This is a genomic window from Mycobacterium sp. IDUB_24 (assembly GCF_055419385.1).
On record NZ_JBVAXO010000007.1, the window covers coordinates 1 to 222,270 of the forward strand.

The 222,270-nt window shown below is 66.1% G+C and carries 226 protein-coding genes, 5 tRNA genes, 2 pseudogenes and 1 riboswitch; of the genes and pseudogenes, 121 read left to right on the forward strand and 112 right to left on the reverse strand.

The features are described from left to right. The 3 genes and pseudogenes from ACZYZF_RS22625 to ACZYZF_RS22635 all read left to right on the forward strand — a co-directional run. Window positions 1–205 (forward strand): annotated as a pseudogene (locus ACZYZF_RS22625) (hypothetical protein); the annotation flags it as partial. Window positions 206–240: 35 nt separating this feature from the next. After that, complete coding sequence (locus ACZYZF_RS22630) at window positions 241–1,251, forward strand: ornithine cyclodeaminase family protein (protein ID WP_463837115.1); 1,011 nt, start codon at window positions 241–243, stop codon at window positions 1,249–1,251. A gap of 34 nt (window positions 1,252–1,285) precedes the next feature. Next, on the forward strand, window positions 1,286–2,632 hold the full coding sequence (locus ACZYZF_RS22635) for a hypothetical protein (RefSeq protein WP_463746932.1): 1,347 nt from the start codon (window positions 1,286–1,288) through the stop codon (window positions 2,630–2,632). Here ACZYZF_RS22635 and ACZYZF_RS22640 read toward each other — a convergent pair. The 4 genes from ACZYZF_RS22640 to pks2 form a co-directional block, all read right to left on the reverse strand. After that, complete coding sequence (locus ACZYZF_RS22640; RefSeq protein ID WP_463746933.1) at window positions 2,629–3,945, reverse strand: WS/DGAT/MGAT family O-acyltransferase; 1,317 nt, start codon at window positions 3,943–3,945, stop codon at window positions 2,629–2,631. The genes ACZYZF_RS22635 and ACZYZF_RS22640 overlap by 4 nt on opposite strands. Window positions 3,946–4,025: 80 nt before the next feature. After that, a complete protein-coding gene (gene htpG / locus ACZYZF_RS22645) occupies window positions 4,026–5,981 on the reverse strand; it encodes a molecular chaperone HtpG (RefSeq protein WP_463746934.1) in 1,956 nt (651 codons plus the stop codon). A gap of 59 nt (window positions 5,982–6,040) precedes the next feature. Next, window positions 6,041–6,853: a GAP family protein gene (locus tag ACZYZF_RS22650; RefSeq protein ID WP_463746935.1), complete on the reverse strand. Its 813-nt coding sequence runs from the start codon at window positions 6,851–6,853 to the stop codon at window positions 6,041–6,043. Between the two features lie 451 nt (window positions 6,854–7,304). Beyond that, entirely contained in the window at window positions 7,305–13,577 is a 6,273-nt protein-coding gene (gene pks2 / locus ACZYZF_RS22655) for a sulfolipid-1 biosynthesis phthioceranic/hydroxyphthioceranic acid synthase (protein ID WP_463746936.1), read from the reverse strand. Between the two features lie 409 nt (window positions 13,578–13,986). Between pks2 and ACZYZF_RS22660 the strand changes: the two genes are divergently transcribed. From ACZYZF_RS22660 to ACZYZF_RS22690, 7 genes are all read left to right on the forward strand, one after another. Then, window positions 13,987–15,726 carry an AMP-binding protein gene (locus tag ACZYZF_RS22660; RefSeq protein ID WP_463746937.1) on the forward strand — a complete coding sequence of 580 codons (1,740 nt, stop codon included), beginning with the start codon at window positions 13,987–13,989 and terminating at the stop codon, window positions 15,724–15,726. A gap of 23 nt (window positions 15,727–15,749) precedes the next feature. Beyond that, window positions 15,750–16,550, forward strand: coding sequence for an alpha/beta fold hydrolase (locus tag ACZYZF_RS22665; RefSeq protein WP_463746938.1), 801 nt, complete (start codon window positions 15,750–15,752; stop codon window positions 16,548–16,550). 312 nt (window positions 16,551–16,862) lie between these two features. After that, window positions 16,863–17,273 (forward strand): MmpS family transport accessory protein, encoded by a 411-nt coding sequence (locus ACZYZF_RS22670; protein WP_463747222.1) that lies wholly within the window; start codon window positions 16,863–16,865, stop codon window positions 17,271–17,273. Continuing rightward, a complete protein-coding gene (locus tag ACZYZF_RS22675) occupies window positions 17,270–20,152 on the forward strand; it encodes an MMPL/RND family transporter (protein WP_463746939.1) in 2,883 nt (960 codons plus the stop codon). Before ACZYZF_RS22670 ends, ACZYZF_RS22675 begins: the two co-directional genes overlap by 4 nt. Window positions 20,153–20,187: 35 nt before the next feature. Next, window positions 20,188–23,022 (forward strand): MMPL/RND family transporter, encoded by a 2,835-nt coding sequence (locus ACZYZF_RS22680; RefSeq protein WP_463747223.1) that lies wholly within the window; start codon window positions 20,188–20,190, stop codon window positions 23,020–23,022. A 116-nt stretch (window positions 23,023–23,138) separates the two neighbouring features. Continuing rightward, on the forward strand, window positions 23,139–23,465 hold the full coding sequence (locus ACZYZF_RS22685) for a hemophore-related protein (protein ID WP_463746940.1): 327 nt from the start codon (window positions 23,139–23,141) through the stop codon (window positions 23,463–23,465). A gap of 363 nt (window positions 23,466–23,828) precedes the next feature. Further along, window positions 23,829–24,590, forward strand: coding sequence for a phthiotriol/phenolphthiotriol dimycocerosates methyltransferase (locus tag ACZYZF_RS22690; protein ID WP_463747224.1), 762 nt, complete (start codon window positions 23,829–23,831; stop codon window positions 24,588–24,590). A gap of 29 nt (window positions 24,591–24,619) precedes the next feature. Here ACZYZF_RS22690 and ACZYZF_RS22695 read toward each other — a convergent pair whose 3' ends face one another. Further along, the gene (locus ACZYZF_RS22695) at window positions 24,620–25,525 is read right to left on the reverse strand and encodes an IclR family transcriptional regulator (RefSeq protein WP_463746941.1); all 906 of its coding nucleotides are present in this window, start codon (window positions 25,523–25,525) and stop codon (window positions 24,620–24,622) included. Window positions 25,526–25,626: 101 nt separating this feature from the next. On the opposite strand from ACZYZF_RS22695, the gene ACZYZF_RS22700 reads away from it, so the two are divergent. The 4 genes from ACZYZF_RS22700 to ACZYZF_RS22715 are packed head-to-tail and all read left to right on the forward strand — an operon-like array spanning window position 25,627 to window position 29,738. Continuing rightward, a complete protein-coding gene (locus tag ACZYZF_RS22700; protein ID WP_463746942.1) occupies window positions 25,627–26,754 on the forward strand; it encodes a hypothetical protein in 1,128 nt (375 codons plus the stop codon). Window positions 26,755–26,757: 3 nt separating this feature from the next. Next, window positions 26,758–27,540 carry an SDR family oxidoreductase gene (locus ACZYZF_RS22705; protein WP_463746943.1) on the forward strand — a complete coding sequence of 261 codons (783 nt, stop codon included), beginning with the start codon at window positions 26,758–26,760 and terminating at the stop codon, window positions 27,538–27,540. Beyond that, window positions 27,537–28,682 (forward strand): sulfotransferase family protein, encoded by a 1,146-nt coding sequence (locus ACZYZF_RS22710; protein WP_463746944.1) that lies wholly within the window; start codon window positions 27,537–27,539, stop codon window positions 28,680–28,682. The genes ACZYZF_RS22705 and ACZYZF_RS22710 overlap by 4 nt, the downstream gene beginning before the upstream one ends. 15 nt (window positions 28,683–28,697) lie before the next feature. Next, on the forward strand, window positions 28,698–29,738 hold the full coding sequence (locus ACZYZF_RS22715) for a TIGR03617 family F420-dependent LLM class oxidoreductase (protein WP_463746945.1): 1,041 nt from the start codon (window positions 28,698–28,700) through the stop codon (window positions 29,736–29,738). Window positions 29,739–29,787: 49 nt separating this feature from the next. On the opposite strand, the gene ACZYZF_RS22720 is transcribed toward ACZYZF_RS22715, so the two are convergent. The 3 genes from ACZYZF_RS22720 to ACZYZF_RS22730 all read right to left on the reverse strand — a co-directional run bounded on the left by ACZYZF_RS22720 (window position 29,788) and on the right by ACZYZF_RS22730 (window position 32,174). Next, window positions 29,788–30,267 carry a hypothetical protein gene (locus ACZYZF_RS22720; protein ID WP_463746946.1) on the reverse strand — a complete coding sequence of 160 codons (480 nt, stop codon included), beginning with the start codon at window positions 30,265–30,267 and terminating at the stop codon, window positions 29,788–29,790. Continuing rightward, on the reverse strand, window positions 30,267–31,430 hold the full coding sequence (locus ACZYZF_RS22725; protein WP_463836883.1) for a Rieske 2Fe-2S domain-containing protein: 1,164 nt from the start codon (window positions 31,428–31,430) through the stop codon (window positions 30,267–30,269). Before ACZYZF_RS22725 ends, ACZYZF_RS22720 begins: the two co-directional genes overlap by 1 nt. Before the next feature lie 108 nt (window positions 31,431–31,538). Beyond that, window positions 31,539–32,174, reverse strand: a complete 636-nt coding sequence (locus tag ACZYZF_RS22730; protein WP_463746948.1) for a hypothetical protein — start codon at window positions 32,172–32,174, stop codon at window positions 31,539–31,541. A gap of 61 nt (window positions 32,175–32,235) precedes the next feature. Here ACZYZF_RS22730 and ACZYZF_RS22735 point away from each other — a divergent pair, with 61 nt between their 5' ends. Further along, window positions 32,236–32,760 carry a gamma carbonic anhydrase family protein gene (locus ACZYZF_RS22735; RefSeq protein WP_463747225.1) on the forward strand — a complete coding sequence of 175 codons (525 nt, stop codon included), beginning with the start codon at window positions 32,236–32,238 and terminating at the stop codon, window positions 32,758–32,760. Between the two features lie 76 nt (window positions 32,761–32,836). Here ACZYZF_RS22735 and ACZYZF_RS22740 read toward each other — a convergent pair whose 3' ends face one another. Genes ACZYZF_RS22740 through ACZYZF_RS22760 form a run of 5 tightly spaced genes read right to left on the reverse strand, consistent with a single transcriptional unit; the run spans window position 32,837 to window position 37,390 of the window. Continuing rightward, complete coding sequence (locus ACZYZF_RS22740; RefSeq protein WP_463836884.1) at window positions 32,837–33,256, reverse strand: nuclear transport factor 2 family protein; 420 nt, start codon at window positions 33,254–33,256, stop codon at window positions 32,837–32,839. 1 nt (window position 33,257) lies between these two features. After that, window positions 33,258–34,136, reverse strand: coding sequence for a TIGR03619 family F420-dependent LLM class oxidoreductase (locus ACZYZF_RS22745; protein WP_463837117.1), 879 nt, complete (start codon window positions 34,134–34,136; stop codon window positions 33,258–33,260). 2 nt (window positions 34,137–34,138) lie between these two features. Further along, window positions 34,139–35,314: a thiolase domain-containing protein gene (locus ACZYZF_RS22750; RefSeq protein ID WP_463836885.1), complete on the reverse strand. Its 1,176-nt coding sequence runs from the start codon at window positions 35,312–35,314 to the stop codon at window positions 34,139–34,141. Further along, window positions 35,314–36,375 (reverse strand): thiolase domain-containing protein, encoded by a 1,062-nt coding sequence (locus ACZYZF_RS22755; protein WP_463836886.1) that lies wholly within the window; start codon window positions 36,373–36,375, stop codon window positions 35,314–35,316. Before ACZYZF_RS22755 ends, ACZYZF_RS22750 begins: the two co-directional genes overlap by 1 nt. A 13-nt stretch (window positions 36,376–36,388) precedes the next feature. Beyond that, complete coding sequence (locus ACZYZF_RS22760) at window positions 36,389–37,390, reverse strand: Zn-ribbon domain-containing OB-fold protein (RefSeq protein ID WP_463836887.1); 1,002 nt, start codon at window positions 37,388–37,390, stop codon at window positions 36,389–36,391. A gap of 58 nt (window positions 37,391–37,448) precedes the next feature. Here ACZYZF_RS22760 and ACZYZF_RS22765 point away from each other — a divergent pair, with 58 nt between their 5' ends. The 3 genes from ACZYZF_RS22765 (at window position 37,449) to ACZYZF_RS22775 (ending at window position 40,507) form a co-directional block, all read left to right on the forward strand. Further along, window positions 37,449–38,480, forward strand: coding sequence for an LLM class F420-dependent oxidoreductase (locus ACZYZF_RS22765; RefSeq protein ID WP_463836888.1), 1,032 nt, complete (start codon window positions 37,449–37,451; stop codon window positions 38,478–38,480). A 117-nt stretch (window positions 38,481–38,597) separates the two neighbouring features. Further along, window positions 38,598–39,305, forward strand: coding sequence for an acetoacetate decarboxylase family protein (locus tag ACZYZF_RS22770; protein WP_463747227.1), 708 nt, complete (start codon window positions 38,598–38,600; stop codon window positions 39,303–39,305). After that, window positions 39,302–40,507: a cytochrome P450 gene (locus tag ACZYZF_RS22775; protein WP_463836889.1), complete on the forward strand. Its 1,206-nt coding sequence runs from the start codon at window positions 39,302–39,304 to the stop codon at window positions 40,505–40,507. Before ACZYZF_RS22770 ends, ACZYZF_RS22775 begins: the two co-directional genes overlap by 4 nt. 678 nt (window positions 40,508–41,185) lie before the next feature. Here ACZYZF_RS22775 and ACZYZF_RS22780 read toward each other — a convergent pair. After that, window positions 41,186–42,466 carry a sensor histidine kinase gene (locus ACZYZF_RS22780; RefSeq protein ID WP_463746955.1) on the reverse strand — a complete coding sequence of 427 codons (1,281 nt, stop codon included), beginning with the start codon at window positions 42,464–42,466 and terminating at the stop codon, window positions 41,186–41,188. 113 nt (window positions 42,467–42,579) lie between these two features. Further along, on the reverse strand, window positions 42,580–43,380 hold the full coding sequence (locus ACZYZF_RS22785; protein WP_463746956.1) for a crotonase/enoyl-CoA hydratase family protein: 801 nt from the start codon (window positions 43,378–43,380) through the stop codon (window positions 42,580–42,582). Between the two features lie 33 nt (window positions 43,381–43,413). Here ACZYZF_RS22785 and ACZYZF_RS22790 point away from each other — a divergent pair, with 33 nt between their 5' ends. From ACZYZF_RS22790 to ACZYZF_RS22805, 4 genes are all read left to right on the forward strand, one after another. After that, on the forward strand, window positions 43,414–45,102 hold the full coding sequence (locus ACZYZF_RS22790) for an acyl-CoA synthetase (RefSeq protein WP_463746957.1): 1,689 nt from the start codon (window positions 43,414–43,416) through the stop codon (window positions 45,100–45,102). Further along, a complete protein-coding gene (locus tag ACZYZF_RS22795; RefSeq protein WP_463836890.1) occupies window positions 45,099–46,220 on the forward strand; it encodes an NAD(P)H-dependent flavin oxidoreductase in 1,122 nt (373 codons plus the stop codon). Before ACZYZF_RS22790 ends, ACZYZF_RS22795 begins: the two co-directional genes overlap by 4 nt. A 192-nt stretch (window positions 46,221–46,412) precedes the next feature. Further along, window positions 46,413–47,249 (forward strand): class I SAM-dependent methyltransferase, encoded by an 837-nt coding sequence (locus tag ACZYZF_RS22800; RefSeq protein ID WP_463836892.1) that lies wholly within the window; start codon window positions 46,413–46,415, stop codon window positions 47,247–47,249. A gap of 216 nt (window positions 47,250–47,465) precedes the next feature. Continuing rightward, the gene (locus tag ACZYZF_RS22805) at window positions 47,466–49,454 is read left to right on the forward strand and encodes an FAD-dependent oxidoreductase (RefSeq protein ID WP_463836894.1); all 1,989 of its coding nucleotides are present in this window, start codon (window positions 47,466–47,468) and stop codon (window positions 49,452–49,454) included. Here ACZYZF_RS22805 and ACZYZF_RS22810 read toward each other — a convergent pair. After that, complete coding sequence (locus ACZYZF_RS22810) at window positions 49,416–50,681, reverse strand: PucR family transcriptional regulator (RefSeq protein WP_463836895.1); 1,266 nt, start codon at window positions 50,679–50,681, stop codon at window positions 49,416–49,418. The genes ACZYZF_RS22805 and ACZYZF_RS22810 overlap by 39 nt on opposite strands. 149 nt (window positions 50,682–50,830) lie before the next feature. Then, window positions 50,831–52,384 (reverse strand): succinic semialdehyde dehydrogenase, encoded by a 1,554-nt coding sequence (locus tag ACZYZF_RS22815; RefSeq protein WP_463746962.1) that lies wholly within the window; start codon window positions 52,382–52,384, stop codon window positions 50,831–50,833. 127 nt (window positions 52,385–52,511) lie between these two features. Between ACZYZF_RS22815 and ACZYZF_RS22820 the strand changes: the two genes are divergently transcribed. Beyond that, window positions 52,512–52,907: a VOC family protein gene (locus ACZYZF_RS22820; RefSeq protein WP_463836896.1), complete on the forward strand. Its 396-nt coding sequence runs from the start codon at window positions 52,512–52,514 to the stop codon at window positions 52,905–52,907. On the opposite strand, the gene ACZYZF_RS22825 is transcribed toward ACZYZF_RS22820, so the two are convergent. Further along, window positions 52,844–53,578 (reverse strand): DUF6597 domain-containing transcriptional factor, encoded by a 735-nt coding sequence (locus ACZYZF_RS22825; RefSeq protein WP_463836898.1) that lies wholly within the window; start codon window positions 53,576–53,578, stop codon window positions 52,844–52,846. The two genes, ACZYZF_RS22820 and ACZYZF_RS22825, sit on opposite strands and share 64 nt — an antisense overlap. Before the next feature lie 43 nt (window positions 53,579–53,621). On the opposite strand from ACZYZF_RS22825, the gene ACZYZF_RS22830 reads away from it, so the two are divergent. Continuing rightward, window positions 53,622–54,176 (forward strand): TetR/AcrR family transcriptional regulator, encoded by a 555-nt coding sequence (locus ACZYZF_RS22830; protein ID WP_463836899.1) that lies wholly within the window; start codon window positions 53,622–53,624, stop codon window positions 54,174–54,176. Here ACZYZF_RS22830 and ACZYZF_RS22835 read toward each other — a convergent pair. From ACZYZF_RS22835 to ACZYZF_RS22850, 4 genes are all read right to left on the reverse strand, one after another. Next, window positions 54,162–55,136 (reverse strand): NAD-dependent epimerase/dehydratase family protein, encoded by a 975-nt coding sequence (locus tag ACZYZF_RS22835; RefSeq protein WP_463836900.1) that lies wholly within the window; start codon window positions 55,134–55,136, stop codon window positions 54,162–54,164. The genes ACZYZF_RS22830 and ACZYZF_RS22835 overlap by 15 nt on opposite strands. Window positions 55,137–55,436: 300 nt before the next feature. Next, window positions 55,437–56,948, reverse strand: a complete 1,512-nt coding sequence (fadD17, locus tag ACZYZF_RS22840; protein ID WP_463746967.1) for a long-chain-fatty-acid--CoA ligase FadD17 — start codon at window positions 56,946–56,948, stop codon at window positions 55,437–55,439. Between the two features lie 2 nt (window positions 56,949–56,950). After that, window positions 56,951–58,048: an acyl-CoA dehydrogenase family protein gene (locus tag ACZYZF_RS22845; protein ID WP_463836902.1), complete on the reverse strand. Its 1,098-nt coding sequence runs from the start codon at window positions 58,046–58,048 to the stop codon at window positions 56,951–56,953. 13 nt (window positions 58,049–58,061) lie between these two features. Continuing rightward, window positions 58,062–59,240, reverse strand: coding sequence for an acyl-CoA dehydrogenase family protein (locus ACZYZF_RS22850; RefSeq protein ID WP_463746969.1), 1,179 nt, complete (start codon window positions 59,238–59,240; stop codon window positions 58,062–58,064). A gap of 165 nt (window positions 59,241–59,405) precedes the next feature. Here ACZYZF_RS22850 and ACZYZF_RS22855 point away from each other — a divergent pair, with 165 nt between their 5' ends. The 12 genes from ACZYZF_RS22855 (at window position 59,406) to ACZYZF_RS22910 (ending at window position 71,219) form a co-directional block, all read left to right on the forward strand. Beyond that, window positions 59,406–59,597, forward strand: a complete 192-nt coding sequence (locus ACZYZF_RS22855) for a ferredoxin (RefSeq protein ID WP_036391771.1) — start codon at window positions 59,406–59,408, stop codon at window positions 59,595–59,597. A 12-nt stretch (window positions 59,598–59,609) separates the two neighbouring features. Next, window positions 59,610–60,527 carry a 3-oxoacyl-ACP reductase gene (locus tag ACZYZF_RS22860; RefSeq protein WP_463746970.1) on the forward strand — a complete coding sequence of 306 codons (918 nt, stop codon included), beginning with the start codon at window positions 59,610–59,612 and terminating at the stop codon, window positions 60,525–60,527. Window positions 60,528–60,797: 270 nt separating this feature from the next. Continuing rightward, entirely contained in the window at window positions 60,798–61,562 is a 765-nt protein-coding gene (locus tag ACZYZF_RS22865) for an MlaE family ABC transporter permease (protein ID WP_166906603.1), read from the forward strand. 28 nt (window positions 61,563–61,590) lie between these two features. Continuing rightward, window positions 61,591–62,433, forward strand: a complete 843-nt coding sequence (locus ACZYZF_RS22870) for an ABC transporter permease (RefSeq protein WP_135452328.1) — start codon at window positions 61,591–61,593, stop codon at window positions 62,431–62,433. A 6-nt stretch (window positions 62,434–62,439) separates the two neighbouring features. Next, a complete protein-coding gene (locus tag ACZYZF_RS22875; RefSeq protein WP_463746971.1) occupies window positions 62,440–63,642 on the forward strand; it encodes an MCE family protein in 1,203 nt (400 codons plus the stop codon). Next, window positions 63,642–64,691 carry an MCE family protein gene (locus ACZYZF_RS22880; RefSeq protein WP_463746972.1) on the forward strand — a complete coding sequence of 350 codons (1,050 nt, stop codon included), beginning with the start codon at window positions 63,642–63,644 and terminating at the stop codon, window positions 64,689–64,691. Before ACZYZF_RS22875 ends, ACZYZF_RS22880 begins: the two co-directional genes overlap by 1 nt. Beyond that, complete coding sequence (locus ACZYZF_RS22885) at window positions 64,684–65,742, forward strand: MCE family protein (protein WP_463746973.1); 1,059 nt, start codon at window positions 64,684–64,686, stop codon at window positions 65,740–65,742. Before ACZYZF_RS22880 ends, ACZYZF_RS22885 begins: the two co-directional genes overlap by 8 nt. Continuing rightward, entirely contained in the window at window positions 65,739–67,154 is a 1,416-nt protein-coding gene (locus ACZYZF_RS22890) for an MCE family protein (RefSeq protein ID WP_463746974.1), read from the forward strand. Before ACZYZF_RS22885 ends, ACZYZF_RS22890 begins: the two co-directional genes overlap by 4 nt. A 71-nt stretch (window positions 67,155–67,225) precedes the next feature. Further along, entirely contained in the window at window positions 67,226–68,347 is a 1,122-nt protein-coding gene (locus tag ACZYZF_RS22895) for an MCE family protein (RefSeq protein ID WP_463747228.1), read from the forward strand. Continuing rightward, entirely contained in the window at window positions 68,348–70,036 is a 1,689-nt protein-coding gene (locus tag ACZYZF_RS22900; RefSeq protein WP_463746975.1) for an MCE family protein, read from the forward strand. It abuts the gene before it with no gap. After that, window positions 70,036–70,734: a mammalian cell entry protein gene (locus ACZYZF_RS22905; RefSeq protein WP_463746976.1), complete on the forward strand. Its 699-nt coding sequence runs from the start codon at window positions 70,036–70,038 to the stop codon at window positions 70,732–70,734. Before ACZYZF_RS22900 ends, ACZYZF_RS22905 begins: the two co-directional genes overlap by 1 nt. Then, entirely contained in the window at window positions 70,734–71,219 is a 486-nt protein-coding gene (locus ACZYZF_RS22910) for a mammalian cell entry protein (protein ID WP_463746977.1), read from the forward strand. Before ACZYZF_RS22905 ends, ACZYZF_RS22910 begins: the two co-directional genes overlap by 1 nt. A gap of 54 nt (window positions 71,220–71,273) precedes the next feature. Here the strand turns inward: ACZYZF_RS22910 and ACZYZF_RS22915 are convergent, their stop codons facing one another. From ACZYZF_RS22915 to ACZYZF_RS22935, 5 genes are all read right to left on the reverse strand, one after another. Beyond that, entirely contained in the window at window positions 71,274–72,725 is a 1,452-nt protein-coding gene (locus ACZYZF_RS22915) for an alpha,alpha-trehalose-phosphate synthase (UDP-forming) (RefSeq protein WP_463746978.1), read from the reverse strand. Then, entirely contained in the window at window positions 72,726–72,890 is a 165-nt protein-coding gene (locus tag ACZYZF_RS22920) for a hypothetical protein (protein WP_454792276.1), read from the reverse strand. It abuts the gene before it with no gap. Window positions 72,891–72,935: 45 nt separating this feature from the next. Continuing rightward, window positions 72,936–73,325: an intersectin-EH binding protein Ibp1 gene (locus tag ACZYZF_RS22925; protein WP_463746979.1), complete on the reverse strand. Its 390-nt coding sequence runs from the start codon at window positions 73,323–73,325 to the stop codon at window positions 72,936–72,938. Window positions 73,326–73,433: 108 nt separating this feature from the next. Then, complete coding sequence (locus ACZYZF_RS22930) at window positions 73,434–73,766, reverse strand: hypothetical protein (RefSeq protein ID WP_463746980.1); 333 nt, start codon at window positions 73,764–73,766, stop codon at window positions 73,434–73,436. A 56-nt stretch (window positions 73,767–73,822) separates the two neighbouring features. Next, on the reverse strand, window positions 73,823–74,206 hold the full coding sequence (locus ACZYZF_RS22935; protein ID WP_463746981.1) for an intersectin-EH binding protein Ibp1: 384 nt from the start codon (window positions 74,204–74,206) through the stop codon (window positions 73,823–73,825). Between the two features lie 268 nt (window positions 74,207–74,474). Between ACZYZF_RS22935 and ACZYZF_RS22940 the strand changes: the two genes are divergently transcribed. Next, window positions 74,475–75,383 carry an enoyl-CoA hydratase gene (locus ACZYZF_RS22940; protein ID WP_463746982.1) on the forward strand — a complete coding sequence of 303 codons (909 nt, stop codon included), beginning with the start codon at window positions 74,475–74,477 and terminating at the stop codon, window positions 75,381–75,383. Window positions 75,384–75,394: 11 nt separating this feature from the next. Next, entirely contained in the window at window positions 75,395–76,228 is an 834-nt protein-coding gene (locus ACZYZF_RS22945) for an SDR family oxidoreductase (RefSeq protein ID WP_463836903.1), read from the forward strand. 69 nt (window positions 76,229–76,297) lie between these two features. Here the strand turns inward: ACZYZF_RS22945 and ACZYZF_RS22950 are convergent, their stop codons facing one another. Next, window positions 76,298–77,185, reverse strand: coding sequence for an NAD(P)-dependent oxidoreductase (locus ACZYZF_RS22950; protein ID WP_463746984.1), 888 nt, complete (start codon window positions 77,183–77,185; stop codon window positions 76,298–76,300). A 41-nt stretch (window positions 77,186–77,226) separates the two neighbouring features. Here ACZYZF_RS22950 and ACZYZF_RS22955 point away from each other — a divergent pair, with 41 nt between their 5' ends. After that, a complete protein-coding gene (locus ACZYZF_RS22955) occupies window positions 77,227–77,661 on the forward strand; it encodes a YdeI/OmpD-associated family protein (protein ID WP_463746985.1) in 435 nt (144 codons plus the stop codon). Here ACZYZF_RS22955 and ACZYZF_RS22960 read toward each other — a convergent pair. The 4 genes from ACZYZF_RS22960 to ACZYZF_RS22975 are packed head-to-tail and all read right to left on the reverse strand — an operon-like array spanning window position 77,639 to window position 82,143. Continuing rightward, window positions 77,639–78,145, reverse strand: coding sequence for a (2Fe-2S)-binding protein (locus ACZYZF_RS22960; protein WP_463746986.1), 507 nt, complete (start codon window positions 78,143–78,145; stop codon window positions 77,639–77,641). The two genes, ACZYZF_RS22955 and ACZYZF_RS22960, sit on opposite strands and share 23 nt — an antisense overlap. Next, window positions 78,138–79,025, reverse strand: coding sequence for an FAD binding domain-containing protein (locus ACZYZF_RS22965; protein WP_463746987.1), 888 nt, complete (start codon window positions 79,023–79,025; stop codon window positions 78,138–78,140). Before ACZYZF_RS22965 ends, ACZYZF_RS22960 begins: the two co-directional genes overlap by 8 nt. Next, entirely contained in the window at window positions 79,022–79,744 is a 723-nt protein-coding gene (locus ACZYZF_RS22970) for an SRPBCC family protein (protein ID WP_463746988.1), read from the reverse strand. Before ACZYZF_RS22970 ends, ACZYZF_RS22965 begins: the two co-directional genes overlap by 4 nt. Before the next feature lie 2 nt (window positions 79,745–79,746). Next, complete coding sequence (locus ACZYZF_RS22975) at window positions 79,747–82,143, reverse strand: xanthine dehydrogenase family protein molybdopterin-binding subunit (RefSeq protein ID WP_463746989.1); 2,397 nt, start codon at window positions 82,141–82,143, stop codon at window positions 79,747–79,749. Window positions 82,144–82,245: 102 nt separating this feature from the next. Between ACZYZF_RS22975 and ACZYZF_RS22980 the strand changes: the two genes are divergently transcribed. From ACZYZF_RS22980 to ACZYZF_RS22990, 3 genes are all read left to right on the forward strand, one after another. After that, complete coding sequence (locus tag ACZYZF_RS22980; protein ID WP_463746990.1) at window positions 82,246–82,899, forward strand: M15 family metallopeptidase; 654 nt, start codon at window positions 82,246–82,248, stop codon at window positions 82,897–82,899. A 100-nt stretch (window positions 82,900–82,999) separates the two neighbouring features. Then, window positions 83,000–83,710 carry a cutinase family protein gene (locus ACZYZF_RS22985; protein ID WP_463746991.1) on the forward strand — a complete coding sequence of 237 codons (711 nt, stop codon included), beginning with the start codon at window positions 83,000–83,002 and terminating at the stop codon, window positions 83,708–83,710. Window positions 83,711–83,787: 77 nt separating this feature from the next. Continuing rightward, window positions 83,788–84,933 (forward strand): glycoside hydrolase 5 family protein, encoded by a 1,146-nt coding sequence (locus ACZYZF_RS22990; RefSeq protein ID WP_463746992.1) that lies wholly within the window; start codon window positions 83,788–83,790, stop codon window positions 84,931–84,933. 230 nt (window positions 84,934–85,163) lie between these two features. On the opposite strand, the gene ACZYZF_RS22995 is transcribed toward ACZYZF_RS22990, so the two are convergent. The 3 genes from ACZYZF_RS22995 to ACZYZF_RS23005 form a co-directional block, all read right to left on the reverse strand. Further along, complete coding sequence (locus ACZYZF_RS22995; protein WP_463746993.1) at window positions 85,164–85,568, reverse strand: HNH endonuclease; 405 nt, start codon at window positions 85,566–85,568, stop codon at window positions 85,164–85,166. Between the two features lie 42 nt (window positions 85,569–85,610). Beyond that, window positions 85,611–85,685: transfer RNA gene (locus ACZYZF_RS23000), tRNA-Thr, on the reverse strand. A 27-nt stretch (window positions 85,686–85,712) separates the two neighbouring features. Next, window positions 85,713–86,528, reverse strand: coding sequence for a hypothetical protein (locus ACZYZF_RS23005; protein ID WP_463746994.1), 816 nt, complete (start codon window positions 86,526–86,528; stop codon window positions 85,713–85,715). A 96-nt stretch (window positions 86,529–86,624) separates the two neighbouring features. On the opposite strand from ACZYZF_RS23005, the gene ACZYZF_RS23010 reads away from it, so the two are divergent. Beyond that, window positions 86,625–87,344, forward strand: coding sequence for a response regulator transcription factor (locus tag ACZYZF_RS23010; RefSeq protein WP_064884923.1), 720 nt, complete (start codon window positions 86,625–86,627; stop codon window positions 87,342–87,344). A 30-nt stretch (window positions 87,345–87,374) separates the two neighbouring features. Next, window positions 87,375–88,808: a sensor histidine kinase gene (locus ACZYZF_RS23015; protein ID WP_463746995.1), complete on the forward strand. Its 1,434-nt coding sequence runs from the start codon at window positions 87,375–87,377 to the stop codon at window positions 88,806–88,808. Here ACZYZF_RS23015 and ACZYZF_RS23020 read toward each other — a convergent pair. Further along, window positions 88,768–89,184: an HIT family protein gene (locus ACZYZF_RS23020; protein ID WP_463746996.1), complete on the reverse strand. Its 417-nt coding sequence runs from the start codon at window positions 89,182–89,184 to the stop codon at window positions 88,768–88,770. The two genes, ACZYZF_RS23015 and ACZYZF_RS23020, sit on opposite strands and share 41 nt — an antisense overlap. Before the next feature lie 154 nt (window positions 89,185–89,338). Here ACZYZF_RS23020 and ACZYZF_RS23025 point away from each other — a divergent pair, with 154 nt between their 5' ends. Continuing rightward, complete coding sequence (locus tag ACZYZF_RS23025) at window positions 89,339–90,316, forward strand: acyl-ACP desaturase (protein ID WP_463746997.1); 978 nt, start codon at window positions 89,339–89,341, stop codon at window positions 90,314–90,316. A 21-nt stretch (window positions 90,317–90,337) separates the two neighbouring features. Here the strand turns inward: ACZYZF_RS23025 and ACZYZF_RS23030 are convergent, their stop codons facing one another. From ACZYZF_RS23030 to ACZYZF_RS23070, 9 genes are all read right to left on the reverse strand, one after another. After that, on the reverse strand, window positions 90,338–91,165 hold the full coding sequence (locus ACZYZF_RS23030; protein ID WP_463837119.1) for an SDR family NAD(P)-dependent oxidoreductase: 828 nt from the start codon (window positions 91,163–91,165) through the stop codon (window positions 90,338–90,340). 29 nt (window positions 91,166–91,194) lie between these two features. After that, window positions 91,195–91,653, reverse strand: coding sequence for a nuclear transport factor 2 family protein (locus ACZYZF_RS23035; RefSeq protein WP_463746998.1), 459 nt, complete (start codon window positions 91,651–91,653; stop codon window positions 91,195–91,197). Between the two features lie 59 nt (window positions 91,654–91,712). Next, window positions 91,713–92,846: an NDMA-dependent alcohol dehydrogenase gene (locus ACZYZF_RS23040; RefSeq protein ID WP_463746999.1), complete on the reverse strand. Its 1,134-nt coding sequence runs from the start codon at window positions 92,844–92,846 to the stop codon at window positions 91,713–91,715. A 92-nt stretch (window positions 92,847–92,938) separates the two neighbouring features. Continuing rightward, the gene (locus ACZYZF_RS23045) at window positions 92,939–93,487 is read right to left on the reverse strand and encodes a nuclear transport factor 2-like protein (protein ID WP_463747000.1); all 549 of its coding nucleotides are present in this window, start codon (window positions 93,485–93,487) and stop codon (window positions 92,939–92,941) included. Then, complete coding sequence (locus ACZYZF_RS23050; RefSeq protein ID WP_463747001.1) at window positions 93,484–93,696, reverse strand: ferredoxin; 213 nt, start codon at window positions 93,694–93,696, stop codon at window positions 93,484–93,486. The genes ACZYZF_RS23045 and ACZYZF_RS23050 overlap by 4 nt, the downstream gene beginning before the upstream one ends. 1 nt (window position 93,697) lies before the next feature. After that, window positions 93,698–95,065 (reverse strand): cytochrome P450, encoded by a 1,368-nt coding sequence (locus ACZYZF_RS23055; RefSeq protein ID WP_463836904.1) that lies wholly within the window; start codon window positions 95,063–95,065, stop codon window positions 93,698–93,700. An 8-nt stretch (window positions 95,066–95,073) separates the two neighbouring features. Beyond that, complete coding sequence (locus ACZYZF_RS23060; protein ID WP_463747003.1) at window positions 95,074–95,883, reverse strand: SDR family oxidoreductase; 810 nt, start codon at window positions 95,881–95,883, stop codon at window positions 95,074–95,076. Between the two features lie 80 nt (window positions 95,884–95,963). Next, window positions 95,964–97,166 (reverse strand): cytochrome P450, encoded by a 1,203-nt coding sequence (locus ACZYZF_RS23065; protein ID WP_463747004.1) that lies wholly within the window; start codon window positions 97,164–97,166, stop codon window positions 95,964–95,966. Continuing rightward, on the reverse strand, window positions 97,163–97,774 hold the full coding sequence (locus tag ACZYZF_RS23070; RefSeq protein WP_463747005.1) for a TetR family transcriptional regulator: 612 nt from the start codon (window positions 97,772–97,774) through the stop codon (window positions 97,163–97,165). Before ACZYZF_RS23070 ends, ACZYZF_RS23065 begins: the two co-directional genes overlap by 4 nt. A 188-nt stretch (window positions 97,775–97,962) precedes the next feature. Between ACZYZF_RS23070 and ACZYZF_RS23075 the strand changes: the two genes are divergently transcribed. From ACZYZF_RS23075 to ACZYZF_RS23095, 5 genes are read left to right on the forward strand one after another with little or no spacing between them, the layout of a single operon-like run. Beyond that, window positions 97,963–99,432, forward strand: coding sequence for an aldehyde dehydrogenase (locus ACZYZF_RS23075; protein WP_463747006.1), 1,470 nt, complete (start codon window positions 97,963–97,965; stop codon window positions 99,430–99,432). 11 nt (window positions 99,433–99,443) lie between these two features. After that, window positions 99,444–100,208 carry an SDR family oxidoreductase gene (locus ACZYZF_RS23080; RefSeq protein WP_463836906.1) on the forward strand — a complete coding sequence of 255 codons (765 nt, stop codon included), beginning with the start codon at window positions 99,444–99,446 and terminating at the stop codon, window positions 100,206–100,208. Beyond that, window positions 100,205–101,068, forward strand: coding sequence for an NAD(P)-dependent oxidoreductase (locus tag ACZYZF_RS23085; RefSeq protein WP_463836907.1), 864 nt, complete (start codon window positions 100,205–100,207; stop codon window positions 101,066–101,068). The genes ACZYZF_RS23080 and ACZYZF_RS23085 overlap by 4 nt, the downstream gene beginning before the upstream one ends. A gap of 13 nt (window positions 101,069–101,081) precedes the next feature. Next, window positions 101,082–101,525 carry a carboxymuconolactone decarboxylase family protein gene (locus ACZYZF_RS23090; protein ID WP_463747009.1) on the forward strand — a complete coding sequence of 148 codons (444 nt, stop codon included), beginning with the start codon at window positions 101,082–101,084 and terminating at the stop codon, window positions 101,523–101,525. Further along, window positions 101,515–102,741 carry a hypothetical protein gene (locus ACZYZF_RS23095; protein WP_463836908.1) on the forward strand — a complete coding sequence of 409 codons (1,227 nt, stop codon included), beginning with the start codon at window positions 101,515–101,517 and terminating at the stop codon, window positions 102,739–102,741. The genes ACZYZF_RS23090 and ACZYZF_RS23095 overlap by 11 nt, the downstream gene beginning before the upstream one ends. A gap of 165 nt (window positions 102,742–102,906) precedes the next feature. Here ACZYZF_RS23095 and ACZYZF_RS23100 read toward each other — a convergent pair whose 3' ends face one another. The 3 genes from ACZYZF_RS23100 to ACZYZF_RS23110 form a co-directional block, all read right to left on the reverse strand. Beyond that, the gene (locus ACZYZF_RS23100) at window positions 102,907–103,530 is read right to left on the reverse strand and encodes a sensor domain-containing protein (RefSeq protein ID WP_463836909.1); all 624 of its coding nucleotides are present in this window, start codon (window positions 103,528–103,530) and stop codon (window positions 102,907–102,909) included. A gap of 152 nt (window positions 103,531–103,682) precedes the next feature. Beyond that, window positions 103,683–104,141: a hypothetical protein gene (locus tag ACZYZF_RS23105; RefSeq protein ID WP_463836910.1), complete on the reverse strand. Its 459-nt coding sequence runs from the start codon at window positions 104,139–104,141 to the stop codon at window positions 103,683–103,685. 2 nt (window positions 104,142–104,143) lie between these two features. Then, the gene (locus tag ACZYZF_RS23110) at window positions 104,144–105,361 is read right to left on the reverse strand and encodes a DUF6973 domain-containing protein (RefSeq protein WP_463836911.1); all 1,218 of its coding nucleotides are present in this window, start codon (window positions 105,359–105,361) and stop codon (window positions 104,144–104,146) included. A gap of 118 nt (window positions 105,362–105,479) precedes the next feature. Here ACZYZF_RS23110 and ACZYZF_RS23115 point away from each other — a divergent pair, with 118 nt between their 5' ends. After that, on the forward strand, window positions 105,480–106,181 hold the full coding sequence (locus tag ACZYZF_RS23115; RefSeq protein ID WP_463747014.1) for a M15 family metallopeptidase: 702 nt from the start codon (window positions 105,480–105,482) through the stop codon (window positions 106,179–106,181). 14 nt (window positions 106,182–106,195) lie between these two features. On the opposite strand, the gene ACZYZF_RS23120 is transcribed toward ACZYZF_RS23115, so the two are convergent. Both ACZYZF_RS23120 and ACZYZF_RS23125 read right to left on the reverse strand, forming a co-directional pair. Further along, a complete protein-coding gene (locus tag ACZYZF_RS23120; protein WP_463747015.1) occupies window positions 106,196–106,825 on the reverse strand; it encodes a TetR/AcrR family transcriptional regulator in 630 nt (209 codons plus the stop codon). 38 nt (window positions 106,826–106,863) lie between these two features. Next, complete coding sequence (locus tag ACZYZF_RS23125; RefSeq protein ID WP_463747016.1) at window positions 106,864–108,099, reverse strand: cytochrome P450; 1,236 nt, start codon at window positions 108,097–108,099, stop codon at window positions 106,864–106,866. Window positions 108,100–108,201: 102 nt separating this feature from the next. On the opposite strand from ACZYZF_RS23125, the gene purD reads away from it, so the two are divergent. Beyond that, window positions 108,202–109,470, forward strand: coding sequence for a phosphoribosylamine--glycine ligase (gene purD, locus ACZYZF_RS23130; RefSeq protein ID WP_463747017.1), 1,269 nt, complete (start codon window positions 108,202–108,204; stop codon window positions 109,468–109,470). Between the two features lie 14 nt (window positions 109,471–109,484). On the opposite strand, the gene ACZYZF_RS23135 is transcribed toward purD, so the two are convergent. Then, window positions 109,485–110,318, reverse strand: coding sequence for an alpha/beta hydrolase (locus tag ACZYZF_RS23135; protein ID WP_463836912.1), 834 nt, complete (start codon window positions 110,316–110,318; stop codon window positions 109,485–109,487). Window positions 110,319–110,443: 125 nt separating this feature from the next. On the opposite strand from ACZYZF_RS23135, the gene ACZYZF_RS23140 reads away from it, so the two are divergent. Together ACZYZF_RS23140 and ACZYZF_RS23145 are read left to right on the forward strand one after the other, a co-directional pair. Further along, window positions 110,444–111,082: a TetR/AcrR family transcriptional regulator gene (locus ACZYZF_RS23140; protein ID WP_463747018.1), complete on the forward strand. Its 639-nt coding sequence runs from the start codon at window positions 110,444–110,446 to the stop codon at window positions 111,080–111,082. Window positions 111,083–111,092: 10 nt separating this feature from the next. Beyond that, window positions 111,093–112,532: an APC family permease gene (locus ACZYZF_RS23145; RefSeq protein WP_463747019.1), complete on the forward strand. Its 1,440-nt coding sequence runs from the start codon at window positions 111,093–111,095 to the stop codon at window positions 112,530–112,532. On the opposite strand, the gene relZ is transcribed toward ACZYZF_RS23145, so the two are convergent. Then, on the reverse strand, window positions 112,529–114,256 hold the full coding sequence (gene relZ, locus ACZYZF_RS23150; RefSeq protein ID WP_463747020.1) for a bifunctional ribonuclease/(p)ppGpp synthase: 1,728 nt from the start codon (window positions 114,254–114,256) through the stop codon (window positions 112,529–112,531). The two genes, ACZYZF_RS23145 and relZ, sit on opposite strands and share 4 nt — an antisense overlap. Before the next feature lie 50 nt (window positions 114,257–114,306). On the opposite strand from relZ, the gene purB reads away from it, so the two are divergent. Genes purB through ACZYZF_RS23165 form a run of 3 tightly spaced genes read left to right on the forward strand, consistent with a single transcriptional unit; the run spans window position 114,307 to window position 117,527 of the window. Further along, window positions 114,307–115,725 carry an adenylosuccinate lyase gene (purB, locus tag ACZYZF_RS23155; protein ID WP_463836913.1) on the forward strand — a complete coding sequence of 473 codons (1,419 nt, stop codon included), beginning with the start codon at window positions 114,307–114,309 and terminating at the stop codon, window positions 115,723–115,725. Further along, the gene (locus tag ACZYZF_RS23160) at window positions 115,722–116,930 is read left to right on the forward strand and encodes a cytochrome P450 (protein ID WP_463836914.1); all 1,209 of its coding nucleotides are present in this window, start codon (window positions 115,722–115,724) and stop codon (window positions 116,928–116,930) included. The genes purB and ACZYZF_RS23160 overlap by 4 nt, the downstream gene beginning before the upstream one ends. 9 nt (window positions 116,931–116,939) lie before the next feature. Then, a complete protein-coding gene (locus ACZYZF_RS23165) occupies window positions 116,940–117,527 on the forward strand; it encodes a DUF1707 SHOCT-like domain-containing protein (protein WP_463836916.1) in 588 nt (195 codons plus the stop codon). On the opposite strand, the gene ACZYZF_RS23170 is transcribed toward ACZYZF_RS23165, so the two are convergent. Both ACZYZF_RS23170 and ACZYZF_RS23175 read right to left on the reverse strand, forming a co-directional pair. Beyond that, window positions 117,511–118,371, reverse strand: a complete 861-nt coding sequence (locus ACZYZF_RS23170) for a DUF559 domain-containing protein (RefSeq protein ID WP_463837121.1) — start codon at window positions 118,369–118,371, stop codon at window positions 117,511–117,513. The two genes, ACZYZF_RS23165 and ACZYZF_RS23170, sit on opposite strands and share 17 nt — an antisense overlap. A gap of 90 nt (window positions 118,372–118,461) precedes the next feature. Then, entirely contained in the window at window positions 118,462–119,088 is a 627-nt protein-coding gene (locus tag ACZYZF_RS23175; protein ID WP_463747024.1) for a hypothetical protein, read from the reverse strand. Window positions 119,089–119,118: 30 nt separating this feature from the next. Between ACZYZF_RS23175 and ACZYZF_RS23180 the strand changes: the two genes are divergently transcribed. Together ACZYZF_RS23180 and ACZYZF_RS23185 are read left to right on the forward strand one after the other, a co-directional pair. Next, window positions 119,119–120,006 carry a phosphoribosylaminoimidazolesuccinocarboxamide synthase gene (locus ACZYZF_RS23180; RefSeq protein WP_463836917.1) on the forward strand — a complete coding sequence of 296 codons (888 nt, stop codon included), beginning with the start codon at window positions 119,119–119,121 and terminating at the stop codon, window positions 120,004–120,006. Next, window positions 120,003–122,150 (forward strand): S9 family peptidase, encoded by a 2,148-nt coding sequence (locus ACZYZF_RS23185; protein WP_463836918.1) that lies wholly within the window; start codon window positions 120,003–120,005, stop codon window positions 122,148–122,150. The genes ACZYZF_RS23180 and ACZYZF_RS23185 overlap by 4 nt, the downstream gene beginning before the upstream one ends. Here ACZYZF_RS23185 and ACZYZF_RS23190 read toward each other — a convergent pair. Beyond that, window positions 122,079–122,525, reverse strand: a complete 447-nt coding sequence (locus ACZYZF_RS23190) for a DoxX family protein (RefSeq protein ID WP_463836920.1) — start codon at window positions 122,523–122,525, stop codon at window positions 122,079–122,081. The genes ACZYZF_RS23185 and ACZYZF_RS23190 overlap by 72 nt on opposite strands. 86 nt (window positions 122,526–122,611) lie before the next feature. Between ACZYZF_RS23190 and ACZYZF_RS23195 the strand changes: the two genes are divergently transcribed. From ACZYZF_RS23195 to ACZYZF_RS23210, 4 genes are all read left to right on the forward strand, one after another. Then, window positions 122,612–123,157 carry a TetR/AcrR family transcriptional regulator gene (locus ACZYZF_RS23195; RefSeq protein WP_463747028.1) on the forward strand — a complete coding sequence of 182 codons (546 nt, stop codon included), beginning with the start codon at window positions 122,612–122,614 and terminating at the stop codon, window positions 123,155–123,157. A gap of 19 nt (window positions 123,158–123,176) precedes the next feature. Then, complete coding sequence (locus ACZYZF_RS23200; protein WP_463747029.1) at window positions 123,177–123,665, forward strand: glutathione peroxidase; 489 nt, start codon at window positions 123,177–123,179, stop codon at window positions 123,663–123,665. A gap of 80 nt (window positions 123,666–123,745) precedes the next feature. After that, window positions 123,746–124,450, forward strand: coding sequence for a DUF2334 domain-containing protein (locus tag ACZYZF_RS23205; protein WP_463747030.1), 705 nt, complete (start codon window positions 123,746–123,748; stop codon window positions 124,448–124,450). A 21-nt stretch (window positions 124,451–124,471) separates the two neighbouring features. Next, on the forward strand, window positions 124,472–126,142 hold the full coding sequence (locus ACZYZF_RS23210) for an FAD-binding dehydrogenase (protein WP_463836921.1): 1,671 nt from the start codon (window positions 124,472–124,474) through the stop codon (window positions 126,140–126,142). Between the two features lie 66 nt (window positions 126,143–126,208). Here the strand turns inward: ACZYZF_RS23210 and ACZYZF_RS23215 are convergent, their stop codons facing one another. Next, window positions 126,209–126,847 (reverse strand): MBL fold metallo-hydrolase, encoded by a 639-nt coding sequence (locus ACZYZF_RS23215; RefSeq protein ID WP_463747032.1) that lies wholly within the window; start codon window positions 126,845–126,847, stop codon window positions 126,209–126,211. A gap of 46 nt (window positions 126,848–126,893) precedes the next feature. Here ACZYZF_RS23215 and ACZYZF_RS23220 point away from each other — a divergent pair, with 46 nt between their 5' ends. The 3 genes from ACZYZF_RS23220 to purQ are packed head-to-tail and all read left to right on the forward strand — an operon-like array spanning window position 126,894 to window position 128,450. Continuing rightward, window positions 126,894–127,529, forward strand: a complete 636-nt coding sequence (locus ACZYZF_RS23220) for an ATPase (RefSeq protein WP_463747232.1) — start codon at window positions 126,894–126,896, stop codon at window positions 127,527–127,529. 10 nt (window positions 127,530–127,539) lie between these two features. Next, window positions 127,540–127,779, forward strand: a complete 240-nt coding sequence (gene purS, locus ACZYZF_RS23225; RefSeq protein ID WP_454792204.1) for a phosphoribosylformylglycinamidine synthase subunit PurS — start codon at window positions 127,540–127,542, stop codon at window positions 127,777–127,779. Further along, window positions 127,776–128,450 (forward strand): phosphoribosylformylglycinamidine synthase subunit PurQ, encoded by a 675-nt coding sequence (purQ, locus tag ACZYZF_RS23230; protein ID WP_463747033.1) that lies wholly within the window; start codon window positions 127,776–127,778, stop codon window positions 128,448–128,450. Before purS ends, purQ begins: the two co-directional genes overlap by 4 nt. Before the next feature lie 54 nt (window positions 128,451–128,504). Here the strand turns inward: purQ and ACZYZF_RS23235 are convergent, their stop codons facing one another. Both ACZYZF_RS23235 and ACZYZF_RS23240 read right to left on the reverse strand, forming a co-directional pair. Further along, window positions 128,505–129,302 (reverse strand): family 1 encapsulin nanocompartment shell protein, encoded by a 798-nt coding sequence (locus ACZYZF_RS23235; protein ID WP_463747034.1) that lies wholly within the window; start codon window positions 129,300–129,302, stop codon window positions 128,505–128,507. Continuing rightward, the gene (locus ACZYZF_RS23240) at window positions 129,299–130,330 is read right to left on the reverse strand and encodes a Dyp-type peroxidase (protein ID WP_463836923.1); all 1,032 of its coding nucleotides are present in this window, start codon (window positions 130,328–130,330) and stop codon (window positions 129,299–129,301) included. Before ACZYZF_RS23240 ends, ACZYZF_RS23235 begins: the two co-directional genes overlap by 4 nt. 50 nt (window positions 130,331–130,380) lie before the next feature. Between ACZYZF_RS23240 and ACZYZF_RS23245 the strand changes: the two genes are divergently transcribed. After that, entirely contained in the window at window positions 130,381–131,643 is a 1,263-nt protein-coding gene (locus ACZYZF_RS23245; RefSeq protein WP_463747036.1) for a M18 family aminopeptidase, read from the forward strand. A gap of 34 nt (window positions 131,644–131,677) precedes the next feature. Continuing rightward, window positions 131,678–132,025 (forward strand): VOC family protein, encoded by a 348-nt coding sequence (locus ACZYZF_RS23250; protein WP_463747037.1) that lies wholly within the window; start codon window positions 131,678–131,680, stop codon window positions 132,023–132,025. 25 nt (window positions 132,026–132,050) lie between these two features. Here the strand turns inward: ACZYZF_RS23250 and ACZYZF_RS23255 are convergent, their stop codons facing one another. Further along, window positions 132,051–133,031, reverse strand: coding sequence for a hypothetical protein (locus ACZYZF_RS23255; RefSeq protein ID WP_463747038.1), 981 nt, complete (start codon window positions 133,029–133,031; stop codon window positions 132,051–132,053). 103 nt (window positions 133,032–133,134) lie between these two features. On the opposite strand from ACZYZF_RS23255, the gene purL reads away from it, so the two are divergent. Genes purL through ACZYZF_RS23270 form a run of 3 tightly spaced genes read left to right on the forward strand, consistent with a single transcriptional unit; the run spans window position 133,135 to window position 137,803 of the window. Next, on the forward strand, window positions 133,135–135,429 hold the full coding sequence (gene purL / locus ACZYZF_RS23260; RefSeq protein ID WP_463747233.1) for a phosphoribosylformylglycinamidine synthase subunit PurL: 2,295 nt from the start codon (window positions 133,135–133,137) through the stop codon (window positions 135,427–135,429). Beyond that, window positions 135,426–137,153: an alpha/beta hydrolase gene (locus tag ACZYZF_RS23265; RefSeq protein ID WP_463747039.1), complete on the forward strand. Its 1,728-nt coding sequence runs from the start codon at window positions 135,426–135,428 to the stop codon at window positions 137,151–137,153. Before purL ends, ACZYZF_RS23265 begins: the two co-directional genes overlap by 4 nt. Next, window positions 137,153–137,803 (forward strand): Rv0804 family intramembrane glutamic endopeptidase, encoded by a 651-nt coding sequence (locus tag ACZYZF_RS23270; RefSeq protein WP_463747040.1) that lies wholly within the window; start codon window positions 137,153–137,155, stop codon window positions 137,801–137,803. Before ACZYZF_RS23265 ends, ACZYZF_RS23270 begins: the two co-directional genes overlap by 1 nt. Here the strand turns inward: ACZYZF_RS23270 and ACZYZF_RS23275 are convergent. Beyond that, entirely contained in the window at window positions 137,724–138,989 is a 1,266-nt protein-coding gene (locus ACZYZF_RS23275; protein WP_463747041.1) for a hypothetical protein, read from the reverse strand. The genes ACZYZF_RS23270 and ACZYZF_RS23275 overlap by 80 nt on opposite strands. Before the next feature lie 63 nt (window positions 138,990–139,052). After that, entirely contained in the window at window positions 139,053–140,225 is a 1,173-nt protein-coding gene (locus ACZYZF_RS23280; protein ID WP_463747234.1) for an MCE family protein, read from the reverse strand. Between the two features lie 51 nt (window positions 140,226–140,276). On the opposite strand from ACZYZF_RS23280, the gene ACZYZF_RS23285 reads away from it, so the two are divergent. Beyond that, window positions 140,277–140,672 (forward strand): sterol carrier family protein, encoded by a 396-nt coding sequence (locus tag ACZYZF_RS23285; protein ID WP_463747042.1) that lies wholly within the window; start codon window positions 140,277–140,279, stop codon window positions 140,670–140,672. Between the two features lies 1 nt (window position 140,673). On the opposite strand, the gene ACZYZF_RS23290 is transcribed toward ACZYZF_RS23285, so the two are convergent. After that, a complete protein-coding gene (locus tag ACZYZF_RS23290) occupies window positions 140,674–142,026 on the reverse strand; it encodes a DoxX family protein (RefSeq protein WP_463747235.1) in 1,353 nt (450 codons plus the stop codon). Window positions 142,027–142,237: 211 nt separating this feature from the next. On the opposite strand from ACZYZF_RS23290, the gene purF reads away from it, so the two are divergent. Both purF and purM read left to right on the forward strand, forming a co-directional pair. Further along, a complete protein-coding gene (gene purF / locus ACZYZF_RS23295) occupies window positions 142,238–143,779 on the forward strand; it encodes an amidophosphoribosyltransferase (RefSeq protein WP_463747043.1) in 1,542 nt (513 codons plus the stop codon). Between the two features lie 112 nt (window positions 143,780–143,891). Beyond that, window positions 143,892–144,983 (forward strand): phosphoribosylformylglycinamidine cyclo-ligase, encoded by a 1,092-nt coding sequence (gene purM / locus ACZYZF_RS23300; RefSeq protein ID WP_463747044.1) that lies wholly within the window; start codon window positions 143,892–143,894, stop codon window positions 144,981–144,983. A gap of 82 nt (window positions 144,984–145,065) precedes the next feature. On the opposite strand, the gene ACZYZF_RS23305 is transcribed toward purM, so the two are convergent. Further along, entirely contained in the window at window positions 145,066–145,239 is a 174-nt protein-coding gene (locus ACZYZF_RS23305; RefSeq protein ID WP_082449106.1) for a DUF3073 domain-containing protein, read from the reverse strand. Window positions 145,240–145,502: 263 nt separating this feature from the next. Then, window positions 145,503–146,597 carry a CAF17-like 4Fe-4S cluster assembly/insertion protein YgfZ gene (gene ygfZ, locus ACZYZF_RS23310; protein WP_463747045.1) on the reverse strand — a complete coding sequence of 365 codons (1,095 nt, stop codon included), beginning with the start codon at window positions 146,595–146,597 and terminating at the stop codon, window positions 145,503–145,505. Window positions 146,598–146,760: 163 nt separating this feature from the next. Between ygfZ and ACZYZF_RS23315 the strand changes: the two genes are divergently transcribed. Continuing rightward, a complete protein-coding gene (locus ACZYZF_RS23315) occupies window positions 146,761–147,639 on the forward strand; it encodes an aminodeoxychorismate lyase (protein ID WP_463747046.1) in 879 nt (292 codons plus the stop codon). Between the two features lie 267 nt (window positions 147,640–147,906). Here the strand turns inward: ACZYZF_RS23315 and ACZYZF_RS23320 are convergent, their stop codons facing one another. The 8 genes from ACZYZF_RS23320 to lmeA form a co-directional block, all read right to left on the reverse strand. Beyond that, entirely contained in the window at window positions 147,907–148,155 is a 249-nt protein-coding gene (locus ACZYZF_RS23320) for a hypothetical protein (protein ID WP_463747047.1), read from the reverse strand. Then, on the reverse strand, window positions 148,155–148,838 hold the full coding sequence (locus ACZYZF_RS23325) for a heme-binding beta-barrel domain-containing protein (protein ID WP_463747048.1): 684 nt from the start codon (window positions 148,836–148,838) through the stop codon (window positions 148,155–148,157). Before ACZYZF_RS23325 ends, ACZYZF_RS23320 begins: the two co-directional genes overlap by 1 nt. 259 nt (window positions 148,839–149,097) lie before the next feature. Then, window positions 149,098–149,400: a DUF1416 domain-containing protein gene (locus ACZYZF_RS23330; protein ID WP_463747049.1), complete on the reverse strand. Its 303-nt coding sequence runs from the start codon at window positions 149,398–149,400 to the stop codon at window positions 149,098–149,100. A gap of 1 nt (window position 149,401) precedes the next feature. Beyond that, entirely contained in the window at window positions 149,402–150,238 is an 837-nt protein-coding gene (locus ACZYZF_RS23335; RefSeq protein WP_463747050.1) for a sulfurtransferase, read from the reverse strand. 47 nt (window positions 150,239–150,285) lie between these two features. After that, a complete protein-coding gene (locus tag ACZYZF_RS23340) occupies window positions 150,286–150,768 on the reverse strand; it encodes a DUF4395 domain-containing protein (RefSeq protein WP_463836925.1) in 483 nt (160 codons plus the stop codon). Window positions 150,769–150,859: 91 nt separating this feature from the next. Then, a complete protein-coding gene (locus ACZYZF_RS23345) occupies window positions 150,860–150,952 on the reverse strand; it encodes an Ms5788A family Cys-rich leader peptide (protein ID WP_454792181.1) in 93 nt (30 codons plus the stop codon). A gap of 29 nt (window positions 150,953–150,981) precedes the next feature. Then, window positions 150,982–151,404, reverse strand: coding sequence for a thioredoxin family protein (locus ACZYZF_RS23350; protein WP_463747052.1), 423 nt, complete (start codon window positions 151,402–151,404; stop codon window positions 150,982–150,984). Further along, a complete protein-coding gene (gene lmeA / locus ACZYZF_RS23355; RefSeq protein WP_463836926.1) occupies window positions 151,401–152,216 on the reverse strand; it encodes a mannan chain length control protein LmeA in 816 nt (271 codons plus the stop codon). Before lmeA ends, ACZYZF_RS23350 begins: the two co-directional genes overlap by 4 nt. A 162-nt stretch (window positions 152,217–152,378) precedes the next feature. Between lmeA and ACZYZF_RS23360 the strand changes: the two genes are divergently transcribed. The 6 genes from ACZYZF_RS23360 (at window position 152,379) to pstB (ending at window position 158,148) form a co-directional block, all read left to right on the forward strand. Next, complete coding sequence (locus tag ACZYZF_RS23360; protein WP_463836928.1) at window positions 152,379–153,185, forward strand: winged helix-turn-helix transcriptional regulator; 807 nt, start codon at window positions 152,379–152,381, stop codon at window positions 153,183–153,185. Then, window positions 153,182–154,060 (forward strand): mycothiol synthase, encoded by an 879-nt coding sequence (gene mshD, locus ACZYZF_RS23365; protein WP_463836930.1) that lies wholly within the window; start codon window positions 153,182–153,184, stop codon window positions 154,058–154,060. The genes ACZYZF_RS23360 and mshD overlap by 4 nt, the downstream gene beginning before the upstream one ends. Before the next feature lie 121 nt (window positions 154,061–154,181). Continuing rightward, a complete protein-coding gene (gene pstS / locus ACZYZF_RS23370; RefSeq protein ID WP_463747056.1) occupies window positions 154,182–155,309 on the forward strand; it encodes a phosphate ABC transporter substrate-binding protein PstS in 1,128 nt (375 codons plus the stop codon). Between the two features lie 54 nt (window positions 155,310–155,363). Then, window positions 155,364–156,416 (forward strand): phosphate ABC transporter permease subunit PstC, encoded by a 1,053-nt coding sequence (gene pstC / locus ACZYZF_RS23375; RefSeq protein ID WP_463836931.1) that lies wholly within the window; start codon window positions 155,364–155,366, stop codon window positions 156,414–156,416. A 31-nt stretch (window positions 156,417–156,447) separates the two neighbouring features. After that, on the forward strand, window positions 156,448–157,362 hold the full coding sequence (pstA, locus tag ACZYZF_RS23380) for a phosphate ABC transporter permease PstA (RefSeq protein WP_463747058.1): 915 nt from the start codon (window positions 156,448–156,450) through the stop codon (window positions 157,360–157,362). Window positions 157,363–157,371: 9 nt separating this feature from the next. Then, on the forward strand, window positions 157,372–158,148 hold the full coding sequence (gene pstB / locus ACZYZF_RS23385; RefSeq protein ID WP_003884662.1) for a phosphate ABC transporter ATP-binding protein PstB: 777 nt from the start codon (window positions 157,372–157,374) through the stop codon (window positions 158,146–158,148). 78 nt (window positions 158,149–158,226) lie between these two features. Here the strand turns inward: pstB and ACZYZF_RS23390 are convergent, their stop codons facing one another. Then, window positions 158,227–159,201 carry a quinone oxidoreductase family protein gene (locus tag ACZYZF_RS23390; protein ID WP_463836933.1) on the reverse strand — a complete coding sequence of 325 codons (975 nt, stop codon included), beginning with the start codon at window positions 159,199–159,201 and terminating at the stop codon, window positions 158,227–158,229. An 81-nt stretch (window positions 159,202–159,282) separates the two neighbouring features. Between ACZYZF_RS23390 and ACZYZF_RS23395 the strand changes: the two genes are divergently transcribed. Further along, the gene (locus ACZYZF_RS23395) at window positions 159,283–159,801 is read left to right on the forward strand and encodes a MarR family winged helix-turn-helix transcriptional regulator (protein ID WP_463836934.1); all 519 of its coding nucleotides are present in this window, start codon (window positions 159,283–159,285) and stop codon (window positions 159,799–159,801) included. 3 nt (window positions 159,802–159,804) lie between these two features. Here the strand turns inward: ACZYZF_RS23395 and phoU are convergent, their stop codons facing one another. The 4 genes from phoU to ACZYZF_RS23415 all read right to left on the reverse strand — a co-directional run bounded on the left by phoU (window position 159,805) and on the right by ACZYZF_RS23415 (window position 165,276). Next, complete coding sequence (phoU, locus tag ACZYZF_RS23400) at window positions 159,805–160,470, reverse strand: phosphate signaling complex protein PhoU (protein ID WP_463747061.1); 666 nt, start codon at window positions 160,468–160,470, stop codon at window positions 159,805–159,807. Window positions 160,471–160,554: 84 nt separating this feature from the next. After that, the gene (locus tag ACZYZF_RS23405; RefSeq protein WP_463836935.1) at window positions 160,555–162,855 is read right to left on the reverse strand and encodes an LCP family protein; all 2,301 of its coding nucleotides are present in this window, start codon (window positions 162,853–162,855) and stop codon (window positions 160,555–160,557) included. A 235-nt stretch (window positions 162,856–163,090) separates the two neighbouring features. Further along, window positions 163,091–164,275, reverse strand: a complete 1,185-nt coding sequence (dusB, locus tag ACZYZF_RS23410) for a tRNA dihydrouridine synthase DusB (RefSeq protein ID WP_463836936.1) — start codon at window positions 164,273–164,275, stop codon at window positions 163,091–163,093. Next, window positions 164,272–165,276: an acyl-ACP desaturase gene (locus tag ACZYZF_RS23415; RefSeq protein WP_463747064.1), complete on the reverse strand. Its 1,005-nt coding sequence runs from the start codon at window positions 165,274–165,276 to the stop codon at window positions 164,272–164,274. Before ACZYZF_RS23415 ends, dusB begins: the two co-directional genes overlap by 4 nt. 191 nt (window positions 165,277–165,467) lie before the next feature. Here ACZYZF_RS23415 and ACZYZF_RS23420 point away from each other — a divergent pair, with 191 nt between their 5' ends. Continuing rightward, window positions 165,468–165,926 carry a hypothetical protein gene (locus tag ACZYZF_RS23420; RefSeq protein WP_463836937.1) on the forward strand — a complete coding sequence of 153 codons (459 nt, stop codon included), beginning with the start codon at window positions 165,468–165,470 and terminating at the stop codon, window positions 165,924–165,926. A gap of 209 nt (window positions 165,927–166,135) precedes the next feature. Next, complete coding sequence (locus tag ACZYZF_RS23425) at window positions 166,136–166,540, forward strand: hypothetical protein (RefSeq protein WP_463747066.1); 405 nt, start codon at window positions 166,136–166,138, stop codon at window positions 166,538–166,540. A 21-nt stretch (window positions 166,541–166,561) separates the two neighbouring features. Here the strand turns inward: ACZYZF_RS23425 and ACZYZF_RS23430 are convergent, their stop codons facing one another. Next, window positions 166,562–167,146: a TetR/AcrR family transcriptional regulator gene (locus ACZYZF_RS23430; protein WP_463747067.1), complete on the reverse strand. Its 585-nt coding sequence runs from the start codon at window positions 167,144–167,146 to the stop codon at window positions 166,562–166,564. A gap of 81 nt (window positions 167,147–167,227) precedes the next feature. On the opposite strand from ACZYZF_RS23430, the gene ACZYZF_RS23435 reads away from it, so the two are divergent. Beyond that, window positions 167,228–168,238: an oxygenase MpaB family protein gene (locus tag ACZYZF_RS23435; RefSeq protein ID WP_463747068.1), complete on the forward strand. Its 1,011-nt coding sequence runs from the start codon at window positions 167,228–167,230 to the stop codon at window positions 168,236–168,238. A gap of 10 nt (window positions 168,239–168,248) precedes the next feature. On the opposite strand, the gene ACZYZF_RS23440 is transcribed toward ACZYZF_RS23435, so the two are convergent. Next, window positions 168,249–168,605, reverse strand: coding sequence for a DUF732 domain-containing protein (locus ACZYZF_RS23440; protein ID WP_463747069.1), 357 nt, complete (start codon window positions 168,603–168,605; stop codon window positions 168,249–168,251). Between the two features lie 202 nt (window positions 168,606–168,807). Between ACZYZF_RS23440 and ACZYZF_RS23445 the strand changes: the two genes are divergently transcribed. Continuing rightward, complete coding sequence (locus tag ACZYZF_RS23445) at window positions 168,808–169,173, forward strand: group I truncated hemoglobin (protein WP_463836938.1); 366 nt, start codon at window positions 168,808–168,810, stop codon at window positions 169,171–169,173. Between the two features lie 56 nt (window positions 169,174–169,229). Here ACZYZF_RS23445 and ACZYZF_RS23450 read toward each other — a convergent pair. Further along, window positions 169,230–169,305, reverse strand: a tRNA-Lys gene (locus tag ACZYZF_RS23450). Window positions 169,306–169,440: 135 nt separating this feature from the next. On the opposite strand from ACZYZF_RS23450, the gene ACZYZF_RS23455 reads away from it, so the two are divergent. The 3 genes from ACZYZF_RS23455 (at window position 169,441) to ACZYZF_RS23465 (ending at window position 169,740) form a co-directional block, all read left to right on the forward strand. Continuing rightward, window positions 169,441–169,513, forward strand: a tRNA-Glu gene (locus ACZYZF_RS23455). A 35-nt stretch (window positions 169,514–169,548) separates the two neighbouring features. Further along, a tRNA-Asp gene (locus ACZYZF_RS23460) sits at window positions 169,549–169,625 on the forward strand. Between the two features lie 41 nt (window positions 169,626–169,666). Next, window positions 169,667–169,740 (forward strand) — tRNA-Phe (locus tag ACZYZF_RS23465). A gap of 86 nt (window positions 169,741–169,826) precedes the next feature. Here ACZYZF_RS23465 and ACZYZF_RS23470 read toward each other — a convergent pair. Both ACZYZF_RS23470 and ACZYZF_RS23475 read right to left on the reverse strand, forming a co-directional pair. Continuing rightward, window positions 169,827–170,339, reverse strand: a complete 513-nt coding sequence (locus ACZYZF_RS23470) for a glycine-rich domain-containing protein (protein WP_463836939.1) — start codon at window positions 170,337–170,339, stop codon at window positions 169,827–169,829. Continuing rightward, entirely contained in the window at window positions 170,339–170,626 is a 288-nt protein-coding gene (locus ACZYZF_RS23475) for a hypothetical protein (RefSeq protein ID WP_463836940.1), read from the reverse strand. Before ACZYZF_RS23475 ends, ACZYZF_RS23470 begins: the two co-directional genes overlap by 1 nt. Before the next feature lie 171 nt (window positions 170,627–170,797). On the opposite strand from ACZYZF_RS23475, the gene ACZYZF_RS23480 reads away from it, so the two are divergent. Together ACZYZF_RS23480 and ACZYZF_RS23485 are read left to right on the forward strand one after the other, a co-directional pair. Beyond that, complete coding sequence (locus tag ACZYZF_RS23480; protein ID WP_463836941.1) at window positions 170,798–171,355, forward strand: hypothetical protein; 558 nt, start codon at window positions 170,798–170,800, stop codon at window positions 171,353–171,355. Further along, complete coding sequence (locus ACZYZF_RS23485) at window positions 171,352–171,666, forward strand: hypothetical protein (protein ID WP_463836942.1); 315 nt, start codon at window positions 171,352–171,354, stop codon at window positions 171,664–171,666. Before ACZYZF_RS23480 ends, ACZYZF_RS23485 begins: the two co-directional genes overlap by 4 nt. A gap of 147 nt (window positions 171,667–171,813) precedes the next feature. Here the strand turns inward: ACZYZF_RS23485 and ACZYZF_RS23490 are convergent, their stop codons facing one another. From ACZYZF_RS23490 to ACZYZF_RS23505, 4 genes are all read right to left on the reverse strand, one after another. Next, complete coding sequence (locus tag ACZYZF_RS23490; protein WP_463747236.1) at window positions 171,814–172,572, reverse strand: L,D-transpeptidase; 759 nt, start codon at window positions 172,570–172,572, stop codon at window positions 171,814–171,816. Window positions 172,573–172,653: 81 nt separating this feature from the next. Then, the gene (locus tag ACZYZF_RS23495) at window positions 172,654–172,854 is read right to left on the reverse strand and encodes a hypothetical protein (protein ID WP_463836943.1); all 201 of its coding nucleotides are present in this window, start codon (window positions 172,852–172,854) and stop codon (window positions 172,654–172,656) included. Beyond that, window positions 172,851–173,717 (reverse strand): MbnB/TglH/ChrH family RiPP precursor modification enzyme, encoded by an 867-nt coding sequence (locus ACZYZF_RS23500; protein WP_463836944.1) that lies wholly within the window; start codon window positions 173,715–173,717, stop codon window positions 172,851–172,853. Before ACZYZF_RS23500 ends, ACZYZF_RS23495 begins: the two co-directional genes overlap by 4 nt. Next, window positions 173,714–174,631: a TIGR04222 domain-containing membrane protein gene (locus ACZYZF_RS23505; RefSeq protein WP_463836945.1), complete on the reverse strand. Its 918-nt coding sequence runs from the start codon at window positions 174,629–174,631 to the stop codon at window positions 173,714–173,716. Before ACZYZF_RS23505 ends, ACZYZF_RS23500 begins: the two co-directional genes overlap by 4 nt. 429 nt (window positions 174,632–175,060) lie before the next feature. Here ACZYZF_RS23505 and ACZYZF_RS23510 point away from each other — a divergent pair, with 429 nt between their 5' ends. From ACZYZF_RS23510 to ACZYZF_RS23520, 3 genes are read left to right on the forward strand one after another with little or no spacing between them, the layout of a single operon-like run. Continuing rightward, the gene (locus ACZYZF_RS23510; protein WP_463837122.1) at window positions 175,061–175,588 is read left to right on the forward strand and encodes a YdcF family protein; all 528 of its coding nucleotides are present in this window, start codon (window positions 175,061–175,063) and stop codon (window positions 175,586–175,588) included. A gap of 22 nt (window positions 175,589–175,610) precedes the next feature. After that, window positions 175,611–175,853 carry a hypothetical protein gene (locus ACZYZF_RS23515; RefSeq protein WP_463836946.1) on the forward strand — a complete coding sequence of 81 codons (243 nt, stop codon included), beginning with the start codon at window positions 175,611–175,613 and terminating at the stop codon, window positions 175,851–175,853. Between the two features lie 24 nt (window positions 175,854–175,877). Continuing rightward, on the forward strand, window positions 175,878–176,477 hold the full coding sequence (locus ACZYZF_RS23520; protein WP_463836947.1) for a TetR/AcrR family transcriptional regulator: 600 nt from the start codon (window positions 175,878–175,880) through the stop codon (window positions 176,475–176,477). On the opposite strand, the gene ACZYZF_RS23525 is transcribed toward ACZYZF_RS23520, so the two are convergent. Further along, a complete protein-coding gene (locus ACZYZF_RS23525) occupies window positions 176,470–176,946 on the reverse strand; it encodes a DUF2834 domain-containing protein (protein ID WP_463747079.1) in 477 nt (158 codons plus the stop codon). The two genes, ACZYZF_RS23520 and ACZYZF_RS23525, sit on opposite strands and share 8 nt — an antisense overlap. Before the next feature lie 90 nt (window positions 176,947–177,036). Here ACZYZF_RS23525 and ACZYZF_RS23530 point away from each other — a divergent pair, with 90 nt between their 5' ends. Together ACZYZF_RS23530 and ACZYZF_RS23535 are read left to right on the forward strand one after the other, a co-directional pair. Next, complete coding sequence (locus ACZYZF_RS23530) at window positions 177,037–177,642, forward strand: TetR/AcrR family transcriptional regulator (RefSeq protein ID WP_463747080.1); 606 nt, start codon at window positions 177,037–177,039, stop codon at window positions 177,640–177,642. A gap of 49 nt (window positions 177,643–177,691) precedes the next feature. Further along, window positions 177,692–179,248 carry a phytoene desaturase family protein gene (locus ACZYZF_RS23535; protein WP_463836948.1) on the forward strand — a complete coding sequence of 519 codons (1,557 nt, stop codon included), beginning with the start codon at window positions 177,692–177,694 and terminating at the stop codon, window positions 179,246–179,248. Here the strand turns inward: ACZYZF_RS23535 and ACZYZF_RS23540 are convergent. Next, window positions 179,245–179,592: a UBP-type zinc finger domain-containing protein gene (locus ACZYZF_RS23540; RefSeq protein ID WP_463836949.1), complete on the reverse strand. Its 348-nt coding sequence runs from the start codon at window positions 179,590–179,592 to the stop codon at window positions 179,245–179,247. The genes ACZYZF_RS23535 and ACZYZF_RS23540 overlap by 4 nt on opposite strands. 33 nt (window positions 179,593–179,625) lie before the next feature. Between ACZYZF_RS23540 and ACZYZF_RS23545 the strand changes: the two genes are divergently transcribed. Further along, window positions 179,626–180,066 carry an SRPBCC family protein gene (locus ACZYZF_RS23545; RefSeq protein WP_054601262.1) on the forward strand — a complete coding sequence of 147 codons (441 nt, stop codon included), beginning with the start codon at window positions 179,626–179,628 and terminating at the stop codon, window positions 180,064–180,066. Between the two features lie 5 nt (window positions 180,067–180,071). Here ACZYZF_RS23545 and ACZYZF_RS23550 read toward each other — a convergent pair whose 3' ends face one another. Next, window positions 180,072–181,739 carry an alpha-keto acid decarboxylase family protein gene (locus tag ACZYZF_RS23550; RefSeq protein WP_463836950.1) on the reverse strand — a complete coding sequence of 556 codons (1,668 nt, stop codon included), beginning with the start codon at window positions 181,737–181,739 and terminating at the stop codon, window positions 180,072–180,074. Window positions 181,740–181,756: 17 nt separating this feature from the next. On the opposite strand from ACZYZF_RS23550, the gene ACZYZF_RS23555 reads away from it, so the two are divergent. The 5 genes from ACZYZF_RS23555 to ACZYZF_RS23575 all read left to right on the forward strand — a co-directional run bounded on the left by ACZYZF_RS23555 (window position 181,757) and on the right by ACZYZF_RS23575 (window position 186,194). Further along, window positions 181,757–182,839, forward strand: coding sequence for a CaiB/BaiF CoA transferase family protein (locus ACZYZF_RS23555; RefSeq protein ID WP_463836951.1), 1,083 nt, complete (start codon window positions 181,757–181,759; stop codon window positions 182,837–182,839). Between the two features lie 59 nt (window positions 182,840–182,898). Next, entirely contained in the window at window positions 182,899–183,810 is a 912-nt protein-coding gene (locus tag ACZYZF_RS23560) for a universal stress protein (protein WP_463747085.1), read from the forward strand. After that, the gene (locus ACZYZF_RS23565) at window positions 183,803–184,678 is read left to right on the forward strand and encodes a universal stress protein (RefSeq protein WP_463836952.1); all 876 of its coding nucleotides are present in this window, start codon (window positions 183,803–183,805) and stop codon (window positions 184,676–184,678) included. The genes ACZYZF_RS23560 and ACZYZF_RS23565 overlap by 8 nt, the downstream gene beginning before the upstream one ends. Before the next feature lie 64 nt (window positions 184,679–184,742). After that, window positions 184,743–185,186, forward strand: coding sequence for an SRPBCC family protein (locus ACZYZF_RS23570; RefSeq protein WP_463747087.1), 444 nt, complete (start codon window positions 184,743–184,745; stop codon window positions 185,184–185,186). Between the two features lie 90 nt (window positions 185,187–185,276). Then, window positions 185,277–186,194 (forward strand): LLM class F420-dependent oxidoreductase, encoded by a 918-nt coding sequence (locus tag ACZYZF_RS23575; protein ID WP_463747088.1) that lies wholly within the window; start codon window positions 185,277–185,279, stop codon window positions 186,192–186,194. A 33-nt stretch (window positions 186,195–186,227) separates the two neighbouring features. Here the strand turns inward: ACZYZF_RS23575 and ACZYZF_RS23580 are convergent, their stop codons facing one another. After that, window positions 186,228–187,397 (reverse strand): pyridoxal phosphate-dependent aminotransferase, encoded by a 1,170-nt coding sequence (locus ACZYZF_RS23580; RefSeq protein WP_463837124.1) that lies wholly within the window; start codon window positions 187,395–187,397, stop codon window positions 186,228–186,230. 101 nt (window positions 187,398–187,498) lie between these two features. Here ACZYZF_RS23580 and ACZYZF_RS23585 point away from each other — a divergent pair, with 101 nt between their 5' ends. The 3 genes from ACZYZF_RS23585 (at window position 187,499) to ACZYZF_RS23595 (ending at window position 192,360) form a co-directional block, all read left to right on the forward strand. Further along, window positions 187,499–188,647: an alkene reductase gene (locus ACZYZF_RS23585; RefSeq protein ID WP_463836953.1), complete on the forward strand. Its 1,149-nt coding sequence runs from the start codon at window positions 187,499–187,501 to the stop codon at window positions 188,645–188,647. 341 nt (window positions 188,648–188,988) lie between these two features. Beyond that, window positions 188,989–190,200, forward strand: coding sequence for an acetyl-CoA C-acetyltransferase (locus tag ACZYZF_RS23590; protein ID WP_463836954.1), 1,212 nt, complete (start codon window positions 188,989–188,991; stop codon window positions 190,198–190,200). 12 nt (window positions 190,201–190,212) lie between these two features. After that, entirely contained in the window at window positions 190,213–192,360 is a 2,148-nt protein-coding gene (locus ACZYZF_RS23595; RefSeq protein WP_463836955.1) for a 3-hydroxyacyl-CoA dehydrogenase NAD-binding domain-containing protein, read from the forward strand. Between the two features lie 76 nt (window positions 192,361–192,436). Here ACZYZF_RS23595 and ACZYZF_RS23600 read toward each other — a convergent pair whose 3' ends face one another. From ACZYZF_RS23600 to ACZYZF_RS23610, 3 genes are read right to left on the reverse strand one after another with little or no spacing between them, the layout of a single operon-like run. Then, window positions 192,437–192,883, reverse strand: coding sequence for a TIGR03618 family F420-dependent PPOX class oxidoreductase (locus ACZYZF_RS23600; protein ID WP_463747093.1), 447 nt, complete (start codon window positions 192,881–192,883; stop codon window positions 192,437–192,439). Window positions 192,884–192,893: 10 nt separating this feature from the next. Next, window positions 192,894–193,316: a PPOX class F420-dependent oxidoreductase gene (locus ACZYZF_RS23605; protein WP_463836956.1), complete on the reverse strand. Its 423-nt coding sequence runs from the start codon at window positions 193,314–193,316 to the stop codon at window positions 192,894–192,896. A 23-nt stretch (window positions 193,317–193,339) separates the two neighbouring features. Next, complete coding sequence (locus ACZYZF_RS23610) at window positions 193,340–194,548, reverse strand: FAD-dependent monooxygenase (protein WP_463836957.1); 1,209 nt, start codon at window positions 194,546–194,548, stop codon at window positions 193,340–193,342. Window positions 194,549–194,624: 76 nt separating this feature from the next. Between ACZYZF_RS23610 and ACZYZF_RS23615 the strand changes: the two genes are divergently transcribed. Next, on the forward strand, window positions 194,625–195,170 hold the full coding sequence (locus ACZYZF_RS23615; protein WP_463747096.1) for a TetR/AcrR family transcriptional regulator: 546 nt from the start codon (window positions 194,625–194,627) through the stop codon (window positions 195,168–195,170). A 68-nt stretch (window positions 195,171–195,238) separates the two neighbouring features. Here the strand turns inward: ACZYZF_RS23615 and ACZYZF_RS23620 are convergent, their stop codons facing one another. Together ACZYZF_RS23620 and ACZYZF_RS23625 are read right to left on the reverse strand one after the other, a co-directional pair. Continuing rightward, a complete protein-coding gene (locus ACZYZF_RS23620; protein WP_463836958.1) occupies window positions 195,239–195,835 on the reverse strand; it encodes a class I SAM-dependent methyltransferase in 597 nt (198 codons plus the stop codon). A 4-nt stretch (window positions 195,836–195,839) separates the two neighbouring features. Next, entirely contained in the window at window positions 195,840–196,265 is a 426-nt protein-coding gene (locus tag ACZYZF_RS23625; RefSeq protein ID WP_463747098.1) for a pyridoxamine 5'-phosphate oxidase family protein, read from the reverse strand. 118 nt (window positions 196,266–196,383) lie between these two features. Between ACZYZF_RS23625 and ACZYZF_RS23630 the strand changes: the two genes are divergently transcribed. Further along, window positions 196,384–197,373: an LLM class F420-dependent oxidoreductase gene (locus ACZYZF_RS23630; RefSeq protein WP_463836959.1), complete on the forward strand. Its 990-nt coding sequence runs from the start codon at window positions 196,384–196,386 to the stop codon at window positions 197,371–197,373. A gap of 137 nt (window positions 197,374–197,510) precedes the next feature. Beyond that, on the forward strand, window positions 197,511–197,897 hold the full coding sequence (locus tag ACZYZF_RS23635) for a hypothetical protein (protein ID WP_463747100.1): 387 nt from the start codon (window positions 197,511–197,513) through the stop codon (window positions 197,895–197,897). 51 nt (window positions 197,898–197,948) lie between these two features. Here the strand turns inward: ACZYZF_RS23635 and ACZYZF_RS23640 are convergent, their stop codons facing one another. Further along, window positions 197,949–198,326, reverse strand: a complete 378-nt coding sequence (locus ACZYZF_RS23640) for a YybH family protein (RefSeq protein WP_463836960.1) — start codon at window positions 198,324–198,326, stop codon at window positions 197,949–197,951. Next, complete coding sequence (locus tag ACZYZF_RS23645) at window positions 198,313–199,026, reverse strand: SDR family NAD(P)-dependent oxidoreductase (protein ID WP_463836961.1); 714 nt, start codon at window positions 199,024–199,026, stop codon at window positions 198,313–198,315. The genes ACZYZF_RS23640 and ACZYZF_RS23645 overlap by 14 nt, the downstream gene beginning before the upstream one ends. A gap of 122 nt (window positions 199,027–199,148) precedes the next feature. Between ACZYZF_RS23645 and ACZYZF_RS23650 the strand changes: the two genes are divergently transcribed. Further along, complete coding sequence (locus tag ACZYZF_RS23650; protein WP_463747103.1) at window positions 199,149–200,081, forward strand: LysR family transcriptional regulator; 933 nt, start codon at window positions 199,149–199,151, stop codon at window positions 200,079–200,081. A gap of 42 nt (window positions 200,082–200,123) precedes the next feature. On the opposite strand, the pseudogene ACZYZF_RS23655 reads toward ACZYZF_RS23650, so the two are convergent. After that, window positions 200,124–201,143 (reverse strand): annotated as a pseudogene (locus ACZYZF_RS23655) (YbfB/YjiJ family MFS transporter); the annotation flags it as partial. A 152-nt stretch (window positions 201,144–201,295) separates the two neighbouring features. On the opposite strand from ACZYZF_RS23655, the gene ACZYZF_RS23660 reads away from it, so the two are divergent. Next, on the forward strand, window positions 201,296–201,976 hold the full coding sequence (locus ACZYZF_RS23660; protein WP_463836962.1) for an SDR family oxidoreductase: 681 nt from the start codon (window positions 201,296–201,298) through the stop codon (window positions 201,974–201,976). Between the two features lie 51 nt (window positions 201,977–202,027). After that, window positions 202,028–202,372, forward strand: coding sequence for a cupin domain-containing protein (locus ACZYZF_RS23665; RefSeq protein ID WP_463747105.1), 345 nt, complete (start codon window positions 202,028–202,030; stop codon window positions 202,370–202,372). Between the two features lie 72 nt (window positions 202,373–202,444). Here ACZYZF_RS23665 and ACZYZF_RS23670 read toward each other — a convergent pair whose 3' ends face one another. The 4 genes from ACZYZF_RS23670 to ACZYZF_RS23685 form a co-directional block, all read right to left on the reverse strand. Further along, window positions 202,445–203,380, reverse strand: a complete 936-nt coding sequence (locus tag ACZYZF_RS23670; RefSeq protein ID WP_463747238.1) for a type IV toxin-antitoxin system AbiEi family antitoxin domain-containing protein — start codon at window positions 203,378–203,380, stop codon at window positions 202,445–202,447. A gap of 122 nt (window positions 203,381–203,502) precedes the next feature. Beyond that, on the reverse strand, window positions 203,503–205,152 hold the full coding sequence (locus ACZYZF_RS23675; RefSeq protein WP_463836963.1) for a DNA repair helicase XPB: 1,650 nt from the start codon (window positions 205,150–205,152) through the stop codon (window positions 203,503–203,505). A 105-nt stretch (window positions 205,153–205,257) separates the two neighbouring features. After that, window positions 205,258–206,682, reverse strand: a complete 1,425-nt coding sequence (locus tag ACZYZF_RS23680; RefSeq protein WP_463837126.1) for an alpha/beta hydrolase — start codon at window positions 206,680–206,682, stop codon at window positions 205,258–205,260. A 70-nt stretch (window positions 206,683–206,752) separates the two neighbouring features. Continuing rightward, window positions 206,753–209,008, reverse strand: a complete 2,256-nt coding sequence (locus ACZYZF_RS23685) for a helicase-associated domain-containing protein (protein WP_463836965.1) — start codon at window positions 209,006–209,008, stop codon at window positions 206,753–206,755. A 92-nt stretch (window positions 209,009–209,100) separates the two neighbouring features. Here ACZYZF_RS23685 and ACZYZF_RS23690 point away from each other — a divergent pair, with 92 nt between their 5' ends. The 4 genes from ACZYZF_RS23690 (at window position 209,101) to ACZYZF_RS23705 (ending at window position 210,789) form a co-directional block, all read left to right on the forward strand. Further along, on the forward strand, window positions 209,101–209,298 hold the full coding sequence (locus ACZYZF_RS23690) for a hypothetical protein (RefSeq protein ID WP_055117555.1): 198 nt from the start codon (window positions 209,101–209,103) through the stop codon (window positions 209,296–209,298). Between the two features lie 2 nt (window positions 209,299–209,300). Then, a complete protein-coding gene (gene moaC / locus ACZYZF_RS23695; protein ID WP_463747108.1) occupies window positions 209,301–209,786 on the forward strand; it encodes a cyclic pyranopterin monophosphate synthase MoaC in 486 nt (161 codons plus the stop codon). After that, the gene (locus ACZYZF_RS23700) at window positions 209,783–210,259 is read left to right on the forward strand and encodes a MogA/MoaB family molybdenum cofactor biosynthesis protein (protein WP_463747109.1); all 477 of its coding nucleotides are present in this window, start codon (window positions 209,783–209,785) and stop codon (window positions 210,257–210,259) included. Before moaC ends, ACZYZF_RS23700 begins: the two co-directional genes overlap by 4 nt. Window positions 210,260–210,360: 101 nt before the next feature. Then, window positions 210,361–210,789: a molybdenum cofactor biosynthesis protein MoaE gene (locus tag ACZYZF_RS23705; protein WP_463747110.1), complete on the forward strand. Its 429-nt coding sequence runs from the start codon at window positions 210,361–210,363 to the stop codon at window positions 210,787–210,789. A 3-nt stretch (window positions 210,790–210,792) separates the two neighbouring features. Here the strand turns inward: ACZYZF_RS23705 and ACZYZF_RS23710 are convergent, their stop codons facing one another. From ACZYZF_RS23710 to ACZYZF_RS23725, 4 genes are all read right to left on the reverse strand, one after another. Further along, complete coding sequence (locus ACZYZF_RS23710) at window positions 210,793–211,593, reverse strand: transglycosylase family protein (protein WP_463747111.1); 801 nt, start codon at window positions 211,591–211,593, stop codon at window positions 210,793–210,795. Window positions 211,594–211,601: 8 nt separating this feature from the next. Further along, window positions 211,602–211,786: riboswitch (cyclic di-AMP (ydaO/yuaA leader) on the reverse strand. Window positions 211,787–212,034: 248 nt separating this feature from the next. Further along, complete coding sequence (locus ACZYZF_RS23715; RefSeq protein WP_463836967.1) at window positions 212,035–212,298, reverse strand: MoaD/ThiS family protein; 264 nt, start codon at window positions 212,296–212,298, stop codon at window positions 212,035–212,037. Then, window positions 212,299–213,375: a GTP 3',8-cyclase MoaA gene (gene moaA / locus ACZYZF_RS23720; protein WP_463836969.1), complete on the reverse strand. Its 1,077-nt coding sequence runs from the start codon at window positions 213,373–213,375 to the stop codon at window positions 212,299–212,301. It abuts the gene before it with no gap. Beyond that, entirely contained in the window at window positions 213,372–213,764 is a 393-nt protein-coding gene (locus ACZYZF_RS23725) for a YccF domain-containing protein (protein WP_463747114.1), read from the reverse strand. The genes moaA and ACZYZF_RS23725 overlap by 4 nt, the downstream gene beginning before the upstream one ends. A gap of 162 nt (window positions 213,765–213,926) precedes the next feature. On the opposite strand from ACZYZF_RS23725, the gene ACZYZF_RS23730 reads away from it, so the two are divergent. Beyond that, window positions 213,927–214,337 carry a cold-shock protein gene (locus ACZYZF_RS23730; protein ID WP_163670247.1) on the forward strand — a complete coding sequence of 137 codons (411 nt, stop codon included), beginning with the start codon at window positions 213,927–213,929 and terminating at the stop codon, window positions 214,335–214,337. Window positions 214,338–214,361: 24 nt separating this feature from the next. Continuing rightward, window positions 214,362–215,378 carry a glutathione S-transferase family protein gene (locus ACZYZF_RS23735; RefSeq protein WP_463836971.1) on the forward strand — a complete coding sequence of 339 codons (1,017 nt, stop codon included), beginning with the start codon at window positions 214,362–214,364 and terminating at the stop codon, window positions 215,376–215,378. Window positions 215,379–215,380: 2 nt separating this feature from the next. Here the strand turns inward: ACZYZF_RS23735 and ACZYZF_RS23740 are convergent, their stop codons facing one another. From ACZYZF_RS23740 to ACZYZF_RS23750, 3 genes are all read right to left on the reverse strand, one after another. After that, window positions 215,381–215,746, reverse strand: a complete 366-nt coding sequence (locus ACZYZF_RS23740; protein ID WP_463836972.1) for a hypothetical protein — start codon at window positions 215,744–215,746, stop codon at window positions 215,381–215,383. Window positions 215,747–215,842: 96 nt separating this feature from the next. After that, window positions 215,843–216,331, reverse strand: coding sequence for a DUF2771 domain-containing protein (locus ACZYZF_RS23745; protein ID WP_463747117.1), 489 nt, complete (start codon window positions 216,329–216,331; stop codon window positions 215,843–215,845). Continuing rightward, a complete protein-coding gene (locus tag ACZYZF_RS23750; RefSeq protein ID WP_463837127.1) occupies window positions 216,328–217,938 on the reverse strand; it encodes an MFS transporter in 1,611 nt (536 codons plus the stop codon). Before ACZYZF_RS23750 ends, ACZYZF_RS23745 begins: the two co-directional genes overlap by 4 nt. A 141-nt stretch (window positions 217,939–218,079) precedes the next feature. On the opposite strand from ACZYZF_RS23750, the gene ACZYZF_RS23755 reads away from it, so the two are divergent. After that, window positions 218,080–218,862, forward strand: coding sequence for a DUF3027 domain-containing protein (locus tag ACZYZF_RS23755; RefSeq protein ID WP_463747118.1), 783 nt, complete (start codon window positions 218,080–218,082; stop codon window positions 218,860–218,862). Window positions 218,863–218,917: 55 nt separating this feature from the next. On the opposite strand, the gene ACZYZF_RS23760 is transcribed toward ACZYZF_RS23755, so the two are convergent. Together ACZYZF_RS23760 and ACZYZF_RS23765 are read right to left on the reverse strand one after the other, a co-directional pair. Next, window positions 218,918–219,370: an SRPBCC family protein gene (locus tag ACZYZF_RS23760; protein WP_463747119.1), complete on the reverse strand. Its 453-nt coding sequence runs from the start codon at window positions 219,368–219,370 to the stop codon at window positions 218,918–218,920. Window positions 219,371–219,379: 9 nt separating this feature from the next. After that, complete coding sequence (locus ACZYZF_RS23765; protein ID WP_463747120.1) at window positions 219,380–219,643, reverse strand: DUF2530 domain-containing protein; 264 nt, start codon at window positions 219,641–219,643, stop codon at window positions 219,380–219,382. 85 nt (window positions 219,644–219,728) lie between these two features. Here ACZYZF_RS23765 and ACZYZF_RS23770 point away from each other — a divergent pair, with 85 nt between their 5' ends. Genes ACZYZF_RS23770 through ACZYZF_RS23780 form a run of 3 tightly spaced genes read left to right on the forward strand, consistent with a single transcriptional unit; the run spans window position 219,729 to window position 221,274 of the window. After that, window positions 219,729–220,160: an Rv0880 family HTH-type transcriptional regulator gene (locus ACZYZF_RS23770; protein WP_463747121.1), complete on the forward strand. Its 432-nt coding sequence runs from the start codon at window positions 219,729–219,731 to the stop codon at window positions 220,158–220,160. After that, entirely contained in the window at window positions 220,157–220,978 is an 822-nt protein-coding gene (locus ACZYZF_RS23775; protein ID WP_463836974.1) for a TrmH family RNA methyltransferase, read from the forward strand. The genes ACZYZF_RS23770 and ACZYZF_RS23775 overlap by 4 nt, the downstream gene beginning before the upstream one ends. Before the next feature lie 20 nt (window positions 220,979–220,998). Then, on the forward strand, window positions 220,999–221,274 hold the full coding sequence (locus ACZYZF_RS23780) for a DUF2537 domain-containing protein (RefSeq protein WP_463747123.1): 276 nt from the start codon (window positions 220,999–221,001) through the stop codon (window positions 221,272–221,274). 12 nt (window positions 221,275–221,286) lie between these two features. Here the strand turns inward: ACZYZF_RS23780 and ACZYZF_RS23785 are convergent, their stop codons facing one another. Then, on the reverse strand, window positions 221,287–222,198 hold the full coding sequence (locus ACZYZF_RS23785; protein WP_463836975.1) for an SAM-dependent methyltransferase: 912 nt from the start codon (window positions 222,196–222,198) through the stop codon (window positions 221,287–221,289). Window positions 222,199–222,270 lie beyond the last annotated feature (72 nt).

The following is a 222,270-nucleotide window of genomic DNA, read 5'->3' on the forward strand; positions in this document are numbered from 1 at the left end:
CGGAAAGGTCTTCATCTCGGCCCATTCCTATCTGCCGGGTCGAGTCAACACGAATGAGCGTTTGCAACAAGACCTTTTAAACGCTTTGAACGACTTATCGCTCACCGGAATGTATCTGTGGGAGGCCGACGCGGATGAAAGTTCAGATGGACAGTCAGGCGGAGGCATCAAACATGCAAGGGTGGAGGAACGGTGGACGCATTAATGCTCTCGTATAGCGATACGAGGCGCCTAGTGGACATGGTCGGAATGGACGTGATAATGCGGACATGTATCGACAGGTTGCGGAACGGGTTTTCGGAGGTTGCCCGCGAACGTTGGCGAGGCTGCCCACCTCGAAATGGGTTTGTGCACGACCAGTGTGTCGGCGGTGGGGTGATCGAGAACATGCCGTATCTCGAAGTCAACCGCGGAATGACATTGAAAACAATCAGCTATAAGCCGAACAACAATGCCGAACATCGGTTGCCGACTGTCGTAGGAGCAATATGTAGGTACAGTGATTCCAGCGGTGAATTGCTCGCGATCTGTGATGCCACTGTTCCCACTGCAATTCGTACCGGTGCCGCTACCGCTGTGGCCAGTTCGATGCTCGCTCGGCCTGGTTCGCGAACTGCGGCGATCGTGGGTGCTGGATTGCAGGCCGTTACGCAGATCCACGCGCTGTGTGTTTCGTTCCCCCTGGAGCGGATCCAAGTTTACGACATCGACAGAAAGTGCGCTGAATCCCTCAAGGATCGTTGCAACTTCACGTCCGCTCAGTTTGAGGTCTTTGATGATCCGCATGGGGTGGTCAAGGGTGCGGACATTCTGGTTACCGCAACATCGGTACGTCCGGGTGCCGGCCCGGTCGTGAGGGATGAGAGGCTGTCCTCCCACCTTCATATAAATTCCATTGGGTCGGATGAGCCCGGCAAGACCGAGTTGCCGTTGTCGGTGCTGAACAGGGCGTACATTTGTGTCGACCATATGGACCAAGCATTGAACGAAGGGGAATGCCAGGTTCTTGAACGGGATGCAATCGACGTCACCCTGCCGGACCTGGTCGGAATTGCAAGTTCGGCTGGCGAACCCCTGCCCCAAGTCCACGAGCTAACCCTGTTTGACAGCACCGGATTCGCATTTGAAGATCACGTGGCCTTGGACGTATTTCTAGATTTCGCAGCCGAGGCTGGTATCGGCGGTAAATTCTCCATCCTCGATGGGCCTGTGGGGTTGCATTCGCCTTACTCGACATCGGCAACCAACTAGAACTGCTCGGCTCTCTTGGAAAGTGCGGTTGAAAATGAGCAATGTACTCGATGTGCTCGACCAGACCATGTTTGACGTGGGGCAAGCTGTCGGAGGTGCCAGCCAACTGCAGTGCATCTGGGTGTACGACCGCCCGATCGACATCGATGGCCTGCGGCGCTTCCACGAACATCTTCAGCGGGGACGGTTATCCCGCTGCATCGAGCGGTCACCCTTGCCGTTCGGCCGCCACCGTTGGATAGCGCCCGACAGGTTGCCCGACCTCGAGATCGTGGAGACGGCCCGCCCGCGTGAAGAATTCGACGACTGGCTCGACGAACAGATCAACACCCCATTGGATTGCGAACGCGGTCCCGGATGGCGCCTCGCGGTGCTCCCGTTCACCGACGGCGGTACCGGGGTCAGTTTTGTCCTTTCCCGTTTCCTCACCGACGGCGTCGGTTTGAGCACCGCGCTGACGGATGCGTCGCTCGGCCGCGACGACCCGATGAGCTGGCCGGCCGCCGGATCCCGCGGGCGATGGCGCGCCCTCCGCGAGGACGCCGGCCAAACCCTGCGCGACATCCCTGCCATGGGCCGCGCCGTCGCCGCCGCCATCCGGTTGGTCCGACGCAGCCGCGGTGGTGCCGGCGGTACCGCCGCACCGGCCGTCACATCACCTGCGCCGCCCGCCGGTTCCGACAAATTGGTCATACACGCAATGGCAACGGTCGTGGTCGATGCGGACGAGTGGGACGCCCGCGCACGCGCACTCGGCGGAACCAGCAACTCGCTACTCGTGGGATTGGCAGCTCGGCTCGCCCAACGGGCAGGCCGGGTTGCTGCGGACGGTTCGGTCGAGGTGATCATGCCGGTCGATGAGCGCGCTGACGGCGACACTCGGGCCAACGCGATCGGCAATGCCACCGTCACCGTCGACCCTGAACTCGCCACGACGGACCTGCGGGAGATCCGGGCGGCGGTCAAACAAACGCTGATTCGCCACCGGGAGGGGGCCGAAAACGAGATGGCAGTGAACGCCATCGTCCCACTTCTACCTGCGGGGCTTCTCAAGGCTGCCCGCAGTGCGACCACTGTCGTCTCACCCAACCAAGTCGGCTCTTCCAACCTTCGTGTGGTCAACCCGGCCGTCGGTCGACCCGATGGCACGGACGCCGACTCCTTCGCCCTGAGGGTTCTTCACTTGGGCGTGACCGAGGCGAGAATGCGCCGGCTCGGCGGAATCCAGTCTGTGCTCTCCGGAACGGTGAACGGCAAGGTCTTCATCTCGGCTATCTCGTACCTGCCAGACTGCCTCAACTCCAATGACAGCTTGAAACAAGAACTTTCGAGTGCATTGAAGGACTTTTCGATCACTGACACCTATCGAGCGGTGAGCTAGAACTCATTCAACGCTGTCGAAAGCTGCATGCGTAGCTCATCATTCGAATTGGCATGGCCCGGCAGGTAGGAACTCAACGAGACGAATATCCGTCCGTCCATCGTTCCGGAAAGCATGGTTTGCACACCGCCGTACCGGTGCAGTGTCGCCGTGGACACACCGGTGTGGTGCAACCTCATGGCGAAGGAATCGGCATCCGTCCCATCTGGCCGGCCGGCGGCGGGATGGATCTCTCCGACGTTCGACGCGCCGACGAGATTGAATGGGTTGCCCCTGGTTGCACGACGGGCGGCGTTCAGGACCCGCTCAGACATGAGGGGCACCAGCGCATTCAGTACCTGCTGGGGGTCGGGTTCCTCCGAGAACCGAATCAGCGCTTGCTTGACCGCGGCCCGGATCTCAGTCAGATCCGTCGTTGCAGACGCCGGGTCGACTGTGGCGCGGACGCCTCCGATCGCGTTGGCGCGGGTGTCGTCCGTAGTGCGCTGGTTCACCGGTAGCGTCACGACCACAGAACCATCCGCCGCAACCCGTCCGGCTCGTTGGGCGAGGCGAGCGGCCAGGCTCACAAGCAGCGTGTTCCGAGTCCCGCCGAGTGCGTTCGCGCGGGCATCCCACTCTTCGGCGTCGACGAAAATCGTTGCCGTTGGGAGCAGGTGGGTTTCGTCGGCTTCAGGGGGCGGCGCAGGCGATGCAGTGGTGGGCCGTCTGACTGTTTCGGCACCGTTGCGCCCTTGTTGTCCAAAGCGTATTGCGGCGGCGACGGCACGGCCGATGGCCGGGAAATCGCGCACAGTCTGGCCGGTGTCTTCTCGCACGGCCCGTAATCGGCCGCGCGACGCGGTAGACGGCCAGCTGATCGGGTCGTCGCGGCCACACGCCGCATCGGCCAACGCCTGCCCCAGTCCGACGCCGTCTGTGAGGCAGTGTGAGACGACCAGGCTCACGCCTGTGCCGCCGTCGGTGAACGGGAGCACCGCAAGGTGCCAGCCGGGACCGTGCTCACAATCCAGTGGGGTGTTCACCTGTTCGTCGAGCCAGGCGTCGAATTCTTCACGCGGGCGGGCCGGCTCGACGATCTCGAGCTCAGGCAGCTTGTCGGGTGCCACCCAGCGGTGGCGGCCGAACGGCAAGGGCGACCGTGCGATACAGCGAGACAACCGACCACGTTCAAGGTGACGGTGGAACTGCCTTAGACCGTCGATGTCGATCGGGCGGTCATACACCCAGACACCCTGCAGCAGAGTTTTCGATCCCGTGGCCTGCTCCATGTCGTACATGGTCTGATCGAGCAGATCGAGTACGTTGCTCATTCTCGTACGGTACGAGCCCAAGCATCCCTTCACTCGGCGATTTTGATGAATCGATACGAAATCGGTTGCGATGAAGCGCCTTACAGGGTGCGGGCCAAGTGGTCGGCGAGTAGTCCGGCGAATTTGGCCGGGTCCTCGGGTATTTCACCTTCAGCTATAAGGGCGGTGCCGTACAGCAATTCGCTGGTTTCTCCCAACCGATGCAAGTAATCAGCGTCACCGCCCGTCTCGTACGCCCGTCGCAAGCCGGTGACCAGTGGATGCGTCGGATTGAGCTCGAGTGCGGGTTTCCCGGCGCTGATTGTTTGCCCGGAGGCGCGATACATGCGCGCCAGCGACGGTGTGATGCCGAACGTGGGGGTGACCAAGCAGGCCGGCGACTCGATCAATCGACCGGACAATCGCACATCCGAGACCTGTTCGCTCAGAGTCTCCTTCAACCAGGCCAGCAGGTCGGCGAACTCCTGCTTCTGGGCTTCTCGCTCAGCCTCGTGCGCGGTCTTGTCTTCCTCGGAGTCGAGATCGACCTCGCCTTTGGCGACCGACTGCAGCCGCTTGCCGTCGAACTCGGGTACCGAGCCCACCCAGATTTCGTCGACCGGGTCGGTGAGCAGCAGCACTTCGTAACCTCGGGCCTTGAACGCCTCCAGGTGCGGCGACTTCCGAAGCTGCTCCGCCGACGGTCCCGTGGCGTAGAAGATCTGTTCCTGACCTTCCTTCATGCGTTCGACGTACTCAGCCAGCGTGGTGGTGGGCCCCTCAGTGCCGTCGCTGCCGGAGAACGTGGAGTGAAACGATGAAATCCTCAGCAGCGTGCCCTGGTTGTCCGGGTCAGACATCAGGCCTTCTTTGAGGACAGCGCCGAACTGTGTCCAGAAGCTGCGGTAATCCTCGGGCTTGCCGGACTGCAGGTCCACGATGGTAGACAGGATCTTCTTCGTCAGCCGGCGACGGATCGCGGTAACCTGCCGATCCTGCTGCAGGATCTCACGAGAGACATTGAGTGACATGCCCTGTGCATCCACCACGCCCTTGACGAAGCGCAGGTACCTGGGCATGAGTTCTTCGCAATCACCCATGACGAAGACCCGCTTGATGTACAGCTGCACGCCCGTCTTGGCGTCCCTGGTGAACAGGTCGAACGGCGCGTGCGACGGGATGAACAACAACGCCTGGTACTCGAAGGTGCCCTCCCCCTTCATCGGGATGACGGCGAGCGGATCGTCCCAGGCGTGGGCGATGTGTTTGTAGAACTCGTGGTACTCCTCTTCGGAAACCTCATCTTTGGGCTTGGCCCACAACGCCTTCATCGAGTTCAGTGTCTGAGTTTCGACGGTGACGGTATCCGGCCCGCCCTCTTCGCCCGCCGGCGTGGATCGCTCGACCTCCATCCGGACCGGCCAGGCGATGAAGTCGGAGTACTTCTTGACGAGCTCTCTGATCTTCCACTCGGCGGTGTAGTCGTGAAGTTGATCCTCGACATCCTCGGGTTTCAGGTACAGAGTGACCGACGTGCCCTGCGGTGCGTCGTCGACGGATTCGATGGTGTAGGTACCGTCGCCGCTCGACACCCATCGGGTGGCTTCGCTCTCGCCGGCCTTACGGGTGAGCAGTTCGACCTTGTCCGCGACCATGAACGTGGAGTAGAAGCCGACGCCGAATTGTCCGATCAATTCCTCTGAGGCCGCCGCCTTCTTGGCCTCTTGCAATTGCTTACGAAGCTCTGCGGTTCCCGACTTCGCGAGGGTGCCGATCAGATCCACGACCTCGTCGTGTGTCATCCCGATGCCGTTGTCGCGGACTGTCAGTGTCCGCGGATCGTGCCCCACCTCGATGTCGATGTGAAGATCGGAGGTGTCGGCGGTCAGCTCCTTGTTCCGCTGCGTTTCGAGGCGCAGCTTGTCCAAGGCGTCCGAGGCATTTGAGATCAGCTCTCGGAGGAACGAGTCCTTGTTGGAGTACACCGAGTGAACCAGCAGGTCCAAGAGTTGGCGTGCCTCCGCCTGAAACTCCAACTGCTCGACGCGTGCAGACATGTGATCCCATCCCCACAGATCAACCTACGTTGGACAGCCGGATCATACCGACCCGCCGATCAGAGGCCGCCCACGCCCCGGAGCACCAAGGAGGCGCCGACAACCGCGCAGATGGCCGCCGCGAACGTCTGGCGATGCGCACTGGCCCATTCGTGCAACTTGCGCAGTGCCGCTTGGGTTTTCTCCGGCGCGACCACGTTGCTGACGAGAATGAACTCCTCCACGAGAAGTACGCCGAAGACGAAGGCGATCACTGCGACCAACTGGACTTCGAACGAGGCACCTGAGGCGACGACGATGGCCAGGGCGAACAGAAGTCCGTCGAGTGGCGGAATCACGATCACCCCGATGACGAAGGGAATCCACGGGGATCCGTTCTGCCAGGCTTCGCGTACGCGACCGAGCAATCCCCGAGATTTGGTATCGGCATCGTCATCGCCCGGGGTGGAGTACAGCAGTCTTGTGATCGCCGGTGGCGCACCGGAATCATCTACGAGCGTCGAGGTGGTGCCGGTGCCGTCGCCTGCCGACTTCCGATGACTACCTGCGGCGACAGGTTTCCGTAGCACGTTGCGGGCCACCATGATCGCGGCGATGGCCAGCAGAGCTATGCCGATGCCGATGGTGATGCGCTGCGTGAGCGGGTCTGCGGTGGGGTGCGCAAACTTCTGCGCGAAGGCGGACGAGGCCGGAGTGGAGTGGAGCACGAACAGTGGAATGACGAGGCTGGCCAGTCCTATCAGCACTGCGCCCGCCCAGTAGGCGAGCAGGTTTTGCACAGGCCGCGGCCGCGAGAGCACCAGAAGGATGATTCCGAGGCGCACAGGATTGATGGTCGTCAAAAGTGCCAGTACTACCAACGAGCCCCACATGACCGGAATCCTACCTCGTCTGTTATTTGCTGTATGCGTTCTTGCCGCCTGACCACGAGCAGTTTTGGGCTCGTCTGTCCGCGCGGATGCGCGGGGCTGTGTACGTCATGGTCGGCGAACCTGAACGGTTTGACCCTCATCGCGTATCGGTTCCGCGGATCTCGGTGCCACCCTGCCGATCCTCCCCGCCGTTTCGGTATTGATTTGTCCAAATGCACTGTCAATAAGCTAGTTTCGTGCACCCATGGTCGGTGGTCGCGGAAACGGGGTGAGAAACAGTCGATCGGCGCGGGTTCTGCCGGAAACCGAGGCCGGCGGCGCGCCGGAGGCGGCGGCCGACGCGGTGCAGGGGTCGGGTGCGGGCCGGATGAATCCGCGGGCACCTCGATACCGATGGCCGCTCACGTATTTGCTGGACGCGGCCGGATTCAGCTTCTTGCCGCCCCTCATCTCACGCAGCCCCCGCGGGCAGCAGCTTTTCGCACAGCAGGTCTGCCAGGCCACGCACGGTCGTGATTCCGGTCGCCGAGATCCGAATGCCGGTTTCGTTCTCGATGCGGGTACGCAGTTCGAGTGCTCCCAGTGAGTCCATGCCGTACTCGGAGAGCGGGCGGTCCGGGTCGACACTGCGGCGCAGGATGACGCCCACCTGATCGGAGATCACATGCCGCAACTTGCCGGGCCATTCTTCCGGGGGCAGCTCCTCGAGTTCGGCATGCAACTTGCCGGTGCCCGTGGCGGCCTGGCCGGTCGAGCGGAATGCTTCGGCGAACGGGCTGCGTTCGGCGAATACGCTCAACCACGGAGTTCCCGTGATCGGCGCATATCCGGTGTAGGCACGGTCATGACGTAGCAGGGCCTCGAACGCATACGCGCCCTCGTCAGGCGCTATGGCGATTCCGGCGCCCTCGGCCAGGTCGGTGCCACGCCCGATCTGGCCCCAGGCGCCCCATGCGATCGCGCTGCCCGGCAATCCCTGCGAACGGCGCCACAGGCTGAAGGCGTCCAGCCAGCTGTTGGCAGCCGCGTACGCACCCTGCCCGGGGGAACCGATCAGCGCTGCCGCCGACGAGAACGAACAGAACCAGTCCAGAGGCTGGCCCATGGTGGCCGTGTGGAGGTTCCACGCTCCATAAACCTTTGGTGCCCAGTCTCTCTCGATCAGCTCGTCGGTGATGTTGGTCAGCGCGGCGTCCTCGATCACGCCCGCCGCGTGCAAGACACCGCGCACCGGATGCCCGTCGGCGGTCGCCACGGCCACCAACCGCTCCGCGGTGGTGAACTCGGCGATGTCGCCGCACTCCACGAGTACGTCCACGCCCGTCGACCGGATGCGCTCGAGAATCTCCGAAGCCCGCTCGGTCGGCTGCGAGCGAGAGGACACCACGATGCGTCCACATCCGTTGGCCGCCATCTTCTCGGCCATGAACAATCCGAGGCCACCGAGTCCGCCGGTGATGATGTAGGCGCCATCGGGCCGGTACACCTGCACCTGTGACGGTGGGACCACCAGGCGGCTGGAGCCGGTGTGTGGAATGTCGAGGACCAACTTGCCGATATGTTGTGCGCCGCTCATCATGCGTATCGCGGTGGCGGCGTCGGCAAGTGGGTAGTGGGTGACCTCCGGTGCGGGCAGATCACTTTCCGCGGTCAGCAGATATACGGTTTCGAGCAATTCCCGGAGCCGGTCCGGATGGCTGACGGACATCAGCGCCAGGTCGACGGCATAGAACGAGAGGTTGCGCCGGAAGGGGAAGAGCCCCAACCGGGTGTCGCCGTAGATGTCCCGCTTGCCGATCTCCACGAATCGTCCGCCGAATGCCAGCAGTTCGAGGCCGGCCCGCTGGGCGGCACCGGTCACCGAATTCAGCACGATGTCCACGCCGTATCCCTGGGTGTCCTGGCGGATCTGCTCGGCGAACTCCACGGTCCGCGAGTCATATACATGCTCAACACCCATGTCGCGCAAGAGCTGTCGGCGCTGCTCGCTACCGGCGGTGGCGAAGATCTCCGCGCCCGCCGCGCGGGCGATGGCCATCGCGGCCTGCCCGACCCCGCCGGTCGCGGAGTGGATCAACACCTTGTCGCCCGATTTGACCCGGGCCATGTCGTTGAGCCCGTAATAAGCGGTGGCGGTCGCAATGGTCAATGCGGCCGCCTCGGCGTCGGTCAGTCCGGCGGGCACGGTGGCTGCCAGGCGGGCGTCGCAGGTGACGAACGTGCCCCAACAGCCGTCGGCGCACAGGCCACCGACCCGATCGCCGACCTTGTGGTCGGTCACGTCGGGTCCGACCGCGGTCACCACACCGGCGAAGTCGATGCCGAGTTGGGGCAGTACCCCATCGAAGGCGGGGTAGCGTCCGAACGCCACGAGCACGTCGGCGAAGTTGATGCTGGATGCACTGACCGCGACCTCTATCTGGCCCGGGCCAGGAGGAACATGCTCGCAGGCAACAAGTTCCAGCGACTCCAGGTCGCCCGGTGTACGGATCTGCAGCCGCATTCGGTCGCGTTCGAGATGGGCGATGGTGGTGCGGCGCTCATCGGGGCGTAGTGGGGCAAGGCACAGCCGTGCGGCGTACCACCGGCCGTTGCGCCACGCGGTTTCATCCTCCTCTGACCCGCTGAGCAGTTGGCGTGCCAGCTGCTCCACGTCGGTGGCCTCGTCGACGTCGATCTGAGTGGCGCTCAGGTGCGGATGTTCGGTGCCGATGACCCGGATCAGGCCACGGAGCTCAGCCTGGTCCAGATTGGCCACATCCCCGGCGATGACCGTTTGGGCGTTGCGGGTCACGACATAGAGGCGAGGTAGTTCGCCGCTCATCTCCGGTAGCTGTCGGGCGATGTGCACCAGATGGCACACATACTCCCGGCCCAACAGGGGTGACTGGTCGGCGTGGTCGCCATTGTTGGGCGAGGTCGTGACGACGACGGCGGTGAACCGGCCCTCCCGCAGATGATTGCCGAGTTGAGCGCAGGTCAGCGAGTCGTCTGGTTGATTGGGCCAGCTCATGGTGGTGCACTGGGCGCCACGCTCTTTCAGGATCCTGCTCAGTTCGTCGGCGACCGCATCGGGGCCGTCGGAGGCATTGATGAGCAGCCAGGATCCGGCTTCGGCGTATTCCACCTCCGGCAGGTCCCGTTGGCGCCATTCGACGGTCAGCAGTCTTTCGCTGAGAACCTGATCATCGTGTCCGCTTGAGGAGGCGCCGGTGCCCAGGCGAAGTCCCTGCACTGTCAGCAGGACGGCTCCGTCCTTGTCGAGTACATCGATGTCGGCCTCGATGCCGGTGGCGTCGGCCTTGACCAGCCGCGTGTAGCAGTAGTGTGCGCTGCGGGCCGAATCGTAGGTACGTAGCCGGCGCACACCCAACGGCAGTCCCAGAGCGTCGCCGCCGAGCGCCTGAACCTCCGGATGCGCCTCGACCGATTGGAAGCACGCATCGAGAAGTGCCGGGTGCACGCCGTACGCGTCCTGTTGTGAGCGGATCGAGCGAGGCAGGGCGACCTCGGCGAGCACCGTGCGGGCATGCGCCTCGCCGGTACGCACGGTGACCAGTCCGGTGAACGCGGGACCGTACTGAATACCATGCTGGCCCACGCGATTACGGACCTCGGCGCCTTCGTCCTCGCACGGGTGGGCGGTGAGGATCGCAGTGATGTCGTACGCGGGCGGTTGCTCATCCACGGCGGTATGCAGGGCCGCGATCGCGTGCCGCGTGTGCTGACCCTCCTCATCGGTCTCGACGATGAAGGTGGCCGCGCCGGGGGAGGACACCGAGGCGGACGCTCCGACCTCCGTCGATTCGTCCAGGAGCAGAGCCTGCTCGAACCGGATGTCACGGACTTCGGAACCCTCGCCCAGCACAGCCTTGGCGGCGGCCAGCGCCATCTCGCAGAAGGCGGCTCCCGGAAGTACCGCGACAGTACGGATTTGATGGTCGGCCAGCCACGGCTGCGCCGCGGTGCCGACATCGGCCTGCCAGACATGGCGTTCCGGTTCTTCGTGCAACCTGACGTTGGCGCCGAGCAGAGGGTGGACCGCGATGGTGCAACCACCGTGGGTCGGGGAGTCATGACCACCGCCGTCGAGCCACAGTCGGCGGTGCGTCCAGCTCGGCAACGGCGCATCCACGAGTTGACCGCTCGGGCAGAGCACCGAGAAGTCGACGGCGGCGCCCGCACTGTGGACGTCGATCAGAAGTCCGCGCAGACCATTCGGCATCGGCTGCTGTCTGCGCATCGCGGCCAGCGCGGCCATCGGAGTTTCCCGGCCTGCGGCGGTCTGCTCGAGGGCACGGGTGAGCAGCGGGTGTGGCGACAGTTCGGCGAAGACCCGATGCCCGTCCTCCAGCGCGGCTTGTACGGCGGTGGCGAAGCGCACCATCCGGCGCATGTTTGTCACCCAGTAGTCGGCATCGCACACCGGTTGTTCTCGGGGATCGAACAACGTCGCCGAGTAGAACGGGATCTCGGGTGTCATGGGTTTCAGATCGGCGAGAGCGGCCGCCAGATCGCCGACGATCGGCTCGACTTGTGGGGAGTGGAAGGCCACGTCGACGGGGACTTCGCGAGCCATCACCCCGCGCTTCTCCCAGTCGGCGACCAGATCCCGCACCGTCTGAGTGGTGCCGGCGATGACGGTCGACTGTGGTGAAGCCACCACTGCCACCACGACATCGTTGATGCCGCGGCCGGTCAACTCGGAAAGTACTTGTTTGGCAGGTAGTTCCACCGCGGCGGTGGCACCTTTCCCGGCAATGCGGGACATCAGGCGAGACCGGCGGCAGATGAGCCGCAGCCCGTCATCCAGAGACAGCGCGCCTGCGACGACAGCTGCTGCGCCCTCGCCCAGGGAGTGGCCGATGACCGCACCGGGGTGCACGCCGTGTGTCTTCATGGTGGCGGCCATGGCGACCTGCATGGTGAACAACGTCGGCTGCAGACGGTCCTGACCGGTGACGACGTCCGCCGACGACATCGCCTCGGTCACCGAGAATCCGGACTCGGCCAAGATGATCGGTTCGGCCTGCGCCACCGTGGCGGCGAACACCGGTTCGGTCGCCAAGAGCTCGGCTCCCATTCCCGCCCACTGCGAACCCTGACCCGAGAACACCCAGACGGGACCACGATCGTCGCGTCCGACCGCCGGCTGATACGGGGTATCGCTGTCGGCGACCTCGCGCAAGGCCGAGATGAGTTCCGGTCGGCCGCTCGCACTGACGGCGGTGCGTACCGGCCGGTGCCCCCGTCGGCGTGCCAGGGTGTAGGCCAGATCGGGTAGTGCGACATCATCATGTGCCTGCACCCAGTCCGCCAGCCGGCCGGCCGTGTTCCGCAGTTCGTCGGCCGAGGTCGACGACAACGGGAACAACATGGGTTCGGTCGCCGATCGGGGTTCCCGGCCTACTGCGGCGGGGTCTGCCGGCTGTTCCGGTGCTTGTTCCAGGATGGCGTGGACATTGGTCCCCGACAGCCCGTACGACGAGACTGCTGCCCTGCGGGGATGATGCCCGTCGGTGCACCACGGCGTGGTCTCCTGGGGCACAAAGAGATTGGTCTGGATCGCGGCGAGCTGCTCGGGCAGACGGGTGAAATGCAGGTTTTGCGGAACCTCGCCGTGCTGCACGGCGAGGACGGCCTTCATCAGGCCGATGGCTCCAGAAGCTGCCTGGGCGTGCCCCAAATTGGTCTTGACCGATGCCAGCGCACAGGGGCCGTCAGTGCCGTAGACCTTGGCCAGGCTCGAGTATTCGATAGGGTCGCCCACCGGTGTCCCGGTGCCGTGCGCCTCGACCATGCCGACTGTGACGGGATCGACGCCGGCGGCAGCCAATGCCGCTCGGTACACCGCGGTCTGTGCGGCATCCGATGGCGTCGCGATGTTCACGGTGTGACCGTCTTGGTTGGCGGCGGTGCCACGCACGACGGCCAGGATTCGATCGCCGTCACGCAGTGCGTCGGGCAGCCGCTTGAGCAGGATGACGACGCAGCCCTCTCCGGACACGAACCCGTCGGCCGCGGCATCGAAGGCGTGACAGCGCCCGGTCGCCGAGAGCATTCCCTCCGCCGAACCCGAAGCGAACTTGCGCGGGTCCAGAGCCAAGGTGGCGCCACCGGCCAGGGCGAGATCGCTCTCGCCCTCATGCAGGCTGCGGCACGCCAGATGTACGGCAGTCAAACCCGAGGAACATGCGGTGTCCACGGTGAGCGCGGGGCCGTGGAGCCCGAGCGCGTAAGCGATCCGCCCGGACGCCAGACTGAAGTTGTTGCCGCTGAAGCCATATGCGGCTTCGAGAGCTTGCGCGTCGGCAGCGAGCATCTGATAGTCGGCGTGCGTGAGGCCGACGAACACTCCGGTCGGTGAATCTGACAACGCCTCCCGGGTGAGGCCGGCATTCTCCATGGCCTCCCAGGCGGTCTCCAACAACAACCGGTGCTGTGGATCGAGTGCGGCGCTCTCTCGTTCGTTGATACCAAAGAACTCCGCATCGAATCCGGCGACGTCATCGAGGAACGCACCCCACTTCGACACCGACCGACCAGGCACCCCGGGTTCCGGATCGTAGTATTCGTCGGCGTCCCAACGGTCGGGCGGAACCTCGGTGACCAGGTCATCGCCTCGGATCAACGCCTCCCACAACCGCTCGGGCGAATCGATGCCCCCCGGGAGCCGGCAGGACATGCCGATGACCGCAACCGGAGTAACTGGTGTGACGCTCAAATTGCCCTCCTCCCGACAGGCCTTTCCGCGGTCCGGCCGCTGTCAGGCTCGATGCCCCCTATTCGTGCGTCGGGCCGCAGAATTAGACCGCTTATGTGGTGCGGCCATTAGGGGCTCAACGCCCGCCAAGGCGGTCGTAATCAATAACAGTATGGTTCGCTGCGGAATGTTGTCGCAGAATCCGTTCAATCGATCGCGAAGATGCCCCCGATTGCAAGCACTTCGCGCGCTTCACCAGGCAAATACCTTGATTGTCAAGATCAGAGGCCATCGTTGTGCGCGCGCCATGGCTTCGCTCGCAGCGATCGACGGCGGGGAATGACCTCGATGTGATTCATATGGTCATCGAAATATAGTTTGCTGATGGTTCCGGATATGTTGTTGCGATTAGCGCGATACTCTGACGTCCGTGGGCGAGGCATCCATTTTGACGCTGCTGCGGGATCGAGCTGGGCTGCAGGGCGACGACACGGCGATGACGTTTGTTGACTACGAAAATGATTGGGAAGGCTCAACCGAGAGCCTGACGTACGCGCAGCTGTATCGGCGTGCGGGTGGCGTTGCGCGGGAACTCGGGAGGTTCGGCGCGCCCGGCGACCGCGCACTCATCCTGGCGCCACAGGGCCTGGACTACATCGTCGCCTTCTTCGGTGCGCTGCAAGCGGGGCTGATCGCCGTCCCCTTGGCGGTTCCACTCGGTGGCGTCAGCGACGAGCGGGTCAGCTCGGTGCTCCAGGATGCGGCGCCCACGGTCATCCTCACCACTTCCGCGGTTTCCGGCGCAGTGAGCGATTTCGTCGGATCTGCGGCCGGCGGATCCGCTCCGGCGGTCGTCGAGGTCGACACGTTGGACTTCGATGCTCCGGCAGCGCATGGAGCCCCGAGTGAAAGCGTGACGGAGACAGCGTATTTGCAGTACACGTCGGGCTCGACGAGGAACCCGGCCGGAGTGATGATGTCGCACCGAAACCTGCTGGTGAATTTCGAGCAGCTGATGTCGGGCTACTTCGCGGAATTCGGAAACGTCGTCCCGGAGGGTTCGACCATCGTGTCGTGGCTGCCCTTCTATCACGACATGGGTCTGTACCTGGGGGTCTGTGGGCCGGTGCTGTCGGGCGTTCCCGCAGTACTCATGAGTCCGGTGGCCTTCCTGCAGCGCCCGGCCCGTTGGGTGCAGATGCTCGCGACCAACGGCCGTACCTACACGGCCGCACCGAACTTCGCATTCGAACTGGCGGTGCGCAAGGCTTCGGACGAGGACATGGCCGGTCTGGATCTGTCGGACGTTCTCGTCATCATCACCGGAAGTGAGCGTGTGCACCCGGCAACGCTCGAGCGCTTCACCCAGCGCTTCGCTCGGTTCAACCTGCCGGGGAAAGTGATACGCCCGTCTTACGGAATGGCCGAAGCCACGGTGTACATCGCCACTCGCGAATCGGGTGAGCCCCCTGCGATCGTGCGTTTCGAGTCCGAACCGCTGACCGCGGGCACTGCGCGGCGCTGCCAGAACGGAGCCGGCACGCCTCTGGTCAGCTACGGCGTCCCGGTATCGCCGCTGATCCGGATCGTAGATTCCGAGACGAGCTCCGAATGTCCGGCCGGAACCGTCGGAGAGATCTGGGTATACGGCGAGAATGTCGCGAGCGGATACTGGCGCAGACCGCAAGAGACGGAATCAACCTTCGGTGGGAAGCTTGTCGCTCCTTCGGACGGCACGCCCGAGGGGCCTTGGCTGCGCACCGGGGACTCGGGATTCATGTTCGACGACGAGCTGTTCATCATCGGTCGTATCAAGGATCTGCTGATCGTGTACGGGCGTAATCACTCTCCCGACGACATCGAGGCGACGATCCAGGAGATCAGCCGGAGCCGGTGTGCGGCCATAGCCGTCCCGGACGGCCATACCGAGAAGCTCGTGGTCATCGTCGAAGTCAGGACGCGGGCGCCGTCGCCCGAGGCGCCGGAGGATCCGCTTTCTGTCGTCAAGCGTGAAGTGACCTCGGCGATCTTCAACACGCACAGCCTGGGTGTCTCAGATCTGGTTCTGGTGCCGCCCGGTTCGATTCCGATCACCACAAGCGGAAAGGTCCGCCGTGCGGCGTGCGTCGATCAGTACCGGCAGGGCGAGTTCGCCCGCCTGGACGCATGAGCAGCCGTGTGGGCGGATGACGGGTGAACCTGGCCTACGAAGACCGCGGCGACGGTGAGCCTGTGCTGTTCATCGCCGGGCAGGGCGGTGTCGGACGTACCTGGGATCTTTATCAGGTGCCCGCATTCCGCGCCGCGGGCTATCGCGTCATCACCTTCGACAACAGGGGTGTGGGCGCGACGTCGGACGGCGACGGCTTCACCACGGCGACGATGGTGGCCGACACGGCGGAGTTGATCGAGCGACTCGACATCGCCCCCGTCCGGGTGGTGGCGGTGTCGATGGGCTCGTATATCGCGCAGGAGCTGATGCTGGCCAGGCCTGAACTGGTGAGCCGGTCGGCGTTGATGGCCACCCGTGGGCGCCATGACTGTACGCGCGAGTTCTTTCGTATCGCGGAGCGGGACCTTGCCGATGCCGGTGTGCGGTTGCCCGCCACATATGACGCGAAATTGCGCCTGCTGGAAAACTTTTCACCGAAGACCTTGAACAACGAAGGCTCTGCTCGGGACTGGATCGACACGTTCACCAGATGGCCGGCGAAGGTGACACCGGGAATTCGCGCTCAGTATGGCGTCGCTCCGCTGGAAGATCGAAGGCCGGCCTACCGGACGGTCAACACTCCGGTGCTCGTGATCGGATTCGCCGACGATCTGGTGATGCCCCCGCATCTCGGGGCCGAAGTCGCAGATGCCCTGCCCAACGGGCGCTATCTTGAGATTGCGGACGCGGGCCACCTTGGCTTCCTGGAACGGCCTCAAACGGTGAATTCGGCAATCTTGAATTTCTTTGCAGAGTCACACAACGGCCATTCAGTCACATGAAAATTGTTAGCCGCGTTAAATTGAGTTCCACGGCGGCGGCCCCGCCAAATGCATTACGATCCCGTATCACCTTGGGAATGGACAGATATGGAGGTTGCCTGAATGCTCTACTGGTCAGGCTCGGATCGTCCTGCCCGGGCTGTTGCATGCTTGCCGTGACACCCATTTGCGGCAGGCCCGAGAGCACTGCCGTAAATGAATCGCCGGCGTCTTTCGGGTATCGGTCGATGCATTTCGCCGGTACCTGCGGCGCGGATTGTCCGGATTGGGCCACGGATTCAGGGGGTTGGTGATTTGGGGGTTCTGAAGCGGATATGGATTCCGCTGTTGGTAGTGGTGGTCCTCGGTGCCGGAGGATTCACCGTTATGCGGCTGCATGGTGTCTTCGGCTCTCAGACTCGCCCCGCATATGCCGACACAGAGCTCGAGGAACGTAGGCCGTACGATCCGAAACAATTGGTATATGAGGTGTTCGGCCCGCCCGGGACGGTGGCGAACATCAGCTACTTCGACGTCGATGCCGAGCCGCGGTTCGTCGAAGGGGCAAGCCTGCCATGGTCGTTGAAGTTCCCGATGACCGAGGCCACCTCCATGGTCAACGTCATCGCGCAGGGAGACAGCGACAGGATCGGCTGCCGCATCATCGTCGATGACGAGGTCAAGGCGGAGAAGGTCGAGAACGGCGAGAGCGCCTTCACCTACTGCCTCCTGAAGGCCGCATGAGTAGCCAGAAGACCGGCGGCAAACCGCCATTCGTAGCAAGGATGATCCGCGTACTGGCGGTGCCGATCATCATCGGTTGGTTGGTGATCGCCTATGTCTTGAGTGCCGTCGTTCCCCCGCTCGAGCAGGTGGAGAAAGAGCACTCCGTATCCCTGATCCCCAATGATGCACCGTCGTTCGAGGCGGTCGAGCGCATGGGCAGGAACTTCGGCGAAGCCACCTCGAACAGCGCGGCGATCATCGTTCTGGAAAGTGAACAGCCCCTGGGCGACGATGCACACCTCTATTACGACGATCTGGTTCGTCAGCTGAAAGCCGACACAGCGCATGTACAGCACGTCCAGGATTTCTGGGGCGACCCACTCATGGCGGGCGCAGCGCAGAGTGCCGACAGCAAGGCCGTGTACGTCCAGATGGGTCTCGCGGGCGACCTCGGCCAAGCGCTTTCCAATGAATCGCTGGAAGCGGTCCGGGGCATCGTCGATCGGAGTTCACCACCGCCGGGCGTGAAAGCCTATGTCACCGGCCCGGCAGCGATGGTCGCCGATTTGAGTGCGAGCGGCAACAAGACGGTCCTGCTGGTCACCGGTCTGAGCCTCGCGGTGATCCTGGCGATGTTGCTCTTCTTCTTCCGTTCGATCTTCACGGCCGTGATCCTGTTGTTCCTGGTGGGCATTCAATTGCAGGTGGCCCGAGGAGTGGTCGCACTTCTCGCCGATCACGGTGCGATCGGGCTTTCCACCTATGCCGTCAACCTTCTGGTGACCCTCGGCATCGCGGCGGGAACGGACTACGGCATATTCTTCGTCGGGCGTTATCAGGAAGCACGTCAGGCCGACGAGGATCGCGAAACCGCCTTCTACACCACATATCTCAGTGTCGGCAAGGTGGTGCTGGCATCCGGCTTGACCATCGCCGGCGCTGTTTTCTGCCTCAGTTTCACCCGCTTGCCCTACTTCCGGACCCTCGGTATCCCATGCGCACTGGGCATGATGGTGGCAGTTGCGGTGGCACTCACGCTGATCCCGGCCGTTCTCGCACTGGGTAGTCGATTCAAGCTGTTCGAGCCCAAGCGCAAGATCATCGTTCGCCGTTGGCGCCGAATCGGCACGGCGATCGTTCGTTGGCCCGCACCCATCCTGGTTGCCACCTGCGCGGTGTCGTTGATCGGGCTGCTGGCGCTGCCTGCGTACCAGCCCGGGTACAACGATCAGCAATACCTGCCCAAGGACATTCCCGCCAACGCCGGATATGAAGCCGCAGCCCGCCATTTTCAGCAGTCACTGATGGCCTCGCCCGACATCCTGCTGGTCGAGGCCGACCGCGACATGCGTAACCCGGCCGACTTCCTGGTGCTCAACAAACTGGCCAAGGGCGTGCTGTCCGTCCCCGGAGTCGCCCGGGTGCAGTCGGCGACACGACCCGAGGGTATTCCCCTCAAGCACACGACGATTCCGTTCATCATCAGCTCCTCGAATGCCGGCCAGATGCAGCTGTTGCCCTTTCAGAAGGCCCGGATGAACGACCTGCTCGCTCAGGCCGACGAAATCACGAAAACCATCGCGGTGATGCAACGCATGTACGGGCTCATGCAACAGCTCGCGGTCGCGACCAACGATGTGGTCAGCAAGACTCACGACCTGGAAGACGTCACGCTCGAGCTGCGGGACCACATGGCGGATTTCGACGACTTCTGGCGCCCGATTCGCAACTATTTGTACTGGGAGCCCCACTGCTTCAACATCCCACTGTGCTGGTCGACGAAATCCCTGTTCGAGGCGCTTGACGGCGTCGACAAACTCACGGTGACGATGCACGATCTGATCGGCAACCTCGATCAACTCAATCTGCTTCTGCCGCAGATGATCGCGCAGTTCCCGGCCATGATCACCACCATGCAGAGCACGCGGTCCATGATGCTGTCGATGCGCAGCACCATGGGGGGAATCCTGGCGCAGATGGATGAGATGTCCGAGGGTGCCACCGCCATGGGCAGAGCCTTCGACAACGCACAGAATGACGATTCCTTCTATATCCCGCCCAACGTGTTCAAGAACAAGGACTTCCAGAGAGTGATGGACGTCTTCTTGTCGCCGGACGGGAAAACGGCGCGGCTGCTCATCACCCAGCGAGGCGATCCGGCGACACCTGAAGGTATTGCTCGCGTCAACCCGATCAGAACAGCTGCAGAGGAGGCGCTCAAGGGCACACCGCTGGAGAACGCCAAGATCCTCCTCACCGGGAGCTCGGCCATGGCCAAAGATCAGGTGGACGGGTCGACCTATGACTTGCTGATCGCCGGAATCGCGGCGCTGTGCCTGATTTTCATCATCATGCTCATCATGATCCGGAGCCTCGTCGCGGCCTTGGTCATCGTCGGGACGGTGGCGCTGTCACTCGGCGCGGCGTTCGGGCTCTCGGTGCTCATCTGGCAACACATTCTCGGGATCCAGTTGAACTGGATCGTGCTCGCGATCGCACTCATCATTCTTTTGGCTGTCGGCTCTGACTACAACCTGCTGCTGGTGTCCCGGATGAAAGAGGAGATCAAAGCCGGCATCAACACCGGCATCATCCGTGCCATGGCCGGCAGCGGAAAGGTCGTGACAGTCGCGGGTCTGGTGTTCGCCTCGACGATGTTCGCGTTGTTGGCCAGTGATGTGCGCACCATCGGCCAGGTTGGTTCGACGATCGGTATCGGTCTGCTCTTCGACACCTTGGTTGTGCGCGCGTTCATGACCCCGTCCATCGCCGCTCTGCTGGGCAGATGGTTCTGGTGGCCGCTGCATGTCCGTCAGCGGCCCGCCAGCGCGATGCTCCGGCCGACCGGCCCTCGCCCGCTGGTCCGTTCCCTGTTGCTCAAACCCGACGAACGTTGACGGCGGTGAGCAACAAGCCGCCGTTTACTGCCAGGATGATCCATCGGCTGGCGGTGCCGATCATCCTCGGATGGTTGGTGATCGTCGCGATTCTGACCTTTGCCGTTCCGTCCCTCGAACAGGTGGGGCGGCAGTATTCCGTCTCGCTGGTCCCCAAAGACGCCCCGTCATTCCAGGCGGCGCAGCGCATGGGCAAGAGCTTCGAGGAATCCGATTCGGACAGTGTGGCGATGGTCGTCCTCGAGGCAGACCAACCACTCGGCGATGAGGCGCACCGCTACTACAACGAGCTGGTTCGCCAGCTGAAAGCCGACACCCGGCATGTGCAGCACGTGCAGGACTATTGGGGCGACCCCCTCACGGCGACCGGTGTCCAGAGCGCTGATGACAAGGGCGTTTATGTCCAGTTGAACCTCGCCGGCAATCAAGGTGAATCACTGGCCAACGAATCCGTCGAGGCAGTCCGGGACCTCGTCGCGCGGACGCCGCCGCCCCCCGGCATCAAGGCCTACGTCACAGGGCCCGCGCCGTTGGTCTCGGATATGAACCACGCCGGCGACAAATCCATCATCAAGATCACCATCGTCACGCTCGTGGTGATCTTCACGATGTTGCTCCTCGTCTATCGCTCCGTCGTCACCGCGGTGCTTCTCCTGGTCATGGTCGGGGTACAGGTTCAGGCGGCGCGCGGAGTGGTCGCGCTCCTCGGTGAACACCAGGTGATCGGTCTGTCGACCTTCGCGGTCAATCTCCTGGTCTCCCTGGGGATCGCGGTGGGAACCGACTACGGCATATTCTTCCTCGGCCGCTATCAGGAGGCACGTCAGGCGGGCGAAGACCGCGAGGCCGCCTTCTATACGACGTATCGAAGCGTGGCCAAGGTGGTGCTGGGTTCCGGCCTGACCATCGCCGGAGCCATCTTCTGCCTCAGCTTCGCTCGGCTGCCCTATTTCCAGACCATGGGTGTCCCCACCGCCGCCGCGATGATCGTCGCGGTCGCGGTGGCGCTCACGCTGGTGCCGGCCGTTCTTGCGGTGGGCGGTCGCTTCGGGCTCTTCGAACCCAAGCGCAAGATCATCGTCCGGCGGTGGCGGCGGCTCGCGACGGCGATAGTCCGTTGGCCCGCACCGATTCTCATCACCGCCTGTGTGATCGCGCTCATCGGGTTGCTGGCGCTGCCGGCCTACCAGACCAGCTTCAACGACCGCCTCTACGTGCCTGCGGACATTCCGGCGAATATCGGATACGCAGCCGCCGAACGGCACTTTCCGCAGTCCCGGATGACGCCCGACGTCCTCATGCTCGAGGCCGATCACGACATGCGCAATCCGGCAGATCTGTTGATATTGAACAAGCTGGCGAAGGGTGTTTTCGCCGTACCGGGCATCTCCCGGGTGCAGGCGATCACCCGGCCTGAGGGCAACCCGATCGATCGGACCTCGATCCCGTTCTTGCTCAGTATGCAGAGCGCAAATCAGAAGCAGGTCTTGCCGTTCCAGCGGGACCGCATGAAGGACCTGTTGAAGCAGGCGAACGATCTGACCACGATGATCAACATCACGCAGCGTCTCTACGATGTGGGCCTGAAGATGGCCGACACCACCCATGCGATGACGCAGGACACACATGAGTTGGACGCCGTCACCGATGAATTGCGCGACCATATCGCTGATTTCGACGACTTCTGGCGGCCCATCCGTAACTACCTCTATTGGGAGCCGCACTGCTTCGACATTCCCATCTGCTGGTCGTTCCGATCCCTCTTCGACGCGCTCGACGGGGTCGACGCGGTTTCCGACGGAGTGCACGATCTCAGTCTGGGGACGGACCGGCTCGATACGCTCATGCCCCAGATGATCGGCCAGTTCCCGCTGATGATCGCCAGCATGAGGGCGATGAGGGCCGGCCTGATGACCATGCACAGCACCATGGCGGGCTCCCTGGCGATGATGGACGAGGTGGGCGAGGATGCCACCGCGATGGGCCAGGCATTCGACGCGGCCCGCAACGATGACTCCTTCTACCTTCCGCCCGAAGTCCTTGAGAACAAAGACTTCAAGCGCGCGATGAACCTGTTCTTCTCGCCGGACGGGAAGTCTGTTCGCTTCATCATTTCGCACCGGTCCGATCCGGCGACGCCCGAAGGCATCTCGAGGGTCGACGCGGTGAGCAAGGCGGCCGAAGAGGCGCTCAAGGTGACCCCACTGGAGAACGCCAAGATCTATTTGGCCGGTTCCGCGCCGACGTTCAAGGACATGCGTGACGGGGCGACATACGATCTGCTGATCGCCGGGGTGGCCGCACTCTGTCTGATCTTCGTGATCATGTTGCTGGTCACGCGAAGTCTCATCGCAGCCCTCGTCATCGTCGGCACGGTGGCACTGTCACTCGGCGCGGCGTTCGGCCTCTCAGTGCTCATCTGGCAGCACATCCTCGGCATAAACCTCCACTGGTTGGTGCTCGCGATGTCCGTGATCATTCTTTTGGCCGTCGGTTCTGACTACAACCTGCTGTTGGTCTCCCGGATGAAGGAAGAGATCGGCGCGGGTATCAACACGGGCATCATCCGGGCCATGGGCGGTAGTGGAAAGGTCGTGACGGCGGCCGGCCTCGTGTTCGCGTTCACCATGATGTCGATGGTGGCCAGTGATCTGCGAATCATCGGGCAGATCGGTTCCACCATCGGTATCGGTCTGCTGTTGGACACCCTGGTGGTTCGCGCGCTGATGACTCCGGCCATCGCGGCGTTGCTCGGCCGCTGGTTCTGGTGGCCGCAAATGGTTCGCCAGCGGCCCGCCAGTGCGTTGTTGCGGGATACGGCTTCGCGGCCCGTTGTCCGCTCCCTGTTGCTGCCGTCCGACGAGAGGTGACGTATGGCAACACTCTTGCGTACGCAATTACGTGTGCTTCCGCATAGCAAATCTCGAAAACCCGGGCCTGCTGACGTCGCGGGGGTAGAGTCCGGACAGGGGGAGGAGGTCCTCACATGACGAAGCGTTCGTCGATCAAATCGGTTGTCGCAGTCGGTGGTCTGGCATTCTCGATGATCGCCGGGGCCGGTGTCGCGTCGGCAGATCCCAGGTTGGATTCTGCCGTCAACAGCTCCTGTAGTTATCCGCAGGTGATGGGCGCTCTGAACGCGCAGAGTCCCATGGCAGGCGCATCGCCGGCAGTTCAGGATGTATTGCGTCAGTTTCTCGGCTCACCGCGGGATCAACGGCAGCGCATGGCTGAGGGCATAGCCGCCCAGCCGGCCAATCAGCCGTATCTGGGGTTGCTGCAGACAGTCTTCGACACCTGTAACAACTTCTGAACACGGCGCCGCAGCGCACCGGCCGTCGCCGCGAGCGCCCTGGACCGATCGTCGGTCGCCTTGTCGGTCAAGGCGCTTCCGATGTGCAGTGATGCCGCCAAGACCTGACGGTAGACGTGGCGGGCCCTATTGCAGGCGCACCGCGCCCGCGCACCGTGGTGTTCATCGAAATGGTGCCCTCGACGGCTGACGCGGCGACCACGAGCGACGAACGGTGGCGGCTGAAATCAATGTCGCGAAGACTTGTTTGCTCGTTTCGTATCCAGCAAACTGTCGTGTTTGGGAGAATCAGCTATGACGCTCAAAGACCGGCTCTACATCGGCCGGCTCTACAATCCCATCGGCTGGAAGCTTCTTCCCACGATGACCAGGTACAGCTATCCCTGGATGACCCGCCGACTCTCGGCCCACGACGTCGTGATGATGAACAACGGCTACGAAGAGGACCCTCCTATGGGGTTGAAGCTGGAAGAGTCCGACGAACCCAGCCGCTACCCCCTCCAGCTTTACCACGCCACTGCCACGCAAGCGGGCGACCTCACCGGTAAGCGAGTGCTGGAGGTCGGTTGCGGCCACGGCGGCGGCGCCTCCTACCTCACCCGCACGTATCGGCCCGCCTCCTATACAGGGTTGGACCTGAACTCTGCCGGCATCGAGTTCTGCCGCAAACGCCATCAGATACCCGACCTGGACTTCGTCAGCGGGAACGCTGAAGACCTGCCATTCCCCGATGAATCATTCGACGCTGTGATCAATGTCGAGTCTTCGCACTGCTACCCGCATCTCAACGTTTTCCTGGATGAGGTGGCGCGCGTGTTGACCCCGGGAGGGCATTTCCTCTACACGGATTCCCGACCGAAGGAACTGCTCGACGACTGGGACGCGGCGCTGGCCAAGACGCGCCTACAGATGATCTCGCAACGCGACATCAGACTCGAGGTGATGCGCGGGATGCAGACCCGATGGGAGCTGGCCGGTATGAGCAAGGGCGACCAGCTCGCACTGAAGCAGCTGTTCGGGCTACGCGACGACATGGACATGAAGAACGGGAAGGTCTACCACGAATTGGAAACGGAGGGCTTCGCGTACCGGATCTATCTCTTCATCAAACCTCCCGCGGACTGATACGCCTGGCCCCTGAGGCTGCAGTCAACTCAGTGCGTCGGCTTGGTCCCGCCGAGTTGGCTGGTCAATGCGTCGGCCGTCGCGACCAGTGCGCGGGCCCGATCGCTGATCCCCTTATCCGTCAATGCGGTTCCGATATGCAGTGACACCGCCATCACCTGGCGCTGATAGTGGTCGAACACCGGCGCGGAGATGACGCTGATGTCATGCGGCGTTCGGCCGTTCGGTCCCTCGTCACGCAGATACACCCGCTCACCGATATCGGACACCAACTCACTCAGCAACGCACGCAGTTCGTCGGGCAGGTTGGTCGACATCCCCGCCATCAGCGCATAGAGCCGGCGGCCCCCCGGTGTGAGGCGTTCCACCAGATATCCATCGGCGCGGCAGCTTTCGATCACCCGGTGCAGTCGGGCGGATTCGGTGCGCAGCGGAATGGTCGGCACCTTGGCCAGCCAGGCGCGCAGCGCGTCGTCGTCCCACAGCACGAACATCAGACCGACGGGCGGCGCGAACGGATAGCTCTGCCCCACCCGCACTCCGGGGTCCCGCCCCGGCGGGCCGACCAGCTCCAGCACGGTGATCCGGTCGTCGACGACGGCGGTGAGGCCCGCGGAGGTGTCGAAAGTGGCTGACAGCGCGAGCAGTTCGGCACGGGCCGCCGGGTTGACGCGCATCGACTCCTGCGCAGCGTGGCCGAGCGAGATCAGGCTCGGCCCAAGGCGGTACGTCTTGTCTTCGCCATCACGGATCAGGTAGCCCGATTCCGTGAGTGTGCTCAGGATGCCCAGGCAAGTCGGCTTGCTCAGCCCGACCTGACGGGTGAGCTCGGAGAGCCCGAACCGCTCCTGCGGATGGCGGGACAGAAAATCCAGGATGGCCACCACCCGGGCAGTGGGTGGTGAGGCACGGCCGGCGGGCTCGGCTTCGGGCATCTGACCTCCACGGGCGTTGACTCGAATTGGAACGCGTTCTAGTGTCAGGTAGGAAACTCTACCACTGCGGTCCAATATTGGACCGAGAGAGCGGGGGTCGCATGTACTCGCAACCATTGGCCGACGCCATCGCCGAGGCCGAAGCCCTGGTCACAGCAGCGCCGTTCATCGAATCCGAGGCGGATCTCACCGAGGGTCTGCAGTACCTGGCCGGCTGTATCGCGGCCTGCACTCACGTCGCGTTCGACTACGACCGCGACCACCCGTTCCTGCACAGCGGAACCGGGCCGTTCACCAAGATGGGCCTGGACAATCCCGACACCATGTACTTCGGCACCCGGGTTCAACCCGGCCACGAGTACGTCGTCACCGGAAAGCGGGGCACCACCACCGACGTCAGCTTCCAGCTGCTCGGCGGGGAGTACACCGACGAGAACGTGCCCGACAGCGAGACCGCATTCGATGATCGCAAGCTCGACATCGCCGCAGACGGCACCTTCGAATGGCGGTTCACCCCGGCTACGCCCTCGCAGCTGGTGATCCGCGAGGTCTACAACGACTGGTCGGCGCAGCGCGGCACCTTCGCGATCTCGCGTACCGACACCGCCGGCACCGCGCCGGCGCCACTGACCCCTGCACTCATCGAGAAGCGTTACGCCACTGCGGGTAAGCAACTTGTGCAGCGAGTCAAGACGTGGCTGCAGTTCCCGAAGTGGTTCTACGACAACCTGCCCGTCAACGCGCTGACCGCACCACGCCTCACCCCCGGCGGGCTTGCCACCCAGTACTCGTCGGTCGGGCACTACGACATGACGCCGGACCAGGCGATGATCATCACGCTGCCGGTCTCGGACGCGCCCTACCTGGGCTTCCAGCTGGGGAGCCTCTGGTACATCTCTCTGGACTACATCAACCACCAGACCTCACTGAACGGCACGCAGGCGCAAGCCGACCCGGATGGCAAGATCCGGATCGTGGTGTCCGAGAACAATCCCGGCGTTACCAACTGGTGTGAGACGCTGGGCCATACCAAGGGTTATCTGCAATTCCGCTGGCAGCGGGTCTCGCGCGAGTTGAGCGCCGCGGACGGCCCGACTGCGGAGCTGGTGGACATCGGTTCCGTGGCCGAGAAGCTGCCGTACTACGAGAGCAACAAGATTTCCGACGACGATTGGCGAGCGCGGATCGCGCTGCGTCAGAAGCTTATTGGCGAAAGGATGGTGGGCTGACCGATGGCCGGACTGCTGGATGGCAAGGTAGTGGTGATCAGTGGCGTCGGACCCGGGCTCGGGACGACTCTGGCCCGCCGATGTGCGGAGAACGGCGCCGACCTCGTGTTGGCCGCCCGCACGGTGGAGCGGCTCGAGGACGTCGCCAAAGAGGTGACGGCACTGGGCCGTCGCGCGCTCGCGGTGGGCACCGACATCACCGACGAGGAGCAGGTCGCCAACGTGGTGGCCCGCACGATGGAGGAGTACGGCAAGGCTGACGTGTTGATCAACAACGCGTTCCGGGTGCCGTCCATGAAGCCGTTCGCGAACACCACTTTCGAGCACATGCGGGATGCGATCGAGCTGACCGTGTTCGGCGCGCTGCGCATGACCCAAGGCTTCGCTCCGGCCCTGGAAACCGCCAACGGCTCGGTGGTGAACGTGAATTCGATGGTCGTGCGGCACTCGCAGGCCAAGTACGGCGCCTACAAGATGGCCAAGTCGGCCCTGCTGGCCATGTCGCAGACCCTGTCCACCGAGCTGGGGGAGAAGGGTATCCGGGTCAACTCGGTGCTGCCCGGCTACATCTGGGGTGAAACTCTGGAGGGCTACTTCAACCACCAGGCGCAGAAGTACGGCACCACCGTCGACGAGATCTACAAGGCGTCGGCGGCCGGGTCCGACCTCAAGCGGCTGCCGACCGAGGACGAAGTGGCCTCGGCCATCCTGTTCATGGCTAGCGATCTGTCCAGCGGTATCACTGGCCAGGCCCTCGATGTGAACTGCGGGGAGTACAAGGCATGACCCCACGCACAAATGTCGGCACCGTCGAGGATCTGCATGCCTCGGCGGTAAAGGCCTGCGGACTCGATGATTTCGGGGCCGACGACGACAACTATCGGGAAGCACTCGGGGTGCTGCTGGAGTCCTATCAGCGTGACGCCGATCTGACCGAGCTCGGCAGCAAGATGCAGCGCTTCTTCACCCGGAATGCGCTGGTGGCCCGTCTCGTCTCGGAGGCTGCGTTCAAGCAGTATCCGCAGCACGTCGATGTGCCCATCGAGCGGCCGATCTTCGTCACCGGCCTGCCGCGCACCGGGACCACGGTGATCCACCGGTTGCTGACCGCGGATCCCATGCATCAGGGTTTGGAGATGTGGCTGGCGGAGTTCCCGCAGCCGCGGCCGCCGCGCGAAACCTGGCCGGACAACCCGGTCTTCAGTGCGCTCGATGCCCGGTTCAAGCAGGCGCACGAGGAGAACCCGGACTACACCGGGCTGCATTTCATGACCGCAGACGAGGTCGAGGAATGCTGGCAGTTGTTGCGCCAGTCGTTGCACTCGGTGTCTTACGAAACGCTGGCCCACGTACCGACCTACTCCCAGTGGCTGGCCCGTCAGGACTGGTCCAAGCCGTATGCCCGGCACCGGAAGAATCTGCAGTTGATCGGCCTCAACGAGCCCGAGAAGCGTTGGGTACTAAAGAATCCCAGTCACCTGTTCGCCCTGGATGCGCTGTTCGCAACGTACCCGGACGCACTGGTGGTCCAGTGCCACCGCCCGGCAGAGACCATCATGGCCTCGATGTGCTCACTGGCCCAGCACACAACCGCCGGGTGGTCCAATACGTTCACCGGGAACGTCATCGGCGAAGACTCCATGGAAACCTGGTCGCGCGGACTGGAGTTGTTCAATGCCGAACGGGCCAAGCATGATCCGGCGCAGTTCTGCGATGTGGACTATTTCGAGTTCGTCGAGGACCCGATCGGTGCGGTCGAAGGCATCTACCGCACGTTCGGTCTGGACTTCACCGACGCCGCGCGGCAGGCCATGGTCGACAGTCACAACGCCAGCAAGCAAGGGCCGCGTGCACCGAAGCACACCTACTCACTGGCCGACTACGGGTTGACCGCTGAGACGGTCAAGGAGCGGTTCAAGGGGCTGTAGGGTCAAACCCCTGAGATGAAGGTCTATCTGGCGCTCGACCCGCGGATGCCGCTGACCGCCACCGCGGACTACGCGCGGCGGGCCGAGCGCCTGGGCTGTGACGGCCTGCACGTCGCTGAGACCGTGCACGACTCCCTGGTAGTCGCGCTGCTGGCGTTGGAGCACACCTCGCGCATCACCGTGCGTACCGCCGTGACACTGGCATTCGTGCGCAGCCCCACACTGACGGCGTACACGGCGTGGGATCTCTCGGTGCTGTCCGGCGGACGATTCGAGCTGGGCCTCGGCACGCAGATCAAGCAGAACATCGCCGACCGTTACGGCATGCCGTGGACCGATCCGATTACCCGGCTCCGGGATTATGTGGGTGCGCTGGACGCCCTGTTCGACGCGTTCCGCACCGGGGACACAGTGTGTTTCGAGAGTGAGAACTACCGGCTGACCCGGATGCAGCCCTACTTCAATCCCGGCCCGAGTGACGCGGTCCGCCCGCCGATCTGGCTGGGTGCGGTCAACGCCGGAATGTGCGAACTCGCCGGCGGCGTCGCGCGCGGGATCGTCACGCACTCGACCAACTCGGACCCCGGCTACCTGCGTGACGTGGTGCGCCCGGCATTGGCACGGGGCGCCGAGGCTTCCGGCAGGGCAGACACACCGCTCGTCATGGCCTCGACGGCCATCGCCACCGGCCGCACCGACGAGGCGGTGGCCACGGAACGGGAACGGCAGCGCCGGATGCTGGCATTCCTGTACTCGACGCCGGCCTATGCGACCGGTCTGGTCTGGCGCGGCCTGGCTGAACTGCCGGATCAGCTGCGGTCGTTGGTGCGTACCGAGCTGTGGGACGAATTGCCCTCGGTGCTGACCGATTCCATTCTCGACGAGCTGTTGGTGTGCGGGCGCCATGATGAATTGCCCGCGATGTTGAAGGTGAGATTCGGCGATGTCGCCGACGGCATCGTGCTGCCGCCGTTGGGCGATGGGGACGACGACGAGTCGCTGGGTGCCTGTGTGGAGGAGTTGCGGCGGGGGAGTGCCGCACCGAGATTGCACTGAGGGACAGAAATCACGCTTCTGCTGTCCCTGACTGCAGTTTGGATGTGAACTAGCCGTCGCCCGGGGACGGTGCCGAGGACACTTCCTCCAGGCACCCTTCGGCGACAGCGTGCTTGATGCTGTCGGTCAATCGCGGGCATGACCGGGCCCGGGCCGGATCTCCGCCGGCGGAGCGGATCTCCTCGAACGTCGCGCAGCGCCGGACCGCCTCCGAAGACCACTGCACGGAAGTGTGTTCCGCGCTGAGCTTTTTCACCTGAACCGCCACGTGGCAGAACCGGCAGTCCACCGAAACCAGGCCTGAGGTCAGGTAGCGCTCGCGGTCGCGTGCGCTGGACTCGCGGACCGCGGCGGCGCGTTGCGGATCGGACGCGAAATCCGGGGCCTTGGACCATGTTCCGGCGGGCGAACCGCCGGTGCCGCCGCCATGATGATGATCGTCATCGTCGTGCGCGCCGTGCAGAAGCAGCATCGAGCGGGCCAGGTCGTCAACATCTGGCGCCTGGCTCCGCTCGTTGCGTGGTGTCATCAGCTGGACTGCAGTGTTTCTGTCTCGGCCGACTTCTCTTCGGCTTTGAGCCTCAGGTTCTCTTGAACCTCGTCGGCCCACTTCTCGTTGGCCGCGGTGGTGTCGATCTCCATCTCGAAACGGTCGGTCATGTCCGGCGTCACATCGGCGACGTCGACGTAGAACTGCTGGTACCAACGACGCATCTGGTAGACAGCGCCGTCCTCCTCGACCAGCAGGGGGTTGTCGATGCGGGTCTTGTGCTTCCAGATCTCGACGTCCTGCATGAAGCCCTGGCTGACGCCTTCGGTCATCGCGTTGGCCAGCTTCTGGGTGGTCTTGTCGTCCATGCCCTTTGGCTTTTCGACGATGACACCCCACTGCAGCATGAATGCGTCCTGGCTGACCGGGTAGTGGCAGTTGATCAGGATCGACTCGGCCTTGTAGCCGCTGTAGTTGTTGTGCAGCCAGTTGATCATGAACGACGGCCCGAAGTAGGAGGCCTCGGAATCCAGGTGCGACTCACCGTATTGGGTGCCCATGCCGCCGATGTCCTGACGGCCCACGTTGTGCAGGTACTGCGACGCGATGTGTCCCTCGAAGACGTTCTTGAAGTACGTCGGCAGGCCGAAGTGGATGTAGAAGAAGTGCGCCATGTCGGTGACGTTGTCGATGATCTCGCGGCAGTTGCTGCCCTCGATCAGCATCGAGTTCCACTGCCACTCGGTCCACTCGTCGCTGTGGGCCTCGGGGATCTCGGGGACCCGGACCTCGGGCTGCGGGTCGTTGCCCTCATGGTCGTGCCAGACGAACAGCAGGCCACCACGCACGTCGGTGTGCCAGGCCCGGGTGCGGGCCAGGCGGGGGGTGCGCTTGGCGTAGGGAACGAGCTTGCACTTGCCGTCACCGCCCCAGCGCCAGTCGTGGAACGGGCAGGCCACGGTGTCGCCCTTGATGGTTCCTTGCGACAGATCGCCGCCCATGTGCCGGCAGTAGCCATCAAGAACTTTGAGGGACCCTTCCGAGTCCGCGAACACCACCAGCTTGGTGCCGAATATCTCGACAGAGTGCGGCTGACCGTCAAGGAAGTTCTTGACCGGTCCCAGGCAGTGCCAACCCCGCGCATAGCGGTCTGGCAGGGCGCCGGTGTCGATCTCTCTGATGCCGGCATGTTCGGTAGTCACGGTGGGCCTCCCGTATCGGTGCTCTCTAACTAGAACACGTTACAGTTTTTTCTGCCCTTCTGGCAATAATTGAGGCGTGACCTGGGGCATACCCGTCGTGAACGGGTGTTACTCACGCTCCGGAAGGCCGATTCGCAGAGCTATCTGTTGCATTCGTCCCACGCTTGCCACCGTCTGAGGCGGCACCGGGTCGTCCGGGTTGCTGTCGAACTCGAGGCGCACCACCGCACGGCCCTGGGTGTACATCAACAGCGTCACCGCCTTCGAGCCGTCGGGTGCGGTCCCCGAGATGACGGTGCCGTTCGAACCCACCGGCACCGGTTGCGGCTGCCCGCCGGTCACCATCGTGCTGACGGCCGCAGAGGCCTGCTTGAGCGTTGCCGAGGCGGTCGCGGCATCCGGGTAGATCAGGATCGTGTCGGCGATCGCCCTGGTGTCGTCGGCATTGACGAACAACGCGCTGGCTCCCGACTGACCATCGGGGTTGACGTTGCTCGACCGCGCGGTGAACGTGTCCGGCGGAATGCTGACATCCTCGGCCTGAAGCAGCAGGTGGCTGTAGTCGGATACCTCCGATTTCGACGACTTCGGCGTTGCCGACGAGGCCGAGGAGGACGGCGTGGCCACCCATGGCGTACTCGGTGAATCGGCGGCCGGCGAGCACGCTGCCGCCGTGCCGACGATGGCCGTGGCAAGGCCGAGGGTGAGCAGGAACTTGGGGCGGTTGGTTGTCGTGAGCGACATAGTTACTGTTCAGGCTACGCGTCGTCGCGCTGACGCCGGTTTCCTGCGGTATATGTGGACGATGCCGCTGTATTCGTTCGAGGGCCGTTCGCCCGTGGTCGACCCAAGCGCTTTCGTGGCCCCTACGGCGACTTTGATCGGCAACGTGACCGTCGAGGCGGGCGCCTCGGTGTGGTTCAACACCGTGCTGCGGGGCGACTTCGCGCCGATCGTCATCCGTGAGGGCGCCAACGTGCAGGACGGCTCGGTGCTGCACGCGCCACCGGGAATTCCCGTCGACATCGGGCCCGGCGCAACCGTCGCCCACATGTGCGTGGTGCACGGCGCACACGTGGGCGAGGAGGCACTGATCGCCAACCACTGCACGGTGCTCGACGGCGCGATCATCGGCCGACGAAGCCTGATCGCGGCGCATTCGCTGGTGGTGGGTGGCACGAAGATCCCCGACGAGGTGTTGGTCACCGGCGCGCCCGCGAAGATCCGTGGACCCATCGCGGGGACCGGCGCACAGACCTGGGTGCAGAGCAACCCGGCGGCGTACCGGGAACTGGCCCAGCGTTATCTCGCCGGCCTCGCCGAGCTCTGATATTCCGCCGAAACGGCATTCCGACAGGTCTCTACTCGCACTTCGTCTGCTGGAATGCCGTTTCGGCAGAAGTTGGTCAGCTTTCGATCTTCTCGGCGCTCGCGCGGTCCACTTCCCAGAAGGCCCGCAGCGCGACCATCTGGCCTTCGTCGTTCACACGGTAGGTGAACACACCCGGGGTGGTGATCCGGTGCCCGCCCATGGTGGTGACGATGCTGCCGACGTTGGCTTCTTCATTGCCGCACTGGAACGTGTCGACGAATTTGAACTCGAGGTTGTCGGTCGGGGCGATGGCCTTGTCCCAGAACGTCGCGATGGCTTCCTTGCCCTGATGGCCGTTGCCTTCGGGGTCGAAGAACGACGGCCCGATGGGGTCCTGGACGATCGCATCGTCGGCGAAATTGTCCAGCCAGGCCTGCTTGTCCCGAGCGGCGACCGCCTCCCGGGATCGTTTGCCTGCCAGGTGTGCCGGGTGCTGAGGATCGGTGACGGCCATCTCAGTCCTGCCAGCCGGAGTGGATGTAGGTATCGGCGAACCGCTTGAGTGAATCCTGCTTCTTGTTCAACGGCGCATCGAAGCCCAGACCTTCGAGCATCCACGGGATCACGATGTTGTCGGTGATGCCCGCTGCGGCAAGTTCCCGGTGTCCGGCGAGGTCGAACTTGTCGATGCACACCGCCTGGAACTCGAAAGGCTCATCGGCCCGGCCGTATTCGGCCCGCAGCTTGTTGATCGCCGTCACCGTCTCACCCAGCTGCGCACACGTCATCATCGCGCTGGTCCAGCCGTCACCCACGCGGGCGGCTCGCTTGAGCGCCACCGATGTGTGCCCGCCGACGTAGAACGGCACCGGCGCCGACGGGGCCGGGCTCATCTGCAGCCGTTCGAAATCGTAGAACTCACCGTGGAACTCGACCATGCCGCCGCCGAGCACGAGCTTGAGCACCTCGATCATCTCGTCGACGCGCGCCCCACGCTTGGCGAATGGAACCCCGCACCACTCGAATTCCTCTGGGGCCCAGCCGATACCGACGCCGAACCCGAACCGGTTATTGGTCAGGTTGGCCACCGAGCCGACCTGGCGGGCCAGCAGCAGCGGGTTTCGTGAGCCGAGCTTCATCACGTTGGTGTAGAACCGCAGCGTCGAGGTCGCCGCACCCATGGAGGCCGCGGCGATCAGCGGGTCCACCCACGGGGTCTCGGCATTCCACATCCGAGACCCGTCCGGGGTGTACGGATAGTCCGCAGCCTGCTTCTCCATGTAGAACAGCGAGTCGGGCAGCGCGATCGAATCGAACCCGACTTCCTCTGCGGTGCGGGCCAATCCGGTCAGGTGCTCGAGCGGGCCCATGGCCACGCTGAGCGTGTACTTCATGCTCATGACGCCGGTTTGTCTGCGGAGACGACCCACATGGAGTAGTACTGCGCGCCACCGCCATAGGCGTGGCCCAGTGCCTTGCTGGCGCCCTCGACCTGGTGGTCGCCGGCCTTGCCCATCACCTGGATTGCCGATTCGGCGAACCGGATCATGCCGGATGCGCCGATCGGGTTGCTGCTCAACACACCTCCGGATGCGTTGAACGGGATCTTCCCGCCGATCGCGGTCTCGCCGGCCTCGGTGAGCTTCCAGCCCTCACCCTCGGCGGCAAAACCGAGGTTCTCCAACCACATCGGCTCGAACCACGAGAACGGTACGTACACCTCGGCCACGTCGATCTCGTCGATCGGGCTGGTGATGCCGGCATCGCGCCACAACGCCGCGGCCGCATCGCGACCGGCCTGCGGGTTGACCTGGTCCCGGCCGGAGTAGGCCAGGGGCTCGGTGCGCAGTGCCGTGGCGTGGATCCAGGCGACCGGATGTCCCTCGGCCACCCGGGCGTCTGCGGAGGCTTCGTCACCGATCACCATGGCGGCGGCACCATCGGAGGAGGGGCAGGTCTCGTCGAAACGGATCGGATCCCACAGCATCTGCGAGGCCATCACCTTCTCCAAGGTGATGTCGGGCTGGTGCAGATGAGCCAACGGGTTCTTCGCACCGTTGAGGCGGTCCTTGACCGCCACCATCGCGCCGATGTGATCGGGCGCGCCGGAGCGGCGGATGTAGGCGCGCACGTGCGGTGCGAAGTATCCGCCCGCGCCGGCGCCGACGGGCTTGGTGAACGGCACCGGAATGCTCAACGCCCACATGGCATTCGATTCCGACTGCTTCTCCCAGGCCATGGTCAGCACCCGACGGTACTTGCCCGACTTCACCAGGCTGGCCGCCACGATCGAGGTGGACCCGCCCACCGAGCCGGCGGTGTGCACCCGGATCAGCGGCTTGTTGGTCGCGCCGGTGGCGTCGGCCATGAACAACTCGGGCATCATCACGCCCTCGAAGAAATCCGGCGCCTTACCGACCACGACGGCGTCGATGTCGGCCATCGTCGCGCCGGCATCTGCCAATGCTCTGTCGATGGCCTCGCGCACCAGGCCGTTCATCGACACGTCGTGACGCTTGGCCACGTACTTGGTCTGCCCGGTGCCCAGCACCGCAGCGAGATTCTTAGCCATTACTTGCCCTCCAAGACCGCGACCAGATTCTGTTGCAACGCAGCACCGCTCGTGGCGTGCGCCAGCACGCGGCCGGCCGAGCCGGAGAAGATGTGCTGCGCGGCGAAACCGATGCGCTCCAGGCCGGCCGAGAACATCGGGTTGGCCGCCAGGGCGCCGCCCGACGGATTGATCTTCGTCGACGAGCCCAGCCCGATGGCCTCGGTGAGGATCAACTGCTGGTGGGTGAACGGGGCGTAGAGCTCGGCCACCTCGATCGAGCCGGCGTCGCCGCCGGTCGCGGCCTGTGCCGATGCGCTGGTCGAGGTCGAGACGGTGAGATCGCGGGCGCCCAGCACCGGGGTCTCGATGCGGTGCTCGAAACCGGTGATCCAGGCCGGGTTCTCGCGCAGCTCGCGGGCCCGGTCGCCGGCGGCCAGCACAATGGCCGAGGCTCCGTCGGCGATCGGGGCGATGTCGTGGCGGCGCAGCGGTTCGGCAAAGTAGGGACGATCGAGCAGCTCGGCGATGGACGACGCGGGTTCCACCGAATCGGTGCGGCCGGCCGCGGCGAACGAGTCCAGGGCCACCTGGGCCATCTGCTCGGCAGTCCATTTACCGGAGTCCAGGCCGAACCGGGCCTGCAGTCCGGCCAGCGACACTGCATCCGGCCACAGCGGTGCGACGGTGTAGGGGTCGGTCTGCAGAGCCAGCACCCGGCGCAGCACACCCGCCGAAGACTTGCCGAAGCCGTAGACCAGCGCGGTGTCAACCTCGCCGGTGAGGATCTTGATGTAGGCCTCGTACAGCGCCCAAGCGGCGTCCATCTCGACGTGCGATTCGTTGATCGGCGGCACAGCGCCGATCGAGTCGATCGCCGAGATGAACGAGAATGCCCGGCCGGCAAGGTAATCGGAGGAGCCGGAGCACCAGAAACCGATATCGGTCTGCTGCAGGCCGAGCTCTGCGTAGAGGCTGGCAAAACACGGCATCAACATCTCGACGCCGTTGGTGGTGCCGTCAGTGCGGCGCACATGCGGGGCATGAGCGAAACCGACGACAGCGACATCACGAAGAGTCATATGGGGGTTCCCTTTACAGGTGGTGCTTGTAGCTGTCGTAGTCGGCGTCGGGCTCACCCGTCGGCCGGAAATGCGAGATGTTGTCGATACCGAGCCCCCATTCCTCCTGGGGCTTCCACACGGCTTCGACCCGCATGCCCATCCGCACTTCGGAAGCGTCGATGTCGGTCACCAGATGAAGGAACGGAATGTCGGCGCCGTCGAGCAGTACGTAGGCCGCGACGTAGGGCGGCTTGATGCGCTGGCCCGCGAACGGGATGTTGATGATCGCGAACGTGGTGACGGTGCCCTGGTCCGGCAGCTCGACGTACTCGGTGAGCTCCTTGCCGGTGGCCGGGTCCGCCTCCTTGGGCGGGAAGTACACCTTGCCCTTTTCACCGTTCACGCCGGAAGTGCGCGCGCCCAGCAGCTTGCCGTCTCGCAGGCCCCGCAGGTAGGCGCTCTCGGGTAGCGATGCGGTGTGTTGGATCTCGATGGCCGATGGGGTCACCAGCATGGTCACCGGATCACGATCGTCGGCGGCCGGCGGAACGTCTTCGGGAGTCTCGCCGGGCACGAAGTACGCGATGTCGGTGATGGCGCCTACCGGCTCGTCGACCCAGTGCACGTGCACCCGGGCGCCGGTGCTGAGGTCGCCTTCCTTGACGTCCACCGCATGCAGCAGCGGTGTGTCGGCACCGTCGAGCTTGATCAACGCCCAGGCGAATGCCCGGTCCAAGGGCTGGCCCTCGAGCGGCTCGGGCTGCCAGGTCCAGGACACCACGGTCCCGACACTGGACACCGGAACCACCTCGGTCAGGGCCTCGTAAGTGACCGGGTCATACTCAGCGGGTGGCACGTGCACGCGTCCGTCCGACCCGCGCACGCCGACGATCCGGCGCTCACGCAGGGCAGTGAAGAACTGGCTGAGCAGTGGGCCCACTGAACGGGTGTAGTCAAACGACAGTTTCAGTGGCGCGGAAAGTGGCGGCTCACGGTGATCTGTCGAGGCCGGGCGGCTTTGGCTGGCTGTCACACATCGAGTAGAACAGGTTCTAAGAATCGTCGCAAGGACGAGTGGGAAGGCAATCTAAATGAAGCTCGGTTTGCAACTCGGATACTGGGGCGCGCAGCCGCCGACCAACCACGCCGAACTTGTCGCCGCCGCCGAGGAAGCGGACTTCGACACTGTCTTCACCGCCGAAGCCTGGGGTTCGGACGCCTACACGCCCCTGGCCTGGTGGGGCCGGGAAACCACCCGCATGCGACTGGGGACCTCGGTCATCCAGATGTCGGCCCGCACACCGACCGCGTGCGCGATGGCCGCACTCACGCTGGATCACCTGTCCGGTGGCCGCCACATCCTCGGGCTGGGCGTATCCGGTCCGCAGGTGGTGGAGGGGTGGTATGGCGCGAAATTCCCGAAGCCGCTGGCCCGCACCCGCGAGTACATCGACATTCTGCGTCAGGTGTGGGCGCGCGAGGCCCCGGTGCGCAGCGACGGCCCGCACTACCCGCTGCCGCTGACCGGCGAGGGCACCACCGGCCTGGGCAAGAACCTCAAGCCGATCACCCATCCGCTGCGCGCCGACATCCCGGTGATGCTGGGCGCCGAGGGTCCCAAGAACGTCGCGATGGCCGCCGAGATCGCCGACGGCTGGCTGCCGATCTTCTACTCGCCGCGCATCGCCGGTATGTACAACGAGTGGCTCGATGAGGGCTTCGCCCGACCCGGCGCGCGGCGCACCCGGGAGACCTTCGAGATCTGTGCCACCGCTCAGGTCGTGGTCACCGACGACCGGCCGGCGATCATGGAGCTGATGAAGCCGCACCTCGCGCTGTACATGGGCGGGATGGGTTCTGAGGACACCAACTTCCACGCCGAGGTGTACCGCCGGATGGGATATGCGGAGGTCGTCGACGACGTCACCAAACTCTTCCGCAACGACCGCAAAGAGGAAGCCGCCAAGATCATCCCCGACGAGCTGGTCGATGACTCCGCGATCGTCGGAAACCTCGACTACGTCAAGGACCAGATCAAGGCCTGGGAGGCCTCCGGCGTCACGATGATGGTCGTCGGTGCCCGTTCCGTCGAGCAGATCAAAGATCTCGCCGCCTTGGTCTGAGTCTGAGTAGACACTTTGTTGCAACCTGTCTACTCGAGGTTCTAGATTTATGGCGTGAGTCACAGCGCGCCCTCTTCCGGGCCTTCGCAACACACCGTTGCCGGCACCGTACTGACCATGCCGGTGCAGATCCGCACGGCCGAACAGCACATGGCGATGTTCTCGGTGGACGCCGCTGCTGCGCAGCGGATGATCGACTACAGCGGTCTGCAGGTCTACCGGCACCGGCCGCACCGCGCGCTCGTCGTGCTGATGCTGATGCACTACATCGACGGTGATCTGGGCCCGTATCTGGAGTACGGCACCAACGTGATGGTGAACCGGCCCGGATCTCAGGACAGCGGTTTGCGCGGTCTGGGGTCGGCCGGCGCCTTGGTGCATCATCTTCCGGTCGACGGGGAGTTCACGTTGCAGGCCGGCCGACAGATTTGGGGCTATCCGAAGGTCTTGGCGGACTTCACCGTTCGCGGTGCGGACAATGGCGCCGGGGTTCGTGACGGTAGGCCGTTCAGCTTCGATGTCAGCATCGACGGCAAGCCGGCGGTGGGCATGGATTTCAAACCTGGGCTCCCGATTCCATCCCGGTTCACCGCCAAACCGCAGGTGCAGTCCACTTTCTCCCACCTCGACGGCGTCCTGCGCGAAACCGAAGGCCAGATGCGGCTTTCCGGTGTGCGGTACCGCCCGGGCGGGGTCACGGTGCGGCTGGGAGAGCACCCGTACGCCAAAGAGCTCGCGGCCCTGGGCCTGCCCAAACGGGCGATGTTGTCCAGTTCGGTCCGCAATGTGCAGATGACGTTTGCTGATGCCAAGGAGATTTCGTGACCCAAGTACTGCTCAAGCCTGATGTCGACCTCACCAACGGCAATTTTTATGCCGACGGTGGCGCGCGGGAGGCCTACCGATGGATGCGGGCCAACGAGCCGGTGTTCCGCGACCGCAACGGGTTGGCCGCGGCCGCCACGTATGCGGCGGTGATCGATGCCGAGCGTAATCCCGAGCTGTTCTCCAACGCCGGTGGAATCCGTCCCGATCAGCCCGGCATGCCCTACATGATCGACATGGACGATCCGGCACATGTGTTGCGCCGCAAGCTGGTCAACTCCGGCTTCACCCGCAAGCGCGTGACGGACAAGGTGCCGTCGATCGTGAACCTGTGCGACACCCTGATCGACGCGGTGTGTGAACGCGGGGAATGCGATTTCGTCCGCGACATTGCCGCACCTCTGCCGATGGCGGTGATCGGTGACATGCTCGGTGTGCTGCCCACTGAGCGCGAGATGCTGCTGAAGTGGTCGGATGACCTGGTCTGCGGGCTGAGTTCACATCTCGACGAGACGGCCGTCAACATGCTGATGGAGACGTTTGCCGCCTACACCGCGTTCACCATGGATGTGATCGCCAAGCGCCGCGCCGAGCCGACCGATGACCTGTTCTCGATCCTGGTGAATGCCGAGGTCGAGGGACAGAAGATGAGTGACGACGAGATCGTCATGGAGACGCTCCTGATCCTCATCGGCGGCGACGAGACCACGCGGCACACGCTCTCGGGCGGGGCCGATCAGCTACTGCGCCACCGTGATCAGTGGGATCGTCTGGTAGCTGATCAGTCCCTGCTGCCCGGCGCGATCGAGGAAACGCTGCGCTGGACCTCACCGGTCAAGAACATGTGCCGCACCCTGACCGCCGACACCACCTTCCACGGAACCGAGTTGAAGGCCGGCGAGAAGATCATGCTGATGTTCGAGTCGGCGAATTTCGACGAGGCGGTGTTCGGAGATCCGGACGATTTCCGGATCGATCGAAACCCCAACAGCCATCTGGCTTTCGGCTTCGGGACGCATTTCTGCCTGGGCAATCAGCTGGCTCGCCTGGAACTGCGCCTGATGCTCGAACGGCTGCTCGAACGACTGCCCGATCTGAGGTTGGCCGACGACAACCAGTTGCCGTTGCGTCCGGCCAACTTCGTCAGCGGTCCGGAATCGATGCCGGTCGTGTTCACCCCGAGCGCTCCGGTGGGGGCATAGCGGTCTGCGTCGGGGGCTTCAGCTTCAGGGCTGGTACCGAGGATTCCAGCCACTATTGAGCAGCAATCCTCGATTTAGAGCTCTGCGCAGACGCGGCACCGGCCCCTCGGGCATGTCAGCCGGCTGTGTACTCCTGTGCGTTGGTTAAGCATCCGCTGTGTAACGCCTTCACGGGTTTCGTATAGCTGGCCTAATTAGATAGGCTCGCGATATCGGGGGATGTGACGCGACGACTAGAGGAGTGCATGAGATGGCACGACATTTACCTGGGCGAAGTGTGTTGAGCGGAGTAGTGCTGGGTGGGGCGCTTTTGGCCGGCGCCATCGGAGTGGCCGGTCAGGCCAACGCGGCGCCGACACCGGGAATGACCCCGGCGCCGGCAAGCGTTCAGGTTGCGGGATCGGTCCCGCTGTCCTCGATGCCCGCTCCGCCGTTGCGGCCGTGGGGCCCGCCACCACCACCTCCGCCGCCATTCTGGGGACCGCCTCCGCCGCCACCGTTCTGGGGGCCGCCACCTCCACCGTTCTGGGGGCCGCCTCCGCCGCCACCCGGACATTGGGGGCCGCCGCCGGGACACTGGAGGCCACGGCCCGGGCACTGGCGCTAGCAGTGCGTCGACCGCCTGAAGCTGAGGCCCTGCTCGAAACATCGGGCAGGGCCTCAGTTTTGCGTACGGAACTACTTCAGCTGAAAGTTGGGCGGCCGCTTGACCGCCAATGCTCTGTTCGCATCGGAGGTGCACTTCGCGGGCACCGAAATCGACACGGTGGTTCCGGGTGGGCTCGCGACCACGAATGTGCCGCCCGCGGCCAGCACCTTGGCGCAGATCGAGGCGAACCCGATGTGGCCATCTTCGACGCTTTGGGCCAGACGCTCCGGCGGAATGCCGATGCCGTCGTCGGTGATGCCCAGTGCGGCCTGAATACCGTTGTACCCCAAGATGAACCGCAGATTATCGGCCTGTGCGTGCTTGATGGCATTCGTCGAGAATTCGCGGGCCGCACTGTAGATCAGGTGATCGGCGTCGGTGCGCAAGTCGTCGGGCCAGCTGCTGGCGTCCAACTGGACCGCGAGGCTGGTGCGCGTCGCGATTCCGTCGGCAAGTGAGGTCATTGCCGCTTTGAGGCCGGCCCGGGCCAACACCTCGGGGTGCAGTTCACGGACCACGTCACGCAGCAGCCGGGAGGACTCCGCCAACGCGAAGTCGACGCGGTCCATCCCGTCGACCGATCCGTCCCGGACCTCCTCCATATCGCGCCGCGCCACCAGCACGTACTGGAGCGCGCCATCGTGCAGGCGTTCGGAAAGCGATTGGCGTTCGCGCTTCTCCAGGCTGATCACTTCTTCGAGCAGGCGAGTCCGCTCCAGGGCGAGGCCGGCGATGGTCCTCGTTCTCGATTGCTGAATCCGCGACAACGCGACCGACCCGGCGGCCAAGCCGAACAGCACGGCGGTCCGTGCCAGGATCGACCCCCAGGGCTCATTGCCGTTGGCAGCCTTGTCGACCCAGCTCACTGCGAAGAAAGTGACCACCGTGGGGACCGCGATCGTGGCGCTGACGACCGGGTCGAGCTGTGCTGCCGCGATCAGTGGGATCAGGAACAGCCCGTGCTGTACCACGTCGGAGGTCCAGGTCTCTGCCGAACTGATCCCTGTCTCCGTTGAAATGATCGCTACCGCAAGGAGATCCACGCACAGCATGAGCAGCGCCACCGACCGCCGGGTTCCCCCGCCCAACCGATCGGCAGAGCGCAGCTCCCACCAGCTCCACGCCGCGACCGCCGCGACATATCCGGCGAAGATCGCCCGGTGCAGCCACAGGTTCGAGTGCGGAGGCTGCGACAGCAGGGCCGCACCGATGAACATCGCCATGAGTATTCGCAGGGCGAGTTGCAGTAACAGGCCATGGCGTACCGAGGTATCGGCGGTCGGCGCAGACGCCTCATCGCGTTCAGACATGCCCGGCTCCCGTCCCGGCAAGTTGGCACGAGTATAGGACTGCTCAGTGCCGCGACGAGGACAGTTGGCGACGAAACCACGACGGTGACGGTCTGTGCCGGCCGCCCCGCGAATCAGCGCATCTGGAACTTGGGCGCGCGCTTCTCCTTGAAAGCCAGCGGGCCTTCCTTGGCGTCCTGGGACAGGAACACCGGGATGCCGTTGGCGGTGTCGGGCTTGAACGCCTCGTTCTCGTGCATGCCCTCGGTCTCGCGGATGGTCTTGAGGATGGCCTGCACGGCCAGCGGGCCGTTGTTGTTGATCACCTCGGCGATCTCCAGGGCCTTGTCCAGCGCGGTGCCATCGGGAACGACGTGACCGATCAAGCCGTACTCCAGGGCCTGGGCGGCGGTGATGTGCCGCCCGGTCAGCAGCATGTCGCAGGCGATCGTGTACGGAATCTGGCGCACCAGGCGCACCGCCGAGCCACCCATGGGGTAGAGGCTCCACTTGGCCTCGGAAATGCCGAACTTGGCGCTCTCACCGGCCACGCGGATATCGGTGCCCTGCAGGATCTCGGTGCCGCCGGCGATGGCCGGACCCTCCACTGCGGCGATCAGCGGCTTGGTCAGCCGGCGACCCTTGAGCAGGCCGTCGATCCGTGACGGGTCGTAGCTGCCGTCCTTGAACGAATCGCCCGGCGGCTTCTTGGTCGCGCCCTTGAGGTCCATGCCGGCGCAGAAGTACCCGCCGGCGCCGGTGAGGATGCAGGTACGGATCTCCGGATCGCTGTCGACGCGGTCCCAGGCCTCGACCATGATCGAGAGCATCTCGGTGGAAAGCGCGTTGCGCGCCTCCGGCCGGTTCAGCGTCAGGATCAGGGTGTGTCCGCGCTGCTCAATGAGGGCGTCGGGCCCTTTTTCGGTCTCGCTCACGAGTGCCAGCCTCTCTGCAATTTCAACCCAGACTTGTCTCGAAATGTAACACGTTCTAGTTTAGGTTCTGTGGCTCTGAATATTGCGGATCTTGCCGAGCACGCCATCGATGCTGTGCCTGACCGTGTCGCCCTGATTTGTGGCGACGAACAGCTGACCTATGCGCAGTTGGAGGAGAAGGCCAACCGTCTGGCCCACTACCTGATCGCCCAAGGCGTCAAGAAGGACGACAAGGTCGGCCTCTACTGTCGCAATCGCATCGAGATCGTCATCGGGATGCTCGGCATCGTGAAGGCCGGCGCGATCCTGGTGAACGTCAACTTCCGCTATGTCGAGGGCGAGCTGAAGTACCTGTTCGACAACTCGGACATGGTCGCGCTGATCCATGAGCGGCGCTACGCCGACCGGGTGGCCAACGTGCTGCCGGAGACGCCGAATGTGAAGACCGTCCTGGTGGTCGAAGACGGGTCAGACGACGACTACCAGCGTTACGGCGGCGTCGAGTTCTACTCGGCCATCGCCGAGCACTCACCCGAGCGCGACTTCGGCCCGCGCAGCGAGGACGACATCTACCTGCTCTACACCGGCGGCACCACCGGCTTCCCCAAGGGCGTCATGTGGCGTCACGAGGACATCTACCGGGTGCTGTTCGGCGGCACCGACTTCGCCACCGGCGAGCCCGTTGCCGACGAATACGACCTGTCCAAGCAGGCCGTCGCCAACCCGCCGATGATCCGGCTGCCCATCCCGCCGATGATCCACGGCGCGACCCAGTCGGCCACCTGGATGGCGCTGTTCACCGGGCACACCGTGGTGCTGATGCCGGAGTTCGACGCCGACGCCGCGTGGCGGATGATCCACGAGCACAAGGTGAATCTCCTGTTCTTCACCGGTGACGCGATGGCCCGGCCGCTGCTCGATGCGCTGCTGGCCCATCAGGACGCAGGGAACGAATACGACCTGTCGTCGCTGTTCCTGCTCGCCAGCACCGCGGCCCTGTTCTCCACCAGTCTCAAGGAGAAGTTCCTGGAGCTGCTGCCCAACCGGATCATCACCGACTCGATCGGCTCGTCGGAGACCGGTTTCGGCGGTACCTCCGTGGTGGCCAAGGGACAGAGCCACACCGGCGGTCCGCGCGTGACGATCGACAAGAACACCAAGGTGCTCGACGAGGACGGCAACGAGGTGGTCCCGGGATCGGGCGTGCGCGGCATCATCGCCAAGTGCGGCCACATCCCGGTCGGTTACTTCAAGGACGAGAAGAAGACCGCTGAGACCTTCCGGACCTTCAACGGGGTCCGCTACGCCATCCCGGGCGACTACGCCGAGGTCGAGGCCGACGGCAGCGTGACCATGCTGGGCCGCGGCTCGGTGTCGATCAACTCCGGTGGCGAGAAGATCTACCCCGAAGAGGTCGAGGCCGCGCTGAAGGGGCACCCGGACGTGTTCGACGCCTTGGTGGTCGGCGTGCCCGACGAGCGTTTCGGTCAGCACGTCGCGGCCGTCGTACAGCCGCGCGAGGGTGCACGCCCGACCCTGGCCGACCTCGACACGTTCGTGCGCAGCGAGATCGCGGGCTACAAGGTGCCGCGCAGCCTGTGGCTGGTCGACGAGGTCAAGCGTTCGCCTGCGGGCAAGCCTGACTACCGGTGGGCCAAGGACACCACCGAGGAGCGGGCCGCCGACGAGGTGCACGCCAATCACGTGGGAGCCAAGTCGTGAAAACCGACCTCTGCGAACGGTTCGGGATCGAATACCCGATTTTCGTCTTCACCCCGTCGGAGAAGGTGGCGGCCGCGGTCACCCGGGCCGGCGGTCTGGGTGTGCTGGGCTGCGTGCGGTTCAACGATCCCGACGAGCTGGAAAACGTGCTGTCCTGGATGGACGCCAACACCGACGGCAAGCCGTACGGCGTCGACGTGGTGATGCCGAACAAGATCCCCACCGAGGGCAGCGCAGTCGACATCGACAAGCTGATTCCGCAGGCTCACCGGGACTTCGTCGCGAAAACCCTTGCCGATCTCGGCGTTCCGCCGCTCCCCGCGGAGGGCGAGCACAACACAGGTGTGCTGGGCTGGCTGCACTCGGTGGCGCGAAGCCATGTCGAGGTGGCGTTGCGCCATCCGATCAAGCTGATCGCCAACGCGCTGGGGTCCCCGCCCAATGACGTCATCGAGCAGGCTCACGAGGCAGGTGTGCCGGTGGCCGCGCTGGCCGGCAGCGCGAAGCATGCGCTCAGCCACGTGGCCAACGGGGTGGACATCGTGATCGCCCAGGGGCATGAGGCCGGCGGGCACACCGGTGAGATCGGCTCGGTGGTGTTGTGGCCGGAAATCGTCGACGCCGTCGACGGTAAGGCCGCGGTGCTTGCTGCCGGCGGTATCGGCAGCGGCCGACAGGTCGCGGCGGCCCTGGCACTCGGTGCTCAGGGTGTCTGGATGGGATCGGCATTCCTCACCGCGGCTGAGTACGACCTGGGCGTGCGTCGCGAGTCGGGTGCCTCGGTGATCCAGGAGGCATTGCTGAATGCCACCTCCGCCGACACCGTGCGCCGGAAGATCTACTCCGGCAAGCCCGCCCGGATCTTGAAGAGCCGTTGGACCGATGCCTGGGACGCACCGGACGCCCCCGAAGCGCTGCCGATGCCGTTGCAGAACATTCTGGTCGGCGAGGCGCATCAGCGGATGAGCCTTTCCGATGACCCGACCGCGGTCGCGATGCCGGTCGGTCAGATCGTGGGCCGGATGAACGAGATCCGGCCGGTCGCCGACATCATCGGTGAGCTGGTGAGCGGTTTCGAGGCGGCCACCAAGCGCCTGGACGGTATCGCCGGAAGCTGATTTTCTCCGGCGAACAGACATGAAACTGCCGCTTTTCACGTGAAAAGCGGCAGTTTCGCGTCTGTTCGTGAGGGAGGAATGGGTTCGCCTCGTTGCGGCGCCGGGTGTTCAAACTGAGCGGTCCCGAAAAAACCTAGCGAGACTTCCTCGTGCAGACCGGTATGGTCGCGGCGGCGAGGAAAGGATCAGCTGGTGAACGAAGCCGACGCTCTTGCGGCCAACCGTGCGAACTGGGACGAACGGGCCGATGTGCACGTCCGGTCCCAGATGTATGACGTACCAGGGTTTCTGGCCGATCCCACCGATATCTCATGGGTGGTGCGCAACGACCTCGAGGTGCTCGCGCCCCACCTGCCGGAAAGCGGTGTGAAAGACCGCTCGCTTCTGCACCTGCAATGCCACATCGGTACCGACACCGTGTCGTGGGCGAGGCTGGGAGCCCGCGACATGCACGGCGTGGATCTGTCGCCGAATTCGCTGCGGCACGCGGCCAGGATCGCCGAGGCCGACGGCCGCGAGATCACCTGGGTGGAGGGCGACGCGCGGTTCGCGTCGACGTTGATCCAGCGACGCTTCGAGACCATCGTGACCAGTACGGGAACCATCGTGTGGCTGCCCGAACTGGCCAGCTGGGCCCGATCGATCCACGACCTGCTTGAGCCGGGCGGAGTGTTCCTGATCCGCGACGACCATCCGATCCTGAGCGCGATGGACTACGAGCCGTGGAACATCACCGACGACTACCTCAGCGGCGGCGGAGTCCGAACCTACGACGACCCAGGAACATACACCGAGAACTCGGCCGATCAGATCACCCAAGTGCGCAACCACGAGTGGCGCCACGACCTGTCCGAAGTGATCACGTGCCTGCTGCAGGCCGGGCTCGTCATCGAGGCATTGGCCGAACTGCCCTACATGGACTGGCAGGCATTCCCGGCGCTGGTGCCCTGCCCTCAAGGCTGGGCCCTGCCGCCGGAGGCGCCCCGGATCCCGCTGAACTTCGCAGTCGTCGCGCGACGTCCCCGCTGACAGCGGCGTTGTAGTCCGGATACAACCGGCCCCGCAGAGTTGGTGGCGCCGGTACATCGGAATCCGCCCGCTCGCCGCGTAATTTTCGTCACGAACGCGACGCCGGATCACCAATGGGCGTGGGGATTGCCCCTCGCCCCAACATCCCCTGATCGATGTGTATCTGACCTACATCTGCGCCGCGAGAACCATCCGCGAGCGAGGAGTCACACAGACATGCCGATCACCGAGAACCACCGTGAGGTACTGCAGGCCCTGGCCGAGGCGGTTGTGCCGGCACTGGAACGCGCCGATGACCCCACGGGATTCTGGGCGCTGTCCGGTAGCGACCTGCACGCCGACGCCGGGGTTGCGATGGCCCTCGCCGCGATGCCCCAGGCCCAGCAGGCAGGCCTGCTCGGGCTGCTCGATGCGCTGCACGCGGCAGGTTTCGTCGGCGAGCCACCGTCGGCGCGGGAACAGATCCTGACCAATGTCGGGCTGCTGGGCCCGGAAGCCGCCGCAGGGGTGAACGCTCTGGCGTCGCTGACGCTGGCCTTCGCCTACGCGGGCCCCGATCCCCAGACCGGCAGCAACCCGATGTGGGCCGGTTTCGGCTTCCCGGGTGGCCCGGCCGTCGAACCCGGTGGCGACGGCGGATTCGAGCCTTTTCTGCCGGACGCCTCGGTGATCGAAGCCGACGTCTGTGTGGTGGGTTCGGGTGCCGGCGGTGGTCTGATCGCCGGCGTGCTCGCCGGCGCGGGTCTCGACGTCGTGGTGCTCGAGGCCGGCGGCAACCACAACGAATCCGACTTCAGCGGACTCGAACTGCCTGCCTTCCAGCAGTTGTTCTGGCACGGGGGCCCGACCCCGACCGCCGATTTCAACGTGTCGCTGCTGGCCGGCTCCACCCTGGGCGGCGGGCCGACCGTCAACTGGTCCAACTGCCTGCGCACGCCCGCGCATGTGCGCGAACAGTGGGCTCGCGAATTCGGCCTCGAGGGCGTCGACGGCCCCGACTTCGACCGGCACATGGATGCCGTGTGGGCCCGACTCGGTGTCAACGCGCACTGCTCGGACCTCAACGGCCCGCATGAGCGGATGCGCGCCGGCGCAGCCGAACTCGGCTGGTCGTTCACGGGTCTGACCCGAAATGCCGACCCCGCCGCCTACTCACCCGACACCGCGGGCTACATAGGTATGGGGGACCGGTCGGGCGCCAAACTCGATGTACGCCGCACCTATCTGACCGACGCGGTCGCCGCGGGCGCGCGAGTGATCGTGCGCTGCAACGCCGAACGGGTACTGACCGAGGACGGCCGCGCCGCCGGCGTGGCGGCAACGGTCGTCGACCCGCGAACCGGCGCAACCACTGATCTGCAGGTACGCGCCCCACGCGTCGTGGTGGCCTGCGGATCGCTGGAATCTCCTGCGCTGCTGCTTCGTTCGGGAATCGGCGGTCCCGCCGTCGGGAAGAACCTGCACCTGCACCCGGTGATCGCGACTCTCGCTCTGCACGACGAGCCGCAGCGGCCGTGGTGGGGCGCCCCGATGACGGCGATGGTCGACGAGTTCGCCGATGTCGAGGACGGGCACGGCTTTCTGATCCAAGGTGTGCAGTGGTCGAACTCGATCATCGCAGGCGGGATGGCGCGGTCCTCGGCGGCTGAACTCAAAGAGACGATGGCCCAGCTCGAGAACGCGGTGTGGTTTGTCGGTATCCCGCGCGACCGTGGGCACGGGAGCGTGACGATCGACGACGCCGGCAACTCGGTGATCCACTACGAGGTGACCGACGAGGTCGACGTGCGCAACGAGCAGCGCTCGCTGGAGGCCCAGATTCGCTTGCACGCCGCGAGCGGCGCCCGCGAGATCGTGCCGTTCACGGCCGGTTCGCTGCGCTGGCGCCGCGGCGAGGACCTCGAGCAGTTCATCGAGACGCTCCAGGGTGTTCCCTTCGGTGCCGGCGGGCACCGGCTGTTCTCCGCGCACCAGATGAGCAGCTGCCGCATGGGTTCGGACCCGGCGACCTCGGTGGCCGACCCGTGGGGCGAAGTCCACGACACCTCCGGTGTCTACATCGGCGATGCCAGCGCACTGCCGACCGCTACTGGGGTGAATCCGATGATCTCGACCATGGCAGTGGCGCACCGCACCGCCGAAGCCATCCTCCGCGCGGCCACGGAATCACTGCAGGACCGCAGCCTGGAACCAGTGGCACAGTAGGAGAGCGATCTCGACGTCGAGCCGGTCGGTGGTGGTTATCGGCCGGCCTCGTCGTTCCTCGGCCCGCTGGACGCGGTACCGCACGGTGTTGAAATGCATGTTCAGGTCCGTCGCGGCAGCCTTGTAGCTCGAGCCGGACTGCAGGAAGACCCACAGTGTCTCGCGGAGACGTTCATCGGCTTCGGTCGCGGAGGCCAGACCGCCGAGCACCTCACCCACCCAGGCACGTGCCGCGGGCAGATTGTCGACATGCAGTGCGGCAGCCGATACGCCCGGGTCGGTGTTGGCGATGAACCGGTCGGACTGTGCGCCCGACGTGAGGACCCTCAGTGCACCCAGCGCCTGGCGGTGTGACCGCCGGAAGCCTTCGACTCCCGGCAGCGGATCCCCGATTGCGACCAGCGGTGGGTGCCGCTGCTCGGCGGCGAACTGGCGCGTGCGCTCAACTGCCTCTGCCGCCGAGTCCGCCGTCAACGGAATCCAGCCCCACCCGGTCAGCCGGTCGGCGGCGACCAACAGTGGGGCACCTTGGCTGCCAAGGCATTCGGCGAGGGAACGGGCGAGGCGCCCCATGTGCACCAGCTCATCACCCTCGGGCGAATCGGTATAGGAGACAACCACCGCCAAGTGGATCCGTCGCAGCGGATAGCCGATCTGGACGCTCACCTCGTCGATGTCGACCGGGCCGGATTCGAGCAGTTCCCGGATCCGAATGGCCCGCGCGGTGTTCTGGGCTGCCAGGCAACGCTCCCGCTCGACCTGATACGCCGCGGTGACCCGCTGCGAGATCTGGTCGATGTAGGTGAACGTGGTGGCGGTGACGCTCTGAAACACGTCCAGGGCCTGCTGGGTATCCAGGTCGAGCAGCCGGACCTCGTCGAGCACGATGTCGAGCAGGGTCTGCTGGCCGAGCCGATACGCGCGCACCAGGGCGTTGGCCGGGGCGCCCCGGCGGGCCAGCTCCCTGGCGTGTGCCAACGCGGAGGGTGGCGGTTCGATGCGCTCGATCGCCGTGCCGTGCTGGATCGCCGAGAAGACGGTTTCGACGTTCTCGGCCACGCTGTCGCGCAGTAGATCGAGCAGTTGAGGTTGCCCGCGCATCTCGGCGATCTCGGATATCAGATGCTGCTGGATCATCTGGGTGACATCGTCGACCCGGTCAGCCAGCCGCGCGGCGATCACTGCGGCGGGATCGGTGTCGGCAGGTAGCGGCGTGCGCTGCTCCATGAGATGAAGCGTAGGCCCCGACCGCGAGACCGGGGCCTAGTCGGCGGCACTCTCCCCACCAGCGGGTTCGGTGCCCCCGCCGCCAGGGCCACACCGATCGTCACCGCACCTGACCGGAAGAATGTCGCCTCAACATTGCCGGCGTGGTTCTAGCGGCCGGGCAGCTTCTGCAGTGCGCGGATCATCGGGGTAAGTGCCTTCTGCCAGAACGTCTGTGAAATACCCAGCGGCGGATCGAGATTGATCACCCGCGCGGTGGAGACGGTCTGCGACTCGGTGTACTTGAGGATCCCGTCGGCACCGTGGCGGCGCCCGACGCCGGAGGCCTTCATGCCGCCCATCGGGGCCGCGGTACTACCGAATGCCAACGCGTAGCCCTCGTCGACGTTGACCGTGCCGGAATTCACCCGGGCCGCGATCGCCTCGCCCTCCGACTTCGATCCGGCCCACACACTCGCGTTGAGGCCGTACTCGGTGTCATTGGCCTTCTCGACGGCCTCGTCGACGGAATCGACCGGGTAGATCGACACCAGGGGGCCGAAGGTCTCGTTGCGCGCGCATTCCATCTCGTCGGTGACACCGGTCAGCACGGTCGGCTCGAAGAACAGCGGGCCGATGTCGGGGCGCGCATTGCCGCCGGCAACAACGTTGGCGCCCTTGGCCTTTGCATCATCGACATGGCCGGACACGGTCTTGATCTGATCTTCGGAGATCAGGCTGCCCATGTCGGCGGTGAAGTCGTAGGCCGCCGACAGGTTCATGTTGCGCACCTGCTCGGCAAACTTGGCGGTGAACTCGTCGGCGACCTCGCGCTCGACGTAGATCCGCTCGATCGAGATGCACAGCTGACCGGCATTGGAGAAGCAGGCGCGAGTCGCGGCCTTGGCAGCCACCTTCAGATTCGCGCCCTTGGTGACGATCATCGGGTTCTTGCCACCGAGCTCGGCGGAGAAACCGATCAGCCGGCGCCCGCACTGCTCGGCCAGTGTCCGCCCGGTGGCCGTCGAACCGGTGAACATCATGTAGTCGCAGTTCTCGACGATCGCGGTACCGACCACCGAGCCCGGACCGGGAACCACCGCGAACAGATCGCGCGGCAGACCGGCCTGATACAGCAGTTCGGCGTTGGCCAACGTGCAGTACGGCGTCTGGCTGTCCGGCTTGACCACCACGGCGTTGCCCGCCAGCAGGGCCGGGATCGAATCCGAGATCGACAGGGTCATGGGGTAATTCCACGGTGAGATGACGCCGATGACGCCCTTGGGGTGGTGGTTGACCACGGTCTTGACGAACCCCGGCAGCAGACCCTGCACGCGCTTCGTCGACAGCAGCCGGGCCGCCTCGCGCGCGTAGTAGCCCGCGTTCAGGATCATGTCGACGATCTCTTCCTGCGCGGCTGAGCGGGCCTTGCCGGTCTCGGCCTGGGCCACATCCATCAGAAAGTCGCGATTCTCGGCCAGCAGTGCGCCGAAGCGTTTGATGACGGCGGCGCGTTCCTTGACCGGACGCTTGGCCCACTGCGCCTGTGCGGCACGGGCTTTGGTGAAGGCGGCGGTCACGTCGTCGGCGGTGCCGACCGGGATGGTGGTCAGTTCCTTGCCGGTGAAGACCTCGTCGATCGGCTTGGACTGACGGGCTTCGACGTCTTCGATGGCGACGAGCGCACGTAGGCGGGCGAACTCGGCGGCGGACGGAGCGGGCATCGGGGACTCCCTACTGGCAAGTAACTAACAGTCCTGGCCAACCTACTCGGTACCCGCGGTCCGACAAAGGCGCAGCTTGTCCGATCTGTTCACGACTGAGGGTGGACCAACGCCCTAACCTGCGGGTATGTCCTTGAACCTGACCTCGGCGGTCATCGAGATCGTCAGCAAGAACCTGCGTAGCTCCCTGGATTTCTACCGGCTGCTCGGCCTGGCCGTTCCAGACCTGGACGGGCCACATGCCGAGGTGGCGCTGCCGGGCGGAAACCGGCTCGCGTTCGACACCGAGGAGGTGATCGCAGGCATGCATCCCGGGTGGACGCCTCCGGCCGGGCCCGGGCGGGTGGCCCTCGCATTCGGCGTCGATTCACCCGGTGACGTCGACGAACTCTATGAGCGGCTCACCGGCGCCGGGCACCCGGGAACGCTCAAGCCATTCGATGCGCCGTGGGGGCAGCGTTATGCGACCGTCGAAGATCCAGACGGTACGTCGGTGGACCTGTTCGCGGCACTGGAAAACTGACGGAGTTCACGCAGCTGCGGCATTCCCACCCCGGCCAGGGCACGGACCTCACGGTGCAGGTGCGGCTGATCGGCGTAACCGGCCTGCGCCGCCACCCCACTGGCGCTCACACCGGTGCCGATCAGTGCCACCGCGCGCCGGAACCGGAGGATGCGACGCAGTGTCGCCGGCCCGTAGCCGTAGACCGCCCCGCACTGCCGTTGCATCGTTCGGGTCGACCAGCCGACGTGGCGTGCCGTCGCACGGACCGACTCGCCGGCTGCCAACCGGCGCGTGATGTCGTGAAGTGCCGGCAGTGTCCAAGGCGCGGTCTCGGCACGAGGCGCCCGGGCTGCCAGTGTCACGGCGAGTTCATCGAGCGAACTGCCGTCGTCGATCGCGCACAACTCGCGAAGATCGACCCGGGTGTTGCGCAGTTCGGAGGCCGGAACACCGAGCAGGCGGGGTAGAACGCCGGGACGAAACCGTAAACCCTGCAGGGGATCCCGGCTTGCTGCGGCGACGAACGCCGTGGTGTCGGGGCCGGCGACGACGATCCTGCCGTCCAGCGAGATCAGATCCATGCAGCCGTCGGGCAGGATCCGGCCGGGTTCTGCCGTGCCGGTGCGGATCCACCGGCACTCCACGAGGTTGCGCAGCCGGGGCGGCGGACGGTGTTCGCGGTAGCCCACGTCACCGACGCTACCCGTGGCGCCATGCGGTTGAATCGGGGGAATGAGCGGGCGACCACGCGACACGTCGATCGACAAGCGCGTGCTTGCGGTCACCCGTGAGTTGCTGGTCGAGGTGGGCTGGGACGACCTGAGCGTTCGGTTGGTCGCGGTGCGGTCCGGGGTGGGCAGGTCCAGCCTGAACCGGCGTTGGGCGTCGAAGGCGGAACTGGTGCTGAACGCGATACTCGGCGAAGCGCCCGACATGTCGCCGTTCTCCGGCACCGACCTCGCTGGGTGGATCGATTGGGTGGTGCGTGGCAGCCACCAATTGTTCAGTCGCCCGGACGTCAGCGAAGCCGTGCCCGGGCTGCTGCTGGCCTTGCGTGAGAACGACGCGATGCGCAAGGCGCTGTGGGACGGGTTCAGCCGGCCCGCGATCGAGATGTTCGCGGACAGGGGTTACGGATCGGAATCCGACGCCCGGGCGGCGTTGTCCATGGCGGCGGGTGCGGCGTTGTTCACCACCACGGTGGCCACCGACGACGATTCACCCGAACTGCGGAAACGCCTGGTGTGGCTGCTCAGCCGCGCGCTGGGCGTGTCACCGGCCGAATGAGGTCAGCATCGCCGCCTGCGGCGAGCGCCAGGCGTCGATACCCAGATCGGTGAGCGTGCTCTTGTCGTCAGTCGGGGTGGCGGCGGTGAGCAGCATGGCCGCCTCGTAGCTGATCCCGTCACCGAGCGGCAGGATCCCGCCGAGAAGATCCGAGCACCAGCCGATACCGCGGAAAAGTCTCGCGGACACGGGGATTCGGCGGATCTTGCGGCCGGCGCCCTGTTCGAGGACATCGATCATCTCGTTGAACGACACCATCACGCCGCCGCAGACGTACCGCTTGGGGCCGCGCCCGGGTGCCATCAGCCGCTCGTGCACCAATGCGACGTCGCGCACATCGATCATCTGCATGCCGCCAGACATCCGAGGCGCCACACCGGCGTTGGCGATCGGCGCCCAACCGCGCTCGGTGACCCCGGCGGCGGTGAAGTAAGCCGGGCCCACCACGCTCGACGGGTAGGTGACCACCACGGGAGCTCCGGCGTCCTGCAACCGCCGGGCCACCCGGTCGGCATATGCCTTCGTCTGGGCGTACGGGCTGCGGCCCGGTGCAGGCGGGGTGTCGGCGGAGATCACCCCGTTCGGCGGCGGGAACAGTGAGCTGTAGCTGCTGACCGAGACGATGGGATCGAGCCCCGCCTCGACGGCGCGGTTCAGCACGGTCTCTCCTGCGTATGCGTTGATCTCCCACATCAACTTTTCACGGCGCTGGTCGGTGCCGACGATGCCTGCGGCATGGATCAGTGCGTCGCAGCCCGACAGCAGTTCCCCGACGGTGTCACCGTCGCGGATGTCGCCCGCGAGCACCGTCATCTCGCCGAGCGCGGCGAGATGACCGATCACCTCGTCGTCGCCGCATCCCGGTGCGACCAGCAGTCGGATGCGGTGTCCCGCGGCGAGCAGGCCACGAACGGTGTGGGCCCCGAGATAGCCGGTGCCGCCGGTTACTGCGATGTGCATGCTGTGTCTCCCATGTTTCGATGCCGATGGTATCGAAATAGCGCGCGTGGGTGCCCCTGGGGTATGTCGTCAGCACGACCGCGCCAGTAACGCCACGGCGGAAAAATGGGCTTCAGGCCGCCGCAGCGTTACTGGCGCGGTCGTGCATCCCAGATGAACGGCGTTGGCGGCCCAGCCGTATCAACTGTTCACGAACGTGAGCGACAACGCTGCCCCTGAGGCGATTTCACCGACACAGTTGTTATCAGGCGGGCGCGACGACACATCCCTACAGGGCGCGGCGTGCCACAGCGCGCAAAGTCAGCGCGGTACCGGCCAGACGGGATCGGCGCACTCGGTGGCCTCCGCGGAGAGTTGCCGCTTGATCACCTTGAAGGTCTCGGTGCGCGGCAACGCGGCTCCGACGCGCACATACGACGGCCACTGCTTGGGCCCCAGGTCGGATTGCTCATGAAGAAACTTGACGAAGCTGTCGATGTCGAACGCCGACCGCGCCCCCAGGACCAGTGCGGCCATCACCTGATCACCCACATCGTGATCGGGGATCGGGTACACCGCGACCTCGGCAACGTCGGGGTGACGCAACAGGATTCGCTCGATCGGTGCGGTGCCGAGGTTCTCGCCGTCCACCCGCATCCAGTCACCGAGCCGCCCGGCGAAGTGCGCGTAGCCGTCCTCGTCGAGGTAGGCCAGATCGCCGGTGTGGTAGATGCCGCCGGCCATCCGGGCCGCCTCGGCGTCGGGATCGTTGTAGTAGCCGCGGAACCAGCCGGGCCCCGTCGGGTTCACCAACTCGCCGACGACGCCGGGCGGGCACGGTTCACCGGTGTCCACATCGACGATCGCCACCTGATCGGTGAGTGGTCCCAGGGCGCCTTCGGGAGTGTCAGGGGTGCGGGCGATCGCCACACCGCCCTCGCTGGAACCGAATCCGTCGACCACGGTCACACCGAATCTCTCGGCGAACCGGCTCAGGTCACGCGACGCGCCCTCGTTGCCGTAGAGAATCTTCAACGGGTTGTCGGCATCGTCTGGCGCCGGCTCGGTCGCCAGGATGTAGGACAACGGCTTGCCGACGTAGTTCGCGTAGGTGGCGCCGAAGCGCCGGATGTCGGGGATGAAGCCGGATGCGGAGAACTTGCGCCGCAACGCAATCGACGCGCCGGCAGCGGTCGCTACGGCCCACCCGGCCATGATCGCATTGGAATGGAACAACGGCATCGACAGGTAAACGGTGTCGCTGGGCCCCAGTCCGAAGCGGTCGGCCAGCATCCGGCCCGGAAACGCCACCTTGTCGTGGGTGACCCGCACCGCCTTGGGATCGCCACTGGTTCCGGAGGTGAAGATGAGCATGAACAGGTCATCAGCCGACACGTCGGCGAACGTCACCGGGGTGTCCCGGTGCGACGCGAGTTCGGTTGCCCACCCGGCGGATTCGACATCGATGAATTCCACCCCGGGTGGGACGGCATCAGGGTTGTCGGTCAGCACCAGCTGGCAGTCGGCCTGTGCGATGTCGCGCGCCAGAGCCTCGCCGCGGCGGGTCTGGTTGAGCCCGACGGGGACCAGCCCGTTCAGCCCTGCGGCCACCAACAGACTGGAGAAGAAAGTGGTGTTGCCGAGTAGCGCCCCGACATGCGGGGGTTTGGAGGGGTCCAACCGTGCCCGCAGCGCCGCGGCCAGTTGCGCACCGGCGGCGATGTGGTCAGCCCAGCTGACGAACGAATCCTCTTGGTAAACACCACGGTCGGTGACGTCGGCCAGCGGGACCAGCAGCTCGGAGACCGTCGGACCGACGGTTGGACCCCCCATCCCTAAACCGGGGTATCGGCGAGTTCGCGGCCGATGCGCAGCAGCTGGCCGGTGGCCCCGCCGACCCCGAACTCGGTCTGCTTGGCGGCCAGGAAGTACCGGTGCACCGGGTGGTCCATGTCGATGCCGACACCGCCGTGCACGTGCACCGCGGTGTGTGCGACGCGATGGCCGGCCTCGGCAGCCCAGAACGCCGCGCTGGCGACATCAATGTCGGCAGGCAGGTTCTCGGACAACCGCCACGCCGCCTGGGTCAGCGTCAGACGCAGGCCCTTGACGTCGATGTAGCCGTCGGCCAGTCGCGACGAGACAGCCTGGAAGCTGCCGATCGGCCGGTCGAACTGCTCGCGCTCGCGGGCGTACTCGGATGTCAGCTCCAACGCCCGCTCCAACACACCGAGCTGGTAGGCGCTGTGGCCCAGATCCGCGTGTGTGGTCAGCCACTGGGCGACCTCTGCGCCACCGACGACGCGTGTGGCGTCCACCGCGGTGGCCTGCAGCTCCAGGTGGGCGACACTGCCCTTACCGGTGGTGCTCAGCACGCTGACCGTCACGCCGGGATCATCACCGGAAACCAGGAAAACACTGACCCCGGAATCGGTTTCGGCCGGAACCAGGAACGCGTCGGCGATCGGTCCGTAGTTGACCTGGGTGCGGGTGCCGGTGAGCTTGTACCCAGGACCATCCGCCTGAGCTTGCACCGGGCCCTGGCCCATCTCGCCGTCGAGGGCCACAGCGAGGATCTTGTCGCCGGACACCGCGGGCGCAGCCCACTGGGTGCGCAGTTCCTCGGACCCGAACGCGGCCAGCGCGCCGGCTCCCAGCACCACCGAATCCAGGTAGGGCACGGCCGCCAACTGGCGGCCCAGCGCGGTCAACACGGCGGCCTGCTCGAGCACGCCGAAACCACCGCCCCCCACCGACTCCGGCGCCGCCGCCGAGAGCACGTCGGCCTCGACCAGCTTGGCCCACAGTTCGGCGTCGAAACGCTGCTCCAGCCCGTCGAGCTCGCGCTGGCGTTCGGGTGTGCACACCGACTCGGTGATCGTGCGCACCAGGCCGCCGAGATCGTCGGCCTCTTCAGTCGTCTTGAAATCCATTGGTGTGCCGTCCTTACCGGTTGACCCTGGGCAGGCCCAAAGCGACCATGCCGATGATGTCACGCTGAATCTCGTTGGTGCCGCCGCCGAAGGTTAGGATCAGCGCCGACCGGTGGAACCGCTCGATGCGGCCGCGGAGCAGCGCACCGGCGCTGTCCGGACGCAAGGTCGCCGCGGTGCCCATGACCTCCATCAGGAGGCGGTAGGCCTCGGTGGCCAACTCGGTGCCGTACACCTTGGCCGCCGACGCGTCCGCGGGTGAAGGTGCGGAAGTGGACGAGGCCAGCTCCCAGTTGATCAGCTTGAGAACCTCTGCCTTGGCGTGCACCCTCGCCAGGTTGAGTTGTACCCACTCGGAGTCGATGACCCGCTTGCCGTGCACGTCCTTGGTGTTCTGGGCCCACTCGCGGACCCCGTCGAGCGCGACATAGATCGGCTGTGAGGACACCAGGGCGACGCGCTCGTGGTTCAGCTGGTTGGTCACGAGCTTCCAGCCGGCGTTCTCCTCGCCGACCAGGTTGGTGGCCGGGATCCGCACGTCCTGGTAGTAGGTGGCGCTGGTGTCGACGCCGGACATGGTGTGCACCGGAGTCCAGGAGAAGCCCTCGGCCGTGGTCGGCATGATCAGCATCGAGATGCCGCGGTGCTTCTTGGCCTCGGGGTTGGTGCGCACGGCAAGCCACACGTAGTCGGCGTAGGCGATCAGGCTCGTCCACATCTTCTGGCCGTTGACCACGTAGTCATCGCCGTCGCGGACCGCAGTGGTCCGCAGTGCAGCCAGGTCGGTGCCCGCGCCGGGTTCGGAGTAGCCGATCGCGAAGTGCAGCTCGCCCGCGGCGATCTTGGGCAGGAAGAACTTCTTCTGCTCCTCGGTGCCGAAGTGCATGATCGTCGGCGCCACGCTGTTGATCGTCAGGAACGGCACCGGGGCGCCGGCGATGGCGGCCTCGTCGGTGAAGATCAATCCGTCCATGGGTGGGCGGGCCTGTCCGCCGAATTCCTCGGGCCAGCTCAGCGTCAGCCAGCCGTCTTTGCCCATCTGTGCGACGGTCTCGCGATAGATGTTGCCGCGTCCCATCTCGCCCTCGGACGAGCTGAGGGCCTCGACCCGTTCGGGTGTCATCAGCTTGGAGAAGTACGCGCGCAACTCGCGGCGCAGCTCCTCCTGCTCGGGGGTGTAACCGATCCGCATTGCGCTGCATCCTTACTGCTTGATAGACCTGAGTTCTCACCTGGTTGTAACACGTTCTAGTCTTAGGATCCAGGCCGGTGTCTGACTGGTATCCGTCAGGTGTGGTCGTATTCTGTGGCTGCACGTACGCAGCCCCGTGCGTGCACACGTCGTGAGGAGGTCGCCATGCGAGTAGAAGTTGACCGTGATCGCTGCGAAGGCAATGCGGTCTGCGTGGGTATTGCCCCCGATTTGTTCGATCTTGACGACGACGACTATGCCGTGGTCAAGTCCGATCCGGTGCCTGCCGACCAGGAGGATCTGGCCGAGCAGTCCATCGCCGAATGCCCCCGCGCAGCCCTGATCCGAAAAGACTAGAGGTATTCATAAATGACCGACGATGCTCAGATCGATCTGTCCGGAAAAGTGGCCGTGGTCACCGGCGCGGCCGCAGGCTTGGGCCGTGCCGAAGCCATCGGCCTGGCCAAGGCCGGGGCGACCGTGGTGGTCAACGACATGGCCGGCGCGCTGGACGCCTCTGATGTCCTCGACGAGATCGCGGCCGCCGGCGCCAAGGGTGTCGCGGTTGCCGGAGACATCAGCGTGCGCTCGACCGCCGATGAGCTGGTCGCGACCGCCGACGGTCTGGGCGGCCTGGGCATCGTCGTCAACAACGCGGGTATCACTCGCGACCGGATCCTGTTCAACATGAGCGACGAGGAGTGGGACGCGGTCATCGCGGTGCATCTGCGCGGCCACTTCCTGCTGACCCGCAACGCCGCCGTCTACTGGCGCAACAAGGCCAAGGCCGGGGACGGGACGGTCTACGGCCGGATCATCAACACCTCGTCGGAAGCCGGGCTGTCGGGTCCCGTCGGCCAGCCCAACTACGGCGCCGCCAAGGCGGGAATCACTGCGTTGACGGTGTCGGCGGCCCGGGCTCTGGAGCGCTTCGGTGTACGGGCCAACGCGATCGCGCCGCGGGCCCGCACGGCCATGACCGCAGGCGTCTTCGGCGACGCGCCCGAGGTGGCCGACGGTCAGGTCGACCCACTGTCGACCGACCACGTCGTCACCCTCGTGCGATTCCTGGCTGCGCCGGCGTCCGAAGCCGTCAACGGTCAGCTGTTCATCGTCTATGGTCCAACTGTCACGTTGGTCGCGCCCCCGACAGCGGAGATGCATTTCACTGCGGACTCCGCCGCCTGGAACCCGGCAGACCTCAGCGGGGCACTGCACGAATACTTTGCTGATCGTGACCTGGAGCGTGGATTCTCGGCCACTGAACTGATGACTTCACGAGACTGACAGTCTCGTTTGGGGTCGCTCAATGGCACTGGAACGCGTTCTATTCAAGGGGTGACCGCACCTATCTTGAGCTGGGAAAACCGCTGTTTAAGCCGATAATTTGAATTCTTTGACAGTGCGAACATGTTCTAGTTAATATGATCCGGCTCACTAAGAGCGCAATAAGACCAAGGGGTGGGGGGACGGCCACGACATGTGGCAGTCAGTTTTTCGCTAACGCGAGTTTCCGCGAAATTTCCCCACCCGAGTACGCCGAGAACGGAGTCCAGGTTGATCGAACAGCTTGCGGTTCCCGCCCGGGCCGTTGGCGGTTTCGTCGAGATGTCCTTGGACACGTTCGCCAAGATCTTTCGTCGACCCTTCCAGCTCAAGGAATTCCTCGACCAGACCTGGATGATTGCCCGCGTCTCGCTGGTACCCACGCTGTTGGTGGCCATTCCGTTCACGGTCCTGGTGGCCTTTACTCTCAATATTCTTCTCCGTGAGATCGGCGCAGCCGATCTGTCGGGCGCAGGTACTGCATTCGGCACCATCACGCAGTTGGGCCCGGTGGTGACTGTGCTCGTGGTCGCCGGTGCCGGCGCCACAGCGATCTGTGCCGACCTCGGCGCCCGCACCATTCGCGAGGAGATCGACGCGATGCGGGTGCTGGGCATCGACCCGATCCAGCGCCTGGTGGTGCCGCGCGTGCTGGCGTCGATGTTCGTCGCGCTGCTGCTCAACGGTCTGGTGTGTGCGATCGGCATCGCCGGCGGCTACGCGTTCTCGGTATTTCTCCAGGGGGTGAACCCCGGCGCCTTCATCAACGGCCTGACCGTGCTGACCGGGCTCGGCGAGCTCGTGCTGGCCGAGATCAAGGCTCTGCTGTTCGGCGTGGTGGCCGGCCTGGTCGGCTGCTACCGCGGGTTGACCGTCAAAGGAGGCCCGAAGGGTGTCGGTAACGCAGTGAACGAAACGGTGGTCTACGCCTTCATCTGCCTGTTCGTCATCAACGTGATCATGACGGCTATCGGCGTGAGAGTGCTGGTCCGTTGATGAGCGCTTGCGCGAAGAAGAGACAACCATGAGTTATGACGCCACCCTCCGCTTCCGGCGGCTGTTCCGCAGTGTGCCCAAGACCGTCGACAACATCGGCGAACAGGCACTGTTCTACGGCGAGACGATGCGGTACCTGCCCAACGCGGTCAACCGCTACCGCAAGGAGACCATCCGCCTGGTAGCCGAGATGACCATGGGCGCAGGCGCCCTGGTGATGATCGGTGGCACCGTCGGTGTCGCGGCCTTCCTCACCCTGGCCTCGGGCGGCGTCATTGCGGTTCAGGGTTATTCGTCGCTGGGCAACATCGGTATCGAGGCCCTGACCGGCTTCCTCTCGGCATTCCTCAACGTGCGCATCGTGGCACCGGTGATCGCCGGTATTGCCCTGGCCGCCACGATCGGCGCGGGCGCCACCGCTCAGCTGGGCGCGATGCGGGTGGCCGAGGAGATCGACGCCGTCGAAGCGATGGCCGTCCACGCGGTGTCCTATCTGGTCTCCACCCGGCTGCTGGCCGGGCTGATCGCGATCGTTCCGCTGTACTCGCTGTCGGTGCTGGCCGCCTTCTTCGCCGCGCGGTTCACCACCGTGTTCATCAACGGGCAGTCGGCCGGCCTCTACGACCACTACTTCAACACCTTCCTGATACCAAGCGACCTGTTGTGGTCCTTCCTCCAGGCGATCGTGATGGCCATCGCGGTGATGCTGGTGCACACCTATTACGGCTACAACGCCTCCGGCGGCCCCGTCGGCGTCGGTATCGCGGTCGGCCAGGCCGTGCGCACCTCGCTGATCGTCGTCGTCACCATCACCCTGTTCATCTCCCTGGCCGTCTACGGCGCGTCCGGCAACTTCAACCTCTCCGGGTAGGCGGCGATGTCAGACGCAACCTCCAAGCACCGCAGGCATGTGAGGATCGCTGCGGCGATCCTGGCGACGATCGTGGCCGTCGCCGTGGTGTTCACCTATCTGTCGTACACAGCAGCGTTCACGCCGACCGACACCGTCAGCCTGACCGCACCGCGAGCCGGCCTGGTGATGGAGCGCGATGCCAAGGTGAAGTACCGCGGCATCCAGATCGGCAAGGTCGCCGACATCGAATACGCCGGTCACGAAGCGAAGCTGACGCTGTCCATCAAGCGCGGCGAGATGCGCTACATCCCGTCCAACGCCACCGTGCGGATCGCCGGCAACACGATCTTCGGCGCCAAGTCGGTGGAGTTCCTGGCACCGGAGCAGCCGCAGGGCTCGCTGCGGCCGGGCAGCACAGTGGCCGCCAAGGACGTGCAGCTGGAGGTCAACACCCTTTTCCAGACGCTGTCGGATGTGCTCAACAAGATCGACCCGGTCAGCCTGAACGCCACGCTGACGGCACTCGGCGAGGGTCTGCGCGGCCATGGCGACGATGCGGGCGCGGCCTTGTCGGGCCTGAATTCCTACCTGCAGCAACTGAACCCGAAGTTGCCGACCCTGCAGGAGGACTTCGCCAAGGCCGCGGTGGTGGCCAACATCTACGGCGACGCCGGTCCGGACCTGGCCCGGATCGTCGACAACGTTCCGGCGCTGAACAAGACGATCGTCGACGAGAAGACCAACCTCAATGCCACGCTGCTGGCGGCCACCGGGCTGGCCAACAACGGCACCGCCACCCTGGAGCCGGCGGCTGACGACTACATCGCGGCGATCCAGCGGTTGCGGGCACCGCTGAAGGTCGCCGGCGATTACTCGCCGGAAATCGGCTGTCTCCTGCGCGGTGTGTCCATCGGCGTCGACCGGTTCGCCCCGATCATCGGCGGTATCCGGCCCGGCCTGTACGTCAACTCCAACTTCCTTCCGGGATCCCCGGCGTACACCTATCCGGAGAGCCTGCCGATGGTGAACGCCTCCGGCGGGCCGAACTGCCGCGGCCTTCCCGACATACCCACCAAGCAATTCGGCGGCAGCTGGTACCACGCCCCGTTCGTGGTCACCGACAATGCGTACATCCCGTTCCAGCCGAACACCGAAGTGCAGTTCGACGCGCCCGCGACGCTGCAGTTCCTGTTCAACGGTGCGTTCGCAGAAAGGGACCGATTCTGATGACGTCCGGCGCAGGCACTGATCGGACCATGCTCAAGGTCGGCATCTTCACCGTTGCGATGCTGTTGGTGGCAGCCATGCTGGTGGTGGTCTTCGGCGAGTTCCGCTTTGCCTCGGCCCACAGCTACCACGCCACGTTCAGCGAGGCGTCGCGGCTGAAGGCCGGGCAGGACGTCCGCATCGCCGGGGTTCCGGTGGGCAAGGTCAACGACGTCAAGCTGAACCCCGACAACACTGTCGATGTCGCCTTCGACGTCAACAAGCGGTACCAGCTCTACACATCGAGCCAGGCCAAGGTCCGCTACCTGAACCTCGTCGGCGACCGTTTCCTGGAGATCACCTCGGGCCCGGGGGAACTGCGCAAGCTGGCGCCCGGCGCGACCATCCCGGCACTGAACACCCAGCCGGCCCTCGACCTCGATGCGCTGTTGGGCGGATTACGGCCGGTGCTCAAGGGCCTGGACGGCGCGAAGGTCAACGAGATCTCCAACGCGGTGATCGAGATGCTGCAGGGCCAGGGCGGCGCGTTGGCGAACATGTTGACCAGCACCAGCGCCTTCACCCAGAACCTGGCCGCCCGCGATCAACTCATCGGTGACGTGATCACCAACCTCAACACTGTGCTCAGCACGGTGGACGAGAAGGGCACTCAGTTCGATACCAGCGTCGACGAGCTGCAGAAGCTGATCACCGGCCTATCCGAGGGCCGTGATCCGATCGCCGGCGCGATCGAACCGCTGGCCTCGGCCGAGAACGACCTGACCGACATGCTGGAGAAGTCCCGCCGCCCGTTGCAGGGAGTCATCGAGAATGCCCGCCCGCTGGCGCAGCGCCTCGACGAACGCAAGGGCGATGTCAACAAGGTCATCGAGCCGTTGGCGGAGAACTACCTGCGGCTCAACGCACTCGGTGCCTACGGCTCGTTCTTCAACATCTTCTACTGCTCGGTCCGCTTGAAGGTCAATGGACCTGCGGGCAGCGACATCCTGATTCCGTTCGGCGGCCCGCCGGACCCGTCTAAGGGGAGGTGTGCGCCGAAGAATGACTAGTTCGCGTGAGTCGAATCCCGTGCGTACCGGGATCCTCGGCATCTTCGTGGTGGCGTGTCTGGTCCTGGTGTCGTTCGGCTATACCGGCCTGCCGTTCTTCCCGCAGGGCAAGCAGTTCGAGGCCTATTTCAGCGATGCCGGTGGGATCTCGCCGGGCAACGACGTCAACATCTCGGGCATAACGGTCGGCAAGGTCACCGGGATCTCCCTGGCCGGCGACGCCGCCAAGGTCAAGTTCACCGTGAACCGGAACATCAAGGTCGGCGACCAGTCGCTGGTGGCGATCAAGACGGATACGGTGCTCGGCCAGAAGTCGCTTTCGGTGACCCCGAAGGGCTTCGGTACGTCGACGGTTATCCCATTGGGACGCACCACGACTCCGTACACGCTGAACACTGCGCTGCAGGATCTCGGGCAGAACGTCAGCGAGTTGGACAAGCCGAAGTTCGAGCAGGCGCTGCAGACGCTCACCGACACGTTGCGCGACGCCACCCCACAGTTGCGCGGTGCCCTGGACGGCGTCACGAACCTGTCCCGCACCATCAACAAGCGGGATGAGGCCCTCGAGGGGTTGCTGGCCCACGCCAAGCGCGTGTCGGATCTCCTGGCCAAGCGGGCCGGGCAGGTCAACCAGCTGCTGAACGACGGCAATCAGCTGTTCGCCGCGCTCGATGAGCGCAGGCAGGCGCTGAGCAACCTGATCGCCGGTATCGATGATGTATCCAAACAGCTTTCGGGATTCGTCGCCGATAACCGCAAGGAGTTCAAGCCGGCGCTGGAGAAGCTCAATCTGGTGATGGACAACCTGCTGGAGCGGCGCGAGCACATCGGTGAGGCGCTCAAGCGGCTGCCGGGGTATGCCACCGCGCTCGGCGAGGTGGTGGGCTCGGGCCCCGGGTTCCAGATCAACCTGTACGGACTGCCGCCGGCGGCCATGTCCGAGGTACTTCTCGACACCTACTTCCAGCCGGGCAAACTGCCCGACAGCCTCGCCGACATGCTGCGTGGCTACATCTCCGAACGGGTAATCGTTAGGCCGAAATCGCCATGACAGTGCCAATTTCACGAGAAATTTCGGTCTCATCCGGCCGCAACCGGTGGTTGCGCATTGCGCTGGCCGCAGTACTGCTGGCGGTCCTCGCCGTCGGCGTGTACCAGGTGTGGCCTTCACGCACCGGCCCCAAGCTCACCGCGTACTTCACCAATGCCGTCGGGTTGTACCCCGGCGACGAGGTGCGGATCGTCGGCGTGCCGGTGGGCACGATCGACTCCATCGAACCGCGGCCGACGGATGTCAAGATCGAGATGACCCTGGATCGCGGCGTCAAGGTGCCCGCCGACGCCAAGGCGCTGATCCTGTCGCCGAACCTGGTGTCGGCCAGGTTCATTCAGCTGACCCCCGCCTACACAGAGGGCGACGTGATCGCCGACGGCGCGTCGATCGGACTCGACCGCACCGGAGTGCCCGTCGAATGGGACGAGGTCAAGGAGCAACTCACCCAGCTCAGTTCGCAACTCGGACCGCAGGCCAACTCGGTGCAGGGCCCGATCGCGGCGTTCGTCGACCAGGCCGCGACCACGTTCGACGGCAACGGCGACTCGTTCCGCAATGCGCTGCGTGAGTTGTCCCAGACCGCAGGCCGTCTGGGTGATTCGCGGACCGATCTGTTCGGCACGGTGAAGAACCTGCAGATCCTCGTCGACGCGCTGTCCAACAGCAACGAACAGATCGTGCAGTTCACCAATCATGTGGCGTCGGTGTCGCAGGTGCTGGCGGACAGCGCCAGTGGCCTCGACGAGACCCTGGGCACGCTGAATCAGGCACTCGGTGACGTTCGCGGTTTCCTGAACGAGAGCAATGATGCGCTGATCGCCCAGGTGGGCAAGCTGGCCGACTTCACCCAGATTCTCACCGACCACAGTGACGACATCGAACAGATCCTTCACGTCACGCCCAACGGTCTGGCGAACTTCTACAACATCTACAACCCGGCGCAGGGCACTGTCGGTGGTCTGCTGTCGCTGCCCAACTTCGCCAACCCGGTGCAGTTCCTGTGCGGTGGAAACTTCGACACCGGCGCGAACCCGGACAACTACAAGCGCGCCGAGATCTGCCGGCAACGGATGGCGCCGGTGCTGCGCCGCATCACGATGAACTACCCGCCGGTGCTGTTCCATCCGGTCAACACCATCACCGCCTACAAGGGTCAGATTCAATACGACACCCCGGCGACCGAGGCGAAGTCGGAGACCCCGGTGCCGTACCTGCAGTGGCAGAACGCGCCTGGCGTCACCCCGCCGCAGATCCCGTCGGACGCGACGCTGAGCTCGTTGATCCTGCCGCCGGATGCACCCGCGCCGGCAGCCGGAACCGGGGTAGGGCCCGCACCCGGACCCGCGCCGGCAGATGCGCCCGCGCCCGGACCTGTAGCCGCGCCCGCTGAAGCTGGGGCCGGCGGATGATGAGGGGTAAAGCATTGAGGGGTAAGGTATCCCGGATCGGCGGTCGCACACTGGCGATCGGCAGTGGCGCCATGCTGCTGGCCGGCTGCCAGTTCGGCGGACTCAACTCGCTGAACATGCCCGGTACCGAAGGGCACGGGTCCGGTTCCTACACCATCACCGTGCAGCTGCCCGATGTGGCGACCCTGCCGCAGAACTCACCGGTGATGGTCGACGACGTGACCGTCGGCAGCGTGTCGGGGGTGGATGCGGTCCAGCGCTCGGACGGCACCTTCTACGCGGCGGTGCAACTGTCGCTGAACGGTGACGTCAAGCTCCCGGCGAATGCCGTTGCGCGCGTTGCCCAGACCTCGTTGCTCGGCTCCCAGCACATCGAGTTGGCCGAACCTGTCGATCGACCGGCCGAAGGGCGCCTGGGTCAGGGTTCCAACATCTCGCTGTCCCAGAGCGATCGTTATCCGACCACCGAGGAAGTGCTCTCCTCGCTGGGCATGGTGGTCAACAAGGGCAATCTCGGTGCGCTGCAGGACATCACCGACGAGGCTTACGCGGCCGTCGCAGGGCGGGCCGGCACCTTCGCCGATCTGATCCCGCGATTGGCCGAGCTGACCGCGTCGCTGGACCAGCAGACCAACGACATCGTCGCGGCCGCCGACGGGCTGAACCGGTTCGCGTCGATCCTGGCCCGGAGCCAGGACAGCCTGGGCCGCACGCTCGACACGCTGCCCGGTGCGCTCAAGGTGCTCAACGACAACCGGTCCAACATCGTCGACGCGTTCACCGCGCTGCGCAGCTTCGCCCAGGTCGGCTCGCGGATCCTGTCGCAGACCAAGGACGATTTTGCGGCCGACCTCAAGGATCTCTATCCGGTCATCAAGGCGTTGAACGACAACGCCGACGACTTCATCAAGGACCTCGAGTTCCTGCCGACCTTCCCGTTCCACTACAAGTACCTGCGCCAGGCGGTGCGAGGCGACTACCTGAACGTGTACGTCACCTTCGACCTGACCCTGCGCCGGTTCGGGGAGTCGATCTTCACCACCGGGGGCTTCGACCCCAACATGAAGCACCTCAGTGAGGTGATCAATCCGCCGGACTTCCTGACCGGGGCGATGGCCAACCTGTCCGGTCAGGCTGCCGATCCGTTCAAGATCCCGGCCGGAACTGCCACCCAGCACGAGGAGAAGCCGTAGATGATCGACCGGCTCACCCGTATACAGCTGATGATCTTCGGGGTCGTCACGGTGCTCACTGTGGGTGCCATCTCGCTGTTCTATCTGCACCTGCCCGCTGCGGTCGGTATCGGCACCTATCACGTCAACGCCAACTTCCTGGCCGGTGGCGGGATCTACCAGAACGCCAACGTCACCTACCGTGGCGTCACGGTCGGGCGGGTGGATTCGGTGGGCTTGGCAACCGATGGCGTGGTCGCCAAGATGCAGCTCAACAGCAACACGGCGATTCCCGACAACGTCACCGCCACGGTCAAGAGTGTCTCGGCCGTCGGTGAGCAGTACATCGATCTGATCCCACCGGAGTCACCATCGACCGACAAACTCCGCAATGGCGCCACCATCAAGCAGGAGAACACCCGGGTCGGCCAGGACATCGCCGGGATGCTTCACGAAGCCGACACCCTGGTCAGCAGCATCGGCAACAGCCGGCTGCAGGATCTGCTGCGTGAGACTTTCAAGGCGTTCAACGGGTCGGGGCCGGAACTGGCCCGGCTGATCGAATCTTCACGACTGCTGATCGACGAGGCCAACGCCAACTACGGTGAGACCACTCAGCTGATCGACCAGGCCGGACCGTTCCTGGAAGCCCAGATGCGCAGTGGCGACAACATCCGCTCTCTGGCCGACGGACTGGCCCGGTTCACCGGTGAGGTGAACAAGGCTGATCCGCAGCTTCGCGCCACCCTCAAGACCGTTCCGGGCGCCACCGAGGCCGCCAACACAGCGTTCAGCGGCATCCGGCCCACGTTCCCGGTGCTGGCGGCCAACCTGGCGAACTTCGGCCGCATCGGGGTGATCTACAGCAAGTCGATCGAACAGGCGCTCGTGATCTTCCCGGCGCTGATGGCAGCGCTGAGCACCGTTGCCGGCGGGGCGCCCGCCGACGAGGGCGCCAAGCTGGACTTCAAGATCGACCTCGGTGATCCGCCGCCCTGCAACACGGGCTTCATCCCGGCGACCCAGATCCGCTCGCCGGCCGACGAGACCCTGCGGGAGCTCCCGCCCGATCTGTACTGCAAGACCGCGCAGAATGATCCGGCAGTGGTGCGCGGTGCACGCAACTACCCGTGCATGGAGTTCCCCGGAAAGCGGGCACCCACCATCCAGCTGTGCCGTGATCCCAAGGGCTTTGTGCCGATCGGCAGCAACCCGTGGCGCGGTCCGCCGGTTCCGTACGGCACGCCGATCGAAGACGGGCGTAACATCCTGCCGCCCAACAAGTTCCCGAACATCCCGCCGCAGGTGGATCCGGATCCGGGCCCGCCCGTGGTGCAGCTGCCACCCGGAGCCGAGCCCGGTCCCGGCCCCGCGCCGCACGCGCCGTTCCCGCTGCCGGTGCCGCCGAACAAGCCGGGAACGCCGCCGCCGCCGTGGCCGTACTTCGCGCCACCGGATCAGATCGTGCCGCCGTACGGCCGGACGCCTCCCGGGGCTCCGGAAGCTCCGGCTCCGGCGCCCGCTCCAGATGCGCCGTTGCCGGCCGAGGCACCACCTCTGGCCAGTGCACCCGCGTCGGCCACCTACGATCAGCACAGTGGGGTCTTCGCTGACGCCGAGGGAGGCACCGGCGTATACGCAGCCGGCGCCGACAAACTGGCACCAGCGGAGACCTGGGTAGACCTGATGTTGGATCCAAGGCAGGCTTGATGATCGAAGAAACCGCCTCGAACACGAGGCCGGTGCGTAGGCGCGCGTCCAGGGCGGCCGGCCCCACCCGGGCCGGGTCCGCCGGCGAGGTGACCGAGACCGCGGTGGTGGTGGAGCCCTCGGCCAAGACGGCGGCCAAGCCATCCCAGCCGGCACCGCTCAAAGCGCCGCCCCGGCGGCGCCCCCACCGCACCCTGGTGGCCCTGGTGGCGGCCCTCACGCTGGGCCTGGGGACCGTGGCGTTGGGAGCGCTGGCCTACGTGATGCGCGATCAGCAGCATGCGGTGGACGCCGTGCAGGCCCGCGACGAGAGCTTCGTCGATACCGGGAAGCAGACCGTGATCAACATGTTCAGCTACACCCAGGACACGATCGACGAGAGCGTCAACCGCTTCATCGACGGCACCAGCGGCCCGCTGCGCGACATGATGAGCCAGGGGAGCAACGCCGACAACCTCAAGGCATTGTTCCGCGACACCAAGGCCAGCTCGGAGGCTGTGATCAACGGCGCGGCGCTGGAGAAGGTCGACGAGATCGCCGGGAACGCCTCGGTGCTCGTGGCGGTGCGCGTCACGGTCACCGACGTGGACGGCGTCAATTCGCCGACCCGCCCCTACCGACTGCGGGTGATCGTGCACGAGGACGACAACGGGCACATGACCGGATACGACCTCAAGTACCCCGACGGTGGAAACTGATGCGCTCTAAACTCACTTCCCTGTTGATCGGTCTGCTGACGGTGGCGTTCGTCGGGTTGGCCGCGGTAGGTGGCTCGCTGTATTGGAACCGCGTGTCGCAGCGCGGCCAGGAGACCACCAGGGCTGAACTTCCGACGCTGGCGGCCGAGCAGATCCCGAAGGTGTTCGGTTACGACTATCAGACCGTCGAGCGCAGCCTGATGGAGACGTATCCGCTGCTCGCCCCCGACTTCCGGCAGCAGTTCGAACAGGATGCCACCGCCAAGGTGATCCCTGAGGCACGCAAGCGTCAGCTGGTGGTCCAGATCAGCGTCGTCGGCATCGGTGTGATGACCGCGCAGCGTGATTCCGGGTCCGTGCTGGTGTACATGAATCGCACCGTGACCGACCAGTCCCGCCAGCCGCTGTATGACGGCAGCCGACTGCGCGTCGACTACCGCAAGATCGGTGGGAACTGGTTGATCAACGCCATCAAGCCGATTTGAGCCGGCGCTCAGAAACGCGCGGACCCAGCGCTCAGAAACGCGCGGACCCAGCGCTCAGGCTGAATTCGCGCTTCCGAGCGCGGCCAGAAACGCGCGGGCCCACCGGTCCACATCATGGGCCAGCACTTGGCGACGCAATGCGCGCATCCGCCTCTTGCCTTCCTCGGGGCTCTGGCTCAGCGCCGCCTCGACCGCATCCTTGACGCCCTCGAGATCGTGCGGGTTGGTCAGATAGGCCTGTCGCAGCTCGGCGGCCGCGCCGGTGAACTCCGACAGCACCAGGGCTCCACCGAGGTCGCTGCGGCAGGCTACGTACTCCTTGGCGACCAGGTTCATCCCGTCGCGGAGCGGGGTGACCAGCATGACGTCGGCGGCGACGAAGAATGCGATGAGCTCGTCACGCGGCACCGGCCGGTGTAGGTAGTGCACCAATGGATGCCCGACCTCGCCGTACTCACCATTGATGTGACCGACCTGGCGCTCGATGTCCTCGCGCATCGCGATGTAACTCTCGACCCGTTCGCGGCTCGGTGTGGCCAGCTGGACCAGCACGGTGTCGTCGCGCTTGATCCGGTCCTCTTCGAGCAGTTCGGTGAAGGCACGCAGACGGACGTCGATGCCCTTGGTGTAGTCCAGGCGGTCGACGCCGAGCAGGATCTTTCGCGGATTCCCGAGTTCGGCGCGGATCTGTCGGGCCCGCTGCCGGATGCTGCGGTTACGCGCCTTGGCGTCCAGATCGGCCGAATCGATCGAGATGGGGAAGGCCCCGACCTTGACCGTGCGGAACCCGTAGGACACTTCGCCGAAGCGTGACCGCACGCCCACCGAGGCGCGGGTGGTGTTGGCCCCGACCAACCGCCGGGCCAGCACCAGGAAGTTTTGGGCGCCACCGGGAAGGTGGAACCCGACCAGGTCGGCGCCGAGCAGCCCCTCGATGATCTCGGTACGCCACGGCATCTGGATGAACAGTTCGACCGGCGGGAAGGGGATGTGCAGGAAGAAGCCGATGGTCACGTCGGGACGCAACATGCGCAGCATCTTGGGGACGAGCTGCAGTTGATAGTCCTGTATCCACACGGTGGCACCGGGTGCGGCGGCCCGGGCCGTGGCCTCGGCGAAACGCCGGTTCACCTCGACGTAGCTGTCCCACCATTTCCGGTGGTACACGGGCTTGACGATGAGGTCGTGGTACAGCGGCCAGAGTGTGGCGTTCGAGAAGCCCTCGTAATAGTTGGCCACGTCCTCTGCGGACAACCGGACCGGAAAAAGCTGCAGGTCGTCGTCGAGGATCGGCTCTTCGTCGCTGTCGGGAATGCCGGGCCAGCCGATCCAGGCGCCGCGCCGTTTGCGCAGCAGTGGCTCCAGCGCGGTGACCAGGCCGCCGGGGCTGCGCTTGAAGGTGGTGCTTCCGTCCGGTAGCCGCTCCATGTCGATGGGTAGGCGATTGGCCACCACGACGAAGTCAGAGTGCCCGGAGACGGCCTGCCGGCCGTCATCCGGACTCACTCAGGCCTCGGTTTTCGACGGTCCAATGCCGAGCATCGAGAGGAACATGCGGCACTCGTCGGCGTCGGTGGCATAGGTCGCCACGACACGGCGCGCCTGGCGGGCGGTGCTGTCGGCGAGCGGTTCGACGTCGTCGATGTCGGCGGTATCAGTTTTCGCAGGCATGACACAACTGTAGGCGACCGGGAGAGCCCCGGTCGCCGCACGCTGTCAGCCGATGGAACCGTGGACCGTCGGGCTGCTGCCGACGGTCGATTCGGGCACCGGTTGCGGCCCCTCGGACTGCTGTTCCTCGGCCAGGCCGATGCACTCGCCGGAGTTCGCGCCGGTGCAGGGGATGGAGCCGCCGCCACCGGGTGCGTTCACGGCGGGCAGGTTGGGGTTGCCTGGGATGCTGCTGAAATTGCCCGGCGAGTTCGGCACGGTGTGCGGGACACACATGTTCGTGTAGAGGTCTTCTTCTTCGCCCGTCGGGCAGGCGATCGCCGGGCCGGAAGACGCGGGTACGGAGAACGCGGCGATCGCCGGGGCGGCGGCCGCAGCGACTGCAAATCCGCCGGCAAAGATCAGTCGTTGCATCGAGATCGGGAAGGTCGCCATCGTCTCGTCACGCTTTCTCTAGTTATTCGATTGTTTCGTTGCAGGGATTCTAAGGAAGCTGAGAAGCTTCTGCATTGGTTCTATGAGGTGGCTGGGAACCGTCGGGGGCTAGGGGCTGGCGCTGATGGTGGACCGCGGAATGGGTCGCGGTCCTTCGGACTCGTCTTCCTCGGCCAGGCCGATGCACTCGCCGGCATTGTGGCCGGTGCACGGGATGGCGCCGCCTCCGCCGGGCAGATCTACCGCCGGCAGGTCTGGATTGCCGGGGATACCGCTGAACGGGGAGGGCGAATTCGGCACGAGGAACGGCGTGCAGGTGGTGGTGTAGACGTCCTCTTCCTCACCGGAGGTGCAGGTTGCCTGGGCGGCCGGCGCGCCGAGCAGGAGGAACAGCGCGCAGCCGACGCCGGAGAGTGCGGCGGGTACAACGACCGATTTCACCTCCGCAGTCTAGGACTGCTGAGGGTTTACTGTGCGGTGACTGCGGTCGCGCTGAGTCAGCCGATGGAACCGTGGACCGTCGGGCTGCTGCCGACGGTCGATTCGGGCACCGGTTGCGGCCCTTCGGACTGCTGTTCCTCGGCCAGGCCGATGCACTCGCCGGAGTTCGCGCCGGTGCAGGGGATGGAGCCGCCGCCACCGGGTGCGTTCACGGCGGGCAGGTTGGGGTTGCCTGCGACACTGCTGAAATTGCCCGGCGAGTTCGGCACGATGTCGGGGACGCACACGTTCGTGAAGGTGTCCTCTGTTTCCCCGTTGGGGCACGAGGCCAGTGACTGAGTGGGCGCCGACAGCACCGTGAGGGCCGGGGCCGCAGCGATGGCTGCGGCAATGCCGGCCGCGACGGCGAAGCGACGGATGCCGGACGGGTGGATAGCCATTGTCGTGCTTTCTCTTCAAGGCCTGAAAAGGTTTGCTGAATACCCGGCCGCGGTGGTCCGATCACGGTTGTCCGTGAAGTCTTGTTGCCTTTCGTATTTTACGCTCTACAAGGGTAAATCGCTGTGAAAAGGATTCCGGTGCGGCGGTGTCGAGCAGCGTGCTGTGAGGCTGCTGCGTGATAGCTGTGATCCCGGTGTGAGCCGGGTTACGTGATACACGTAATGTGCAGTCCGTAACTTACTTACCCTGACTAAGAGGTGGTCCGATATGGCCGGTCCCGATGACGCAGTACGTCAGGTCGAATACGAGACACTCGATGACGGCCGCATCGCCAGGATTTGGCTGAACCGTCCGGGTGCGCAGAACGCCCAGTCGCGGACCCTGTTGGTGCAACTCGACGAGGCGTTCGGCCGGGCCGAGGCCGATGATGCCGTCCGCGTGGTGATCCTGGCCGCGCGTGGCAAGAACTTCTCGGCCGGCCATGACCTCGGTTCCGAAGAGGCCCTGGCCGAACGTGCGCCGGGCCCGAGCCAGCACCCGACGTTCCGTTCCCACGGTGCCACCGCCGCCGGCGTCACCGAGCGGACCTACTTGCAGGAGTGGCACTTCTACTTCGAGAACACCCGGCGTTGGCGGGATCTGCGCAAGATCACCATCGCGCAGGTGCAGGGCAACGCGATCTCGGCGGCCCTGATGCTGATCTGGGCCTGCGACCTGATCGTGGCCGCCGATGACGCGAAGTTCAGCGATGTCGTCGGAGTGCGGATGGGGATGCCGGGAGTCGAGTACTACGCGCACCCGTGGGAGTTCGGCGCACGCAAGGCCAAAGAGCTGCTGCTGACCGGTGATTCGATCGACGCCGATGAGGCGTACCGGTTGGGCATGGTGTCCAAGGTGTTCGCGCGCGACGAACTCGAAGACAAGACACTGGAATTCGCAAGGCGCATCGCCGAGCGGCCGACGATGGCGGCCTTGTTGGTCAAGGATTCTGTCAACGCGGCCAGCGACGCCATGGGCTTCACCGAAGCGCTGCGCCATGCATTCCACATCCACGAACTCGGGCACGCGCATTGGGCGTCGGTCAATGAGAACCGTTGGCCGGTGGGTATGCCGCCCGATGTTCCCGACTGGCGGACGCTGGGTGCCCCGAAACCGGCCCGACGAGATACACCATAAGGATGACGCAAATGGAACTGTCGTTGAAGGATCGCACCTATTTGGTCACCGGTGGCGGTAGCGGCATCGGAAAGGGTGCCGCGGCTGCGATCGTCGCCGCCGGCGGTAACGCAATGTTGATGGGGCGCAATGCCGACAAGCTGAGCGCGGCTGCTGACGATCTCGGTGCGCAGGGACCCGGATCGGTGCGTTACGAGCCTGCCGACGTTACCAACGAGGACGAGGTCCGCCGAGCCGTCGACGCCGCCACTGCCTGGCATGGCCAGCTGCACGGTGTGGTGCACAGTGCCGGCGGATCGCTGACCATCGGTCCGATCACCCAGATCGACTCCGAACTGTGGCGCCAGACGGTCGATCTGAACGTCAACGGCACGATGTACCTGATCAAGCACGCGGGCCGGGAGATGGTCCGCGGTGGCGGCGGCTCGTTCGTCGGCATCTCCTCGATCGCGTCGAGCAACACCCACCGGTGGTTCGGTGCGTACGGCGTGAGCAAGGCGGCGTTCGACCATCTGCTCAAACTGGCCGCCGACGAGCTGGGGCCGTCCTCGGTGCGGTTCAACAGCATCCGGCCAGGCTTGACCCGCACCGAGATGGTCGGCCCGGTCTTCGAACTCCCCGCAGCTCGCGACGACTACGAGGCCTGCACACCGATGCCGCGGTTCGGTGAGGTCGAGGACATCGCCAACCTGGCGGTGTTCCTGCTCAGCGACGCCGCCGGGTGGATCACCGGCCAGGCCATCGGTGTCGACGGCGGTCACGCTCTGCGCCGCGGCCCCGACATCTCGGGAATGCTGGAACCGCTGTACGGCGCCGACGGTCTGCGCGGAGTCGTCGCCGAGTAGTTTCGCGTTTGACCTTGCGCTGAAGATTGCAGTCACCAGCTGACCGCAATCTTCAGCGTTGTCGCGTTTCTAGGCCGGTCCGGCGGCTCCGGCCTCCCAGGCGCTGAGCGCACCGACCGCCGACCAGTCGAGTTCGCCGCCGCCGGTGGCCAGCAGCGTGAGGAAACGGTCGCGCAGCAGGCTGGCGACGGGCAGTGGCACCTGCAGTTCCTCACCGGCACTGAGCGCCAGTTTGACGTCCTTGAGACCGAGTGGGGCGGCGAAACCCGCCGGCCTGAACTCCTCACGGGCCAGCAACCCGCCGTAGGTGTGGTACACCGGCGCGTCGAACAGCGTCGAGGTCAACAACTCCAGGTACTGCTGTTTGTCCACGCCGGCCTTGCCCACCAGAGCCATTGCCTCACCGAGGGATTCGATCACCGAGGCGATCAGGAAGTTGCCGCTGATCTTGACGAGGTTCGCGGCGTGTGGGTCTTGGCCGAGGACGAATGTGCGCTGCCCGATCGCATCAAAAATCGGCGACACCGTCTCGACAGTTGCCGGGGCGCCGGCCGCCACGACGAACAACTTGGCTGCCGCAGCGGCCTCGGGCCTGCCGAACACCGGGGCGGCGACGAAACCCTGGCCGGCTCCACCGTGTTCATCGGTGAGCCGCTGGGCGAGGGCGACGCTGATGGTCGATGACGATACGTGCACGGCGCCGGGGGCCAGCTCCGCAAGGATGCCGTTGTCCCCGAACGTCACTGCCTCCACCGCGGTGTCGTCGGCCAGCATCGTGACCACCGCGTCGCCACGGCACGCGTCGGCCACCTCGGTTGCCGGGTGCGCGCCCAGGGTGGTCAGCGCGGTCACCTTGCCGGGTGATCTGTTGTATGCCGTGACCTCGTGTCCGGCCTTGATCAGGTTGGCGGCCATGGCCGCGCCCATGTTGCCCAGTCCGATGAAACCGATCTTCATCCCTCCACTTGTACCGGCTACGTTGGGCAGCGGGAGGGATCATGAAGTTCTCGACGGAAATGCTCCAGATGGGTAACAACACCGGCATCGAGGTGCCTGTTCATGTGGTGGACGCCCTGGGGGCAGGAAAACGCCCAGCAGTCGTCGTCGACGTTAACGGCTACCGGTACCGCTCGACCATCGCGCCGATGGGCGGCAAGTTCCTGATTCCGTTCAGCGCCGAGCGGCGCAACGAGTCCGGTATCAGCGGTGGTGATGCCATCGACGTGGACCTGACGGTTGACGTCGAGCCGCGCACCGTGGAAGTGCCCGATGACCTGCGGGCCGCCCTGGCGGGATCAGCGGAGGCCGCCGCCAAGTGGGAGCGCCTGTCCTACAGCAAACAAAAAGCCCACGTCACGGCGGTTCAAGGAGCCAAAGCTGCTGATACCCGTTCCCGCCGCATCGCGAAAGTCATTGCTGAGCTAGAGGCTTGAGGTCGGCACTGTTCTCATCGTGGTCGCAGGCCCGGTGCACGGCGTTGACGATGCCCTGGTAGCCGGTGCACCTGCAGAAGTTCCCCGAGAGCCCCTCGCGGATCTCCCCGTCGGTGGGGTTCGGATTGTCGCGCAGCAACGCGGTGATCGAGGTGACGAATCCCGGCGTACAGAAGCCGCACTGCAGGCCGTGGCATTCCTTGAGGGCGGACTGTACCGGCGACAGCTCCCCGTCCGGGCCGGCGATGCCCTCGACCGTCGTCACCTCCTGGCCGTCCACCTGAACGGCGAACACCAGGCATGACCGGACTGCCTGGCCGTCCAACAGGACTGTGCAGGCACCGCACGCTCCGTGCTCGCAGCCGAGGTGGGTGCCGGTGAGGCCGCAGTTGTCCCGCAGGAAATCGGCCAGGGTCACGCGTGGCTCCACGACATCCTGGTAGTCACGCCCGTTGACCGAAACCGCAAGCGGCAGTTCATGCATTGAGAGCCTCCTCGGTGGCGTGCGTGATTGCCTGGGTCCAGGCTCTGGACACCATGGCGGCGCCGACCCGCGCCCGGTAGGACGCCGAGCCCTGCAGGTCGGAAGGGATGTCGGTGAGTTCGGACATTGCCAGGCGGCCGATCTCATCGGCGGTGACGCCGCCGATCGGGGTGCCGAGCACCGCAGACTCGGCTCCGGTGGCGCGCAGTGGCGTGGAGCCGAGCCCGAGCAGGCCGATGCCGCAGTGGGTGATCCGGTCGTCCTCGTCGAGCTCGAAACCGACCACGGCGCCGGCAATCGCGAAATCACCGTGGCGACGGGCAAATTCGGCAATCCCGAATCCGCTGCGTCCTGATGCCACCGGGAAGCGCACGGCGGTCAGGATCTCGTCGGCGGCCAGCGACGTTTCCCACAGGCCGGTGAAGAACTCCGTGGCGGGGATCTGGCGGGTGCCGCGTGACGAGGTGGCCTCGACGGTCGCGTCGAGCGCGAGGGCGACAGCCGCGTACTCGGCGGCCGGATCGGCATGTGCGATCGCACCTCCCAGGGTGCCGCGGCTGCGGATCTGGAAGTGGCCGATGTGCGGCGTGGCCATGGTCAGCAGCGGGACGGACTCGGCGATCTCGTCGTCCAGGCCCACCATCGCGTGCGGGGTCGCCGCACCGATCCGGATCTCGTTGCCCTGCAAGGCGATGTCGTTGAGTTCGGCCACTCGCGAGATGTCGATCAGGTTCTCGAAGTGCGTCAGGCGCATGGCCAGCATCGGTACCAGGCTCTGACCGCCGGCCAGAATCTTGGCGTCCTCGCCGAACTCACCGAGCATGGCGACCGCCTCGGTGACCGTAGCGGGCCGGTGATAGGCGAACGGGGCGGGCTTCATGCCACCAACCGGAGCAGTGCGGCGTGCAGATCCTCGGACGTCAGACCGGTGCTCTTACGCCTGTTGCGCCCGGCCCGGCCGGCCAGGAACCCGAGCAGGCCCGCGGCGGCGACGGCTCCGATGGCCGGCGCGAAGCGTTTGGCCATCGGCACCGCCATCACCTTGGCCAAGGCCAACGCGTTGATCGGGGCGGCTTCTTGGGCTGCCTGTTGCGCAGCGGCCGAGCCGCTTTGGGCTGCCTGAGCGGCCGAGCCGCTTTGACCGGCCGGTGATGCCGCGCCGAGCAACTCCGCCTCCAGGCTGCGGGCGAACTGGTCGATCAGGCTGCCGGACACGTCCGCCAGCACGCCGCGGCCGAACTGGGCGGCCTTGCCGGAGATGGCCAGATCTGTGGTGACGACGACCAACGTGGCATCGCCTTCGTCCTTCAGCTGGGCCGTCACGATGGCCGAGGCGGTGCCGTTGCCGCGGGTCTCCTTGCCGTTGGCCTTGAGAACAACGCGCTGCGCCGCGGCGTCCTTCTCCTGGAACGTCGCATTTCCTTGGTAGGACACCGTGATCGGGCCGACCTTGACCTTGACCGCACCGGTGAAGTCGTCGCCGTCCACACTCAGCAGGGTGGCCCCTGGCAGACACGGAGCGACGCGTTCGACGTCGGTGAGCACTTCCCAAGTTTTCGCCGCCGGTACCGCGACCCGGAATTCGTTGTTGAGCTCCACGATCAGTGATCCCTTCCTAATGGCTTCTGCAACGGGGGTTCCTGCGCCTGCTCGATGGCCTCGACGATGGCTGCCGGGGTGGCGGGCAGTGTGGTCAGGGTGACACCGAGTGGGGCCAGGGCGTCGTTGACGGCGTTGATCACCGCGGGTGTGGAACCGATGGCGCCGCCCTCGCCCGCACCCTTGTAGCCGCCGACGCCGGGACCGGGGATCTCGACGTGTCCGTATTCGATCACCGGAACCTCGGTGGCGGTGGGCAGCAGATAGTCGACAAACGTTGAGGACAGCGGGTTTCCGGCGTCGTCGTAAGACAGCTTCTCCAGCAGGGCCCCGCCGATACCTTGGACGGTGCCGCCGGCGATCTGGCCTTCGACCACGTTGGGGTTGATCATCGGACCGACGTCCTCGCTGACGATGTAGCGGGTGAGGGTCACGTGACCGGTCACCACGTCGACCTCGCAGGTGCAGGCGTGGGTCGCGTTGGCCCAGTGGATCGGGGCGGTCGGCGGCGCGGTGTAGCGCGCGGTGGCCTCCAGATTCGCCGACATACCCGGCGGCAGCATCTGCGGCTCGTAGTGCGCCCGGTAGGCCAGATCGGCGAAGCTCACACTCTTTTCGGGATCGTTGCGTGCAACCGCCTTCGACCCGCCGAGTTCGATCTCGGATTCCTCGACCTCCAGCCTGGCGGCGGCCATCGCGACCAGTTGGTTGCGCAGGATCGTGCCGGCCTCGTTGACCGCGCCGGCCGTCATCGGGGCGCTGCGGCTGCCCTGGGTTCCGGCGCCGTAGGGCGTCACCGCGGTATCACCCTGGATGGTGGCGACATCCTCGATATCGGCACCCAGCGCGTCGGCAGTGAGCTGGATGACGGTGGTTTCCAAGCTGTTTCCGGTGGATCCGCCATTCACGTAGACGTTGATCTTGCCGGTCGGCTCCATCCGGATGGTGCAGCCCTCGCTGGCCAGGTGCCCGGTGGCCGCGCCGGTCGGCTCGATGTAGGCCGAGAATCCCAGCCCGAGGTAGCGGCCCTGGGCCAGTGCCTCGGCCTGTTCCTTACGGAAGCCCTCGTGGTCGAGGATCTTCACCGCCTGCTCGAAGGTCTCGATCGGGGCGACGTGGTCATACGGCATGCCATTGGGGTTGAAATAGGGCATCTCGTCGCGGCGGAGCAGGTTCTTGCGCCGCAAGTCCACCGGATCCAGGCCCATCTTGCGGGCGGCGATGTCGAGAAGTATTTCGCGGGTGAGGGTTTCGTACTGCCACGGCCCGCGGTAGGCGTGCAGGCCCGCGGTGTTGGAGAACACCGTCTTGTAGTTGAAGCTGGCCTTGGGCACCCGGTACGGGCCGGGAAAGAACATGCCGATGGCAGCGGTGGTCAGCACCGGGTAGGGGGTGGGGTAGGAGCCGACGTCCTGGACGAAGTCGATGTCGGCGGCCAGGATGTTGCCGTCGTCGTCAAAGGCCATCCGTACGTCGCCGTCGACATGGCGGGACTGACCGGCCGACATCAGGTTCTCGCGGCGGTCCTCGATCCACTTCAGCGCGGTGCCTGATCGGGCGTTCGACGTCGCAGTGGCAATCTTGCGGGCGGCCAGCATGATGCACATGTCCTCGCGCATCGGGACCACCTTCTGGCCGAACCCGCCGCCGGTGTCGCGCATGATGACCCGCACGTGCTGGGCCGGGATACCGAGCAGGCGGGCAGCGAACGCGCGGAGTTCGTGCGGGGTCTGGGTGGACGCCCAGATGGTCAGCTCACCCGTCGACTGCGTCCATTCGGTGACCATGCCGCGGCACTCGATCGGTACCGGCACGTGCATCTGCTGATAAATGTGCTCTTTAACAACATGTGCGGCGGCCCCGAAGACTTCCTCATCTGGCGGCATGCCGGCCATGCCGCCGGCGTTGTTGTCCGGGTAGGCCTCGTGGACCGATACATCGGAGGTCAGGGCCCCGCGGAAGTCGGCGATCGCGGGCAGCGGCTCGTAGTCGACGTCGACCAGATCCACGGCGTCTTCGGCGATGTAGCGGCTCTCGGCGATGACGAGCGCCACCGGATCGCCGACGAACTTCACCTCGCCCTCGGCCAGCGGCGGGCGCGGAGTATCCGGAATGTCTTTGCCTGCGACGGCGTGCCAGGCCTCTTTGACGTCAGGGTTGAGGTCGGCGGCGGTCAGCACGGCGTGCACGCCGTGCAGCGCCAGGGCTGCGGCGGCATCGATTTCGGTGAACTTCGCGTGTGCATAGGGGCTGCGGACGAAGCAGGCGTGCAGCATGCCGGGTCGCGTGATGTCGTCGACGTACGTACCGCGCCCGGTGAGTAGCCGGGTGTCCTCCACCCGTTCGACCCGTCGGCCGGCATAACGAGTTGCGACGGTCTCGGGTGTGGCTGACGCCATAGGATCGCTCCAATCCGTCGGGTTACTTATGCGCATAACTCAGTGGCCGTCGGGGCTTCGAGGCCAATTCAAGAGTGTGATTATCGTACATCGGAAAGCAACATGCCTGAAGAAGAGAGTGTCATTTCCGTCGCCGTCTGTCGACTGCTGTCCCTGGTACTGGCAGCCGCCGGCTGTGTGGTCCCGCTGGCCGGGGCTCCGGTGGCGTCAGCCAGGCCGGCGGCCGAGGCCGGGTTGGTCGACGTGCGCTCCGTGGTGCCCGACGCGGTGATCGACCTGCGGTACGCGACCACGGACAACTTCGTCGGTCAGCAGCTCTATCCGGCCGGCGCTCCCTGCCTGGTGCACGAGTCGATGGCGTCCGGGCTGGTGGCCGCGGCGGCCGCCCTCCGGCCCGACAGGCTGACCTTCTGGGACTGCTATCGGCCACATGAGGTTCAGGTCAGGATGTTCGAGGTGGTGTCCAACCCCAATTGGGTGGCTCGGCCGAGCGCCTACGCCCGCAGCCACGAGGCCGGCCGCTCGGTCGATGTGACGATCGCCGGGGCTGACATGGGAACCGGGTTCGATGACTTCACGCCGCGCAGCCTGGCGTACGCCACCGACGGGGTGAGTCCCGCGGCCCAGTCCAACCGGGCGAGGCTGCGCGAGGCCATGAAAGCCGGCGGGCTGACCGTGTACCCGGGGGAGTGGTGGCATTTCGACGGTCCGGGTGCAGCCGACCCGCGGCCATACCTGGACGTACCGCTGGGATAACTCTCGTCCCTCTACTCCGACCCTGTTGTCGATGTTTGCAATGTGTCAGCATGGGTAACCGAAAGCGTTCGTCACGATCCGGTAGGCGTGGAGTCGACAAATGAACGTCCTCAAATTGATCCAAGGTGCGATGCTGGTTACCGCTTGCGCCGTACCAATTGCCCCCATGCCCACCGCGTCGGCGCAGCCGCCGTGCCCCGACGTCGAGGTGGTGTTCGCCCGCGGCACCTACGAGCCGCCCGGCGTCGGTGGGCCGGGACAATCGTTCGTCGACGCGTTACGGGGGCGGGCCGGTGAACGTTCCGTTGAGGTTTACCCGGTGAACTACCAGGCCAGCGGGAACTTCGGCGACCGAATCGAATTCGCCAGGACGGTCGTCGACGGCATCCGCGATGCGGCCAACCACATCAAGGCCACTACGAAGGACTGCCCCAAGACCAAGGTGGTGCTCGGCGGATACTCCCAGGGCGCCGTAGTGGCGGGTTTCGTCACCTCGGCCGCCGTGCCGGACGGAATCCCGACCGAGTACAAGCAGTTCATCCCCGACCCCATGCCGCTCGAGGTTGCCGACCATGTGGCCTCGGTGGTGCTGTTGGGCACGCCGTCCGATGAGTTCATGCGGGACATCGGCGCACCGGCGATGGTGATCGGACCGCGTTACAAGGACAAGACCATCGAACTGTGCGAGCCGGGTGACACCATCTGCGACGGCACACCCGCGGGCGTACCCAACTTCGCCCACACCGCGTACGTGTTGAACGGCATGCCGGGCCAGGCCGCGGATTTCACGGTTGGCCGGCTTCAGACTTGATAACAATCTGAAACCTCAATGGTTGCAATGTGATACGTGACCCCGGGATATTTGCTGGGTGCCACTATGTTCACTGAGTGCACCGTCGAACGGCCCTCAAGATCCCGCTGGTACTGGCAGCAGCGGCCGCTCTTCCTCAGGCATTGGCCCCTCTTCCTCTGATCCCGCGCGCGACCGCCGCACCAGGCCAGTGGCCGGTCGAGAGAGCCAACGCGTGGTATCAGGCGCAGGGCTGGTTGGTCGGCACTAACTTCATCACCTCGAACGCGATCAACCAGATCGAGATGTTTGCCCCCGGCACCTACGATGCGCGGCGCGTCGACAGTGAACTGGGAGCGTGCCGCCTCCTCGGTTTCAACACCGTGCGGGTTTTCCTGCACGATCTGCTGTGGGCGCAGGACCGCGCCGGATTCCAAAGCAGGCTGGCCCAATTCGTCGGGATCGCGGCGCGTCAAGGCATCAAACCGTTGTTCGTGTTCTTCGACTCGTGCTGGGATCCGCACCCCCAGGTCGGTGCGCAACGGGCGCCGACGCCAGGGGTGCACAACTCGGGCTGGGTGCAGAGCCCCGGCGCACAACGCATCGACGACCCGCGCTACCGGTCCGTGCTGCGTGACTACGTGGTCGGGGTGATGAGCCAGTTCCGCAATGACAACCGCGTCCTGGGCTGGGACCTGTGGAACGAGCCGGACAACCCCGCCAAGCAATATCGCAAGGTCGAACGCAAGGACAAGATCGACGCGGTCGGCGGACTGCTGCCTCAGGTTTTCGCCTGGGCGCGTTCGGTCAACGCCGTGCAGCCGTTGACCAGTGGGGTGTGGCAGGGCAGCTGGGACCGCGGAAGCCGCAGCGACATGGACAACTTCCAACTCGACAACTCCGACGTCATCTCCTTCCATTCGTACGCCGGCCCTGCCGAATTCGAGGCTCGCATCGCCGAACTCGCTCCGTTGGGTAGGCCGATCCTGTGCACCGAGTACCTGGCCCGAGACCAGGGCAGCACCATCGAAGGTGTGCTTCCGGTTGCCAAGCGGCACAACGTCGGCGCCTACAGCTGGGGCCTGGTGGCAGGCAAGACCCAGACATACTTCCCGTGGGATTCGTGGGACAAGCCCTACGCCAAGGTGCCGAACGTGTGGTTCAGCGATCTACTGCAACCCGACGGCCGACCCTATAAGGAAAGCGAATACCAGGCGTTCCGAAAGCTCACGACCCGGGTGTAGGCGTTTAGGCGCGGTCGATGCGGGTGACTCAACAGGCTATGGATCAACGTGACGGTGGCCGGCCGATACCGAAAGACGCTCGCAAGGTGACCGAGGGGCAAGAGGAGATTCAGGACGAGTTCGACCGTCGCGGTGAGGATCCCGAGGGCCCGGCACTGCACGAGAGTCACGAGCACATCGCCGACGAGACTTGAACGCACGCAACGACTCTGCCTTCGATGCGACTGCCCTCAGAACGACTGCCCGTTGGCGTAGCGCTGCCGGCGGAAATAGCGGCCATTACCACGGTTGCGGCTCTTGTACGTCGGCAGCTGGGAGTCGCAGTTCGGACAGACCAGCCTCAGGTTTTCCCGCCGATTATTCGTGGGGTTTCCGTCGATGTGGTCCATCACCAACGTCAGGGGTAGGTCCTGCCACGTACTGGCCGCGCCGCAGATCGCGCAGCAGCCCGACTGGGCGTCGGCGAGGTAAAGCCGGATGTAGTGGCTGTGAAGAGAAGTGATGTACGCCTCCCCGGTTTCGAGCCAACGTTTGGTGTTGGCCTTCTGACGGGCTGATCCCTGACATGCGTTACTGCAGTAGACCTTCTGGCTGCGTTTCGAGAGTGGCGAACTGCAGTTGCGACAGAGCCTCATACGCGGAAGCTACTGGCATACACCGACAACAATCGGCAGTCGTGGAGCCTCCTATCGGGATTGAACCGATGACATTCCGCTTACAAGGCGAACGCTCTACCACTGAGCTAAGGAGGCGGGTGGAACGCGCCCTAGCTTAACGGGTCAGTCGTCGGCGTCGACAATGCGCTGCGAGACCACCGGCCGCGGCGAGGTTCGCCGGGAGGAACGGCGCGGCAGCGGGATGCGGTCGGCGATGTTGCTCAGCGGGTTGACGACCTGGCTCAGCGTGATGACCGCTTCGTGCAACGCGTCGATCGTGGGCGCGAGAGCTTCGAGCCCGGGTGCCAGCCGGTTGAGGGTGTCGGCCACATCGGCGAGCTTGAGCAGGGGGCCGTCGGGATCGGTCAGGGTATCCAGCAGGCCGCCCTCGGCCAGCAGGCGATCGGCGACGCCGTCCTCACGTAGCACCCGCTCGAACAGGCCGTCATTCGCCAGCAGCTGATCGGCCAGCCCGCCCGGCGCAATCACCCGGGACACGGCGCCATCGGCGGTGGTCAACCGGTCCAGCAGGCCACCCTCCGTGGTGACCTGATCCACGAGACCGCCGGGGGCCACCGCCCGCGCCACGGCACCGTTGTCTGCGGTCAGCCGGTCCATCAGGCCACCCTCGGCGGTCAGCTGGTCGACGATCCCGCCCGGCCGTAGCAAACGGTTGATCGGGCCCTCGGGTGCCAGTGCCCGGCCCAGGGGCGCGTCGTCGTCCAGCAGCCGCGCCAAGCGGTTGGCCCGCTCCACCGCATCATCGATGCCGAACAGCGAGGCCATCGATGACCTGCCGTTGAGGGGGTTCGCGTCGCCGATGCCGCGTTGCACGGCGTTGAGGGTCTCGTTGGCGATACCGAGACCGGCGTCGGCCACGGCCAGTCCGATCCGCACGGGCGCAGTAGCAACCTGGACCAGCGTCTTGGCGAGGTTCATGGGCGTCAGTGTAGTTACCCCGATCACAGTTAAACTCACAGTAAGTGCACAGCGTGCATGCAGGTTGAGTTCAACAGGCACCACCAACATCAGGGGATGGCCATGCCTGCATTACCTGAGAGCGTCCCGGAGGCCCGGGTCCTCGTCGTCGACGACGAGGCCAACATCGTGGAGCTGCTGTCCGTCAGCCTGAAGTTCCAGGGTTTCGAGGTCTACACCGCGTCCAACGGCGCGGCCGCCTTGGACAAAGCCAGGGAAGTCCGGCCCGACGCCGTGATCCTGGACGTGATGATGCCCGGCATGGACGGCTTCGGGCTGCTGCGCCGGCTGCGCGCCGACGGCATCGACGCGCCCGCGCTGTTCCTGACGGCGCGCGACAGCCTGCAGGACAAGATCGCCGGCCTCACGCTGGGCGGAGATGACTACGTCACCAAGCCGTTCAGCCTCGAAGAGGTGGTGGCCAGGCTGCGGGTGATCCTGCGCCGGTCCGGCCGGGGTGTCGAGGAACCCCGTAGTGCCAAGCTGTCCTTCGCCGACATCGAACTCGACGAGGACACGCACGAGGTCTGGAAGGCCGGCGAGCCCGTTTCGCTGTCGCCCACCGAGTTCACCCTGCTGCGTTACTTCATCATCAATGCGGGCACGGTGCTGTCGAAGCCCAAGATCCTCGACCATGTCTGGCGCTACGACTTCGGCGGTGACGTGAACGTCGTCGAGTCCTATGTCTCCTACCTCCGCCGCAAGATCGATACGGGCGACAAGCGTCTGCTGCACACCCTGCGCGGCGTGGGTTACGTTTTGCGCGAGCCACGCTGACGGTGAGCCCGTCGGCGGCATACTTTTGAGGTGTTTGACCGGGTAGAGCGGCATGGTGTGCCGTTGCGGGTCGGGTTGGTGGCGGTCGCGCTGGTTCTGGTGGCGTGTGGATTGCTCGCGTCCGGTGTCGCGGTGACCTCGATCATGCGGCACACCGAGGTCAGCCGCATCGATCAGACACTGCTCGACGCCGCGGGGAGTTGGGCTCAGGAACCGCGCCAACTGCCTTCCACGCCCCTGGAAGGGCCGAACCCGGCACGCCCGCCGTCGAACTTCTACGTCCGCGGCGTCGACCAGGACGGCCGAACCTGGATCGCCATCAACGACCGCGAGGCCGAACCGGAACTGCCCGACGACAACGATGTCGGTCCCGTGCCGGTGACGGTCGAATCCGTCGGACCGTCCGATGTGCAGTGGCGGGCCGTGACCGTGCAGGGCCCGAACGGTGAGCGCACCACCGTCGCGATCGACCTGTCCGACGTCCAGTCGTCGGTACGTGCGTTGATCTGGTCGCAGGTCGGCATCGGCACGGTCGTGCTGGTGGTGCTCGGCGTCGTCGGCTACGCCGTCGTGCACCGCAGCCTGCGTCCTCTGGTCGAGGTGGAACAAACGGCCGCCGCCATCGCGGCGGGACAACTGGATCGTCGTGTCCCCGAACGTGATCCGCGGACCGAGGTGGGGCGGCTGTCCTTGGCGCTCAACGGCATGCTCGCGCAGATCCAGCGGGCGGTGGCGGCTTCGGACGCTTCGGCGGAGCAGGCGCGGACCTCCGAGGACCGGATGCGCCGGTTCATCACCGATGCCAGCCACGAGTTGCGGACCCCGCTGACGACGATCCGTGGTTTCGCCGAGTTGTACCGGCAGGGCGCCGCACGCGATGTCGAGATGATCATGGGCCGCATCGAGAGCGAATCCCGGCGGATGGGCCTGCTGGTCGAGGACCTGCTGCTACTGGCTCGGCTCGATGCGCAGCGTCCACTCGATCAGCATCGGGTCGACCTGTTGACCCTGGCCACCGATGCCGTGCACGACACGCAGTCGATCGCGCCGAACCGCCGGGTGCGCATGGAGGTGTTCGACGGCCCAGGCACCCCGGAAGTGTTGGGTGACGAGGCTCGGCTGCGTCAGGTACTGAGCAACCTGGTCGCAAACGCAGTGCAGCACACCCCGGAAAGCGCCGGGATCACGGTGCGGGTCGGCACCGATGGCGGCGACGCCGTGATCGAGGTGTGCGACGAAGGTCCCGGCATGAGTTCCGACGATGCGCGACGCGTGTTCGAGCGCTTCTACCGCGCCGACACCTCACGCACCCGCGCGAGCGGCGGTACCGGGCTGGGCCTGTCGATCGTGCATTCCCTGGTGCTGGCCCATGGCGGCACCGTCAAGGTCACCACCGCGCCGGGCCAGGGCTGCCGGTTCACCGTCAGCTTGCCGAGGATTGCAGATCTGCCAGCGCGGCTTTGATCTTGGCCTGTGCGGCATCGAGGGATTCGGCCGACGGGTTGTTGTCGACGTGGGCGAAGCCGAAGTCGGCCAGGTTGTAGGCCGGGAAAACGTGCACATGCAGGTGCGGCACCTCAAGACCGGCGATGATCACCCCGGCACGTTGTGCACCGAACGCCTGGCAGACGGCCTTGCCGATCAGCTGTGAGACTTCCATCACCCGGCCGAACACCGCCGGCTCGACGTCCTGCCAGTTGTCGATCTCGGCCCGGGGAACCACCAGCGTGTGACCCTGTGTCATCGGCGCGATGGTCAGGAACGCGACGATGTCATCGTCCTGGTAGACGAACCGCCCGGGCAGTTCTCCGTTGATGATCTTCGTGAAGACGGACGCCATGGTGAGAAGCATAGTGAGCGCCTGAGCCGAGCCGTCGAAGCGTTTGGCGCTGCCCGCGGAATCGCCGTTCTGGCCGATCGTGCTTTATCTTTGCTGAACGGGGTGGGGAATTTTAGCTGGTCCGATGTGGCCGCACATAGATTTTGGGGGATTCATGGGACTCGTGCAAAAGGAGCTCGCAGATACCGTTTTGCAGGCTGAACTCGAGCAGATAGCCGAGGAAAACCTCAACCGGCACCTGGCCACGACCAAGGACTGGTATCCGCACGATTACATCCCGTGGGACTCGGGCCGCAACTTCGCCGCCTCGGGCGGTCAGGACTGGGATCTTGAGCAGTCGCAGCTCAGCGACGTGGCCCGGGCGGCGATGATCACCAACCTGCTCACCGAGGACAACCTGCCGTCGTATCACCGCGAGGCCGCCGGGAGTTTCTCCCAGGACGGACCCTGGGGAGCCTGGGTGAACCGCTGGACCGCCGAGGAGAACCGGCACGGCATCGCAATCCGGGATTACCTGGTGGTCACCCGCGGCGTCGATCTCGTCGCGCTCGAGCAGGCCCGCATGGAGCATGTCACCAACGGCTTCACTTCGACCGACGAAGAGCGCGCCATGCACAACTCCGAATTCCTGATGTCGGTCACGTACGTGACCTTCCAGGAGTTGGCCACCCGGGTCAGCCACCGCAACACGGGAAAGGTCTGCAACGATCCGATCGCCGACCGGCTCCTGCAGCGCATCGCCGCGGACGAGAACCTGCACATGATCTTCTACCGGAACGTGTGTGAGGCCGCCCTGGAACTCTCGCCCGATCAGGCCCTGGACGCCGTCGGCTGTGTCGTCGAGAACTTCCGGATGCCGGGTCAGGGAATGCCGGACTTCCGCCGCAACGGTGTGCTGATGGCCAAGCACGGGATCTACGATCTGCGCCAGCACCTCGAAGAGGTGGTCATGCCGAACCTGCGCAAGTGGCGGATCTTCGAACGTAACGATTTCAGTGCCGCAGGTGAGGCGCGTCGCGATCAGTTGGCGGCGTTCCTGGAAGACCTTCAGACGAAGGTGGTCAAGTTCGAGGAGCAGCGTGACCGCATGCTCGCCCGCGAGGCCGCCAAACGAGAGCTCGCGGCATCCTGAACCCGGCTGTGCCGGCCCGGGCTACGTGCCGGAGATGGACTCGTGCAGTTCGTCGACGGTCCACGGCGGTGTGCTGTGGTGGTCGCGATATCCGATGAAACCCGTTGCAGGACGGGCGAATTCGCCGATGAACCCACCCGCGGCGATGAAGATGCGGCCCGTCACGTCCCGTGCGGCGTCGCTGACCAGGTAGGCGTATGTCGGGGCCACGTATTCAGGCGGTGCGGCGTCCAGCGCGCCCTGCATGCTGACGTCGTCGAGCAGGCCGCGCCGGTTGAGATCGGCGATGTGCTGCTCGTAGTCCGAACCGGTGGACAGCCGGGTACGGGCGCCCGGGCACACCACGTTGGCCCGCACGCCGTGTTCCTTGAGTTCGGCGGCAATCGCCAGGGTCAGCGCGTTGACTGCGCCCTTACCCGCCGGATAGCCGCTGCCGCCGTAGTCGCCCAGGAACGCAAACGAACTGGTGTTGACGATGGCGCCGGCGCCTTGAGCCACCATCTTCGGCGCTGTCGCGCGGCAGGTTTCGAACACCGTGCCCAGGTGCGCGTCGAGCAGGTTCCGGAACTCGCCGCTGGTCACATTCAAGATCGAGGACCCCGCCGGTTCGGCCGTACCGGCACAGTTGACGAGTATGTCGACGCGACCGAACTCGGCCACACAGGTCTCGACGAGCGCGTCGGCCACATTGGGGTCGGCAGGTGAACCGGCATGGGCGACACCGGAAATGGAATCGGCCGCGGCGGTGGCAGCCTCCAGATCGCGGCCGTTGACCACGACGCCCGCACCCTGGGCGGCCAACAGTTCGGCGACCGCCAGACCGATGCCGCGGGTACCACCGACCACGATCGCGCCGCGGCCGGCGAGTGCTCCGCCGGTCAGCTCTCGTCCTCCTGCGCGAACACCATGGCGTCCATGTTCCAGTAGCCGCGCAGGTTGGTGATCAGACCTTCGCCGTTCACCTTGTAGGTGAAGACGCCGCGCACGGTGGCGGTGAATCCGTTGGGAAACTTGGTGCGCAGCACCAGAATGTAGGCGATCTCGTTCGGTGAGCTGGACGGAAATGTCTCTTCGCAGGTGACGGTCAACTCGTTGGGACCGATGTTGGCGTCGTAGAAAGCGCCGAGGGCTTCCTTGCCACGCACGCCGGTGCCGTCGGGGTTGGTGACGGCCTCGCCGATCGGGTCCTCCACCACGACGTCGTCGGCCATGAGCGCCAGCCAACCTTCGCGGTCACCGGATTGCACGCATTTCCACGACGACCGCGAGGCGACGACAACGGGTGTCTCGGTTTGTGTTTCGGTCACGAAATTCCTCCGTAGATGCCGAAATGGCATTCCAGCAGGTGGTCACTCGACCTTTGCCTGCTGGAATGCCATTTCGCGCGAGATTGGGTTTAGCGGTCTGCGTCGGTGTAACGGATGACGCCGCGAATGTTGCGTCCCTCGAGCATGTCGGCGTAGCCATCGTTGATCTGCTCGAGCTTGTACTGCCGCGTGACCATGTCATCGAGGTTCAGCCGGCCGGCCTTGTACATGCTCAGCAGCTGCGGGATGTCGTGGTGCGGGTTGCCGCCACCGAAGATGGTGCCCTGCAGGCGCTTCTGCAGCAGCGTCAGCATCGACAGGTTGAGCTTGACGTCGCTTTCGGCCATGTTCGCCACTGCGGTGGCCACCACGGTGCCGCCCTTGGCGGTGATGTTCATGTAGTGGTCGATGTCTTCGCCCTTGAGCTCACCGACGGTGACGATCGTCTTGTGGGCCATCCGGCCCTGGGTGACCTCGGCGACACCGGCCATCGCGGAGAAGATGTCCGGGTAGGCATGGGTGGCACCGAACTTGAGCGCGTTGTCGCGCTTGAACTCGACCGGGTCGACGGCGAAGACGTTGCGCGCACCGGCCGCCAGGGCGCCCTGCAGCGCACCGGTGCCGACACCGCCGACGCCGACGATGACGACGTCGTCACCGGGACGGACGTCACCGCTGCGGACGGCCGAGCCGTAACCGGTGGTGACACCGCAACCCACGAGGCAGGCCACCTCGAACGGGATGGACGGATCGATCTTCACGACCGAGCTCTTGTGCACCACCATGTACGGGCTGAACGTGCCGAGCAGCGTCATCGGGATGACCGGCTGGCCGTTCTTGACGGCGTGGATGCGATTGGTGCCGTCGGAGACCGCCGTACCGCTCAGCAGCAGCGCCCCGAGGTCGCACAGGTTGCGCAGGCCCTCCTGGCAGGCCGGACATTCACCACAGGACGGGATGAACGACAGCACGACGTGGTCGCCGGGCTGGATGTGGTCGACGCCGGGCCCGACCTCGGTCACGATGCCCGCGCCTTCGTGGCCGCCGAGCACCGGGAAACCCGCCATCGGGATGTCACCGGTCACCAGGTGGTGGTCCGAATGGCACATGCCCGAGGCTTCCATCTGAATCTTGACCTCGTCCTTGACGGGGTCGCCGATCTCGATCTCCTCGATCGTCCAAGGTTGGTTGAACTCCCAGATGAGAGCGCCTTTGGTCTTCATCGCGTGTGCCTTCCACTAGAGCCGTTGACCACAGACTAGAGCCATTAGTTGCGTGGGTCACACCCACCCCCAAGCAACTGCTTGGCAAGGAACTACCAGATTTTGACCGGGGCCTCGCCGAGCGGGTAGTAGCCGGGCAGTTTCTCGCCGGCCAGCGAACGCTCGATGCGCTTCTGCATGGTGGGGGTGAGGTCGCCGGACTCGATGAGATTCATATATCCCTTGGCGACGTGGCCGAAGTCGAAGAAATCGCGCTGCCATTCGATGAGCAGCTGATCGTTGAGCCGGAACCAGCTACCGCCGATGCCGTAGATCTCGCTCGTGCTGCCGTCGCTCTTGTTGGCGATCTGCTTCCAGAAGCCCACGATCTCGTTCTGCTTCTCGTCGATCAGCACGCGCTGGTACTCGTAGACCCAGTTCTCCAGGCCTTCCATCTCCATGCCTAAGGCGATCTCGCGTATTTGATCTATACCGACGCACATCACGTCTTCCTTGGGCCCGATGTTCCAGCCGTAGGTGGCATCCTCGGTGTAGAAGTCGGCCAGCGGCTTCCAATCACCGGCCTTCTCGGCCTCCTGGTTGGCCTTCAGCCAGCGATCCGACCATGCTTCGAGGGCTTCTCTTTTGGAGGATGAAGTCATTGTTCGGCTCTCTCTTTGATTGATAGTGCTTGGGTAGGACACATTTCGACGGCCATCTCGACGGCATCGCGGAGCTCGTCGGGTGGTTCGTGATCGAGGATTTCGACGGTGCCGCGCTTGGGCACCCGGAACACGTCCGGAGCTTCGAGCTCGCACATCGCGTGGCCCTGGCACAGATCCTCGTCGACCTCAACGCGGTAGCAACCCATTTCAGGCCTTGATACGCCTGCGGTAGCGGACCTTGGCCGGCTGGGCCAGCTGCACGACCATCTTGGAGTGGTCGTTCTGGTAGCTCTCCGACGGCTGCGACATCTCGAACTCGTACTCGCGCAACAGGACCGAGAAGATCGCCTTGATCTGCATCTGGGCGAACGCGGCTCCCACACAGCGGTGCTTGCCCGCGCCGAACGGGATCCAGGTCCACCGGTTGATCAGATCTTCCTGGCGCGGCTTCTCATAACGGGCAGGATCGAAGGCGTCCGGATCGGGGAAGTCCTCCGGGATGCGGTTGGAGATCGCCGGGGAGGCCGCCACCATCTGGCCCTTGTGGATCGGGCGGCCGGCCACCTCGAACTCGTCCTGCGCGACGCGCATCAGGATGATGAGTGGCGGATGCAGTCGGAGAGTTTCCTTGAGCGAGTTGTCCAGCTTCGGGATCTGGCGCAGCGCATGGAAACTCACCTCCTGGCCGTCGGCGTAGAGCTCGTCGAGCTCCTGCTGCACCTGTGCGTACACGTCGGGGTTGCGCAGCAGTTCGATGAGCGTCCACGACGAGGTACCCGAGCTGGTGTGGTGCCCGGCGAACATCAGCGAGATGAACATGCCGGTGACCTCGTTGGCAGAGAACCGGTGATTGCCTTCCTCGTCCTTGATCGACACCAGTACGTCGAGTAGATCGCGATCCTCTTTGCCCTTGGGCGGGTTGGCGATCCGGCCGTCCATGATCTCCTGCACCAGCGCAACGAGTTTGACTCGCGACTCGTCGCGGATGCGGAAGCTCTCGATGTCCAGGTACGGATCGACGTAGCACAGCGGGTCGGTGCCGCGCTCCAACTGGTGGTAATACTCGGCGAACCGGCGGTCGAGCTGCTCTCGGAACTTCAGCCCGATCAGGCAGGCCGTCGAGGTGTAGATCGTCAACTCGGAGAAGAAATCGAGCAGCTCGATCTCGCCCTCGTCGCCCCAGTCGGCGATGATCTTCTTGACCTCGTTCTCGATGGTCGCCGCGTGGCCCTTCATCTGCTCACCGCGCAGCGCCGTGTTGTGCAGCATCTCGGCCCGACGCTCCGGGTCGGCGTCGAACACCACACCCTCACCGAAGATCGGGGTCATGAACGGGTAGGCCTCGGCCTGGTTGAGCTCGCTGTCGCTGGAGCGGAAGAAAAATTCGTTGGCCTCTGCTCCGCTCAGCAGCAGCACCTGCTTGTCGGCGAGCTGGAACCAGCCGACATCCCCACACTCGTCACGGATGCGCTGCATCAGGCCGATCGGATCGGTGCGGAATTCTTCGAGGTGGCCGTGTTCCTCGCCTTCACCACCCGAAACGCGCTGAACTTCCTTGAGTTCTGAGCTTGTCATTATCCTTCTCAGCCTTCCACTTTCAGCTTCTGGCGATCCTTGACATCGGCGAGCGGAGCTTCGGGCTGAATCTCCAGTTCGGCGATGAAGCCGCCGCGCGGGGTTTCCGCGACGAAGGTGATGGCCCGCGCGAGATCGGCTGCGCGCAGGAAGTAGTCGTGCCGGGCCTGGCCCCACTTGGCCCAGTCCTCGAGCATCTCGCCGACCTTGTCCATCGGCGCACTCCAGCCCATGGCGGTCTTGGTAGGTCCGGGATGGACAACGGAGGCGCGCACACCGGTACCTTCCAGTTCCATCTGCAGGGTCTTGGCCATGCCCAGCAGGCCGGCTTTGGCTGCGCCGTAGCCGCCCATGTACGGCCGCGGCCGCAGGGACACGTCCGAGCCGACGAAGATGATGTCGCCGCGTCGACGTTCGACCATGCCCGGAAGCACCGCAGTGGCAAGGCGGTTGGCCCCGATGAGGTGAATCTGGATCTGATTCTCGAAATCGTCGGTACTGATCTCGTGTAGCTGGCCGAAGAACGTGTCGCCGGCACCGGCCACCAGCAGCTCGATGTCCCCGAGCGCCTCGGTGGCGCCGTGCACGAACGACTTCACCGAATCGACGTCGGTGACGTCGAGAGGCAGTGCAATCGCCTCGCCACCGTCGGCTTTGATCTGATCGACCAACTCCTGGCATTTCTCGACGCGGCGCGCGCCGAGAGCGACCGGGAAGCCGTGTGCGGCCAGTTCGGTGGCCGTGGCGGCGCCGATGCCGGACGACGCGCCCGCCACGATGGCCGGTCGGCGGTCGGGATGGGGTTCGAAACGGGCCATTTAGCGTGCCTTTACTGTGACGGGTTTCAGCGGTGGGACACCGCGATCGGGCTTCATCGGTGGGACACCGAAATTGGGCTTCATCGGTGGGACACCGAAATGGGCAGGTGCGCGAATCCTCGTACGGAACTGGAGTGGACGCGGACAGCGTTGGCCTCGTCGACCTCGTATCCGCGGATTCGCTTGAACAACTCGGTCAGCGCCACCCGGGCCTCCATGCGGGCCAGGTGCGCGCCCAGGCAGAAGTGGGCACCGCTGCCGAAACTCACCAGCTTCGAACCGATGTCGCGGCCGATCTGGTACTGGTCTGGGTTTTCGAAGACGCGCTCGTCGCGGTTGGCCGAACCGGCCAGCAGCACCAGCACGTCGCCGGCCGGAACCGTGGTGTCGTAGAACGTCATGTCCTCGACGACAGCGCGGGCCAGGATCTGGCTTGAGGTGTCGTAGCGCAGCGTCTCCTCGATCCACGGGGAAATCAGCTCGTGGTTCTCGAATACGGGGGCCAGCTGGTCAGGGTTCTTGAATCCCCAATATGCGGCATTGGCCAGCAATTTCGTGGTGGTCTCGTTACCGGCGACCACCATCAGGAACAGGAACGCCATGATCTCGTCGTCGGTGAGCTTGTCGCCGTCGATCTCGGCTTCCACCAGCGCCGAGGTCAGGTCGTCGCTGACCGCCTTGCGGCGCTGCTTGACCATGTCGGCGTAGTACACCAGCAGCTCACCCGAGGCGGCGATGGCCGATTCGGGAACGTCAGCGAGGCCGTCCTCGCGGTGCATGACCCCGTCGGCCAGCGCGCGGATGCGCACCCGGTCCTCCTGCGGTACACCCATCAATTCGGAGATGACATCCATCGGCAGCTTGCCCGCGAAGTCGTCGACGTAGTCAAAGGCGTTGTTCTGCAGCGCCTCATCGAGATGCTGCACCGCGATCTCGGTGACCCGGCCTTCAAGTTCGCGGATGCGCCGCGGGGTGAAGCCCTTGGACACCAGGGTGCGCAGCCGCAGGTGGGCCGGATCGTCGAGGGCCAGGAATGACATCACCCGGTGCGCCTCGTCGTTGCGTGAGATCGGGTCGAGTGCGACGCCGTGCTTGTTGGACAGTGCGACGCTGTTGCGGAAGCCGGCGACGACGTCCTTGTGCCGGGACAGGGCCCAGAACTTGCGTTCGTCGTTCCGGTAGAGAGGCGCCTCGTCGCGCAAGCGGCGGTAGTACGGGTACGGATCTTCGTGAAAGTCGTAGTCGTACGGGTCGAGGATCGGCTCGACTTCCTGCAAACTCATTTGTCTTCTCCCAGGATTAACCCGACGACGTAGGTCAGCCGGTCGGCGATCTGGCGGTAGGTGAAGGCGCCGCTGCCGGCATTGACCAGCGCGCCGAAGAACGTCATCTCCAGGGCGGAGACGACGCGGGAATCGGCATCCGGTCCGACTGCCGAACGGATGCGTTTGTGGATCTCGGCGCCGATCCGGTCGCGCACCTTGCGCACCGCCGGATCGGTGCCGCCGCCCAGCAGGGCCGTGGTGCAGGCGGCGGCGACCTCGGGCTCGTCGGCGACGACGAGGGTCAGTGCGCGGAGCGCCTGGTCGACGCGGGTGGTCATGGAGTCGTTCACGTCGGTGAAGTAAGGGCACTGGCTGACCAGGTCCAGGTACATCTCGGCGATCAAGTGGTTCTTCGACGAAAAGTACGTGTAGGCCGTGGCGGGCGCGACGCCGGCGCGTGCGGCGACTGCGCGCACCGTCAGGTCGGCGTAGGACGATTCGCGCAGCATCTCGGTTCCCGCGGTCAGGACCTTGCGGAAGGTTTCTTCCTGCCGGCGGTTGCGCGGCGATTCCTTCTCGGGCTCCGGAGCGGGTTCTGTGACTGCGGACACGGCATCGCTGGACACATGTCCAAGTTATCCGACGATGTCGAGGTTGAGCAAGTGTGGATCCGGAAAGGCTGCGATGAACTGGTCATTTTGGCGCCGGATGAGCAGGCCTGGGGCCCACCCTTGCGGCTCGACATTATCTGCGGCTATCGTTCGAGACGAGACAGCCGGACAGTTGTCCAGAATTCGTGAAGTGGAGTTCACCAATGCCGGTACTGGCCGATCGCCAGAGTCAGCTGCTTATCGACGGCAAACTCGTCGCCGGGGGTGGCGGAGCATTCGAGACCGTCAATCCCGCCACCGAGGAGGTGCTCGGCGTCGCTGCCGACGCCAACGCCGAGGACATGGGCAACGCAATTAACGCCGCGCGTCGGGCATTTGACGACACCGACTGGTCGACGAACCACGCGCTGCGGGTGCGCTGCCTGCGTCAGCTGCGTGACGCATTGCGCGAAAATGTCGAGGAACTGCGGGAACTCACCATCGCAGAGGTGGGTGCCCCGCGCATGCTCACCGCCGGCGCGCATCTGGAAGGCCCGATCGACGACCTGGCTTTTTCGGCTGATGCCGCCGAGAACTACGAGTGGACAACCGATCTCGGCTACGCCACCCCGCAGGGCATCCCCACCAACCGTAAGATCGCCCGCGAAGCCGTTGGTGTCGTCGGTGCCATCACCCCGTGGAACTTTCCGCACCAGATCAACCTGGCCAAGGTCGGCCCGGCCCTGGCTGCAGGTAACACCCTGATTCTCAAACCGGCCCCTGACACTCCGTGGGCGGCGGCGGCCATCGGCCAGATCATCGCCGAGCAGACCGATTTCCCGGCCGGCGTGATCAACATCGTCACCTCGAGCGATCACTCGGTGGGTGCGCTGCTGTCCAAAGATCCTCGGGTGGACATGGTTTCGTTCACCGGATCGACTGCGACCGGGCGTGCAGTGATGACTGACGCCGCGCTGACCATCAAGAAGGTGTTCCTGGAGCTCGGTGGCAAATCGGCATTCCTGGTGCTCGACGACGCCGACCTGGCCGGGGCCTGCTCGATGTCGGCCTTCACCGTGGCCATGCACGCCGGTCAGGGCTGCGCGATCACGACGCGCCTGGTGGTACCCCGCGCACGTTACGACGAGGCGGTGGAGATCGCCGCGGCCACGTTGGGTGGGATCAAGCCGGGCGATCCGAACAGCAAGCGCACGGTGTGCGGGCCGCTGATCTCGGCGCGCCAGCGCGACCGGGTGCAGTCCTACCTGGATCTGGCTCTGCAGGAAGGCGGCCGGTTCGCCTGCGGCGGTGGGCGTCCGGCTGACCTGGACACCGGGTTTTTCATCGAGCCGACCGTGATCGCCGGCCTGGACAACACCGCGCGGGTGTCTCGTGAGGAGATCTTCGGTCCAGTGCTGACCGTGATCGCCCACGACGGTGACGACGACGCGGTCCGCATCGCCAACGATTCGCCGTACGGGCTGTCCGGCACGGTGTTCTCCGGCGACGACGAACGAGCCCAGGCCGTGGCTGCTCGCATGCGGGTCGGCACCGTCAATGTCAACGGCGGCATCTGGTACTCGGCCGATGCCCCGTTCGGCGGCTACAAGCAGTCCGGGGTCGGCCGCGAGATGGGCCTGGCCGGCTTCGAGGAATACACCGAAATCAAAACCATCGCGACTCTGGCTCAGTAAGGAGCACTTGAATGGGACAGTTCGACTCGGATTTCAAAGACAAGGTGTCCATCGTCACGGGGGCCGGCGGCGGCATCGGCCAGGCTTACGCCGAGGCGCTGGCACGCGAGGGCGCGGCGGTCGTGGTGGCCGACATCAACATCGAGGGTGCGCAGAAGGTCGCTGACGGGATCAAGGGCGAGGGCGGCAACGCCCTGGCGGTGCGCGTCGACGTCTCCGACATCGACTCGGCCAAGGACATGGCCGCGCAGACGCTTTCGGAATTCGGTGGGATCGACCACCTGGTCAACAACGCCGCGATCTTCGGCGGCATGAAGCTCGACTTCCTGCTCACCGTCGACTGGGACTACTACAAGAAGTTCATGAGCGTGAATCTCGACGGTGCGCTGGTGTGCACCCGCGCCGTGTACCGCAAGATGGCCAAGCGTGGCGGTGGGGCGATCGTCAACCAGTCCTCGACCGCGGCCTGGCTGTACGCCAACTACTACGGCCTGGCCAAGGTCGGTATCAACGGCCTCACCCAGCAGTTGTCGCGTGAGCTCGGCGGACAGAACATCCGCATCAATGCCATCGCGCCCGGCCCGATCGACACCGAGGCCAACCGCACCACCACGCCCAAGGAGATGGTGGACGACATCGTCAAGGGAATCCCGTTGTCCCGCATGGGGCAGCCTGAAGACCTGGTCGGCATGTGCCTGTTCCTGTTGAGCGACCAGGCCAAGTGGATCACCGGCCAGATCTTCAACGTCGACGGCGGACAGATCATCCGCTCATGAGTCCGCTGAAACTCGGCTACATCGGCCTCGGTAATCAGGGCGCACCGATGGCCAAGCGACTGGCCGACTGGCCCGGCGGACTCGTCGTCTTCGACGTGCGCGCCGAGGCCGTGGCCCCGCTGGTCGAGCTCGGGGCGACCCCTGCGGACAGCGTCGCCGGTGTCGCCGAGGCCGACGTCATCAGCGTCACGGTGCTGACCGACGCACAAGTGCGAGACGTGGTTTCCAAACTCGCCGCGCACGCCAAGCCCGGCACCGTGATCGCCATCCACTCCACGATCGAGCCCGGTACGGCCGGAGAGTTGGCAGACCAGCTGCGGCCCAAAGGAATTCGTATCGTCGATGCCCCCGTCAGTGGTGGGGCCGGCGCGGCGGACAAGGGTGAACTGGCTGTCATGGTCGGTGCAGACGACGACGCGTACGACTTGGTCAAGCCCGTCTTCAAGCAGTGGGCCTCGATGGTGGTCCGCGCTGGGGAACCCGGAGCGGGTACCCGGATGAAGATCGCCCGCAACATGTTGACGTTCATCGGCTTCGCCGCCGCATGCGAGGCACAGAAGCTCGCCGAAGCGGCGGGGATCGACCTGCAAAAGCTCGGCCGGGTCGTGCGACACAGCGACGCCCAGAGCGGCGGGCCGGGCGCGATCATGGTCCGTGACGACACGTCACCGTTGGCGTCGGATCACTGGATCTACGACATGTTCGTCCACACGCGGGGTCTTGCCGAGAAGGATCTGCGGTTGGCGCTCGGGCTTGGCGAGGACACCGGCGTCGAACTCCCGCTGGCGGAGATCGCGCTGCGGGATCTGGCCGCCGGACTCGGTGTGCCGCACACGGCTTCACACGGCGAAGTCGGCTAGAGAGGATCGAAGAATGGACGAGTTGCGGGCCAAGGGCCTGGCCAAGATGAACGAGGTCTACGGCTGGGAGATGCCGAACATCGAAGGGGATCCATACTTCGATCTCACCGTCGACCACCTGTTCGGCACCATCTGGAACAAGCCCGGACTGTCGATGCGTGAAAAGCGACTGATGACGTTGTCGGCAGTGACCGCCGTCGGCTCGCAGGACCTCGCCGAGATCCAGGTCAACGCCGCGCTGTTCAACGGCGAGTTCACCGAGGAAGAGCTCAAGGACATCGCCATCTTCCTCACCCAGTACCTCGGTTTCCCGCTCGGTTCCGGCCTCAACGGAACGGTGTCCAAGGTGGTGGCCAAGCGGCGCAAGGCCGCCGAGAAGGGCCTTGACGAAGACCGGCGCGCCAATGTGAACGCCGCAGTCAAGATGAATACCGGGAGCGAGCTCGATGACAAGTAGATATGCCTCGCTGACCCACGATGAGCTGGTCAAGCTGGTGCCCGAGCTGCTGCTCATGGGGCAGATGATCGACCGCTCCGGGATGGCCTGGTGCATCAGCAATTTCGGCCGCGAAGAGATGCTGCAGATCGCGATCGAGGAGTGGGCGGCATCCAGCCCCATCTACACCCGACGCATGCAGAAGGCGTTGCGCTACGAAGGCGTCGACGTCATCACCATCTTCAAGGGTCTCCAACTCGACATCGGCGCCCCGCCGCAGTTCATGGATTTCCGCTACACCGTCCACGATCGCTGGCACGGTGAATTCCACCTCGATCATTGCGGTGCGCTGCTCGACGTCGAGCCGATGGGCGAGGACTACGTTCGCGGCATGTGCCACGACATCGAGGACCCGACCTTCGACGCCACCGCGCTGGCCACCAACCGCAAATGTCAGGTGCGCCCGATCCACCGGCCGCCCCGCGCACCCGCCGACCGGCAGCCGCACTGCGCCTGGACGGTAATCATCGATGAGTCATACCCGGAGGTCGATGACATCCCGGCGCTCGATGTGATCGGCCGGACCCGGGCTGCGCGAACAGAATTGGACCCGATCGATCCATCCGACGAGGGCGCTTCCGACTACTCGGGGCCGCTGGTGTCCGATTTCGATTTCGCGGCGTTCTCGCATTCCGCGCTGGTCCGGATGGCCGACGAGGTATGCCTGCAGATGCACCTGCTGAACCTGTCGTTCATCCTCGCGGTGGGCAAGCGGGCCGGTACCGACAACGCGCTCGCCACCGACATCTGCACCAAGCAGCTGATCGGTGTGGCGGGCCTCGGTGCCGAGCGTATCCACAAGGCGCTGGGCCTGCCCGGCGGCATCGAAGGTGCGGTGCGCGTGCTGGAACTGCATCCGTTGCTCAACCCGGCCGCCTACGTCGATGCCGAGTTCGGTCCCGACACGGTGTCCGTGCGTCGCTCGCCGGCGCATGAGGACGGTTCCTGGGTGGCCCTGGTTTCGCCGGCCGAGACGCGTCCCCTGCAGGCCATCGTCGCCGCCGTCGACCCGCACCTTTCCGTCGAGGTTCTCGGATCGGACGCGGAGTGGACCGCCAGGGTGATTGAAACCGAGACCGCAGCAAAGGAATTCGGTGAAGTCGCGGTGGTGAAGTTCAGCGGTGGGGCGGAGTTCGTGTTCGAGCCACGGAAGTCATTGCCACTGACGGTGGTGTGATTCGAAGTTTGGCGGCGGGGTGCGGGTTTCTAGCCGGCAGGAACAGTCAGCGTTAGATACCCGTCACCCCAAGGCTGCACGATCACGTCGGCCGGGAATGTCGCGCGGTGATCCTCGCTCCGGAGGTAATCCGCGGTGACCCCAGCTACCGTTGGCGCGGGCGTGCTAATGCTGTGCATATTCGAGCCTGTCGAGAACTTCCAGCGTGACGCGCTCGCTGTCGGGTAGGCCGAGCGCACTTGAGTTGATCAGCATGGTGCCAGTGAGCCGATATGCGTCCTGGGCTCCGTCGGCTGCTCTGCTGTTGAGCAGCAGGGTGTTTGGGTCTGGCGCCTCCGCTGAGCGGCGGTAGTAGGCGGTACCCGTCGAGGTGCAGCCGGGTACCGCCGTTGTGAGCCGGTCGAACGCCGCCTGCGCCGTCGTTGCGTCAGGATAGACGGCAACTGCCTGGCGCACATCTGCCATGATCGGAAGTACCGGAGCGTCAAGATCGGCGCTGTAACCGACGGAGCGGAACGCTTTCCAGGTGGTGCCGAAAACCGCGGGCGGGTCGAACACCGCGCGACATGCTGCGGGTGTGTCCGGGATGGCCGAAGGTGTAGCGACGTCCAATTCCGGGACGTCGTGGAATGCGGCGATACCGGAGATGCTTCGGACGTCGTCGACGGAAAGTACCTCGGCGGCAACCGCCTTCGTGCTCGGAGTGACGGTGGGCGCTGTTGGACCGCCGTGCCCGCACGCTGCCGACAACAAGGTGATGCAACACAACGCTGCGCTGGCACGGATCACAGGCGCCTCATCCTTGGCGGGTCAACATTGCTCGGGGTCAGGGCCATGGGAATGCCCGTTGCTCCGCTGAGGCGCGGTTGGTTGCTCGGCCCTGCACTTTGCGCCACCGGCGGCGCAACTCCCGCTCCTTCGATGCCTTCATCGGATGGCTGCTAACTGGTAGGCAATGTCAGCGTCAGGTAGCCGCCGCCCTCCGGTCGCAGCATCACGTCGGTCGGCCAGGTCACCCGGAAATTCTCTCCGCGTAGGTAATCGCCGCTGATTCCGGCGGCCTTCACGGGTTTTCCGTTGAGTTCGAAGATCAGCAGGCTGGCTTTCGAGTTGTAGAAGCGGTCCTTGATTACGGGTGCTCCAACTGTCTTTTCGATGAATTCCCGTTCGGAGTTTTCGTGGAAGAGATGCACCTCGTCCCAGTCCCAGCTGGTGAATTCGCTGAGTCGGCCTGTCTTCTTCTCGTGGAGAAGGCTTTCCAGGCCATCGTTGAGCTTCTGGTCGTTGTAGTCGATATCCATTGACTGCCTCATCGCCTGTCTGGCCAGATCGCAACTGGTCAGAGAGAAACACAGCAGCAACACGCAAAGGGCGACGCGTACTGCTGACAATCCGGTCACAATCAGTACCCTCCTGCTGAAGTTCCGTAGCCGCCTGGCTGACCGGGGTCGTAGATTCCTCCTGGCCCGGCGCCAGTTGGAGTGGGTGCCTGCCCCGGAATGGTGGATTTTGAGGTTATGCCCGCGCCGCCTTCTGGGACGGTATTGCTCCAAGCGAGCTTTTCGCCGTCGCTGTTCGGCGCTACCACGACCGTATCGCCTTGTCGGACAGCCTGCTCTACATAGCCGGCGAGCTCTGCAGGAGTCGCGTCGGGATGCGCTTTGGCGATATTTCTGCCTACCTCATTGTTGTAGAGGTCCATCGCTTCGGCCGTGGAGGGGTTGTTGGGAAGGCGTTCGTGCGCCGTCGTGAAATCACGGGTCCAATCCTCGCCGAAGCGTTGGGTCATCAGCGCATTCCAATACGCATGCCGAAACGCATCGGTGTGATTGTCGGCCGTGTCGTCCGGATGATGCGGGGGAGGAAACCTTGAAATTGCTTCAGACTTAGCGGCCTCCGTGAGCTGGTCGAGGTCTCGCAGTTCGAACAGCGAAAGACGGTCGAGCATTCGTCCCTCGGTGGCGGTGACCTGCTTGGGGTCAGTTAGCTCGCTGAATGGCCAAGCCGGCTCCCAATCGAGCTTGCCGTCAGGGTCCTCGTCGACCTGGTACTTGCGCTTGAGCTCGTCGAGTGGATCGACCGGAGGCGGATTACCTTCGGGCAATCCTGGCGCACCGGCGCCCGCCTTCTCGCCCGCGACCGCATCGTATTCCTTCCGGATTTCCTCGATGCGTCGACCGATCTCGCTCATGTCGCTCGTGGACTGCGTGACGACGTCGCTGATCTGGCCGATCCCCTTACTGGCGAGGATCACCCGCATGATCTCGCCGGTCTTGCCCGGCGGGATCGACGCATCCATGCTGCTAACCCAACTCTGGGTCTGCGCGAGGTTCTGCCGACCAGCGGTGACCACATCGGCTGCCCGAGTGACTTCGGTAGCCATGCGTTGATCCAGATCGGCGAGTTTGCCATAGACGGCGGCGTGTTCGGCGTTCCTGGCGGCATACGCCTGCGAGGCGGTGCCCTGCCAGCGGTCGTCGGGTGCTGCGGATTCGATCGTGGATTGCATCTGGCGCAGCTGCGCGCTGCCGTCGAACGCGTCGCCTGTTGTCGGGGCACCCTCACCGAACGTGGTGCGCGCCTGCGACCACGTCGTGTAGAAGGCGTCGAGTGCGCCCATACCTGCCTCCTATCGAGGCAATCAGTCTAAATCCCGGCAAACGGCTGGTCCGACGCCAATTTGCCGAGGCCTGGGCGCTGCCGGCGGATTTGCCAGTTCCGCGATCTACAGTCGCGGGGTGGGCATCGCAACGGTCTGCGCATGTGCCCTGGTGGTGAGTCTGTTCACGGGGTGCACGGCGGCGTGTGCCGGTAGTACGCCCCATTCGGTGCCGGGAACTGCCGCCTCCTCGCCGCAGACTCCGCGGCCCGGCTCGGTGGCGGAGCAACCGGCGCGGGTGCGACCGGTGGACCAGGCCGCGCTGGGTGCCAGCTGGCGACCGGGATGCCCGGTGCCGCCCACCGAGCTGCGCCGAATCACCCTGTCGTACATCGGTTTTGACGGCCGTTCTCACCGGGGTGACCTGGTGGTGCACCGCGGTGTGGTCAGCGATGTGATCGCGATCTTCGGGGAGCTGTATTCGGCGCGATTCCCGATCGAGAAGATGCGCACGGTGGACCACTATCCACGCGCCGACGACGAGCTGTCCATGCAGGACAACAACACCTCGGCGTTCAATTGCCGGCCGTTGCCGAGTGGATCGTGGTCGTTGCACGCCTACGGCCGTGCGGTCGACGTCAACCCCCTGATCAACCCGTACATCTCAGCCTCCGGCGACCTGCAGCCGGTCACTGCGCGGGCGTATCTGGACCGCTCCCGCACCGATCAGGGGATGATCCGCGACGGTGACTTGGTGGTGCGGAGCTTCGCCGAGCGTGGCTGGCGGTGGGGCGGGCATTGGCATGACCCGATCGACTACCAGCATTTCGAACGACGTTGACGTGCTGAACCCGCCTAAATCCCGGCGGACGGCCTCTCGGGCGCAAACTTCCCGGCGACCACCCCGGGGCCGACCCACCTGCGCAGGTAGCTGCGCAGCGCTTCGCCGGTGCGTGGAGGCCGGCCCGGATCGATGACGAAGGACTGGATGATCCGCAGGAGGTGCTCGGCGAGTTCATCGAGATCGGCGTCGGTGTAGCCGAGCGCGGCCCAGTCGACATCGAGCATGCGCATCATGGCTCGGGCAAAGTCGACCGCCACGTCCGAGGTCACCGATTCGGTGTGCACGTTCGCGCGCCCGGGAGCCACGAGCAAACCGATGTGCTTGTCCTCGGGCAGCCACTCCAGGGCGACGGCGATGGACTCGGTGACGGCCTCTACCGGATCGGTCGTGCCTTTGACGTGGGCGGCCACCCGGTCCAGGAAGTCGCTGGCCGCGTGCACCGCGGATGCCACCAGCAAAGCATCGGTGCTGGGGAAATAGCGGTACACGGTCTGCCGGGTCACACCGAGGGTGCGGGCCACGTCGGCGATGGAGAAGTCGGCGCCGCGCTCATCGATGGCGTTGCCGGCAGCGACGAGGATGCGGGCAATGGCCTCCTCGTCGCTGGCCGGCGCCGAGCCGGACCACCCGTGCGTTCGCATGGGCGAATCTTAGAACAACGGATCGGCCAAGCCGCCGGTCAACCGCGGTACGAGACCTGCAGGTCCTTGACGCCGTTGATCCATCCGGACCGGAGACGTTGGGGCTCGGCCAGTTTGGTGATGTCCGGAATCTGATCTGCGATCTCGTTGAACATCAGCTTGATCTCCATCCGCGCCAGGTTCGCGCCGATGCAGAAATGCGCGCCGTTGCCGCCGAAGGCCAGGTGCGGGTTCGGGTTGCGCAGAATATTGAACTGGAACGGGGATTCGAACACTTCCTCGTCGTAGTTGGCCGAGCTGTAGAACAGACCGACACGCTGTCCGGCTTTCACGGTGACATCGCCGATCTGGGTGTCGACCAGGGCGGTGCGCTGGAAGCAGTGCACCGGGGTGGCCCAGCGGATGATCTCGTCGACCGCGGTCTCTGGGCGTTCGCGCTTGAAAAGTTCCCACTGGTCCGGGTTTTCGAGGAATGCGTTCATACCGTGCGTCATGGCGTTGCGGGTGGTCTCGTTGCCGGCCACGGCCAGCAGGATCACAAAGAACGCGAATTCCACTTCCGTGATGCCTTCGCCGCTTTCATCGGCCTGCACGAGCCGCGTGACGATGTCGTCGGCCGGGCACTGGCGCCGCTGCTCGGCCATGTTGTACGCGTAGCCCATCAGTTCGGCGTTGGCCATCGTCGGATCGGCATCGAAATCCGGGTCGTCGGTGTTCATGATCGCGTTGCTCCAGTGGAACAACTTCTCCCGGTCCGCCTCGGGGACGCCGATCAGGTCGGCGATGGCGAGCAGCGGCAGCGGCATCGCCACGTCGTCGACGAAATTGCCGGAGTTTCGTTCCCGCGCCGCGGCGACGATGTCGCGGGCGGCGACGGCCAGTTTCTCCTCCAGCGCTGCCACCGAACGCGGGGTGAACAGTCGCGACACCAGCTTGCGTAGCCGGGTGTGCTCGGGAGCGTCGTGGTTGATCAGCAGCGCCTTGGTGAGGTCGAGCTGTTCGGCGGTCACGCCTTCGGGAAGGCGCATGACGGCACCCTTGGCGTTGGTCGACCACACGGCGCCGCCGTCGCGCGAGATGGTCTTGATGTCCTCGTGACGGGTGACCACCCAGTAGCCGCCGTCGTTGAAGATCGATTCGCCCTGCTCGTTCCACCACACCGGGGCGGTCTTGCGCAGTTGGGCGAACTCCTCGACAGGGATTCCGCGGAGCAGGACGTCGGGATCGGTGAAGTCGTAGCCGGCGCCGAACGGGCAGGCGCTCATGGTTGTCATGCCGAGGTCATCTCCTTGTGTGACGGCGGGCACAGTCCTCGGTTTCGACCATACACTCCTGCATCAGGTGTATGCCCGTAAGTCTCCCGCTACGCTACGACCGTGCGCGTCCTCGTTATCGGATCCGGTGCCCGTGAACACGCCCTGCTGCTGGCCCTGCGCCGCGACCCGCAGGTGGAGGAGTTGGCGGTGGCTCCCGGCAACGCCGGGACCCAATCCATTGCCGACCAGTACGACGTCGACATCACCTCCGGCGAGGCCGTGGTGAAGTTGGCTCAACGCCTCGACAGCGACCTGGTGGTGATCGGCCCCGAGGTTCCGCTGGTGCTCGGCGTCGCCGACGCCGTGCGGGCCGCCGGAATCGCCTGCTTCGGCGCGAGCAAGGACGCCGCCCGCATCGAGGGCTCCAAGGCCTTCGCCAAAGACGTCATGGCCGCGGCGGGGGTGCCGACGGCGAGCAGCGAGATCGTCGACAACCCGGCCCACCTGGACGCTGCGCTGGACCGCTTCGGTCCGCCCGCCGGCCAGGCTGCCTGGGTGGTCAAGGACGACGGCCTGGCCGCCGGTAAGGGCGTGGTGGTCACCGCCGATCGCGACGCCGCCCGGGCGCATGCAGCCAGCCTGCTCGATTCCGGACACCCCGTGCTGCTGGAGTCGTTCCTGGACGGACCCGAGGTGTCGTTGTTCTGTGTCGTCGACGGCGCCAGCGTGGTCCCGCTGCTGCCTGCCCAAGACTTCAAGCGGGTCGGCGACGGAGACACCGGGCCCAACACCGGCGGTATGGGGGCTTACGCCCCGCTGCCCTGGCTGCCGGACCCGATCAAAACCCAGATCGTCGACGAGGTCGTCAAACCTGTTGCGGCCGAACTGGTTGCCCGGGGCAGCTCGTTCTCGGGCCTGCTCTACGCCGGCTTGGCGATCACCTCGAACGGTCCGGCGGTGGTGGAGTTCAACTGCCGCTTCGGCGATCCGGAGACGCAATCGGTTCTGGCCCTGCTGGATTCGCCGCTCGGGCAACTGCTGAACGCCGCGGCCACCGGCGAGCTCGCCTCCTTCGGCGACCTGCAGTGGCGCGCCGGCTACGCCGTAACCGTGGTGGTGGCCGCGGAGAACTACCCGGGGCGGGCGCGCGTCGGCGACGTGATTCACGGATCGGAAGCCGACGGTGTGCTCCATGCCGGCACCGCGCGCCGCGAAGACGGCGAGGTGGTGTCCTCGGGTGGCCGGGTGCTCTCGGTCGTCGGCACAGGTACCGACCTACCTGCCGCTCGCGACGCGGCGTACGCGCTCGCCAAGTCGATTCGCTTGCCGGGCAGTCACTTCCGCAGTGACATCGGTCTGGCCGCTGCCGAAGGGCACATCACCCTGTAGCGCTCACCGAAGGATCAGGCGACCAGCAGCGGGGCCATCCAGGATATCTCGGCGGGCAGCTGCGAACTCCAGAAGCTGCCGTCGTGCCCACCGGGGGAGAAGCCACCGGCCGGCGGATTGGGCAGTTCGGAGATGAACTGCTTGGTGGCCGAATAGAACGGATCACTGTTACCGCAATCGATCCGGATCGGGATCGATCCCAGCGCGGGCTGGCCCCAGACGGTGTTGGCGGCGTAGTCCGCCGCGCTGTCGAAGGCGCCGGGAGCGGCGGCACCCGAAGAGGTCCACAGCGCGGGGCTGACCGCACAGATCGCGGCGGTACGCGCAGGTCCCAGACGCGAACCCAGCAGCAGTGCGCCGTAGCCGCCCATCGACCAGCCCAGGAATCCCACTCGCGAGGTGTCGAGCCCCTGATCGCCGAGCAGCGGGATCAGCTCGTCGAGCACCATCGCGCCCGAATCCTCACCGGATGCGCGTTTGTGCCAGTAACTTCCACCGCCGTCGACGGCGACCACCGCGAACGGCGGCAACCCGGCTGCCACGGCCTCCGCCAGGCCCTGCTCCACGCCTCCGGCCATCACACCGGCGGCATCCTGACCTTTGCCGTGCAGGGCGATGACCGGACGGAGTTTGCCGGTTTGACCGGGCGGGCGCGCGATGGCCCAGTTGGTGTTCGTCCCGCCGCGGGCGGCCGAGGTGAACGAGCCGCTTGTCATCGTGGGCGCTGTGACGGGGCTGGCCACCGAACCCGGTGCGGAGGCGAGGGCGAAGGCGCCGGCGGCACCGGCGGCCGCACCGACGCCGAGGCGCAAGATTGCGCGGCGGCTCAAATTGGGCATGCGGGCCATCTTGCCATCGCCCGACAAGAGCATCGGTCAGTGGCATTCTCGCGGCCTTACCGGCGCGCTGAAAAACCTGAGTAGAGCCTGATGATTGGCCGAAAGCCCGATGTGGACGGGACCGTGCTGGCAGCATGTGGAAGGTGACGGCAGCGGTCACCCCTAAAGGGGAGCGTCGGCGGTACGCCCTCGTCAGGGCGGCCGCTGAGTTGCTTTGTGAAGGCGGATTCGACGCCGTCCGGCATCGTGCCGTGGCACGCCGGGCCGGCCTCCCGCTGGCCTCCACGACGTACTACTTCTCGTCTCTCGACGACCTCATCGGGAAGGCTGTCGAATACATCGGAACCCGGGAGGCCGAGCAACTGAGGGACGGTGTGGCCAATTTGTCGCGACGGCGCCGCGGTGCCGAGTCGACCGCGGGCGTCCTGGTCGATTTGTTGCTGGGCGAATCTTTGGAGCGGCCCGGAAGCGAGGAGTTGATCTCGCGCTACGAGCGCTACATCGCATGCGCCCGACAGCCCGGGTTGCGCGATATCCAACGTCGCATCTTGCAACAGCGCACCGATGCCGTGCTCGAGGTGGTGGAACGCTCGGGCCGCTCGGTGCGGGCCGAGTTGGTCACCGCCCTGGTGTGCGCCGTCGACGGAGCCGTGGTTGCATCATTGGTGGACGAAGGTGAAGGGGCCAGAGTCAACGCCCGCGCCACGTTGATCGACGTGATCGACGTCCTTGCGCCCGTCGACGAGCAGGCGGGAACGCGTCTGACCGGCTGAAGGAGGGGGAATGTCGCAACCCGCAACCGCGGAGGAGCCACAGCTCAAGCGGGTGATGGGTCCCGGACTGCTACTGCTGTTCGTCGTCGGAGACATCCTCGGCACCGGTGTGTACGCGCTGACCGGGCAGGTCGCCAAGGAAGTCGGCGGTGCCGCCTGGGTTCCCTTCCTCGCGGCCTTCCTGATCGCCACCATCACCGCATTCAGCTATCTCGAGCTGGTCACCAAGTATCCGCAGGCGGCCGGTGCAGCGCTTTACGCGCACAAGGCATTTGGGCTCCAGTTCGTCACGTTCCTGGTGGCCTTCATCGTCATGTGTTCCGGAATCACCTCGGCCTCAACAGCTTCGAGGTTTTTCGCGATCAGCTTCTTCGACGCGATCGAGGTGAACTTCGACCACATCTTCAGCTGGCAGCGGCTGGGAACTGTCGCGCTGGCGCTGCTGTTCATGGCGTTGATCGCCGCGGTGAATCTCCGAGGCGTCAGTGAAAGCGTCAAGCTCAACGTCTTCCTCACGTTCGTCGAGATCACCGGCCTGGTGATCGTGGTCGTGGTCGGACTGTGGGCCATCGTCAGCGGGGTGGATGTCGATTTCTCCCGCGTCGTAGCCTTCGACACTTCCGGTGAGAAGAACGCCTTCATCGCGGTTACCGCTGCGACGTCGCTGGCGTTCTTCGCGATGGTCGGCTTCGAGGACTCGGTCAACATGGCCGAGGAGACCAAGGACCCGGTGCGGATCTTCCCGAAGGTGTTGTTGACCGGTCTGGGTATCGCCGGCCTGGTCTACATCGTCGTGGCCATCATTGCGGTCGCGCTGGTGCCGGTCGGAACCCTTGCCGAGGCGGACTCGTCCCCGCTGGTGAAGGTGATGGAAGCCGCCGCGCCTGGGCTTCCGTTCGCAAACATCCTGCCGATCATCTCGATGTTCGCGGTGTCCAACACCGCGTTGATCAACATGCTGATGGCCAGTCGGTTGCTCTACGGCATGGCCCGTCAACATGTGTTGCCGCCGATGCTCGGGGTGGTGCATCCGAAGCGCCACACGCCGTGGGTGGCAATCATGTTCACCACGCTCATCGCGTTCGGACTCATCTTCTACGTGTCGGCGTTCGCGAGTGGGGACACCGTCGCGATCCTCGGCGGCACCACCTCGCTGCTACTGCTCGCGGTCTTCTCGGTGGTCAACGTGGCGGTGCTGGTGCTGCGCCGAGATGTCCGAAAAGAGGGCGGGCACTTCAAGACTCCGACCGCACTGCCCGTCGTCGGCTTTGTGGCCTCGCTGTATCTGGTGCTGCCCACCTCGGGACGGCCGTTGGAGCAGTACATCCTGGCCCTGGCACTCGTCGCCACCGGAGTCGTACTGTTCGGCATCACCATGGTGATCAACCGGCAACTCGGCATTCGTGGGGCCGGCATCACCGACCCCACCCACTTCGGTGACGCTCCCTAGGTCTCGGCGCGCAACTTCGCAATACGGTTCTGCAGCAATGCGATCCGGTGCGCATTGCCATCCAGCCCGAGGTAGCGGTCATCGAACACGGCCAACAACGCGTCATCGAGGCGACGCACTGCGCCGGGTGGGTACCGGTAGTCCATGAGCCGGTTGATCTCGTCCGTGTCCACCGCATCCAGCACGCCGGTAAGCGCTTCCAATGACGTGATGCCGAGTTCGAGCAGCAACCCCGAGATCCACGCGTAGTGGTCGGTTCGCGACCAGCCGGCGTCGGCGAAACGGTTGCCCAGATAGGTGGCCAGCACCGGGGTGGCGATGCGTGAATCCCTGGAGAACTCCGGGGACTCGTCCTCCCCTTCCCCTTCCGTCATGGTCAGCCGCAGCCGTTCCCGAATCTCGGTGAACTCGCGGTCGGCCAGTTCCAGAAGCCCGGCTGCCAATGTGAATCGACGGTCCAGCTCGCTGACGTGCTCAGCCGGGATCGAACCCTTGTACCGCACGTCATGCTCGAACTCGGCCCACGCGTGCTGCAGCACGGTACGCACCTGGATGGACGCCGGATACTGTTCGCCTTCGACACCGAAGAGTAGATGCCGGCTCGCATAGCCCCACCGGCCCTGGCGGGCGGTCTGCAGACCCATGTCCTGGTCGTCGAGCAGCCGCATCTCCTCGGCCAGCAGGTTGGCCACGGCGTCGACGTCCTCACGCAGATAGGTGATGACGCGCAGCCCCACCTGGTCGGTGATCTCGACCAGAGGGTCCGTGTACATCCGCGTGCCGTCGGCCGCACGACGATTGGCCTTCGCGGCGAACGAATCGACACTCTTGGTGCGGGCCGTGATGCTCAGATAGTTGATGCCCGCCTCATCGAGTAGTCCGGTGACCAGCTTGAGGTACTGCTCGGTGGCAGCCACCAGATCCGGTCGCCGGGCGGCATATTCGGCCACTGCGCTTGACGGTGGCGCCTCGCGTGCCGGTGCCGGCCGTTGACGGGGCAGCCTTTCGGCGGGGAGTGACGGGGTGAGGATGTAGCCGGAGGCGAAGTCGCCGTAGATCGTGACGTCCTCTGGCCGGCTGTACCAGTACAGCGCGATATAGGCGCAGAGCATGGCGTCGACCGGGTCCTCGTCACGGTCGAGCTGGCCCGGCCGGGTGGCCGCCTCGATCCGCTTGCGCAGTTCGACCCAGCTGACATTGCGGTTGGCCCGCAGCCTCGGCGTCGCGGTGTCGAGCTCCTCGATGAACGTCATCAACCTGAGCAGTTCATGCTGCCGGTCCCCGAACGCGCCGCGCTTGTACTTCAAGGTCTTGTCGAGCCCGAACAGAACCACGCTCGCCGGATGCGGATACACCTCGATCGCGCGCCGGTTCGACGGCGACGACGGATCCATGTCCAGCCCCAGCGCCGCGGCGATACGCGCGCCGCGCGGATGCTTGAACTCGGGCCGCTCGGTGAACGCCGGGCGCGCCCCGGCGTCGAACCGCTGGAAGTCCCGGTTGAGATCCCGTTCGCACGGCCGGTGGCCCGTCGGGTTCTTGACGATGAGCGGCGCATCGATGGCCACCAGGCAGTCGCCACTGACATAGGGCTCGATAGCCGCCCCGATGTCGTCGTCGTCCTGCGCCACGCCCACGTGAAGGACCCGCCCACCGGAGTCGATGACAGCGACACCCGTCTGATTCTTCTCGCCCCACGCAAGGTCGAGCCCGACGAAGTACATCCGTCCACTGTCTCATTGGTACCCCGGCCCGGGCCGTAAGCTGTGTGTTCGTGACGATCCCGAATGTTCTCGCCAACCGCTACGCGAGCGACGAAATGGTCGCGATCTGGTCGCCGGAGGCCAAGATCGTCGCCGAGCGCCGACTCTGGCTCGCCGTGCTGCGTGCGCAGGCCGAGCTGGGTGTTCCGGTGCCCGACGGCGTCGTCGACGACTACGAGCGCGTCCTGGAGAACGTCGACCTCGCCTCGATCGCGGCCCGCGAGCGCGTCACCCGCCACGACGTCAAGGCGCGCATCGAGGAGTTCAACGCGCTGGCCGGCCACGAGCACGTGCACAAGGGCATGACGAGCCGCGACCTCACCGAGAACGTCGAGCAGCTGCAGATCCGCCGCTCGTTGGAGCTGGTTTTCGCCCACGGCGTCGCGGTGGTGGCCCGGCTGGCCGAACGCTCAGTCGTCTACCGCGACGTGGTGATGGCGGGCCGGTCGCACAATGTGGCCGCCCAGGCCACCACCCTTGGCAAGCGGTTCGCCTCGGCGGCCGAAGAGTCCCTGCTGGCGTTGACCCGGCTGCGTGAGCTGATCGACCGCTACCCGCTGCGCGGCATCAAGGGCCCGATGGGCACCGCCCAGGACATGCTCGACCTGTTCGACGGCGACACGTCCAAGCTGGCCGAACTGGAACGGCGGGTCGCCCAATTCCTGGGCTTCACCGACGTTTTCACCAGCGTCGGACAGGTGTACCCGCGTTCGCTGGACCACGATGTGCTCTCGGCGCTGGTGCAGGTGGGTGCCGGGCCGTCCTCGCTGGCGCACACCATCCGGCTCATGGCCGGCCACGAGCTGGTGACCGAGGGCTTCGCGCCCGGACAGGTCGGCTCCTCGGCCATGCCGCACAAGATGAACACCCGGTCCTGCGAGCGGGTCAACGGCCTGCAGGTGGTACTGCGTGGCTACGCCTCGATGGCCGCCGAACTGGCCGGTGCGCAGTGGAACGAGGGCGACGTGTTCTGCTCGGTGGTGCGCCGCGTCGCGCTGCCCGACGGATTCTTCGCCATCGACGGGCAGACCGAGACCTTGCTGACGGTGCTCGACGAGTTCGGCGCCTACCCGGCGGTGATCCAGCGCGAACTGGACCGCTACCTGCCGTTCCTCGCCACCACCCGCATCCTGATCGCCGCGGTGCGTGCCGGCCTGGGCCGCGAAACCGCCCATGAGGTGATCAAGGAACACGCCGTGGCCGTCGCGCTCGACATGCGTGAGCGCGGGCTGGAGCCCGATCTGCTGGACCGCCTGGCCGCCGATCCGAGACTGCCGCTGGACCGGGCGGCGCTGGAGGCCGCGCTGGCCGACAAGCAGGCGTTCACCGGAGCCGCGGGCGCCCAGGTCGACGGCGTCGTCGCGGCCGTCGACGAGCTGGTCAGCCGCTACCCGGAGGCCGCCAAGTACACCTCGGGCGCCATCTTGTGACGTTGGCGGCCGACCTCACCGATCTGGACAATTTCGCGGCCGGTTTCCCGCACGGGTTGTTCGCCGAACACCGTCGCGAGGCGCCGGTGTACTGGCACTCGCCGACGGAACACACCCCGGACGGTGAGGGCTTCTGGTCGGTGGCCACACACGCCGAAACCCTTGCGGTGCTACGCGATGCGGAGACCTACTCGTCGGTGACCGGCGGAACCCGGCCGTACGGCGGCACGCTGCTGCAGGACCTGTCCATCGCCGGGCAGGTGCTCAACATGATGGACGACCCGCGGCATTCCGAGATCCGGCGGCTGGTCAGCTCCGGGCTCACCCCACGGATGATCCGGCGGGTCGAAGACGACCTGCGGGTGCGGACGCGCCGGCTGCTGGACGGGGTAGTGGCCGGAGCGCCGTTCGACTTCCTGGTCGACGTGGCCGCGGAGCTGCCCATGCAGATGATCTGCATACTGCTGGGAGTGCCTGAATCCGAACGGCATTGGCTGTTCCACGCGATCGAGCCACAGTTCGACTTCGGTGGTTCGCGCTCGGCGGCCATGGCGCAGCTGACTGCCGAAGAGGCAGGCTCGCGGATGTACACCTACGGCCAGGAACTCATCGCCGCCAAACGTGCCGAGCCCACCGACGACATGCTCTCGGTGGTGGCAAACGCGTCGGATGCCGAGCTGAGCGATCTCGAGCTGTACCTCTTCTTCAGCCTGCTGTTCAGCGCCGGAGCCGAGACCACCCGCAACGCGGTGGCCGGCGGACTGCTGGCATTGATCGAAAACCCTTCGCAGCTGGCATTGTTGCGTGAGGACCTCGGCGAACTGCCCACCGCCATCGAGGAGATGGTGCGCTGGACCTCGCCGTCACCGTCCAAGCGGCGCACCGCAACCCGAGCGGTGACGCTGGGTGGCTGCGACATCGAGGCCGGGCAGAAGGTGCAGGTCTGGGAGGGCTCGGCGAACCGGGACGCGCTGGTGTTCGAGCAGCCCGACGTTTTCGACATCACGCGTAAACCCAACCCGCACTTGGGTTTCGGCTACGGCGTGCACTACTGTCTTGGCGCCAACCTGGCCCGGCTGGAGTTGCGGGTGCTGTTCGAGGAGCTCTTGGGCCGGTTCTCGTCGGCCCGGCTGGCCAAGCCCGTCGAATGGGCCCGCAGCAACCGGCACACCGGGATCCGGCACCTTGTGGTCGAATTCGCCTAACCTCGGAGCATGGACTCAGGCCAAAACGACCATCTCCGAGTCTCAGACGCCGAGCGCGCCAGGGTGGGACAACTGCTCGAACGTGCAGTAGGCGAAGGCATGATCACGCTCGACGAATTCACCGAGCGCTATGACGCTGCCCTGGCCGCGCAGACTCGCGGTGAGCTGAGCGCCCTGATAGCCGATCTGCCGCTGGCAGCTCCGGCAGCGCAGCGTCCGGCGGTCGCCCCCGAAGAACTGCGGGGATGGATGTCATCGATCGTGCGTCGCGGCCAGTGGACCGTGACGCCCACGCTGCGCCTGAACACCCGGCTGTGCAGCACGACTCTCGACTTCACCTCGGCGGTCCTACCCAGCCGGGTCGTCGAGATCCTCGTCGACGATTACTGCAGTTCAACCGAGATCATCGTGCCCACCATGGCTACCGCCGACCTCAACGGCGTCAACGCCGTCGCCGGCAGCGCCACGGCCAAGGTACGCACCGGCCCGCCGTCGGACCAGCTGCATCTCGTGGTGCGTGGCCGGGTGCGGATGGGCTCGGTGACTGTGCGCCACCCCTTCGGAAGCTGGCTGCGGAGGCTCAGCGGTACTGGATAGCGCAGCGAATCTCGGTGATCACCCGCTGCGGGTACTCGGTCAGGTCCAGCCAGGTGAACCGAAGCACCTGCCAGCCCATCAGTGCGATCTCGTTCTGCCTGACCCGATCATGCTGGAAATCCTCCTGATCGCTGTGGAACGCCCAGCCGTCCGTCTCGATCGCGAGTTTGTGGGCGCGGAAGGCAACATCGATCACGTATCGGCCCAGGCGGTAGTTGGCCTTCCATCCGGTGATCCGGGCTTCTCTGAGCAGCTTGATCAGCAGTCGTTCGGCTTCGGAGCGTGCTCCGTCCGCCGCGGCGATGAGCAACCTGCGGGCGGCGGGCGAGCCGTGCCTGCCCTTGTTGTGCAGATGTGCCCGCCACAGGTCGCGCAGCTCGGTGTGGCGCTGCAGCGCGGTGTCCATGAGTTTGGCGCCACCGCCGCGCCGGGCAGCGGCCTCCACGACCGTCAGCGGCAGCGCCGTCACCCGCAATCCGTTTCGCTCGACGATGTCGCACGGGTCGAGGTCACGCCGGCGCAGTCGGATGCCGTGCCGCTGCGGATGGTGGCCTGTCCTCGGGATGGTGACCTCAACGATTTCCGGCGGGTATCTGGTCACCTCATGCCACCACGCGGCGGCCAGTCCGCTCGCCGTCGCATTCGGCCCCGCCGACCACACAGCGGCCCTGATCCGGGCTGAATCGGTGAACGGTCGATCGTCGGCGAAGTACACCCCAGGCGAGCAGCGGAGCCAACGTCCAGACCGGACCCTGCGGTAGACCGCCTGCTTGCTCAGCCCAGCCTGCTGTGCCTGAGCCAGGGTGATCACGCCGTCATGGTCACGCAGATAGTCATCGAGCACATCGATTGGACGGGCTGCCCCCGCCAACGGTTCCCACCCCTGTGATTTGGGTGCGTTCAGTAACGGTGGGCGTTACTGAACGCACCCAAATCACTGGGAAATGCGGCGCAGACGCATGCCGGCCGAACGCAGTTCCAGGGCGGCCAGGCCGCGAATGGCCCGCTGGTCTTGACTGCGCCACGCTCCGACGGGGTCGTCGGACACGGCGGTCAGCTTGGCCAGCGGCCGGTTGGCGAGTGCCCGCAGTGCCAGCAGCTGTTCGCCGGCGGCCGTCGAGGCCAGGGTGATCGCGGTCCACTTGCGCCGGAAGAACCGCACCCGCAGGTACAGCCAGGGCATCGCCACGAACAGGATCGGTGCCGCGGCCACGGCCAGGGCAAGCACCCAGGCCAGCCAGCTCGCCGTGCTGTCCAGGTTGTGGCCGGCGCCGGCAATGTCGAGCGCGGCATCGCTGGCAGCGCGCAGCGGCTTGCTCAGCGTGTCGCCGACCAGGGGAACATTGTCGGTGCTGTCACCCGCGGAGCCGAGGTTGTCAGCAACCCCGTTGGCGCCGCTCTCGACCTGCCTGCCGACCTCGGCAATGGTCGACACCGCCGAATGCACGGCCATCCCGACCAATATCCACACTGCGGTCCAGGTGATGACGGCCACGTCGCTGAACAACTGGGCCAACAGGCGGCCGGGTCTGCTGGCATAGGGCAGGTACCGCGATCTCATGAGATCGATCCCAACACATAGGGTGGCCCAATGCGCCCCGCTCTGTCCGACTACAAGCACCTGGCCAGCGGCAAGGTCCGCGAGTTGTACCGCATCGACGACGAGCACCTGCTGTTCGTGGCGACCGACCGGATCTCGGCCTACGACTACGTCCTCGACTCGCAGATCCCGGACAAGGGCCGGATCCTGACGGCCATGAGCGTGTTCTTCTTCGACCTGATCAGCGCGCCGAACCACCTGGCCGGGCCGCCGGACGACGAGCGCATCCCCGCTGAGGTGCTGGGCCGTGCGCTGGTGGTGAAGCAACTGAAGATGCTGCCGGTGGAATGCGTGGCCCGTGGCTACCTGACCGGTTCCGGGCTGCTCGACTACCAGGCCTCGGGTTCGGTGTGCGGTATCCCGCTACCGCCGGGGATGGGGGAGGCGAGCAAGTTCGACGAGCCGCTGTTCACCCCGGCCACCAAGGCCGACATCGGCGAGCATGACGAGAACATCTCCTACGCGCAGGTGATCGATCTGGTCGGGCCGGTGCTGGCCGGCCAGTTGAAGGAGCGCACGCTGCAGACCTACCTGCAGGGTGCCGACCATGCGCTGGTCAAGGGCATCATCATCGCCGACACCAAGTTCGAGTTCGGAGTCGATCAGGACGGCAATGTGGTGCTGGCCGATGAAGTCTTCACCCCGGACTCGTCCCGGTACTGGCGCGCGGAAACGTACCAGCCGGGCGTGGTTCAGGACAGCTTCGACAAGCAGTTCGTCCGCAACTGGCTGACCGGGCCTGATTCGGGCTGGGACCGGCACGGCGACACGCCGCCGCCGTCGTTGCCCGAGGAGATCGTTGCGGCCACCCGAGCCCGGTACATCGAGGCGTACGAACGGATTTCGGGCCTCCGGTTCGAGGATTGGATCGGCGCATGACCCCATCTGTGCAGCCGCCCGTCGCCAAGCGCGGCAACCACCGCCGCGAGCACCACGGTGACGTGTTCATCGACCCCTACGAATGGTTGCGCGACAAGGAAGATCCCGAGGTGATCGCGCACCTGGAAGCCGAGAACGCCTACACCGAGGACGCCACCGGGCATCTGGAGCCGTTGCGGCAGAAGATCTTCGACGAGATCAAGGCCCGCACCAAGGAAACCGACCTCTCGGTGCCGATGCGCCGCAACGGCTGGTGGTACTACGCGCGCAGCTTCGAGGGCAAGCAATACGCGGTGCATTGTCGGTGCCCGATCGGCGATCCCGACGACTGGACGCCACCCGAGCTCGACGAGGGTGCCGAGATTCTCGGTGAGCAGATTCTGCTCGACGAGAATGTCGAGGCCGACGGTCACGAGTACTTCTCGCTCGGAGCTGCCACGGTGAGCCTGGACGGCAATATCCTGGCCTACTCGGTGGACGTCTTGGGTGACGAGCGATACACCTTGAAATTCAAGGATTTACGTACCGGTGAGCTCTATGACGACACGATCGCCGGGATCGGTGCCGGCGGCACCTGGGCGGCCGACAGCCGCACGCTGTACTACACCACGGTGGACGACGCCTGGCGGCCCGACACCGTGTGGCGGCACCGGCTGGCATCGGGCCTGACTGCGGAGAAGGTGTATCACGAACCGGACGAACGGTTCTGGGTCGCGATCGGTCGAAGCCGCAGCGACAAATACCTGTTCGTCGCGTCGGGCAGCGCGGTCACCACCGAGGTCCGCTATGTCGACGCGAATGACCCGACTGCCGAGCTCACCACGGTCTGGGAGCGTCGCGACCTGGTGGAGTACTCCGTCGAGCACGCCGTGGTCGGGGGTGAGGACCGGTTCCTGATCCTGCACAACGACGGTGCCGAGAACTTCATGTTGGTGGACGCTCCGGTCAGTGATCCCGCTGACTTCCGTCCCCTCATCGAACACCGGACCGATGTACGACTGGACGGCGTCGACGCGTTCGACGGCTTCCTCGTGATCAGTTACCGCAGTGAGGCATTGCCGAAGATCGCACTGTGGCCGCTCACCGCCGACGGCTACGGCACGCGCGAGGAGCTGACCTTCGACTCCGAGCTGACCGCCGCGGGGATGGGCGGTAACCCGAACTGGTCCACCCCGAAGTTGCGCATCGGTGCGACTTCGTTCATCACGCCGGCGCGGATCTACGACCTGGACCTCGCCACCGGTGAGCGCACGTTGCTGCGTGAACAGCCGGTGCTGGGCGGCTACCGGCCGGAAGACTATGTGGAGCGCCGGGATTGGGCGACGGCCGCCGACGGGGCCCGGGTTCCGATCTCGATCATCCACCGGGCCGGTTTGCAGTTCCCGGCGCCGGCGCTGATCTACGGCTACGGCGCCTACGAGTCGTGTGAGGATCCGCGGTTCTCGATCGCCCGGTTGTCGCTGTTGGATCGCGGCATGGTGTTCGTGATCGCCCATGTGCGCGGCGGTGGCGAACTGGGCCGGCCGTGGTACGAGCACGGCAAGCTGTTGGAGAAGACCAACACCTTCACCGATTTCATCGCGGCGGCACGCCATCTCGTCGACGACGGCGTGACCCGACCGCAGAATCTGGTGGCCCTCGGCGGCAGTGCCGGCGGGTTGTTGATGGGTGCGGTGGCCAACATGGCCCCGGAGTTGTTCGCCGGGATTCTGGCCCAGGTGCCGTTCGTCGACGCCTTGACGACGATCCTGGATCCGTCGTTGCCGCTGACTGTGACCGAGTGGGACGAGTGGGGAAATCCGTTGGAGGACCCCGAGGTTTACCGGTACATGAAGGCATACACGCCCTACGAGAACGTGGCGGCACAGGACTATCCGGCGATCCTGGCGATGACCTCGCTGAACGACACGCGAGTGTATTACGTCGAGCCGGCCAAATGGGTTGCCGCACTGCGGCACACGAAGACCGACGGTCATCCTGTGCTGCTGAAGACCGAGATGGTGGCCGGCCACGGCGGCCTGTCCGGACGCTACGAGCGGTGGAAGGAAGCCGCGTTCCAGTACGCCTGGTTGCTAGCTGCTGCCGACCGCGACAACTATGGCAGCGGCCAGGTAGACAGCCTCTTCGGCGGTCCGAACGCTTAATCGCGTGGTCATCGATTTCGGCGGGTTCGGCATCCGTGCCGCGTAGACGTTGGCCGGAAACATGGCCAGCATGAGCAGGAACAGGCAGACTGCCGCGGCGACGCGGGTCGGCGGGTAGAGCAGTCCGGCCGCACCGGCCAGTTCCAGCACGCCGGTGACGGACACCAGCACACCCGGCGCGGGCAGGGCCGGCGGCACGATCGCGATCATGTCGCGCCGCAACGGGTTCACGAAATGTGCGATACCGGTCAAGGCGAACATGGCCGCGAGACCCACTGCGATCGCCGTGGTCCAGTTGTCCAGATAATCCACGCCCAGCAGGCCGATCGCCCGAGCTGCCACGCTGCCCAGAATCAGGGTCAGAAAGACGGCCATCGCACGCTCCGATCTTGTCGGTGTCTAGATCGGACACGCTACGCCTTATCTAGTCGCTGTCAAGATGTGGGATTAGGATGGGCTGCATGGGCTATCACCACGGTGACCTCAAGGCCGTGATCCTCGCGCAGGCCGCCACGCTCGTTTCCGAGCGGGGCGCCGACGGCATCTCGCTGCGCGAACTCGCGCGGGCCGCAGGCGTCTCCCATGCGGCCCCCGCCCACCACTTCACCGACCGGCGCGGGTTGTTCACCGCACTGGCCACCGAAGGGTTTCAGCTCCTGGCCGCGGCACTGACCGAGGCGAGGCCGCAGTTCATCGACGCCGCCAAGGCCTATGTGCGCTTCGCCCTGGACCACCCCGGCCACTACGAGGTGATGTTCGACAAGTCGCTCTACGACGACACCGACACCGAGCTGGTCGCCGCCGCGTCGGCCGCCGGAGCCGAACTGAACCGCGGCGTCGGCACGCTGACCGACCCCAAGGCGGCCGCCGACCCGGACAGTGCCGCGCTGGCCGCTTGGTCTCTGGTGCACGGGTTTTCGATGCTGTGGCTCAACGACGCGATCGACACCGGGGGTGACCCGATCGCCAAGGTGGAGAGCCTGGCCGCGATCCTGTTCGATGGTTAGATCCGGTAGCGTCGCGCCAATGAGCCTCAACGACATTCCGCTGACCACCCTCGACGGCAGGCAGACCACGCTGGCCGAGCTCGCGACCGGCGCCGCACTGGTGGTCAACGTGGCCTCCAAGTGCGGGCTGACCCCGCAGTACAGCGCCCTCGAGAAGCTCGCGCAGGATTACGGCTCCCGCGGGCTGACCGTCGTCGGCGTTCCGTGCAACCAGTTCATGGGTCAGGAGCCTGGCAGCGCCGAGGAGATCCAGACGTTCTGCTCGACCTCCTACGGCGTGACGTTCCCGTTGCTGGCCAAGACCGACGTCAACGGCGCCGACCGGCATCCGCTCTACGCCGCGCTGACCCAGGCCACAGACGCGGCCGGTGAGGCCGGAGACATCCAGTGGAACTTCGAGAAGTTCCTGCTCAACCCCGACGGTACGGTGGCCAACCGGTTCCGTCCGCGCACCGAGCCGGACGCACCCGAGGTGATCGCGGCAATCGAAGCGGTCCTGCCGGCCTGATCGCAGGGTCTATCCCAATGGACACTCGGCGTCAGAGTGTTCGACACCGTCCCGACATGTGACGTTGCCACACTGGCAGCGTGACCGGACAACTCATCGTCTCGATATCGCAGATCAGCGATCGCACGATGGCTGACGTCGAGTCGTTCTGCGCCGAGCTCGACACCCGTGGCGTTCCCGCCTCGATGATGGTTGCGCCGCGGCTCAAGGGTGGTTACCGGTTGGACCGCGATGCCGGCACGGTGGAATGGCTGACCCGTCGGCGCAGTGGCGGTGACGCCATCGTGCTGCACGGCTACGACGAGGCCGCGACCAAGAAGCGGCGCGGCGAGTTCGCGTCGTTGCCCGCCCATGAGGCCAACCTGCGGCTGATGGGCGCCGACCGGGTGCTCGAACACCTGGGTCTGCGTACCCGGTTGTTTGCCGCCCCTGGCTGGACTGTTTCGCCGGGCACCGTGACCATCCTGCCGCGCAACGGCTTTCGGCTGCTCGCCGATCTGAATGGCATCACCGACCTGGTCCGGCAGACCACGACACGAGCGCGGGTCGTGGGTATCGGTGAAGGATTCCTGTCCGAGCCGTGGTGGTGCCGCACCGTGGTGCTCGCCGCTGAACGCACCGCGCGACGCGAAGGCATGGTGCGCGTCGCAGTCGCTGCGCGGCACCTGCGGCGGCCCGGCCCGCGGCAGGCCATGCTGGATGCAATCGACCTGGCTTTGCTGCACCAGTGCGTGCCGACGGTCTACGGGTGGCGAGGATTTTCGGCACTGACCGAGGCCGCCTGACAAGCGCTAGTGTTGCGTCTCATGGCGGACGCCGATGTCATTGTCGTGGGGGCGGGCCTGGCCGGATTGGTCGCCGCGGGTGAACTGCTGGAGCGCCCCGGCCGAGCCGGGAATCAGGGCAAGGGTCTGCGGGTACTGATCCTCGACCAGGAGAACGCCGCCAACCTGGGCGGTCAGGCGTTCTGGTCGTTCGGTGGTCTGTTCTTCGTCGACAGCCCCGAACAACGCAGGCTCGGTATCCGCGACAGCCAGGAGTTGGCGCTACAGGACTGGTTGGGCACCGCCGGTTTCGACCGTCCCGAGGATCACTGGCCCCTGGAGTGGGCCCATGCCTACGTCGACTTCGCCGCCGGGGAGAAACGCAGTTGGTTGCGGGCACGTGGTCTGCAGATCTTCCCGTTGGTCGGATGGGCCGAGCGGGGCGGTTACGGGGCGCTGGGACACGGCAACTCGGTGCCGCGTTTCCACATCACCTGGGGGACCGGCCCGGCGATCGTCGACGTCTTCGCCCGCCGGCTGGTGGAAGACCCCCGGGTGCGATTTGCCCACCGGCACCGCGTCGATGAGCTCATCGTCTCCGACGGCGCCGTCGTCGGCGTCCGGGGTTCGGTGCTGGATCCCTCCGATGCGCCCCGCGGCGCACCGTCGTCACGGAATGTCGTCGGAGACTTCGAGTTCCGCGCATCGGCGGTGATCGTGGCCAGTGGCGGCATCGGTGGCAACCACGATCTGGTGCGGAAGAACTGGCCGTCCCGCATGGGCCGGGTGCCCGAGCAACTACTAAGCGGGGTACCCGCGCACGTCGACGGCCGCATGATCGGCATCTCCGAGACCGCCGGCGCGCACGTCATCAACAGCGACCGGATGTGGCACTACACCGAAGGCATCACCAACTACGATCCGATCTGGCCCGACCATGGGATCCGTATCCTGCCCGGACCATCGTCATTGTGGTTGGACGCCAACGGAAAACGACTTCCCGGTCCGCTGTACCCAGGCTTCGACACCCTCGGCACGCTCGAACACATCTGTCGCACCGGGCAGGACTACACCTGGTTCATCCTCGACGCGCGCATCATCGCCAAGGAGTTCGCGCTGTCCGGCCAGGAGCAGAACCCCGACCTCACGTCGCGCAGCGTGCGCGACGTGCTGGCGCGGGTACGCCCCGGTGCGCCGGCCCCGGTCCAGGCTTTCGTCGATCGCGGCGTCGACTTCGTCAGCGCGCGGTCGCTTCGCGAACTCGTGGCTGCCATGAACGACGTGCCGGATGTCGTTGAACTCGACTACGCCACCGTCGCGGCCGAAGTCACCGCGCGGGACCGTGAGGTGGTCAACAAATTCACCAAGGATGGGCAGATCACGGCCATTCGGGCGGCGCGCAGCTACCTCGGTGACCGGTTCAGCCGCGTCGTCGCCCCGCATCGCCTCACCGACCCCAAGGCCGGACCGATGATCGCCGTCAAGCTGCACATCCTGACCCGAAAGTCTCTGGGAGGGTTGGAAACCGACCTGGACTCGCGCGTGCTCAAAGCCGACGGCACCGCGTTCTCGGGCCTGTACGCCGCCGGTGAGGCGGCCGGATTCGGCGGCGGCGGGGTGCATGGCTACCGATCCCTGGAAGGCACCTTCCTCGGCGGCTGTATCTTCTCCGGCCGAGCGGCCGGGCGGGGTGCGGCCGCCGATATCGCCTGAGTCCCGCGAGCAGACGCAAAACTGCCCCTTTTTGTTGAAATAGAGGCAGTTTTGCGTCTGCTCGCGTTAGAACTCGGTGCCGTTTTCCTCGGCCAGCACCTGGAAGTCGGTCTTCGTCATCTCGGACAGCCGTCCGTAGTAGATGCCCCGCGCATTTGGCTCGATGATGCCCTGATGGATGGGCACCGCCCGGGCCGGTGCGACCGCGCGCAGGAAGTCCACGGCCTCCGAGATTTTCATCCACGGGGCGGCCGCCGGGGTGGCCAGCACGTCGACCGGCTCACCGGGGACAAACAGTGCGTCCCCCGGGTGCATGAGCCGCGCGGGATGCTCGTCGTCGCCCAGCAGGTACGAAATGTTGTCGATCACAGGGATTTCCGGATGGATCACGGCATGCCGACCGCCGGTGCCCCGCACATTCAGTGAGCCGACCCGGAACGCGTCGCCGGGATGCACGGCGCGCCACGGCTCGCCCAGTTGGGCAGCGGTCTGCGGGTCGGCATACAGCGCCGCCTGTGGGTTGGCCGCGATCAGCGCGGGCAACCGGGCAGTATCGGCGTGGTCGGGGTGCTGATGGGTGATCAGGATGGCCGACAAGCCGGTGATGCCTTCAAAACCGTGCGAGAAGTTGCCCGGGTCGAACAGCACCGTGGTGTCCGAAATGCTGGCGAGTAGGCACGAATGTCCGAAATGCGTGAGTTGCATACCTATATTGTGGCGCTCGGTGGGGTTATGGCGGGTGATCGTGGCGATGTCGATCGTGCTCTGCGGGCTGGCCGCAGCGCCCCCTTCCGCTTGGTCGGAGCCCAGCCCCGACTGTCCGCCGCTGTGTGACCGCATACCCGATTCGGCGTGGGTGCGGTCGTCGCAACTCCCGTTGGTGCGCGAATACCGCTGGCCCGGGCTGGCCGGCTTGGCCGTGACCGCCGTGTCACCCCGCTTCCGTTTCGAGGAGGAATGCGGGTCGCCGCTCGTGCCCGGGGACCCGCGCGGCTACGCCGTCGCGGCACGGTCCGAGGTCGGGCAACCCGGAGGCCACTGGCAGCTACGCGTGCAGGTCATCCATTGGCGCGGCGAGACATGGCAGGGCGGTCAGACGGCGCTCGCGGTGGTGCAGGGGGCGGCCGGTGCGCTGCGCGCCTGTCCGGGCGTCGGGACGTCGATCACCACCGACCGGCCCGGGAGGCTGGCGGCGGCGATCAACTTCGGCAACACCAGGGTGCTGCACCAGTATCTGCTCGCCGATCCGGACAACAGCACCGTGGTGGAGCTGGCCATGTGGTCGAGCACCCCGACACAGGTTCCATGGTCGGCACCATCCGATCACCAGGTGCTCGATGCGCTTGCGGACCCACTGTGCACGGCCTACATAGGGTCATGCCGGTAGAGTGTGCGCCGTGGCAAAGGTGGTTGTGCACGTCATGCCCAAGGCGGAGATCCTCGACCCTCAGGGGCAGGCAATCGTCGGGGCACTTGGTCGGCTTGGACATGGTGGTATCTCGGACGTCCGTCAGGGCAAGCGTTTCGAGCTCGAAGTCGACGACTCCGTAGCTGACGAAACTCTGGCCGAGATCGCCGAATCTCTGCTGGCCAACACGGTTATCGAGGACTTTTCGGTGAGCCGGGAGGGGTCGTGAGCACCCGTGTCGGGGTGATCACCTTCCCCGGGACGCTCGACGACGTCGACGCGTCCCGCGCGGTACGTCTGGCCGGGGCCGAGGCGGTCAGCCTGTGGCACGCCGACGCCGACCTCAAGGGCGTGGACGCAGTCGTCGTCCCCGGCGGTTTCTCCTACGGCGACTACCTACGCTGCGGGGCGATCGCGAAGTTCGCACCGGTCATGGGCTCGGTCGTCGAAGCTGCCGGTCGCGGCATGCCGGTGCTCGGTATCTGCAACGGCTTTCAGGTGTTGTGCGAGGCCGGCTTGTTGCCCGGTGCGCTGACCCGCAACGCCGGCCTGCATTTCATCTGCCGTGACACGTGGCTGGAAGTGGCCTCCAACACCACGGCGTGGACGACCCGGTACGACGCCGGCGCCGACCTGCTTATCCCGCTGAAATCGGGGGAGGGTCGCTATGTCGCCTCCGAAGCCGTGCTCGACGAGCTCGAGGGTGAGGACCGCGTGGTCTTCCGTTACCGCGAGAACCTCAACGGCTCGATGCGCGGCATCGCCGGCGTGTGCTCGGCCAACCGCCGCGTCGTCGGTCTGATGCCGCATCCCGAACACGCCACCGAGGCGTTGACCGGTCCGTCCGATGACGGGCTCGGGTTGTTCTACTCCGCGCTGGACGCGGTTCTCTCGGTCTAGGTCCCCTCAAACGCCACGGGCGTGCGCGAACACGCACGCCCGCAGCGCAGCGGATCAGGCAGTGAGTGCGACCGAGGCCTCGGCGGTGTAGGCCAGGAACGTCAGCGTCTCCTGCAGGTAGAGCTGCACGCTCTCGGCGTCGTGGGACAGGTAGCCGATAGACACGTCGGTGCCCAGCTGCAGGTCGAAATCCCCACCGCGGGTGGACAGTACGAACGCACCGTCGATCGCGGGAGCCCAGATGATCTCACCGTCGACCAAGCGGCTCAGGTGCTCGCGGATCGGGTAACCGTGCGCGGTGGTCTCGCTGACCTTGGTGTAGATCTCGGCCGAGAGCAGCACCGAGTACGGCCCGTCGACACCGGCCAGTCTCAGCTCCGAGAGCGCCTGGGCGATCACGTCGGGAATCTCGCGGGCATCGTCGGGCAGGGCCAGCGCCGGGTTGGAGCTGGAGCTGCGGATGCCTTCGATCGAGGCCGCCGGGTATCCCTCGAAGATTGCCCGGTCCTCGACGAACGCCAGCTTCTTGGCGGCATCCTTGACCGGATCCCAGTCGGAGTCCTGTGCGCCGCGCTCGACGTCGTCAATCGCGGTGCGCGACACCGTGAACGGAACCCGCAGGCGCACCAGCGGCCGCGCGCCGCGCAGGTGGGCGACCACGCCGTCACCGGGCGACTTCACGTCGAGCAGATGCCCCGTGCTGACCGCCGCGGTGACCGGGCCGCCGGGCTCGCTGACATCGACCACGCGCCGGCCGGCGATGTGCCGCTTGAAGGTTCGGCTGGCCTCGAGTTCGATCTCGGCCCATGCCGACTCGGTGATCGGTGCGAGCTCGCGGTACAGGTTGTTCATTGCGGGATTCCTTTCAGACTGCCGATGCCGAGCGAGCCGTCGTGGTGGCCCTCAGTTGGTGAAGCTTCCTGCGCTGTCGCCCCTTCGTCCAACGACGGCAACGGTGGTGGATCATCCAGAAAGTCGATCGTGGGTGTGAAGAACAACCCACCGGTGACGGCGGTGGAGAAATCAAGGATCCGGTCGGTGTTCCCGGGCGGATCGCCGATGAACATGTTGGTCAACATCCGCTCGGTGACCGCCGGTGTGCGCGAATAACCGATGTAATACGTACCGAATTCGCCCTTGCCGATCTCACCGAACGGCATGTTGTGCCGGATGATCTTGAGCTCGTTGCCTGCGTCGTCTTCGATCACGTTGAGCGCAACGTGCGAATTGACCGGCTTGACCGCGTCGTCGAGCTCGATGTCGTCGAGTTTGGTGCGGCCGATCACCCGCTCCTGCTCCTCGGTGGACAGCGAATTCCAGGAACTCATGTCATGGGTGTACTTCTGCACGTGCACATAGCAGCCACCCGCGAAATCCGGGTCCTCCTCGCCGATCTGGCTGGCGCCGGCGGCCACCGAACCGTTCGGGTTCTCGGTGCCGTCGACGAAGCCGAGCAGATCGCGGTTGTCGAAGAACTTGAAGCCGTGCACCTCGTCGACGATCGTCACGGCGCCGGCCAGTGCGTCGGCGAATTTGGTGGCGAGCTCGAAACACACATCCATGGACTCCGCGCGCAGGTGGAACAGCAGGTCCCCCGGGGTCGCCGGAGCCCGGTGCCGTGGGCCGTCCAACGGAAGGAATGGGTGCAGTTCGGCGGGACGCGGACCGGTGAACAACCGGTCCCAGGCATCGGACCCGATCGACACGATCGCCGAAAGGTGCTTGGTGGGATCACGGAAGCCGATGGCACGCACCAGACCAGAGATATCGGCCAGGGCGTCGTGGACCGTCGCCTCACCGCCCTCGACGATCGTCGCGACCATGAACACGGCGGCCGGCGTCAGCGGGGCCAGAACCGGCTGGGGCTGTGGAGCAGGCACATATTGGACCCTAACGTGGACCGCGCCGAAATCCCGGTCAAGATAGAGATATGCCAGCCAGCCCACAGAGCTTGTGCGAGTTCATCGACGCGTCGCCGTCTCCGTTCCACGTGTGCGCCACCGCCGCGCAACACTTGCGTGACGCGGGATTCACCGAGCTCGCCGAGACCGACAGCTGGCCGGGCTCGCGAGGAAAGTTCTTCACGGTGCGAGCGGGTTCGCTGGTGGCCTGGAACACCGAGGGCGCCGATGCCGCTGCGCCGTTCCGGGTTGTCGGCGGTCACACCGACAGCCCCAACCTCCGGGTCAAACAGCACCCGGACCGTGCCATCGCAGGCTGGCAGGTGGTGGCACTGCAACCGTACGGCGGGGCCTGGCTCAACTCCTGGCTGGACCGGGACCTCGGGATCAGCGGCCGGCTCTCGGTCCGCGACGGCAACCGCATCGAACATCGGCTGATCCGGATCGACGATCCGATCCTGCGCGTGCCCCAACTGGCCATCCATCTGTCTGAGGACCGCAAAGGTGTCAGCCCGGACCCGCAACGGCACGTCAACGCGGTGTGGGGGCTGGGGGAGCGGCCGCGGTCCTTCGTCGGATTCGTCGCCGAACGGGCCGGGGTCCAGGAGCGCGACGTGCTCGGTTTTGATCTGATGACCCACGACCTGACGCCGTCGGCGATCACCGGAGCCGACGCGGAGTTCGTCAGCGCACCCCGGTTGGACAACCAGGCGACCTGTTACGCCGGGCTGCAGGGCTTCCTGGCCGCCGGCTCGGGCACCCACGTGCCGGTGCTGGCGCTGTTCGACCACGAGGAGGTCGGCTCGACGTCGGATCACGGCGCCCAGTCGGAGCTGCTGCCGACGGTGCTGGAGCGCATCGTGCTCGCCGCAGGAGGCTCCCGGGAGGATTTCTTGCGCCGGGCGGCCGGCTCCATGGTGGCCTCCGGGGACATGGCGCACGCGACGCACCCGAACTACCCGGACCGTCACGAGCCCGGACACCTGATCGAGGTCAACGCCGGGCCCGTGCTCAAAGTCCAGCCCAACCTGCGCTACGCCACCGACGGACGCACCGCGGCGGCGTTCGCGCTGGCCTGCGATCAGGCCGGGGTGCCACTGCAGCGTTATGAGCATCGCGCCGACCTGCCGTGCGGGTCGACCATCGGGCCGATGACCTCGGCGCGCACCGGAATCCCGACCGTCGACGTGGGTGCGGCGCAGCTGGCCATGCACTCGGCGCGCGAGTTCATGGGCGCGGCCGACGTCGCCGCCTACTCGGCCGCATTGCAGGCATTTCTTTCGCCGAACTGACGTGGTGTCGCCGCCTCGGTCTATGGTCGGCGCCATGACGCTCTCGATGGAAATGATCACGTTCGACTGCGCGAATCCGGACACGCTCGCCGATTGGTGGGCACGGGCGGTCAGCGGCTCTGTGAATGCCTATGCACCAGGGGAATTCGTGCTTGTGCAACGCGATGGTGGTCCGAATCTGGGCTTTCAGCGGGTACCCGACCCGACTCCGGGCAAGAACCGCGTACATGTCGACTTCCACGCTGCGGACATGGAGGCCGAGGTAGCCCGGCTCGTGGGTCTCGGCGCCACCGAGACGGGCAGGCACAACTTCGGCGAAGAGTTCCGCTGGGTCGTGCTCACCGACCCGGCCGGCAACGCGTTCTGCATCGCGGGCGGATAACCGCCGGTAGCTCCCGCCGCCCGCGTCATGGCGGGCAGCTCTCGAACTGGGCGCGCAGCCTGGTCTGCAGGGCCTCGTCCGCAGCAATGCGCGGCTGCGGCTCCTGGGCATCCTTCGAACAACCACCGGGACGTACGGTGATGTGCGCATCGGCGACTTCGTAGACCATCGGTAGCCCCCAATTCTTGATGAGCTGCAGCTGGTCGATCAGAAGCCGATCCTCACCGGGACCGGTGGGTACAGCGTCGATCGAGAAGCGGGGCGGTTCCAGGTCGAATCCCCCTTTGGTGGGCGCGATCCGGTCGAGTGCCTCCCATAGCGTCAGCTGTTCCGGGGTGGGCAGGCCGTGGTGTGAACGGATGCTCGGTCCGCTGTTGCCGTCCACATCGACGATGTGCCAGTCCGCGGTCGAGTTCGGAAAGTCTGCGATCAGCTTCCGGACCGAGGCCGCGAACCCCGACGCGCTGAGCGGATCACTCACGTGGTCGTAACTGCGCAGGATCACCTTCAGGCTGGTGTTCGCCGGTCTCCAGGCGCCGTCGGGGGATGCCAACCCGACGATCTCGTACGCGTAGTCGCCCTGCGCCAGCTTGAGCCAGTCCTGCCACGGCGGTTCCGGGGTGGTCTTGGAAGGGTCGAAGCTGAGATACATCGTGGCGCCCGACTGGGCGGGGAAGGACGGGGCGGACCGTCTCACATTGAGGCCGGCGCCCAGCTCGCCGTACACCATCGATCCGTGGATCTGGTCGGCGAAGGTGCGGCCGAGCGCCGACAGTTGGTCAGCGGTGGCATCGGCACCGACGTAGACGTCGAAGCTCGCGGTGCGCACCCCGAACCCGCTGTTGCTCGAGACCGTATGTGTGACGAACGTGACGCCGGGCTGGTTCCTCAACACCTTGTCGATCAGGCCGGCCGACCACGAGCCTCTGAACTGGCAACAAGTGATGCCGAGCGCAAACACGACGCCGAAAATGGCCAGCCACACCTTCGGCCCGAGCTTCCGCATCCGCCGAGTATGCCGCTCGTCAGCGCGGTGCACCCGCGGTTGCCCGCGACCATGTGCGAGCAGCCATTAAGCTGGACCCGTGACGTCTGAGCTCACCCACGATATCGACACGGTGCAGCGGGCAGCCGCCACCCCTGATCAGCCCCAGCCGTACCGCGAACTCGGCCTCAAGGACGACGAGTACGAGCGGATTCGCGAGATCCTGGGTCGCCGCCCGACTGACGCCGAGCTGGCCATGTACTCGGTGATGTGGAGCGAACACTGCTCCTACAAGTCCTCCAAGGTGCACCTCCGCTACTTCGGTGAGACCACGACCGAGGAGATGCGCGCCGGCATGCTGGCCGGCATCGGCGAGAATGCCGGCGTCGTCGACATCGGCGACGGCTGGGCGGTCACCTTCAAGGTCGAGTCGCACAACCACCCGTCCTACGTGGAGCCCTACCAGGGTGCGGCCACGGGCGTCGGCGGCATCGTCCGCGACATCATGGCGATGGGTGCCCGGCCGGTGGCGGTCATGGATCAGCTGCGCTTCGGCGCGGCCGACGCGCCGGACACCCGCCGCGTGCTCGACGGCGTGGTGCGCGGTGTCGGCGGCTACGGCAACTCGCTGGGCCTGCCCAACATCGGCGGCGAGACGATCTTCGACCCCTCCTACGCGGGCAACCCGTTGGTCAACGCGCTGTGCGTCGGTGCGCTGCGCAAGGAAGACCTGCACCTGGCGTTCGCGTCGGGCACCGGTAACAAGATCATCCTGTTCGGCGCGCGCACGGGCCTCGACGGCATCGGCGGTGTCTCGGTGCTGGCGTCGGACACCTTCTCCGGCGACGAGAGCGGCGCGGGCCGCAAGAAGCTACCGAGCGTTCAGGTGGGCGATCCGTTCACCGAGAAGGTGCTCATCGAGTGTTGCCTCGAGCTGTACTCGGCCGGCCTGGTTGTCGGTATCCAGGACCTCGGCGGTGCCGGATTGTCCTGTGCCACTTCAGAACTCGCTTCCGCTGGCGACGGTGGCATGCACATCGAACTGGATCAGGTGCCGCTGCGGGCCAAGGACATGAACCCGGCCGAGGTGCTCTCCAGCGAATCGCAGGAACGCATGTGCGCCGTGGTGACGCCGGAGAACGTCGACGCGTTCCTGGCCGTGTGCCGCAAGTGGGAGGTGCTGGCCACCGTGATCGGTGAGGTCACCGACGGGGACCGGCTGCAGATCACCTGGCACGGCGACACCGTGGTGGACGTGCCGCCGCGCACCGTGGCCCACGAGGGCCCCGTCTACCAGCGCCCGGTCGCGCGTCCGGACACCCAGGACGCCTTGGTCGCCGACACCTCGGCCAAGCTGCCACGGCCCAAGACCGGTGACGAGCTCAAGGCCACCCTGCTGGCGCTGATCGGCAGCCCGCACCTGTGCAGCCGGGCGTTCATCACCGAGCAGTACGACCGATACGTGCGCGGCAACACCGTGCTGGCCGAGCATGCCGACGGCGGCGTCCTGCGCATCGACGAGACCACGGGCCGCGGCATCGCGGTCTCCACCGATGCCTCGGGCCGCTACACCCAGCTCGATCCGTACACCGGCGCGCAGCTGGCACTGGCCGAGGCCTACCGCAACGTCGCGGTCACCGGGGCCACCCCGGTCGCGGTGACCAACTGCCTCAACTTCGGCTCGCCCGAGGATCCCGGGGTGATGTGGCAGTTCAGCCAGGCCGTCCGCGGATTGGCCGATGGCTGTGCCGCCCTTGGTATTCCGGTTACCGGCGGCAACGTCAGCTTCTACAACCAGACCGGCTCCACCGCGATTCTGCCGACCCCGGTGGTGGGCGTGCTCGGGGTGTTGGAGGATGTGCGCCGACGTGTCCCTACGTCTTTCGGTACCGAACCGGGCGAGACACTGCTGCTGCTCGGCGACACCCACGACGAGTTCGACGGCTCGGTCTGGGCGCAGGTCACCGGTGATCACCTGGGCGGGGTTCCGCCGAAGGTGGACCTCGCCCGCGAGAAACTGCTCGCCGAGGTACTGACCGCCGCCTCGCGCGACGGGCTGATCTCGGCGGCCCACGACCTGTCCGAGGGCGGGCTCATCCAGGCCGTCGTCGAGGCTGCGCTGGCTGGTGAAACCGGTTGCCGTGTCATCCTTCCGGAGGACCTGACCGACGGCATCGACCCGTTTGTCTTCCTGTTCTCCGAGTCGGCGGGCCGGGTGCTGGTCGCCGTGCCGCGCACCGAGGAGAGCCGGTTCCGGGCGATGTGTGAGGCCCGGGATCTACCGGTCACGCGCGTCGGCGTGGTGGACCAGGGTCCAGACGGGGGAGAACCCGCCATCGAGGTCCAGGGACAGTTCAGTATTTCGCTAGCGGAGTTGCGGAGCACGTCGGAGGGCGTGCTGCCCGGGCTGTTCGGGTGACGAGGGAAAACCTCGACGAACGTCATCCTCTGCTGCGCTGGGCCTGGCGCCTGGTGCGACTGGACTTCACCGGTATTGCCGTCGGAGCCCTGTTCTTCTGCCTCTCACTGACCCCGTCCCTGCTGCCGCGCGACTGGTTGTTCGCCGGGCTGATCGGCGGTATCAACGCCGGGATCGGCTACGGCATCGGGGTGCTGCTGGGAAAAGTGCTGTACCGCTTCGTTTTACGGCGGAGGGCGTGGTGGCCCCCGGGCAAGCGGGTGTTACTCGGACTCAAGGCGGTCGTCGTCACCGGGGCGATCGTGGCGTCCATCCTGATGCTGATCCCCGCGGCTGCCTGGCAACGGCAGGTCTCGGCGCTGATGGGCATCGAGGGGCCGGCCACCCTCGGCTACCTGCGCACCCTGATCATCGCCGTCGCGGTGGCGGCCGCACTGATCGGCACCGCGCGGGTGCTGCGCGATGCCGTGCGGCTACTGGCCAGTGTGTTCATCCGGCGGTGGCGCCTGCACCGGGAGATGGCCCAGTTCATCGGCACTGCCATCGTGGTGGTGCTGGTCGTCACCTTGGTCAACGGGGTGCTCTACCGCGGGTTCCTGGCCGGTGCCAGCCGCGTGTTCCAGCCGCAGGACACCACCACCGGCGACGGCATCAGCCAACCCGCCGAACCTCAGAGGTCAGGCAGCCCAGACTCATTCGCGGCCTGGGACTCCCTCGGCTTTCAGGGCCGCAACTTCGTCGCATCCGGCCCGCGTGCCGCCGAGCTCGAGACGGTCAACGGTTCCCCGGCCAAGGAACCTATCCGGGTATACGCCGGTCTGCACACCGGAAACTCCGATGATCAGCGGATCGCGGTGTTGCTCAGCGAACTTGAGCGTACGCACGCCTTCGATCGCAGGCTGTTGGTCATCGTGCCGACCACCGGTACCGGCTGGGTCAACCCGGTGGCCGCCCGCGCACTGGAGCTGATGTACAACGGCGACACCGCGATGGTCGGCATGCAGTATTCCTATCTCCCGAGCTGGATCTCGTTCATGGGCGACCAAGAGAAGTCGATGAACAACGGCCGGTTGATGATCGACGCGATCCATGCCCGTTGGGAGCAGCTGCCTCCCGGGCACCGTCCCAAGTTGGTGCTCTACGGGGAGAGCCTGGGTTCGATGGCCGGGCAGGGCGCATTCAGCTGGCTGCCCGACATCTCCCGGATGGACTTCTCCTCGGTGCTGTGGGTCGGGCCGCCCAACGCAAGCCCGTTGTGGCGCGGCCTGATCGCGCGCCGGGATCCGGGCACCCCGGAGGTACGCCCCCGTTACGACAATGGTCGCACCGTCCGGTTCTCCGAGGCCGCCGACGCCGCCGAGATCGCCGACGACACCGCCCCACCGTGGGAAGGCACTCGCGTGCTGTTCCTGCAGCACCCGTCCGACCCGATCATCTGGTGGTCGAGCGATCTGCTGTTCTCCGAACCGGATTGGCTGGTCGAGCCGCCGGGTGGGGACCGCACCGCCTCGATGCGCTGGTATCCGATCATCACGTTCTGGCAGGTGGCCGCCGACATCACCAACGCATCGAGCGTCCCCGACGGGCACGGGCACAACTACGGCGAATCGGTGCTCGACGGGTGGGCTGCGGTGGCCCCGCCGGACGGCTGGACGCCCGACGACACCGAACGCATCCGGTTGGTGCTGGAGAAGGCCGCGGCCGAAGACGGACCCGAATACTGATGGCGGCCAGCCAAATTCGTGCCGTGGCGCTGGCGGCAGGGCTGGTGACATGGAACGGCCTGGTCGATCCGAGGCTGCCGGCCAGGTGGCAGCCGCTGGTGCGGGCGGCCCTCGGTGGCGTGCTCATGTTCGGCGCGGGAGCCCGGCCGGGGCTACGGCCTCCGGCGGTGTGGTCGGGTCTGCGCCTGGGTGCGGCCGCCGCGACCGCGGTGAGCGCCGGTGTCGCAGCGACGTCGACGGTGCCGGTGGTCCGCACCGGGATGCGCGAAAAGGTCCTGCCCGAACAGCCGGGCAGCTGGCTGGCGGTGCGGATCCCGCTCGGGACCGTGTGGCCGGAGGAGGCGGCCTTTCGCGGCGCACTCGGCAAGGTCGGCGCCGACGCATTCGGCCCGGCCGGCGGTCAGGCGTTGCAGGCCGCTGCTTTCGGGTTGTCACACATCGCCGACGCCCGTGCCGCAGGCCAACCCGTGATTCCGACCGTGCTGGTCACCGGGATTGCCGGGTGGGTGTTCGGCTGGCTGGCGCAGCGTTCGGCGAGTCTGACCGCGCCGATGCTGGCGCACCTGGCGATCAATGAAGCGGGCGCGCTGGCTGCACTGGCCTACCAAGCCGCGCCAGCAGCGCTGCCACCGCGACGATCGCGGCCGTGACGATCAGGGGCCACAACGTGGGCATCGAGAAATCGGTGACCCGCAGCGGGATCAACACCACACAGACCGCCACCACGGCCAGGATCAGCCGCGGTGTCTGCTGTGCCGCAGCGGAACCCTCGATACGCGAATTAGCCTCGGCGACAAGCACATAGACCACCAGAAGGAGCAATGCCGGGATTGCCATCTGCAGCCTCCCGAGGTGATCCTGGAACCGGGAGAACGCCATGGCCAGCAAGCACATCGCCGCGGGAACCAGTAGCGCCACCTCCGGACCGGAACCGAAGAGCCGCCCCGCGACCCGGGTGGCCGCCCACATCAGGGCCAGCAAGGCGGCCGAGCCCAGACACAACGCGCCGGTGGTGAACCAGTAGAACCCGGCGTCGGCGAAGAACTCGGAGATGATCAGTGAGAGATTCACCGCAGTGCTGTGAAACCCGCCGGTCGCGCCGATGTTGGCAGCCGCCAGCAGGGCCACCGCGCCGAGCGCTGTGACCCCTACTGCGGTGCCCACCGGGCGCGCCACCGACTCCAGACGTCCGCTCACCACGGTCGCCGCCTCGAAACCGACCAGGCCGAGGCCGAGCGGTATGGCCGCTGCGGTGGCCAGCAGGACCGAATCGACGTGGGTGCTCCCCATCTCCATCGGCGGTGTGCCCGTCGCCACCCGGGCCACGATCGCGAGCGCAAGGTAGAGGAAGATCAGCAGGCCCACGCCGGCCAGTGCGGCCGCCGTCGCGCCTACCGCCCGGGTGGGCAGGTAGGCCACCACAGCGCCGGCGATGACCACCACGGCCACCGACCAGCCTGGCCACCACCACCCGGCCAGCGCGGTCTCGAGGTCCGGTGCGCCGGTCAAGGGCTGCAACGCCAGTGTCAGGGCGGCACCCACACCAAGGAGCACATACGCTGCCAGTTGGATGAGGCTGGTGAACCGCCCGGCCGCAGGTCCGACGGTGGAGGCGACGAGGTCACCTGTCGACACCGCCTGCGGCGCGTGCCGGTGCAGGCGGGCGAATGCGAACACCAACACCGCCGCGATCGCCGCGGCGCTCAGGCCGGCCACCCCGTTGAAGATCGCGGCGCCGATCGGTGCCAGGGACAGGCCGATCGCGCGCCAGGCCGGAAGCGGAGGGGGCCAGGCTGTGGGGGGCCCGGGGCTCGCCGGTACTGCGCGTTTAGGCATCGGCACTACCGTTCACAAAGTCCCCTCTCACCCGAAATCCCCTGGATCAAGATCGTAGAGTCGTCACGGGTTGATCGTGGGCTCACCGATCTGTCGGCCCCAGACGTAATCGTTGAAAATCGGTGAGCCGAGTTCGACATGGTTGTACGGCGCGATCGACAGCCCGGTGTCCATCACCAGATACGGTGCGGGCCACAGGTCGGCGGTGATCGGCTTCCAGCAGCCGGGCTTGCCCTCGGGCCCGCCCTTGGCGTTGACGCGCGGCAGATTGTCCGGATAGACGTACATGTTCCCCACACCGATGCTCGACAAGGTCCCCGTGCTTTCGAAGGAATATCCGTTGTCGCCGCCGAACGTCGCATAGAAAGCGGGCGCGACGTCGTGGTAGTTGCGGATCGTGCAGAAGAGCTGTCCCTGATATTTGTCGAACAGCTTCGACGTCGGGATCAGATCCTGCGCGCCACGCTGCAGATACGGACCGCCGCGCTCGAGGATGTCGGAACCGGTCCCGGCGAAACCGATCGCCGCGACCAGCGCGGCGTCGAGTTGACCGCGCTGGGCGTAGAAGGTGGCGGCGCTGTTCGCGGCGTCGGCGAGACCGTCGAACAGGTCAGGTCCGGCCGCCGCATAGCGTTCGCCGAGATCGGCCAGGGCGGCGATGTCATGGCGCAGCGCAGGCAAGCGTGGGTTCACATCGTCGAGGATGGTGTTGCCGTCTGCCAGCGACTGCCCGAAGGCGTTGCCCAGCCCGGTCAATGCCTGGGCGGTGGCGGACAAGGTCTGGTTCAGCTTGATCGGGTCGACCTGTTCGGTGATCGCGGTGATCGTCTCGAACAGCGTGTTGAACTCGGTGGTAACCGCCGTGACGTCGAGCGGGGTCGATGTCGAAACCCGTTGCGGGCTCGGATGTTCCGGAGATGTGAAGGCCACGTATTTATTGCCGAATACGGTGGTCGCCTGGATCGAGGTCTGCACGTTGGCCGGCAGCAGGTCGAGGTACTTCGGGTTGATGTCGAGATGCACCAGAGCCCGGACCGGATCGGAGTCGGCGCTCACCGCACCCACCCGGCCGATCGGAACACCGTTGTAGGTCACCTTCGAACCCGGATCGAGGACCAGGCCCGCGCGCGAGGCCAGCAGTGTCAGCGGTGCCTTGGGTTCGAAAGCGCCCCGGAACTGCGCCACGATCACCGCCAGGATCAGCCCGACGATCACAAGAAACACCGCACCGGCCATGCGGTACGGCGGATTTCGGTGATCGGCAAACACTTTGCGAGACTCTATGGCATGGCCGCGCGAGGCAGTGTCGATCCACTAAAGACCAAGGCGGCGGTCGCCGTCGTGGCCGACTGGCTGCGCGCACCCACTCAACCGGAACCCGCCCGCACCGAACTGGCGGAGGCGGTCCGGCTGACGGCGCGCACGCTGGCCGCAATGGCTCCGGGTGCCAGCGTCGAGGTGCGGGTGCCCCCCTTCGTCGCCGTGCAGTGCATCGCCGGGCCGCGACACACCCGCGGCAATCCGCCGAACGTGGTGGAAACCGACCCGCGGACCTGGCTGCTGCTGGCCACCGGACTGCTCGACCTCGACGCGGCCGGTTCCGCGGTGCAGATGTCGGGATCGCGGGCCGGTGAGGTGGCGCGGTGGTTGCCGCTCGTGCCGCTGGGAGACCGACCTCACTGATTCATCTGAAGTACGGGTACTCCTGCACCCAGTGGAAGCCCCGGTTACGCAAAGTAAATTGGTCGAGTTCCATCCGGTCCAGCCGGATCGTGACGTTGCGGCCGGACAACTCGCCGGTGAGCCGCAATTCCTGCGGTGACGGTCGCGACGCGGTCAGGTTGGCCAGAGGTGAGCCGTCGGGTCCCGACACCGTCAGCCGGTCCCCGTCGACCTTGACCGGGGCATCCACCAATTCGCCGTTCATCTGCTGATAGGTCAGCACCTCGGGCAGGTCGAAAACGACCCGCTGCCAACGGTGTTGATCGGTGGTCAGCGGAGGCGCCGTCCTGCCGTCGACATCGAAGCGGCTCACCGTCCAGATTCCGTACAACTCGGGTTTGACGCGGCCACCGCCGTACTCGCTCCAGCTCTGCCAGCCGACCAGTACACAACCGGCGACCATCCAGATGCCCAGCGCGGCCTGCACCCGGGCCGCGATGATGTTGGCCCGCCGATCAGCGAACAACTCTGGCTGGCCGGCCGGCTCGGTGGGCCGCTGCAGGACCAGGAAGTCGGCCAATCGGCGGTACTGCGGGACCAGCAGCACCAGACCCATCAACAGCAGATGTCCGGACAGAATCTTGACCGGCACATCGAAGGTCATGTTCAGCAGGAACACCTGCGCCATGCTGGCCACGCCCAGCAGCGCGCCCAGCGTCGCGGTCCGTGGCAGGAAGAGCAGCAGCCCGGCGGCCACCTCGACCGCGCCCAGTGCCATCTCGTACGGATGGGAACTGCCCACCTGCAGCCACAGCACCGAGGCCGGGCTGAACTCGCCGTACGGGCGCAGCAACGCCGCCAACGGCGGGGCCGGCATCTGCGTCGGGATGAGCTTGGCGAATCCGTAGAAGAGCATCTGCCCCGCCACGCACAGTCTCAGAAATGTCAGGAACCAGGCCCACAGCCGCGAGTAGTCCCGCCGTCGCCGGTCCACCCACGACCACACCGCGGTGCCGACAGCGGCGACGACCAACAGGCAGAACATCATGACCCAGATCGCGGCTTGATCCCCGCTGCCGGAATCTCGGTGCAGCGCCGCCTCGATCCCGAAGACGTGACTGCCGACCCAGCGCAGCACGGGGTCCAGCACCGTCATCTGCCACATCACCGCCTGCTCCGGCAGCCAGTGGCTGATGACCCCCAGGAAGGTAAAGGTGATCTGCGCGAACAACAGACAGAAGAGGCCGAAGTACAGAAAACAGAACCGGAATGCGATCTTCGTCACCTCCGGCCACGGTTGCCGCGGGTCGGTCGCGTCGGAATCGGGGGGATCGGTTGTCGGATTCTCCGAGAGTTGGCGCGTCACGAAAACCATCCTTGCCGTTGGCATGTGGTGGGTCGATGGGGTTATCCCGACGGATTCGGGTGCGGCCGGCCACACCATCGTGCAGCCGCGGCGGAATGACGATGGTGCCGTCCGCTGTTGTAAAAGCCGGTGTCAGAACGGCCATTCGATTCTTTGCTTGGCCCCACTGGACCGTAGACTCGGTTATGTCACCAACCGCCGCCCCGGGAGCAGCCCTATCGTGACTGGTCAGCAACTCGACGAGAACGAACCGCGCGAGGAATGCGGCGTATTCGGGGTCTGGGCCCCGGGTGAAGACGTCGCAAAGCTCAGCTACTACGGCCTGTACGCGCTGCAGCACCGTGGCCAGGAGGCTGCGGGCATTGCGGTTTCCGACGGGTCGCAGATCCTTGTGTTCAAGGATCTCGGTCTGGTCAGCCAGGTGTTCGACGAGCAGACCCTGGCCGCGATGCCGGGCCATGTCGCCGTCGGGCACTGCCGTTACTCCACCACCGGGTCCACCACGTGGGAGAACGCCCAGCCGGTCTTCCGCAATACCGCCGCCGGAACCGGCGTCGCACTCGGCCACAACGGCAACCTGGTCAACACCGCCGAACTGGCCACCCGGGCCCGCGCCGCCGGGCTGATCGACAACAGATCGTCGACGGGCACGATCGCCGCTACGACGGACTCCGACATCCTGGGCGCGCTGCTGGCCCATGGTGCCGCCGACGCGACCCTGGAACAGGCCGCTCTGGAGCTGCTGCCCACGGTGCGCGGAGCCTTCTGCCTGACCTTCATGGACGAGAACACCCTCTACGCCGCACGCGATCCGCACGGGGTGCGTCCGCTCGCCCTGGGCCGGCTGGACCGCGGCTGGGTCGTCGCCTCGGAGACCGCCGCGCTCGACATCGTCGGTGCCTCGTTCGTCCGCGACATCGAACCCGGTGAGCTGCTGGCCATCGACGCCGATGGCGTGCGGTCGACCCGGTTCGCCAACCCCGAACCCAAGGGCTGCGTCTTCGAGTACGTCTATCTGGCCCGCCCGGACAGCACGCTGGTGGGCCGTTCGGTACACGCCACGCGCGTCGACATCGGCCGTCGGCTCGCCCGCGAGCACCCGGTCGACGCCGACCTGGTGATCGGGGTCCCCGAGTCGGGCACGCCGGCCGCTGTTGGTTACGCGCAGGAATCCGGGATTCCGTTCGGCCAGGGCCTGATGAAGAACGCCTATGTGGGCCGCACGTTCATCCAGCCCTCGCAGACCATCCGGCAGCTGGGTATCCGGCTCAAGCTCAACCCGCTACGGGAAGTGATCCGCGGCAAACGGCTGATCGTCGTCGACGATTCGATCGTGCGCGGCAATACCCAGCGCGCACTGGTCCGCATGCTTCGTGAGGCCGGAGCGCTGGAGGTCCACGTCCGGATCGCCTCGCCGCCGGTGCGCTGGCCGTGCTTCTACGGCATCGACTTCGCCACCCCGGCCGAGCTGATCGCCAACGCCGCACCCGCCGAGCACCAGGGCGAGATGCTGGAGGCGGTACGGCACGCCATCGGAGCCGACAGCCTGGGCTACATCTCCCAGCAGGGCATGATCGCGGCCACCGAACAGCCGACGACCCGGCTGTGTTCGGCCTGCTTCGACGGGAACTACCCGATCGAGCTGCCCGGCGAGACCGCGCTGGGCAAGAACGTCGTCGAGCAGATGCTGGCCACCGCGGCGCGCACCGGTGTCCCGCTGCAGCCCGACAACGACAACGCATCGGCGCTCAGGCGTCCTTGACGTCTCCGGCGTCGTGGCGTCCTTGAGGCCCTGACAGTTCCCCTGCTTTGAGGGGTCCTTAACGCCTCCTGCGCTATACCCCCGCAATGCCGGGGCGGTAACCTTGCTTGCGATGACTAAGGGCGCCGAACAGCACGGCATCGCCGAACACAGCAGCATTTCCTACGCCTCGGCCGGAGTGGACATCGAAGCCGGTGACCGCGCCGTCGAGCTCTTCAAGCCCCTCGCCGCGAAGGCGACCCGTCCGGAGGTCAGGGGTGGCCTGGGCGGCTTTGCCGGGTTGTTCGCCCTGCGGGGCGGATACCGCGAGCCGGTGCTGGCCGCCTCGACCGACGGCGTGGGCACCAAGCTCGCCGTGGCGCAGGCCATGGACAAGCACGACACCGTCGGGCTCGACCTGGTCGCGATGGTGGTCGACGACCTCGTGGTGTGCGGCGCCGAGCCACTGTTCCTGCAGGACTACATCGCAGTCGGTCGCACCGTTCCGGAGCGGGTCAGCGCGATCGTGTCCGGTATCGCCGAAGGTTGCATCCAGGCGGGCTGCGCATTGCTGGGCGGCGAGACGGCCGAACATCCCGGACTGATGGAACCCGACCACTACGACATCTCCGCGACCGGTGTCGGCATCGTCGAAGCCGACAACGTGCTCGGGCCCGACCGGGTCCGGCCCGGCGACGTGATCATCGCCATGGCATCCAGCGGACTGCATTCCAACGGCTACTCGCTGGCCCGCAAGGTGCTACTGGAGATCGACCGGATGAACCTGGCCGGTCACGTCGAGGAGTTCGGCCGCACGCTCGGCGAGGAACTGCTGGAGCCGACCCGCATCTACGCCAAGGACTGCCTGGCGCTGGCCGCCGAGACCCAGGTCCGCACGTTCTGCCACGTCACCGGCGGCGGGTTGGCGGGCAACCTGGAGCGTGTCGTGCCCCACGGACTGACCGCAGAACTGGATCGCGGTACTTGGACGCCGGCACCCGTGTTCCAGATGATCGCCCAGCGCGGACGCGTCGAGCGTGCAGAGATGGAGAAGACGCTCAACATGGGTGTCGGAATGGTCGCGGTCGTCGCCCCTGAGGACACCGACCGTGCGCTGGCAATCCTGACCGCACGTCACCTGGACTGCTGGACGCTGGGAACCGTGAAGAAGGGCGGCAAGGACAGTGTGCGCGCCCAGCTGGTTGGACAGCATCCGCGGTTTTAGGCGTTAGACAGGTCGCGCTGATATGCCACGTGCGCTATCAGCGCGACCTGAATCTAAGTTCTACAACGAAAGTGGCGACGGCTCAGCGCCGCCAGTCATCCTCGCCCGACCAGTCTTCGGCGTCGTCATTGGCGTCACCGGAATCGGGAGATCCCGACAGCTCACGTTGGAGCTGACTGAAGTCGGTATTCGGCGAGCTGTACTTCAGGTCACGTGCAACCTTGGTCTGCTTTGCCTTAGCCCGGCCGCGGCCCATGGGGGACCCCCTCGCGCAATAACGGAGCGGCCCAATAACTAGGCGGCTCCGATCTGTGTGTCTTTATTGTCCTGCCAACACTTTACCGTGCCCGCCCGCGAAGTGCTCTCAGGCCCTGCCTCATGGTGAGCGGTGAGGGCCCGGCTGCCCTGCGTCGCCGCACGGCTGCACGACCGTCACCAGGATCGCGGAATTCGCGAAGAGACGGTCGTCACGTCGTCGTTGACCGGGTGAGTTTACGTGCTGATGCGCGGTTTTACGGACTAACCGTGCCGGAGTCGCTCGACGGCCGCGCGGCCGGCTCCGGCGGTGGTATCGGCGGCGGGCATGGAATCCGGGTCGATCACGGCCGGTGCCTGCGCCTCGGCCCCGGCGACCAGCTCGGTATCGACCGGTAATCCCCGCTTGAGCAGGGCCAACGCGATCGGGCCCTCGTCGGCGTGCTCGACGACGGTACCGATGCGGCCGACATTGCGTCCGCCCGCGGTCACCACGTCGCCGGTGACCGGCCGGTCGGCGGAACCGTCGAGTTGCAGGATCACCAGCATCCTGGGCGGTTTGCCCAGGTTGTGCACCCGCGCGACGGTCTCCTGGCCGCGGTAGCAGCCCTTGTCCAGGTGCACTGCTCCGACACCGGGTCCGCCGATCCAACCGACCTCGTGCGGGATGGTGCGCTCATCGGTGTCCACACCCAGGCGAGGACGCCGGGCCGCCACCCGATGGGCCTCATATGCCCACACCCCGGCGGGCCGGACACCAGCCTCGGTGAGCCGCCGGGTGTATTCGGCGACCGACTCGCGGGGCACCACCAGGTCCAGTTCGACTTCAGACCCGGGCAGGCGGCGCAGGAACCCGCCACCGGGCAGCGCCACCGCTGTAGCCTCCTGCGGCAGCGGGCCACAGCCCAGGGCCGCGATCACCTTGTCGTCGGCCAGGCCCGGCCCCAGCAGTGACAGCACCGCCAGATCGGCCGGCTCGATCTGGACATCGGACCAGAACACCATCTTGCGCAGGTACGCCAGCAGCGGCTCGCCCCGCCACGGCTCGGTGTCCACGTAGGTGGTGCCGTCGAGCTCGGTCTGGATCCAGTGATCTTCGACACGGCCCTGCAGATCCAGGCTGAGATTCTCGGTGACCGCACCGTCCGGCAACGCGCTGACGTGCTGGCTGGAGATGCTGTGCAGCCACGTCTGACGGTCCTTGCCGGCCAGCGTCAGCACCGCCCGGTGTGACCGGTCGACCAGGACCGCGGCGGCGGCTGCAGAGCGCTGCTCACCGAGCGGGTCACCGTAATGCCAGATCGCGCCCGCGTCGGGACCTGCCTCGGGCGCCGGAACCGCTGACGGTAGTGCAGTCATAGGCCAACTGTACGTTTGTCGCTCTTCGCCCAAGCCGCTCATCTGTCTTGTCGCTCTTCGCGCACGCGGCTCATCGGTCTTGTCGCTCTTCGCGCACGCGGCTCATCGGTCTTGTCGCTCTTCGCGCACGCGGCTCATCGGGCGCAAACTACGCTGGGGCCCCATGGCGAGCCCACCAGCCGTGCTGGTCACCCTTGACGGGCAGATCCACGACCCCGACGCCCCGCTGCTGCACGCCGACGATCTGGCCGCGGTACGCGGTGACGGGGTCTTCGAGACGCTGCTGGTGCGTGACGGCAGGCCCTGCCTGCTGGAGGCGCACCTGACCCGGCTGACCCAATCCGCCAAGATGCTGGATCTGCCGGAGCCCGACCTCGACGCCTGGCGGGCGGCGGTTGCGCTGGGGGCGCAGCGCTGGGTCGCGGGGAACGACGGCGACGGCGTGCTGCGTCTGGTGTACAGCCGAGGCCGTGAGAGCGGCGGCCCGGCGACCGCATTCGCCACCATCGGCGCACTGGCCGACCGGGTGGCCGGCGTGCGCCGCGACGGGTTGGCGGCGATCACCCTGGACCGTGGGTTGCCCTTGGGTGCCGGCGAGATGCCGTGGCTGGCAGCGGGCGCCAAGACCCTGTCCTATGCGGTGAACATGGCCGCGCTGCGGCACGCCGAAGATCACGGCGCCGGCGACGTGATCTTCGTGAGCTCCGACGGCTACGTACTGGAAGGTCCGCGCTCCACCGTGGTGATCGCGAGCGAAGGTCCCGACGGCCAGCCGCTGCTGCTGACCCCGCCGCCCTGGTACCCGATCCTGCGCGGCACCACCCAGCAAGCACTGTTCGAGGTGGCCCGCAACAAGGGCTACGACTGCGACTTCCGCGCGCTCAAACCGGCGGACCTGTTTACCGCGCAAGGGGTTTGGCTGATTTCCAGTATCACCCTCGCGGCTCGCGTGCACACGCTGGACGGTCAGCGACTGCCCGATGCGCCGCTGGCTGCCGACATCTCCGGCCTGGTGGACGCGGCGATCGTCTGCGATCGCTGAGCTGCGTATAAATCGCTTGTCGGGCTGGGCGGACGGGGGTAGCTTCGTTTGCACACAGGGAAGGAGGTGGTCCGTCAAGTGAATGACTTATGGACATGTGAGGTGGCTGCCCGCTAGCAGCGCCGGGGTAAAGCCTGCGCGCGCTGGCGAATTCCCCGCAGCCACCCGGCCCCCGAGCCCCTCGGTCAGTCCAACCAGGTACCAAGGCTCGGGGGTCGCCCCATGTCTGGGGCGGCCGAACCCTGTTGGCGCGGTGGGCGGCGCGAATTAAGTCGGGCCCGGCGCCAGCGTCGAACATGCCTTGATCGCCTGCTGCCAAGTCTGCTCGTCGACCCCCGACGGCGGCCCGGCGACCGGGCCGGGCGCCAAGGGCACACCGTGCTCGGACAGGCAATGTGCATATGTCCCGTGCTCGGGCGGCGGCGAAGTCGGGGCCGGTTGCGGCCCTTCCGACGAACACGCGCCGAGGAATGCCGCTGCGGCAAGCAGACCTGCCGCGATGATGGGCCGGCGCATCAGCCGACAAACCGTGACAGCCGGGCCGACAGATGCGGTACCAGACCGCCGTCAGCGTCTACACGTTCTTCCACGTATCCCAGGTCGCCGCCTTCGACGATGCCGTAGAGGCGCTTGGCACCGCCCACCAGCAGCCCGGACTTGCTGCGGGCCAGCGCATCGGTGACCAGCTCCCAGGAAGCCTGCGTGAGGGGCTTGCCGTAGAAAAGTTCGACATAGCCGGCCGAATGGGCCAGCAGCAGTTCGATGGCCTGTGACTCGTCGCGACCGGCCGGATCGTCGGGATCGGTGACGAATCGCCAGAACCCGGTCTCGCGCAGACCGGGCGAGTCGTATTCACCCGCTTCGTTCAACCGCCACGACCGGGAGTCCCAGTTCAGGTAGTCGCCACCGTCATGGGAGACGATGATCTGCTGACCGAACCGGTAGTCGCCGTGGGTGTCGCGCCCTTCGCCTTCACCACGCCAGACGCCCACCAACGGCAACAGCGCGAGCAGCGCATCGTTGAGGCCGACGCCGTCGCGCAGATTCGCGGTATCGGCAGGCATCGGCAGGTCGTCGAAGACCGGAATGTTGCGGGCGGCCGTGGCCTTGGCCCGTTCGACGGCTGCCGCTACGGCGCGGTCACCGGAACCCGGCCCGGTGGCCGGGGCGTCCGCAGGAACATCCCGGTTGGAGGTCACGACTCGTCGGTGACGAGGCGGTACAGCGCGTACAACGCGAACCACGTGATCACCACGACGGCCGCGACGAGCATTATCTCGAAGAAGAGCACCACGGGAAATATTCTAGTTCCTAGTCGAGGGTGTCGGCGCCCCGGGTCGGGACGCCCCAATGCACGCCGAACATGAGCTTGTGTGCGAGAAACTGCCGAAATTTCGCACACAAGCTCACGTTCGAAAGAGGGATCAAGCTGAGCCGGATGGCCTAGCTCCTTCGTCGCTAGGCGACCTTGACGTCGACCTCGTGGATGCCGGCACCGGACGGGGCCACGCTGGCGTCGCCGTTGCCCGCGGGGGACAGGGCGCGCAGCGTCCAGGTGCCCGGGGCGGCGAAGAACCGGAAGTCGCCGGTCGCCGAGGCCACGACCTCAGCGGTGAACTCGTCGCTGGCGTCCAGCAGGCGCACGAAGGCGCCGCCGACTGCCTGACCGGAGCCGTCCACCACGCGACCGGTGATGACGGTTTCCTTCTCCAGGTCGACGCCGGCCGGCAACGTCAGTCCTTGCTTCGGTGCAGAGCACATATCAACTTCCCAACTCGATCGGGGCGCCCACCAGGGAGCCGTATTCCGTCCAACTGCCGTCGTAGTTCTTGACGTTCTGGTGTCCCAGCAGCTCCTGCAGCACGAACCAGGTGTGCGACGAACGCTCACCGATCCGGCAGTAGGCGATGGTCTCCTTCTCGCCGTCGAGGCCGGCCGCTGCGTACAGCTTGGCCAGGTCCTCGTCGGACTTGAAGGTGCCGTCCTCGTTGGCTGCCTTGCTCCACGGAACGTTGATGGCGCTGGGGATATGCCCGGGCCGCTGGCTCTGCTCCTGCGGGAGGTGGGCCGGTGCCAGGATCTTGCCGGAGAACTCGTCAGGCGAACGCACGTCGACCAGGTTCTTCGTGCCGATCGCGGCGATGACCTCGTCGCGGTAGGCCCGGATGTTGTTGTCCAGGGGCTGGGCGACGTACGACGTAGAGGCACGGTGGGGCGCCTCTTTCACCAGCGGGCGGGCGTCGAGCTCCCAGCGCTTGCGGCCGCCGTCGAGCAGCTTGACGTCGGCGTGGCCGTACAGCTTGAAGTACCAGTAGGCGTAGGCCGCGAACCAGTTGTTGTTGCCGCCGTACAGGATCACCGTATCGTCATTGCCGATGCCTTTGTCGGACAACAGCTTCGAGAACTGCTGCTGGTCGACGAAGTCACGCTTGACGGCGTCCTGCAGATCATCTTTCCAGTCCAGTTTGACGGCGCCGGGGATGTGGCCCTCGTCGTCGTAGGCGCTGGTGTTCTCGTCGACCTCGACGAACACCACGCCGGCGGTATCGAGATTGTTCCCGGCCCATTCGGTCGAGACCAGGACGTCGGAACGTGCCATGTACGAATTCCTTTCGGTTGCTTGCTATTTGGTATGTCGGGTGAGTGTCATGCGGGACTGGGGGTGCGGCGTAGCCGGACCACCAGCGGGTAGATCTGGCAACCCAGGCAGATTCCGAAGGCCGCGTTGAGGAAGGCCGCCACCAACGCGAACGCGGTGGCGGTCAGGCCGAGCGCGGTGATGCCGAAGGTGAACCCCGCCGTACCGACGACGGCGAAAACGAAGCCGACCAACTGGGCGAACTTCAGTGGCGGCACCGGCTCGCGTTCGGTGACCGGCGCCAGGCGCGGCGCGATGAAGGTGGCGAACAGACGGCCGTAGGGATGCTTCCGGGGCCCGCCGACCGCGCCGATCGCGAACACCACCGCCTGGGCGCCCAGCAGCGCCGCGGCCGCGAACTCATTCGCCCCGGCGACCAGCAGCGTGCCGATCAGTACCGCGGTGGTGACCCAGGCGGCGAACCGCGGCCCCCGCACGTCCACCTGAGCAGGCTGAACGCCAGCGCTGGGGCGGGTTGATGTCGATGACATGTGAACGAACTCCTGTTGTTGTCGAAGGTCTGGTTGTGTGCAGGCTCAGGGCACAAGGCCTGAGCGGGCGCGCAAAAGCGCGCGGCTGCGCTCAACAGCAGCAACAACAACAGCAGCAACCCGCGACGCGGCACAGATCGACTGCGCGGCGCTTGGTGAGCACGAGCTCAAGGCGGGCTGACACGACCGACAGCTTACCCAATAACCGCCGAGTCAAGCCAACAGCGGTTCCAGCGCCGAGTGCAGGTCAGCGGCCTTGGGGACCCCGCTGGTGCGGTATCGGGGCCGTCCGTGGATATCGAAGATGATCGTGGTAGGCAGCGACAGTACCGAAAGCCGCCGGGCGGCTTCGGGATTGGCGTCCATGTCGATTTCGACGTGGGCAACCTCGGGCAGCCCGGCACAGACCTGGTCCACGACACGACGGACCGCGGCGCAGGGCCCGCACCATTCGGCCGTGAAGTGCAGCACCGTCGGACCGGTGTCGGACAATCCGAGGCCACTGGTGTCGATGTCGGCGGCCTCTTCGCCCGCCCTGATCAGGCCGGCGCGCAGGGTGATCAGGCGACCGATCACGTAGGCCACCCCGAGCGCGGCGATCAGCACCACGATCGCCAGCACCATCGAAGAGCTCATGCCTGTCTGAACCCCGCCAGGTCGACGGTTACTCCCGAGGCGATGCCCTCGATGATCACGTCGGAGCCACGGGCACCAGCGGTGGTCGGGGCGATCCCGAACGGCAGTTTCTGTCCGGTGATGGCGTGGCTGAACTCGGCCAGCACCGCTGCGGTCTTCTCGTCGGGTACCGGCTCGTCAGCGGTTCCGGGGCCGGTCAGGATCCCGGTCGCGGTCAGGACCAGGGTGGTGTCGTCCCGGTCGGCGAACGACAGGTCGACCGAGACACTGACCCGCTTGTCCAGCCCGGAGCCCTTGGGGGTCCCGGTGAACACCAGCCCCTGGCTGCTGGAGATGCCGGACTCGGTGGTGCCCCCGGTGGCGTCGTTGGTCTCCCGCGAGGGGGCCTCCACCAGCAGGTCATCGATGCCCATGTACCGGCCGATGTGGGTGGAATCGATGATGATGCGGCTCTCGGCCTTCGTGACGGGCAGTTTCGTGTCGGGCGGGATCAGCCACGACGAATGGGTTGTGTCGATGCCGTGCAGGGTGGCCTCCAGCGAGGCCTTGCCGACTACCGGGTGGTCGACACCGGCGGCCCGGATCTCGATCTCTTTGTATCGATGATTGCGGACCTGGGTGAGGAACGGGAAACCGAGGATCGCGACCCACGGGTCCCAGTTCAGTCCCGCGGCGGTGCGGACGTTGCGAGCCAGTCGGTACTCGGCGTAGATCGCGGAGCCGAAATCGGCGCCGACGACCCCGACGATGAGCGCGGTCACGGTCGCGGTGAGCCCGATCAGCAGTTTGCGCACCGCCACATTGTGGCCCACGGCCGTCGGATCGAGGCGCTCGGCGCGGCTGATCAGCAGGTGAGGCGTTATCGTTAGATCACAAAAGCCGGTAACGGCTACATGTCAGTCATGAATCGACCGTGTGGACATCGTGGTCCGGGCGATCGTGGGAAGTGATTGCCGGCGCGCCGGAGGACCCCCTTGGATCTGCTGCTACTGACCGTCGACCCGCATCCCGAGTCGGTGCTGCCCTCCCTGACCCTGCTGGCGCACACTGTGCGCACTGCACCGACCGAGGTGTCCTCGCTGCTGGAGGCAGGCAGCGCCGACGTGGCGATCGTCGACGCCCGTACCGATCTCGCGGCCGCGCGCGGCCTGTGCCGGCTACTGGGAACGACGGGCACGTCCGTCCCGGTCGTCGCGGTGATCAACGAGGGCGGGTTGGTGGCGGTCAACCACGAATGGGGCCTCGACGAGATCCTGCTGCCCAGTACCGGCCCGGCCGAGATCGATGCCCGTCTGCGGCTATTGGTCGGCCGGCGTGCCGGCGGGGCCAACCAGGAGAACGTCGGCAAGATCGCCCTCGGTGAACTCGCGATCGATGAGGGCACCTACACCGCGCGTCTGCGGGGACGTCCCCTCGATCTCACCTACAAGGAATTCGAGCTGCTCAAGTACCTCGCGCAGCACGCCGGGCGGGTCTTCACCCGTGCGCAGCTGTTGCAGGAGGTGTGGGGCTACGACTTCTTCGGCGGTACCCGCACCGTCGACGTCCACGTCCGCCGTCTACGCGCCAAGCTCGGCCCCGAGTACGAATCGCTGATCGGCACCGTCCGCAACGTGGGATACAAGGCGGTGCGCCCGTCACGCGGCCGCACACCTGCCGCCGAGGCGAGCGGCGGTGCTACCGCCGCCGCCGAAGCTGCGCAGGCCGACCACGACGACGACTACGACCCGGCGACCGACGAGGTGGACGAGCCGTTGGCCGGGAGGCTGCCCGGCCAGTGACCGAACTCGACTGGCATACCAGGCTGTCCGAAGCCGAACAGGCCGGGATCCGTGCACTCATCGCCGCAGCGACCGCAGCCGACGGCGTGGCCCCGGTCGGCGATCAGGTACTGCGCGCGCTCGGCCATGACCGGACGCGCCACCTGCTGGCGACCGAGGGTGCAGATCTCGTCGGGTACCTGAACCTGGCCCCGGCCGACGACGATGACCCGGCGATGGCTGAACTGGTGGTGCATCCCGACGCCCGACGGCACGGTGTCGGTGCGGCGCTGGCCCGTGCGGGACTCGCCGAGGGCCCGGCAGGCACGCGCATCTGGGCACACGGCAACCTCGAGGCGGCCCGTGCGCTGGCCGCCGCGCTGGACCTCAAAGTGGTTCGCGAACTGCTGCAGATGCGCCGCCCGCTGACCGACCTGCCGCCGCTGCGCACCGTCGAGGGCGTGCGGATCCGTACCTATGCCGGACCCCAGGACGACGCCGAGATCCTGCGGGTCAACAATGCGGCCTTCGCCTGGCATCCGGAACAGGGCGGCTGGACCGGCCAGGAAATCGTCGAACGGCGGAGCGAGCCGTGGTTCGACCCCGACGGACTCTTCGAGGCGGTCGACGAACACACCGGACAACTGCTGGGCTTCCACTGGACGAAAGTCCATGACGGCAACCTCGGCGAGGTGTACGTCGTCGGCGTCGACCCGGCGGCACAGGGCCGGGGACTGGGATCGGTGCTGACCCTGGTCGGTCTGCACCACCTCGCCGCGCGGTCTCTGCCGACGGTGCTACTTTACGTCGAGGCAGATAACTCGGCGGCCGTGGCGACCTACCGAAACTTGGGTTTCGAGGTGTTCGGCGTCGACGTGGCGTACTCCGCCGGTTAACCCGTTTAGCTGTGGACACGCTGAACCTATTCACTGCCGATTCACCTGCTGTCCGCGAGCCGTCCATTGGGGCCGAATACGTTGCCGGAGAGTTCGAAGCCGTCAATTGAAAGTGGGACAAGTGAAGCTCATCAGCATTGGCAAGCCGTTCGGTGTGGCGCTTTCCGCGACGGCGATCGCGGCACTCACGCTGACCGCGTGCGGCAGCGACAACAACGCTGCCGGCACGAGTTCGGCAGCCTCGGGCACCGGCTCGGCCTCGTCGGCGGAGTGCGGCGGCAAGAACTCTCTGACGGGCGAGGGCTCGACCGCGCAGCAGAACGCGATCGCTGAATTCAACAAGGTGTGGGGCCAGGTCTGCTCCGGCAAGAATCTGGCTTACAACCCGACCGGATCGGGCGCGGGCGTGGATCAGTTCATCGCCAAGCAGGTCGACTTCGCCGGCTCCGACTCGGCGCTCAAGGACGATCAGGTCGCCAAGGCCGCCGCGCGCTGTGGTGGCAACGAGGCCTGGAACCTGCCGCTGGTCTTCGGCCCGGTTGCGCTGGCCTACAACGTCGAGGGTGTCGACAAGCTGGTCGTGAACCCCGACGTGCTCGCCAAGATCTTCCAGGGCCAGATCAAGAAGTGGAACGATCCGGCGGTGGCCGCGCTGAACGCCGGCACCACTCTGCCGGACCTGGACATCAAGCCGATCTACCGGTCGGATTCCTCGGGCACCACCGACAACTTCCAGAAGTACCTGGCCGCGGCCGCGCCGCAGACCTGGACCAAGGGTGCGGGCAAGGAGTTCCAGGGCGGTGCCGGTGAAGGCGCGCAGAAGTCCTCCGGTGTGGTGCAGGCCGTGCAGGCCACCCCCGGCTCGATCGGCTACGTCGAGAAGAGCCCGGCCGCCGCGGCCGGTCTGCCCTACGCCCAGATCGACAGCGGTGCCGGTGCAGTCGCACTGGATGACCAGTCGACCACCAAGGCCGTCGGCGCCGCCACGTTCAAGGGCGAGGGCAAGGACCTCGTGCTCGACCTGAACGCGCTGTACGCCTCGAAGGAAGCCGGCGTCTACCCGCTCGTGCTGGCCACCTACGAGATCGTTTGCTCCAAGGGGTACGACGCCGACACCGCCGCCGCCGTCAAGTCCTTCCTGACCGTCGCCGCCAATGAGGGCCAGGCCAGCCTGTCGCAGGCCGGATACATCGCGCTCCCCGACGAGTTCAAGCAGCGCCTGCTGACCTCGGTCGAGGCCATCGCTTAGTAGCCGGACTGGCTTTAGAGGACGGATTTGGGCGAGGATGGATTTACCGACCGCATGACGACCAGGGGCCCCGACGGGACAATAGTGACAACGCCGAATCCAGCTGATTCGGGGTCGGGGGAGACGCTCGCGTCCCCCCACCCCGAGCCGGCGCCTATCTCCACCGATCCGTCCAAGGGAGCCAAGGTTCGCCTCGGCGACCGAATTTTCCGTGCGCTCGCCGAGGGCTCGGGCGTCCTGATCGTCGCGCTGATCGCGGCGATCGGGGTGTTCCTGCTGTGGCGCGCGATTCCCGCGTTGGCCCGTAACGAGGAGAACTTCTTCCTCTACGGCGGCAACTGGATCACCACCGACACCTCCGCGATGCATTTCGGCATCTTCGATCTGCTGCAGGTGACAGTGTTCGTCTCCCTGTTCGCCCTGGTGCTGGCGATGCCGGTGGCCCTGGGTATCGCGATCTATCTCACCCAGTACTCGTCGCGGCGACTGGCGGGCCCGCTGGGCTATCTGGTGGACCTGCTGGCCGCCGTGCCGTCGATCGTCTACGGCGTCTGGGGTCTGTACGTACTCGCGCCGGCGATCAAACCTTTTGCAGTGTGGCTCAATACGAACATGAGCTGGCTGTTCCTGTTCAAGACGGGGACTGCCTCGGTGGCCGGTGGCGGCACCATCTTCACCGCGGGAATCGTGTTGGCGGTGATGATCCTGCCGATCATCACCGCGGTGACCCGCGAGGTGTTCACCCAGACCCCGCGGGGCCAGATCGAGGCCGCGCTGGCGCTCGGCGCCACCCGCTGGGAAGTGGTGCGCACGACGGTGCTGCCCTTCGGGTTGTCCGGCTACGTCAGTGGCGCGATGCTCGGTCTGGGGCGCGCGCTCGGTGAGACCATCGCCCTGCTGATCATCCTGCGCGGCACCCAGACCGCGTTCGGTTGGTCGCTGTTCGACGGCGGCTACACCTTCGCGAGCAAGATCGCTGCCACTGCAAGCGAATTCAACGATCAGTACAAGGCGGGCGCCTACATTGCCGCCGGCCTGGTGCTGTTCATCCTGACCTTCGTGGTGAACTCATTGGCCCGCGCCGCGGTGTCGGGAAAGGGGCGCTGATGAGCGCTTGCGCGAAGAGGAGACAGCACAGATGACCTCCACACTCGAGCGGCCGGTCAAGGCGCCCGCGTTCCAGGGCGTGAGTCTGCGCCGCAAGCTGACCAACCACCTCGCCACGGTTTTGGTGACCCTGTCATTGCTGGTCGCCTTGGTGCCCCTGGTTTGGGTGCTGTACTCGGTGATCGTCCGGGGCTGGGCCGCATTGAGCTCAGCCACGTGGTTCACCAATTCCCAGGCCGGGATGACGACGTTCGTCGTCGGTGGAGGTGCTTACCACGCGATCGTCGGCACCTTGCTGCAGGGCCTCGTGTGCTCGCTGATCTCCATCCCGATCGGCGTGATGGTGGGCGTGTACCTGGTCGAGTACGGCGGTGGTACCCGGCTGGGCAAGGTCACCACGTTCATGGTGGACATCCTCACCGGCGTGCCCTCGATCGTTGCCGCGCTGTTCATCTACGCGTTGTGGGTGGCCACGCTCGGGTTCGGCCGGTCCGGGTTTGCGGTGTCACTGTCGTTGGTGCTGCTGATGATTCCGGTGATCGTGCGGGCCACCGAGGAGATGCTGCGCATCGTCCCCATGGATCTGCGTGAGGCGAGTTATGCGCTGGGCGTGCCGAAATGGAAGACCATCGCCCGAATCGTGATCCCGACGGCCTTGTCGGGCATCGTCACCGGAATCATGCTGTCACTGGCCCGCGTGATGGGTGAGACCGCGCCGCTGCTGATTCTCGTCGGCTACGCCCAGGCGATGAACTTCGACATGTTCGGCGGGTTCATGGGATCGCTGCCGGGAATGATGTACGACCAGATCTCGGCAGGGGCAGGCGCCAACCCGGTGCCCACCGACCGGCTGTGGGGCGCGGCGCTGACGCTGATCCTGCTGATCGCCCTGCTCAATGTCGGCGCTCGCGCGGTCGCCAAACTCTTTTCCCCCAAGAAGGTGTAGGAGCTATCCATGGCCAAGCGGCTGGATCTCAAGGACGTCAACATCTACTACGGCGCGTTCCATGCCGTATCCGAGGTTTCGCTGTCGGTGCAGCCTCGCAGTGTGATGGCTTTCATCGGCCCGTCGGGTTGCGGTAAATCGACGGTGCTGCGAACGCTGAACCGCATGCACGAGGTGATCCCCGGGGCCCGCGTCGAGGGTTCGGTGCTGCTCGACGGCGAGGACATCTACGGCGCCGGCGTGGACCCGGTGGGTGTGCGCAAGACCATCGGCATGGTGTTCCAGCGTCCGAACCCATTCCCCACCATGTCGATTCGTGACAACGTGGTGGCCGGGCTGAAGCTGCAGGGCGTGCGCAACAAGAAGACGCTCGACGAGGTGGCGGAGCGCTCGCTGCGCGGCGCCAACCTCTGGAACGAGGTCAAGGACCGTCTGGACAAGCCCGGTGGTGGCTTGTCGGGTGGTCAGCAGCAGCGGTTGTGCATCGCCCGCGCGATCGCGGTACAGCCCGACGTGCTGCTGATGGACGAGCCCTGCTCGGCGCTCGACCCGATCTCCACGCTGGCCATCGAAGATCTGATCTCCACGCTCAAGCAGGATTTCACGATCGTCATCGTCACGCACAACATGCAGCAGGCCGCCCGGGTGAGCGATCAGACCGCATTCTTCAATCTGGAGGCCACCGGTAAACCCGGCAAGCTGATCGAGATCGACGACACCGAGAAGATCTTCTCCAACCCCACCCAGAAAGCGACCGAGGACTACATCTCCGGCCGCTTCGGCTGACACTTTCCCCGCGAGCAGACACAAACCTGCCCAGTTTCCATGGAAACTGGGCAGGTTTGTGTCTGCTCGCGGAAGAAATTAGGGCGTCAGCACCACGCGGGTGCCCGAGGGTTCAGAACCGGCCCAGGCCTCGGCTACCTCGGCCAATGGTCTTGCCTGGGTGCGTAATTCGAGCTGTCCCTCGGCGACCATCGCAAACAGTCGGGGCAGCGCCTCGGCGCGCGCCCGGACCAACACCTCGGGCGGGATACTGCCGATCCCGACGCCGCAGAGGGTGATCCCGGTACCGCGCAGAACCCCGGCATCGAGCGGCAGGGTCGATCCCGTCATCGACCCGATCTGCACGAACCGGGTCGGGTGATAGTGCGCGGCCGGGTGGCTGGCGGCCAGTGCGGTGAGGACCTGGGCGGCGGGCTCGCCCCACAGGTAATCGAGTACCGCGTCGAATGGGCGCCTGGCATGCATTTCGGCGACCTGCGCGCCCAGGTCCTGCTCGCCGAGGGCGATGGTGGCGTGGGCGCCGGCCGACCGCAGCCACTCCAGCCGTTCGATGTTGCGGCCGGCGGCCACCACCGTCTCGGCGCCGAACATGGCGGTGGCCAATTGCACTGCCATCGAACCGGTTACGCCGGTGGCCCCCAGTACCAGCACGTGATCGCCGGGTTTGACCGCTGCGGCGTGCGACAGTGCGCTCCAGGCCGAGATGCCCGGGTTGGGCAGGGCAGCGGCGGTCACCGAGTCGACGTGTGCGGGGATCTCGACGCCGGCGTGCGGGTCGACGAGTGCGCGCTGCGCCATCATTCCCGAGTATCCGAGGGCTCCGGTGTAAATGCGGCGGCCGTCGGCGAGACGGGCGACACCGTCGACTCCGGGGATGGCCGGGAGCTGAACTTCCTTGCTGGCGTAGTGCTTTCCTGACACCAGCGCACGGGTGAGGTTGGTCAGGGCCGATGCTTCGACGGCCGCCACCTCGGCGCCGTCGCGCGGCTGGGGCTCAGGTACGTCGGTGTAGACGGGGTGCCTGCCCCATTCGGTCACCAGTGCTGCCAGCATGTCGACTCCTTTGGTTTCCCTAGAGATGGTTTCTATGGAAACAATCTACGCAGGACGGCCGTCGGTGGCAATATGGTTTCCGTGAAAACCAAACCCGAGCTGATCGACGCCGTCACCGGGCTCATGGCCACCGTGTCCGACCGGCTCGGCAACGACGGGGACGGCGACGCGGAGCGCGACTTCATGGCCGCCGGCTGCCCACAGCGGCTGCAGCAGGCCGTGCGGACGCTACCCACGTCGTCGATGCACCTGCTGGCGGAGATCGCCGACGGCCCTGTCAGCGTGGTCGGGCTGGCGGCACGGTCCGGCCGGCTCAAGGGCACGGTGTCCAAGCACGTACAGCGGCTGGTCGAGGCCGGCCTCGTGGTGCGTACGCCCGTACCCGGCAACCGCAAAGAGATCGAGCTCGGCCTGACCTCCGACGGCGAACTCGTCGTCGATGTGCACCGGCAACTGCACGAGGAGATGAACCGCGGGATCCGCGAGTTCCTGCTGCGCTACAGCGGCGCGGACCTGCAGGTACTGGTGAAGATCCTCGGGGACCTGGCCGGCGCGCACAAGGACGGGGTCCGCCTCGTGCCGCCTGCCGGCCGGTCCTGAGCCCTACTTCGAGGAAACCGACTCGTCTTCCGGGTAGGAACCGGTGACCTGGAAGATGACCCGGCGGGCCACCTCGACAGCGTGGTCGGCGAAGCGCTCGTAGAAGCGGCTCAACAATGTCACGTCCACGGCAGCGGTCACACCGTGCTTCCACTCCCGGTCCATCAGCACCGAGAACAGGTGGCGATGCAGGTCGTCCATCGCATCGTCTTCCTCCTGGATGCGGGCGGCCTTCTCCGGATCCTGGGTGAGCAGCACCTCGCGGGCGGCATGGCCCAGCTCGACGGCAACCCGGCCCATCTCGGCGAAGTACCCGTTCACTTCCTCGGGCAACACATGCTGAGGATGGCGGCGGCGCGCGATCTTGGCCACATGCAGCGCCAGCGCGCCCATCCGGTCCACGTCGGCCACGATTTGGATCGACCCCACCACCGAGCGCAGATCACCGGCAACCGGCGCCTGCAGCGCGAGCAGCACGAACGCCGACTCCTCGGCCTGGGTGCTCAGCGTGCTCATTTGATCGTGATCGCTGATGACCTGTTCGGCGAGGGCCAGATCGGCCTGCAGCAGCGCCTGGGTGGCGCGCTCCATTGCGGTACCCGCCAACTCGCACATCGCGCCGAGTTGGTCCGTGAGTGAATGTAACTTCTCGTGGTATTGGGTACGCATCCTGCAAGATTAAGCGGTCGATGGCCGTGTCGTCACGATGCAACGATGAACGAACGGTGAATGCCGTCCGCCCGGATCACCAGACTATTCGCAGGTGGTGTCGGCGGCGTTGGTGACGGTCAGGTCCTCGGGAAGGTGCGTCGGGCTGGCGCCGGTGCCCTTCAGCACGTGCACCTGCACTTCCGACCCGCTCGGGGTCGGGGGGTTCACCGTGTAGAAATCGGAACCCAGTACCACCTGGATAACGTCGCCCATGCCCGTCACCCGCTCGATGGTCGGGTTGGTGAAGGAGCTGGCGACGGTCGCGGCCGCCTCCTCGTTGCCGGGGGAGAAGAACACCGTGGTCGCCGGGAGGGTGCTCGGGTAGTCATCGGGGGTGTTGACGTTGAAGCCGTGTTCCTGCAGTTCGGTGGCCGCGGTGTTGGCCAGGCCGCTCTGGCCCGTCGAGTTCGACACCTGCACCGTGACCTGCTGCGGTTCGGTGGTGACGGCGTTGACCATTTCACCGCTGTCCGTCGCGGCGGGTGCAGGGGCGGGTGCCGTCGACTGCGGCGTCTCCGAGGGCGCGGCAGCCTGGACGGACGACGTCGCCGATTCCGGGGTGCCGGGCACCGGGGTGTTGTCCGGATTCTTCTCGCCCGGCAGGGGGTCGTCGTTGATGATCGCGTCGAACAGGGAACGCATGTCGTCGGTGCGCGGGACCTCGTTGCCGTATTCGTCGGCGTAACCGACGGTCGGCACGGTCACGAAGGTGATCCGGCCCGCGTTCACACCCTGGACCGACTGTCCGAGGTCGACGAGGTCCTTGGTCCTGATGTTGTCGACGAAGCTGTCGCTGATGAACATGTTGACCACGTTGTTCAGCTTGTTCAGCGAGAAGAAGGTGTCCCGGGAGATCAGGGTCCGCAGCAGCGAGGAGAGGAACAGCTGCTGTCGTTTGATGCGGCCGTAGTCCCCGTTGTACTCGGTGGTGACCTGGCGAGCTCGCACGTAGTTCAGCGCGGTGTGGCCGTCGACCGTCTGACGACCGGCGTTGGCCAGCACGGTACCCAGCTCATAGTCCTCCAGCGGGGTGGTGCTGCACACCTCTATCCCGCCGAGTGCGTCGACCATCTTCGAGAAGCCGGCGAAATCGACGGCCATGAACCGGTTGATGGACAGGCCGGACAGCTTCTGGATCACCTTCACCAGGCATTTCGGGCCGCCGAAGGCGAAGGCCGAGTTCAGCTTGGACTCGGTGTAGATCTCGTCCGGGCCGTAGGTCTCGGTCTCCTCGTCGTACAGCGGACCGTAGGTCGCCGACTCGGGGTTCCAAGGTTCGCACTTCATCGGGGTGATCGAGAGGTCACGCGGGAACGACACGGCGACAACACGCCGCCGGTCGGCCGGGATGTTGACCAGCATGATGGTGTCGGACCGGGCGCCGCCGGCGTCCTCGGTGCCGCCGGCGCCCATACCTCCGTTTTCGCCGAACCGGCTGTCGGTGCCGACGATCAGAAAGTTCTCGTCACCGAACTGCGAGTTGGGGTCGACGATGTCGCGCGAATTGAGGTCGAGCGCAGCCACCTTGTTGAGGCTGTCGTTCTTCGAGCTCTGCCACTGCCACGCCCCGCCGGTCAGCACGAGAGTGAGGACCGCGAGCATTGCCGCCGCAGCCCGTCCGGCCAGCATCACCCGGCGGTTGATCACCGGCCGCACCTTCTCGATCTCGTCGGTGTCGGCGGGATCGTGCTCATCGTCCGGCGTCTGGCGGACGCGCCATGTCGGGCGTGCTTCGAGTGCGTCGTACTCGTAGACCGCCACAGCCGGCAATACATCGGTGTTCGCAGCGTCGATCTCGCGGTGATCCGGCGAGTCCGCGAAAGGCTCCTCGAAAGATTCGGGGAACTCTTCGACCTCGAGGGAATCCTGGGGTTCGTCGACCTCGGGGTCGATCCGCAACGCTTCGATCACGTCGGTCGGGTCGGGTACCCGCGGGCGGACATACGCGGGTGCATATGCCGGCGCTGGTTCTGATTCGGGCTCCGGCAGCGGCTCTGGCTCCGGCTCTGGGTCCCAGGCGTGTGCCGGGGCAGGCTCCGGGTCCCACGCATGGGACGGCTCAGGCTCTGGTGCGGGCTCTGGATCGTCAGGTACCAGCCGGTGGCGGTTCGGCACGGATCCGGTCCCGGCGATCTTGGCGATCAGATCGGCGACAGTTACCCCGTCGGCGTGGCTGCCGGTGGGCTCATCGAGGGGTGAATCGTCGGGTGACGGCGCATCCTGGCGTTCCCACGGCGCGGCGCCTGGCAAAGGCTCCCGGGATCGGGTAATCCATTGGTTGTCCGACGAGTCCTCTGGGAGGCGGCGCCGACGGCCGGGAGTGGCGTTATCACCGTCACTCATGTCCTTACCGGCCTCCGACTCTTCGAACTAGTGCGTGCGCGTCGGTGCGCATCGTTCCTGCGGCGTAAATGGGTGCTGCTGAGGTTTTCTCCTCATCTCTTCTAGCAGCACTGTGCCGGACTGGCTACTTGAGCCGGCCGCGGCAAGGTTTTCATCGTACTGACGCATCCTGGGACTGAGCTAGACCCAACCCGGTGACAGGGCCGTCTCGATGTCATCTCGGAGCGAGTGCAGGTCAGCCTCCGGAATGCATCACATCGGCCCCGGCCGGCACCGCGCAGTCGTCAGGATCATCGAGCCATCCTTCGGGCAGGGACACCGAGGCGGCCGATCCCTGGCGTCCCCGGGGACCGGTGGCCGCGGGCGGGAACGGGGCATCGCCATCCAGTTGCCCCAACAGTTCGTCGAGTTCCCGACGCGTCTTGACCAGAGCCAGCCCACGTCGCAGGTCGGCGCCGGCCGGGAACCCGTGCATGTACCAGGCCACGTGCTTGCGGATGTCACGCATGGCCTTGTCCTCGCCGAAGTGCTCGGTGAGCAGCTCGCCGTGGCGGCGCACGATGTCGGCGACCTCGCCAAGGTTCGGCGGGGCAGCAGCGGGACGGCCGTTGAAGGCTGCCGAGAGCTCGGCGAACAGCCACGGCCGGCCCAGGCAGCCCCGGCCGATCACCACGCCGTCGCAGCCCGTCGCGGCCATCATCGCGAGCGCGTCGTCGGCTTCGAAGATGTCACCGTTGCCCAGCACCGGGATGCCGGTGACATGAGCCTTCAGCGCGGCGATCTGACCCCAGTCAGCCGTGCCCGAGTAGCGTTGCGCGGCGGTGCGGGCATGCAGTGCCAGGGCTGCCGCGCCCTCCTCGGCAGCGATCCGCCCGGCGTCCAGGTGCGTGTGATGGGCGTCGTCGATGCCGATCCGGAACTTCACCGTCACCGGAATATCGGTGCCCTCGGTCCCGCGGACGGCAGCGGCCACGATCTGGCCGAACAGCCGCCGCTTGTAGGGCAATGCCGATCCGCCGCCACGCTTGGTGACCTTGGGCACCGGGCAGCCGAAATTCATGTCGATGTGGTCAGCCATGCCCTCGTCGGCGATCATCTTCGCCGCGAGGTAGGTGGTTTCCGGGTCCACGGTGTAGAGCTGCAGCGACCGCGGTGATTCGTCGGGGCCGAAGGTCGTCATGTGCATGGTCACCGGATGCCGCTCGACCAGGGCCCGCGCGGTGACCATCTCGCACACATAGAGCCCGCTGACGGTTCCGGCGCGGGCGATCTCGAGCTCGCGGCACAGTGTGCGGAACGCCACATTGGTCACCCCGGCCATCGGGGCGAGAACGACCGGGCTGGGCAACGCGAACGGCCCGATCCGCAATTGGGATCGGGCCGGCGCTGCCGTTGCAGGGGGTGGGGCCGTCAGAGTCATGCAGTCGACGAGGACGACACCAGCAGGTTCTTCATGGCCTTCTTCTCGGCCACCTTGCGCTCGCGCTCGAGGCGACGCTCCTTGGCGACCTCGAACTTGTCGCAGGCGTCTTCGAGCTCCTCGATGATGCGGCCGATGTCGTCACGCAGTCGGGCGCCCTCGCCGGTGAAGTCCTCACGCTCGAGGATGCGCCACTTGCGCAGGATGGGCATCACCACGTCGTCCAGGTGGATGCGCGGGTCGTAGACGCCGCCGACGGCGATGATGACGGCTTTACGGCGGAAGTCGGGCACCGTGTAACCGGGCATCTTGAAGTTGTCCAACACTCGGTGCAAGGAGCCCATCGCCTGGTTGGGCGCGATGTCGAGGCCGGCTGCGGACACGTCGCGGTAGAAGATCATGTGCAGGTTCTCGTCGGCGGAGACGCGCTGCAGCAACTGGTCGGCGATAGGGTCGTCGCAGGCCTTGCCGGTGTTGCGGTGGCTGACGCGGGTGGCCAGCTCCTGGAACGACACGTACATCACCGAGTCGAACAGGCTCTCGGCGAAGAGGTCGCCCTGCTGGTTCTGGCCGGGGGAGAAGCCACGGGTGACCTGTTCGACGCGGAGTTCCTCGAGCTCGACGGGGTCGATGGCACGGGTGACGACGAGGTAGTCGCGCAGGGCGATGCCGTGGCGGTTCTCCTCGGCGGTCCAGCGGTTGACCCACTGGCCCCAGGCGCCGTCCATGCCCATGTTCATCGCGATCTCGCGGTGATACGAGGGCAGATTGTCCTCGGTGAGCAGGTTCTGGATCATCGCCGTGCGGGCGACCTCGGACAGCTTGGACTGCCCCGGCTCCCAGTCCTGCCCGCCGAGCGCGTAGTAGTTCTTGCCGTCCGACCACGGGATGTAGTCGTGCGGATTCCAGTCCTTACGCATCCGCATGTGGCGGTTGATGCTGGATTCAACGACAGGCTCGAGTTCGTGCAGAAGCTGCAGGTCTGTGTATTCCTGCGACATGTGCCCTCGCCCTCCTCGCGTCCGTGGGACGCTCAGTTATCTGTACCTGTTGGTAGCAGTCAATATATCTGTGTAACTCAGTGACATCAAGTTGCCCCGCCCGTATTTGACGAGCCCTGCGCCGTGCGGATAACGACGGTACGATCCGCACGAACATCTGTCGGATACCCACGCTCGGAGGTTGGGCACACGTGAAAAAGCTTGTCGTCGGTGCCGGAGCCGCAGTTGCCACCGGTGCGGCCATATCCCTGCTGTTCGGTGCCGGCGTCGCGGCTGCCGCCCCTGACGTGGTGGGACAGACCTACTCGGACGCCTCGAGCGCGATCGAGGATAGCGGTTCCAGTGCCAAGGTCGCGGTCACAGTGGGCAGCAAGCTGTCCCAGGGCGATTGCATCGTCACCAACGCGTGGGATGCCCCGTTCGTCCGCGACGGCAGCCACGCCGACGGCGAGGTCATGGTGGCCTTGAACTGTGACGGTGACCATGCCACCGCCAACCACCCGGGCGCCTCGGTCGCCAGCCCGGCCGGCCGTGAGGCAAAGGCTGCCGAAGATGAGGCCGCCGCGAAGCAGGAAGCGCAGCTCGCCGCGGCCCAGGCTGCAGCGGAAGAGGAAGCGCAGCTCGCCGAGGTCAGCACCCCTGACGAGTAAGGCGCGTTTGTCCTGGTCATGAGCCCCGACACCGACTAAAATCCGGGTCAGCTCCCAAAGAGTGTTTGCCGTGACACCTGGTCACGGACCGCGGGGTTGCTGACACGAACGGCCGAGAGTGCCGTCGCCCCACCTCTCCGGGAGAGATCGCCGGATGGGGAAGGTCGGGCCAGATGAAGATCGCGATTGGGTGCGGAAGCGTTATCGCTATGTCCGCGGCAGGTTTTGCGTTCGCTGTGGTCGGTGCGGGGGCGGCCCTTGCGGCGCCGGACGTCGTGGGGCAGACATACAGTGACGCGGTCAGTGCCATTGAGGATGGCGGCGGCACGGCCCACGTTGCTGTGAGCGTCGGCAGCCGCTTGCCGCGTGATGAGTGCATCGTCACCAACGCCTGGACGGTGCGTCAGTTGGTGCCGCAGACTTCCGACACCTATTTCGAATACCGCGAAGACGTGACGCAAGTGGCGCTCAACTGCGACGGTGACCATGCCACCGAGACTCACCCCGGCGCGTCGATCGCCACCCCGGCCGGACGTGAGGCCAAGGCTGCCGAAGATGAGGCCGCAGCCGCCGAGCAGGAGCCGATCGCCGAGGCCAGCACCCCTGACGAGTAGCGGGGCCTGAGGGGGGTCGGCTCAGAAACTGCCGATGCGCCCGAGCAGCATGTCGACGCAGTAGTCGATGAACTGTTCGCGGCTGGCGGGCAGCCTCTCGTCGAGGTACGCACTGAACAACGCGGTCAGCGCTCCGATCAGGCTGGTGGCGACCATGGTTTGGCGCACCGGGTCGGCGATGCTGGTCAGTTTGCGCTGCAGCAGGCCGATGAAGTTGGGCATCCACTCCGCGCCCGAGCGGGTCAGCACCGGTTCGGATTCCGGGGCCAGTAGCAGCACGCGGCCCTGGGTGGGATCGTCCACCATCAGCGCGACGAATCGCTCGACCGCGTCGCGGGGAGTGGCCGCCGTGGTCAGCGCGGACATCGCGCGGGCGCAGACGTCGTCGTAGACGGCCCGGACGAACGTGTCGCGGTCGGTGAAACTCTCGTAGAAGTATCGTTCCGTGAGTTCGGCCGCACGGCAGACCGCACGGACCGTCAGGGCCGGACCCTCGGCTTTGCCCAGCAGGGCGACCCCTGCTGCGATCAGTTCGTCGCGACGACGGGCCGCGCGTTCCTGCAGTGGAACGCCCGACCATCGGCCGCGTCGTTGACCGGATGGCACATCTACTCCTAAGCTCTGATGACAACGTGTGTAGTCACAATTGAAACTCCGACCTTCGTTCTGCCGGCAGAAAGCGCACCTGTGACACAAGATACTTCTGAGACATGCCCGGTGACCAGCGGTTCCGCCGCTGTGGCAGCGGGTTGCCCAGCCGCGCCGGGCGGGTATGAGGCGCCGCCGATGCCGCTGGGGCCCGATTCGCTGACGTGGAAGTACTTCGGCGACTGGCGTGGGATGCTGCAAGGCCCATGGGCCGGCTCCATGCAGAACATGCACCCGCAACTCGGTGCGGCCGTCGAGGAGCACTCGATCTTCTTTCAGGAGCGCTGGCCCCGCTTGCTGCGCTCGCTGTATCCGATCGGCGGCGTCGTGTTCGACGGCGACCGCGCGCCGGCGACCGGTGCCGAGGTTCGCGACTACCACGTCGGCATCAAAGGGGTTGACGCTCAGGGGCGCCGCTACCACGCGTTGAATCCCGAGGTCTTCTACTGGGCGCATTCGACGTTCTTCGTCGGCACGATCATCGTGGCGGACCGGCTCGCGGGCGGGATCTCCGAGGCTGACAAGCGGCAACTGTTCGAGGAGCACAAGCAGTGGTACTCGATGTACGGCATGAGCATGCGCCCCGTGCCGGAAACCTGGGAGGACTTCCAGGTCTACTGGGATCACATGTGCCGCAATGTGTTGGAGAACAACAAGGCAGTCCGCGATGTGTTGGATCTGTCCGAGCTGCCCAAGCCGCCGTTCGCGTCGAAGATGCCCGACTGGATGTGGGCGCTGCAGCGCAAGTACGTGGTGCACCCGTTGTTCGTGTGGTTCACCGTCGGTCTGTACCACCCGGCAGTGCGCGAGCTGATGGGCTACACGTGGTCTGAGCGCGACGAGAAGGTGCATCGCTTGTTGGGCAAGGTGATTGGCAGGGTGTTCACGTTGGTGCCGCGTCGCCACCGCATGCATCCGCGGGCGCGCAGCGCGTGGGATCGCGTCACCGGCCGTATCCCGGCGGACGCCCCGTTGGTGCACACCCCGGCCCGCAACCTGCCGCCAATTGGCCACCGCGACAACGGGATGCACTACTGCCCGAAGGTCTGAACGGGCTGCCTCAACGCCCCACGAACGGGGCGTTCTGCGGGCAGTAGACCTTGACTGCGCCCCGGACCAGATTCGCGGCCTGGTGTTTGTCGATGCTCGCCTGATTCATCAGTTGACTGATGACTCCGCGCACCGTGCGTGCGGGCTCGATCTTGCCCTTTGTGAGCGCGTCACAGACTCCGCGCCCGACCTGGCCGGCCTCCTCGGCGGAAGTGGTCGGGATGTTCAGGTCCTTGACGATGGTGAAGAACTGATCGTCCTGAGCGTCCGCGTGGGCGGGTGCGACCCCGAATGCGGCGCCGGCCGCCAGCGCGGCAGCACCGATCGCGGTGGCCATGGCCCGAGTGCTCAGGCGCCGGGAGAACATGCTGCTGACTCCTTCATGCTGTCGCCCCCGAACGTGAACTTGATGGCGAGATTTCTCGGCAATCTCGCGATCTCCTTCACGTTGGGCCGTCCGACCCCGCGTACAACGATAAACGGGTGTGGCCCGTGATGCGTCGGCGGCCGTAGCAGATCGGCTACGCGCTCGAAACTGGGTGGCAACGACGTAGGGCGAGGCTGGCGCCATGACGACCATCTATGACCAGATCGGCGGCGCCGAGGCACTGGAGACCGTCGTGGAGGACTTCTATCGGCGGGTACTGGCGGACGAAGAGCTGGCCGCCTTCTTCACCGGAACCAACATGGCCAGGCTCAAGGGCAAGCAGGTCGAGTTCTTCGCCGCGGCATTGGGCGGCCCAGTGTCGTACAGCGGTGCACCGATGCGTCAGGTTCATCAGGGCCGCGGCATCGCCATGCATCACTTCAACCTGGTGGCCGGCCATCTCTCCGACAGTCTGGCCGGTGCCGGAGTGCCCGAACCGATCGTCGGACAGATCATCGCCGCGATTGCTCCGCTGGCCGACGAGATTGCGACCGCGCGGAGCGCGTAGACAGCGACCGCACGGAGCGCGTGAACCGCACCGTGACCCGCCTTGCGGCGGGTGTTTGGTGCCCCCAGTAGGGCTCGAACCTACGACCTGCGGATTAAAAGTCCGTAGCTCTACCAACTGAGCTATAGGGGCGCGAGAAGACAGGGTACAAGATGACTGAAATTGGTGTTGCGACCACCGGGTTTGAGGATTCGGGCATCTGTACCCTAAGCTATCGAAGCTCCCAACGAACGAGGTTGACGAGTACCCCGGAGAGATTCGGATTAGGCCCCCATCGTCTAGTGGCCTAGGACGCCGCCCTTTCACGGCGGTAGCACGGGTTCGAATCCCGTTGGGGGTACGCAACGCGGCAACGCGGAGCATGCTTGAAAGTAAGGCCCTGTGGCGCAGTTGGTTAGCGCGCCGCCCTGTCACGGCGGAGGTCGCGGGTTCGAGTCCCGTCAGGGTCGCCATCACGGCGAGGTACTTCGGTCTAGTAGGCCGACGGCCTTCCGGCCAGGTAGCTCAGTTGGTACGAGCGTCCGCCTGAAAAGCGGAAGGTCGCCGGTTCGATCCCGGCCCTGGCCACTGAGAGAACCCACTGGCAACGGTGGGTTTTTCTGTATCTGGAGATATTGCCGCGAGGCCCCCGATGACCAGTCCCGGCGCCGCCCTCACCGCCGTGAGGATCGCGGGCGGCCGGTGAGCGCCGCGTCGATGGCCGCGACCCGGTCCGCAGCGATGCCCCATGGCTCATCGAGTCCGAGACGAGAGTCCAGATCCCACAGGACGCACCGTTCACCCGGCTCAGCGACCATGGACCAAGCGATGACGGTGCGGCGCAACTGTTCATCCATGCACTCGCCGACCGCTGCGACGGCAGGCGGCGCACCGCCCTCGGGATGGTGGTGCAGGAACTGTCCGTAGGCGGCGTCACAGAACGCCGCATAGCGGACGGTGCACAGGATCAGGCCGTGCCAGGCTTCATCGACTGCACGCGAGGGCATCCCGATGGTCTGACCGTCGCGCAGCGCCACCGCGCAGCATTGAAGCCACTGTCGGAGGCCGGTTTCGACGAGTTCACCCTGCCAGGGGCAGGTCTTGAACACCGCCTCCGGAAACTCCAGTTCGGCGATCACCTGCCCGGCGGCACGGTGTCGGGCGCCGGCCTTGCGCAGCGCGATCATCAGCAGCCACCACCACCACCGCCGCAGCCGCCACCGCCACAACTGCTTCCACCGCCGCAGCCGCTGTGGCCACCACCGCAACCCGAGTGGCCCGGATGGCTTCCGTCGCCGAAACCGGAGTCGGCACCGGTCGCCCAGATGGCAGCTCCGCCGGCGCCGGCAACAGACCCGAACCTCCCGCGGCGGGCAGGCCCAAGCCCACGAAGCCGCCGCCGTTTGACGGTTGCGAAGATCGCGAAGAGCGCCACATCGAACGCGATGACCACCACCGGAATCATCCACCACATGATCTCGTCCTCCCGTCGCGTCTACGTCGTTACGGGACGAAGCGGACCACACGCCGCAGCGCTACCGATCCCAACTCCGGTGTCGTACCCGCCGCGAGTAGCCCTACTGGTTGCGCTCGGGGCCGACGTCCTTGTGATCGGTAGCAGCGGTTGCGGGAAACTATGTCTGACATGAGCACTGCGACCGTTCAGGAGCTCCGGGCGCGTATCCGCCGTTGGTCACGGATACAGAACCTGGCCGCTGGGATGGCACTCGTCGGTATCGCGCTCCCGTTCGCCACGTTGGGGATCGCCCTACTGGTGCAGCAGGTTACCGGCGACGACAGCGTCTTCCCTGTTCTCGTCTGGACGATCTGGGTAGGCCTCGCGCTCCTTGTCGTCGGTGCATTCCTGGAGACCGAAGCCCAGGACCGTGTCCGCGAGGCGAGGTTCGCCGCCGGCTACAAGTCCGCCGGCACGGTCGACTTCCGGAACCAGGAACCGTCGTCGGAGATCGGCGGATTCGATACGTTCACGCTCGTGATCAGCGCCGAGGTGCCCGGACAGGAGAAGATTCACCGGCGGCTCTACAGCCAGAACTACCCGGCAGACGCTGACGTGCATGTCGGGCAGGTCGTGGTCTTTCGCCACACCAACCACGATCCCGACGACCTGGACGACATCCAGTTTGTGCGGTTCGCAGGCATCGGCGGGAATCCCGATGCTGTCACCGTGGGAGGCGAGTCATGAACAGCCTTGTCCGGTTTCTGGACGGGAGCTGGTCCTGGAATTCGTCGATGACGGGGATCGTGTTCGACTTGCTGGAAGACCGCCTGCCCGACGGTGACCGCAAGGCCGAGATCGTCGAGTTGCGTGACAACAACATACTGATGCTCGACCTACGTGATCGGTCGCAAGCGCCGCTCGTCGCGATCATCGCCAACGAGCTGAACGATTATCTTGAGGGTCGATTCGACGCCGACGCCCGGAAGGACTTTGAACCGGTGTATTCCGAGTTGCTCCGGTTGGCGGCGGCGCAGCATCGCCGCAATCATGCCTAGGGGGAGGGTCAGCCTCACCACAGGACGTGTCACGCGGGACGGTGACCCCGTGGACATCACGCCGAAGAAGCGCCACGGGTTGTGGCAGCCGACCTCCGATCGGCTGCTGACAACAATCGTCGGAACCGTCGCGGTGCTTCTCGAGACCTAGAGCTGCCAGTCGTTGGAACCGTCGTGGCGGGTGTAGGTGCCGGTCGAGTTCTGAACGACGATGGGATCGCCGGCATTGAAGTTGTCGAAGAACCACTTCGCGTTGGCGGGGCTGATGTTGATGCAGCCGTGGCTGACGTTGCGCTTGCCCTGATCGGCCACCGACCACGGTGCGCTGTGCACGAAGTCGCCGCTGTCGTCGAACCGGACGGCCAGATCGACGGTCAGCTTGTATCCGTTCGGCGAGTTGACCGGAACACCATAGGTCGACGAATCCATGACCACCGAGGGCATCTTCTCCTGAACGTAGAAGGTGCCGTTCGGAGTCTGGTGGCCGCCAGATGCCATACCCATCGACATCGGGATGGTTTTCTCCACGGTCCCGTTGCGGGTGACGGTCAGTTGGTGGGTGGCGTCGTTGGCTGTGGCCACCAGCGTGTCCCCGGTGTTGAAGTTGGACACCGTGCCGGCGGCGTCGACGGTGACCGCGGTGTGCGCGGGCCAGAAGCTCAGCGGACGCCAGCGCAGCTGCGTGGGGGTCATCCAGTAGAACTTGCCGGGCACCTCGGGGACTGACGAGATGTGGATGGCGTTCTCGGTGGCACCGGCATCGTCCACGGGGCCCGGGAAGTTGATGATGATCGGCTGAGCCACACCGACGGTCGCGCCGTCGGCCGGCACGAGCCTCGGCGGCTCGAACGGCGCCGGATCCGCCTGCGCGGCACCAGCACCCAACACCAACGCACAGCCCACCATCGAAGCCGCTCCGGCTGCTTTCAAAGCGCCGAAAAGTCTTCTCCTCGTCCAATCACTCATCGCACTATCGTGTCATGCTGGTCAGACCTGTCCGGGAGTCCAGCGGCGCACCGGCCACCACCAGCGCCGACGAGCGGCAGCACCCGAGTGTGCGTCGCGTTTGTGACGACACACCTCGCCTGCCGCGGCGACTGCCGCCGGATCGAAACCGGGTGGCACCGGGCCATCGGCAACCAACGCCCGAACCAGGGCTTCCTGCCGTTGAGCCAACGTGTCGTTCATGCCCACGCCTTTCGCGCTCGTGAGGTGATCGGCGTGGCCCCTGCGGCCACAGCGATCGCGTCCAGTTCATCGAACAGTTCGGCCGCCGGCGGGTACCGCCCGTCGCGCTCGAGCATGAACGGGGTGTCCGCCCGCTCACGCAGTGCGGTCACGAGGTCCAGCACTTCCGGAGGCGTCCGATCGGTGTGGGTGTCGTGATAGAAATCGTCACCCTGCCGACCACCTGCGACGTGGCTGTAGGCGACCCGCTCGATGGGCAGCCGGGCGAGCTCGCGCTGCGGGTCGAGGCCCCGATTCCGCGCATTGGCATAGACATTCGCCACGTCGAGCACCAGTAGCACGTCGGTCCGCTCGACCAACTCGGTGAGGAACTCCGATTCGCTCAGATCCGACTCCGGCCATTCCACGAACGAGGCGATGTTCTCCACCGCCAGCGGTACCGGCAGCTGCGCCGCCGTCGTGGTGATGTTGTGTGCCAACACATCCAGTGCCTCCCGGGTGCGGGGCACCGGCAGAAGGTGTCCAGCCTCGATCCCGCCGGCCCGCACGAAGGCGATGTGCTCGCTGACCAATGGGGATCCCAACGCCTCCGCACAGGCCGCCAATCGTCGGACCCGGGCCGGCTGGACCGGTTCGACACCGCCCAGGGACAGCGCGACCCCGTGCGGGATCACCGGGACGCCGGCGGCCGCGAGCCCGATGAGCATGGGATCCGGCCGGGCTCGGCGTCGCCGGATCGGCACCGCCTCGGCGATCACCTCACAGAACCCGGGCGTGAGATCGGCTATCAAACCGGCGATTTCGCGGCGCCACCCCAGGCCCACGTCGCCCAGCGCGGGCACGGTGCGGGTCGCGACGGTCATCCGCCGCACCCGCCGCAGCCTCCGCACCCGCCGCAGCCGCTACCGCATCCTCCGCCACCGCCGTCGCCGCCGCAGGAGGCGCCGCAGCCGCCACCGTCGCTGCCACCGGAGGAATCCCCGGCCAGCTGTACCGAACTGGAGTAGTCGGAGTCCAGCGCCCACAGCGCTGCGGTGCCGAACAGCGCCACCGAGAGCGCCACGGCTGCCGGCCCATACGTTTCGAACGCCGGGCGCTCGGCCGGATTGAGGTAGGCCAGGCGGCCCTGCTCGGCGGCCAGCCGTTGCCGGCCGGCTCGCGTCAGCCGGCCCACCGTGAGCAGCCGGGGGAGCACCACCGCGCTGTAGAAGACCGTCGCGAGGATCAGCACCATCAACGGCACCACGTAGCTCGGCTGGTCGTCGGCATGAGTCGCCAGGTATACGCAGTAGCCGATTCCGATCGCCACGACGAGAAGCGACGGTGCCGCACCCCACCGCATCCGGGTCCGCTCGGAGTGGCTGCGGAGCAGACCACGCTCACTCAGCTGTTCTTCCAGCGCGGCGAGATCGGCCTCGGACTCGGTGAACAGGCCCGACACGGTGTGTCCCGGGTCGGCGGCGGCCCGCGCCAGCGTCTGTTCGGTGAACCGGTCGACCTCCGGGCCGGCCGGCACCGCCGGGTCGACATGTCCGTCTGCAGTGATCCGTCCTTCGGCGCGCAGCCCGGCCAGGGCCGCGACCACCGGGGCGATCTCCGACCTCAGCAGTGCGAGCTCGGTCGGGCTGACCGGTTCCTCGCTTACCGGGCGCCTCGGAGCGGTGATGATCCGCCAGAGAACCGCGAAGGCCGCAGCTGCGACCAGAGCGGCCAGATACCACTTCGCCTCGGCGGGCATGGCCGACGCAGACCAATCAATCACTTCCTCGATCGACATCACAGTCACCTCCTGGTGTTCGGTTCAGACCACCGTGCCGGGGCTGTGCCCGTTACCGGTCACAACTTTCAGTCGGGTCCTGCAGTGGAGCGGCCCGGCTGAACCAGCCAGCGTGCACGGCGGGAGACAGGAGTTGGTGAGGAGTTGTTGGCCGTTGAATGAGGAAAATTCGTGCCGTCAACGGACGGATCGGAGGCGCGAAAACCATTGTCGAGTCGTGGGTTTGCGCCTGACGGCACGGCCATGCCGGTCCCGGGGCGGTGTTCGTGACGCTCGCCCGGTTGGCCGGAAATCACAGTAGGCACACTGCGCCTCACAGACCATATCTGTAACATCGCCCTCACGGGCACCGATAATCACGCGTGTCGCAAATTTTTCGGGGGTGAACCTGTGCGCCGAGGATTGGCGGCAATTGTCCTGGCGGCGACAGTGGTGTTTGGCGGGCTCAGCCCGTCCATCGCCCAGGCCGTCCCGCCGGTGGCCGGCAAGGACTTCACCAAGCCGGCGATCGTCATCCTCGGCTACGGACTGAAGCCGGACGGGTCGATGCGCGCCATCCTGTATCACCGTGTGCTCACCGGGCTTGCGATCGCGCAGTCGTTCCCGCAGTCGCCCGTCATCGTCACCGGCGGCAACCCGCAGAACGGTCACACCGAGGCGGCACAGATGCGCAACCTGCTTCTCATGCTCGGTTTCCCGGCCAACCGGATCATCGTCGAGGACAAAGCCGGCAGCACCGTGCAGAACGCACAGTTCTCGGTGCCGCTGGCCAAGAAGGCCGGGGCCACCGGAATCATCGTGGTGACCTCTTCGACGCATCAGGGGCGCGCAGACCAGAACTTCGCCGACGCAGGCGGGAATGTGCTGGCCACGGTCAGCTTCCCGGACGGCAACCCGTCGGTGAACATCGCGCAGTTCGTGCGAGATGTCCTGAGCCCGGTGACGCCGATCGGCTGACCAGCGGGGTTACGCTGCCAAAATGGGCAGGATCGTGTTGGGTGTGGCCGCGCTGGCGGTAGTGCTCGCGCCGTCAGCCACCGCCGAACCTGCTGCCCTTGATCCGACCGGTAACCGTTCCGGTGGACCGGTGCCGACCGTCAATGGTGTGCCGTGTGTGGGCGGCAATCTCGGCGTCTGTCTGAGCTTCCGGCAGAACCGGCCACCGGCCGCCAGCCCGGGTGCTCGGTCCAGCGTCGGGCATAGCCCCACCGTGCGTCGCTGACCGGCATTACCATGGCAGCCCGAGATGAACAGTCCCACGACATCGGTTGAGGCCGACAAGAGCGCGTTCCGGTCGCGGCTGCTCGATGCCATGATTCAGTCGGTCATCGAGGACGGCTATCAGAACACCACGGTCGCCGACATCGTGCGCCGGGCCAAGACGTCGCGCCGTACCTTCTACGAGCACTTCGCCAGCCGTGAGGAATGTTTCGTTGCGCTGCTGACGACGGTGAACACCAAGCACGTGCGGGAAATCGCGCGGGTGGTCGACACGCAGGCGCCGTGGCAGGCTCAGGTTCGTCAGGCGGTCGAAGCGTGGATCGGCTCGTATCAGGCCCACCCCGAGTTGATGCTGGCCTGGATTCGCGATTTGCCGACCATGGGGGCGGCCGCGCGGGCGCTGCAACGCGAGTCGATGGAGAACTTCGTCGCGATGGTGCAGGTGATGACGAGCTCCGAAGCGTTCCGTGCGGCCGGCGTGTCGATCTCACGGCGCCGCACCATCATGATGATCGGTGGGTTGCGTGAGCTCACCGCGATGACCGTCGAGAGCGGCGGCGAGGTGGGGGAGATCATCGAGGACGCGGTGCTGGCCTGCACCGCGATGTTGACCCCGCTCAGCTGACGGCGACCTCGGCCTGCTGGTGACGGCGCTGCCGTTCGATGGTGGCGAAGTAGAAGGCGAAGGCGAACGCGAAGCTGGTGAACAGGCTCGCGACGAAGAACAGCCAGGGGTGGCGGATACCGCGTCGTAGTCCGTCGATGATCGTAAACAGCGGCAGCAGAACGACATTGGCGATTGTGTAGTCCGCACTGGCGGAGCCGGCGGCGGGATTGGTGTACCCGAGTGCGATGAACTCGGCCCAACTTCCCGGCCCCCAGATCGGGTTGCCGCCCGGTTGGGCGTACTGCGCGACGAACCGCATGTTGAAGTACCAGCAGATCGGGATCGATGCGAGGCCGACGACGTAGAAAGCCAGCTCGATCCGGGACAGCGCCGGCCCTGGCGGACGGGCGAAGATACCGGGATTGAGACGGATCACGAGCGCGACGACGGCCACGCCCAGGACTGCATGAACGATGAGCGACACCATGGCGTGAGCACACTCGCGTTCCCAAGTTTTGTCAATATTGACATTTCTCGGCGACCAGGGATCGCGGCGTGATGCGGTAACTTCACTCCCATGGCCAGGTCCGCGCAGACCGCGCGCAGTGGGCGCACGCGCGAGGCGCTGCGTCAGGCCGCGTTGGTGCGATTCCTGGCCCAAGGGGTCGAGGACACCTCGGCCGAACAGATCGCCGCCGACGCCGGGGTCTCCCTGCGCACGTTCTACCGGCATTTCACGTCCAAACACGACCTGTTGTTCGCGGACTACGACGCCGGCCTGCACTGGTTTCGCGCCGCGCTGGCCGAGCGTCCGGCGACCGAATCGATCCTCGATTCGGTGCAATCCGCGGTCCTGGCCTTCCCGTATGACGTCGACGCGGTGACCAAGATCGCCGGGATGCGCGCGGCGGAGCTCGACCCGGACCGGATCGTGCGGCACATCCGGCAGGTCGAATCCGACTTCGCCGACGCGGTCGCCGAGGTGCTGGTGGCGCGCCGCGGTGCGGTACCGCACGGCGACGACGGACTGCGGGTCGTGGTCACGGCCAGATGCGTTGCGGCCGCGGTGTTCGGTGCCATGGAGTTGTGGATGGTCGGCGACAAGGCGGGAGAGCGTTCATTGCCCGAACTGGCGCGGATGTGCCGGACCGCCTTGGAGGCGCTGCGCACCGGGCTTGATTGATGTTTTGTCAATATTGACAAAACATCGCGCTCGGTGTCAGCCTCAAGCGATGGCGGACTACGACGCGATCGTGATCGGCGCCGGGCACAACGGGCTGGCTGCGGCGGCCCTGTTGGCGCGGGCCGGAAAGCGCACCCTGTGCCTGGAGGCCAAGCGATACGCCGGTGGGATGGCCTCGACCGTGGAGTTGTTCGACGGCTACCGGTTCGAGATCGCCGGCTCTCTGCAGTTCCCCACCTCGGCCGTGGTCAGCGCAGAGCTCGGTCTGGACACCTTGCCGACGGTGGACCTGGAGGTCATGTCGGTTTCGCTACGCGGAATCGGTGACCCGCCGGTCGTTTACTACGCCGACCCGATGAAGATGCTCGGCCACCTGGGTGAGGTTCACGGCGCCGACGCGGTGGCCGGCATGGCGGGCCTGATGGCCTGGAGCCTGGCCCCCACCCGAGCGCTCGGCCGGTTCGATGCGGGCCGTCCGCCCCGCACGCTCGACGAGATGTATGCCTGCGCAGCAACAGAATCCGAGCGGTCAGCCATCGACGACCTGCTGTTCGGGTCGGTCAGCGATGTCCTGGACCGTTACCTGCCGGACAAGGACAAGCACGGTGCGTTGCGCGGCATGCTGGCGTTCCTGGCGGTCAACACCACCTACCGCGGGCCCGAGACGCCGGGCAGCGCCGCCGCCCTGGCCTATGGCCTGGCGGTGCCCGACGAGAACGCCGTGCTGATGAAGAAACTGGCGGGCGGTATCGGTGCCCTGACCGAACATCTGCACGCCCTGCTGACCGACGCCGGAGGTGAACTGCGGTTGCGCAGCAGCGTCGACCGGATATCGGTCGACGACGGCCGGATCACCGGAGTGCGACTGGCCGACGGCACCACGATCACCGCACCCGTGGTGGTATCGGCGATCGCCCCGGACACCACGGTCACCAAGCTGATCGATCCCGAGGCGCTCCCGGCCGAGGTGCGTGAGCGGTTCACCCGAATCGACCATCGCGGCAGCTATCTGCAGATGCATTTCGCTCTCGACGGAGCCCCCACCTTCGACGCGCCGTACGAATTGCTCAATGACCCTGAAATGCAGGCTGCCATCGGCATTTTCAGTACTCCCGAAGAACTGCAGCAGCAGTGGCAGGATGCCCGCCGCGGGATCGTTCCTGCCGATCCCGCGATCGCCTTCCAGATCCCGTCGGCCCACGATCCGACGCTGGCCCCGGCGGGTAAGCATGCCGCCTCGGCGTTCGCGCTGTGGTTTCCGGTCGAAGAGTCGGCATCTGGTTACGGTGAGCTCAAAGACGAGATGGGCCGGCGGGTCATCGAGAAGATCACCCGACTGGCACCGGATTTCGAACGGCGGATCCTCCGGCACACCACCTTCACGCCGCGTCACATGGGAACGATGTTCGGCGCGCCGGGCGGCGACTACTGCCACGGTCTGATCCATCCCGAGCAGATGGGGCCCAATCGCCCCGGACCCAATGGGTATGTCGGTCAACCGATTCCCATCGACGGTCTGTTTCTGGCCAGCGCGGGATGCCACGGTGGCCCGGGAATCACCTTCATCCCCGGCTACAACGCCGCCAAGGCGGTGCTGGGCGTCTAACGGTTGTTCAGCTGCTCGGCCCAGTCCTCGGGCACGCGGCCCTGCGGTCCGGGCACCGGCTGATCTTCCGGGCGATGCTGCGGCGGCGCGAGCTCGGGCCCGTCGTAGTACTGGTTGGTCTCGAAGTCCCAGAACCAGTCCTCGCCCGGTTCGAACGAGCGGATGATGGAATGCCCGCTTGCACGCCAGTGCGCCGAGGCGTGACGGGCCAGCGAATCGTCACAGCAACCGATATGCCCGCACGCCGCGCAGCGCCGCAGATGCACCCACCACCCTCCGTCGGCGGTGCACTCTGCACATCCGGGTCCGCTGGGCAGGGCGGTCGGATCGACGGGATTACTCATATCGGTGAGCGTAGCCCCGGGTAATCTCGCCGCATGGCAACCAGCGATTCCCGTGAAGTAGTGATCGAGGCGACCCCGCAGGAGATCCTCGACGTCGTCGCCGATGTCGAGGCGACGCCGACCTGGTCGCCGCAGTACCAGCGCGCGGAGATCCTCGAGTCCTACGACGACGGACGGCCCAAGCAGGTGAAGATGACGGTCAAGGCTGCCGGGCTGACCGATGAGCAGGTGATCGAATACACCTGGAGCGAGAACAAGGTCAGCTGGACGCTGGTGAGCGCCGGCCAGCTCAAAGCCCAGGACGCCAGCTACACCCTGACCCCCGATGGTGACAAGACCAAGGTCCGGTTCGACATCACCATCGATCTGTCGGTGCCGCTGCCGGGCTTCATCCTGAAGCGGACCATGAAGGGCGGCGTCGAGACCGCCACCGAAGGCCTGCGCAAGCAGGTGCTCAAGGTCAAAAAGGGGTAGTCCCGTCAGCTCGCGTTGGCGTCCGAGGCGGACTGCGCCAACTCGGTCAACAGCGGCGGGATGTCCATCCGGCCCAGCATCACCTCGAGGAACACCATGCGCTCCGGCGTGTTTGCCGCGGCAGTGAGCGCATCGTCGAGTTCGCCGTAGGTGCTGGCGCGGAAGGTGAGCGCATCGGCGACGCCCAGCGCCGCGGGCAGTTCGGTCCAGCGCCATCCGGTGATGTCGTTGTATTCGGCTGTGACACCGTGGATTGCGCGTTCGACGGTGTAGCCGTCGTTGTTGACCACCACCACGACAGGGGCCAGGCCCTCCCGGCCGAACACCCCGAGCTCCTGGATGGTCAGCTGCGCGGCGCCGTCGCCGATCAGCAGAACCGTCCGGCGGTCCCGGTCGGCGAGTCCGGCACCGACTGCGGCGGGCAGTGTGTAGCCGATCGAACCCCACAGCGGTTGGCCGATGAACGTCACTCCCGAGGCCAATCGGTGTCCGGCCATTCCGTAGAACGACGTACCCTGATCGGCGAGTACGACATTACCGGGTGTGAGTGCCTCAGAAAGCCTGTCCCACAGGGCTTCCTGGGTCACCGCGGCATCGCGCCCGGGCGGCTCGGTGTGCGTCCGCGTGGGGAGTGGGGGCAGTGCCGGTGAGGTGATGCCGCGTTCGGTGAGGATCGCGGTGACGGCGTCGAGTGCGGCCGACATGTCCAGCGGGGCATAGACCTGTCCGGCCACCACGCTCTGGTTGACCCCGATGTCGATGGTGCGGGTCGGGTCGATGCGCTGGCTGAAGAATCCGCTGACCATGTCGGTGAACAGCACGCCCGCGGTCACCAGTACCGGGGCGTCCTCGATGGCCTCGCGCACCGAAACCTCGCTGGCCGCACCGGCATAGATCCCCAGATAGTTGGGTGAGCTCTCGTCGACCAAGCTTTTGCCCCACATCAACGTGGCGTGCCCGACCGTGTCGGCCGCGAGCAGCGCACTGAGCTCGTCGACGCAGTCCATCCGGTGTACCAGGAAATCGGCGAGTACGGTCAGCCGGTGCTCGCCGATCAACTCGGCGGCCGCTGCGGTGAACATCGACAGTGCGCGTGGACTGGTGCCGCCGGTGTAGCGGGGCAGCGATGCGGCAGGAGGCTCGGTGGGGAACCGGGCGACATCCGTCGCGAGTAACAGGTAGCCGGGCCGCTTCTGCTCGCGTACCTCGGAGAGCACCCGGTCGATCTCGCGAGTCGCCGTCGCGGGCACCAGATTCGCTTGAGCACAGGTGATCTCGCGGCTGATCCGCAGGAAGTGCTCGAAGTCCCCGTCGCCCAGGGTGTGGTGCACGATCCGCCGGGCCGCCTGGGAATCCTTGGACGGCGCGCCGACGATGTGCACCACCGGTACGTGTTCGGCGTAACTGCCGGCAATCGCATTCGCCGCCGACAACTCACCGACCCCGAATGTGGTGACCAGGGCGGCCATGCCGCGCAGCCGGCCGTAGCCATCGGCGGCATAGCCGGCGTTGAGCTCGTTGGCGCCGCCCACCCAGCGGAGCGTCGGGTGGGCGAGGATGTGGTCGAGGAACTCCAGCTGATAATCGCCGGGGACGCCGAAAACCTCGGTCACCCCCAGTTCGGCAAGCCGGTCCAGCAGGTAGTCGCCGACGGTGTAGCCGTTTTCGCCCATGCCTTAGTGTGCCTCGCATGACCAACACCGGACCGCTCGCTGGAGTGCGAGTTATCGAACTCGGGGGCATCGGCCCCGGACCACATGCCGCGATGATGCTCTCGGACCTGGGTGCCGACGTGGTGCGGGTGCGCCGTCCCGGTGGGTTGACCATGCCCGCCGAGAACGTCGATCTGATGCACCGCGGCAAGCGCATCGTCGACCTTGATGTGAAGAACGAACCGGGCAAGCTGCTGGACTTGGTCACCAAAGCCGATGTGCTGCTGGACTGTTTCCGTCCCGGCACCTGCGAACGTCTCGGCATCGGGCCGGCCGAGTGTGAGGCCGTCAACCCGCGGCTGATCTTCGCCCGGATCACCGGCTGGGGCCAGGACGGGCCGCTGGCCACCACCGCGGGCCACGACATCAACTACTTGTCCCAGACCGGTGCCCTGAGCGCGATCGGCTACCGCGACCGCCCACCGGTGGCCCCGCTCAATTTGGTCGCCGATTTCGGCGGCGGCTCGATGCTGGTGCTGATCGGCATCGTCACCGCGCTGTACGAACGGGAACGCTCCGGCAAGGGGCAGGTGATCGATGCCGCGATGGTCGACGGAGTCAGCATGCTGGCGCAGATGATGTGGACGATGCGGGCCACCGGATCGTTGCGCGACGAACGCGAGTCGTTCCTGCTCGATGGCGGAGCTCCGTACTACCGGACCTACGAGACCTCCGACGGCGGCTACATGGCAGTCGGTTCGATCGAGCCGCAGTTCTTCGCAAAGCTGGTGGCCGGGCTCGGCCTGGACGCCGCCGAGATCCCCGGCCAGTTCGAACTCGCCCGGTACGACGAGATGCGGGCCATCTTCACCGAGCGGTTCGCGACCAAGACCCGCGACGAGTGGACCGAGATCTTCGCGGGTACCGATGCGTGCGTGACGCCGGTGCTCACGTGGGGTGAGGCTGCCGAAGGCGAGCATCTGCTGGCCCGGTCGACCCTGGTCACCGTGGACGGTGTCGCCCAGGCGGCCCCCGCCCCGCGGTTCTCGCGGACGCCGCCCGGAACGCCCGGCCGCCCGCCGCAGTCGAGCACCGACATCGCCGACATCGGCTGGACCTGACCGGCACCTAGGGCCTTTGTGCCCTGGCCAACGCGTCGTGAAGCAGACACGATGAGGGTGTGACTTCCTCGGACGCAGCATCGGATGCACCAGTAGTAGTCGGAATCAACGGCAGCGACGGCGCGCTCAATGCGGCGCGCTGGGCCGGCGCGGTCGCCGCGCGGCTCGGCGCACCGCTGCGCATCGTGCACGCCTTGCCGTCCATCGGCCGCAATCTGACCCAGACGGCGGCCGCCCTGACCGCGGCGATGATGTCGTACCAGCGCGACATGGCCGAGGCGTTCCTCAAGGCCGCGGATGAGGCCGTCCGAGCCGATCATCCCGAGCTCTCGGTGTCCACGGTCTCGTTCAACGAACCCGCCGACCAGGTGTTGATCGAGGCCAGCCGGGAGGCCCGCCTCGTCGTCCTCGGCGGTAAGACGGTGACCCCGGCGGCGGCCCTGCTGATCGGGTCGACGGCGCTTGCCGTGGCGACGCGGGCCGCCTGCCCGGTGGTCGCCTTCCGCGGGGACCACATCTCCCCGGGGGACGGCCCGGTCGTCGTCGGGGTCGACGACAGCCCCGCGGCGCAGGTCGCGCTGGCGACGGCATTCGAGTTCGCCGATCGGTTCGGGCTGGAGGTCAATGCAGTGCGCTCGTTGTCCTTGGCCGCTCCGGCAGAGACCGGTGTCACCATCCCGTTGCTGATCGACTGGGATGGCGTGGAGTCCGCCGAACTGGCGGCCCTGACCGAGACCGTCGACGCCCACGACAAACGCCATCCCGCCGTCACCGCCAAGTGCTTCATCGAGCCGGACTCGCCCGGCAAGGCGTTGTTGAAGCACGTCAACGACTCCGGGCTTGTGGTGGTCGGGTCGCGCGGGCGCAATGCGCTGGCTGGTGTGCTGCTGGGCTCGACGAGTCTCAACCTGCTGCACCACAGCCCGGTGCCGGTGATGATCTGTCGGGCACAAGGAGATTCGCATGAGTGAGCACGACGCTCGGCGCGGCATCGTCGTCGGGGTTGACGGGTCGCCGGCATCGGACAGTGCAGTGGCGTGGGCTGCGCGGGATGCGGCCTTGAGGAGCGTGGAGCTCACCTTGGTGCATGCACTGCCGGGCGCGATGTCGCCAGTCTGGTTGGATGTGGCTCTGCCCCAGGATTATTGGGACTATCAGGGCCAGCTGGGTCAGGAAGTACTCGATGCGGCCCAACAGGTCGCAAGGGGGGCTGCCGGGGCGCACCCGCTAAATATCGTCACCAAAGCTGTTCCGGGGCATGCGGTTGCGACGCTGATCGAGTACTCGCGACGTGCCGATCTGGTGGTCGTGGGTTCCCGCGGCCTGAGCAAGTGGGGTCGCCGGTTGCTCGGATCGGTGAGCTCGAGCCTGGCGCACCACGCCCACGGTCCGGTGGCGGTGATTCCCCAGGACGAACGCCCGACAACGGCGCCCGTGGTGGTCGGGGTCGACGGGTCACCCGCATCTGATCTTGCCACCGCCATCGCGTTCGACGAGGCGTCGCGGCGCGGTGTGGAGCTCGTGGTCCTTCATACCTGGACGGACCTGAACTTCGAGTTCCCTGCCGTCAAGTGGGACGATCTGAGCGCCGAGGCCGAGCGTGCACTGGCTGAACAGCTCGCCGGGTGGGGCGAGCGGTATCCCGATGTCGCGGTCCGGCGGGTGGTCATGCCCGACGAGCCGGCCCGACAACTGCTGGCCCAGGCCGAAACCGCGCAGCTCGTGGTGGTCGGTAACCGGGGTCGCGGTGGATTCGCCGGGATGCTGCTCGGCTCAGTCAGTTCCGCCGTGGTGCATTCATCCACGGCGCCGGTGATCGTTGCGCGGCAACCCAACTGATTGTCGGCGGTTCTCAAAGCCGAGAACCGCAGCATTGGGCGGCGCACTTCGCTAGATTTGGGGCGTGGCCGTACAGGCATCACGCGAGGCGGTCTTCGACGCCTCGCCGGAGGCGATCATGGAGGTGCTCGCCGACGTCGACGCGCTGCCGTCCTGGTCTGCGGTGCACCGGCGCGTCAAGGTGATCGACCGCTATCCCGACGGCAGGCCTCACCACGTCAAGGCCACGATGCGGTTGATGGGCATCACGGACAAAGAGCTGCTCGAGTTCCACTGGGGCGACAACTGGATGGTCTGGGATGCCGAAGCGAACCTCCAGCAGCGCGGTCAGCACGTGGAGTACAACCTGACGCCCGAGGTGGACCGGACGCGGGTGCGGTTCGACGTCATCGTCGACCTCGCAATACCGGTCCCGGAGTTCCTCATCAAGCGCGCAAAGACACTCGTTCTCGATGTGGCCATCGAGCGGCTGCGTCAGCGCGTCATGAAGACCTCACGCCACCGGTGAGCGTCGCCTGTCGAGTTCGTAACTCTCCAGCGTTGTGCGCACCGTGATCAGAACGGAATAGCCTCGACTGCTCTGCCGGTTGGTGGGGGTATGCCGACCGGAGTCATCCTCGCCCTGAACCCGTCCGCCCCCAATGTCGTCGACGCCGCCATCTCGCAAGCCCGCACTGCGTATGCGGCCGGCGTCCGCCAGATTTGGGTGGCCCAGCAATTCGACATCGACGCCATCACGCTGGCCGCGTTGATCGGGTCCGCGGTGCCCGGTCTCGGCGTCGGCACCTCGGTGGTGCCGCTCAATCCCCGGCATCCGCTCGTGGTGGCGTCGGCGGCGCAGACTGCGCAGGCCGGCACGCACGGCAACTTCACACTGGGTCTCGGCCTCGGGTCGCACGCCCCAGAGCAACAGGCCTTCGGCACGGTGTGGCCGGATCCGGTGGGCCGGTTACGGGAGCACCTCCAGGTGCTCCGAGCGATCCTCCACGACGGTGCGGTCGACTTCCACGGCACTGAGTTCACCGCGAGCCCGGAGTGGCCGGTGCACGTCCCGGGCGGCGCCCCGGTCCCGGTGTACGTGGCCGCCATGGGGCCGAAAGCCCTTCGGGTGACCGGTGAATTCGCTGACGGGACATTGCCGTACCTGGCGGGGCCGCGCACGGTGGGGGAGTTCATCGTGCCGACGATCACCGCGGCGGCCACCGCGGCGGGCCGGCCGCAGCCGAAGGTGGTCGCCATGGTGCCGGCACTGGTCGACGACGATGCGGACGCGGCCCGTGCCGCGGCTGCCGACAAGCTGGCGTTCTACGAGACCATCCCCTCATACCAGAAAGTGATTGCCCGCGAACGGCTTTCGAATGTCGCTGAGCTGGCGGCGATCGGGACAGCGGCGCAGGTCCGCACGCAGTTGCAGCGTTATCTCGACGCCGGCGCCACGGATGTGGCGCTCAGTCCCATCCGGACCGAGCCGGAGGATCTGGCCGCGCTGTGGGCGGTGGCCGCCACACTGCCCTAGCCGTCGGTGGGAATCCGGTTGCGTGGCGCGCGGTCAGCGCCTTCGCAACACGCCCAGCCGGCGGATCGCCTCCTCCATGGTGTCGTCACGCTTACAGAAAGCGAAGCGCACCAAGTGATTCCACAGATCGGCGTGCGGTGCCTCGGGGTCGCAGAAAGCTGACATCGGGATCGCCGCCACCCCGGCCTTGTGTGGCAACTCGGCACAGAACTGCGTGGAGTCCGAATAGCCCAGTGGCCGTGGGTCGGCGCACAGGAAGTAGGTTCCGCGGCTGTCGTGTACCTCGAACCCGATGTCGCCCAACGCTTTGCCCAACCGGTCCCGTTTGGCCTGGAATGCCTCCCGCAGGTCGGCCACCCAGCCGTCCTCGTGATTGAGCGCGTGGGCCACCGCCGGCTGGAAGGGGCTACCACCCACATAGCTGAGGTACTGCTTGGCGGCACGTACCCCGGCGATGAGTTCGGCAGGGCCACAGGCCCAGCCGATCTTCCACCCGGTGACGTTGAACATCTTGGCCGCGCTGGAAATGGTCACGGTGCGCTCGGCCATGCCGGGATAGCCGGCCAGCGGCAGGTGCGCGACACCGAACACCAGTTGCTCGTACACCTCGTCGGTGATCACCAGCAGGTCGTGCTCGATGGCCAGCGCCGCGACGGCGCGCAACTCGGCGTCGGAGGCCACCGCGCCCGTGGGATTGTGCGGGGAGTTGAGGATCAGCGCGCGTGTCTTGGGCGTGACGGCCCGGCGTAAACCGTCGGTGTCGATCCTGAATCCGGCACCGTCGGCGACCAGCGGTACGGCGGTGCGCACGCACCCGGCCATGGCGATCACGGGGGAGTAGGAGTCGTAGAACGGCTCGATCACCAGTATCTCTGAGCCCGGCTCGACCAGGCCGAGGACCGATGCGGCGATGGCCTCGGTGGCGCCGACGGTCACCAGCACCTCGGTGTCGGGGTTGTACTCGATGCCGTAGTGGCGTTTGCGTTGCGCGGCGATCGCGTGGCGTAACTCGGGGATACCCAGGCCGGGCGGGTACTGGTTGTGGCCTTCCGCGATCGCGTTCTGCGCCACTTTCAGCATCTCCGCCGGGCCATCCTCGTCCGGGAACCCCTGACCCAGGTTGACCGCGCCCAGCCGGGCGGCCAGCGCAGACATCTCCGCGAAGACGGTGACGGCATAGGGCTGCAGTCTGCGGACGGTCATGTTGGTCGAGCGTAGGTGCAGTTCGACGATCGAGCGTGCCTGCAGGGCGTGAAATACGTCGAATCCGTGATCTGAGCGCACGCTCGGCAAGCCTTGCGGGAATGAACCGGCGGGATTCGTCCGTTACCTGCACCGTGACTGCCGCTACGTTCCGACTCGCCTCCGACGCCGCTTTGCTTCAGCCGATCCAGGTCGGTGACACCGATGCCGCCAACCGTCTGTTCATGGCGCCGCTGACGCGTTCGCGTGCCGACGCCGACGGCACCCCGTCGCCGCTGGCTGCGAAGTACTACACGCAACGTGCCGGTGCGGGCGTGATCATCAGCGAGGCCACCGCGGTTGCCGAGACCGCCAACGGCGCCTACATGAACACCCCCGGCATCTACACCGACCGCCATCAGCACGGCTGGGCCGAGATCGCGGACTCGGTGCACGCCGCCGGCGGCAAGATGTTCGTCCAGTTGTGGCACGTCGGCCGGATGGCGCACCCCGACATCAGCGGATTCGAACCCGTCGCACCCTCGGCGATCACCGCCCAGGTGGTCACCCACACACCCACCGGCAAGAAGCCGCTGCAGATCCCGCGGGCACTGGATATCGCCGAGATCCCGGCGATCGTCGAGCAGTTCCGGGCTGCTGCACGCCGGGCGATCGACGCCGGCATGGACGGTGTCGAGATCCATGGCGCCAACGGCTACCTGCTGCACCAGTTCGCCTCGGATGTGGTCAACCAGCGCACCGATGCCTACGGCGGTTCGGCGGAGAACCGGGCCCGGGTGACCGCCGAGGTGGTCGAGGCAGTGGTCGAAGAGATCGGCGCCGGCCGGGTGGGGCTGCGGATCTCTCCCGGAAACACCGCCGGAGATATGCGGGAAGACGACACGGTCAGCACCTATGAGGCGCTGCTGGAGCGGATCGCTCCGCTGGGACTGGCCTACCTGCACGTGCTCATCGACCCGGCAACCCGGACCTTCGGCGTCATCCGCGCTTTGTGGTCGGGGACGTTCGTCCTCAATACCGGCCGTGGCACCGGCACCGACTTCTCTGCGCTCGAGGGTTATGCGGAGTGGGGCGCGATCAGCGCGGCCGCGGTGGGGCGGGCCTTCCTGGCGAACCCGGATCTGATCGACCGGCTGATCCTGGGTGCCGAACTCAACGAGCCCGACGTGTCGACCTTCTATGCGTCCGGGCCGATCGGTTACACCGATTACCCGTCGCTGATCGAGATCGAGGCGCCCCGCTCGGCGTGACCTTCGCCGCCTTCGCCGCCTTCACGTCGTTTTCTACCTGAGGGTCGCTGAATTTCGTGGGGGCAGCCCAGGCGTCGAAAACGGTGACGCGTAAGGGTGAGGCGTTGCCTGGTGATACGCCGGTTTCCACGTATCGGTCGCTGCGATACGCGTGGCACAGCCCAGCGGTAGAAATCCGCGACAGGGTTGGGCCGCCACCTGTCCGAAGATGATGCTGAGCACAGGCCCAACCAACGGGTTGGGCGAGGCTGCTACGCTGCCGTTCAGAGGACTGCCCACATTCGCTGGGCGGTTCCACAACCCAACCTGAACCTGGACGCCGATACGGCAGGGGAGCAGACATGTCCGAAGAAGCCTTCATCTACGAGGCGATCCGTACGCCCCGTGGCAAGCAGCGCGGCGGCGCACTCAACGAGATCAAGCCGGTCAACCTGGTTGTCGGCCTGATCCAAGAGATCCGCAGCCGTTACCCCGATCTGGACGAGAACCTGATCAGCGACGTCATTCTGGGCGTCGTCTCCCCGGTCGGAGACCAGGGCGGCGACATCGCCCGCACCGCCGGCCTGGTGGCCAAGCTGCCCGAGACCACCGGTGGATTCCAGCTCAACCGCTTCTGCGCCTCGGGCTTGGAAGCCGTCAACCTGGCCGCCCAGAAGGTGCGGTCCGGTTGGGACGACCTGGTGCTGGCCGGTGGCGTCGAGTCGATGAGCCGCGTCCCGATGGGCTCCGACGGTGGTGCCTGGGCCTCTGACCCGGAGACCAACTACCGCATCGGCTTCGTGCCGCAGGGCATCGGCGCCGACCTGATCGCCACCATCGAGGGCTTCTCCCGTGACGACGTCGACGCCTACGCGGCTCGCTCGCAGGAGAAGGCCGCTGCGGCCTGGTCCGGCGGCTACTTCGCCAAGTCCGTCATCCCGGTCAAGGACCAGAACGGCCTCGTCGTCCTGGACCACGACGAGCACATGCGTCCCGGCACCACCGCGGCTGATCTGGGCAAGCTCAAGTCGGCCTTCGAGGGCCTGGGCGCCATGGGCGGCTTCGACGACGTGGCGCTGCAGAAGTACCACTACGTCGAGAAGATCAACCACGTCCACACCGGTGGCAACAGCTCGGGCATCGTCGACGGCGCCGGCCTGCTGCTGATCGGTAGCGAGTCCGCCGGGGCATCGCAGAACCTGACCCCGCGCGCCCGCATCGTGGCCACCGCCACCAGCGGTGCCGACCCGGTCATCATGCTCACCGGCCCGACTCCGGCCACCAAGAAGGTGCTGGACCGTGCCGGTCTGACTGTCGATGACATCGACCTGTTCGAGCTCAACGAGGCCTTCGCCTCCGTCGTCCTGAAGTTCCAGAAGGACCTCAACATCCCGGACGAGAAGCTCAACGTCAACGGTGGGGCCATCGCGATGGGCCACCCGCTGGGCGCCACCGGCGCCATGATCACCGGAACCATGGTCGACGAGCTCGAGCGTCGTGGCGCTCGACGTGCCCTGATCACGCTGTGTATCGGCGGCGGCATGGGCGTGGCCACCATCATCGAGCGCGTCTAGGAGATATGACCAATGGCTGAGAACACGATTCAGTGGGACAAGGATGCCGACGGCATCGTCACCCTGACGTTGGACGACCCGACCGGTTCGGCCAATGTGATGAACGAGCACTACAAGGAATCCATGCACAATGCTGTGGAACGCCTTGTGGCCGAGCAGGATTCGATCACCGGTGTGGTCATCACCAGCGCGAAGAAGACCTTCTTCGCCGGTGGCGACCTCAAGGGCATGATGAACATCGGGCCCGACGATGCCGCAGAGGCGTTCGAGATGGTCGAGACCATCAAGGCTGACCTGCGCAAGCTGGAGACCCTGCCCAAGCCCGTCGTCGCCGCGATCAACGGCGCCGCCCTCGGCGGTGGCCTGGAGATCGCACTGACCTGTAACCACCGCATCGCCGCGGACGTCAAGGGCAGCCAGATCGGCCTGCCCGAGGTCACCCTGGGCCTGCTGCCCGGCGGTGGCGGCGTCGCCCGCACCGTGCGCATGTTCGGTATCCAGAAGGCCTTCATGGAGGTCCTCTCACAGGGCACCCGTTTCAGCCCGTCCAAGGCCAAGGACACCGGCCTGGTGGACGAGCTGGTCGGCTCCGTCGACGAGGTGGTCCCCGCCGCCAAGGCTTGGATCAAGGCCAATCCCGAGGCCCACACCCAGCCGTGGGACGTCAAGGGCTACAAGATGCCCGGCGGTACCCCGTCGAGCCCGGCGCTCGCCGCCGTCCTGCCGTCGTTCCCGGCGCTGCTGCGCAAGCAGCTCAAGGGCGCCCCGATGCCCGCCCCGCGGGCCATCCTGGACGCCGCGGTCGAGGGTGCGCAGGTCGACTTCGACACCGCGAGCCGCATCGAGAGCCGTTACTTCGTCTCGCTGGTCACCGGCCAGACCGCCAAGAACATGATTCAGGCGTTCTTCCTGGACCTGCAGGCCATCAACGGCGGCGCATCGCGTCCCGAGGGCATCGCCAAGCAGGAGATCAAGAAGATCGGTGTGCTGGGTGCGGGCATGATGGGCGCCGGTATCGCCTACGTGTCGGCCAAGGCCGGCTACGACGTCGTGCTCAAGGACGTCACGCAGGAAGCTGCTGACAAGGGCAAGGCGTACTCGGAGGCCATCGAGGCCAAGGCACTCAAGCGAGGCAAGACCACCGAAGAAAAGTCCGCGGCCCTGCTCGCCAAGATCACCCCGACGGCCGATCCGCAGGATCTCAAGGGCGTCGACTTCGTGATCGAGGCTGTGTTCGAGAACCAGGAACTCAAGCACAAGGTGTTCCAGGAGATCGAGGACATCGTCGAGCCCAACGCGCTGCTCGGCTCGAACACCTCCACGCTGCCGATCACCGGTCTGGCGACCGGCGTGAAGCGCCAGGAGGACTTCATCGGCATCCACTTCTTCTCGCCGGTCGACAAGATGCCGCTGGTGGAGATCATCAAGGGCGAGAAGACCTCTGACGAGGCGCTGGCCCGGGTGTTCGATTACACGCTCGCCATCCGCAAGACCCCGATCGTCGTCAACGACAGCCGCGGCTTCTTCACCAGCCGCGTCATCGGCACCTTCGTCAACGAGGCGCTGGCCATGCTCGGCGAGGGTGTCGAGCCCGCGTCCATCGAGCAGGCGGGTTCGCAGGCCGGTTACCCGGCGGCGCCGCTGCAGCTGTCGGATGAGCTGAACCTCGAGCTCATGCACAAGATCGCGGTTGCCACCAAGGAAGGCATCGAAGCCGCCGGCGGCACCTACGAGAAGCAGATGAACGAGGTCGTCGTCGAGAAGATGATCGAGCTCGGTCGCTCGTCGCGCCTGAAGGGTGCCGGCTTCTACGAGTACGTCGACGGCAAGCGCGTCGGCCTGTGGCCGGGACTGAAGGAGACCTTCAACTCGGGTTCGGTCGAGCTGCCGCTGCAGGACATGATCGACCGCATGCTGTTCGCCGAGGCACTGGAGACCCAGAAGTGCATCGACGAGGGCGTGCTCACCTCGACCGCTGACGCGAACATCGGCTCGATCATGGGTATCGGCTTCCCGCCGTACACCGGTGGTTCGGCGCAGTTCATCGTCGGCTACGAGGGTGCCGGTGGTGTTGGCAAGGCGGCATTCGTCGCCCGTGCCAAGGAGCTGGCCGCCAAGTACGGCGACCGCTTCCTGCCCCCGGCCTCGCTGGAGAGCTAGCCGCTCAGCGCGAACAGACACAAAGCTGCCCCTTTTCTTCGGAAAAGGGGCAGTTTTGTGTCTGGTGGGCGGCCGTTCAGCCGGGGTTGGAGTAAACCCGGGTGGGGGAGATCAGCACCGCGGCGCGACGCTCCTCCCGCATGACGCGGTCGTAGGTATCCCAGTCGTCGTGGGTGCCCCCGGCAGCTTCGAACACGGCGCGCAACAGCAGTCGCAGCTTCTCGGCGTCCGTGTCGGGGCTCGGATCGTCGGGCCCGATGATCTCGGCCGTGCCCTCGACCGTCACCCATTGCCAGCCCGCGCGGGCGACGACGGTGGCCCGGGGATCGGCGCGCAGGTGCTGCAACTTTCGCGCCCCGCCGATGGCTACGAGGGCGACAACTGGTTCAGCAGTCCGTGGGTGCGCCATCACGCCGGCGTTGACTACCGAGGACTGGATGCTGCCGTCGACGCGCAGGGTGCTCAGTACACAGAGCCCGTGGTCGCGGGCCAGCATGTCGGCGAACTGGGATGTGTCGGTCATGGCCGCCCCCTCAATTCGCCAGGTCGAATGCGGCTTGGACTTTCGTCGGTTTGACCCGCACCACGAGTTCCCCCGGCACCCCGTTGCGCCGGCCGAATTCTTGGGCGCGGGCGGCGCCCATATATCGGCCGCCGGTGCGGGTGGCGATGTCGAGCAGCTCGTCAGGATCCTCGCTGATCGACGCGACGCCCTGGACTTGGACGAACCCGTACGGCGGGCTGGGGTCGTCGACGCACAGCACCACTCGCGGGTCGCGCGCCAAAGCCCGGCCCTTGGCGGTGTTCTTGCCGGTGTTGAACACCAGTGCGCCGTCATCCACCACGAACCACACGGGCACGGCCAACGGTCGGCCGTCGGCCGCAACCCAACCCAGCACGGCGGTGCGGGTGCCTTCGGACAGGAACGCGATCACGTCGTCGGAGAGTTCGCCCATGCGGCCACGCTACGCCCGGACGATTACCTTTTGAGCGTTGCCGGCCAGGCCGGCAGCGGCATGGTGTCGTAAAGCCGCACGCCCTTCGTGTTGAGCCGAGCGAGTGATTGGACCAAAGCCAGGGGCAACAGCGAGATCAACTGGCCCGCGCCCACCAGTGCGCGGATGCCCCGACCGGTCATGGGCACCACGGTTTTCGCATTCACGCGTGCCAGCTTTCGACTGGCTTCCACCGGCGGGAGCATCGTGCGTTCATATTCGGCGAATGCCGCGGTGTAATCGTCACCGGCCCGGATCATTTCGGCAGCCAGGACGTAGGCGCCGTACACCGCCAAGCTGGTGCTGCCGCCGACCGCGGGACCGGGGCAGTAGCCCGCATCCCCGACGAGCGTCACCCGGCCCTGCGACCACGTGGACATCTGTAGCTGGGTGATGGCGTCGAAGTAGAAGGTCGGCGTCCGCGGTACTTCGTCGAGCCAGCGGTCCACTTCAGGCGCTGTGTGCTCGAATGCGGCACGCAGCTGCGCCTTTTGGCGGTCCGCATCGCGGTAGTCGTAATCCAACGGTTGGCCGGGGCGGAAGATGTACACCGCGCGAGCATCGTCCAGATGGTCGGCGGTGTAGATGCCTGCCATGTGGCCGGGTTTGAAATAGCCGGTCATCTCCCCGTCACGCGCCAGGTCTTTCGGCACCGAAACCACCGAGAGATAGCCACCGAGGAAGCTCTCGGAAACGTTGTCGCCGAACGTCAGACGGCGCACCCCGGAGTGCAGCCCGTCGGCTCCCACCACCACGTCGAAATGCCGGGGTCCGTTGTGCTCGAATGTCACGTCCCCATCGGGTGAGATCGAGGTGATGGTGTCCCCGAAGAGGTATTCGACGTCGGCACGGCCGGCTTGGAAATAGATCTCGCTCAGGTCATCCCGCATGATCTCGACGTGCCGGTCAGACATGGCGCCGATGATCTTGACGTAGTCCAGACGGGTGGATCGCGATGTGCCGGGTCGATGGATGACCATCTCGGTGGTGCCCGTGGCGTGGGCCTCGATCTCGGGCAGGACCCCCATGCGTTCGGAGATCTCCATGGCGGGCCGGAACAGGTCGACGGCGTGGCCGCCCGTCTTGCGCAGGGCCGGTGAGCGTTCCACGACAGTGACGTCGACCCCGTGTCGCGACAGCCAGTAGGCGAGAACCGGCCCGGCGATGCTGGCTCCGGAGATGAGTACCTTCATGATGCCCCCTTACTTAACGGTCGGTAAGTGCCCATGTCGTGAGTTTACCTATCGTTAAGTAAGTTAGGGTGGCTACGTGGCCAAGCCTGTATTGGATACCCGGCAGCGCATCCAGGATGTGGCGCGCGAACTGTTCGCCGAGAAGGGCGTGGTGCGCACCAGTCTGCAGGACATCGCCGACCGCCTCGGCATGACCAAACCCGCGTTGTACTACCACTTCCGGTCACGGGAGGACCTGGTCCGCAGCATCGTGCAACCCCTGATCGACGAAGGTGAGGCCTTCATTGCCGAGCAGGAACGCAAACGCGGAGCCACTCGGGCCTCAGCGCGGGAGCTGCTCGAGGGCTACTTCGACTTTCACTATCGGCACCTGGCCGACCTCGTGCTGATCGTCTCCGAGCTGACCACGCTGGCCGATCTGGGTTTGATCGACCAACTGCTGGCCTGGCGGGCCCGGCTCGGTGTATTGGTTTTCGGTCGCAAACCGACCCTCGAACAGTCCACCCGAGCGGTCATCGCCTTCGGTGGGCTGCAGGACTGCTGCCTGCAGTTTCCCGACGTTCCTTACGAGCAGTTGCGTACCGCCACAGTCGACGGAGCGATGGCCGCGCTCGGGTTGTGAATCAGCCGAGCCGGCGTCTTGGCCTGCGGTGAGCTGGTGGGCCCGGTAACGACACGAATCCGGTTGCGTTATCCGGTGCGGCGGAACAGATAGAACCGCGCCGCCTTCGCCCCGTTCTGGTCCATCGCGGGCTCGTCTCCGCTGGACACCAGCGTCCAGCCCTCGCTGAAGCGTCGTTGCACTTCTTCGAACCCGATACCGGGTACGCCCATCGAACCACCGGGGATGAACGCCACGATCAGCAGCTGGGCGCCGGGGGCGGCCACTGCGCTGACTTCCCGGACATAGGCGTCACGGTCGTCGGCGTTCATGCCGTGCAGACAGCCGCTGTCGACGATGAGATCGAAGCCGGCCCCGATGCCCGACAAACTCAGTTGTGTCACATCAGCTTTGGCGAATATTGCGGGCAGCCCGGCGGCCTTGGCGCGGGCCTTCTTCAGCGGTTTGGCCACATAGTCGACACCGGTGACCCGCCAGCCGTGTCGGGCCAGGTACACCGCGTTGTCCCCGGTACCGCAGCCCACGTCGAGCGCGGTTCCCGGGGACGTCACTGAGTTGCGGGTGCCCTCGACAAGCGCCGTCAGGCTGTGCGCCAACGGGTGGCCGTCCCAGGGCGTGAACCCGAGCCGGTACAGCCACCGGAACAAGCGTTGGCGCGAACTCACGGTGCTATAGCGCTCCCAGATCAGAGGACAGCCAATGCTCGGGCTTGAGGAACACCGCGACGCTTTCGCCATGCTCGCGGCGGGCGAACTCCAGATACGGCTCCACCTTCTCGGGAGCCAGGTAGCGTTTGGTCATCTCGACGAGTTGCTCATCGGTGCCCGGTTCGATGCGGTCGACCGCGCCGTCGACGGCCACATAGCGCACCGTCGGGTCGAGTCGCTCGACCATCAAGCTCAGGTGACCCGCCGCCTCGATCAGCCGGTGCTTGCGGGAGCCGACACCGGTCAGCAGCCATGGCTGGCCACCGGGGGCGTACTGGTACCAGATCGGGACGGTCAGCGGACCGCGCTTGTCTCCTGCGTATACCGACAGTGCGGCGATGTGCGGTTCGGCCAGGAACTGTTCGCGTTCATCCTTGGAAAGTGGCATGGTTACAGCCTAGACCCAGTTTGAAAAACCCTGCTGGACAATGCTTTCAGCCCGTATGGGTGCATATTTGCGTGCTATGCCTGGCCACTGGGCGTCTGGCGTCGTAGAGTCGGGATCCATGCGCTTTGGACTCTTCATCCCGCAGGGCTGGCGGCTCGACCTCGTCGACATTCCCACCGAAGACCACTGGCCGGTGATGCGTGACCTGGCCGCCTACGCCGACGCGGGTGCCTGGGACTCGCTGTGGGTGTACGACCACTTCCACACCGTTCCGGTGCCGACCGACGAGGCCACCCATGAGGCCTGGTCGCTGATGGCCGCGTACGCGGCGACGACGTCCCGCATCAAACTCGGCCAGATGTGCACCGCGATGAGCTACCGCAACCCGGCCTATCTGGCGAAGGTCGCTGCCACCACCGACATCATCTCGGGCGGCCGTGTGCAGATGGGTATCGGTGGTGGCTGGTACGAGCACGAGTGGCGTGCCTACGGCTACGGATTCCCGTCGGCCGGGGTGCGGCTGGGCCGGCTCGACGAGGGCGTGCAGATCATGCGCGACGCCTGGCGCGACGGCCGGGTCAGCTTCGACGGCAAGCATTACCAGGTCGACGGGGCGATCGTCGCCCCGAAGCCACTGCAGGACAACGGTATTCCGATGTGGATCGCCGGCGGTGGGGAGAAGGTCACGCTGCGCATCGCGGCCAAGTATGCGCAGTACACCAACTTCACCTCCGAACCCGAGGCCTTCGCGCACAAGTCGGAGGTGCTCGCCGAGCATTGCCGCGACGTCGGCACCGACTTCGGCGCGATCGTGCGGTCAGCCAACTTCAACGCCGTCATCGGTGAATCCGAGGCCGACGTCGCCGAGCGAGTCGCGCGGTTGCGGGCCCGGCAGACGCCGGTGGCCGGGGAGGCGGCCGTCGACGCCATGCTGGCCAACGTCACCGCACCGGAATCGGCAAGCGGTACAACCGAACAGGTGATCGAGAAGCTCAAGCGGTTGCGCGACCGCGGGTGTGAGTACGCCATTCTGTATTTTCCCGAGGCCGCGTACGACCGGTCCGGTATCGAGTTGTTCGAGCGAGAGGTCATCCCGGCTCTGGGCTAGGCGTGCCGGCACGCATTGATGGCACCCGCGCGGAAAAGCCGTCAAACGTACATCGCGTGACTGGCAGGTGGCCGCAAAAGGTATCTCGGGTGAAACGTGAGGTGGATCGGCACCGCGATGTGCTCCATGATCCCCACGTGACGCTGATATCACGGGAATTCGGGATCGGAAACGTCTCTGCCCCGACAATCGGGGCCGACGTGGCCGCGGTGTTCAACCCCTTGTCGCGCGTGGTTTGCCGCGCGACCGCGGCGGCCGACTGTTCCAGGCCCGCGCACAGCGCCGACATCGCACAATCTCGGCTGTTCGAAGACATCCTGCTCGCCGAAATCGCCGAGCTGCGGGCGAATCTCGCGGCCACCGAACTGCGGTGGCGGCGGGTTCGGGAACGTAGCCGGGTGGCCGATGCGCCGATGCCGGAAGCACTGGTGCGGCTACACGCGCGTATCGCCGAGGCTGAGCGTCTGCTCCTCCAATTGCGGTCCCGGTTCGGCTACGACGGAGATTCACTCAGGGTGATTTGATCTTCAGTCCGCGTGGGCATCGTGTTGATGCCCACGCGGCGCTGAGTTGCCTCAGTCGGGCACCGCTGATACCTGATAGTGGGCGATGCGCCAGCCTGCGTCGCCGCGGGTGAGCAGGACGCTGAGGTTCAGCGGGATCACCGTGCCGTCGGGACGTGTGAAGCCTGCGCGCAGGTAGCCGAGCACCACGGTGTCGGCGGGCCGCCGGGTCTCATCGATCCGGTAGTCGACGGTCAGACCGACCGGCTGGGACTCGTAGTAGTCGAACACCCCCTGCCGGCCCACGCTGTAGGGACGCAACCCCTGGAAGATCGCGTCGTCGGTGAACACCGCGGCCACCCGCTGGGGATCGTGTGCGGCGATGCCGGCTTTCCATTCGTCAAGAACCTCTCGGAGGATCGCCGCCGTGTTCTCTTCAGTGCCCGGCACTTTGGCCTCCGTCCACATGCAGGATCTCGCCGGTGACGAATCCGGCCCGCTCCAAGTACAGCACCGCGTCGACCACATCGTCGATATCGCCCATGTGACCGACCGGGTGCAGCGCCGAGAGGAATTCGTGGGATTCGGGTGCGTGCATCGGGGTGCGGATGGTGCCCAACGCGACGGCGTTGGCGCGGATGCCACGCGACGCGTATTCGATGGCCAGCGCTTTGGTCGCGGCGTTCAGGCCGCCTTTTGTCAGGGACGCCAATACCGAGGGCACCTGCGAGTTGGCGTGGTCGACGAGGCTCGTGGAGATGTTGACCACGTGGCCGCCTTCGCCGTGGGATTCGATCGCGGCGATCCCGGCGCGGGTCAGTTCGAAGAAGCCGCGCTGGTTGACTCCGGTGACGGCGTCGTAGTCGTCGTCGGTGTACTCGGTGAAGGGCTTGGCGATGAAGATGCCGGCGTTGTTCACGATGGTGTCGACGCGGCCGAAGCGCTCGATCGCGGCGTCGATCAGTTGCTTGCCCACGCCGGGTTGTGCGATGTCGCCGGGGACGGCCAGCACCATCGGGTCGTCGCTTTCGCCGATGTTGCGGGAGTTGGCGACGACGGCGTAGCCCAGCTTGCGATAACCCGCGACCAGGGCTTCGCCGATGCCCTGGGAGGCGCCGGTGATGACCGCGACGTGTGGTGTGGTGCTCATGGGGTGGTCCCTTCTCGGATCTGGTCTGATGCACTGCTCAACGTGAACGGGGGCCAGGTCGTGTCCGCCCCGGGGGACCAGTTGGCTCTCTGCTGAGAGTCTGCGCCTACTACGCTGCAACGGTGGAGCTACGTCAGCTGCGCTATTTCGTCACCGTCGCCGAGGAGCTGAACTTCGGGCGCGCGGCCGAGCGGCTGCGGATCGCCGGTCCGTCGCTGTCTCAACAGATCAAGGCGCTGGAACGCGATCTCAAGGTCACGCTGTTCGACCGTGACCGGCGCTCGGTGGCGTTGACGCAGGCCGGCAGTGCGTTGCTGCCGGAGGCGCGGTCCCTGATCCAGCAGGCTGATGAATTACGCAGGCGCGCACACGGTTTGGCATCGTCGGATCCGGTACGGATGGGGTATGTGAACTGGTGCCCGACAGATTGGGCCGACCGGGCCGCGGGCGTGGCGCAGGTCCGGGTGGACACCTGGGTGATGCCGTCGCACACCCAGGCGGCCCGGGTCGCCGACGGCAGCCTCGATCTCGCGATCTGCTGGGTGCAGAACCGTGATCTGGACTCACTGTCTTTGCAGGCCAGGCTGATCGGGGTGGACCGGCTGTACGCCCTGTGCGCGGGCACCGACGAATCACCCGTCAGTGCCCGCGACACCACGGTGCTGATCGATACGGACGCGGCGAGTTGGTCCTCCTGGAACACCTATGGCGAACAATTCGCCACGGCGGTCGGTGCGCCGGTCCTGCGGACCGATGACGGCGGCGTCACCGGCCCCACGTTCTTCGAGCATGTCCGGCGGCTGCGCCGCCCGGTCCTCAACAACCCCAAGGGACAGGACGCGTCGTTGCCCACGGGACTGGTCCGCCGCCCGGTGGTGTCCCCGTCACCGTTGTGGACCTGGTCGCTGGTGTGGCGTCGTGACGAGGCCGGCCCGGCCGTGCTCGCCGTGGTCGACGAGTTCACCCGCGGTATAGGGGATCTCGGGCTGGACGCCCCCGATGTCTGGCTGCCGGAAGACGATCCGCATCACCCCGCACACCACCGCGGCGGCTAGCACCACGACGGCACCCACGAGAAGGGCGGGTGCGAACCCGCGGTGCAACAGCGGTGCCACCACGAGCGGCCCGAGGATCTGGCCCACCGAATATCCGGCGGTGAGCAGGGCGACGGCGCGCGGATACCGCAACAGCCTGCCTGCCGCCAGCGTCAGCGTGCTGACACCGATGAAGGTTCCGCCGAACAGCACCGCGCCCACCAGTGCGGCCGTGACCCCGCCGACCGCGCCGGCCACGGCGATCCCCACGGCCTGCAGGGCCAGCGCCACGACGAGTAGCGCCGGATGCGACCATCGGCTGCTCAACGCCGCCCACAGTGCCGCCGAGGGCACCGTGGCGAGCCCCACCACGAGCCAGGTGCTCCCGCCCAGCCAGCCCGGTGCACCCTGCGCGACGGCCGCCACGAGGAAGGTGCCGGCGATGATGTAGCCGACGCCTTCGAGCGTGTAGCCGGTGAGCAGCAACGCGAACGGCCCGTGTGCCGGCCGGGTTTCGGCGCTCGGAGCGGCCGCGGCGGTGTGTGGCGAGGCGGGCATGGACCAGGCGCAGGCACCCAGCAGCGCCGCCACCGCCGCCGAGGCCCACCAGGCCACCTTCCAGTCGCCGGTGGCCAGGACCAGCAGCGCTGACAGCGCGATACCGGCGCCGACCCCGCCGAAGCCCCATCCGGCCAGGTGTGCGGGATGCCCGTGCAGGTGCTCGAGCATGGTGTTGACCGCGATGACGAACACCAGAGCACTGGCGAAGCCGGCCACGCCGCGTAACACGGCCCATTCGATTGTGTTGGTGGACAAGGGCATTACCGCCAGGCTGACGGCCATGGCGAGCAGGCACGCCCGGCAGGCGGTGACCGAGCGGGCCAGGCGCGGCGAGATCGAACCCGCCAGCGCACCGGCGAGGTAGCCGACGTAGTTCGCGGTCGCGAGGATCGCGGCGTCATGGGCGTTGAGGCCGGCCTGGGCCGACATCAACGGCAGGATCGGGGTGTAGACGAAGCGGCCGATCCCCATCGCCGATGCCAGCGCCGCCGCGGTGCGTGCGACGTGTCCGTGTGTGCGCATCGGCCCATCGTGTGGCAAATCGATCCGTCGGCGCCACGACAAGAAGCCTCCCAGCTGGAAGGCAGTATCTCTCACCGGCAGGGACTGTGGACGCGAGGCGGCGCGTTGAGATGGTGCACCGACCGAGCCGGTCAATCCACCAGGAGGATGCCATGACGAACAACATCACCGCACTGGTCACCGGTGCCAATCGCGGGCTGGGGCGTCATCTGGCCACTGAGCTGCTCGCGCGCGGTGCCAAGGTGTACGCGGCGGCCCGAAACCCGGAGACGGTCGATCTGCCCGGTGCCATACCGATCCAGCTCGACATCACCGATCCGGAGTCGGTGCGCCGCGCGGCCGCCGTCGCGGACGACGTGACGGTGCTGGTGAACAATGCCGGAATCTCCACCAGGGCGCAGCTGCTGACCGGGCCGATCGAGGACATCCGCGCGGAGATGGAGACGCACTACTTCGGCACCTTGAATGTGAGCCGCGAGTTCGTACCCGTGATCGAAAAGAACGGCGGCGGAGCGATTCTCAATGTCTTGTCGGTGCTCTCGTGGTACCACGCGCCGACGTCGGGAGCGTATTCCGCGGCAAAGGCCGCCGAGTGGGCGCTCACCGATGCATTGCGCACCGAGCTTGCGCCCCGCGGGATTCACGTCGCCGCGCTGCATGTCGGATACATGGACACCGACATGGTCAGCTACATCCCGCCGGAACAGAAGACCGACCCGGCGCTGGTGGCGGCCCAGGCCATCGCGGGGTTGCTCGACGGCCGGCCGGAGATTCTGGCTGATGAACTTTCGCGCCAGGTGAAGGCTCAGTTGTCACAGCACGTTCGGGCGTAGCGTGGGAAATCGCTCACGGTTCACCGACAGGAGGTGGCACGATTGGCGGATATGGAGAAGATCTCGCTCACCGCGATTGCCCGTCAGCAGTTGGCCTCAGCCCGCACGGCCAACAGTGGACGCAGTGCCCACACCGTCTACGGCGGGCATGAACATCAGCTGCGCCAGACGCTGATCGCGATGACCGAAGGCACCGGGCTCGACGAGCATGAGAGCCCGGGCGAAGCCACGCTGCAGGTGATCGAAGGCCGGGTCAAGCTGGCCAATTCCGAGGCCAGCTGGGAAGGTTCACCCGGCGATCACATCGTGATCCCACGCACCCGGCACAGCCTGCATGCACTCACCGATTCGGTGGTACTGCTCACCGTCGTCAAGGTCATGGGGCCGCACACCTAGCGCCCAACCGCGTAGTGCTGAAGATCGCGGTCACCAGGTAGCCGCAATCTTCAGCGTAAGCAGTTGTCCACGTCAGGCCGCGAGATCGACGCGGCTGAATTCACATCCTGGCCCGCAGGAGTGGCCGCTCACCGTGATCCCGTGCCGGCGCATCACCTGGGCGATCTTCGCGGCGGTCTGGCATGGTCGGTCGAAAACCTGACGGTACGACAGTCGGATGGTTGAGCGGCCGTCGACCGCGGCGTCGAGATCGCGCTCAAAATCCCTGTTCCGTGCCGATACCGAGTCGTGGAACAGGAGGCCGTCGAGTTCCACCACGAGCCGTTGCCCGTACTCGGCATCGCGGTAGCAGACACCCACCGATGAGGCTGAACGTTTCTGTCGAGTGGCCGGCGGCAACCCATGCGCCCGCTCCACGCGATGGAGATACGCGTGCTCCAGGACCGAGCAGGTGCCCTCGGCGATGTCCACCATTACCGCCCGTAGCCAGCGTCTTCGGCGAATTCGCCGGCGAGTGTCGAGGGCCAGCAGTAGACGCCGCGCGGTGGTGCGCCGTGACTGGCAGGCGTTGGCCAGCACCGCAATCGCGTCGAACTCGGATACGGCCTGGCACGCGACGTCAAGGGCGGCTTCCTCGAAACGCAGCCGCGGCGGCCCGAGATTCCACAGCACCCGCTCCTGCAGGTGTGCGACATGGTGGATACGCACTCCGTTCGGTTCGGCCAGTACACCTCGGCCGCGGCCGACGGCGACATGGATCACCGGGCCTCCGTCCGCCAACGCCGATTCCAGGCACAGTGCTGCCGGAGCTGCGTAAAGCACTGCGGCCCAGGCGCGTTGCAACCAGGTCAACGGTCCGGTGTGATTCACATAGATGCCGTCGTGGACCCGCGCCCATTCGTTGCGTCTGAGCAACCGACGAATGTCGTGGGACCGCATGCCCGCATCGAGGGCTTGCCGACGCGCGATGACCCCCGCCTGTCGGCGCAGCGCTTCGTCGACGTCCACGCCGTCATGGTCGTACACCCGACGCCACGCCCGCCAGAGCTGGTCGCGCACCTGTGGATAACTCGTTGTGCTGAAGATTGTGGTCACCAGATGACCACAAACTTCAGCGTTGACGGACCTGGCTAGATCGCCGGCCCCAACAGATCGTCGGCGTCCTTGATCACGTAGCCGTAGCCCTGCTCGGCGAGGAAGCGCTGCCGGTGGGCGGCGTACTCCGCATCCAGGGAATCGCGCGAGACCACCGAGTAGAACACCGCGCCACCGCCGTTGGCCTTGGGGCGCAGGAGCCGGCCCAGCCGCTGGGCCTCTTCCTGACGGGATCCGAAGGTGCCTGAAACCTGAACGGCGACAGAGGCCTCCGGCAGGTCGATGGAGAAGTTTGCCACCTTGCTGACCACCAGCGTGGAGATCTCGCCGCGGCGGAACGCGTCGAAGAGTGCCTCGCGCTCGGAGTTCTTCGTCGACCCCTGGATCACCGGGGCATCCAGCTCCAGGCCGAGTTCCTCCAACTGGTCCAGGTAGGCGCCGATCACCAGGGTCGGTTCGCCGGGATGGCGTTCCAGGATCGAGCGGACCACCGCGATCTTGGTGTGGACCGTCGAGCACAGCTTGTAGCGTTCCTCGGGCTCGGCGGTGGCGTAGAGCATCCGCTCGTTGTCGGTCATCGTCACCCGCACCTCGATGCACTCGGCGGGGGCGATCCAGCCCTGGGCCTCGATGTCCTTCCACGGCGCGTCATAGCGCTTCGGCCCGATCAGCGAGAACACGTCACCTTCACGGCCGTCTTCGCGGATCAGCGTCGCCGTCAGGCCCAGCCGGCGGCGGGACTGCAGATCGGCGGTCATCCGGAACACCGGTGCCGGCAGTAGGTGCACCTCGTCGTAGATGATCAGCCCCCAGTCGCGGGTGTCGAAGATCTCAAGGTGCTTGTACTCGCCCTTGGTGCGGCGGGTGATCACCTGGTACGTCGCGATGGTGACCGGCCGGATCTCCTTCTTCTCACCGGAGTACTCGCCGATCTCGTCCTCGGTCAGTGAGGTGCGGGCCACCAGTTCGCGTTTCCACTGCCGCCCGGCCACGGTGTTGGTGACCAGGATCAGCGTCGTCGCGCCGGCCTTGGCCATCGCCGCCGCCCCGACCAGGGTCTTACCGGCCCCGCACGGCAGCACCACCACACCGGAGCCGCCCGCCCAGAACGAGTCGGTGGCCATCTGCTGGTAATCGCGCAACACCCAGCCGTCCTCGGCCAACGAGATCGGATGCGCCTCGCCGTCGACGTAGCCGGCCAGGTCCTCGGCCGGCCAGCCGATCTTGAGGAGCATCTGCTTGACCCGGCCGCGCTCGCTGTTGTGGACGATCACGGTGTCGTTGTCGATGCGGGCGCCCAGCATCGGGGCGATCTTCTTGTTGCGCAGCACCTCCTCGAGCACCGCGCGATCCAGGCTGATCAGCATCAACCCGTGCGCCGGGTGCTTGACGAGTTGCAGACGCCCGTAGCGGGCCATGGTGTCGACGATGTCGACCAGCAGCGGCTGCGGAACCGGGTAGCGCGAGAAGCTGACCAGCGCATCGACCACCTGCTCGGCGTCGTGACCCGCCGCGCGGGCGTTCCACAGTGCCAACGGGGTGATGCGGTAGGTGTGCACATGTTCAGGGGCACGTTCCAGCTCGGCGAACGGTGCGATGGCGGCACGAGCCGCCCCGGCCTGCTCATGGTCGACCTCGAGCAGCACCGTCTTGTCGGACTGCACGATCAGTGGGCCGTCAGTCATTCGTGGGGTCCCATCCACTCATCGCGCACATCGCGGGAGAATTCATCGCAGCCCATTATCCCGAATCGGCCGACACGCGCATTCGGCGCCGTACCTCGGGCCGGGTCAGCGTGGCGCAACCGTCGGTGCCGGCGGGCGCGCGCCACCGGCCGGGAGCGGCACCTGCGGCACCCCGGGGGTGCCGACCGCACCGGCCAGCCACGGCAGGGTGGTGGTGAGGACCTCTTGGGCGAACGGCCAGTCATGCTTGCCCGGCAGCGCCGTGATCACACAGGTGATGCCGCGGCTGCGGCCCAGGTCGCACAGGATGTGCGCGGCTTCGGTCTGATCACCGGGGTTGCCCGCGGCGTCCCGCCCGCCGAGGCCCACCGCGTCCGGATCGGCCGGATGTGACCCGCGCTTTACCGGGGCGTCCGAGGAGATCACGAACCAGCCCGACCCCCCCCGGTAGGTGCCGTGCCGGCCGATCACGGTGGCCGGGTCGAAGGTGGACCAGGCGGCGCCGTCCCCGCCGTAGAGTCGGGCGATGGTCTGCTCCTTGGTTCCCGCATTCGGGCCGGTGTCCCCGGCGATGTCGACGAATGAACTGAACAACTCGGGATGCATCACGGTCAGATCCACCGCGCAGGTTCCGCCCATCGACCAGCCGACCACGCCCCAGCCGGCGTCGCGTACACCGAAGGTACTGGTGAGGTAGGGCGGCACATCCTTGATGAGGTGGTCGGCGACGTTGCCGCGTGGACCGTTGACGCATTCGGTGTCGTTGTTGAACGAGCCGCCGACGTCTACGAAGGCGAACACCGGGGTGATGCCGCCGTGCTCGGCGGCGAAGGCGTCGATGGTGGCGATCGCGTTGCCGCTGCGCGCCCAATCGGCCGGGGTGTTGAATTCCCCGGCGATCATCATGACCACGGGAAGCTCGGGTGCCGACGGGGCGAACCAGGCCGGCGGCAGGTACACGAGTTCGTCGCGGTGTGTGAAGCCGGACTCGTCGGCTGGGATCGTGACGGACACCAGCTCGCCGTGGGACGGGATCTCACCTCGCCGGCGCTGGTCGAGCGCGGTGGCCAGATCGGTCTCACCCGGTAGGGGTCCGGCCGTCATCTCGTTCCACAGCGCGGTCACGGTGGGAAAGTAGCCGACCCAGAGATTGACCGCGACGCCCACACTGAGCAGGCACAACGGGACCGCTGCCACCGAAGCGGTCCGGCGCCGCCAACGGCTGCCGCGCCAGCCCAGTGCCAACACCGCCACGGCCAATCCGGTCAGCCCGATCCAGATCCACAGCGTCGCCGGTGCGGGATCGCCGGCGAGCCCCTGGGAATGGACGAACCACCGGGCCCACGCCGTCAGGCCTAGGCCGAGCGCGATCGCACACGGTAGCCAGATCACGCGCCAGCGGCGGGTGCGCCAGCCGATCGCCGCGATCAGCGCCACGGCCGCGATCGCCTGCAACGTCGGGGGCAGCCAACCGTGAAGCAGCGATACTCCCCGATACGCGGGCGGCACCTGATCCGCGGCCGTCAACATCGTTGTCACATCGCCATATTCGTGAACCGCTCTGTGAGGAGGCTGTGTTTCCCTGTGTCGGGCGTAAGGCCTATGTGTCTGCCGAGACGACGGACGTGACGCGGTGGATGGCGAACTCGCGCACCCGCCCGGCGGCCGGATCGTACGCGGTCAACTGTCCGCCACGAACGTTGATGGGGGAGACCACCCGTTGGGTGGCGACCCCGGCCGGGTCGACGTAGCCGATCACCACGGAGGTCTGGTTGATTGCGGCGTCCTGCAACTGGGTGATCGCCATCGCCGGGTCCAGGCGCACGCTGGCGAACGGTCCGGACGCCACCTTGCGCAGCACCGCGACGATCGCACCCAGGGTCTGGGCAGTCGGCGGGGTGGGCGGACGGTAGACGCGGCGCCGGGTCGGTGCGACGACGCGCGCGCCGCGGGCCCTGATGTCGACGACGCTGCCGGTGGAATCCTCGGCGGCAGGCGCGAACCCGGCCTCCCGCAGCACGGTGAGGACATCGGCGATCGACGCCTGTGACACCGCCACGGTCGGAGCCAGCAGTCGCAACTCGAGGCGGTCAGCCCCCGGTGAGGCAACGGCCTGCGCCAGCAGTGCCGGATCTTCGCACCGCAGGAACGACGTGGCCATCCCGACCCGCAGCTGGCCGTGGCGACGCGCGACATCGTCGATGAGGTACGTCAACCCTTGCGGCACCGGGGTTTTCGAATGTTTCTCGAACAGGGTGTGCAGCTCGCTGGCGGTCCGCCCGGCGTCGAGTGCCCGCCGGATGGACGCTTCGCTGATCCGGTAGACCATCGCCGCGCCCGCCGACTCGACGGTGGCCACCTCGGCCAGGTGCTCGGCCAGATCCCGCTCCAGCGGGCCGGGCACGATCACCGTGAGGTCGGCCTGCAGCAGGAAATGGTCGAGCGGTTTGGGCAGCGCCTTGGACATCGCGGCCAGCACGTCCTCGTCGGGGTCGCCGGCCAGCAGGCCACGGGCCGGCGTGCTGATCGCACCACGGCCCACCATGCCCAGCGAGTGAGCCTCGGCGAGCAACCCGCTCACGGTGGCCGGTTGCAGCCGCACCGCCCAGCGTGGCCGCCGCCAGACCATCGCCCGGGATGCCTCGGCGCCGTCGACTCCGGTGCCTGGAGGTAGCTCGGCCAGCACGCTCAGCAGGAGCCTGCGGTCCAGGGGAGCTGCCGTTGAATACAGCGAATCCGACAGTGCGGCAAAGGGTTTGTTGTCCGGCCCGCGGCTGCCGATCAAGGCCGGCCGGGCCGGCAAATCCAGCCACGTAGCGGCCAGCAGGTGCCAGCGGGTGGCAGTCGGGGATTCGATGAACCGGTCGGCGGCCACCGTCGGCGCCCAGTAGGGGCCGGTGCCGTCGCCAGGATCGGGTTCGGGCATCCCGGCCGCGATCAGCCCCGCGCCGGCAGCCAATTCCAGCAGCAGTCCCAACCGCGGTTCGTCGATGCCGGTGGTCTTGGCCAACCGTTTCACGTCGCGCACCCCGAGCCCGCCGTTGCGCAGCTCGGGAACCGGTGTGCTGCCAAGGGTTTCGATGATCAGGTCGATCTCGCGCAGCAGGTCGATGGCCGCGCCGGCGGCCACCGCGTCCACATCGGCAGGCGTCGTCGACGATGTCTGAAGCACCGGCGGAGTCAACTCCACCGGGCCCGGCGCCTCACCTCGCATCGCTTGGCCGACAAGCCGGGGCAGAATCACCGTGTCGTCGTCGATCCGGCGCAGCAGACCGGCCTCCAGTAGGCGCGGCACAGGCCGGTCCGGCGGGGTGTCGGGTGCCGCGTCGCGGGTGCGGCCCATGGGTGAGCCCTCCAGCAACCGGGCCAACAGATCGCTCTGGGCGTCATCGAGCCCGCCGAGCAGTTCCGCGATCTCGTCGGCACTGTGCCCGGACACCTCGACGGCGGCCTGGCCGACGAACCAGGGCAGGCCCGACGCCACCTCTGGCGCCACCCGGACAGCGGCCTCGCCCCACACCAGGGCCCGCTCACGCAGATCTTCGAGCGCGGCGGTCACGTCGTCGGCGCCGATGCGCTCGCCCAACAGTTCGCTCACCTCGGATACCGGGACGGCGTGGGCGTCGGCGTGCAGGACCAGCAACGCATCCAGGACGGCCAGCCGCTGGAAGTCCAGAGAATCGGTGGCAGCCTTGACCGACTGGCGTGAGGTGGCACGCGCAGCGAGCGCGGCGATCGTTCCCGGTGGCGGCTGGCTCAGGTCGGGCCGCAGTTCCAGCAGGCGGATCAGGGCCTTGTCGTCGAGTTCGGACAGCCAGGCACCCAGCGGGAATCCGGGAGTCTGTGCGGCGGTCATATCCTGACCAGCGTAAAGCAGCCCGCGCGATCCATCCCCGGTCGCTGCGCTCCTGCCCGCCGGTCTCGCCACCGGATGAGGAGCCTGCCACAATGTGGAGCGTGGCTGACAACAAGAAGAACCATTACGTCGACAACGGCTGGCCTGTGCTCTCCGACGGCGATGATCACGCCGTAAGCGAGCTCGCCACCGACCGCACCGGCGCGCTGTCCCCGTTCGGCGACCTGACCTTTCCGTTGCCGGCCGAAGAACTGCCCTTCATCCAGTCGGCCACCGTCGTCAACAGGTAGCAGTGGGACTGTCGCACCTCGACGAGTCCGGCGCGGCGCACATGGTCGACGTCACGGCCAAGGCCGTGACCAGGCGCACCGCGGTGGCCGTCGGCACGTTGCACACCCGGCCGGATGTGGTGGCCCTCATCGCCTCGGGTGGCCTGCCCAAGGGTGATGCCCTGGCCACCGCCCGGATCGCCGGAATCCTGGCCGCCAAGCGGACGCCCGATCTGATACCGCTGTGCCATCAACTGGCGCTGACCGGTGTCGACGTGGACTTCGACGCCCACGACGCCGAGGTCGCCATCACCGCCACCGTGCGCAGCACCGACCGCACCGGGGTCGAGATGGAGGCCCTGACCGCGGTGAGCGTCGCCGCGCTGACGTTGTACGACATGATCAAGGCCGTCGACCCCGCCGCACGCATCGACGACATCAAGGTGATGCGCAAAGAAGGCGGTAAAACGGGAGTATGGGAAAGCCCGTCGGAAAAAACTCGGCAGTGACGCGTTCAGCGCGGGTCATCATCGCCTCCACCCGTGCCGCTGCAGGGGTCTACGACGACCGGACCGGCCCGCTCATCGTCGGCTGGCTGTCCGATCGGGGATACGACGTCACCGAGCAGATGGTGGTTGCCGACGGGCACGCGGTCGGCAATGCACTGCGCGCGGCCCTGGCCGAGCACGTCGACCTCATCATCACCTCCGGCGGCACCGGTATCTCACCGACCGACGCCACACCGGAATCCACACTGTCGGTACTCGACTATCAGATACCGGGCCTGGCCGACGCCATCCGGCGGGCCGGCGTACACAAGGTGCCCACTGCGGTGCTGTCCCGCGGCGTCTGTGGCGTCGCCGGGCGAACCCTGATCGTCAACCTGCCCGGGTCGCCCGGTGGGGTCAAGGACGGTCTGGGTGTGTTGGCCGGCGTGCTGGAGCATGCGTTGGATCAGTTGAGCGGCGAGGACCACCGATGAGCGCTTGCGCGAAGAGGAGAAGGACCCACCGATGAGCGCTTGCGCGAAGAGGAGAAGGACCCAGCGATGAGCGCTTGCGCGAAGAGGAGAAGGACCCAGCGATGAGCGCAACCGTCATACGTGTCGATCTGACCGAGACGCCGATCTCACTGACCGAGTACCAGGCGCTGGTGGCCCATGAGGCGGCCGGCGCAGTGGTCGGGTTCTCCGGGGTGGTGCGTGATCACGACGGCGGCCGTTCGGTCGTCCGGCTTGACTACTCCGCGCACCCTCACGCCCTGCAAACCTTGGAAGAAGTGGCCGCCGAAGTCGCCGCGCAGGCCACCGGGGTGCGCGCGATCGCGGTCAGCCACCGCATCGGCACCCTACAAATAGGAGACGCCGCCCTGGTGGCCGCTGTGGCAGCGGACCATCGCAGGGCGGCGTTCGAAACCTGTGCCCGTCTCGTCGACACCGTCAAAGAGCGGCTACCGGTGTGGAAGCACCAGTACTTCTCCGACGGCACCGATGAATGGGTCGGCTCGGCCTGAAACTCAGCCGTTGATGACGATGTTGCCGTCGAGGCCCTGATTCTCGATGGCCTGCTGGATCTGATCGAAGTAGCTGACCGGCTGAACGGGGGCAGGCGCCGCTTCGGGAGCCGGGGCTTCGGGGGCCGGGGGTGCCTCGGGAGCGGGCGCCGGGGCCTCAGGAGCGGGCACCTGCAGTGCGGCGTCGGAGATCGGTGCGGCCTCGGGGGCCGGGGCCAGCGCGGCGTCCATCGGCGCGGCGTCAGGGGCAGGAGCCTCCGGTGCCGGGGGCAGGTTCTCGGGAGCCGGCGGCAGGTTCTCCGGGGCAGGCGGCGGGGCGTCTGCCGGGAGCGGTGCGTCCAGCGGTGCTGCGTCAGGGGCGGGCGGCAGTTCGCCGTTGACCGCGGGGGCATCCAGCGGGGCCGGAGTGGGCTCGCTGACGACGTTGCGCGGGGTGGAGCCCGAGAGGCCGCGGCCGCAGACGGGCCAAGCGCCCTTGCCCTGGCCGGCCAGCACGCGTTCGGCGACGGCGATCTGCTGTTCTTTGGTGGCCAAGAAGGCGCTGGGTGCGTACTCGCCGCCACCGTTTGAACGCCACGTGCTGGGGGAGAACTGCAGGCCACCGTGGTAGCCGTTACCGGTGTTGATCGCCCAGTTGCCACCTGACTCGCAGCGGGCCACGGTGTCCCATTCGCCGTCGGTCGCGGCTGACGCCTGGCTCGCCATCGCGAGGCTGCCGCCTGCGATTGCGGCGCCGGTCACCGCGATCTTGGCGACGTTCTTGGCTGATGATGACGTGCTGGGCTTGCGATGCCGTCCGCTCATAAGCGTGAAGATCCTCTCGTATGCGCCCACGAGGTCAGCTGTCGGGTTCGGGTGGGAGAGGTCACCCGGCCGGCGTCGTCGAAACGGCGACGGCTTCACCCCAAGGAGCCGCAAGCGGCTCCTGGTCCTGAGATAAGTCGGTGGACCGGTTGGGTCCCCCGCCTCCATCCTTGTTGTTCGTCGTTAACCCCTGCCCGATGGATGGAGCTCGGCGCGTCGGTATGGGGGTGGGCCAACCGATTAGGGTCGGTCGACTTGGGACTGAACGGTAACTGCTGCCCGCTATCCCGTCACCTTTATCGGCCTCGGGCGTTTTCGATGCGAGCAAACTCTAAAAGTTGTTTAAAGGTGCAGGTTATTTCGGCGTTTCCGCAGGTCGGCGAGGCGCTCCACCGGGCTGTAGCCAGCTCGTGACCATTTCGTTATGTGATGCAAATCACCTCAACCGCCGGCGAAGGGCGGTAACACATCGATGGTCTGAGACGTTGATACGCGCTTGTTCAGATCGCGGACGGCCATCCCGTCGCACAGGTATGAGCAGCGCTTTAGGACGCGCGCGAGCTCTGAGTCGCGGCCGGAGAGTTGCTCGACGAGCGACGCGATCGTCGCATCCTCGGCCAAATCTAACGTTTCCGTATCAACTCCGGCTGCCGCCGCCGCAGCGGCGAAATAGCGGACCGTCACGGCCGCGGTGTGCCCTGTCATCTAGCCGCCGATCGCGCTCATGGGCCGCGTCGGCTGCACGAAATCCGGGTTGTTGATGCCGTGGCCGGCGGGCTTGCCCCACATTGCCGTCCGCCAGGCCGCCTCGATGTCGGCGTCGTCGGCTCCGCCGCGCAGCAGCGCGCGCAGATCGCTCTCCTCGGTGGAGAACAGGCAGCTGCGGATCTGGCCGTCAGCGGTGAGCCTGGTGCGGTCACAGGCCGAACAGAAGGCATGCGACACCGAGGCGATCACCCCGACGGTGCCCGCGGGGTGCGCGTTGGACGCGGCCACCTGCCACAGCTCGGCGGGGGCCGAGCCGCGTGGCCTCGGGTCGGTCCGCAGATCGAAGTGCTTCTGCAGGGTGGTCAGGATGGTGTCCGCGTCGATCACCCTGCCGCGCTGCCAGGTGTGTCCGGCATCCAGAGGCATCTGCTCGATGATCCGCAGCTGGTATCCGTGGTCCAAGCAGTAGCCCAACAGGTCCACGGCGTCGTCGAGACCCGACTCCGGGTCCAGAACGGCGTTGACCTTCACCGGCGCCAGTCCGGCGGCCTTGGCAGCCGCCAGGCCGTCCAGCACGTCGCCCAGCCGGTCCCGACGGGTGATCCGGGCGAAGTGTGCGGCGTCGACGCTGTCCAGGGACACGTTGATCCGGTCCAGCCCGGCCTGCTTGAGGCCCGCCGCGCGCCGGGCCAGCCCGATGCCATTGGTGGTCAGCGTGATCTCCGGGCGGGGGTGCAGTGCGGCCGCGGCGGCCACCACATCCTCCAGGTGGCGGGTGACCAACGGTTCACCACCGGTGAACCGCACGCTGGTGATGCCCAGGCCGGTGACGGCGATGTGCAGCAGCCGGCTCAGTTCGGCGGTGCTCAGCAGCGCTTCGCCGGGCAACCAGTCCAGGCCCTCGGCGGGCATGCAATAGGTACAGCGCAGATTGCACTTGTCGGTCAGTGAGACCCGCAGGTCGGTGGCCACCCGCCCGTAGGTGTCCACCAGGGGGCCACTCGCCGGGGCCGGCCCGTTGGAAGAGTGACCGGACCCGCTCACGGCGGGCAGGCCGAGTGAGGTCAGCGTCATGCCGGCACCTTCACCGAGTCGACCGGGACGATCTCCTTGCCCAGCGGGACCAGCGAGACCGGGATCAACTTGAGGTCGGCCAGCGCCAATGGGATTCCGATGATGGTGACCGCCATGGCCACCGCACTGATCAGATGTCCCAGCGCCAGCCACCAGCCGAACAGGACGATCCAGATGATGTTGCCGACCAGGGCGCCGGGCCGGGTTCCCGGCTTGTCCACAATCGTGCGGCCGAACGGCCACAAGGCATAGGAGGCGATGCGCAACGAGGCGAACCCGAACGGGATGGTGATGATCAGGACGAAGCAGATCAGGGCGGCCAGGAGGTATCCCAGCGCCAACCACAGGCCGCCGAATACCAACCAGATGATGTTCAGTATCACTCGCATTACCGGCGCAGCTCTCTCCCAGAGGTGTTAGCAAGCCTACCGAGTAATAGGGGTGAAGCACCCAGTGAGGTCCGAGTAGGATCGCTCCATCGCGTCCCGGGCTGACGGGACGCGAGCTTTATGTGTGTACACAGTCTGACAACGACGAGCGGGTGAGATGCGGTGCCGACCGGCAAGGTGAAGTGGTACGACGCTGAAAAGGGCTTCGGCTTTGTGTCCCAGGAGGACGGCGAGGACGTTTACGTGCGCTCCTCGGCGTTGCCCGCGGGTGTCGAGGGCCTCAAGGCCGGTCAGCGTGTCGAGTTCGGAGTGGCCGCCGGCCGTCGTGGCCCGCAGGCGTTGAGCGTCAAGCTGATCGACCCGCCGCCGAGCCTGAGCCGGGCCCGACGCGAGGCGGAGCGTCCCGAGCACAAGCACACTCCCGACGAGCTGCACGGCATGGTCTCGGACATGATCACCTTGCTCGAGGACATCGTGCAGCCCGAGCTGCGCAAGGGCCGCTACCCCGACCGCAAGGTGGCGCGCCGGGTGTCCGAGGTGGTCAAGGCTGTCGCGCAGGAGCTCGACGCTTAGTGCCGGTACGGGGAGACTGGGTCCATGACCCAGGGCTCCTACGTCGCGGCCGGTAGCGGTGAATTCAACCGCGACACGAACTACATCACCACCCGGATCACCGCCGACGGCCGTGACGGGTACCCCGTGGAGGCCGGCCGGTACCGGCTGATCGTGGCGCGGGCCTGCCCATGGGCCAACCGCACCATCATCGTGCGACGCCTGCTGGGGCTGGAAAGTGCTCTGTCCATTGGCTTTTGCGGTCCGACGCATGACGCCCGCAGCTGGACCTTCGACCTCGACCCGGACGGGCTCGATCCGGTGCTCAAGATCCCGCGACTGCAGGACGCGTACTTCAAGCGCGACCCCGGCTACCCGAAGGGCATCACCGTGCCCGCGATCGTCGAGGTGGCCACGGGCGCGGTGGTGACCAACGACTTCGCCCAGATGACACTGGATTTCTCCACCGAGTGGACGGCGTATCACCGTGAGGGAGCCCCGGAGCTGTATCCCGCGCCGCTGCGGGCGGAGATCGATTCGGTGGCCAAGCGCATCTACACCGAGGTCAACAACGGGGTGTACCGGTGCGGCTTTGCCGGCTCACAGGAGGCCTATGACAGGGCCTATGACCGGTTGTTCACGGCGCTGGACTGGCTGAGCGACCGGCTGAGCACCCAGCGTTTTCTGGTGGGCGACACCATCACCGAGGCCGACGTCCGGTTGTTCACCACGCTGGCGCGGTTCGACCCGGTCTATCACGGCCATTTCAAGTGCAACCGATCCAAGCTCACCGAGATGGACGTGCTGTGGGCGTACGCGCGAGATCTGTTCCAGACACCGGGCTTCGGGGACACCATCGACTTCGTCCAGATCAAGCAGCATTACTACATCGTGCATTCGGACATCAATCCGACCCAGATCGTGCCGAAGGGCCCGGACCTGGCCGACTGGCTCACGCCACACGGGCGGGAATCCTTGGGCGGCAGGCCTTTCGGTGACGGCACTCCGCCCGGCCCGACGCCGGCGGCCGAACGGGTCCGGGACGGCCACGGCGCCGGATAGCCCTAGAGACCGGGTAGGCAGTTGACGAAGGGGATGAGCCCGGGGCACTGCTCGAAGATGTTCGGCGGATTCTCCGGCGGCGGGGGCGGCGGGATGGGCGTCGGGAACAGGTTCGGTCCCTCCCAATAATGCGCGGGGGCGTGGGTCCGTACGTCGTATTCGAAGTAGTAGGTGTGGCAGACGCCCATGTCCCACACCAGTTCGGTATCCGACCGGGGCGGGTCATTCGGCAGCGGTTGCCCGGGGCACCACTGGAATGGGCCGTAGGTATAGGCCTGCGCGGTACCGGCTCCCACGACGAGGGCACCCAGACCCAGGCCGACTGCCAGCAGCACCGTGGTTGCCAGCGCCGCGAGCAGTGGCTTCATGCAATTACGTTATCGCTGCACAACCGCTGAAAAGCTCGGTAGGGAAAACTCGGATCACGGTTGCTTGTGGAAGCAAGCAGCAAAGCGACGGAACGGTCAGGGCCACGCGGTGCTGATCGACCATTCGGCGTGGGGCAGCGCGAATTCCTGGCCGTTCTGATCCTGGACCAGGGTCAGCAGCTGGACCGCGAGGCCGGTGAGCCGCCCGCGCTGTGGGTCGGTGGTGGGGATGGTGACGGCCAGTGTGGTCTTGGGTGCGAAGTACGTGACCGTCGTGTCGATCGGGTTCTCGTACACCCGGAGCAGCCGCCATGGCGCCCGGGAGACCGCGCTGGGCACGGAGAGCTGCACCGGATTGTCCTTGGTGACCGGCAGCTCGCCCGCGTCGCGCGGTTCCTCGCAGTCGTCGAGGTTGAGCACCTCGCAGTACTGGAACGGGCCGATCCGCACCGAGTGTCCGTGCGAGTACGCACTGATCTCCGGCAACCGGTCGCCGTGGGCACTGTGCAGCCGCCAGACCCCCACCGCGGTACCGGCAATCGCCAGCACGACCACGGCCGCCAGGACCGCCAGAGCACGCTTCATCGGGACTCCCACTGTGCTGTCGTCGGCGCTGCCGCACGACGGTTGCCGCCTTCTCGTGCGGCGTGGACCGGGCGGTTACCGCCCAGACCCGGAATCAGTGATTCGCTGCGATAGCTCACGATGGTCTGCGCCAGGCCCAGTATCAGCACGGCCGTGATCGTAGTGAACCCGGCTGAGAGGTCTGTATAGATCAGCACCCCGGTGGCGCCTCCGGTCACCCAGGCCAGCTGCAGCACCGATTCCGACCGGCCGAACGCCGAGGCCCGCGAGGCCTCGGGCAGATCGTCCTGCAGGGACGCGTCGAGTGAGGCCTTGGCGATGGCACTGGCACCCGAGGTGATGAGTGTCGCGCCGGCAGCCACCATCAGGTTTCCGGTCAGTGCGGTGGCCAGGGCGACGATGGTGACCGCGGCGGCCGCCCGCACCACCAGCTGCGCGGGATGTCCGAGCGCCAGCCGTGCGGCGGCGATGTTGCCGCCGAAGTTGCCCACGCCGGCCGCGGCCCCGATCAGCCCGAGGATCAGCAGCTGTTCCCAGCCGGTGGCATCGTGGGATTTCGCGACGAACGCGGGATACAGGAACAGGAACCCGACCATCACCTTGATCGTGCAGTTGCCCCACAACGCGGTGATGGTGTTGCGGCCCAATGGCTGACGTTCGGCTTTCGGCTTGCCGGGGTGACGGCGCAGTTCACCCTGGCCGCCCGATTGACCGTGGTAACTCAGCGTGGTGGGCACCTCACCCTCGGTGACCTCGACCCACTTCGGGATCCGCATCGACAGCACCGCGCCGGCGACGCTGACCGCGACGACGACGTACAGGGCTCCGGGCAGCTGAGCCACGTTGAACAGGTATTCGGCCCCCGCGGCGATGCCGCCGCCGACCACGGTGCCACCCAGCAGGCCGAAGGTGGTCAACCGGGAGTTCACCCGGACCAGATCGATCGACGGGGGCAGCACACGTGGGGTGACCGCGCTGCGCAGCACCGAGAACGATTTGGACAGCACCATCATGCCGAGCGCACACGGGTAGAGCACCCAGGACGGATAGCTTCCGGTGGCACCGTCGTAATTGGCGATCAAGATCACGATCAGCCCGGTGCGTAACGCGAACGAGGCCGCCAGCGCCATCCGGCGACCGTGCTGCAGGCGGTCCAGCGCAGGCCCGATCAGCGGGGCGATCACCGCGAACGGCGCGATGGTGATCAGCAGGTACAGCGCGACCTTGCTCTTGGACTCGCCGCTGGCCGCGGCGAAGAACAGCGTGTTGGCCAGTGCGACGGCCATGGCCGCGTCGACGGCGAAGTTCGCCACCACCGGCCAGGTGAGCGCCGTCAGCCCGGATTTGTCGGCGCCGTCGGCGGTGGCCGCGCGGTGCACGAAACCGTACATCCGCGAACCCATTTCGCGGCTGCGTGCCGCGGCGGCCCGGGTGACCGTGACCTTCTCACCGGCTGCCGACCCGACCCCGTGGGAGCGTTGCGGGTTGTCCTGGTTCGGGTGCGCGGTGGTGTGCTGATCGTCGAGCGGCGGCAGCCAGCGGTTGGAGCTGGGCACCGATTGTCTGCGTGGCCGTCGCGGCGTCTCGTCGCTGGGGTAGTTGGCCATTCCGGGATGTTCCTCGCCGTGATCGGCCGGCGGCCGCGGCGGGTAGTAGGTCACCCCCCGATTCTCTCTTATCCGACGCGCAAGCGGCCGACAGGCGACCGGTGTGGTCTGTGGTTGCCCCGATCAGGCACTATGGAGGCGATGGAAAGCGTGACCGAATCTGCTGAGCAGACCCCCGAAACCAGCCCGGCGGCACCGTCGCAGGAGCAGGAGGCGGTGCTCTTGGGTGCCGCCGAACAGGCTCGTGCGGCGCTGATCGAGTTCAGCGGCGACGGCACCGTCGGCGAATACCTCGGTGCGAGCATCGAGGACGCCTCCTCGGCCACGCACCGATTCCTGGCTGACCTGCCCGGTTACCGCGGTTGGCAGTGGGCCGTCGTGGTGGCTGCCTACCCAGGCGCCGACCACGCCACGATCAGCGAGCTGGTCCTCGTCCCGGGGCCGACGGCGCTGCTGGCGCCGGAGTGGGTGCCGTGGGAGAACCGGGTCCGTCCCGGTGACCTCGGACCCGGCGACCTGTTGGCCCCGCCGCCGAATGATCCGCGTCTGGTTCCGGGGTACGTGGCCACCGGTGATCCACTGATCGACGACGCCGCGCTGGAACTCGGCTTCGGGCGGCTTCAGGTACTCAGCGAGTGGGGCCGGGCGCAGGCGGCGCAGCGCTGGCACGACGGCGACTACGGCCCGGGGTCGGCGATGGCCCGCTCCACGCGTCGGGTTTGCCGCGACTGTGGCTTCTACCTACCGCTCGGCGGTGCACTGGGCGTGATGTTCGGTGTGTGCGCCAACGATCTATCCGCCGACGGGCATGTGGTGGAGGCCGAGTATGGCTGCGGGGCCCATTCGGACACCCCGCAACCGCCCGGCACCGGGTCGCCGATGTACGAGCCCTACGACGACGGTGTGCTCGACACCGCCGACTGAGGCGAATCTGGTCCGGCCGACTGAGGCGAATCTGGTCCGGCCGACTGAGCTCTGCTCAGTTCTCGGCGGCGGCCTTGATGCGTGCCAGCGAAGCGTTCATCCCGTCGACGAGTTCGTCTTCGAAGCTGGGGACTCCGCCGAACAATGCGCCGACCAGAGCGTTGGACACTGCTGTGGTGCCGTTCTCGGCGTGGCGGGATTCGGTCACCCGCGTGCCGGTGCCGGTCGGTTCCAGTTCGTAGCTCCACACCGTGTTGTTGCCCTCCACCAGGAAGGACAGCTTCTTGTTGTCGACGACCTCGGTGAGGCGTGACGTGGTGGGCCAGAACATGAACTTGCGCCGGTTGAGGTTGAGCGTGCGGGTCCCCGGACGCAGCGGGCCGAGTGGCTTCATCAGCCGGCACTGTGGGCTCCACTGCGGCATTCGGGTCAGGTCCGAGATCAGCCCCCAGACTTTGTCAACCGGTGCGTCGATGTCGATGGTGGCTTGCAGTAGGGGTGCGGCCATGGTGTCTCCTCAGGTCAATCCGCTTTGCGCACCGCGGGATCCGCGGCGTACGGCGCGGCGCTGGATCAGAAAGATGGTCGTGCCGAGAACGCCGATCGCCAGTCCGGCGACTGTGAACGGCCGCCAGTGTTGCAGACCGCCGACGGTGAAAGTCAGGACGGTCGCGATCAACCAGCCCGTGGCGATCACCACGATCACCGGCCACGGCTCCAGCAGTGCGGCGGGCAGAGCCGGCGGTTGGGGTGCCGTCGCGTCGTCAGTGTTCTCGGTCATCGATGACCAACGTATCCGATGCGGTCCGCATTCATTGGTCTTGGTTCTAGCCCTTTACCTTCGGCGGCTCAGTACTATTTCCGATGTGAAGGATCCGGAGGCGCGGCTTGCGAATGACCTGGCCCTGGCAGTTGTTCGTCTCGCGCGTCAATTACGTACGCGGCGTGCGGAATCCCCGGTTTCGCTGACCCAGTTCTCGGCGTTGGCCACCTTGGTCAAGGAGGGCGCGATGACGCCGGGCGCCCTGGCGTTGCGGGAGCGGGTACGGCCCCCGTCGATGACGCGGGTGATCGCCTCGCTGGCCGAACAGGGCCTGGTGGCCCGCGCCGCGCATCCGCTGGACGGACGTCAGATCGTGGTGTCTGCCTCGCCGGCCGGGATGTCCCTCGTCGACGCCGAGCGCCGGGCGAGCCAGGAATGGCTCAAGGCGCAGTTGGCGCGCCTGGATCCGGATGACCGCCAGACCCTGCTCACCGCAACCGATCTGATGTCCGCCATGGTCCTCGAAGGCGTGTGAGTCAGCTGCAGGTAATCGATATCGAGGATCCGGCCGATTCCCGGCTGGATGACTTCCGCGATCTCAACAGCGTGGACCGCCGGCCCGATCTGCCCAGCGGAAAAGGCCTGGTGATCGCCGAAGGCGTGCTGGTGGCGCAGCGCCTGCTGGCCTCCCGGTTCGTCCCCCGCGCGCTGCTGGGCACCGACCGGCGTCTGAGTGAACTGGCCGCCGACCTCGACGGGGTGGACGTGCCGTTCTACCGGACGAATGCCGACGTGATGGCCGCCGCGGTCGGATTCCACCTCAACCGTGGAGTGCTGGCGTCGGCGTCGCGGGCACCGGAGTTGTCGGTGGCGGAGGTCATCTGCGGGGCGCGCACCGTGGCGGTCCTCGAAGGGGTCAACGATCACGAGAACCTCGGGTCCATCTTCCGTAACGCCGCCGGGCTGGCGGTCGATGCGGTGGTGTTCGGGTCGGGATGTGCCGATCCGTTGTACCGGCGGGCCGTGCGGGTGTCGATGGGGCATGCCCTCCTGGTTCCGTTCGCCCGGGCCGCCGCGTGGCCGGATGATTTGGAGCTATTGCGGAACAAGGGTTTTCGGCTCATGGCCATGACGCCCGATCCGGCCGCCGCGACTCTGTCGGAGGCGATGACCCAGCTTGACGGGGACCGGGTGGCGGTCCTGGTCGGCGCCGAGGGGCCGGGGTTGACCGAGCGGACGATGCGCGCCAGTGATGTGCGCGTGCGCATCCCGATGTCGCGCGGCACGGATTCGCTCAATGTCGCCACCGCCGCAGCGCTCGCGTTCTACGAGCGTGCCCGGCTCGGAGGCTGAGATCGCGTTAGATTGACACCGTGACCGACAATTCCACGCCGTGGGGTACCGGCCTGACGGTGGCCGGTTTCGTGGCCGTGGTCCTGGGCGCGGCGATCGTCGTGCTCGGGGTGGGTTTGTTGCGGGTGCACCCGCTGCTGGCGGTGGGGCTGAACATGGTGGCGGTCGGCGGATTGGCCCCCACGGTGTGGGGCTGGCGGCACCGGCCGGTGTGGCGCTGGTTCGTGCTGGGGTCGGGTGTCGGTGTGGCGTGCGGGTGGCTGGCGCTGCTGGCCATCGGCTTGACCCAGCACTGACTCGATGGCCGCTCAGGCCACCAGTTCTGCCGCGGTGTAGTTGGCATCGAGCAGGCCGGCGACGGCCTCGTCGCGGTGGAACTTTCTGCCGTGGACCGCGAACATCCTTTCGGCCGTGGTGGTTTCGGGCTGCCAACCGGTTTCGGTCAGGTAGTCCGCGACGGCGTTGCGGTCGCCCGGGAAGATCAGCTCCGACAGGTCGTCGACTTCGAGGCCCTGCTCGCGTTGGTGATCGGTGAGTGTCCGGATCCGGCTCTCGGCCAGCTCCGACTGCTCGTTGATCCAGTCGGTGGCAAGGCGGCTGCCCGGCGCGCTCAGTGCGGTGATGTTGTCGAACAGCCGGTCCTGCGCGTCGGGCGGCAGGTAGCCGAGCAGTCCCTCGGCGATCCACGCGGTGGGCACCTGTGGGTCGAAGCCTCGGGTGCGCAGGGCGGCGGGCCAGTCGTGGCGTAGGTCGATGCCGATCGCGTGCAGCTCCGCCGTCGGCGTGACGCCCAGGTTGGCGAGTGCGCGGCCCTTGAACTCGATGACGGCGGGCTGATCCAGTTCGAACACCGTCGTCCCGGCCGGCCAGGGCAGCCGGTAGGCGCGGGCGTCCAGGCCCGAGGCGAGGATGACGGTCTGACGGATGCCCGCCTCGGCGGCGGCCAGGAGGAAGTCGTCGAAGTAGCGGGTGCGGATGGCCATGCCGTCGGCGATCAGATGCGGATCGAGCGGGTCGGCTGCGCCGGCGGCCAGCAGGTCGCCCTGGGCCAAGCGGACGTAATAGTCCACGCCGACGGCATCGACGAGGGGCCGGGCGTAGGGGTCGGAGATCAGCGCATCGGGGGCGCTGGAGGCGAGCGCCCGTGACGCGGCCACTCCGGTGGCGGTGGCGCCGACGCCGGTGGCCAGATCCCAGGTGTCGTTCTCGGTGCGCGGCATGACCCCTCCAGATGTATAGCCAGTCTAGTTATTAGACACTATAACTAATATTGGAGCTGGTGGACTCGTCGT

Bases quoted from the DNA above. Each gene is read 5' to 3' on its own strand.
- ACZYZF_RS22630 (WP_463837115.1), top strand. From the start codon at position 241: ATGGTCGGAATGGACGTGATAATGCGGACATGTATCGACAGGTTGCGG.
- ACZYZF_RS22635 (WP_463746932.1), top strand. From the start codon at position 1,286: ATGAGCAATGTACTCGATGTGCTCGACCAGACCATGTTTGACGTGGGG.
- ACZYZF_RS22640 (WP_463746933.1), bottom strand. From the start codon at position 3,945: ATGAGCAACGTACTCGATCTGCTCGATCAGACCATGTACGACATGGAG.
- htpG (WP_463746934.1), bottom strand. From the start codon at position 5,981: ATGTCTGCACGCGTCGAGCAGTTGGAGTTTCAGGCGGAGGCACGCCAA.
- ACZYZF_RS22650 (WP_463746935.1), bottom strand. From the start codon at position 6,853: ATGTGGGGCTCGTTGGTAGTACTGGCACTTTTGACGACCATCAATCCT.
- ACZYZF_RS22675 (WP_463746939.1), top strand. From the start codon at position 17,270: ATGAGTAGCCAGAAGACCGGCGGCAAACCGCCATTCGTAGCAAGGATG.
- ACZYZF_RS22680 (WP_463747223.1), top strand. From the start codon at position 20,188: ATGATCCATCGGCTGGCGGTGCCGATCATCCTCGGATGGTTGGTGATC.
- ACZYZF_RS22685 (WP_463746940.1), top strand. From the start codon at position 23,139: ATGACGAAGCGTTCGTCGATCAAATCGGTTGTCGCAGTCGGTGGTCTG.
- ACZYZF_RS22690 (WP_463747224.1), top strand. From the start codon at position 23,829: ATGACCAGGTACAGCTATCCCTGGATGACCCGCCGACTCTCGGCCCAC.
- ACZYZF_RS22695 (WP_463746941.1), bottom strand. From the start codon at position 25,525: ATGCCCGAAGCCGAGCCCGCCGGCCGTGCCTCACCACCCACTGCCCGG.
- ACZYZF_RS22700 (WP_463746942.1), top strand. From the start codon at position 25,627: ATGTACTCGCAACCATTGGCCGACGCCATCGCCGAGGCCGAAGCCCTG.
- ACZYZF_RS22705 (WP_463746943.1), top strand. From the start codon at position 26,758: ATGGCCGGACTGCTGGATGGCAAGGTAGTGGTGATCAGTGGCGTCGGA.
- ACZYZF_RS22710 (WP_463746944.1), top strand. From the start codon at position 27,537: ATGACCCCACGCACAAATGTCGGCACCGTCGAGGATCTGCATGCCTCG.
- ACZYZF_RS22715 (WP_463746945.1), top strand. From the start codon at position 28,698: ATGAAGGTCTATCTGGCGCTCGACCCGCGGATGCCGCTGACCGCCACC.
- ACZYZF_RS22720 (WP_463746946.1), bottom strand. From the start codon at position 30,267: ATGACACCACGCAACGAGCGGAGCCAGGCGCCAGATGTTGACGACCTG.
- ACZYZF_RS22730 (WP_463746948.1), bottom strand. From the start codon at position 32,174: ATGTCGCTCACGACAACCAACCGCCCCAAGTTCCTGCTCACCCTCGGC.
- ACZYZF_RS22735 (WP_463747225.1), top strand. From the start codon at position 32,236: ATGCCGCTGTATTCGTTCGAGGGCCGTTCGCCCGTGGTCGACCCAAGC.
- ACZYZF_RS22740 (WP_463836884.1), bottom strand. From the start codon at position 33,256: ATGGCCGTCACCGATCCTCAGCACCCGGCACACCTGGCAGGCAAACGA.
- ACZYZF_RS22745 (WP_463837117.1), bottom strand. From the start codon at position 34,136: ATGAAGTACACGCTCAGCGTGGCCATGGGCCCGCTCGAGCACCTGACC.
- ACZYZF_RS22750 (WP_463836885.1), bottom strand. From the start codon at position 35,314: ATGGCTAAGAATCTCGCTGCGGTGCTGGGCACCGGGCAGACCAAGTAC.
- ACZYZF_RS22755 (WP_463836886.1), bottom strand. From the start codon at position 36,375: ATGACTCTTCGTGATGTCGCTGTCGTCGGTTTCGCTCATGCCCCGCAT.
- ACZYZF_RS22765 (WP_463836888.1), top strand. From the start codon at position 37,449: ATGAAGCTCGGTTTGCAACTCGGATACTGGGGCGCGCAGCCGCCGACC.
- ACZYZF_RS22770 (WP_463747227.1), top strand. From the start codon at position 38,598: ATGCCGGTGCAGATCCGCACGGCCGAACAGCACATGGCGATGTTCTCG.
- ACZYZF_RS22780 (WP_463746955.1), bottom strand. From the start codon at position 42,466: ATGTCTGAACGCGATGAGGCGTCTGCGCCGACCGCCGATACCTCGGTA.
- ACZYZF_RS22805 (WP_463836894.1), top strand. From the start codon at position 47,466: ATGCCGATCACCGAGAACCACCGTGAGGTACTGCAGGCCCTGGCCGAG.
- ACZYZF_RS22810 (WP_463836895.1), bottom strand. From the start codon at position 50,681: ATGGAGCAGCGCACGCCGCTACCTGCCGACACCGATCCCGCCGCAGTG.
- ACZYZF_RS22815 (WP_463746962.1), bottom strand. From the start codon at position 52,384: ATGCCCGCTCCGTCCGCCGCCGAGTTCGCCCGCCTACGTGCGCTCGTC.
- ACZYZF_RS22820 (WP_463836896.1), top strand. From the start codon at position 52,512: ATGTCCTTGAACCTGACCTCGGCGGTCATCGAGATCGTCAGCAAGAAC.
- ACZYZF_RS22830 (WP_463836899.1), top strand. From the start codon at position 53,622: ATGAGCGGGCGACCACGCGACACGTCGATCGACAAGCGCGTGCTTGCG.
- ACZYZF_RS22835 (WP_463836900.1), bottom strand. From the start codon at position 55,136: ATGCACATCGCAGTAACCGGCGGCACCGGCTATCTCGGGGCCCACACC.
- fadD17 (WP_463746967.1), bottom strand. From the start codon at position 56,948: ATGGGGGGTCCAACCGTCGGTCCGACGGTCTCCGAGCTGCTGGTCCCG.
- ACZYZF_RS22845 (WP_463836902.1), bottom strand. From the start codon at position 58,048: ATGGATTTCAAGACGACTGAAGAGGCCGACGATCTCGGCGGCCTGGTG.
- ACZYZF_RS22850 (WP_463746969.1), bottom strand. From the start codon at position 59,240: ATGCGGATCGGTTACACCCCCGAGCAGGAGGAGCTGCGCCGCGAGTTG.
- ACZYZF_RS22855 (WP_036391771.1), top strand. From the start codon at position 59,406: ATGCGAGTAGAAGTTGACCGTGATCGCTGCGAAGGCAATGCGGTCTGC.
- ACZYZF_RS22860 (WP_463746970.1), top strand. From the start codon at position 59,610: ATGACCGACGATGCTCAGATCGATCTGTCCGGAAAAGTGGCCGTGGTC.
- ACZYZF_RS22870 (WP_135452328.1), top strand. From the start codon at position 61,591: ATGAGTTATGACGCCACCCTCCGCTTCCGGCGGCTGTTCCGCAGTGTG.
- ACZYZF_RS22875 (WP_463746971.1), top strand. From the start codon at position 62,440: ATGTCAGACGCAACCTCCAAGCACCGCAGGCATGTGAGGATCGCTGCG.
- ACZYZF_RS22880 (WP_463746972.1), top strand. From the start codon at position 63,642: ATGACGTCCGGCGCAGGCACTGATCGGACCATGCTCAAGGTCGGCATC.
- ACZYZF_RS22885 (WP_463746973.1), top strand. From the start codon at position 64,684: ATGACTAGTTCGCGTGAGTCGAATCCCGTGCGTACCGGGATCCTCGGC.
- ACZYZF_RS22890 (WP_463746974.1), top strand. From the start codon at position 65,739: ATGACAGTGCCAATTTCACGAGAAATTTCGGTCTCATCCGGCCGCAAC.
- ACZYZF_RS22895 (WP_463747228.1), top strand. From the start codon at position 67,226: ATGCTGCTGGCCGGCTGCCAGTTCGGCGGACTCAACTCGCTGAACATG.
- ACZYZF_RS22900 (WP_463746975.1), top strand. From the start codon at position 68,348: ATGATCGACCGGCTCACCCGTATACAGCTGATGATCTTCGGGGTCGTC.
- ACZYZF_RS22905 (WP_463746976.1), top strand. From the start codon at position 70,036: ATGATCGAAGAAACCGCCTCGAACACGAGGCCGGTGCGTAGGCGCGCG.
- ACZYZF_RS22910 (WP_463746977.1), top strand. From the start codon at position 70,734: ATGCGCTCTAAACTCACTTCCCTGTTGATCGGTCTGCTGACGGTGGCG.
- ACZYZF_RS22920 (WP_454792276.1), bottom strand. From the start codon at position 72,890: ATGCCTGCGAAAACTGATACCGCCGACATCGACGACGTCGAACCGCTC.
- ACZYZF_RS22925 (WP_463746979.1), bottom strand. From the start codon at position 73,325: ATGGCGACCTTCCCGATCTCGATGCAACGACTGATCTTTGCCGGCGGA.
- ACZYZF_RS22935 (WP_463746981.1), bottom strand. From the start codon at position 74,206: ATGGCTATCCACCCGTCCGGCATCCGTCGCTTCGCCGTCGCGGCCGGC.
- ACZYZF_RS22940 (WP_463746982.1), top strand. From the start codon at position 74,475: ATGGCCGGTCCCGATGACGCAGTACGTCAGGTCGAATACGAGACACTC.
- ACZYZF_RS22945 (WP_463836903.1), top strand. From the start codon at position 75,395: ATGGAACTGTCGTTGAAGGATCGCACCTATTTGGTCACCGGTGGCGGT.
- ACZYZF_RS22950 (WP_463746984.1), bottom strand. From the start codon at position 77,185: ATGAAGATCGGTTTCATCGGACTGGGCAACATGGGCGCGGCCATGGCC.
- ACZYZF_RS22955 (WP_463746985.1), top strand. From the start codon at position 77,227: ATGAAGTTCTCGACGGAAATGCTCCAGATGGGTAACAACACCGGCATC.
- ACZYZF_RS22960 (WP_463746986.1), bottom strand. From the start codon at position 78,145: ATGCATGAACTGCCGCTTGCGGTTTCGGTCAACGGGCGTGACTACCAG.
- ACZYZF_RS22965 (WP_463746987.1), bottom strand. From the start codon at position 79,025: ATGAAGCCCGCCCCGTTCGCCTATCACCGGCCCGCTACGGTCACCGAG.
- ACZYZF_RS22975 (WP_463746989.1), bottom strand. From the start codon at position 82,143: ATGGCGTCAGCCACACCCGAGACCGTCGCAACTCGTTATGCCGGCCGA.
- ACZYZF_RS22980 (WP_463746990.1), top strand. From the start codon at position 82,246: ATGCCTGAAGAAGAGAGTGTCATTTCCGTCGCCGTCTGTCGACTGCTG.
- ACZYZF_RS22985 (WP_463746991.1), top strand. From the start codon at position 83,000: ATGAACGTCCTCAAATTGATCCAAGGTGCGATGCTGGTTACCGCTTGC.
- ACZYZF_RS22995 (WP_463746993.1), bottom strand. From the start codon at position 85,568: ATGAGGCTCTGTCGCAACTGCAGTTCGCCACTCTCGAAACGCAGCCAG.
- ACZYZF_RS23005 (WP_463746994.1), bottom strand. From the start codon at position 86,528: ATGAACCTCGCCAAGACGCTGGTCCAGGTTGCTACTGCGCCCGTGCGG.
- ACZYZF_RS23010 (WP_064884923.1), top strand. From the start codon at position 86,625: ATGGCCATGCCTGCATTACCTGAGAGCGTCCCGGAGGCCCGGGTCCTC.
- ACZYZF_RS23020 (WP_463746996.1), bottom strand. From the start codon at position 89,184: ATGGCGTCCGTCTTCACGAAGATCATCAACGGAGAACTGCCCGGGCGG.
- ACZYZF_RS23025 (WP_463746997.1), top strand. From the start codon at position 89,339: ATGGGACTCGTGCAAAAGGAGCTCGCAGATACCGTTTTGCAGGCTGAA.
- ACZYZF_RS23035 (WP_463746998.1), bottom strand. From the start codon at position 91,653: ATGCCATTTCGGCATCTACGGAGGAATTTCGTGACCGAAACACAAACC.
- ACZYZF_RS23040 (WP_463746999.1), bottom strand. From the start codon at position 92,846: ATGAAGACCAAAGGCGCTCTCATCTGGGAGTTCAACCAACCTTGGACG.
- ACZYZF_RS23045 (WP_463747000.1), bottom strand. From the start codon at position 93,487: ATGACTTCATCCTCCAAAAGAGAAGCCCTCGAAGCATGGTCGGATCGC.
- ACZYZF_RS23050 (WP_463747001.1), bottom strand. From the start codon at position 93,696: ATGGGTTGCTACCGCGTTGAGGTCGACGAGGATCTGTGCCAGGGCCAC.
- ACZYZF_RS23055 (WP_463836904.1), bottom strand. From the start codon at position 95,065: ATGACAAGCTCAGAACTCAAGGAAGTTCAGCGCGTTTCGGGTGGTGAA.
- ACZYZF_RS23060 (WP_463747003.1), bottom strand. From the start codon at position 95,883: ATGGCCCGTTTCGAACCCCATCCCGACCGCCGACCGGCCATCGTGGCG.
- ACZYZF_RS23065 (WP_463747004.1), bottom strand. From the start codon at position 97,166: ATGAGTTTGCAGGAAGTCGAGCCGATCCTCGACCCGTACGACTACGAC.
- ACZYZF_RS23075 (WP_463747006.1), top strand. From the start codon at position 97,963: ATGCCGGTACTGGCCGATCGCCAGAGTCAGCTGCTTATCGACGGCAAA.
- ACZYZF_RS23080 (WP_463836906.1), top strand. From the start codon at position 99,444: ATGGGACAGTTCGACTCGGATTTCAAAGACAAGGTGTCCATCGTCACG.
- ACZYZF_RS23085 (WP_463836907.1), top strand. From the start codon at position 100,205: ATGAGTCCGCTGAAACTCGGCTACATCGGCCTCGGTAATCAGGGCGCA.
- ACZYZF_RS23090 (WP_463747009.1), top strand. From the start codon at position 101,082: ATGGACGAGTTGCGGGCCAAGGGCCTGGCCAAGATGAACGAGGTCTAC.
- ACZYZF_RS23095 (WP_463836908.1), top strand. From the start codon at position 101,515: ATGACAAGTAGATATGCCTCGCTGACCCACGATGAGCTGGTCAAGCTG.
- ACZYZF_RS23110 (WP_463836911.1), bottom strand. From the start codon at position 105,361: ATGGGCGCACTCGACGCCTTCTACACGACGTGGTCGCAGGCGCGCACC.
- ACZYZF_RS23120 (WP_463747015.1), bottom strand. From the start codon at position 106,825: ATGCGAACGCACGGGTGGTCCGGCTCGGCGCCGGCCAGCGACGAGGAG.
- ACZYZF_RS23125 (WP_463747016.1), bottom strand. From the start codon at position 108,099: ATGACAACCATGAGCGCCTGCCCGTTCGGCGCCGGCTACGACTTCACC.
- ACZYZF_RS23135 (WP_463836912.1), bottom strand. From the start codon at position 110,318: ATGGCCCGCATGCCCAATTTGAGCCGCCGCGCAATCTTGCGCCTCGGC.
- ACZYZF_RS23140 (WP_463747018.1), top strand. From the start codon at position 110,444: ATGTGGAAGGTGACGGCAGCGGTCACCCCTAAAGGGGAGCGTCGGCGG.
- ACZYZF_RS23145 (WP_463747019.1), top strand. From the start codon at position 111,093: ATGTCGCAACCCGCAACCGCGGAGGAGCCACAGCTCAAGCGGGTGATG.
- relZ (WP_463747020.1), bottom strand. From the start codon at position 114,256: ATGTACTTCGTCGGGCTCGACCTTGCGTGGGGCGAGAAGAATCAGACG.
- ACZYZF_RS23165 (WP_463836916.1), top strand. From the start codon at position 116,940: ATGGACTCAGGCCAAAACGACCATCTCCGAGTCTCAGACGCCGAGCGC.
- ACZYZF_RS23175 (WP_463747024.1), bottom strand. From the start codon at position 119,088: ATGAGATCGCGGTACCTGCCCTATGCCAGCAGACCCGGCCGCCTGTTG.
- ACZYZF_RS23180 (WP_463836917.1), top strand. From the start codon at position 119,119: ATGCGCCCCGCTCTGTCCGACTACAAGCACCTGGCCAGCGGCAAGGTC.
- ACZYZF_RS23185 (WP_463836918.1), top strand. From the start codon at position 120,003: ATGACCCCATCTGTGCAGCCGCCCGTCGCCAAGCGCGGCAACCACCGC.
- ACZYZF_RS23190 (WP_463836920.1), bottom strand. From the start codon at position 122,525: ATGGCCGTCTTTCTGACCCTGATTCTGGGCAGCGTGGCAGCTCGGGCG.
- ACZYZF_RS23195 (WP_463747028.1), top strand. From the start codon at position 122,612: ATGGGCTATCACCACGGTGACCTCAAGGCCGTGATCCTCGCGCAGGCC.
- ACZYZF_RS23200 (WP_463747029.1), top strand. From the start codon at position 123,177: ATGAGCCTCAACGACATTCCGCTGACCACCCTCGACGGCAGGCAGACC.
- ACZYZF_RS23210 (WP_463836921.1), top strand. From the start codon at position 124,472: ATGGCGGACGCCGATGTCATTGTCGTGGGGGCGGGCCTGGCCGGATTG.
- ACZYZF_RS23215 (WP_463747032.1), bottom strand. From the start codon at position 126,847: ATGCAACTCACGCATTTCGGACATTCGTGCCTACTCGCCAGCATTTCG.
- ACZYZF_RS23220 (WP_463747232.1), top strand. From the start codon at position 126,894: ATGTCGATCGTGCTCTGCGGGCTGGCCGCAGCGCCCCCTTCCGCTTGG.
- ACZYZF_RS23235 (WP_463747034.1), bottom strand. From the start codon at position 129,302: ATGAACAACCTGTACCGCGAGCTCGCACCGATCACCGAGTCGGCATGG.
- ACZYZF_RS23245 (WP_463747036.1), top strand. From the start codon at position 130,381: ATGCCAGCCAGCCCACAGAGCTTGTGCGAGTTCATCGACGCGTCGCCG.
- ACZYZF_RS23250 (WP_463747037.1), top strand. From the start codon at position 131,678: ATGACGCTCTCGATGGAAATGATCACGTTCGACTGCGCGAATCCGGAC.
- ACZYZF_RS23255 (WP_463747038.1), bottom strand. From the start codon at position 133,031: ATGCGGAAGCTCGGGCCGAAGGTGTGGCTGGCCATTTTCGGCGTCGTG.
- ACZYZF_RS23270 (WP_463747040.1), top strand. From the start codon at position 137,153: ATGGCGGCCAGCCAAATTCGTGCCGTGGCGCTGGCGGCAGGGCTGGTG.
- ACZYZF_RS23275 (WP_463747041.1), bottom strand. From the start codon at position 138,989: ATGCCTAAACGCGCAGTACCGGCGAGCCCCGGGCCCCCCACAGCCTGG.
- ACZYZF_RS23280 (WP_463747234.1), bottom strand. From the start codon at position 140,225: ATGGCCGGTGCGGTGTTTCTTGTGATCGTCGGGCTGATCCTGGCGGTG.
- ACZYZF_RS23285 (WP_463747042.1), top strand. From the start codon at position 140,277: ATGGCCGCGCGAGGCAGTGTCGATCCACTAAAGACCAAGGCGGCGGTC.
- ACZYZF_RS23290 (WP_463747235.1), bottom strand. From the start codon at position 142,026: ATGGTTTTCGTGACGCGCCAACTCTCGGAGAATCCGACAACCGATCCC.
- purM (WP_463747044.1), top strand. From the start codon at position 143,892: ATGACTAAGGGCGCCGAACAGCACGGCATCGCCGAACACAGCAGCATT.
- ACZYZF_RS23305 (WP_082449106.1), bottom strand. From the start codon at position 145,239: ATGGGCCGCGGCCGGGCTAAGGCAAAGCAGACCAAGGTTGCACGTGAC.
- ygfZ (WP_463747045.1), bottom strand. From the start codon at position 146,597: ATGACTGCACTACCGTCAGCGGTTCCGGCGCCCGAGGCAGGTCCCGAC.
- ACZYZF_RS23315 (WP_463747046.1), top strand. From the start codon at position 146,761: ATGGCGAGCCCACCAGCCGTGCTGGTCACCCTTGACGGGCAGATCCAC.
- ACZYZF_RS23320 (WP_463747047.1), bottom strand. From the start codon at position 148,155: ATGCGCCGGCCCATCATCGCGGCAGGTCTGCTTGCCGCAGCGGCATTC.
- ACZYZF_RS23330 (WP_463747049.1), bottom strand. From the start codon at position 149,400: ATGTGCTCTGCACCGAAGCAAGGACTGACGTTGCCGGCCGGCGTCGAC.
- ACZYZF_RS23335 (WP_463747050.1), bottom strand. From the start codon at position 150,238: ATGGCACGTTCCGACGTCCTGGTCTCGACCGAATGGGCCGGGAACAAT.
- ACZYZF_RS23340 (WP_463836925.1), bottom strand. From the start codon at position 150,768: ATGTCATCGACATCAACCCGCCCCAGCGCTGGCGTTCAGCCTGCTCAG.
- ACZYZF_RS23350 (WP_463747052.1), bottom strand. From the start codon at position 151,404: ATGAGCTCTTCGATGGTGCTGGCGATCGTGGTGCTGATCGCCGCGCTC.
- pstC (WP_463836931.1), top strand. From the start codon at position 155,364: ATGACGACCAGGGGCCCCGACGGGACAATAGTGACAACGCCGAATCCA.
- pstA (WP_463747058.1), top strand. From the start codon at position 156,448: ATGACCTCCACACTCGAGCGGCCGGTCAAGGCGCCCGCGTTCCAGGGC.
- pstB (WP_003884662.1), top strand. From the start codon at position 157,372: ATGGCCAAGCGGCTGGATCTCAAGGACGTCAACATCTACTACGGCGCG.
- ACZYZF_RS23390 (WP_463836933.1), bottom strand. From the start codon at position 159,201: ATGCTGGCAGCACTGGTGACCGAATGGGGCAGGCACCCCGTCTACACC.
- phoU (WP_463747061.1), bottom strand. From the start codon at position 160,470: ATGCGTACCCAATACCACGAGAAGTTACATTCACTCACGGACCAACTC.
- ACZYZF_RS23405 (WP_463836935.1), bottom strand. From the start codon at position 162,855: ATGAGTGACGGTGATAACGCCACTCCCGGCCGTCGGCGCCGCCTCCCA.
- dusB (WP_463836936.1), bottom strand. From the start codon at position 164,275: ATGACTCTGACGGCCCCACCCCCTGCAACGGCAGCGCCGGCCCGATCC.
- ACZYZF_RS23415 (WP_463747064.1), bottom strand. From the start codon at position 165,276: ATGTCGCAGGAATACACAGACCTGCAGCTTCTGCACGAACTCGAGCCT.
- ACZYZF_RS23425 (WP_463747066.1), top strand. From the start codon at position 166,136: ATGTCCGCGGCAGGTTTTGCGTTCGCTGTGGTCGGTGCGGGGGCGGCC.
- ACZYZF_RS23440 (WP_463747069.1), bottom strand. From the start codon at position 168,605: ATGTTCTCCCGGCGCCTGAGCACTCGGGCCATGGCCACCGCGATCGGT.
- ACZYZF_RS23445 (WP_463836938.1), top strand. From the start codon at position 168,808: ATGACGACCATCTATGACCAGATCGGCGGCGCCGAGGCACTGGAGACC.
- ACZYZF_RS23470 (WP_463836939.1), bottom strand. From the start codon at position 170,339: ATGATCGCGCTGCGCAAGGCCGGCGCCCGACACCGTGCCGCCGGGCAG.
- ACZYZF_RS23475 (WP_463836940.1), bottom strand. From the start codon at position 170,626: ATGTGGTGGATGATTCCGGTGGTGGTCATCGCGTTCGATGTGGCGCTC.
- ACZYZF_RS23480 (WP_463836941.1), top strand. From the start codon at position 170,798: ATGAGCACTGCGACCGTTCAGGAGCTCCGGGCGCGTATCCGCCGTTGG.
- ACZYZF_RS23485 (WP_463836942.1), top strand. From the start codon at position 171,352: ATGAACAGCCTTGTCCGGTTTCTGGACGGGAGCTGGTCCTGGAATTCG.
- ACZYZF_RS23490 (WP_463747236.1), bottom strand. From the start codon at position 172,572: ATGGTGGGCTGTGCGTTGGTGTTGGGTGCTGGTGCCGCGCAGGCGGAT.
- ACZYZF_RS23495 (WP_463836943.1), bottom strand. From the start codon at position 172,854: ATGAACGACACGTTGGCTCAACGGCAGGAAGCCCTGGTTCGGGCGTTG.
- ACZYZF_RS23500 (WP_463836944.1), bottom strand. From the start codon at position 173,717: ATGACCGTCGCGACCCGCACCGTGCCCGCGCTGGGCGACGTGGGCCTG.
- ACZYZF_RS23505 (WP_463836945.1), bottom strand. From the start codon at position 174,631: ATGTCGATCGAGGAAGTGATTGATTGGTCTGCGTCGGCCATGCCCGCC.
- ACZYZF_RS23515 (WP_463836946.1), top strand. From the start codon at position 175,611: ATGGGCAGGATCGTGTTGGGTGTGGCCGCGCTGGCGGTAGTGCTCGCG.
- ACZYZF_RS23520 (WP_463836947.1), top strand. From the start codon at position 175,878: ATGAACAGTCCCACGACATCGGTTGAGGCCGACAAGAGCGCGTTCCGG.
- ACZYZF_RS23525 (WP_463747079.1), bottom strand. From the start codon at position 176,946: ATGGTGTCGCTCATCGTTCATGCAGTCCTGGGCGTGGCCGTCGTCGCG.
- ACZYZF_RS23530 (WP_463747080.1), top strand. From the start codon at position 177,037: ATGGCCAGGTCCGCGCAGACCGCGCGCAGTGGGCGCACGCGCGAGGCG.
- ACZYZF_RS23535 (WP_463836948.1), top strand. From the start codon at position 177,692: ATGGCGGACTACGACGCGATCGTGATCGGCGCCGGGCACAACGGGCTG.
- ACZYZF_RS23540 (WP_463836949.1), bottom strand. From the start codon at position 179,592: ATGAGTAATCCCGTCGATCCGACCGCCCTGCCCAGCGGACCCGGATGT.
- ACZYZF_RS23545 (WP_054601262.1), top strand. From the start codon at position 179,626: ATGGCAACCAGCGATTCCCGTGAAGTAGTGATCGAGGCGACCCCGCAG.
- ACZYZF_RS23550 (WP_463836950.1), bottom strand. From the start codon at position 181,739: ATGGGCGAAAACGGCTACACCGTCGGCGACTACCTGCTGGACCGGCTT.
- ACZYZF_RS23555 (WP_463836951.1), top strand. From the start codon at position 181,757: ATGACCAACACCGGACCGCTCGCTGGAGTGCGAGTTATCGAACTCGGG.
- ACZYZF_RS23565 (WP_463836952.1), top strand. From the start codon at position 183,803: ATGAGTGAGCACGACGCTCGGCGCGGCATCGTCGTCGGGGTTGACGGG.
- ACZYZF_RS23575 (WP_463747088.1), top strand. From the start codon at position 185,277: ATGCCGACCGGAGTCATCCTCGCCCTGAACCCGTCCGCCCCCAATGTC.
- ACZYZF_RS23580 (WP_463837124.1), bottom strand. From the start codon at position 187,397: ATGACCGTCCGCAGACTGCAGCCCTATGCCGTCACCGTCTTCGCGGAG.
- ACZYZF_RS23585 (WP_463836953.1), top strand. From the start codon at position 187,499: ATGAACCGGCGGGATTCGTCCGTTACCTGCACCGTGACTGCCGCTACG.
- ACZYZF_RS23590 (WP_463836954.1), top strand. From the start codon at position 188,989: ATGTCCGAAGAAGCCTTCATCTACGAGGCGATCCGTACGCCCCGTGGC.
- ACZYZF_RS23595 (WP_463836955.1), top strand. From the start codon at position 190,213: ATGGCTGAGAACACGATTCAGTGGGACAAGGATGCCGACGGCATCGTC.
- ACZYZF_RS23600 (WP_463747093.1), bottom strand. From the start codon at position 192,883: ATGACCGACACATCCCAGTTCGCCGACATGCTGGCCCGCGACCACGGG.
- ACZYZF_RS23605 (WP_463836956.1), bottom strand. From the start codon at position 193,316: ATGGGCGAACTCTCCGACGACGTGATCGCGTTCCTGTCCGAAGGCACC.
- ACZYZF_RS23610 (WP_463836957.1), bottom strand. From the start codon at position 194,548: ATGAAGGTACTCATCTCCGGAGCCAGCATCGCCGGGCCGGTTCTCGCC.
- ACZYZF_RS23625 (WP_463747098.1), bottom strand. From the start codon at position 196,265: ATGCCACTTTCCAAGGATGAACGCGAACAGTTCCTGGCCGAACCGCAC.
- ACZYZF_RS23630 (WP_463836959.1), top strand. From the start codon at position 196,384: ATGCGCTTTGGACTCTTCATCCCGCAGGGCTGGCGGCTCGACCTCGTC.
- ACZYZF_RS23645 (WP_463836961.1), bottom strand. From the start codon at position 199,026: ATGAGCACCACACCACACGTCGCGGTCATCACCGGCGCCTCCCAGGGC.
- ACZYZF_RS23660 (WP_463836962.1), top strand. From the start codon at position 201,296: ATGACGAACAACATCACCGCACTGGTCACCGGTGCCAATCGCGGGCTG.
- ACZYZF_RS23665 (WP_463747105.1), top strand. From the start codon at position 202,028: ATGGAGAAGATCTCGCTCACCGCGATTGCCCGTCAGCAGTTGGCCTCA.
- ACZYZF_RS23675 (WP_463836963.1), bottom strand. From the start codon at position 205,152: ATGACTGACGGCCCACTGATCGTGCAGTCCGACAAGACGGTGCTGCTC.
- ACZYZF_RS23680 (WP_463837126.1), bottom strand. From the start codon at position 206,682: ATGTTGACGGCCGCGGATCAGGTGCCGCCCGCGTATCGGGGAGTATCG.
- ACZYZF_RS23685 (WP_463836965.1), bottom strand. From the start codon at position 209,008: ATGACCGCCGCACAGACTCCCGGATTCCCGCTGGGTGCCTGGCTGTCC.
- ACZYZF_RS23690 (WP_055117555.1), top strand. From the start codon at position 209,101: ATGTGGAGCGTGGCTGACAACAAGAAGAACCATTACGTCGACAACGGC.
- ACZYZF_RS23705 (WP_463747110.1), top strand. From the start codon at position 210,361: ATGAGCGCAACCGTCATACGTGTCGATCTGACCGAGACGCCGATCTCA.
- ACZYZF_RS23710 (WP_463747111.1), bottom strand. From the start codon at position 211,593: ATGAGCGGACGGCATCGCAAGCCCAGCACGTCATCATCAGCCAAGAAC.
- ACZYZF_RS23715 (WP_463836967.1), bottom strand. From the start codon at position 212,298: ATGACAGGGCACACCGCGGCCGTGACGGTCCGCTATTTCGCCGCTGCG.
- moaA (WP_463836969.1), bottom strand. From the start codon at position 213,375: ATGACGCTGACCTCACTCGGCCTGCCCGCCGTGAGCGGGTCCGGTCAC.
- ACZYZF_RS23725 (WP_463747114.1), bottom strand. From the start codon at position 213,764: ATGCGAGTGATACTGAACATCATCTGGTTGGTATTCGGCGGCCTGTGG.
- ACZYZF_RS23735 (WP_463836971.1), top strand. From the start codon at position 214,362: ATGACCCAGGGCTCCTACGTCGCGGCCGGTAGCGGTGAATTCAACCGC.
- ACZYZF_RS23740 (WP_463836972.1), bottom strand. From the start codon at position 215,746: ATGAAGCCACTGCTCGCGGCGCTGGCAACCACGGTGCTGCTGGCAGTC.
- ACZYZF_RS23745 (WP_463747117.1), bottom strand. From the start codon at position 216,331: ATGAAGCGTGCTCTGGCGGTCCTGGCGGCCGTGGTCGTGCTGGCGATT.
- ACZYZF_RS23750 (WP_463837127.1), bottom strand. From the start codon at position 217,938: ATGGCCAACTACCCCAGCGACGAGACGCCGCGACGGCCACGCAGACAA.
- ACZYZF_RS23755 (WP_463747118.1), top strand. From the start codon at position 218,080: ATGGAAAGCGTGACCGAATCTGCTGAGCAGACCCCCGAAACCAGCCCG.
- ACZYZF_RS23760 (WP_463747119.1), bottom strand. From the start codon at position 219,370: ATGGCCGCACCCCTACTGCAAGCCACCATCGACATCGACGCACCGGTT.
- ACZYZF_RS23765 (WP_463747120.1), bottom strand. From the start codon at position 219,643: ATGACCGAGAACACTGACGACGCGACGGCACCCCAACCGCCGGCTCTG.
- ACZYZF_RS23785 (WP_463836975.1), bottom strand. From the start codon at position 222,198: ATGCCGCGCACCGAGAACGACACCTGGGATCTGGCCACCGGCGTCGGC.